We start from the raw sequence: 224,220 nt of genomic DNA, 5'->3' as shown, positions 1-224,220 counted from the left end.
TCACCGGAAACGCCATCTTGAACTCGATCATCGGCACCGCCACCGGATGGTCGGCGGGACAGACGTTGTCGTTGGTGCCCGGCTTGACCACCGGATAGGCCATGTGGCTGTGGTGGTCCGGTGTGTCGAGGTACTTGCCGTCCCAGCAACTGGGCGCCTGGAAGCGGATGTTGAGCTGTACGGAGGCATCTGTCGGGCAGCTGGCGGGGAAGTCGACGTTGAAGTAGCTGTCGCCGCACTCCCAGCCCTCCACGAAGCCGGGGTGGTGGCGGAACTGGTCGGCGCTCTGCATGGGGTCGCCCACGACGAACCGCAGCCCTTTGGGGAAGGGGCGGACGCTCGTGTAGTCGGTGACGCCGGCCTTGTAGTAGATCGTCTGCGGACCGACCGGGAGGATCTTCTCCTCGCCGTTGAACAGCGAGGGCATCCAATACGCCGAGGCGTCACCGGGCGCCTTGCAGGTGGTGGCGCCGCCGTCGAGGGAAGCGGTGGTGCTGTAGGCGTTGGTCGAGGTGTTGCCCATGAACGTGTGGTCGTGGGACTTGCCGGGCTGACCGGGGAAGACGATCGGGTCGTCCGGAGCGGTGTGCGTGACCGAGCAGTTGGCCTGGAACTCGTGGAAGTAGCGGTGTGGCGGGTCGGCTGAGGACGGCGTGACGCCGGTGACCTGTGGCACGGCCGGTATGTAGCCGTCGCCGTCCGGGTCGTCGGCGGATGCCTGGGTGGACACGGCCATCGTGTGTCCCGAGCGGACGGCGCTCGCTGCGGCCGGTGCGCTGCCGGTGGTGTCGGCGGCGGCGGAGGCGATGGTGCCGACACCGAGCACGCCGGCCAGGAGGGCGGTGCCGAGGAGGAGTGCGGGGAGCCTTTTCGGACTCGATCTCATGGGGTCTCCTGCCTGTGGGGGAAGAGGGCCCGCGCACGTGTCTGTGACGCGGGTGGTGCGGTGGCGGCTTGCCCTCCGCGGGTTCCTTCCTCGTGTGTTTCTCCGCGGCCCGGTAGATGGGCGCCGCTTCGGGCTCCGCCATCGTCGTGTGGGGCACAGCGGTCAGCTGTAGACCCCCAGCTCGTGGAGCGAGTAGCCCCAACTGGTGCCGCGTGCGGTCAGTTGCAGACGCACGTACCGCGCGGTGGCCGACACGTCGATGAGGTCCACGTCGCCGTCGCCTGCGGTCGTGGAGTACACCGAGCGCCAGGTGCTGCCGTCGTCCGAGACCTGCACCTCGTAGGACTTGGCGTAGGCGGGGTCCCAGACGAGCTGGAGCTTGTGCAGGGCCTTCGACGCGCCGAGGTCCACCTGGAACCACTGCGGGTCGCTCCAGTCGCTGGCCCACCGGGTGTCGGTGTCACCGTCGACGGCCAACTGCGGGGTGCAGGGGCAGTCGCCGTAGGTCTGCTGGGAGGAGGAGGCGGTCGCGGGCCGGTTCAGCGCGACGTTGGTCCCGCTCACCCGCAGGGCGACGACCTTGACGGACTTGGTCTCGATGCCGGCGTTGCCGTGCCCGTCCTCCGCCTGGAGGTAGACCTTCCACACACCGAGCTTCTGCGGTGCGGTGACGACGAAGGTGCCGTTCCCCATCGAGCGCCACTGCGCCTCGACGAGTCGCTTGTCGCCGCTGGCGTAGTTGCCGCTGAGGAACACCTTGTACGTGATCGGGTCGCCGTCGGGGTCACGGACGTCGGCGTGCACGGTGAACTCGCCGCCGGCCGGCGTGGAGGAGGCGGGGTCGGCGGTCATGTTGCTGATGACCGGGGGCGTGTCGTCACCCGCTGTCGAGCCCGTGTACGCCTTCTTGACTGCGTAGTACGACAGTCGCTTCAAGCCGTCGGGCACGAGGTTGAACCACACCCCGCCGAAGTCGTGTTCGGTGCCGTAGTGAAAGAGAGTGGCGCCCAGGGCCACGCCTTGGTGGCCGGTCACACAGTTCCACGCCTTGGTGTACGCGTCCGCCTTCTGGATGTCGGTCGGCTCGTCGGGAATGCCGTTGACGTCGTCGGGCACCTCCCACTCGCCGGCCGGACCGGTCTCGGTGATGATGTACGGCTTGGTGTAGCCGCCGTCGAGCCAGTCCTGGCGGACCTTGCACACGTTGCTGTACGAGTTCACCGCGTACAGGTCGAGGTCGGGGGCGTTGCGCTTGTAGTACGGCCACGCTCCGGTCCAGGCATCCGTGGAGGTGACCGGGTGGTCGGGATCGATGCTGTGGATCTTCTTGGCGACATCGTTGACGAAGCTGGTGTAGGCGTTGCGCTCCGCCTCCAACTGGCTGCCGTTGTAGCAGTTCTGCAGACCGAGCACCGACTCGTTGCCCACGTTCCACATCAGCGTCGCCGGATGGCTCTTGTAGGCGTCCACCCACTGGGCGAACTCGGCGAGCATGGCGTTCTTGTAGGTGGTGTCGGTGACGTAGTCGACACAGCCGCCGGCTCCCGGCCCGCCTCCTGGCTGGAGCCAGAATCCGTTGATCACGCGGATGCCGCTGGCCGCCGCAGCGTCCAGCAGAGCCCTGCTGGAACCGTCGGTCCCCCAGGTGCGGATCGTGTTGGCGCCCATGGCCTTGACACCCGGCAGGTAGGTGGGCGCGTCGGAAGCCGACGGGCCCCAGGTGACCCCCTTGACCGTGTACGGCTGGCCGCCCACGGTCAGGCGCCAGTTGCCCTGGGTTCCCTCGACTTTGACGGCGCCGGAGGCGGGTGGGGGCGTGGTGTCGGTCGGGGAACCGTAGACCTGGAACTCCCACAGCGAGTACCCGTACCCGCTGGAACGGGCCAGCCCCTGCATCCGGACATAGCGGCCGGTGCCGGCCACCGCAAGATCATCGGTGCCGCCGTCGCCACCGGTCACCGTCTTCAGGACGTGCCAGTCGATGCCGTTGTCGGACGCCTGGACCTCGTAGTCCTTGCCGTAGGCCGTCTCCCATGTCAGTACGACATGACTGAGGTCGGCCTCCTGACCCAGGTCGACCTGGAGCCACTGCTGGTCGCTCCACTGACTGGCCCACCGGGTGCCGGTGAGGTCGCCGTCCACCGCGGCGGCCGCCGAGTAGCCCTCCCCCTCCTGGGAGGAGGCAGTGGCAGTCTTGCCCTGGGACAGCAGGGTGTCCGCAGCGTGAGCGCTAGGTGCGAACGCGACGGTGATCGAGCATGCAAGGAGGGCGAAGAGGGCGACGATAGACGCAGCGGCCCGGTGTGCGGCAGGGACGGTCACGGAGAGCGGTCTGGACACGGGTGTGCTCCTGACAGTCGGTTCGGTGGGGGGTGTGGCCCCACCGGCCGGAGCGCTGGGCAGGCTCGGACCGGCCGGGGAGGGAGCCGTCACCGGGGCCGCGCGGGAGCGGTACGGTCGCCGGCGCGGAGTCAGGGGTGGGAGACGGCTGTCGACGTAGCGGTTACGGTGCTGCTGTCGGCTCGTTGACCGACGGTGTCGTTGACATCCTCTGGCGTTGCTGTCGTAGGCAGTGAGCAGCCGCCGTGCGTCGCGCGGCTCACACCATAGGTGCGGACGTGCGGGCGGCGCCGGTGAGGCTCAGCGCCGTAGTTCCGTCGGCAGCGCTCGTCGTGGAACGGGTCCCGGTCCGGTCCGGGACGTTGTTCGACGGTGCGATGCAACAGGCCTCGGCGGCCCGCCGGTTCACCGCCGCCCTTCTCGTGGGCTTCGGGTACCGGCCGGAGCACGGCGCGGGCGGCGAGGCGTCGTCGCCGGATGGTCGAGCTCGGGGGATACCAGTAACGGGCATGAAGTCGCTTCCTTTACAGGGGAGTTGCCGCCAGGCGACGCGAGAGAGCCCTCTCCCGCACCATGCCCGTCCCGCATGTCCCGGTCAAGCACTTCGACACCCTTTTCTTTCATCTTGATTTAAGGCGCGCCCTACTCGTGGTGGCGACACGACGCAAGGCCGGAACCCTCTTGGGCGCCCGGCTGATCACCGGGATGCTCGCACGGACGGACTCCTCGCCGCCCTGGTCAAGTACCGCGAAAGCGGGTCAGCTGCGGACGGGTGCCCATGGCGGCATGCGGCTACCGGCCGTGCAGGGTCCGTGGTTCTTGCCCGCGCCGCCGCGTCACATGGGGCGGCGCCCGGCGGCCGCACCGACCGGGTCGTTCAGCAGGGCGATGGGGGCGGTGATGCGTTTCTCGTCGGCGATCAGCACACCGTTGTCGGCGCCGAGGTACTCCTGGACGTAGGTGCGCACGTCGTCACGGAGGGCGTCGGCGCCCCACCGGGCGGTTCGCGGCAGCCGCCGCATCGGCCCCGGCGCGGTCATGGCCGACCTGCTCGGCCAGCCGCCAGCAGTTCTTCCGCTCGACGCCGGACAGCAGCCCGAGCACGAACGCACGGGCAGTGGTGCGCAACTCAACGCACCTGAACCGGCCCGTGATTTGGGCCATGGCCTGGTCGAACATCGCCCGCCAATGGGCGGTGTCCATGCTGTGGCCCGCGGCCATCGCGCGATCTTCAGGAGTCCACACAACCCCCGATGATCACGCGGTGGCCGTTTCGGTGCCCGCTCCGGTCCTCAAGTGGTGCCAGGCATGTCCGCACCCGTCAGCACACAAGCGGAGCCGTCGTCGATCATCAGCGACGCCAAGGAGTGCGACCAGCAGCCGAAATGCCTTGCCCCGCTCGCCCTGCGGAAGGTTGATGATCTTTGCCAGTTGCTCGGTGAGGCGTCCGCGCGTGACCAGCACGGCCGGGGTGTGGGTGGGCCGGATGCCAGCTCTGCGGATGCTCTCCGGCCCGTCCTCGCTGGCTGCACGGGCCTGGATGCAGAACCCTGCCAGGTCGCGCAGGACTTCGAACTGCTCGGTGCCGGCGAGGCTTTCGAACCAGCCGACGCCTTGGGCGCCGTCCAGCCTGGGACCCCCCCCAACCGACCAGGCCGCACTCCAAGCCTTCGACATCACCTTTGACGGCCGGCTCAGCGCCGGACGACGCTGAAGAAAGCCGACCGAGTTCCACCGTTTGCTCCACAGACCCGCCGTAGCTGGGCAACTGTACGGACCTTATGACGAGCCTCAGGCTTCCGGAATCGGGCGGTCGTAGAAGTCGCCGCGAGGCTCATCCGGGTCGACACCGGTTCGCTTGCCCGTGTCGAGCGCGTCGATCCGGGTCATCTCGTCGTCGTCCAGGGTGAAGTCGAAGACGTCGAGGTTCTGGGCGATCCGGCCGGGGTTGGTCGACTTGGGAATCACGGAACGTCCCTGCTGGATGCCCCAGCGGAGCATGACCTGGGCGGGCGACTTGGCGTGGGTCTCGGCGATGGCTGCAATGGTCGGATCCTGCATCACGTTCTTGCGGTCCTCCCGCCACGGACCGGGGTAGAAAGTGATGCCGCCGATCGGCGACCATGCCTGGGTGAGGATGCCGAGCTCGGCGTCGGCGCGTTGAACGTCGGGCTGCTGGAAGTAGGGGTGCAGCTCGATCTGGTTGACCGCCGGGACCACGTCAACCTCCGCAAGGAGTCGCCTGAGGTGGTCGGGCTTGAAGTTGCTCACGCCGATCGCGCGCACTGCTCCGTCGGCCAACAGCTTCTCCAGCGCTCGATAGGCCGCGAGAGTGCGGTCGAACTGGCTGGGTCGGGGCTGGTGCAGGATGAACAGATCCAGGTGGTCGATACCGAGCTTGCGGGTCGACTTCTCGAACGCGTGCAGGGTCTCATCGAACCCGTAGTCGCTCGGGAACACCTTGGTTTCGACAAATACCTCATCCCGGCCGAGGCCGGCTCGACGCAAGCCTTCTCCGACCTCCTTCTCGTTGAAGTACGCGGCGGCCGTATCGACGTGGCGGTAGCCCAGTTCGAGCGCGGTCGCGACCGCATCGGCGGTCTCCTCCGGTGAGCTCTGATAAACGCCCAGGCCCAGAGCCGGGAGGATGACGCCGTTATTGAGAGTGATCGTTTCCATGTGTCCATTGGACCCGTGTGTGGATTGGTGCGGGAGTGGCTGTTGATCGGGGTACTGGCGCTACCCCCCAGAAAGAGGAGGCGCCGCGTACGATGTTGATATGGACCTGCGGACCGAGATCTCCGAGTTCCTGCGCACACGCAGGGCCCGGATCACGCCCGAGCGAGCCGGGCTCGGTACAGGCGGCGGCCGACGCGTGCCCGGGCTCCGGCGCGAAGAGGTCGCGGTTCTCGCGTCCATCTCCGTGGATTGGTACGTCCGCATCGAGCGCGGCAACCTCGCAGGCGTCTCCGACGAGGTTCTCAATGCCCTCGCGGCCGCGCTGCAACTTGACGACGCCGAAGCCGCTCACCTGCACGACCTGGCGCGGGCGGCGCGCAGCTCGACGTACGGATCTGACACCCGCGCAACGCGACCCACTCTGCGCCCCGGACTGCGAACCATCATCGACTCGATTCAGGGACTTCCGGCGTGGGTGCGCAACCACCGTTTCGAGATCATTGCGACTAACTCGCTCGCACAAGCCCTCTACTCCGACCTCCTGCAGAGCCGGATCGCAGACGGGAACAATGCACGGTTCACGTTCCTGGACCCGCTCGCCCGCGACTTCTACGTCGACTGGGAGCAGACCGCCAACGACGTCGTCGCCGTCCTGCGCGGCTACGTCGGTGCGAATCCGGCAGATCGATGCCTTTCCCATCTCGTGGGCGAACTCGCCACACGCAGCGACGACTTCGCTCGCCGGTGGGCAGCCTACGACGTGAAGTACCACCGCACCGGCCGCAAGGTCCTCCATCACCGGGTCGTCGGGGATCTCGACCTCGGGTTCGAGGCGCTTGCGCTGCCCGACTCCCCGACGCTGAGCCTGTTCGTCTACTACCCGGCCGACGAGCCGGCTCGAGAGCGCTTGCAACTGCTGGAGAGCTGGGCTGCCCCGGAAGCCCGCGACGGCATCTGGCCTCATCCCATGCAGCCGCCAGGACGGTTCTCGCCGAACCAGTTCCAGGATTGACAGGCCAGGAGGGACCTCCCATGACACGACTCGATTCCAGCGATCCCGGACACGACGCCGACACGGCCACGATGACGAACGAACCACACCGTGGCGTGGTGATGACAGGTGATGACGGGGAAAACGGCACCAAGGCGTTCTACATCCTCATCGAGGCGCGACCGGGCAAATCCGACGAGGTACGCGCCATGCTCGCGGACATCCTGGGATGCGTCGAAGGTGAACCGGCCACCGGACCGTGGTACGCGGTGCAGCATTCGCCGACGACCTTCGCCATTTTCGAAGTATTTCCCGACCTGGCGGGGCGGCAGGCCCACATCGAAGGCGGCGGCGGGGATATCTTCCGCGACGTCGAGCGCATGAACGACATCCTCGCCGCGCCCGCTCACGTGCAGAAGGTCGATGTGCTGCTGAGCAAGCAGGTATTCACCGCCGACCGCTAACGAGCTCGTGCACGGTAGGCGGTGAGGCGTCGAGCTGGGCCCGTTGTGGCATGAACGGCATCAGGCCAGGCTGGCGTCCAGGCAGCGGAAGCGGGCCGTAGGCGCCGGCGCGAAGCACCGGCTCCTCTGCGTCGACCGGCTCCTGGCCACCCTCGTGCACCTCCGTCATGGGGCCACACCACGACGTGCTCGCCCGCTGGTTCGGCGTGGACCGCTCCACCATGACCCGCGCCGTCGGCGAGGTGCGGCCCCTGCTCGCCGAGCGAGGCTGCACCGTCAGTCCCGGCGTGCGGTTGCGGGAGCTGGCCGAGGTCGTCGACCACCTCGGCTCCGCGGGCAGGACCGGGATCGTCGACGGCACCGAGATCCGGGTCCGACGGGCCGGCCGCCGGGCGCAAGGACCGGGACAAGTTCATCTCCGGCAAGAGCGAGCAGAACGCCGTCAAGACCATGGTGCTCACGGATGGGGACGGCCGGGAGCTGTTCCGCAGCCCGACCAAGCCCCGAAGCTGCGCGGACATCACCCACGCTCGCCAGTCAGGGCTGGTCAAGCTTCTGGTCGGCGGGCCCCCGTGGAAATTCTCGCCGATTCCGGCTACCGGGACTTGGGCGCGCAGACCGGCGGCCGGGTGGTGACACCGCCGCACCGCACGCTCAAGAGGAACGCTCCGGACTGGTACGAGGAGATGTACGAGCGGCAGCGCAAGGCACGTTCCTCACGACGCATCACGGCGCGGAGTTCCGGTTCACCAAGCCCGAGACCTGGCCCGTGCCCGCGATCAGCACAGTCACCGATACCAGCAAGGTCCATGCCGCGTAGACGGCCAGGACAGATCCGTGCTGGCGCCCGAAGAAGCTTCTGGTGTCGTACTCGCCGAAGAAGCTGGGCTTCTTCTAGACACATGCGAAAGGGCGTCTGACCGGGGTTTTCACTCGTCAGGCGCCCTTCGTGCAACGCGCTCTCGACCGGGCCCGGCTTTCGCGCTGACTCCGGATTCCTCGCACGACGAGATCCCGGCGTGACGGAGATCGTAAGACCGCTTGTTCATGTAGTTGCCAGCCTGGTTCCGGAGATGTCGTCCGTCAGGTGCCACTCCGAACCGTTCGAGGACCCCGCCCCCGCTGGCGAGCAACGGTGTCGACAGCCGTAGCCTCTGGGCCAGTTCGACTCGAAGTGGAGCTGACAGGGGGATTCCAGGTCCTGTTATGTGTCATGCCCCCGTCGATTCACACATGGCCGTCACCGTCCTTGACGGAGAGCCACAATCACAGGAGGACACGTGCCCGGACCGTTCACCCGTCGAGCTCTGCTCCGACCACGCGCCGCCGTGCGCGCCGCGCTGCTCGGGGCACTCACCGCGTGCCTGGCGTTCACGATGGGCGGACCGTGGGGCGTCACCGCCTCCGCCGCAAGCACGGACGCGCTGCCACTGTCCGGCGCCACGACGTCGGGCCTGCACAACAGCTACGACCCTGCCTCCTTCACGTATCTGGCCCAGGCTCTCGACACAGGCACCTCGATGATCGAACTCGACGTCTGGGACGACTTCTTCACCCAGGAGTGGAAGGTGAGCCACTCCAACCCGACGGGCAACTCGAACAACTGCGTCGACGCGTCCTCGGCCTCCCAGCTCTACACCGGCGGGGCGAACAAGGACCTGGAGAGCTGCCTGGACGACGTCCGGCTGTGGCTCGGGGCGCACCCCGGTCACGGCCCACTGTATATCAAGCTGGAGATGAAGGCGGGCTTCCAGGCCACGTTCGGCATGAGTCCGGCCAAACTCGACCAGTCCATCAGCGCGCACCTCGGCGGACTGGTGTTCAAGCCGTCCGACCTGCTCGCCAAGCCAGGCGGCGGGCAGTACGCCACGCTCGACGCGGCCGCTTCCGCCGGTAACTGGCCCACTCGGCAGCAACTGGCCGGCAAGGTCATCCTCGAGGTCATTCCCGGCACGGTCGAGGAGAGCAACCCGACCGACTCTCTGTGGACCGACCAGGAGTACGCGGGCTACCTGCGCGACCTGAACGCCCAGGGCAGGGCGTCACAGGCGAACGTCTTCCCTTCGGTGCACAACGCCCAGGCGGGAGACCCCCGTTCGCGCTACTCCGACACGTCGCTGCGCCCTTGGTTCGTGGCCTTCGACGGTGACGCGGCCACCTACCTCAACGGCAGCATCGACACCGGATGGTACGACACCCACCACTACCTGCTGTTCATGACCGACGCGCAGAACGTGCCGCCGGCGCTGGACGACGTCAACCCGTCGACGGCCGACGCGCAGGCCCGGATCACCCAACTGGCCAAGGCACACGCCACGGTGGCGTCCAATGACTGGAGGGCCCTGCCGGACGCCCAGTCGATGGTCGTCCCGCGCGGCTGACGGGCGCCAGAGGTCCACCAACTCGCCGGGTGCCCGCGGTCAGACGAGAACGCCGACCGCGGGCACCCGGAATGCGGCGAGGGACGTTACGCGCCGCCTCGGACCCGGCATCCCGCGCAGGGCACGAAGGGCGGGACTGACCGCCTGGTGGCGACCTATTGGTAGCAGGGCGGCCCGCACAGCACGGTGGCGGTGCCGCCGGCCGCTGTGGAGGGGGTGCGGTAGGTGGCGGTCGTGGGGGCCTTGCTGGTCTCCCAGGGCATGGGGACAGCCATGACCTGGGAGAAGAGGACGGTGAGGACCGCGGCGCTCATGAACATCGCGGCTGTCACGCGCTTGCGCAGACGCATCTGGACTCCTCGAACGATACGGACCGACAGGGTGGCCGGGCTACGGCGACCGGGAAAGGGGAGCGGCCAGAGTCGGGCAGTTCTGGCGGCCCGTGCAGGGAGTGGCCCTGACGGCTCAGGACTGCTTCAGTGCCGCTGCCGTCCTCTGCAGTTCCTCCAGCACGGCCAGGATCCGGAAGAACTTCCGGAAGGATTCGATGATGCGCCTGGTGGGCCGGCGGAGCGTGCGGCTGGCGGAACCCAGCATGCCGACCAGGGCGATGCCCTCCTGGTAGGAGACCGCCGAGGACTCCGCCTCCCAGTGGGCTGACGCAATCTGGTCCAGCAGTTCCTCCGCCCCGTCCGGCCAGTCGGTGCGCGGCATGCCGGCGGTCCATTCCAAGAACACCCTGAGCGCCCCGAGGCCGGCCTCCAGATGCTCCGCGAGGCGCTCGGTCGCGGCCCCGAGTTCGTCCGCCGGCCCGTCGATGGCCTTGGCCAGGCGGTTCAGCACGGCCATATGCGTACTCGGAGGCGCCCCCGGACGATTGGTACGGTCCGAGTCCGCCAGGATCAGCGCGGTCACCTCCTGCAGGTCCTCGATGGCGGCTTCCACATCGGCCATATCAGCCGCGAGGGCCTCCACGTGCGCCTCGGCGTCGACGATCAGATCGAAGAATCCGGGGCCTTCCTCCATGTCGTCCGTGGTGCTCTGCACGGGAGGCTGGAGGAGTGACGGCACAGGCGAGGACGGCGGCACGCTCTCCCCCGGTACCCCGTTCTCCGTCGCCAGCAGCTCCGTCAAACGCTGCCGCGCGGCGACGGGATCGCCGTGGTGCGGGGGAAAGGGGACGCACGTCACCGGTCCGGCGGCCCGGAGTCCGTCGGCTCCTTCGGTGACGTGGACGGTGGGCCGGCCGAGCGCGTGCCGCATGCCGAGCCCGAAGGACAGGTCGCCGTCGGATTCGCCGAGCTCCGCGACGACGAAGTCCACCTCGGTGAGCATCCGCAGCAACTGGTCCCTGGGCAGACCGGCGTCTGTGAGGCGGTCTGCTCGCAGGAAGTCGAGACCGAGCTGTTCACACGCGGGGCGGACGATGTCCTCGTAGATGACGGTGGACCGGTCCCGTTGGTCCGGGAGGGATGTGCCGGGAGGGTCGGTGCTGGTCACGGTGGTGCAGACGGCGAGGCAGGTGGGCATCGCAGGCTCCTTCGCGGAGGGCGGAACGGGGGTGGCCCTGCCGGCGAACGGCGCGTCGGCAGGGGGAAGCGGTCAGTCGAAGAGGGTGAGCGCCACTCCGTCGGCGACCTCGTCGGCGAAGACCGGGCGCTCCTCGATGCCCAGGGCGGCGAGGAGGTCCACGGTGCGGACTCGGTGGCGATGTCCGACCCGGATCGTGTGGCAGGGGAACGCCCCTTCGCCGACGAGTCGGTAGGCGGTGGCCAGGCACATCCCGAAGGCCCTGGCCGCCGTGCGCAGATCGACGCTCACGGGAAGGTCGAAGATCTCACGGAAGGTGAGGGCGGTGTCATCCCGACCGGTCATCGGGCCCTCCCGGCGCGGCGCAGGGAAAGCGCGGCGACTTGGCGGCCCCGGCCCGAGTATCCGACGCCGGCGGCCGTGTCAGCCAGGCCCCAAGCCCGCGCCAGCGCGCCGAGCCGTACGCCCTCGACCCGGTGGGCGGGGACGGTGATCCGCAGGGTCGCCGCGAGGCCGTGGGTGCCGGGCGCCGGGTCGTAGTCCGCTTGCCAGAAGTCGTCGCCGTCCGCCGCGACGGGGGTGCCTCCGGCACTGTCCACGTCGTCGACGGCCCTTTCGAGGTACGTGGTGCGCCATACGGTCCAGGCCCGTGTGCACGCCGAGCGCAGCACCGTACCGCCGGGATCGGCGTCGTGCGGGTCGACTGCCGCCAGCGCCTCGAGGTAGCAGGTAGCGAGTTCGGCTTCGACGTCCTCTCGCTCGGCACCGAAGTGCGAGGTGATCTTGAAGGCAGCGCGGCGAAGTCCGGGCAGCCCAAGCCACAGCACCATGGTGGGCCAGTCGTGCCGCCCATCGGAGTCCATGTGGACGCGCTCGGCGATCTGACGCCACAGGACCGTCCGGGTCTCGGGGCAGGTGGAGCGGTCATAGAGCAGGCGCCGGGCCTGTGCCGGAGTCAAGGGAGTGCCGGACGGCTGAAATCCGTCGGACAGGCACAGCGGAGGATTCGGGGCGCCGTCCGCACACCGGCGTTCGACGGCGGCGAAGATGCCTTTGACAGGCGGGAAGGTCATCGATCCTCCTGATCAGTCGGTGTTCGAGGCCGCGGCATCGCCGCGCAGTTCCGCCAGGGCACGGGCCGCCAAGTCCTTGCCGGGCAGGCCGTCGGGCCCCCGCCCCATGGCGAGCAGCCAGCGAAGGAATCCGGGCTGCCGGGCCGCCACCAGAGCATCGAGCAGTCGGCTGAGCGCCCGTGCATGGTCCTCCGCACCGTCCGCTTCGGCAGCCCAGTTGATGAGTGCGTCGCGCATGGCGGGGAAGGCAGCCGGTTCGTTGAGGGCGTGCCCCACCAACTCGGCGGCACACGACGCCGGCTCCGCGCCGGAGAGCACCAGTTCGCTCCACCACGCGAGGTCCGTGCCCGCCATGTCGGGGCAGACGAAGGCGGCCACCGGTCCGAGGGGGCCGTCAGACCGGGCCCATTCGAACATCCGGCGCAGCACGTCTGCCCTGGCCGCGGAGTCGCCGATCTCGAAATGCCGCACCAGCGCTGCCATGACGACACCGATGAGGGACATGTCCGCGTCGTGGCGCTGCGTCTCGACGAGTTGGCGCAGCAAGGGCAGGGCCTGCGCTCCCGTGATCCGTCCGCAGTCGGGGTGGCAGGCGTACGCGGCCACGCTGCGCCACGGTTCCTCGGCCGCGACGCTCCACCGATCCAGAAGTCCGGCGGCCCTCTGTCCGGCCACCGGGTCGCCGGCGGCCGTTCCCAGGCACCACGCCGCCACGAAGGGTGCCGCCAACGACGCGGCCGACGCCAGGTCAGGCAGGTGCTCCAGGGATCGTCCCGCGGTGGCCGCCGCCATGGCCGCGGCACCCCGTCCCGCCCGTTCGACCTGCTCCGCCTCGTGGCCGGGGTGCGCGAGCCAGAGGTGCAGCAGGGGCAGGAGGTCCGTACGGTCGCGGCACAAGGCCTCCCAGACGGTCTCCGTCACCGCGGGCCAGAAGAAGGAGACCGTGTCCGCGTTCTCCGTGCCGGGGCGCCGGACGCGGTGCGCGCCGAGAGCGCGCAGCGTCTCGGCCGACAGGGGACGGACCGGGCCGCCTGCCGCAAATCCGCCCGGGCCGTGCGCGTCGGGTTCCCGCTTGTCCGACGGTGCCAGCAGCCGCAGCAGATCCTCTGCGCGCTCCTGCACCACACCAGGGGACATTCCTCCGTAGACGCAGAGGGAGAGGAGGTGGGCGAGAAGGGTGGGATCCGCCTGGGCCCGTGAGAGGATCTCGGGCCCCTCGGTCCGGGCGAGGTGCCGCGCGACCTCGGCGCCGGAAACTCCGCTCGCGACGCCCAGACGCAGTACGGCTCGGGCCGCCTGCACAGCTTGGCGCGGCGGCAGACCCTCCGGCAGCAGTTCGTCGTGGTGCCCCGGCTCCAGCGACCGCAGCCACGCCGCGCACGCCTCACCATCGGAACAGCCGTCCGACAGATGCGTGCTGAACACTTGCCGCGGGTCCGGCGGCAGATGGCAGACGACGGGCATGCCCAGGTTGTCCTCCAGGGAGGCGACCAGCCCCGGAGCGCTCGCCAGGACGAGGACCAGACGGGCCCCCGCCTCGGCCAGACGCCCTTCGAGGCGGGATATGTCCCATGCCCGGAGCGCGAGGGGCTCCGGGGGCTCCATCACGAGGTATCCGTGCACACCGTTCCCCCGCGGTCCCCATTTGGAGAGGTTGACCGCTCCGTCCACCTGGACGAGCAAGGGCTCCTCGCTGCCGTGCGCCAGCAGGTTGAGGGCATGTGTCTCCCGCCCGCTCCCCGGTTCCCCGACGAGTACGGCGATGCCCGAGTCGAGCGCGGTCAGGGCCTCTTCGAATCCGGGAGGCGGCACGAAGCACCGTCGGGCCGACTTCAGGCGGCCGGCCCGGACGGGGCCCTGTCGCATCGGTGCCGCGGACCCGCCGCCTTCGGGCGGGCCGACGGTGGTCTGCCGTTGACCGCCCGCCACCACACCCGTGTTGACGGTGCCGTGGGGAGCCACCACGACCATCTCGCGACCGGCCAAGGCCGCGAGGACGGCGGTGAGGTCGTCGCTCCGGAACAGTTCAGTCGTCATCGTCCGCTCCGGCGTCCGACAGGCCGGCGAACTCGACGGTGGTGACGTGCTGGCCGCCGTGGACGACGCCCGTGTTGATGATTCCATGTTCGGCGTTCAGCACCGTCGCGGGCTCGCTCTCCGTCGTACGGCAGGCCCTGGGCGCCGTCGGACGGGGCACCGCAGACGCGACGGCGTTTCCTGGTGCACGAAAATCAACGAGATTATTCGTGTTGCGGTCTTCTTCTGTTCGCATGTCGACCTTCGGTGAACTGAGCGCCCTTGGTGATCGGGCGTTCGCCTCGTGGACACATCGAGATTCCCGCACAACGGTCCGCGGATCGGTTCCCAAGGACCGGAAAACGAGTGAGCGCAGTCACATTGCTGAAGCATTCCGGAAAGCACGCCAAAAAAGCGAGGCGCTGCCTTGACGGCAGCGCCTCGCCCTTTCGCTTCACTCGTCGGCCGCGGTCGTGAGATCAGAACCCCCCGCCGGGGACCGGGCGTCCGAGGGAGGCGATCCGATCGCGCAGGAGGCAGGAGAGCTCCTTCCTCTCCTGTTCGGTCAGTGCGCCCAGCAGTGCGGCCAGTTCCTCCTGCCAGTCCGTGCGCGGAGGGCTGAGCAGGTCCGGGTGGTCGACTGCCCAGTCGAGCACCTGGCGTACCTGGTCAGGGTGCCTCAGGAGCCAGAGTGCCGCCAAGGACACCGGTCCGGCGTGAAGCGCCTGAAGACAGAATTCGTACTCCCCTCGCCGACTGGTCGTCCACGAGTAGCGGACGCCCAGGCCTTCCTCTTGGCCGAGGAGAAGCTCCTCACCCGTTTCCCGGAGCCGGACGTCGAACACCCGGAAGGTCAGGCCCGTCTCCTCCAGCCGCTGTGGCGCTCCCAGGTGCTGCATGATCTCGGGCGCTCCGAGTCCGCTGCCTGCGGCCGCCTGTATGTCGGCCAGCTGGTGCAGTGCGCCGGTGAGGTGGCCACGCACCACGTGCCAGCCGTGCATGGTCCTCGTGCGGACCAGCCGCACGGGGTCGTGCACCCACCAGGACACCCACAGGTCGACCGATTCCGTGCCGTAGACCGTGGGAAGGCCGACCGCCCTGGTCTCCACGTGTTCGGTCGTATCCACCCGGAACGCTTCCGCGTAGTCACCGCCCAGTGTGGGTGGCGCCGCCTCGTCCGGCACGGGCAGATCAGCCGCGCTGCCGTCGGGATCGCCACGGCGTCCGAGGACGTAGTAGACCCCGTCCGTGTCCCTCAGCACCAGTGCCCAGTCCTGTGCCGTGGACCAGCGATAGCTGAGGATCTCCCGCCAGGGCGGCCTGGTGACCCGGTGGTACAGGGGTTCGGTCGATTCGTCGCTCACGCTGCCTCCCACCGTGCGCCGGAGCGCCATCTGTCCAGCGCGGTCCGTGCCACGTACTGCCCGGCCCAGCCGCCCGTCCCTCTTTCCTGCAATTCGACGAAAAGCCGGAACTCGCCCCTGTGCATGGCACCGGCCAATTCCTCGAACAGGTTTTCCACAGCCCGGCGCGACACGTCGTCCCACTGACCCCGTTCGGCCCAGCCGAGTAATTCCGGGCACGTCGCTTCGAACACCTCGTCGGAATTCAACGCGTGGCGTGTCATGTCGACGATCGCGGTCGCGTCAGGCCCCCACGCGGCAAGCCGGCGTACGAACCACTGCGGGGACCGAAGCAGGTGCCCGAACAGTGCGAGCACCTGGTCCCTGTCGCATCGATCCTCTTCCAGCCATGCGACGAGGCAGCCGAACACCTGGGCCTCGTGACCGGCCTGGAACAGGCTCATAGTCGCGACCCGCACAGCGGCCAGGACCTGATCGTTTCCGTCCGCTCTTTCGCTCGCCGACCGGTCCCGGACGCCGAGGAGGAGTGTGCGCAGGAGACGCAGTGCGAGGTCCGGACGTGAAATGCCGAACTCCGAGCCGCACGCGTAGGCGACGGTCGTCCGGCGCTGGGAGTCGGCAGCCCGGCTCCAGCCGTCGAGGCGATAGCGCACCTCCGCGACGAGAACAGGGTCCTGGGCCGCGATGCCCAGCGCGTTCGCCGCGATGAGACGGCTGTTCACGCGCTCCGACCCGGCGAGCGCCTGAATGTGGCGCAGCGCGCGCCGCCCGCCTCCCCATTTCGCCGCGTTGCCCATGAACCTGCCGGCGGCGAAGGTGAGTTCGTTGGTCCGGTCCACCTGCCGCAGCCACTCCACCAGCAGCTCCGACAGCCGTCCGTACTCGCGCCACACGTACCTGAGCACGGCCTCCGCCTGCCGGTGTCCGACGAACGCGATCGCTTCCACGCTGTGCGCGTACGCCCCGGCCGTGTGGATCCGGCGCTCCTGCCGGACGGCGCGGACGGCGTGCAGCAGTTCGGTGAGGGAGTGCCGGAAGACGAATAGCGGGTTGGGGCGTCCGGCCTCACCCCCTTCAGCACCAGTTCCCGGCAGCATCGCGGCCAGACGGCCCTGCGACAGCGTCAACAGCCTGTCCGCTTCCTCCCGGACGAGCCGGTGGTCCAGCCCTTCGAAGACACAGGCGGCCAGCAGGAACGCCAGGGCGTCCGGATCATCGCGCAGTCGTGTCACGAGGTCCGGGACCTCTTGCTCGGCCCGGTAGCCCAACCGCGCCTCCAGATCACCGAGAGCCTCCGGGTCTCCGTCCGCCGCCACGATGGCCGTCACGAGTTCCACCACGTCGGCCGGAACCAACTCGGGAGCCAGCAGGTCGCCCAGATCGTGGCGTCCCTCCAGCGCCGACAGCAGACGTTCCCTCTCCCACCGGTCCTCCACCACCGCCTCGAAGTAGGTGCCGAACACCATGGCGGGCGGCGGCGGTACGCACATCATGGGCGTCACGTGCAAGTCCTGTTCGAGTCGGCGCAGCAGGTCCGTGTCATCGGGCAGGACGATCACCATGCGCGCCCGGACCTCTTCCAGCAGCGCGCGTACATGCCCCAGTACACCGGGGCCGAGCGGCCGGGACGGGAACAGTCCGTCCATGAGGTATCCGCGCGCCGACGCGTCGGTGGGCTGCCAGCGGTCCAGTTCGACGACGCTGTCCAGCGCCCGCAGCGGAGCCTCCTTTCCGCAGCTCGCGCGCAGCAGGTTGAGGGCTGTGGTGCGGCGGCCGGTCCCGGCGCGTCCGGCGAGGAAGAGCGGCCCCCGCTCCAGCATCAGCAGCGCTTCGTCGAACCAGCCGGGTCGTGCGAACCCGAACTCGGCTGCCAGCGCCTCCGCTTCCGGAATGGGCCCTTCGCGTACCCTCCCTTCCCGTGGCGGGCGTCCACCGCTCACGGACGCGTTGTGGATGCGTTGCCCGCCGTGTACAGAACCGGCGTTGACGTTTCCGTTCGGGGCGTACACGAACGGGCCGCCCACCCGCGCGGCGCCTCCGATGGCATCGATCAGCTCGGACAGTTCCCGTTCGGCCTCATCACCGCAGGGCGGCCCCTCCAGCGGGACGCCCGGAGCGGGCCCTTTCGTCCCGTCCGGCGGGATGCCCTCTCCGGGTGTCACCGCCGCCCCTGATACTTGTCGCCGCGGACCTGGTCCCCCTGGAAGCCCCGGACACGGCCGGCCTTGTTACCTTCGACATGATCACCGGCGACGTGGTAATTGCCCACGCTCTGCCCGCCGTGGAGGGTGCCGGTGTTGATGTTCCCGTTGGGGGCGCTGTTGCTCATGTGCCGGTCCTCCCCGATCTCGTTCACCAATGCGGGCGCGGCGTCGGGCGCCGCCGGCGCGGTGGCCTCGTCGTTCGCGGGCTCCTCGTACAGGGGCCCTGACGGCTGCGGTACGTAGAGCCACGCCCGCTGGGAGAACGGCTTGCCGTCGACGGTCGCGGCCACTTCGACGAAGTGGTCGGGGTGGCGCCCGGTGTAGCCGCTGGCGACCACGTCCTCGAAGCAGCGCTCGGAGAGGATGGCCGCCACATGCGTGACGTTCTCCTTGTGGGAGGCGAGCACAGCCTTGACCGGGCGGGAGTCCAGCAGACGATGCGTGTCGTTGCGTGCTGTGCCGTTACCGCCGAACTCGTCTCCCGTGTCGGCCAGCGGGCCGATGTGCAGACTGGCCCGCAGCCTGATGGGCAATGCTCCGTGGGACAGCACGTTGTAGTCGGTCAGTACCTCCTGCAGCGTGAACAGCAGGGGGTGGATCACGAACGGCATCCGCGCGGGATCGAATCCGAAGACGTAGCCGTCGCCGGTCGAGGCGGGAAACCTGCGGTCATCCCAGAGGTCCCGCAGCTCCGCCCTGGCCAGGGCCGTCTTGAGAAGTGCGGGTACGGCACGGCTGACGCCTTCGTGCTCGATGCCGGGGCGCCCCGTGAAGTCCTTGGCGTCCACGGCCAGGATGCCCCGGTAGTGCGGCAGTGGGCGACTGTGGGTGTAGGGACGGGTGGGCCGCTCGGGCAGGTCACTGCTCAACTCGCGCATGATGCTCCTCGGTGAAGTCCGCCCGTTCCGCGAGGGGTCCGGGCGGGGACGCTGATGCGTGCGATGACGTGCACGAGGGAGCTTCACAGGGAGGGAGCGGGCGTTCCGTTCCGCAGGCCCCAACGGAGGGTGGCGTGAGTCACATGGCGGTCACGCGCTGTCCCGGCCGCGGACCAGACACCGCAGGTTGTCCTCATTGACCACGGTGATCCGGCACTTGCCGACCTTCACCGTGTCCGCGCCCAGTTCCTCCAGTGCCTTGCTGACGGCCTTGCGGCCCACGTTCAGGTGCTGTGCCAAGTCGTCCCGCGTAAGGGAGAAGGTGGGTGGCTGCCTGCCGGAGGGGTCTCGCCCGTCGGAGCTGTCCACGAGGCGCAGCAGGGCGAGAGCCAGGCGTTCGTGCACGGCTCCGTCATGGATCTCCGTCTGCTCCCACAGACGGTGGGAGGCCATCACGGCGAGACGGTGGGCCAGTTCCGGGCGTTGCACAAGTCGCCGGAAATCCATCGCGAGGACCACGGATGCTTTGCATATGCTCATGGCCCACACACTGGCCGTCCGGGTGCCGCCGCTATGAACCGCCATTTCACCGAGGATCTCGCCCGCCCCCCGGAAGGCGAGCAACCGGCGGCGCCCGTCACGATCGACCCGGACGACTTTGACCAACCCACTTTCCAGGGCGAGCACATGAGTTCCCCGATCCCCCTGAGTCAGCAGGGGGGTGCCCGGCAGGTACGTCTGCAATCGATCCGCCGTCAGTCTGTCCCACTCTGCGCGCGACACCAGCGCACGAAATGGCAGCACCAGAGGAGTGCGATCTTCGCTCATGCGATCACGCTAAGGGCAGCGCGTATCGCTCAAGTGGGGAATGCCGGATTCCGCACCGGGAGGCGCTCAAAGCGGCCGGAACCACACCACTTGGCCAGATCACACCTCGGCCGGACGGGCCGGGCCTGCACGGCACTGTCACACGCCTGTCACCGTCTGCGTCGACGCCCCCGGACCGGAACGCTCTGAGTCGGCCTCACACGGTTCCCCTGGACTGATGTGGACGTCCGAAGAGGTGGGACGTTCCCTGCTGGTGGCGGGACTGGTAGCGGTTCGCCAGGGCGTGGAAGGCCTCCTTGGGTTCCCAGGGCACGTCCGGGTACGTGCGCGCGTTCGCGGGGTAGCCGCTGTACTCGTCGAGGATCTTGACGATGCCGTAGGAGGCGAGGTCGGGGTCCGGTCCGGACAGACGGTGGGGAGTGCCGTAGCCGGCGAAGCTGAACCAGAAGACGGAGTCCACACCTTCGTCTTCGAAGACGGGCATGAGTTCGTCGAGGTAGCGGACCTGCTCGCTCTCGTCGCGCACCAGGTGCGGCTTGGGGGTGACGCCGTCCGGTTCCATGGCCACGTACCAGCCCGAGCCGCCGTAGTCACCCGCCCCGCGGAAGGTGCAGCAGCCGACTTCCATGATGGCCACCGGCTTGCCGTGGGTGAACTCCTTGCGCAGGTCCTCGCGGTATGTGGCGGCGTTGCGCACACTCCGGAAGGCGTCCAGGCCGACGATGTCGAACGGGCTCCAGTCCACGCCGTCCAGGGGGCACGAGGCGTAGCTGACCGGGCCGGCGAAGAGAGGGCGCACGGTGCGGACGACGTCGCCGAGGAAGGCGTTGACCTTGCCGGGGAGGGGCCGCAGTGCGGCTTCGCGACCGGGGCCGGCCAGGACCGGGATGCGCTCGTTGAAGGTGTCGCCGGGCAGGTACCCCCGTGCGAACAGGCTCAGTTCACAGCCGGTGACAAGGACGACATCGGCGCCGTCAAGGCGGAGGCGTTCGGCTCGCTCGGCGCAGTCGGCGAAGTACGGCAGCATCTGTTCGTCGGTCATCTCGCAGGGGAACGGCGAGAACCAGACCTCCAGTCCGGCGGCGGCCGCGTGGCGCGCGGTGGTCTCGATCCGGTCCGGGTCGCCGCCCGTGATGCGGATCGCGGTGCAGTGCAGATCTTCGGCGATGATCCGCATGTCCCGTGCGACGACGTCGGAGTCGAAGACGGGGCGGGAGGTGTCGCCGTTGGGGAAGGTGCCGGTGTCGTAGTGGATGCCTTTGCCTCGCATGCCTTGCGCCTCCGATGAGAACTCGCCTGTCGCCTACGACGCGATCGTCAAGCCTCCAGCCGCGTCAGAGTCAAGCCCGGATGGCCCGGATGGTGATCAGCCGTTTGATCGGCCGTTTGAACCCGATCGCTGCCGCCTCGCCGATGGACAGGATGCGAGGCACAGGAAAGCCCCGTGGCGGTCAGCCCCGCATTGCCGGCGGATGCGCGAGCGTCGGAAGCCACAGGGCCAGGCGGAGGTGTGGACCTGCGCGCGATAGACGTCGCGGTTGCATCGCACCAGACATCAGTCGATTCGTTTTTCTGACTCACTTTGCTATGGTGGTGCACGTGAGTGAGTTCGACAATCGAACTCGGCACGTCAGGGCCGTTTGCCCGGCCTGGATCCCGCCTCAAGGAGCAGTACCGCTATGTCCTCGATTCTGATCACCGGCGCCTCCAAGGGCATCGGCCGAGCCATCGCCGTGGAACTGGCCAAACGCGATCACCGTGTGGTTGCCACCGCGCGTGACCCCCGCGCCCTGGAGGGCCTGGATGTCGCAGAGCGGCTGCGGCTGGACGTGACCGACCAGGCCAGCGTCGACACGGCCATCGAGCGGGCCGGGGAGATCGACACGCTGGTCTCCAACGCCGGCGTCATCTTCAACGCCGCGGTCGAGGCCAGCCCGCTGGACGAGATCGAGCGCCTGTACGCGCAGAACACCGTCGGCGCCATCCGCGTCACCCAGGCCGTCCTGCCGCAACTGCGCCGGCGCGGCAAGGGCCGCCTGCTCTACGTCTCCAGTGCCGCCGGGCGCACCATCCTCCCCGGCGCGTCGGCGTACGCGGCGAGCAAATGGGCACTGGAAGCCTTCGCCGAGACCCTCGCCGTGGAAGTGGGTGGCTTCGGCATCGACGTCACCCTCGCGCAACCCGGCCCGGTCAGCTCCGGCGCGCTGGACGACATCCTCACCTACCGGCTGCCCGACGACCCCTATGCGTCTCTCTTCGCCGGCGATGGCATACCCGCCGAGATGATGATCAGCCCCGAGCAGGTCGCCGCAGCGGTTGCCGACCTCGTCGAGGCGCCCGAAGTCCCGCTGCGGGTACCGGTCGGCCCCGTCGCCGAACACATCCTCGGCAGTCGCGACAGCGCCCCCTACGACAAGCCCTTCCTGCCCTTCTGATCCCGGCGCCGTACGCGCGGGATCTCAGGCCGCAGGGCCCGGTGCGGTCGATTCGGTCTCCGGACTCTGCCTGCTAGGTTGCCAGCCACGTGCCAGGCACTGCATCCAGCCCCGAAGCCACCTCCGACGACCCGCGCCGGCCACCGCCGTACCCCCCAGCCGAACGGAGCGCCGCATGACCACGCTGCACGACTTCGAAACCCTCGCCCGCTCGGAACGCGGACTCGGTGTGGTGTCCACGCTGCGGCCCGATCTGAGCATCCAATCGTCCGTGGTCAACCTCGGCACCTTGCGCCACCCGGCCACAGGTGCGGACGGCATCGCGTTCGTGACGTACGGCAAGGTCAAGCTCGCCAACCTGCGGGCACGCCCCCGCCTGACCCTCACCGTACGCGCCGGATGGCGATGGGCGACGGTCGAAGGCGCGGCGGAGATCATCGGACCGGACGACCCGCATCCCTCGTTCGACGCCGAGGGCGTGCGCCTGCTCCTGCGGGAGATCTTCTCCGCGGCCGGCGGTGCCCACGACAACTGGGAGGAGTACGACGCCACGATGGCGGCCCAGCGCCGTGCGGCCGTCCTGGTGCGGCCCGAGCGGATCTACGGGAACACCTGAGCGCCCCGTTGACCACTTCGGGCGGTGATACGGACAGCGGGTACGGCTACGCGTCGGCCCCCGCGGGTTGCCGACGCGCCGGCGTCACGTACCGTTCGCCCCACTGACGCAACGCCAGGAGCGTCGGCGCAAGCGCCTGTCCGGCTTCGGTGAGCACGTACTCGTCACGCGGCGGATGCTCGCAGTAGCGCTGCCGCTCGATGACCCCGGCCTCCTCCAGCTTGCGCAGTCGCACCGCGAGGGTCTCCCGCGGGGCGCCGGTGTTGACCTGGATGTCCTTGAACCGGTGCACACCGAAGCCCAGCTCCCGGAGTACGAGCAGACTCCAGCGCTCGCCGACGATGTCGAGAGCGTCGGCGATGGAGCAGACCCGGGGCGCCCCCAGATTGGTCGATTCGCATTTCTGACTCACCCTGCCAGCGTAGCGCTTGCGAACAAGTCGGAGAATCGAACTTTGGGTATGTCGGGCGAGCCGCACGGGCAGTTCCCGGTCCGGGGCCTTGGCGGCGCGTTCTCCCCGGTGGTTACGGAGGATGCGCGCCGGTCATGCCCAGCTTGATGTAACGCATGACGCTTCTTAAGGTATGCGGAGAGTCCTCCGCATATTGTGGTGGAGACTTCTCCACTTAGCGACGTGAGGTCCCGTGGTCCGTGCAGACGCCCGTGAGAACAGGGCACGCATCCTCGCCGCCGCGCGCGAAGCGCTCACCGCGGACGGCAGCACGTCGATGAACCAGATCGCCCAGCGCGCCGGCGTCGGCGCGGGCACGCTGTACCGCAACTTCCCCACCCGCGAGGCGCTGGTCCTGGCCGTCTACGAGGACGAGGTCGCCCGCATCGTCGGCACCGTGCCCGGCCTGCTGGCCGAGATGTCCCCGCTCGAAGCGCTGCGTCACTGGACGACCGACCTCGTCGAGGCGATGCGCAGGAAGCACGGCCTCGGCGACGCGCTCAGCCCCGGCGCGCACCAGGCGATCAGCGAGCAGACCTACGGGCCGGTCATCGCCGCGATCACGGAACTCCTCGACGCCGGCAAGGAGGACGGAAGCATCCGTGTGGACGCCGTGCCGGGGGACTTCCTCCAGCTGACCGGCGCGTTGTGGCGTGCCGCGTCCAGCCCCGAAGACCGGGCCCCCCACATGCTCGCGCTCATCCTCGACGGACTCCGCGCGCACCGGTAGTGGAGGGCCTGGCTTCCTCCGTCGCCCCGGCTGCCTGATCAACCCCCGGAGGGTTCACGGTCAGGAGGTCGAGGCGACGAGCACGTGTTCGGTGCCCAGGCTGTCGGCCGGGGTGTCGGTGTACATGGTGGTCTCGCCGTCGGAGCGGCGGATGACGAGGTCGTCGGTGCGGCCGTTCTCGGTGAAGTCGCCGGTCGTCATGGTGGCGACCTGGGTCCAGCGCCCGTTGGGGTTCTGGATGCGCCGCTCGGCGCCGAGGCCGGACGTGCCGGTGCCGGCGTAGTTGTCGAGTTCGCCGTCGGTCCAGCGGACCATGAGGTCCCACTTCTGCCGGCCGGAGAACTCACCGCTGGTGAGCAGGGTGGCGTTCTTCCACGTGCCGTTGGGAGCCTTGAGCTTGTGCTTCTGCCCGAAGGTGCCGGCGCCGACGTTGGTGTAGAGGGTGAGGCTGCCGTCGGCCCAGCGCACGATCAGGTCGGTGACGTAGCGCGTGCCGCCGAAGCGGCCGGCGCTGATCTGGGTCGCGTTCTTCCAGGTGGCGTTGGGTTTGATCATCCGGGTGCCGGCCCATTTCAGCCCCTTGGAGCCGACGTCGCCGTACAGCGTGACCTCGCCGTCCGCCCAGCGGACCAGCAGGTCGAACCGGTCGGTGCCGGTGAAGTCGCCCGCGGTGACGGTCCTGGCGTTCCTCCAGGTGCTGTTGGGGGCCAGAAGCTGCTGCTCGGCGTCGTAACCGCCGTGCCCGTTGCCGGGGTAGAGCGAGACCTCGCCGTCGGTCCAGACCACGAGCAAGTCGCTGTGGCCGGTGCCGCGGAAGTCGCCGGATGCCGTCAGCCGGGCGTTCTTCCAGGTGCTCGCCGATCCGGGCAGCCGAGGGTCCGCCGTCCCCGCGTAGGGCGGCTTCTTGTCCAACTGCTGGTGGGCGGCGGCGTGCTGGAACAGGTCCTGGGCGTCCTCGCCGTAGACCGGGGCGTACGTCACCCAGTCGTCGTTGGCGTCGTTGCCGCCGCCGTTGTATCCGCCGGTGCTGCCGATGACGTTGCCCTTGCCCGTGGCGCTGTCGTAGCCCTCGATCCACGGGCCGCCGGAGACGCCGCCGTAGAAGCCCTTGCAGGTCATCCTCAGCTGCCGGAATCCGGGCAGCTGGGAGGTGCTGACCGGGCAGCGGATCGGTGTGTGGCCGGGGTTGACACTGCCGGAGCCGGGATAGCCGATGACGGTGACCTTGTGGCGGTAGCCGCTGGTGGGGGTGAAGGTGAGGGCGCCCGTGACGTCCTCCACCTTGCCGCGGCTGTTGGCGTCGACCTGCGCGAAGGCCAGGTCGAGGTCGGAGGCCGCCGACTTGGTGTTCGCCGTGTAGCGGGGGTCCGTGTAGACCTGGAGGACCGGGAAGACGCCGAACGGCTGCTGGGCGGCGGCCTGGCCACTGCGGTACTGCGGGACGAAGACGCGGTGCGTGGCCTTGCTCAGGCCGATGCCGCAGTGTCCGGCGGTCAGCACGATGTCCTTGGCGGCCGTGTGCACCACGCTGCCCGTGCAGTAGGTGTTGCCGCCGAGCGGCTTGCCGTCGAAGAAGAAGGTGCCGATCATCGGGTGGCCGCCGAAGTGCTGGGGCTGGGGCGTGCCGGGCGGCGGTGAGGCGTGGCCGGCGGCGCCCTGTGCGCGGGCGCCGCGCCGGGGAGCGGCCGGGGCCGAGGGGGCGCCGAACGGGACCGCGTCGGCCATGCGGTCCGCCGTCCAGTACCGCTCCTCGGCACCGAGATCCGGTGCGTCCGAGGGGGTGGCAGCCGATGACGCCGAGGGTGCGGGTGCGTGCGCGGCCGGGATTGCGGGCGGGTGCGGCGCCGACGCCGCCGGGAGAGCCGTGCCGGGGGCCGCGGATGCCGGCACGGCGCCGGGTATGCCCGCGCACAGTCCGAGCGTGAGAGCCGGAACCCATCTGTACCTGGAACGCAACACGGTTTCTTTCCGTCTTGGAGGAAGCCGAACGGTACGCGCTACCCGATCACCAAGGTCGCACACACGTTCGCCATGAGGAAGATCAGCATATCGAGCGGGCGGCGACGCCATCTGACACCGCGTGAAAAGGCAGACAGGGCACAGGCGATGGACAGTCTCCGCAGGAGCGCGCGGGTGGCGCTCCCTCTCCTCCTGCCCCTGCTGGCGGCCGGGCCGGCTTCGGCCTCGCCGTCGACGCCCTCGCTCACGTACGAAGGTGTCAGGTCGGTGCGGCCCGGCGACACGCTGACGGTCGAGGCCCGGCACGGCGAGGCCGCGTACGGCGACACCCTGCGCTCGTCCGCGTTCGTCGCGACGGGCAGGCTGCGCATGATGGACCCGCTCCTGACCGCCACCGTCACCATCGCCTGCGACACCCGGCCCGGCACCTACCCGGTCCTGCGGCGCGGCGCCGGAGACGTGGGCCCGGACGAACACCCCTTGCGCTGGGCGCGGGTGCATGTCCAGCCTGCCGACGAGGCCGCGCGCCGGGCCTGCCGCGACAAGGTGAAGCGGCTGCCCGCGCCCGACCCGGAGGAGCGCTGGGCTCCGGGCGACACCTGGCCCCAGTCGGAATGGGACGTGCGGACCTTCCGGGCCGGCAGCCGGATCACCATCACCGACAACGACGACGAGGGGGCGGACGGGGAGATCAGCCTCACCTCCCGCGCGTTCGCCGACCGCCCCGTCCTGCGCGGCGCCCGAGCCGTCCTGACCGCCACCACCACCCTCAGGTGCGGGACGGCGCCCGGCCTGTACGTCGTCTACCGGCACGACGCCGGGCAGAGCGGTCCGGGCAAGCCCTGGGCGCGCCTGCGCGTCGCCCCCGCCGCGACCGCCGGAACCACCGGAACCAGCACCTCCGCCGCACCCGGCACACCCGCCGCGCCCGGCAATGCCTGCCCCACCGACCAGGTGGCCGCCCGCCCCGCCGGGGGATCCCGCACCGGCATGGTGGCCTGGATCGCGGGCGGCGGCTTCCTCGCCGCCGCGGCGGGCACCGCGGCCTTCCGGTGGGCCCGAAATCGGCGCGCTGAACGGGGAGTTGGGGAAGAGGGCCCGGTGGCTCAGCGAGGGGCGTAGGCCACCCGCTCGAAGGGCCACGCGCGGGCCGGCCAGTCACCGACGACGCGACGGAGGCCGGCGTCGAGGAAGGCGTGGTCGGCGCGGGCCCAGGAGCGGACGTCGATGACGCCCAGGTCCCGGCGTGAGCACGGCGGCCACGAGGGGCTGGGCGGGTGAGGTCACCGCGGGAGGCTGCCCCCGGTTCCCTGCCTGCTCCCGCGCATATCGGCGAGGGACGGCTTCGGTGGCTGTTCGCGGGCCTTCGCCACCGCGCGGGCGGCCGATCCGCCATCGCGCCAACTCCCGCCAGGGGTCGCCACATTGACCGCCCGGACGTGCTCGGCTTCTTCTGGTGGGGTGTATGCAAGGGATGTCCGCGGCCGGGCTTCCGTATCGATTCCGGTTTTCCGGTGATTCGGTCTCCGGGCGGCGTGAGGTTGTGCACTATGGGTCCCCGCGGAGGGGGTGCGGGCAGTCCCATGCGCAGAGGTGAGGAGCAGACGTTGACCAGGCGGATAGCAGGGGTTCCGGGGCCGGACGAGGGCGGGAGCGGTGGTGACATGGCGGGCCGCCGGGGCACCGTGCGCTATCTCAAGGACGAGGCCGTGCCGTCCGCGCCCCGGATGCTGCTCGGGCACACGCTGCGCAGCCGGCGCCACCAACTCGGTCTGAAGCAGGACGAGGTGGCGCGGCGGCTGGACTGTTCCCCCTCGAAGCTCAGCCGGATCGAGAGCGGCATGCACCACTTCAAGGAGAAGGACCTGCTGGGGCTGTTCGTGGTGTACGAGATCGCGGACGAGGAGGAGCAGACCGTCCTGCTCGAACTCGCCGAGATCGCCAACCAGCCCACGTGGTGGCAGGAATGGTCGACCGTGGCGCAGCCGTACCTCCAAGCGGTGATCAGCTTCGAGGACATGGCGACGCGCATCAAGGCGTACAGCAGTGATCTGCTGCACGGCCTGGCGCAGACACCGGCGTACGCCGAGGCGCTGATCAGGCGTGGCCGCGGCGAGCGCGGCACCCACGACGCGCTGCTGGCGCTGCGCAACGAACGGCGGGCGCGGTTCGAGGCCGCACCGGGCAAGAAGCTGATCCTCGTGGTCCATGTGGCGGCGCTGCTCAACCGCGTGGGCTCCCCGGAGATCATGGCCGACCAGATGGAGCATCTGGCCGGCCTGTCCGAACGACGCAACTACCAGCTGCGGCTGGTCGATCCGGCGCGGCACTTCAACCTGCCGGTCGAGCTGGGCACCACGACGATCTTCGACTTCGAGGGCCGGGTGCCCAAGGTCGCCTACGCCGAGAACCTGGACGGCTGCCTGTTCATCCAGGACGAGGACCTGGTGGACCACCGGGAGGTCGTCTTCGACGAGTTGCGCTACAAGGGGCTGGGACCGGACGCGGCGCGGCGCAAGCTCAACGACCTGGCGCGCATCTACCGCAATCACCAGAACCCCTGAGTGCGCGCGCCGCGTCCGTCACGGCTTGCGGGCGACTCCCGCGTAGAGGGACACCTGGCGTTCGCTGAGGACACCGGGCCCGCTGCCGGGCTGCGGATGCCACTGGTGGGCCAGGACCACGCCGGGGTCGACCGGTTCGAGATCCTCGAAGAAGCGCTCCACCTCCGTCCGGCCGCGCACCTGGACGGAGGTGCCCGCCGCCGCGTAGGTGTCGATGATGGCCTGCCAGGCGTCGGGGTCGAATTCCCCGGTGCAGTGGCTCAGGCTCAGGTAGGAGCCCGACGGCAGCGGGTCCAGGAGGCTTCTGACGATCTCGTACGGCTGCTGCTCGTCGGTGACGAAGTGCAGCAGGGCGTGCAGGCTGAGGGCGACCGGGCGTTCCAGGTCGAGGATGTTCCTTTCCCGCACGGCGGCCCAGACCTCCTCGGGCCTGGTGGCGTTGGCCTGGACGTAAACCGTCCGTCCCTCCGGGGTGCCGTCGAGCAGTTCGTCGGCGTAGACGAGGACGATGGGGTCGTTGTCGACGTAGACGACCCGGCAGTCGGGGGCGATGCCCTGTGCCACGTCGTGGACGTTGGGCGCCGTGGGGATGCCGGTGCCCACGTCGATGAACTGCCGGATGCCCTGTTGCGCGAGGTAGCGGACGGCTCGGTGCATATAGGCCCGGTTGACCCTGGCGACGGTCTCGATCGCGGGGAAGACCCGGATCACCTCCTGGGCGGCCTCCCGGTCCACGAGGTAATTCGTCTTTCCGCCGAGGTAGTAGTCGTACATACGCGCACTGTGGGCTTTGTCCTGCCCTAAGTCCGTGTCCGTACCGTCCTGTCCTTGCGCAGGCACAGGCTGCTCTCCCACGGCACACCCCCAGGTATCCGCTGCTCATCCGCCCGCGTGAGGGACGGAATGCACTTGCATTATCCCTATCCATACTGGCCGGGTACCGGCGATGTCCAGAGCTGCCCGATTTCTTTGATGGGACGTCAGAAAGCTTTCACGCCTGGACGCGTCGACCGGTCCGGGTGCCGGGGGCCGCGAGAATCCGGGCCGGCCGGGCGCGCCGTTCGCGGATGCGCACGGCGCGCCCGGCGGCGGCCATCGCCGCCTCAGATGTCACCGCGGCGCACGGCGGCCACGAAAGCGACCGCGGCGGCCGTGGAGACCTCCACTAAACGGCCCTCGCGGACCTTCGAGTCGTCAAAGAGCACCTGCGCGCCCGCCGGTTGTGCGACCTCGACGCACTCTCCCTCCGGGTAACTGTGCGAACTCTTGCGCCACACCACGCCGGCGCTGTCCGCGTCCTGCCGTGTCCTGTACATCGGCTTCCTCACCGAACGACCTCCTGCGGTGAACGAACTCCCCGTCGTCGAGATGCATGTGCATCTCGCCCGGCCAGGTCAGGATCACCGCGCCGCCGGTGATGTATGCGTGCTTAAGGCAACAATGTCTTGATTCAACCGTTGCTCGCTCATGCAAGTGCAGTCTGCGGCCCACGGGTTGACCGCACCGCCGGAATACGTCCCGGACAGGGGCGCGCGTCGGCGGTGGGAATTCGTACGCGAAGTGCCGGGCGAGTGTCGTCCAGCGGCCTTGATAAGCCCTTCAACAGGGATGATCGACCAACCCGCGGTGCCCGCGCCCCTGCCGGCCGAATCGAACGGCAGGCATGAGGGAGGTCCCGACTGCGTGCCGTGAAAGGGGCGTTGACGAGGTGCTGCGCCGACCCCGCGTTCGGAAAGAGGGAGATGCGGCGCCTGCGCGCGCCTAGCGTCATTTCCGCAGCAGACCGAACAACTCCCCTGGCCGAGCTCCAGGCAAGAACGAGCACGTCCCCAGAGCCCAGCGGAGCCCAGCAATGTCCGATACACGCAATCGCCCGCTGACGGGTCCGGCCCATATCGGCGTCGTTCTCGAACAAGTGCGCCGACAGGCGGGCATCCGGCACGAGATCCTGGCGCACCGGACCGGAGTCGGCGTCGACTACCTCACCGGCGTCCTCGGCGGCGCCCGCTTCCCGCAACGCCGCTTCATCCTCCGGTACGCCCGCGCCTGCGGGGCCGACGCGCAGATCCTGCTGAAGGTCTGGGAGGACGAACAGGCGCGGCTTCCGGCGGAATCGGATCGCCGGAGCGGGGAACACCCGCCTTCCGGACGCACGTGACCGCCGCCGGAAACCGTGCAGGAGGCCGCCCGGAGCCGCGGCGCTCGTTCCCGACGCCGTGCCACGCCTGCGACGAGCGCCATCATCAGGCTGCCGGACCCCTCCACAGTCTGCTGGACGTCTACTTCCGGCACGCCGGGGTGAGGGTGCGACCCGGTCGGGGGCGGCTCAGGGCGAGTGCCGTCGCCATCGCGCGGGCCTTCACCATGGTCTCGGTGAACTCCTCCACCGGGTCGGACAGGGCGACGACCGCACCGCCGACGCCGTAGCCGACGGAGCCGGGCGTGGCCACGATGGTGCGGTTGACGACGCTGAGTTCGCAGCCGCCGCCGAGGGAGAACCAGCCGAGCGCCCCCGAGTAGACGCCGCGCGGGCCCTGTTCGAGGCGGTCGATGATCTCCATGGTGCGCAGTTTGGGCGCGCCGGTCATGGAGCCGGGGGGAAAGGCCGCCCGTACGCAGTCGACGGCCGAGCGCCGCTCGCGCAGGGTGCCGCGGACGGTGGAGACGAGGTGATGGACCTGGGGGAAGGTTTCCACCCCGCACAGCACTGGTACGTGGACCGAGCCGGGCCGGCAGACGACGTTCAGGTCGTTGCGGACGAGGTCCACGATCATCAGGTTCTCGGCCCGGTCCTTCTCACTGCCCGCCAGGGAGTCCCGCAGCCGCGCGTCCTCGGTGTCGGTGGCGCCGCGCGGCCGGGTGCCCTTGATCGGCTTCGAGGTGACGGCTCCGCCGGGGCCGACCGCCAGGAACTGTTCCGGGGATGCGCTGAGCACGGCCACGCCGGGAAAGTCGAGCAGTGCCCCATAGGGGACCGGGCTGACGCGTCTGAGGGTGGAGTAGGTGGTCAGCGGATCGATATCGGTCCCGGCGACCGCCGTGTTGGACAGGCAGATCTCGTACGACTCCCCCTGGCGCAGCTCCTCCAGGCACTCGCCGACCATGTGGAGGTAGGCGTTCCTGGTGTGGCGCAGCTCGATCGGTACGGGGGGTGTTTCCGGCACCTCGGCTTCCGGCGGGTCCAGGGGAGTCCGGGGCAGCGCGCACAGGCGCGCGCCGGCCGATTCGAGCCAGGCGGTGACCTCCGGGTCGTCCTGATGCCGGCTGAGCCGGAGCAGGTAGCAGGTGTCCTCGGCGTGGTCGATCACCAGGGCCCGGTCGGCGAAGACCAGGGCCGCGTCGGGGGTTTCGGCGGTATGTGTGGTCAACGAACCGCTGTCGGCCTTGAGTTCGTAGCCGAGATAACCCACGTAGCCGAGGCGGAATCCGAAGGGCAGGTCGGTGCCGCCGTCGACGCGGCGCGCGGCCAGCTCGGCGTCGAGGTATTCCAGGAAGGTGCCCTGGATCCGCCGCCCGCCCGGCTCCACCCTGATGACCTGTTCCGCCGCCCGGTAGGTGACGTACTCGCCGAGCGGGCCGGCCCCGTCGCCCATGAGGGAGAACCGCCCCTGCCGCGGTGCGCTGCCGCTGTCCAGCCAGAAGCTGTGCCGGGCGGCGGCGAAGAGTTCACCGTAGGCGGCCTCCGGGTCCGGCGCCCAGGGCAGACGGCGGACATGCAGCCGGTACGGCGGCTCGCCGTCCGGCGCCGGCCGGGGCGTGCGGCGGTGCCAGGCGTGCGTGAGGTCGCGGAAGTTGGCGAGCAGCTCGTGGCCGTACTCCGTGCTGATGGACTCCGGGTGGAACTGGACTCCCCACAGCGGTCTGGTGCGATGCCGGACGCCCATCAGGACGCCGTCCTCGGACCAGGCGAGCGCCTCCAGTTCCGCGGGCAGCCCGGTGACGGCGAGCGAGTGGTAGCGCACCACTCCGAACGGCGAGGGCAGCCCGGCGAAGAGGTCGCGGCCGGTGTGGGTGACCCGCGACAGGCGGCCGTGCCGGGGCTCGGGCGCGTGCCGTACCTCGGCGCCCAGGAGATGGCAGAGGCCCTGGTGGCCCAGGCACACCCCGAGGAGCGGCAGGTCCCACTCCAGGATCGCCCGGCTGCCGATGCCGAAGTCCTGGTGCCGTTCCGGGCGGCCGGGTCCGGGGGAGATCACGACGTTGTCGAAGTCCCGCGGGTCGAGCGCGGACCAGTCGGCGTCGTTGCGGACGACCACCGGTTCGCGTCCGTTCACCTCGGTCAGCAGCTGGTGGAGGTTGTAGGTGAAGGAGTCGTAGTTGTCGATGAGGAGCGTGCGCGTCGGCCGTGCCGGTCCCCGAGCGGTCGTCGTCCGGGCGGCGCCGTGGCCTGTGCGGGCTACGTCGTCGGGCAGCGGTCCGCTGCGGTCGCTCGTCGGCAACGGCGCACCGGGCATGAGGAGTCTCCGTCCTTCAAGGGCGATTCGACGCAGCAAGATTACGCGTCCACAGGGCACTTGGCGGAAGTTTTTTCGGCAGCGAGGGCGGTGACTCGGGAGAATCTGCGCCGCGGCGCCCGTGTCGCCGACGGGCAGGTCCTTCCCTTACGAGGGCTGCCGCCCGAGTTCCGGCGCGTTCGCGGGCGGGGCCGGGGCCCCGGCCGCGGACACGCTGGTGCGGAGGCGGCCGAGGCCGGCGGTCGCCGTCAGCAGGGCCAGGGCGCTGGCGCCGGCCGGGAGCAGATAGCCGTTCCCGGCGTCGAAGCGCTCCACCGACCAGCCCGCGAGCACGCTGCCGAGGGAGGAGCCGCCGAGGAGACTGGTCACGGCCAGGGTCATGCCCTCGTTGAGCTGGGCGCGCGGGATCAGTTCCTGGACCAGGCCCATGCCGGTGATCATGGTCGGTGAGGTGGCCGTGCCGGCGACGAACATCAGCGGGACGAGCGACCACAGGCCATCGGCGAGGGTCAGCGGGAGCATCAGTACGGCCATGCCTCCGACGCCCGCCAGGAAGCGCGCGGTGCTGGAGCCGCGCGGGGTGAGCATCCCGAAGGCCAGGCCCGCGAGCGCTGAGCCGACCGCCTGGAGAGCCAGGACGGGACCGGCCCAGGACCTGTGGTGCAGGGAGTCGGTGAAGGCGATCGTGACCACTTCGAGGGAGCCGAACAGGGCGCCGGTGAAGAGGAAGACGAGCATCATCACCTGGAGGCCCCGGTTGGTGAGCGGGGTCCGGGAGGCCGCGGGGTCGGCGGGCTGGACCGGGGGTTCGGTGCCGCGCTGGAGGGAGAAGAGGACCGTGCCGGCCAGGGTCAGGACCAGCGGCACCGCCCGGCCCGCCTCGGGGGCGACGCCGGTGGCCAGACCCACCACGACGAGGGGGCCGAGGACGAAGCACATCTCGTCCAGGACCTGTTCGAAGGAGTTGGCCACATGCATGCGTTCCTCGTCGGCGCCGTGGATCGCGGCCCAGCGGGCGCGGGCCATGCCGCCGACGTTCGGCACGGTGGCGGACAGTACGTTGGTGACGAACAGGGTCCAGGTCGGCGCACGGGTGGCGAGGCAGACGACCAGGGCCGCCGACATGGCAGCCGACCAGATGGCCGCGGGGATGGCCGTACGGGACTGGCCGTAGCGGTCCACCAGCCGGCCGAGGAGCGGGATGGTGATCAGGGTGGCGGCGAGCGAGGACCCGCCCACGGCGCCGGCCAGCGCGTAGGAGTGGCGCATCGAGGCGACCATCACCACGGTGCCGACACCGGACATCGACAGGGCGAGCCGGGCCAGGAAGCCGGCGGCGGTGAAAGCGACGCTCCCCTTGGCGGAGAACAACCTGCGGTACGGGGCGAACACGTCTCTCCAGGGTGGGGCCGCGGGCACCGGGTGCGCGACGGGCTGGGTCGCGGCCCCCTGTCCTCGATGCCCCGCGCAGAAGGCGGAGTTGAGGATAGTGCCTCCTCGGACGCCGGTCCGTCGGCGTGCCCGTTCCACCAGGCGGCGCGCGCGGGCCGGCCGCGAACAGCGGCCCCCGGCGCCAGCGGGCCGGGGGCCGTGACCGGCGCCCTGGTCAGTTCGGCGGCGGGCCGGTCACCTCCACGGTCGCCGGGCGCAGCAGGTGCGGGCCCGCGCGGTAGCCGAGGCGCAGGATCCTGGTGCAGGTCAACTCGTCTGCTTCTGGGGTGACATGGTGGACCAGTGCCTCGTGCAGATCGGGGTCGAACGGCTCGCCCTGCTGTCCGAGGGGCTCCAGGCCCAGGGCGCCGAGCTGGGTGCGCAGGGTGCCGGCGATGTCCGCGAGGCCGGGCGTCAGGGGCTCATGGACGCAGGCGCGCTCGACGGCGTCCACGACCGGCAGAAGGGTGCGCAGGATGTTCGCGGCGGCGATCTCCCGTACGGCCATCCGGTCCCTGCGCACCCGCTTGCGGTAGTTGTCGTACTCGGCTTTCACCCGCTGGAGGTCGGCCGTGCGCTCCTGGACCAGGCACCGCAGCCGCGCGGGGTCCACCGCCTCGGGGAGCCGGCCCTCGTCCATGGTCAGCCCGCCTCCGGCCGGTCGTCGTCGACGATCTCCGCGTCCACCACCTCGTCGTCCTGAGGGGCGGAGCCGCCGGACGCCGCTCCCCCGGAGCCGGCCGTACCCGCGGCCTGCTCGCCCCGGGCGTTCGGCTGCTCGTACAGGGCAGTGCCGATCTTCTGGGCGGACCTGGCCACTTGCTCGGTCGCCTGGCGGAGGGCGGCGGTGTCCGTGTTCTCGTCCTTGAGCCTCGCCTTCAGCTCGGTGAGCGCGGCCTCCGTCTCGTGCCGCGCCTCGGCGGGGATCCGTTCGGGGTTGTCGCCGATCAGCTTCTCGGTCTGGTAGACGAGTTGTTCGGCCTGGTTGCGGGTCTCGGCGGCCTCGCGGCGCTGCCGGTCCTCCTCGGCGTGCTGCTCGGCCTCGCGGACCATGCGGTCGATGTCGTTCTTCGGCAGCGCGGAGCCGCCGGTGACGGTCATCTTCTGTTCCCTGCCGGTGCCGAGGTCCTTGGCGGACACATGCATGATCCCGTTGGCGTCGATGTCGAAGGCGACCTCGATCTGCGGAATCCCGCGCGGCGCGGGCGGCAGGCCGGTCAGCTCGAACATGCCGAGCTTCTTGTTGTAGGCCGCGATCTCGCGCTCGCCCTGGAAGACCTGGATGGACACCGAGGGCTGGTTGTCCTCGGCGGTGGTGAAGATCTCCGCGCGGCGGGTGGGGATCGTGGTGTTGCGCTCGATCAGCTTGGTCATGATGCCGCCCTTGGTCTCGATGCCGAGGGACAGCGGGGTGACGTCGAGCAGCAGGACGTCCTTGACCTCGCCCTTGAGGACACCGGCCTGGAGCGAGGCGCCGATGGCGACGACCTCGTCGGGGTTGACGCCCTTGTGCGGTTCCTTGCCGGTCAGCTCCTTCACCAGCCCGGTCACGGCGGGCATCCGGGTGGAGCCGCCCACCAGCACCACGTGGTCGATGCCGGACACCTTGATCCCGGCGTCCTTGATCGCGTTGTGGAACGGCGCCTTGCAGCGCTCCAGCAGATCCGCGGTCAGCTGCTCGAACTGGGCGCGGGTCAGTTTCTCGTCCAGGTGCAGCGGGCCCTCGGCGGAGGCCGTGATGTAGGGCAGGTTGATCGAGGTCTCCGAGGAGCTGGACAGCTCGATCTTCGCCCTCTCGGCCGCCTCCCGCAGCCGCTGCACGGCCATCTTGTCCTTGCCCAGGTCGATGCCGTGGTTGTTCTTGAACTGCCGCACCAGGTGGTCGACGACGCGCTGGTCCCAGTCGTCGCCGCCCAGATGGGTGTCGCCGTTGGTGGCCTTGACCTCGATGACGCCGTCGCCCATCTCCAGCAGGGACACGTCGAAGGTGCCGCCGCCGAGGTCGAAGACGAGGACCGTCTGGTCGTTCTCCTTGTCCAGGCCGTACGCGAGCGCGGCGGCGGTCGGCTCGTTGATGATCCGCATGACGTTCAGGCCGGCGATCTCCCCGGCCTCCTTCGTCGCCTGCCGCTGGGAGTCGTCGAAGTAGGCCGGAACGGTGATCACCGCGTCCGTCACGTCCTCGCCGAGGTACGCCTCCGCGTCCCGCTTCAGCTTCTGGAGCACCCGCGCGGAGATCTCCTGGGCGGTGTAGCGCTTGCCGTCGATGTCGCCCTGGTCGGGGAAGCGCCAGGAGTGATCGCCCATGTACCGCTTGACCGAGCGCGCGGTGCGCTCCACGTTGGTCACGGCCTGCCGCTTGGCGACCTCGCCGACCAGCACCTCGCCGTTCTTGGCGAACGCCACGACCGACGGCGTGGTCCGCGCGCCCTCCGTGTTGGTGATGACGGTGGGTTCGCCGCCCTCCAGGACCGAGACCACCGAGTTCGTCGTCCCGAGGTCGATTCCGACCGAACGCGCCATGGTGAATCCTCCCTTGCCGGCTGCTCCCCCACCGGGTTCCCGCGGCCCTCCCCGGCTATCGGGGCCGTCCCCGGAGCATCTCCAGGGGCCACCGCGGGGGATAAAACTTGAGCTACCCCATGTCAAGTCTGGTCCGCTTCCGGTGGGCCGTCCAGCGCGCGCGTCCATTCGGTTCCGGCCGCGATCGCCGCGCGCCAGGGGCGCAGGACGCGGGGCGGCATGCCCAGGGCGAGCGCTCCGGTGAGCGCCGTTCCCCTGCGGTAGGCGACGAGGAAGCGGCCGTCCGCCGGGTCGCCGTCCACCACTCGGGCCTCGTCGTGATCGCGCAGGTGTCCGAACGCCTGGATCCTGAGGTCGTACTGGTCGGACCAGAAGGAGGGCACCGGGGCGAACGGCTCGGCCTGCTCGGGGGCGAGGAGATTGCGGGCGGCGGCCATGCCCTGCTCGGCCGCGTTCGTGCGGTGTTCCACGCGCATGTCGGTGCCGAAGAGGGGGTTGTGCCAGCGGGCGACGTCGCCCGCGGCGTAGATGCCGGGCGCGGCGGCGCTGTACTGGTCGCAGACGACTCCGTCGGCCAGCCGCAGACCGCTGCCGTCGAGCCAGTCGGTGTTGGGTACGGAGCCGATGGCGATCAGCACGTCGTCGGCCGGGATCGTCGTGCCGTCGCTGAGCAGCACGCCGGTGGCCCGGCCCGCCCCGGTGGTGATCCCGGCGACCTTGGTCCCGGTCCGCAGGTCCACGCCGTGGTCGCGGTGGACCTGCGCCAGATGCGCACCGACCCGCTGTCCGACGGCGTGCGCGAGCGGCACGGGGGCGGGTTCCACGAGGGTGACGGTGGCGCCGAGGGTACGGGCCGCGGCGGCGACCTCGGCCCCGAGGAACCCGGCGCCGACCACGACCAGCCGGCCCCCGGCCGTCAGCCGCTCGCGCAGGGCGAGGGCGTCGCCGAGTTCCCGCAGGACATGGACGCCGGGCGTCTCGCACTCGGGCAGCCGGCGCGGCCGGACCCCGGTGGCGATGACCAGTCCGTCGTACGCCAGGCTCGTGCCGTCGGCGAGGGTCACGGTGCGGGTCGCCGGGGCGAGGGCGGCGGCGGGCACGCCGAGGCGCAGGTCGAGGGCGAGGGCGTCGAGGTCCGCCGGGCGGCGCAGGTGCACCCGCTCGGGCTCCCAGGCGCCGGTGAGGACCTGCTTGGACAGCGGGGGCCGGTCGTAGGGCGGGTGCGGTTCGCCGCCGACGAGGGTGAGCGAGCCGTCGTAACCCGCGCGGCGCAGGGCCTCGGCGGCGGTCAGACCGGCCGCCGAGGCACCCACCACCACGATGCGGCGCGGCGGAGTGCTCGTCACACCTCCACCAGCCGGATAGCGGCGGCAGGGCAGATCGCGGCCGACTCCCTCACGTCATCGGCGAGTTCGGGTCCGGGGGTGGCGTCCAGCAGCTGTACGACCCCCTCGTCGTCCTGGTCGAAGACCTGGGGGGCCACCAGGACGCACTGTCCGGAGGCGACGCATTTGGGCTGGTCGACTTCCACGCGCATGGGTTCCTCGTTTCCTCGTTCGCGGTGGTGCTGTGAGCGTGTGCGCTGCGTGTTGTGGGCTGTGTGCCTGTGCCTGTGCCTGTGCTTGTGCTGTGAAGTGCTACCAGGTGACCGGCAGTTCGTAGACGCCGTAGACGAAGCCGTCGTGCTTGAACTCCAGTCGGTCGATGTCGGTGGCCAACGCCAGCGTAGGGATGCGGGAGTACAGCGTGCTGTAGGCGACCTGGAGCTCGACACGAGCGAGCGGCTGCCCGAGGCATTGGTGGATGCCGTAGCCGAAGGCGACATGGCGGCGGGCGTCGCGGGTGAGGTCCAGCCGGTCGGGGTCGGCGAAGGCGTCGGGGTCCCGGTTGGCGATTTCGCCGGCGAGGATGACGCCGTCGCCCGCGCGGATCACCTCGCCGCCGATCTCGATGTCCTCCAGCGCCACGCGCCGCCGTCCGGAGTGGACGATGGTCAGGTAGCGCAGCAGTTCCTCGACGGCCGAGGCGACCGTCTTGGGGTCGTCGGCGTCGCGGAGCAGGGCGAGTTGGTCCGGGTTGCGCAGCAGGGCCACGGTGCCGAGCGCGATCATGTTGGCGGTGGTCTCGTGCCCGGCCACCAACAGCAGGACGCCCAGCTCGGCGGCCTGACGCCTAGTCAACTCACCGGTTGCCACACGCTGGACGGCGAGCGTGGAGAGCACGTCGTCCTCGGGGTTGGCGAGTTTGGCGGTCAGCAGGTCGTCCAGATAGCCGGTGAGCGCCTCGGACGCCGCGAGCAGTTCCTCACGGGTGGAGGTGCGGCGCACCAGGACGCGGCTGTGGCGCTGGAAGAAGTCGTGCTGCTCGTACGGCACACCGAGCAGCGCGCAGATCACCAGGCTGGGCAGGGGCAGCGCGAACGACTCCACCAGATCGGCGGGGTTGGGGCCGGCCAGCATCTCCTCGATCAGGTCGTCCACGATCCGCTGCACGGCCGGCCGCAGGGCCTCGACCTTCCTGATCGTGAAGGGAGCCGTCACCATGCGGCGCAGGCGGGCGTGTTCGGGGTCGTCCAGGGTGAGGAGGGTGTTGCGGGTCTGGTCCCGCTCCCGCGTGGCGGCGCTGCGGTGGGGGTAGCCGGGGCGCCGGGGGTCGGCGCTGATGCGCGGATCGCCGAGCAGGGCGCGCACATCCTCGTGCCGGGTGATCACCCAGGGGCTGCTGCCGTCCCAGATGCGTACCCGCGACACGGGCCGCTCGCTCTGGATGTCCTTCAGGGCGGGGGGCGGATCGAACGGGCACCCGGTGGCGCGGGGCATGGGGTGCTCGGGGAGCCCGGTCGGCGTGTCCACGACTGTCTCGGTCATCGCTGCCTCCTCGGCAAGAGGGCGCATCCAACACCCCTAACGGCGTTAGGTGCTTCAGGCAACTTTAGGGATCGTGGTGGGTGCGTCAACGGTGCCGGAGGATTCGCCGTCGCTATCCGGCCACGATGCGATCGAGCAGCTCGTCCGCGCGCCGCTCCAGGCCACGCCGGTCGACCTCGAAGGGCAGCGCCATCGCGATGGTGACGATGCCGTGCAGCGCCGACCACAGCAGCAGGGCGTCCCGTGCGCCGTCCACCTGGGCCGAGCGGGCGGCGGGCAGCGCGGCCAGTGCCTCCTCCCAGGCGCCGAGGACCAGCCAGACCGGGTGGCGGGGCGAGTCCTCGCGGGGGCCGACGATGCGCTCGACGCCGAACATCAGCCGGTAGCGGCGGGGGTTCTCCAGCGCAAAGGCGCAATAGCGGTGGGCCATGGCCCGCAGGGCGGAGCCGGGGCTGAGCGGGATACGGGTGTCGCGCGCCTCCCCCAGTTCGGCGACCAGTTTCCCGTAGGCCCGGTGGGTCACCGTCGCGACCAGTTCGGAGCGGTCCTTGAAGTGCAGATAGACGCTGGGCGCGGAGATGCCGACCTCGCGGGCGACCGCGCGCAGCGACAGCGCCTCCTCGCGGCCCGACTCGGCCAGCAGCCGGGCCGCGGCCGCGAGGATCTCCTCTTTCAGGGCGCCGCCCTCGCCCCACTGGCTCGGGGCGCGGCGCTTGAACGTGTCGGCCACCTGGGCTCCCTCCGTCTTCCGGCTGCCGGGGTGAAGCATTATCGGAGGTGGCCGGATGTCCGTCAGCGTCTTCTCCGTCGAGGCGAAGGCGTCGAAGAGGGCCGGCGCGGGGGCGCATGGGATGTGCGAGGAAGCCGACGGGACCGCCGGTGCCGATCTCGGGCGGTTCCTGGAGGGCGTGCCGAAGGCGGACGGAGGCGGAAAAGGGACCGGATTCCGTCCTCATCGGCACCGGTCCATCCGATCCCTGTGCGTGTCCCCGGAGTTACGGCTCGATAGCATCGGGCCGACAGCCGGAGAACGCCGAATCGATCAGGCCCGGACGGGGATACGCGCCAGTGGTGATGGGTGGGGCAGCACGGCTGCGGGTGCCGGTGGGGGCGGACGCGGAACGCTGGGTCACGCGGGCGGGATGCCGTCGTGTCCTCCTCGTGGTGCACAACGTGACCTCCGCGACCCGCCTGTTGGACGTGCTGCCGCTGTTCGGCGGCGATGTGCGCTTGCAGCTGTTCGCCACGTGCACGGGTTCCTCGCCGTTCCTCGCGGGCGTGCCCGAGCTGCTGACGGGGGTGGGACTGCCCGTGCTGCCGTGGGAACAGGCGAAGGAGACCACGTTCGACCTCGCCGTCTCGGCGAGTTACGGCGGTGAACTGGACAAGATCCGCGCCGAGTTGGTGATCCTGTCCCATGGGATGGGCTACAACAAGCGGCTCGCCACCCCCACCGGCGCCGAACGGCGCTCGCGCGCACCGGTCTTCGGGCTCTCCCCGGACTGGCTGCTGCACCGCGGCCGCCCCCTCGCCGCCGCCACCGTCCTGTCCCACCCCGAACAGCTGGCGCGGCTGCGCGCCTCTTGTCCGCAGGCCGCGCCCACCGCCGTACTCGCCGGGGACCCCTGCTACGACCGGCTCCTCGGCGCGCTCCCTCAGCGTGAACTCTTCCGCCGCGCCCTCGGGGTGGCGCCGGGGCAGAAGCTGGTCGTCCTCAGCTCGACCTGGTCGTCGCGGTCCCTCTTCGGCGCCTCGGAGGCCGGATCGGGTGCGGCGGACGACGTGGACGATCTGCTGCCCTGGCTGCTGTCCCGGCTGTCCACGGAGCTGCCGGCCGACGAGTACCGCTCCGTCGCCGTGCTGCACCCGAACATCTGGTACGGCCACGGTCCGGGGCAGGTCAGATCCTGGCTCGACCACGCCCGCCGGGCCGGCCTGGACGCCGTACCGCCGCTCGACTGGTGGCGGCAGGCTCTGATCGCGGCGGACTGCGTGCTCGGGGACCACTCCAGCGTCACGTACTACGCGGCGGCCATCGGCGCCCCCGTACTGCTCGGGGCGTTCCCGCAGGACGCGCTCGACCCGCACTCCCCGGTGGCCGCGCTCGGGCGTACGGCACCCCGGCTGGTCCGGCGGGGCAGCCTGCGGGCGCAGATCGACGCGGCGATCGCCGGCCACGAGCCGGGCCGTTACGTGCACTTCGCCGAGCAGGCCAGTTCGTCGCCGGGCGAGTCGGCCGGGTTGCTGCGCCGGCTGTTCTACCGGCTCCTGGGCCTGCCGGAGCCCGACGGCCACGCCGCGCTGCTCGACCCGCTGCCGCTGCCGCCCCACCGACCGGCCCGCCGTACCACGCCGGTGCGGGTCTTCGCCACGGTGACCGACGGGCACCCGCCCGAGGTCGCGCTCGCCCGGCATCCCGTGTCCGGTGACGCACCGGATCCGGCGGAGGGGCTGGCGGCGCGGGCCGAGTTCGCGCACACGGCGGTGGACGAGGAGACTCGGGACACCGTCAGGCTGCGCGTCGCGGACGTCATCCTGCGGCACGCGCCCGCGGACGATCCCCGGCTCGGGCCGCCCGCCGCCTGGACGGCGGAGGCGCTGACCCGCTACCCGTACTGCGCGCTCGCGGTCTACGCCGATGGACCGGACCGCTGCGTCGTCCGCACCCGCCAGGGCGACCTGCTGCGCCTGTCCGCGGCCCTGGGACCGGACGGCCGGCCGGACCTGTGCGACCCGGCCGCCTACGCCTCCGCGCTCCATACCTGGGTCGCGAGCGGACGGAAGGTCTCCGAGGCCGTCCCCGAACTCCTGGTGCGCACCGGCCCGGTGGCGCGCCGGGTGACGGTCGAGCGACTGTCCACGGCCTAGGGCCGCCGGTTTGGTTGCCTGTCTCAGGACTCCAGCGCGGCGAGGCGCGCGCGGGCCCGTTGGGCGCCGGCGGTGTCCTCGTGCTGCTCGTAGTGCGCGGCGGCGGACCGGAGATCCCCGGCGGCCCGCGCCGGGTGGCCCGCGCGGTCGTGGCACTCGGCGCGCTGCTCCAGCACATCGGCCAGCTGGAGCCCCGCGCCTTCCCTCGTCATGATCTCGGCTGCCTTGTCCAGGCAGACCAGGGCGAGTTCGAACTCGCCCGCGCCGAGGCGGGCCTCGCCGAGGCTCATGTAGACGCGACCCTCGTTGTAGCGGTCGGCGCCGCCGGGCAGGGTCCGGAAGCGGGCGCCGGCCCGATTCACACGCCGCCGCCCGCGCTTACCGTCAGAGCCACCCCGCCTCCAAGGCCCCCCACTCACCGCCGCAGCCGCCCCCCGCCCTCACTCCGGTGCGAACGCGAAGCTGTTCCACAGTCCCGTGGAGCGGACTACCTGGTCCGTCGCGCCGATGTCGAGGAAGTCGTATGCCCCGCCCGCGGGGACGGTGCAGTCGGGGGTCGTGTAGAGGAGCAGGCTGCTCTGGGTCTGGTTGGTGATCCGGGTGATGCCCTCGGGGAAGCGGTGGCAGCCCTTGACCGGGGGATTGGTGAGGGTCTGGACGATCCGTCCGTTGTTCCGTGCCACGATCTGACCGGACGCCTGGTCCTGGCAGGCGGTGAGCGCGATGCCGAGCAACGCGAAACCGGTGAGCGCGGCCAGTGACCGTGAAGCGCGCATCGGGCCTCCTGTGCCAAGGCGGGTGCTGCCGGGGGACCTGGTCCCCCCACCACTATCCGTCAGAGTGCGCCGGGCCGCCCGGCGAGGGCGCCCATGCCGGGGACATCGCCTGTTCAGCGGCGCCCAGGGCTCCTTTCGGGTGCCTGAGTGGCCCGGCTGTCGCACCCGGTGTGCGGGGTACGGCCGCCCACCCTTCACTGAGGGGAACGATTCGCTGCGAGGCACGGGAGCCACCCATGGCAGGGCACTGGAGAAGGGGCACGGCGGGCGCGGTGCTGGCCCTGGTCATGCTGCCGGCCGCCGGCTGCGGCAACGGCTCCGCGAACTCCCCCACCCCCGCCGAGCAGGCCGCCTCGGCCGCCTCCGCCGCCGCCTCGCTGGCGGCCCGCGGCGGCGACGCGCTCTCCTCGGCCTCGGCGGAGGCCGGCCGCAGGCTCGACGAGGCCAAGGGCGGCGTGAACGCCAAGGATCAGGTGAGCCTCGGCGGCGTCGCCGTCGGCGGCGACGGCCGGGCCACCGCCACGGTGACCGCGCGGAACACCGCCTCCTCCGCCAAGTCCTTCGCCGTGCAGGTCGACTTCACGGACGGCAACGGCAATCTGCTCGACGTCGTCGTACTGACGGTCAAGAACGTGGCCGCGCACGCCATTGGCCACGGCACCGCGCGCAGCAACCGGAGGCTGCACGGCGAGCTGCGGGCGAACGTGGGTACGGCTCTGCGCTACTGACGCCCCGCCTCCCCCTTTTCACGAAGCCCCATCGCCCCGCCCGGACCCCCGACGCTGCCGCACGAGTGAACCGCCAAACGGGTGATCCGCAGCGGCCGCCAGCCCCGCCCGCCCAAGGATCAGGGGCCCAACGGGCATTTCCGGCGAGTCGGGCGATTGGTTCGAAGTGACAGGCTTACGGTGCCCTGTCCACACTGAATTGGCGGTTCGTGATCAGGAATGTGCATCAACGATCCAGAACGTTCTCGAGGAGATCGAATGGTGGAGCAGTCCTCCGAGATCGATATAAGCGGGCCGGACGCATCCGCCCTCCCCGTGAGCGGCACCGGCCCGGACAGAACAGAGACCGAGAGCGGACTCGCGGACGTGCTGGCCGAGGTCGTGGGCACCGAGCAGGTGCCGGTGGACGGCCACTTCTTCACCGACCTCGGCGCCAACTCCCTGGTCATGGCCCAGTTCTGCGCACGCGTGCGAAAGCGGTCCGACCTGCCGTCCCCCTCGATGCGGGACATCTACCGGTACCCCACCGTCCGTGAACTGGCCGCGGCCCTCGCCCCGGCGACCCTCCCGGACGAGGCCCCCGCCGCCCCGGCGGCACCCGCGGCACCGGCACCCGCCGCACCCCCTGCGCCCCTGCCGCAGACCAGCCGGCTGACCCACTTCCTGTGCGGGACCTTCCAGTTGCTGGCCTTCCTCGCCTACTCGCTCGTCTCCGGTCTGGTCACCGGCACCGGCTACGAGTGGGTCGCCGACGGCAACGGGGTCGCCGACATCTACGTACGGTCGCTGGTCTTCGGTGGCACCGGCTTCGTCGCGCTGTGCGTGTTCCCGGTCATCGCCAAGTGGCTGCTGGTCGGCCGCTGGAAGCCGGTCGAGTTCCCCGTCTGGGGCCTCGCGTACGCGCGCTTCTGGCTCGTGAAGGTGCTGCTGCACGCGAACCCGATGGTCTTCCTCGCCGGGACCCCGCTGTACGTGCTGTACCTGCGGGCCCTGGGCGCGCGGATCGGCAAGGGGGTGACGATCCTGTCGCACACCCTGCCGGCCTGCCCCGACCTGGTGACGATCGGCGCCGGGACGGTGATCCGCAAGGACTCCTTCATCCTCGGCTACCGGGCGTACGCGGGACGCATCCAGACCGGCCGGATCACCCTGGGCGAGGGCGTGTTCATCGGGGAGAAGACCACCCTGGACATCGACACCTCGATGGGCGACGGAGCACAGCTCGGCCACGCCTCCGCGCTGCACCGCGGTCAGGCGGTCCCGGCCGGCGAGCGCTGGCACGGCTCCCCCGCCGAACCGGCGTCGACGGACTACCTGCGGGTGCCGCCCGCCCGGTGCGGCACCCTGCGGCGGGCCTGGTTCGGCCTCGGCACTCTGGCCCAACTCCTCTTCATCTACATCCCCTTGGCCATCGGCGGGATGTACATGCTGTTCACCGCGGTACCGGCGATCGGCGACCGCCTCGACCCGGACACCGACGACCTGGCGCCCGGCCAGCTGCTCACCGACTCGCTGCTGCTCTCCCTGGTGCTGTTCGCCGGGTTCGTCGTCGTGGGACTCGCCGTCCTGTACACGCTGCCCAGGCTGCTGCGGCTGGTCGTCCGGCCCGACCGGGTCTACCCGCTCTACGGCGTCCACTACGCGCTGCACCGTACGACGGCCCGCCTGACCAACGTCAAGTTCTTCGCCTGGCTGTTCGGTGACAGCTCGTACGTCGTGCACTATCTGCGCGGCCTCGGGTACGACCTGTCGCACGTCGAGCAGACCGGCTCGAACTTCGGCACCGAAGTGCAGCACGAGACACCGCTGTTGGTGTCGGTCGGCAGCGGCACCATGATCGCGGACGGGTTGTCCCTGCTCAACGCGGACTATTCGAGCACGTCGTTCCGGCTGTCGAGGGTGTCGATCGGGCCGCGCAACTTCCTCGGCAACAACATCGCCTACCCGGTGGGCGGCAGGACGGGCGAGAACTGCCTGCTCGCGACCAAGGTGATGATCCCGCTGGACGGCGAGGTCCGGTCGGGCGTGGGACTGCTCGGCTCGCCGTGCTTCGAGATCCCGCGCTCGGTCGACCGCGACGCCCGCTTCGACCATCTGCGCGAGGGCGAGGAACTGAGCACCCGGTTGCGCGCGAAGAACCGCTACAACCTGCGCTCGATGGGCTGGTGGCTGCTCGCCCGCTGGCTGCACGTCTTCGTGCTCACCCTGTTCGCGCTCGCCACGGTCGATCTGTACGGCATGGCGGGCCATGTGGTGATAGCGGCCTATCTGGCGCTGACCCTCGCCTTCTCCACCGCGTACTACGTCGTGCTGGAGCGCTGCATGACCCGGTTCCGCGGGCTGCGGCCCCAGTTGTGCTCCATCTACGACCGGGACTTCTGGCGGATCGAGCGCCTGTGGAAGGTCCCGTCGCAGTGGCTGAACCTCTTCAACGGGACCCCCTTCAAGAGCCTGGTCTGGCGGCTGATGGGCGTGCGCGTGGGCCGCATGGTGTTCGACGACGGCTGCTACATCACCGACCGGACCCTCGCGGTCATCGGCGACGGCTGCACCCTCAACGCGGGCAGCAAGGTCCAGTGCCACTCGCAGGAGGACGGCACCTTCAAGTCCGACTTCATCAGGCTCGGCGCCGGCACCACGCTGGGCGTCTCCGCCCACGTCCACTACGGCGTGACGATGGGCGAGGGCTCGGAGCTGGTCGCCGACTCCTTCCTCATGAAGGGCGAGGAAGTGCCCCCGCACGCGCGGTGGGGCGGCAACCCGGCGGTGGAGATGCCGGCGGCCGAAGCTCCGCCCGACACCCCCCTGCCGATCGCGTCTACAGCCAACGCCCCTGCGGCGACCGTGAGTTGAGGAAGGCCATTCGATGGGAACGCGCGTGGAAGCGGACCGGGAGTTCTGGCAGCGGGTGCTGACCACCGGCGGTGTCACCGCGGTGCCGCGCTGGGTGCGGGAGCCGGCTCCCGGCTCGGCCGAGCACGAGATGCCGGTGCCTGAGGAGGTGGCGCGGGCGGTGCGCGAACTGGTCGGGCGCCAGGGGGTGCCCGTCAGCGCGCTGCTGCTCGCGGCGCATGCCAAGGTGCTGGCCGCGCTGTCCGGCGAGCCGGACGTGGTCACCGGCTACACCACCGGCGTGCGCGGCGAACCCCTGCCCTGCCGGCTGACCGTCCGCCCCGGCTCCTGGCGGGAGCTGGCGGCGGCGGCCGAGCACGCGGAGGCGCAGGTGCTGGCGCACCGGGAGTTCCCGGTGGAGAAGCTGCGCCGCGAACTCGGGCTGACCGAGCCGCCGTACGAGGTGGTGTTCGGGCCCATCGGGGCCGACGAGAACCACGCCGACGACGGGGTACTCCAGGTGCGCTGGTCGGAGCGGGGCGGCCGGCTGCTGCTGCATTTCGGCTACCGCACGGACGTGCTGGACTCCGCGGCCGCGGCCCGGATCGGCGGCTACCACCTGAGAGCCCTCCAGCTGCTGGCGGCCGACCCGGACGCCGACCACGGCGCGCAGAGCCTGCTCTCCGACGACGAGGTGCGCGAGCAGACGGAGGGGCTGGCCGGACCGCACCGGCCGCTGCCGAAGGCGCGGGCGCACGAGCTGTTCGAGCAGCGGGTGCGGACCCGTCCGGACGCGGTGGCGGTCGTCCAGGGCGAGCGGGCGTGGACGTACGACGAGCTGAACCGGCGGGCCAACCGGCTGGCGCGGGCGCTCGTCGAGCGGGGCGTCGGCCGGGAGGACGTGGTCGCCGTCGTCATGGAGCGCGGCCTCGACTGGCCGGCGGCGACGCTCGCGGTGCTCAAGGCGGGCGCCGTCTACCTGCCGATCGAGCCGCACTTCCCGGCCGGGCGGATCGCGGCGACGTTGTCGCGGGCGGGCTGCCGGCTGGTGCTGACCGAGTCCGGCAGCACCGCCACCCTGGACGAGGCGCTGGCCTCGGTGCCGGGGGCGCGGCGGCTGCTGGTCGAGGAGGCGTACGCGCAGCCGCACGCCGAGGACGACCTGCGACTGCGCGTCGACGAGGACCAGTTGGCGTACATCTACTTCACCTCCGGCTCCACCGGCGAGCCGAAGGGGGCGATGTGCGAGCACGCGGGCCTGCTCAATCACCTCTTCGCGAAGATCGACGATCTGGGCATCGGCGAGGACTCGGTGGTGGCGCAGACGGCACCGCAGTGCTTCGACATCTCGCTGTGGCAGCTGGTGTCCGCGCTCATGGTCGGCGGGCGGACCCTGCTGGTCGGACAGGACGAGATCACGGACGTGGAGCGCTTCGTCGGCACGCTGGTCGACGGCCGGGTCACGGTGGCGCAGCTGGTGCCCTCCTATCTGGAGGTCGTCGTCTCGTACCTGGAGCAGCGGCCGCGTGAACTGCCGGACCTGCGCTGTGTGTCGGTGACCGGCGAGGCGCTCAAGCGGGAGCTGGTGCAGCGCTGGTTCGCCATCGAGCCGGACATCAGACTGCTCAACGCGTACGGCCTGACGGAGACCTCGGACGACACCAACCACGAGGTCCTGGACCGGGTGCCGGAGCGGGTGCTGCTGGGGCGCGCGGTGAACAACGTACGCGTCTACGTGGTGGACGAGCGGCTGTCGCTGGTGCCGCTGGGCGCGCCCGGTCTGATCGCCTTCTCCGGTGTCTGTGTGGGCCGGGGGTACGTCAACGATCCGGAGCGCACCCGTGAGGCGTACCGCACGGACCCGTACCGGCCCGGTGAGCGGCTGTACTTGGGCGGTGACTGGGGGCGCTGGCACCCGGACGGCAAGCTGGAGTTCCTGGGCCGCCGGGACAACCAGGTGAAGATCCGCGGCTTCCGCATCGAGATCGGCGAGATCGAGAACGCGCTGCTGCGGGTGGCCGGGGTGCGGGACGCGGCGGTGGTGGTCACCGAGCGGGGCGGCGGCAGCAGACATCTGATCGCCTTCTGCGCGGGCGCGCCGCGGCCGGTGGCGGCGCTGCGCGAGGCGCTCGGCGCGGTACTGCCCGCCTATATGGTCCCCTCCGCCTTCCACTGGCAGGAGGCCCTGCCACTGACCGCCAACGGGAAGATCGACCGCAAGGCGCTGACCGCGCTGGCGGCTCGGACCACGCCGGCCACGGAGGAGACCCCGGCGGCGGATGTCCCGGCCGGGCCCGCCGAACGGCGGCTCGCCGCGGCCTGGGCCGAGGTGCTGGGCGTACCGGTCGACCGGGTGCGCCGCTCGGACCAGTTCTTCGACTCCGGCGGCACCTCGCTGACCGCCGTCAAGCTCAGCATCGCGCTGGAGCGGGCGGTGTCCCTCAAGGACATCACCCGGCACCCGGTCCTCGCCGACCTGGCCGCGCTGCTGGACGGCACGGGCACGCAGCACGGGGAGCTGCTCCAGCCGCTCGCGGAGGGGAGCGGTGCGGACGCGGGCGCGCTGGTCTGCTTCCCGTACGCGGGGGGCAACGCGGTCAACTTCCAGCCGATGGCGAGCGCGCTGGCCGACAGCGGGCTCACGGTCCTCGCGGTGGATCTGCCCGGACACGATCTGGCCGCGCACCAGGAGCCGTTCGTCTCCATCGCGCAGGTGGCCGAGCAGGTCGCCGCGGAGATCGTGGCGCGCGGGCTGACGCGGGTGATGCTGTGGGGCCACTCCTCGGGGGCGGCGCCCGCGATCGAGACGGCCCGGCGGCTCGCCGAGCGGGGGGTGCGGGTCGGCCGGGTGTTCATCGGCGCCCAGCTCCTCGGCACCGCGGACGAACGAGGCGCCGCGGCCACCGAGTTGACCGCGCTCGGGGACGCCGAGATCGCGGCGCGGCTCACCGCGGACAGCGGCTACACCGAGCTGGCGGAGCTGAACGAGGCGCACGCCGAGCACATCGGCGCCGCCTACCGGCACGACTGCGTCGCCGCCCACCGCTACTTCCGCGCGGCCCTCCAGTCCCCCTCGCCCCCCAAGCTGGCCGCCCCGCTCACGGTGGTCGTCGCGGCCGACGACCCGCACACCGCGGGCGCCACCGAACGCCACCGGGACTGGCTGCTGCTGGCCGGCCGGGTGGAGCTGCACGAACTCACCGACGGAGGCCACTACTTCCCCCGCACCCGGCCGGCCGAGGCGGCGCGTGCCGTGCTGCGGGCCGCCGTACCCCTGGCCACGTCCTGAGCCACGCGGACCCTCCAGACGGGCAACCGAAAGGAAACCGAGATGCCGTTCTCATCCCTGGCAGCGCCGCTCGAGGTGGAGCTGCGCCCGCACAGACCGGCGCTGCTGCGCGTCGACTCGCCGGGCGACGCCCCGGCCTGGGCGGGCGAGCACCGCGAGGCGCTGCGCGCCCTGGTGACCGAGCACGGGGCGCTGCTGGTCCGTGGTCTGGGACTGCGGGACGCGGACCAGGTCGGTGCCGTCTTCGCCCGGATCACCGGTGAACTCATGCAGGAGCGTGAGGCGTTCGCGCCACGCGAGGCCGTCGCGTCCGGTGTGTACTCCTCCACTCCGTGGCCGGCCAACCAGCCGATGTGCATGCACCACGAGCTGAGCTACACGCTGGACGTGCCGTCCCTGATGCTGTTCGCGTGCCTGACCGCGGCCCCGGAGGGCGGGGCGACGGCGGTGGCCGACGCCGAGGAGGTGCTGAACGCGCTGCCCGCCTCGCTGACCGAGCGGTTCGAGCGCGAGGGCTGGCTGCTGACCCGCAGCTACAACGACGAGATCGGGGCCTCGCTGGCGGAGTCGTTCGGCACCGAGGACCGCGAGGAGATCGAGCGCTACTGCCGGGAGCACGCCATCGAGTACACCTGGCACCCGGACGGCTCGCTCCGCACCCGGCAGCGGCGCAGCGCGGTGGTACGGCACCCGGTCACCGGCCGGCGCTGCTGGTTCAACCAGATCGCGTTCCTCAACGAGTGGACGCTGTCCCCGGAGGTGCGCGAGTACCTCGTGGACATGTACGGCGAGGACGGGCTGCCGTTCAACACCCGCTACGGGGACGGCACTCCGATCGGCGAGGAGGTGGTCGAACTACTCAACTCCGCCTATGCGGCGCACACCCGGCGCGAGCCCTGGCAGGCCGGGGATCTGCTGCTCGTGGACAACATCTCCACCGCGCACAGCCGGGAGCCGTTCAGCGGCGAACGGCAGGTGCTGGTGGGCATGGCCGAGCCGCGCCGGCTCGCCGACGGCCGCCCGGCCCTGGAGGCGAGCGAGCGATGACCGATCTGCTGACGACGACCGCCGAACAGGCGGCGGGCGAGCCCTCGGTACCCACATTCTCGGTGATCTCCGGGCAGCAGGTGCAGCAGGCCCTGACGGGGCGCGAGCGGGAACTGGTGGCGCTGGTGGAGGCCACCTACCGGCTGCACGGGGCCGGGGACTCGGTGAACCCGCCGTCGTACTTCCTGCGTTTCCCGGACCGTCCGAACTCGCGGATCATCGCGCTGCCGGCCTCCATCGGCGGTTCGGTGCACGTGGACGGCCTGAAGTGGATCTCCAGTTTCCCGGACAACGTGCGCTCCGGGCTGCCGCGGGCCTCCGCGGTGCTGATCCTCAACGACCCCGAGACCGGCTATCCGTTCGCCTGTCTGGAGAGCTCCATCATCAGCGCCACCCGGACCGCCGCGTCCGCGGCGCTCGCCGCCGACTGCCTCAGCCGCGGCCGGAACGTCCGGCCCACGCGGATCGGGTTCTTCGGCACGGGGCTGATCGCCCGGTACATCCACACCTTCCTGGCCGGCACCGGCTGGGAGTTCGACGCGATCGGCGTGCACGACGTGTCCGCCGACAGCGCCGAGGGGTTCCGCGGCTATCTGCGCCAGAGCGGCGCGGGCGGGCAGGTCACCGTGCACGAGCGTGCCGAGGACCTGATCCGCGGCAGCGATCTCGTGGTCTTCGCCACCGTCGCCGGCAAGCCGCACGTCACCGATCCGGCGTGGTTCGACCACAACCCCCTCGTCCTGCACGTGTCCTTGCGGGACCTGGCCCCCGAAGTCCTGCTGGACGCCGCCAACTTCGTCGACGACGTCGAGCACTGCCTGAAGGCCGACACCTCACCGCACCTGGTCGAACAGCTCACCGGGAACCGCGGCTTCCTCAACGGCACGCTCGACGACGTGCTGTGCGGGCGGGCCGCGCCGCCGGCCGACCGTCCGGTGATCTTCTCGCCCTTCGGACTCGGTGTCCTCGATCTCGCCGTCGGCAAGTACGTCTACGACGAGGTACTCCGGGCGGGCAGCCTCCGCCTCATCGACGACTTCTTCCACGACCTGCGCCGGTACGGCTGAGGCCCGTCCTCGGCCCGGCACCAGGAGGTCCGCCGTGCCTGTCATTACCGCTCCCTATGCCTTCAACGAGGGCCATCTCTTCGTCGACCTCGAGTCGATCTGCGGACAACCCCTCCATCTCAAGTGCGAGGGCTTCAACTTCGCCGGCTCCATCAAACTGAAGGCCGCGAACGAGATGGTGGAGAGCGCCGAGCGGGACGGACTCCTGACGCCGGAGTCCATCCTCGTCGAGTCCTCCTCCGGGAACCTCGGCGTGGCGCTCAGCATGATCGCCGCCAGCAAGGGCTACCAGTTCCTGTGTGTGACGGACTCCCGTTGCAACCTGTCGACCAGACTGCTGATGGAGGCGCTCGGCAGCGAGGTGCACGTCATCGCCGACCAGGACTCCAACGGCGGATTCCTGGGCACGCGGATCGAGTACGTGCGCCAGCTGTGCGCCTCCGACGACCGGTACGTCTGGCTGAGCCAGTACACCAACGCGGGCAACTGGCGGGCGCACTACCGCACCACGGCCCCGGAGATCGCCCAGGAGTTCCCCGACCTGGACGTGGTGTTCATCGGGGCCGGCACCACCGGCACCCTGATGGGCTGCGCCCGCTGGTTCCGGCAGTGGCACCGGCCGGTGCGGATCGTCGCCGTGGACAGCGTGGGCTCGGTGGCCTTCGGCGGCGAGCCGGGCCGCCGGATGATTCCGGGCCTGGGCATGAGCATGCGCCCGCCGCTGCTGGACGAGTCCGTCGTGGACGAGGTGATCCGGGTGGAGGAGGCGGACACCATCCGCATGTGCCACCGCATGGCCCGCCGCGGCTTCCTGTTCGGCGGCTCCACCGGGACCGTCGTCAGCGGCGCCACCGACTGGCTGGCCCGGCATGACGCCCGCGGCCTGTCCGCGGTCGCCATCGCGCCCGACATGGGCGAGCGCTACCTCGACACCGTCTACCAGACCAACTGGCTCCAGGACCTGTACGGCGATCACGTCCTGGAGGACACGGGGATGGACTCCGTGACGGAGGAGGTCGAGTCCGCGCCCCGGACGCCGGAGCGCAGGCGCCGCTCGTAGCGCCTCCACCAAGGAAGGGCGCCTGACCGGGGAAGTCGCCCCGGTAGGCGCCCTTCGGCAGGTGTGGGAGGGCGGCTTTGGGGTGCCGCGAAGGGCAGCGTCACGCCGTACGCGAGGGCACGCCCGCCGGGTACGAGGGGGCAGCTCCGCCCGGTACGGGGGGCATGGACGCGGGTGCTCGGGGTACTCACGTGTGTGTCCTGCGGCCGGCGTCCCCCACATGAACGGTAGGGAACAGGCCATTCCGTTCGGACCGTGCCGCGCCGTGCGCCCCGGTGCCGCTTCCGCCCGGCCTTGAATTCCCTGGCCATCGGCGTTGACCTGCACATTTCCTGCACAGTTCGGCCCGATATCGGTTTTCGGACGGAGTGAAAGTCGCCCCTTCCCTCATAGGCCACACCAGGCGAACTATTTTCAGAAAAGCCACCTCATTGGGCGACGTTCGCGAGTTCACCGCTCACGTTCAGGACCTCATGGCACTGCTGTGCCTGCCGGCCCGTGGCCGGTGTGCCCGGCTTCGCGCAGGTGACTTTCGCGGTGACGGTGGCGTTCGCGGGGATCTCGATGGGGGTGACCCAGTGGTAATCCTGGTTGCGGAAGGTCTCCAGCGCGATCGTGGTGATCTTCCGGTCGCCGAACGTGATGGTCATGACCCCCTCGTCGCCCTGGAAGTTGGCGACCACGATGTCCGTGATGCCGAACACCTTGCCCTTGGGCACCGTGTAGCTGCCGGTCTTGTCCTGCCCGCCGGCCGTCTCCACGTCGATGGTGGTCGAACTCTGCTCGCCGCCGCCGACCGAGGTTCCGGGACCGGTGCCGCCGGGGCTGCCGCCGCCGGGCACGCCGGTCCCCGTGCCGCCCTGTTCCCTGCCCGTGCCGTTGCCCGTCCCGGTGCCGTTGCCGGTGCCCGGCGACTGCCCGTTCTTGTCGCCGCCGGGGGTGGGGCGCGGCTGGACCACCTCGTCCGCGGCCTGCCGGGCCGCGCTGCGCACCGCGGGGCGCACCAGCGCGAACCAGGCGAGCAGCAGGGCGAGGATGGCCGCGAGCAGGGCCAGCAGCCACTTCGGGAAGATGGGGATCTGGACGAACTCGGCCTCCAGCGGGGGCCGTACATACGCCGCTGGGCGTGCGCTGCCCTCCGCCTCCGCCTCGGCCGCACTGTCGGTGGGATGCACCGTGAAGGGCCATACGGCGGGCTTGCCGAACCACACCGGTTTGCCGGTGCGCACCCGCAGCCGGGTCTCCGCCGACTCGCCGGGCGCCAGCTCCAGGCCGGCCGGGACGAACCCGAACCGCAGTTCCTCACCGGCCTGTTCGGGCCGGAAGGAGACCTGTGTCGGGGTGTTGCCCTCGTTGCGCACCGCCACCCGGTAGCGGCCGCGCAGCCAGCCGCGCCGACGCCGTGGGAGAATCTCGGTGCGCAGCTCGTGGAACGCCTCGATGTGCACCGTGGTCTCGGGCACGGTGACCGACTCGGGGTGCTCGGCCGGCAACACCCGTACGCCCAGCGGCACATCGCCGGCCCGGACCTCGGGCGAGCGGGGTGGGGCCAGGGTGATGGTGACCGTCTCGGAGGTGCCGGGATAGAGCGAGATGCGCGCGGGTTCCACGGTCGCCCAGGGCGCACAGTCGCCCACCACGTCCAGCGTGTACGCCTCGACGATGTCGCTGTCGTTGCGCACGGTCAGGCTGGTCGTGGCGGTGCCGCCCGGCGTCACCGTCACGGCCGGGATGTCGAGGCCGGGGGCGCCGGGTCCGGAAGAGGGTGCAGATGGCGTCACGCCACGACGGTAGAGCCGTACCCGCACGACGACGAGAGATGCGGGGGCAACTTCCGGGCAGCCCACGTGCCCGCAGCGGACAACATCAACTCCATTGAACGGGAGTCGAGCTGACACGCCGAAGGCGGCGTGTGCGCCATCCCACCGCTCCGGGCGCCACCGTCGCCGCCCGGCTCGCGTCCTGAACAACGCCACCATCTCCGGCCTTGCGAAAGAAAGTACTTTTCATGATCGTCCAGATGCCCGGCGGGACCCCGCCCGCCTCCGTCGGCCGCCCGGACCGGGTGACCGTGGCCGTCTACGCCCAGGATCTCGTCCTGCACATCGGCACCGTCCAGCAGCTGCGCCAGCGACCGGAGTTGGAGTTGCTGCCGGATGGCGACGCGGACGGGGCGCAGATCTCGCTCGTGGTCGTCGACACCGTGGACGACGAGGTGACGGCCCTGCTGCAACGGCTCCAGCGCAACACCGCCACCCGCACCGGCCTGGTGGTGGGCACCTTCGAATCGGCGGCGCTGCAACGGGTGATCGAGTGCGGGGTGGGCGCGGTGCTGCGCCGCTCGGATGCCGACCAGGACCGGCTGCTGCACCTGGTGCTGGCGCTGGCCAAGGGCGAGGGCGTGCTTCCCGGCGATCTGCTCGGCAAGCTGCTCAGCCATGTCGGCAGCCTCCAGCGGGCGGCGCTCGACCCGCGCGGGCTCTCCCTGTCCACGCTGACCGCGCGCGAGGCGGACATGCTGCGCCTGGTGGCGGAGGGCCTCGACACCTCGGAGATCGCGGAGAAGACCTCGTACTCCGAACGGACCGTCAAGAACGTGCTGCACGAGGTGACCACGCGGCTCCAACTGCGCAACCGGGCGCACGCGGTGGGATACGCGCTGCGCAACGGGCTGATCTGACGGCGGCTCGGCCGCAGAGCGCGCGGGCCGAGTGCCCCGGACACCCGGCGCTGCCCGAAAGCGCAACGGGCCCTTCCCCCGGAAGGGTCCCCGGCGCCCTGCCGCAGGGCCCGCACGTGCCGCACAGTGACGGGGCGCACCCATGTGTACCGATACTGCGAGGTGGACCGTGAACGGCACCGCTGGACCCGGCGGGCAGCGCCGGCTGGGGAGATTCGGCGCCTCGTCGCTGCTGCTGGTCCCGCTTCTGGCGGTGACCGCGGCCTCGGGACCGAGCGGCGCGGACCCCGTCCGGCCGACGGCCGCCACCACCGCGCCCGCCCGCGTGGCGTACGCGGGCACCGACCACCGCAGCCTGGGCCGGGTCACGAAGACCGACTCCAGCGACCCCCTGTTCGGCTCGGGCCCGGCGCACTACGACGTACAGGCCACGGCGCTGGGGGACACGATCGTGTTCGCGAGCCGCCGTGACGACAAGCGTCCGCAGATCTATCTGCGGGCGCCGGACGGTTCGGTGCGCAAGCTGACCAGCGGCCGGGACGCGGCGCATCCCCGGCTGACCCCGGACGGCGCTTCGGTGGTGTTCGACTCGGCGGAGCCGGGTGGTCCGGACGGCAAGAAGCAGCGCGATCTGTGGCTGGTGCGCACCGACGGCACCGGTCTGACCCGGCTGACCGACACGCCGTACGACGAGCAGAGCCCGACCGTGTCGGCGGACGGGCAGCGGCTGGCGTACAGCGCGAACCCGGACGCGGGCGCCGGGCCGCAGATCTATGTGCGCCCGCTGGCCGGGGGCAACGCGACCGCGCTCACCGGGACCCTCGGCGGCAAGGCGACCGAGCCGGTGTTCAACCCGGTGAACGACGACGCGCACCGGAACCTGCTCGCGTACACGTACACCGCCGACTCCAAGACCGGGCCGAAGCTGCGCGAGCTCGGCCGCCCGGACGGGGACCAGCCGCTGCTCGCGGGCACGGCGGCACAGTGGCAGACGCACGGCGCGGCCTGGCTGCCCGACGGCAACGGTGTGCTGTTCCTCAGCACCAACCACACCTGCAGCTGCGAGGGCGACTGGAACCATGTGTGGCGGGCCCCGGAGAACCCGGACCAGCACCCCGACCCGGATCTGGTGCTGAGCGAGAACCGCGACGTCTCCTCGGTGACCTGGGTCGGCCCGCTGACCGGCGGCTACCCGGTGGTGGACCGGCTCTCGGCACCCGCACCGCAGGTGAACGGCCAGAACGCGACGCCGGACCAGCGGGTGGCGACCTTGCAGGACGTGCGGATGGACGGCTCCGACCCGCGCGATCTCGGGGTGACCGTCCTCCAGGAGGACCCGGCGGCCGGCACCAACACCGATCCGGCGAAGGACCCGTTGTTCCAGCCTGCGGCCGGGTACGACCCCTGGACCGAGCGGCAGAACTACACACCGGACGGCCGCGGGATCGTGGTGACCCGGTTCGAGAACGCACCGAGCGGCCAGGGGCGGATCGAGCGGATCTGGACGACGGACGCCGACGGCCTCAACCCGCGGGCGATGCCGCTGGCCGGGCGGGGGCCGCAGGACTGGGACACCGACCCGACGTTCTCACCGGACGGCAAGTACCTCGCGTTCACCCGGACTTCGCCCGGCGGGGTCGGCTCCGCGTCCGGCCCCGGCCGCATCCTGATCGCCGACGCCACCACGGGCGCGATCGTGCACGAGGTGGTCCCGCCGGCCGGTCAGCAGAGCGGCAGCGACGCGCAGCTCACCTGGTCCCCGGACGGCACGATGCTCGCCTTCACCCGCAACGAGGTGATCGACGGCAACGGCGGCAACAAGCACATCTGGACCGTGCCGGTCGACGACCTGAACGCGCAGAAGGACCTCAGCGCCGCGAACTGCCCCGGCACCTGCTCGGTCATCGACGACAGCCCCGCGTTCTCCCCCGACGGGCGCTCGATCGCCTTCAACCGCAAGAACGGCGGCGGCCTCGTCGACGAGCGCAACGGCCTGGTGCTGACCTCCGTGTCCGGCGACAGCTGCCAGGTGCTGCTGCCCGCGGCCGCGCGGGGCACCGCGGACGCCTGCCGGCAGCAGCTGCCCGACACCACGGTCACCGGACCGCACCAGCCGCGCGACGCGGCCTGGACGGCGGACGGCACCCGGATCGTGTTCAGCGCGCGGGACGACGCGCCCGTCAACTGCCCGGAGAACCTGTACGTGCTGACCGTGGCGACCGGCCGTGTCTCGCCGCTCACCACCGAGCTGCCGGGCCGTCAGAAGGAGCCCAGTGTCGAGCAGTCGGTGGACCTGGCGGTGCACGCTCCGGGTACGACGCCCCCGGTGACCGTCGGCAAGTCCACGGACCTGAAGGTGGACGTGGTCGACAACGGCCCGGCCGCCTCGCCCGGCACCAGGCTGACCATGGCACCGCCGGCCGGGGTGACCGTCACCAAGGTGACCTATCCCGGCGGCAGTTGCGACGCCGCCACGCTCCAGTGCGACCTCGGGGTGGTGCCACCCGGTACGACGGTCCCGGTCACCGTGACCGTCACCGGGAACGTGACCGGCGACCAGCCGATCGACTGGTCGGTCAGCGGCAGCGTGATCGACCCGCAGCCCGGCGACAACTCCGCCCGGACCGTGGTGCCGGTGCAGCCGCCCGCGCCGCCGACCCCGCCCCCGACGCCCACCCCCACACCGACCCCCACCCACACGCCCGCCCCGCCGCCCGTCCCGCCCACGCCGCCCGCGCCCAAGGCGGGGCCGGGGGTCACCGTGACCGCCCAGCCCGATCCGGGCTATGTCGGCGGCCGGGTCGTGGTCACGTACACCGTGCGCAACGGCCGCAACGCGCTGGCCACCGGGCTGCGGCTGCGCATCTCGCTGCCCGCCGGAATCCCGAACGGCGGTCCGCCGCCGGGCTGCGACAGCTCCTGGCTGTGCGCGCTGCCGGACCTGTCGCCGGGTGCGAGCACCGTCGTACGGGTGGTGCTCGCACCCGACCACGCGCTGACCGGCCGGGCCACCGGCGTGCTGACCACCACCGGCACGGACGCCGATCCCCGTGACAACAAGGCCAGTACGAAGCTGCGGATCCTCCAACCGAAGATCATCGCGGTACCGCCGATCGGCAAGCCCGGCTTCGTCACCTCGGTGCGCGGCAAGGACTTCCCGCCCGGCGTGCCGGTGCGGTTCGCCTGGAAGCCGGGGATCACCGCGGCCGCCGCGCCGACCGTGCCCAAACCGGACGGCACCTTCATCGGCCAGTTGCTCATCCTCACCAAGGACCAGACGGGACCGCGCACCATCACCGCGCGAGGGCCCGGATTCTCCCCGGTGAAGACGGACTTCCTGGTGGTGCTGGGCAGTGTGCAGCCGCCGGACGAGGTGACCCGCCGGTGATCCACGAGGTCGACGAGGCGCTGCGCGGGCTGCTCGCCGGGTCCGGTCTGGAGGCGTCCGGGGTCGAGGTGGTCTTCGACGCGCCGACCCGCGAGTGGGCGGCCCGCCGCAACGCGCCCACGGTGTGCGTGTTCCTCTACCACATCCAGGAGGACGCCACCCGGCGCGGCAGCGGCGCCGGTGAGGTGCACGACGCCGAGGGCTATGTGGTGGCGCGGCGCACCCCGCCCCGCTGGTTCGAGCTGACGTATCTGGTCACGGCGTGGGCGAGCCGCCCGCAGGACGAACACCGGCTGCTGTCGCAGGTGTTGGGCACGCTGGTGAGCACGGACGCGCTGCCGGAGGACCTGCTCACCGGCACGCTCGCCGAGCTGGGGCTGACCGTCTCCCTGGACACCGCCGGGGGCGGCATCGACGCGCCGTCCGCGTCCGATGTGTGGTCGGCGCTGGACGGCGAGCTCAAGCCCTCGCTCGGGGTCCGGGTGCGCGCGCCGCTGGCCGCCGTGGCCCGCCCGGCCGCGCCGCCGGTGACCGAAGGGCTCGTGGTGCGCACGGGCGGGCTCGGACCCGGCGAGGAGCCCGTACCGGGACGGCGGCTGCGGTACGAGGAGGTGGGCGACCCCGGTGCGGAGGGCTTCGCCGGCCCCCGCGCGCGGCCCGCGGTGCCGGCCCGGCGCCGCAGGGGAAGGCGGCAGCCCTGATGTACGCCACCGAGGCCGAGGTGGACGTCCTGTGGGCGCGGCTGCGGCTGGTCGAGGAGCGGGTGCGGTACGCGGTGGCCGCGCGGCGCGCCGTCGACCCGGATCCCGACGACCCCTACCGGGGCCAGTATCTGACCCCGGAGGCGGTGGAGCGCATCCTCGACGGGGAGGGCGGCCTCGCGCTGCCCGACCACGAGCCGCCGCCGGTGCCGCCGGCGGCCGGACTGGGCCTGCTGGCCGAGCGGTTCGGGCTCTCGCCGCTGGACACGGATCTCCTCCTGGTCGCCCTGGCCCCGGATCTGGACCCGCGGTTCGAGCGGCTGTACGGCTACCTCAACGACGACCTGACGCGTCGCAGGCCGACCGTCGCCCTCGCTCTGGAGCTGTGCGGACTGCCCGCCGGGTCGGCGGCCCGCTTCCGGCTCTCCCCCGGCGCGCCGCTGCTCGCGGGCGGCCTGATCGAGGTCACCGAGCCCGAACGGCCGCCGCTGTCCCGCGTGCTGGCGGTCCCGGACCGGGTGAGCGCGCACCTGCTGGGCGGCACGGAACCGGACGCGCGGCTCTCCGGTGTGCTCGGCGAGGCCGCCGCCGACCCCACGGCCGACCCCGCCGACGTGGCCCGCGCCGCGGCCGCGGCGCGCTCCGGTCCCGGTCTGGTGCAGTTGCCGGACCGCGGCGGCGACGCGCCCGGTCTCGCGGTGGCGGCCCTGCACGCGGCCGGGCTGCGACCGCTGGTGCTCGACGCGGCGGCGCTCGCCCGGCGCCCCGCCGACGTGCCCGCGCTCGCCCGCGTGGCCGCCCTGGAGGCCCGGCTGTCCGGCGCGGGCGTCGTCCTCGGCCCGCTGGAGGCGCTGCCCCCCGAGCCCGCGCAACGCGACCGGGTCACACGGGACTTGACCAGCGCGCTGCGCGGCCTCCCGCTGTTCGTGTACGGCACGGACGGCTGGGACCCGGCCTGGGCGGCCGACACCCCGGTGGTCCTGCCGGTGACCCCGCCCTCCCCCGACCGGCAGGCCGCGCGCTGGCGGCACGCGCTCGAAGGGGCGGGCTGCGACGGCATCGCCCCGGCCGACGCCGAGGCGCTCGCCTCGGCGGTCGCGGCGCACCGGCTGGACGGCGGACAGCTGCGCCGGGCCGCTGGCGCCGCGGTGCGCACGGCCGCGCTGGCCGACCGTGCGGTGCGGCCCGACGATCTGCGGGCCGCCGTCCGGGCGCAGAACGGCGCGGGACTCGCGCGGCTGGCCCGCCGGGTGGAGCCGGCCGTCGGCTGGGACGACCTGGTGCTGCCCGCGCCGACCTACCGCCGGCTGCGGGAGCTTGCGGTGCGCGCCCGGCATCGCGAGCAGGTGCTCGGGCAGTGGCGGATGCGGCCGGGCGGCGGCCGGGGGCGGGGCGTGATCGCGCTGTTCGCCGGCGAGTCGGGCACCGGCAAGACCATGTCCGCCGAGGTGGTCGCGGCCGACCTGGGCATGGATCTCTACGTGGTGGACCTGTCCACGGTGGTCGACAAGTACGTCGGCGAGACCGAGAAGAACCTGGAGCGGATCTTCACCGAGGCGTCCGCGGTCAACGCGGTGCTGCTGTTCGACGAGGCCGACGCGATCTTCGGCAAGCGCTCGCAGGTCAAGGACGCGCACGACCGGCACGCCAACATCGAGTCGGCGTACCTGCTCCAGCGCATGGAGTCCTTCGACGGCATCGCCGTACTGACCACCAATCTCCGGGCGAACCTGGACGAGGCGTTCACCCGGCGGCTCGATGTGATCGCGGACTTCCCGGTGCCGGACGCCGGTCAGCGGCGCGCGCTGTGGGAGCGGTGCCTGGGCGGACGGCTGCCGCGGGCCGACGACCTCGATCTCGGCTTCTGCGCGGACCGCTTCGAGCTGGCCGGCGGCTCCATCCGGGCGTGCGCGGTGACGGCCGCGTATCTGGCTGCCGAGGCCGGACTTCCGCTGAGCATGCGGCAGTTGATGACGGCGGTCGCCCAGGAGTACCGCAAGCTCGGCCGGCTGGTCCTGGAGAGCGAGTTCGGGACATGGACGAAGGACATGCTGACGGACTCCTGAACCGGCCGCCGGCCAGCGGTTTTTACCGTTCCTGGGGCTTCTCGGCAGGGGGCGTTGCCCGAAAGGGAAGGCGGCGCCGGTCGCGGTCGCCCGGAAAGGCAGCGGACTTGCCCTCGCCCAGGTCCGCGCGCCCCTGTCGCCATGCCGCACCCGCCTCCGAGACTCGGTATCGACGCAGGTGACACCCTTGGCACACGAAGGAGCGAGTATGCCGACGTACCTCACCCCGGGCGTGTACGTGGAGGAGGTGCAGTCCGGTGCGCGACCGATCGAAGGGGTCGGCACCGCCGTCGCCGCGTTCGTCGGCTTCGCCCAGACCGGACCCTTCCACGAGCCCACCCTGGTGACCAACTGGGACCAGTACACCCAGCTGTTCGGCGGCTTCACCGAGGGCACCTATCTCCCGCACGCCGTGTACGGCTACTTCGCCAACGGCGGCGGCGCGGCCTATGTGGTCCGCATCGGCGGCTCCGGCCGTGACTCCGCCGCCCCGGCGGCCGGTTCGGTGCCCCGGCAGGCTCCGGCGCCCGAGCCGGTGGCGGTCGGCGGCTTCCTCGTCGCGGCCAAGCCCGGCGTCTCCGGGGTGTCGGTGGAGATCGCCGACCCGGAGGGCGACGGCAACCCCGAGGACCGCTTCCGGCTGCTGGTGCGGCGCGGCGAGCAGGTGGTGGAGAACTACGACGTCTCCACCCGCAAGAACGTCAAGGGCTATGTGGTCAACCAGGTCCGGGCCTCCAAGCTGATCGAGGTCACCGAGCAGCGCGACGCCGCCCAGGCGCGGCCCGCCGCCCAGACGGTGGCCGTGCCCGACGCGCCGGGTGTCCCCGCGGCACCCGCCGCCGGCGAGGTGTCCCGGCTCGACCCCGCCGAGTACGTCGGCGACTCCGCCGCCCGCACCGGCTTCGGCGGTCTGGAGGCCATCGACGAGATCACCATGGTGGCGGTCCCGGACCTGATGGGCGCCTACCAGCGCGGCGACATCGATGCCGAGGGCGTGCGCACGGTCCAGCTCGCGGTGATCTCGCACTGCGAGCAGATGGGCGACCGGGTGGCCGTCCTGGACACCCCGCCGGGCCTCAACGCCCAGCAGGTGCGCACCTGGCGCAACGACGAGGCCGGTTACGACTCCCGGTACGCCACCCTCTACTACCCCTGGGTGCGGGTCTTCGACCCGGCGGCCGGCCGCAACACCACGGTTCCGCCGAGCGGTCACATCGCGGGCGTGTGGGCGCGCAGCGACGCCGAGCGCGGCGTGCACAAGGCGCCCGCCAACGAGGTGATCCGCGGCGCGGTCGACCTCGAACTGCGCCTGAGCAAGGGCGAGCAGGACCTGCTGAACCCGATCGGCGTGAACTGCGTACGGGCCTTCCCCGGCCGCGGCATCCGGATCTGGGGCGCCCGCACCCTGTCCTCCGACCCGGCCTGGCGCTACCTGAACGTGCGCCGGCTGTTCAACTACCTCGAAGAGTCCATCCTGTTGGGCACCCAGTGGGTGGTCTTCGAGCCGAACGACGACCGGCTGTGGTCCAGCATCCGGCGCAATGTCACCGCGTTCCTCACCGAGGAGTGGCGGCGGGGCGCGCTGTTCGGGCGCACCGCCGAGGAGGCGTTCTACGTCAAGTGCGACCGCGGCAACAACCCGCAGGAGTCCATCGACCAGGGCCGGGTCGTGTGTGAGATCGGTGTCGCACCGGTCAAGCCCGCCGAGTTCGTGGTCTTCCGGCTGGCCCAGTTCTCGGACAGCACCAGCCTCATCGACGAGTGAGACCAGTGACCCGCGGGTCGGTCTAGGAAAGGTGACGAAACAGTCATGGCAGAGGGCGATGCTCTTTCCACCCATGTCTTCGGCGTGCAGCTCGGCGGCTACATGGTGGAGTCCATCCAGGAGATCAGCGGCCTGACCGTCGAGGAAGAGGTCGTCGAGGTACGACAGGTCACCTCGGAGGGCAAGCAGATCATCCGCAAGCAGCCGGGCGCCCGGCAGGCGGGCGAGATCACGATCACCCGCGGACTCGACAAGTCCAGCGAGTTCACCAAGTGGATCAAGGAGACCCTGAACAACGGGGCCGTCGACACCGCTCGGCAGAACCTGACCATCGAGATCAAGGACTCCAAGGGCGAGACGGTGCGCCGGATCCAGCTGATGCAGGGCTGGGCCTCCCGCTGGGAGGGTCCCTCGCTGAAGGCGGGCGAGTCCGCGGCGGCGACCGAGACGGTGACCATCGTGTTCGAGGAGATCGTCGTCGAATGAGGCGCCGTACGGTGACGGCGGGCAGCCTGGAGGAGATCCTCGACGCGACGGCGCCCGCCCCGGCCCCCGAGCAGTCGCAGGCCCCCGCGCCACCGTCCGGCCCCGCGGCCACGCGCGAGCACGGGCTGCGCACCGAGTTCGAGTTCGAGTTGCCGCGCGGGTACGTGGACGAGTCGGGCACGCTGCACCGCAGCGGGTCGATGCGGCTCGCCACGGCCCGCGACGAGTTGCGGCCGCAGATCGACCTCCGGGTCAAGGAGAACCCCGCGTACCTCAGTGTGGTGCTGCTGAGCCAGGTGATCACCCGGCTCGGCACCATCACCGATGTGCACGCGGGCATCGTGGAACGGATGTACGCCACCGACGTCGCCTTCCTCCAGGACTTCTACCGCCGGGTCAACAGCGAGGGTCACACCCGCGCGGCGGTGACCTGTCCGCACTGCGAGGGCGGCTTCGAGGTCGACCTCTCGGGTGGGCGCCTGGGGGAATCGTGACGTACGCGCTTCCCCGGCTCCGGGAGGAAGTCGCGTACATCGCCTATCACTTCCACTGGCAGCGCGAGGAGATCCTCGATCTCACCCACGCCGAGCGCCGGCAGTGGGTGGGCGAGATCGCCCGTATCAACGCCCGCATGAACGAGGGTGGTTGAGGTCATGGCGTGGTGGAATGCGGTACGCCGCCGCGGGGACCTGGCCGCCGACACCGCGTCGGCGGCCCCGTCGGGTCCGTCCGCTGCGGGTCCGTCCGGCCCCGAGCCGGCGCGGGCTTCCTCGTCCGTGCCCGAGGGCTGGGACGGCGGCTGGCGCCGGGTCGCGCCGCCGTCGCTGACCGTGGCGCGCGCGCCGCTCGGCGTCAGCGACGGCCTGGCCTTCCGCGACGGCCTCACCTCCTGGCAGAACCCCGTCTTCGACTCGGGCCTCGGCCACGGGCTGCTGCCCTCGGCGCCGATGGGCCTGGTGCACGGCGTGACGCGTCCCGCCGTCCAGCGGTCCGAGTACGGGGGCGGCGGCCCGCTGCTGCTGCGCTCGCTGCCGGAGCCCGGTGGCGAGGAGACGGGGCCCGACGAGGCCACCGGCTCCGGGCCCGCGCAGGTCCAGCGGGTGGTACGGGCCGGGGGCCGGACGGGTGGAGAGGTACGGCGCCGGGCCGGCTCGGCTCGTCCGGGGGCCCCGTCGGCCGGTCCCGAGCCCGCTGCCGCCGACCGTGCGGTGCGGGCGAGCGGACCGGAGCTTCCGGTGGTACGGCGGGTCGCCGTGGTGCCGAATGCTCCGGTCGCCGGAACCACGCCGCGCGGCAGCGCAGTCGAGCCGGACGGGGCGAAAGCCGTACGCCCGCGACCGCTGGGCCCCTCCTTGACCGCCGCCCGACGGGTGGCGGCCGGGCCGGTACGCCGGGTCACGGCGGTACGGCCGGTGCCGGGGGCCGGTGTGGACGGCGGGACTGGCACGGCCGGTTCCGGGGTTGCCGGTTCGGGTTCCGGTGCCGGTGTCGTCCAGCGCGCGTCCGCTCCCGGTCGAGCGGCCGGGCGGGCTCCGCTGGGTGCACCGATGACGGAACTCCCGCCCACCGCGACCCCGTTGGCCGCCGACGGCCCGTCCGGTCCCGGCACGCCCGAGGCGCGGCCGGTGGGCGGTCCGGTGCTGCCGGTCGTGCAGCGCAGGGCGGATGCTCCCACTGCTCCCGAGGCCGCTGCCGGGGAGGCCCTCGCGGCGCCGCGTGCCGTCGCGGGCGACCCGCGGACCGGCGCCGGTGCGCAGAGCCCCGCCGTACAGCGCAGGGCGGACGGCTCCGGTACCGGGACGGCCGATGCTCGGGCGGTGTCCAGGCCGCTGCTGCCCGAGGCGCGGCGCCAGGCGGACGCCGGTGGCGCCAAGGGCCCCGAGACACCCCGCGCCGCCGAGGGCCGGCCGTCGGCCGACCCGGTGCTGCCCGTCGTACAGCGTCAGGCGCAGGCTCCTGTCTCCGCCGGGCACGAGCGGCCGGCCACGGAGGTACCCAGGCCCGCCCGCGCGGCCACCGAGGCACCCAAGCCCGCGAGCGCCGCCACGGCCGACGCTCCGGCGCCCTCCCGGCCGGTACTCCCCGGCGTGCAGCGGCCGGCGGACACTCCCGGCTCCGCTGGGGACACGCGGCCTGCCGCGGCGGACCTGCCGTCGGGCGGTGCCGCCGAGGCTCCCCGCACGGGCGGCGCTCAGCCCGCGGCGGGGCCGGTGCTGCCGGTCGTACAGCGCCGGCCGGACGCCGGTGACCCCACCCCGGCCGACGCACGCCCGGACTCCGGGCCGCAGCCGCCCGTCAACCGGCGCGGGCCGGACGCCTCCGAGGCCGCCGAGCCGGCAACCAAGCCTCTCCTCACCGGAGTCCAGCGCCGGATGGACGCTCCTGACGCGTCCGGTCTGCCCGCCGCCGACGGCTCCCCCGCTTCCGGTGCCGCCGCCGGGCCGGTGTTGCCCGTCGTCCAGCGTCAGGCGGATGCCCCCGGCACCGAGGCACCCGCCAAGCCGTTGCTCCCCGGAGTACGGCCCCCCGCGGAGGCTGCCACCGCCACCGGCGGGGAACTCCCCGCCACCGCTCCCCGGCCGACTACTGCCGCCGCCGAGCAAGCGTCCGGTCCGGTGCTGCCCGTCGTGCAACGCCAGCCGGACGCCTCCGCGCGGCCCGGCGCCACGGCCGACCCGGCAACGCGGCCCGGCGCCGGACCGGCCGCCGAAGGACCCGCGCCCACGCGCCGTACCGAGCGGCCCGGCCCGTCCGGGGCCCGTGCCCGTGGTGGCCTGGGCGCGCCCCTTCCCGCGCTGCCGCCGACCGCCGCCCCGCGTGGGCCCCTCGATGCCGGTGGCCGTCCTGCCCAGCCCTCCGTCCAGCGCGCGGCCGCCGGGCAGGATGCCCCCCTCCTGGGAACGGCGGCGAGCACCGGGGCACGCGGAACAGCTGCCGACTCCCCCGCCCGGCCGCCCCTTTCGCCGCCCCTCGAAGGGCCCGCACCCGCCACTCCCCTGGTGACCCGTGCCGTGGCCCAGCGCGCCCCCTCGGCCGCGAGCGCGCCCGGCGTCGTACAGCGCGCGGTACCCGGCGGGCCTTCGCCCGTCGTCGTGGCCCGCGCCCTCGACGAGCCCCGCCGGGCCGTGCGCGCCACCGCCCGCTCGCTCCTCTCCGGCCGCCCCCTCACCCTCAGCACCCGTGCCCCCGAAGGCATGCCGCACCCCGACGCCCCCGGCACGCCCGCCAAGGCCCCCGTGGTGGCCGCCTCCTGGCGCCGGGAGCCGGCGCCCGAGGCCCGGCAGACCGCGCCCCAGGGGGTGCAGCGGGCGCCCGCCTCGACGCGGCCCGCACTCCCCGTCGTACGCCCGGACATCCCCGTCCAGCGGGCGGGAACCGGTGCCGCCCTGCCGCTGACCGAGGCGCAGGCGCCCCCGCTCCAGGCGTCCCCGGCACCGGCGTCGCCCACGCCGCCCGGCGGGCTCCCCGTGCCCGTCGTGCGCGTGGCCCGGCCGGTGGAGCCGGCTCCCGTGCTTCCGGGCGGCGTTCAGGTCGACGTCGTCCAGCGGGACGCGAAGGTCGCCGCCGCGGGGCAGTCCGCGCCCCACCGCCCCCGTTCGGCCTCCGCCCCCGCCTCCTTCCCGGCGCCGCGCACGACGTCCGGCGGGAAGGAGGCCGCGCCGCAGGATCCGGGCATCGACCTGGAGGACCTGGCACGGCGGCTGCTGGATCCGTTGGCCCGGCTGCTGCGGGCCGACATGCGGCGGGGACGGGAACGCGCCGGACGCCCCTACGACGGACGGCGCTAGCGGACATGGAACGGATGGCCCACGGATGACGGACAACATCTTCGCGACGAGCGTGTTCTTCCGGCTCCAGATCGGCGGCAACGATCTGGGCGCCTTCCACACGTGCTCCGGCATGGGCGCGCAGGTGGAGATGGAGAGCTACGCGGAGGGCGGCAACAACGGCTTCACCTGGCAGCTGCCCGGCCGGGTCACCTGGTCGAACATCACGCTCACCCGGCCGGTCACCGCCGACACGATGAAGATCAGCCGCTGGCTGGACCAGACGCTGCGCCGCGTGGAGCCGAAGGACGGGGAGATCGTGGCGCTGAAACCGGATCTGTCGCGGATCATCAGCTGGCAGGTGCTCGGCATCGTGCCGGTGCGCTGGGAGGGGCCGTCCTTCGACCCGGCCAACTCGCAGGCGGCGGTGGAGACCCTGGAGATCGCCCACGAGGGACTGCGGCCCTCCTGACCCCGCCGCTCCACCCCTGTCACCCCGACCCGTACGAGAGGAGTTCCCGGTATGCCCGCCGCCCCCCGCACCAGCCGTGCCCGTGCCCAACTGACCCTGAAGGAACCCCCTTCGGCGGTCGGCGCGAAGCCCGGCGGGACCATCGCGCGGCTCAACCTCCAGTTCAACCCGTCCACCCTGCAACTGCGCAAGTCCACCACCTGGCGGCGCACCCCCTCGCGGATGGCCGGCCAGTCGGCGCTGCCGGAGTTCGTGGGCAGCGGGCCGCGCGAGCTGAGCCTGGACGTGTTCCTCGACGCGACCTCGACGCACGACGACTCGGTCGAGCAGGCGGTGGAGAAGCTGATGAAGGCCTGTGTGCCGAGCCCGGCGAGCCTCGCCCGCAAGAAGCCCGCGAGCCCCTGGGTGCGGTTCGAGTGGGGAACGGCCCGCACGACCTCGTTCGACGGGGTGATGTCGGGGCTCTCCGTGACGTACACGCTGTTCGACGTGGACGGCAAGCCGCTGCGGGCGACCTGTTCGCTCTCGATCGAGGAGGCGAGCGTCGACCCGGCGGGGCAGAACCCCACCTCGGGCGCGCGCACCGCCCGCAGCACGCACACGATCGTGGCCGGGGACAGCCTGGCGCTGCTGGCCTGGCGGGAGTACGGCAATCCGACGGCCTGGCGGGTGATCGCGGAGGCGAACGGGATCGACGACCCGATGGACCTGGCGCCCGGCACCGAACTGGTGGTGCCGGCGCTCGGGGACACGGGCGGTGAGGAGGAGCGGTGACGACACCCGAGGCGCGGGGCGGCCGGTCGTTCGCGGCGGACCCCGTCGTGGAGGCGCCCGGTGAGCTGCCGCAGATCTGGGCGGCACAGCTGGTGAGTTGTGTGGTGGACGAGAACGTGGGGCTGCCGGACACGGCGGTGCTCACCTACCGCGACCCGGACAACGAGTTCCTTCAGTCGACCGGAGTCACGCTCGGCACGCCGCTGAAGGTCTCGGTGGTGACGGTCGCCGGGCAGGCGCGCGAGCAGCTGTTCAACGGCGAGGTCACGGCGGTGGAGATCGACCGGGACGGCACCGGCTCGTTCACGGTGGTTCGCGCCTACTCCAAGGCGCACCGGCTCCAGCGCGGCCGGAAGGTGGTGGCGTACCGGAACATGACGGCCGCCGCCATCGTGCGCAAGGTGGCCGCGGGCGCCGGTCTGCCCGTGGGGAAGGTGGAGGCCGCGCCGGTCACCTACAAGCAGTTGTCGCAGGCCAACGTCTCCGACTGGGACTTCCTCCAGTACCTGGCGGGCGAGAGCGGTGCGCAGGTGCGGGTGGACGACAAGGGGGTGCTCCAGTTCACCCGGCCCGAGCCGGCGTCGGGGGCGCCCGCGCCGTCGACCCCGGCGACGCAGAGCCCGATGGTGCTGGAGTACGGGCGCAATCTGCTGGCGCTGCGGGCGGCCCTGTCGGGCGCGGACGGCGCGTCCCAGGTGGAGGTGCGCGGCTGGGACGTCACCACCAAGACGCCGCTGGTGGCCCGGCAGCCGTCGGTGACCAGCCGGTCGGTGCAGCCGGGGCTCTCCCCGTCGCTGGCGTCCGCGTTCGGGGCGAGCGCCAAGCTGACGGTGACCGACACCCCGTACCGTACGCAGGCCGAGACGACGGCGGCGGCCTCGGCGATCTCCGCACAGGTCGCCTCGGGTTTCGCCGAGTTGGAAGTGGTGGTGGAGGGCAGTCCGCGGCTGCGGGCCGGGGTGCCGGTGGCGCTCGGCAATGTGGGGCCCGCGTTCTCCGGCCGGTACACGGCGACCGCCGTGCACCACAGCCTGGATCCGCACGGCGGCTACCGGACCACGGTGTGGGTCAGCGCGAGCCCGGACCGGTCGCTGGCGGGCCTGGCGACCGGGGCCAACGCGCCCGGCCGGGGTCCGCGCATTCCGGGCCTGGCCATCGGTGTGGTGACGGATGTGCGGGAGCCGGGCGGCGCGCAGAGCGGCGCGGTGCGGCTCAAGTTCCCCTGGCTGGACGACACGTACGTGTCCGACTGGGTGCGCACGGTGCAGTGGGGCGGCAAGGGCGGCGGAGGCGTGGTCAGCCCCGAGGTCAACGACGAGGTGCTGGTCGGCTTCGAACAGGGCCTGCTGGACAGCCCGTATGTCATCGGCGGCCTGTACAACGGCGTCGACACCCCGTCCAAGCACGACGTTCCGCTGATCGACGGAACCAGCGGCAAGGTCAACCGGCGTTCCATCGTGTCCCGTTCGGGGCACCGGGTGGAGTTGCTGGACCCGAGGACGGGACCCTCCGGGGTACGGCTGCGCACCGGCGACGAGCGCATGGAGGTGCTGCTCGACGACCGCCAGGACCGGATCACGCTGACCGTGTACGCGGCCGGCGGGCGGCGGGCGCTGTCCTCGGTGCGCCTGGACGAGCACGGCATCACCCTCGACGCGGGCACCGGCAAGGTCACGGTGAAGGGCGCCTCGGTGGACATCGACGGCACCAACTCGGTGACCATGAAGGGCCGTTCGGCGACGGTCTCCGGGCAGACCGATCTCACGCTGGACGGCGGTCTGCTGGGGGTGCTGAGGGCCGACCTCGTCCGCATCAACTGACCTACCAGCCCCACGACACTTCCCAGGAGGAGCCCCACATGCCCGGCGCAGCCCGTACCGGCGATTCCACCAGCCACGGCGGGGTGGTCGCCACCCCGCCGCCCGGCGCCGCCGCGACGGTGGCGCGGGTGCTGATCGGCGGCAAACCCGCCGCCGTGGTGGGCAGCCTGCACACCTGCCCGATCCCCCCGCACGCGGCCCTCGGCCCCGGCAATGTGATCATGCCCGACCCGGCCGCGCTGACCTCGGGCCTGGTCCTGATCGGCGGGCTGCCGGCCGCGCGGGCGGGCGACAAGACCGCGTGCGGCGCGAACGTCCTGCTCGGCGCCCTGAACGTGCAGATCGGAGGGGTGTGATGAGCGAGCGGTTCATCGGCCGGGGCTGGGCGTTCCCGCTGCGGGTCGGCCCGACCGGCGGGATCGCGCTGGTGGAGCGGGAGCGGGAGATCGAGGAGGCCATCCGGCTGGTCCTCGGCACCGCGCCCGGCGAGCGGCCGATGCGGCCGGAGTTCGGCTGCGGCATCCACGACTACGTCTTCGCGCCCGGCGACGGCGCCACCGCGGGCCGGATCGCGCAGCAGGTGCGCGAGGCGCTGGAGCGCTGGGAGCCGCGGATCGGCGTGGACGAGGTGGTCGTCGCCTTCGACGCCGTGGACGACGGCACCCTCTACATCGATGTGCGCTACACGATCCGTTCCACCAACGACCGGCGCAACCTGGTGTTTCCCTTCTACACGATCCCCTCCGAGGAGGGGACCGAGGAAGCGGTCGCGGACTGATGGCCCTGCCCTCCCCCAATCTGGACGACCGGCGCTTCCAGCAGCTCGTCGACGAGGCGAAGCGCTATGTGCAGCAGCGCGCCCCGGAGTGGACCGATCACAACGTCTCCGATCCGGGCGTCACCCTGATCGAGACGTTCGCGTACATCGTGGACCAGTTGCTGTACCGGCTGAACCGGGTGCCGGACAAGAACTACACCGCGTTCCTGGACCTGTTGGGCATCCGGCTGTTCCCGCCCGCCGCGGCCTGCGCCGAGGTCGACTTCTGGCTGTCGGCGCCGCAGCAGGACGCGGTGACGCTGCCCGCGGGCACCGAGGTGACCACCGCGGACGGCGAGGCCGAGGAGCCCGTGGTGTTCGCCACCAAGGACGAACTGCGGATCGTGCCCAGCGAGTTGACCCGTCTGGTGAGCGCGCCGCGGGGCGGTGAGCAGACGGACCGGACGCGCGAGCTGGCCGAGGGCCGCGATGTGCGCTGCTTCCAGGCGGCCCCGCAGCCGGGTGACGCGCTGCTGTTCGGGCTGCCCACGGCGGTGCCGCGGTGCATCGTGGCGGTCCGGCTGGACAGCCGGGTGGAGGGCGTCGGTGTGGACCCGCGCCAGCCGCCGCTGGTGTGGGAGGCGTGGGACGGCGGCCGCTGGCGGCTGTGCGAGACCGGCGCGGACACCACGGGCGGTCTGAACCGGCCCGGCGAGGTGATCGTGTATGTACCCGTCGGGCACACGGCGTCGGTGATCGGCGGCACCCGCGCGGGCTGGCTGCGCTGCCGGGTCACCGAGCCGGAGCCGGGTCAGCCGTTCTACTCGGAGTCCCCGACGGTGCGCGAGGCGACGGTGTTCACGGTCGGCGGGACCACCGCGGTCGAGCACGCCGAGACCGTCACGGACGTGCCGCTCGGCACCTCGGAGGGGGTCGCGGGCCAGACGTTCCGGCTCGGCCGCCCACCGGTGCTGCTGGACGGCGGGCCGCCGCTGGTGGAGGTCTCCTCGGCCGACGGCTGGCAGCGCTGGGAGGTGGTCGAGCACTTCGGCCGCTCGGGCCCCGGCGACCGGCATGTGCGGGTGGACGCCACCACCGGCGAGTTCAGCTTCCCGCCGGCGCTGCGCGAACCGGACGGCACGCTGCGGCTGTGCGGGGCGGTGCCGGAGAAGGGCGCCCACATCCGGGTGTCCCGCTACCGCACCGGCGGCGGTCCGGCCGGCAATGTGGCCCGCGGCGCGATCTCGGTGCTGCGCAGCTCGGTGCCGTACATCGCGCGGGTCGTCAACCGGGAGGCGGCACGCGGCGGCGTGGACGGGGAGACCGTGGCCAACGCCAAGCTGCGTGCCCCGGACGCGCTGCGCATGCAGGAGCGGGCGGTCACGGCGGAGGACCACGAGATCATCGCCCGGCAGGCGGCGCCCTCGGTGCGCCGGGTGCGCTGTCTGCCCGCCGGGGACGCCGGGGCCGGGCCGGGCGCGGTGCGGGTGCTGGTGGTGCCGGACGCGGTCGCCGACGAGGGCGACGACCGGCTCCGCTTCGAGCAGCTCATTCCGTCCGACCAGGTGCTGACCGCGATCACCGACAGCCTGGACGAACGGCGTCTGATCGGCACCCGGCTGGTGGTGGAGCCTCCGGTCTACCAGGGCGTCACCGTGGTCGCCCGGCTGGCCACCGCGCCGGCCGACACCGACCGGGTGCGGGACGCGGCGCTGGCCGCGCTGTTCCGGTACCTCAATCCGCTGCGCGGCGGCCCGGACGGCACCGGCTGGCCGTTCGGGCGTCCGGTGCAGTACGGCGAGGTGTTCGGGGTGCTCCAGCGGGCCACCGGCAACGCGCTGGTGGAGGACATCCGGCTGTTCGCCGCCGACCCGATCACCGGGCGGCGCGGCGCGCCGGTGGACCGTATCGACGTCGGTCCGGGCGCGCTGGTCTTCTCCTACCAGCACCAGGTCGTCGTGCAGCCCATCGAGCCGGAGGGGCGCGCATGAGCCGTGCCGCCGTTCCCGGTCTGCCGAGCCGGCATCCGATCGGCGGGCTGCTGCCCGCGCTGTACGCCGACGACGACTTCGCGCAGCGGTTCACGGCGGGCCTGGACACCGTCCTCGCCCCCGTGTTCGCCACGCTCGACAATCTGACCGCCTATCTCGACCCGCGTGTCGCGCCGGCCGACTTCGTGGCCTGGCTGGCGTCCTGGGTGGGCGCGGCCGACGACCCCCAGTGGCCCGAGGAGCTGCGCCGCGAGGCGGTGGTACGGGCGGTCGAGCTGCACCGCTGGCGCGGCACCCGGCGCGGTCTTGTAGAGCGGCTGCGGCTCACGCTCGGGGTGGACGCCGAGGTCACCGGCGACGGGGGCGCGGTGTGGTCCGGCACGCCGGGGTCCCCGCTGCCGCCCGCGCCCTCCGGTGAGGTGCTGGTCCGGGTGTGGCCGGGCCGGGAGCCGGTGGTGGACGCGGACCGCGTCCGCGAGATCGTCCGCGCCCACTGTCCCGTCCATGTCCCCTGCCGGGTCGAGATCCTGTCCGGACCGCCCGCCGACGAAGGGAGGTGACGCCATGCGCGCCTGTCCCGCGTGCGGAGCGTCCAACGGCTCCGACGACGACTTCTGCGGAAACTGCGGTGCGTATCTGGGCTGGTCCTCGGAAGGGGCCGCGCGGACACCGGCGGGCGGCGGCAACGCCCCCGCGGACGAGGGGAGTCCACCCGCCCCGATGCCGGAAGCCGATCCGCGTCCGAACGACCCTGCGCGCGAGGTGAGTTCGAGTTCACCGGCGGCCGGCGCCCGCTCCGGTGCGCAGGACGCGCGGACGGCCCGGCGAGCGGAGGAACGCCGGACGACGCGTGCCGACGCCGATGCCGGGCCGCCCCGGACTCCGCCGGTTCGCGATACGGCACCCACCGCGTCCGGCGAGTCCGGCGCGCCCACTGCGCGCAGCACGCCCACCGCGCCCCCGGCGCCGCGCAGCGCTCCCGAGCGGTCGGCGTCCACGACCCCGCGCACACCTCCGGCCCCACCGGCGCCACCGGCCTCCCCGGAACCACGCACCGCGCCGCCCTCCGCCGCTGCCGCGCCCCCGCCCCGCACTCCCCCCGCCGCCCCGGCCCCGCGGGCACCCCGCGCTCCCGAGCCCGTCGAGCCGGAGGTCCGGCAGCCCGCTCCCGTGCTGCCCGGAAAGCCGGTCGCGCCGCGGCCCGTCGTACGGCCGGTGGAGCAGCGGGACGAGGTGGTCGGACCGCCGTGCCCCGCGTGCGGGACACCGAATCCGCCGGGGCGGAAGTTCTGCCGGCGCTGTGCCACCCCGCTGGACCCGCAGGCGGCCCCCGCGCCGCTGCCGTGGTGGCGGACGGTGTGGCCGTTCCGGCGCCGGGTGCGGGCCGGGTCCGGGCGGTGGGTGCGGGTGCTGGTGATCCTGCTGGTGGTGCTCGCGCTGTGCGTGGGCGGTTTCCTGCTGCTGCCCGCCGGGCGCGCCCTGTTCGAGGACACCCGCGACAAGCTCGCCGGCACCAAGGCCGTCACCGCGACCCGTGTCACGGCGAGCGCGGCCGTACCCGGCCACCCGGCGTCGAACACCAAGGACGGCCTGAGCAACCGCTATTGGGGCGCGCCGGGGCCGGGCGCCTCGGTGACGTACACCTTCGGCAAGCCGTTCCGGCTGGTGGATGTCCTCATCACCAACGGCGCCTCCGACTCGCCGGAGCAGTACGCGACCGAGGCCCGCGCGCTCCAGATGGACATGGAGGTCACGTCCTCGGACGGCACCGTGCACCACAAGTCCATCTCGCTGAGCGACAAGGCGGGTTCGCAGACGGTGCAGACCGGGATCGACGACGTGGTGCGGGTGCGCCTGGTGCTGCACTCGGTCACCGGGCTGACGGCCGGCCGCCATGTCGCGCTCGCGGAGGTGGAGTTCTTCCAGCGGAGCTGAACCCCGCCCTGGATCAGGGGAGTCGACGCTCCGAGCCCGGTTGCGGTTCCCGCGGCCGCAGCCGGGCGGCCAGGGCGGCGACGTCGTCCTCGGTGGTGCGGGCGTCCAGCCGGGCGACCACGGTGTCGAGGATGTCCTCCAGACCCGGCGCGGCCCCGAAGTCGATCGCGCCGAGCCGGTCCAGGGAACGGTCGATGTCCTCGCCGCGCCGCTCGACCAGCCCGTCGGTGAACAGGATCAGGGTCTGCCCCGGCGCCATCCGGAAAGTAGCCGGCTCATAGCCGCCGAGTCCGGTGCCGAGCGGCGGTCCGACGGGCACCGGCAGCGGGGTCGCCCGGCCGTCCGCGTCGATCACGAACGGCGGCAGATGCCCGGCGCTGGCCAGCGTCACCAGGCCCCGGTTGGGGTCGATCTGCGCCAGCAGGCAGGTGGCGGGCCTGCGTTCGGGTTCGTCGTCGGCCATGTCGTCGAGCTGGCGCAGCACCCGGTGCGGGGGCAGGTCGGCGGAGGCGATGTAGCGCAGCGAGGAGCGGTAGGCGGTCATGTCGACGGCGGCTTCCAGGCCGTGCCCCATGACGTCGCCGACGACCAGCAGGGTGCGGCCGAAGTGCAGGCGCACGGTCTCGCACCAGTCGCCGCCGACCAGCGCGCTGTGCCCGGTGGGCAGGTAGCGGATGGCGACGTCCAGGTTCGGGTGCGGGCGGCCGGGTTCGGCCAGCAGGGCCCGCTGGAGCTTGCCGACGATGCCGCTGACCGCGTCGTGCTCGCGGGCGTGCCGGATGTGGGCGGCGGCGCGCTCGGTGAGGAAGCGCAGGAACTCCGCCTCGGCTGCCGTGTGGGGCGCGCTGTCGCGGGCGCAGACCAGCACGCCGTAGTCCCGGCCGCCGGTGGCCAGCGGCACGCAGAGCGCGGAGCGTTCGTCGCCGGGTTCCGCGGCGACGTCCAGGGCCTCCTCCGGGTCGGCGGCGACACGGGCGGCCGCGGCGACCCGCCGGGCCGCGGGCAGCAGGGCCGGGTTCCCGCCGACCGCCTCGTAGCCGACGCCCGCCTCGCGGCCCCAGCGGAGCACGGCCGCGGCGCCGCCCACTCGGGCGACGGCGGCGCGGGTCAGCTCCGCGCAGGTCGTGTCCTCGTCGAGGGTCGTACCGATCGTGGCCGCCACCGCGCGCAGCTCGGCCGGACCCGCGGGCACGGGGCCCGCTTCCGGGGCGGGCGTGCCGGAGCCGTGTCCGGCGGAGTCGACCGCCGACTGGCGAAACGGCTGAAACCAATCCACCACAGGTCTCACCTTAAAGGGGGACACGCGGACCGTCCCACCACGAGCGCCTCGGCAGCCGCCTCCGCCGGGTGGCCGATGGCGTGGACGAGCCCGGTGGCCTGCGCCTCCTGGCCGGATGCCGGTCCCGTCCGGCCTGTCCGTGCGCACGAACCGGGCGTAAATCCTTTCCGCGCAGGATGCTGGAGCGAGAAGCCCGCGAGGAAGCCGGGAGGCAGGAGGCGCGGCCGGTGATCGCCGTCAACCCGTTGGACAGCGCTTCGGTGCTGGCCGCCTTCGGCGCGCTCGGGGTGCTGGCGGTGATCTTCGCGGAGTCGGGTCTGCTCGTCTTCGGCTTCTTCCTGCCGGGGGACACGCTGCTGTTCCCGGCGGGCGTGCTGTGCGCGGGCACCGCCGGGCAGCCGCCGCGGCTCGCGCTGTGGCAGGTGCTGCTGTGCGCGGCGGTCGGCGCGGTGGCCGGGGGGCAGGTCGGCTATCTGATCGGGCGGCACGGCGGCCGGGCGCTGCTCGCGCGTACCTCCAGCAGACGGGTGAAGGGCGCGGCGGCCCGCGCCGAGCGACTGCTGGCCCGGTACGGCTACGGCAAGGCGCTGGTGATCGGCCGGTTCGTGCCGCTGCTGCGCACGGTGCTGCATCCGGTGGCGGGGGCGCTCGGGGTGCCCGCCCGGCCGTTCACCCTCTGGCAGACCGTGGGCGGGGTGCTCTGGTCGCAGGCCCTGGCCCTGGCGGGTTTCACCTTGGGCGCGTCGGTCCCCCGGGTGGACGACTACCTGCTGCTGCTGGTCGCGGGGGTCGTCGTCCTCTCCATGCTGCCGCTGCTGGTGGAGGCGCACAGGACCCGCCGGGAGCGGCGCGACGAGCCCGAGCGGGAGGACCGGTCCGCGCAGGACGACGAGCCCGAGCGGGACGACCGGCCGACGCGGTACGACCGGTCGGAGCCGCGCGATCGGTGAACGGGGTCCTCCGAAGCCCCACGAGAGAAAGCCCCCGGAAAGAAAAAAGCAAGGCCCCCCGGTCCCCTCCTACACCTCCGCCGCCCGGTGCCGCACCCGTCCCGCCACCGCCGTCAGCACCACCGGCACCTCCGCCAGCTCGGTATCGGCCACCGCGAGAGGATCCTCCGCGAGCACCGTGAGGTCGGCGCGGTGCCCGACGGCGAGCCGGCCCGCGCACTCCTCCTCCCCCGCGACCCACGCGGCGTTCACCGTCATCGCCCGCAGCGCCTGGAGGCCGGTGAGGGCCTGCTCGGGGCCGTGCGGCGGCAGGGAGAGATCGGCGGGGCGGCGGTGCCGGGCGCCGGCCATGACCTGGAGCGGCGGGTACGGCGCGATGGGCCAGTCGGAACCGAGCACCACCGTGGCCCCGGCGGCCCACAGATCACGGCAGCGGAACGCGCGCGCCGCCCGCTCCTCGCCGAGCCGCCGGGACCAGTTGTCGGTGTGGTCGGCGCGGGTGAACTCGCAGCAGTGCGTGGGCTGCATGGACGCGGCGACCCCGAGCGGCCCGAACCGCAGTACCGTGTCGTCCGGCACGGTCTCGATGTGCTCGACGCGGTGCCGGACGCGGCTCGGATGCCCGGCCTGCGCCTGCGCCACGGAGTCCAGCACATGCCGTACGGCCGCGTCGCCGATGGCGTGGGTGGCCGTGGGCACCGCGGCGCGGTGCAGCGCGGCGATCACCTGGCTGTAGCGCCGCGGGTCGGGCCAGAAGGCGCGGGCGGACTCCCCGTGCCGGTCGGGGTCCTCCAGCCAGGCGGTGCCGTTGTCGATGGTGCCGTCCATGAACAGCTTCACCCCGGCCACCCGCCACAGCGCGCCGCCGCTGCCCTGGAGCCCGATCAGCCCGGCGAGGGCGTCGTCGTCGGTCTCCGGGCGGCACCAGGGGTGCACCCGCAGTCGCAGGGGCAGCGCGTCCTCGTCCTCCAGTGCGGCGTAGACGTCGAGGCCGGTGCCGTCCATGGCGTGCCCGCCGGTGAGGCCGGCCGCGGCCATGGCGCCCAGCACCTCGGCGGTCCGCGCCCGGATCCGGGCCTCGGTCGGCTTGGGCGCGGCGGCCTCGACCAGCGCGCAGGCGGCGTCCTCCAGGAGCAGCCCGGTGGGCCGGCCCTCGGCGTCGCACACGATCTCCGAGCCCTGTTCGAACGTGCGCGGTCCGTCGATGCCCGCCAGTTCCAGGGCGCGCTCGCCGGCGAGCAGCGAGTGGCCGTCGAAGAGGTCGAGGAGGGCGGGGATGCCGTCGAGGACGGGGCCGAGGGCCGCGTAGCCGACCGGGGCGGTGCCGAAGGCGTTGGGGTCCAGGCCCCAGCCGCGCAGCCAGGCGCCGGGCGGCAGCTTCCGCACGGCCCCGGCGAGCGCCTCCCGTACGGCGTCCAGGTCGCGGCAGCCGGTGAGGTCCACGCCCATGGTGCGCTCGGCGCCGGAGACCGGGTGCAGATGCCCGTCGGTCAGGCCCGGTACGACCACCGCGCCGCGCAGGTCCAGCACGGTGCTGCGCGGCCCGGCGAGCGCGCGGGCCTCCCGGTCGTCGCCGAGCAGGACGATGTGCCCGTCTTGCGCGGCGAGCGCCGTGTGCGGAAGGAGGCCGCCGGTGGCCGGGTCGAGCAGCCGGGCGGAGAGCAGGACGAGGTCGGCGGGCACGGGGCTCCTTCGGATGTCGGGTTTCGAACTTCGGGCTTGGGGCTCGGGGACAGGTGGAGGACGTCAGCCGGCGGTCCCGGCGCGGGTCAACGCGCCTTCCGTCAGCCCGAGTTCGTGCTCCGCGGTGCGGTGCGCCATGCGGACCACCGCGACCGGTGGGTCCGGGCTGACGGTGTTCACGCCGACGCTGAGCCCGTCGAGGACGACGAGGATCTGGAGCGCGACCGCGAGGGGATCTTCGGTACGGAACTCACCTGCGGCCACGCCGTCCTGGATCAGCCCTTCGAGGCGGCCGCGCCAGTCGGCCTCCTGGAGGGCGACCCGGTCGCGCAGCGGGGGCCGGTAGCGGCTGAGGTGGCGGGCGTTGAGCCAGAGCCGACTGATCGCGTCGTACGCCTCCCCCGAGGTGTGGTCCAGGAAGCGCGCCAGCCGCTGCACCGGGCGGCCGTCGTGCGGCCCGGCGGGCAGCAGGCGGTCCAGTTCTCCCGTGGCCGCGCTGCCGAACGCCTCCGCCACCAGTTCCTCGGCCGAGGGGAAGTAGTGGCTGATCAGCCCCGGCCGCACCGCCAGTTCCTCGGCGACCCGGCGCAGGGTGATGCACTCCAGCCCCTCGGCCAGCGCGATCGCGGCGGCCGTGTCCACGATCTCGGCCCGCCGGGCAGCCGGATCCTTGCGGATTCGCTTGCGCTGAACGCTTGACGACATGACGGCGATGCTATTGAGTGACCGACCAATAAGCAACTGGTCGCTTGCCCAATAAGCGGCCGGCCTCCCTTCCCGCCGCTCCCGGAGGGCCCCATGGCGTCCACGCTCCCCGACCCGAGTCCCGACGCGCGGACCACGTCCGCCGCGCGGACCGCTCCCGCGTCCGAAGTCTCCGGCGGCATGGAGGCGCACGGCATCGACCACATCCCGGACGCCGAACGCCGGGGCAGGCCACGGGAGTTGTTCTCGGTGTGGGCCGCCGCCAATGTCAACTACCTGAGCCTGGTGGTGGGCGGGGCCCTGGTGCTGATGGGCCTGAGCCTGTGGCAGGCGCTCGCGGTGATCGTCGTGGGCAACCTGTTCTGGCTGCTCACCGGGCTGCTCGCGATACCGGGGCCCGCGGCGGGCGCGCCGAGCGAGGTGATCACGCGGACGCTGTACGGGGTGCGCGGCAACCGGGTCAACAACGCGGTGACCGGCTGGCTGATCTCGGTCTGCTACTTCGCGCTCAACCTCGCCGCCGCGGCCACCGCCGCCTTCTCGCTGGTGGGCGACACCGGGCTGCCGGTGGACACGGCGGTGAAGGCGCTCGTGGTGGTGCTCATCGCCGCGATCACCCTCGCCATCAGCGTCTACGGCCATGCCGCGATCGTCCGGCTCTACCTGCCGATCACCCTCGCCCTGACGGCCGTGTTCGCGGTCCTCGGCGTCGTGGTGCTGCGGCACACGGAGTTCGGGTACGTCCCGCCGCGTCCGCTGACCGGCAACGCGCTGTGGGCGACCGTCCTGGCCGGTGTCGCCCTGATCGCGTCGAACCCCCTGTCGTACACCACCAGCGCCGACTTCTCCCGCTATCTGCCGCGCGCCACCCCGGCGCGTGCGGTGGCCGGGTGGACGGCGTTCGGCGGGTTCCTGCCCGGCGTGGCGGTGTGCGGGCTCGGCGCGTGTGCCGCGACCACCGTCGACATGAACGACCCGGAGTCCTCCCTCCAGCCGCTGCTGCCCGCCTGGTTCCGGCCGGTCTTCCTGTTCGCGCTGGTCCTCGGCACCATCGCCCTCAACGCGCTGACCGCCTACAGCGCCGGACTCGCCCTCCAGGCGGTCGGCCTGCGCATCCGCCGCCAGGTCAGCGTCCTGATCGACGGCACGGTGTCCGTCGCGCTCACCCTGTACGCGCTGCTGGTCTCCGACTTCCTGGACACGGTCGGCGATGTGCTCCAGCTGACCGTGATCCTGCTCGGCCCCAGCACGGCCGTCTTCGCCGTCGACATCCTGCTGCGCCGCAACCGGTACGACGGTCCTGCGCTCGCCGACGAGTCCCCGGCGGGCCCCTTCTGGTTCACCGGCGGCGTCAACTGGCGTGGCGCACTTGCCCTCTGTCTGGGCGTGGCCGCCTCCGCGCTGTGCGTCGACACGGTCTACACCGGCCCGCTGGCCACCGCCCTCGGCGGAGTGGACCTCGCCCTCCCGGCGGGCCTCGTCGTGTCCGCCGTCGCCTACGCGCTGCTGTTGCCTGCCGGCGCGCACTCTGGACCGCGCCGGGCGCATCCGTGACACTGGCCGGGTCGGACGCCCCGGATTCCAGGACGGTGCCATGGAAGAGGAAGTCCCGCGCGTGCAACTCACCGAGCGCGCCCAGGAAATGGTGCGCCGACTGCGCGCCGTGCACGGACCGCTGATGTTCCACCAGTCCGGCGGCTGCTGCGACGGCAGCGCGCCCATGTGCTATCCGGACGGCGAGTTCCGCACCGGCGGCTCGGACGTGCTGCTCGCCGAGCTGGAGGTGGCGGGGGTGGCGGAACCGGTCACCTTCTGGATGTCGCGCAGCCAGTACGAGGCGTGGAGCCACACCCGGCTCATCGTGGACGTCGTTCCGGGCCGGGGCAGCGGATTCTCCCTGGAAGCACCCGAGGGAGTGCGTTTTCTCACCCGTTCTCGCGTAGTCGACGCCTAGTCCTCCCGTCGGCCGCTCCCGTCTGCTGCACTTCCCGTGCACACAGGGGAAGTCGACGAGACATCAGGGGGCACGGTGACCAGACGTCACGGGCGTTCGGCAACGGGCAGAGCGGTTCTCACGGTTGTCACGGCGTTCGGTCTACTGGCCGGCGCGGCCCTCGCGGGGGCGGCGCCGGCCGGTGCCGTTTCGGCGGGCACCACCATCGCGCCGGGCGTCACCTACCGGCAGTTCGACCTCCGGGCGGCGGCGGGCACCGCGCACGCCCATCTGCTCACCGTCGACCTCCGCAATCCGCGTGTGCGCGTCGGCCTGCTCGATCCGGGCGCGGTGGCCGCCCGCGCCACGGTCTCCCGGATGGCCGACGCGGCGAAGGCGGTCGCGGGCGTCAACGGGGACTTCTTCGACATCACCGAGACCCAGCATCCGGGCGTGGACCCCACCGGCGCGAGCGTCGGCCCGGCCGTGGCGGACGGCCGGGTGCTCAAGGCCGCGGTGCCGGACGGCCAGCGGTTCGGGCCCGCGCTGCCGCCGGGTACGGACACCGAGGACGTCCTCGGCGTGGGCACCGACCGCCGGGCCCGCCTGGACCGCCTCACCCTGACCGGATCGGTGCGCACCCCGCGGGGCAGGCTGCCCCTGAAGGGCCTCAACCAGTACGCGCTGCCGCAGAACTCGGTCGGCGCCTACACCTCCCGGTGGGGCAGCGCCTCCCGCGAGCGCGCGGTCTGCGGCACCGACACCGAGCGGGCGGCGGGCTGCAGCTCCGAGACGTACGAGGTGACGGTGCGCCGCGGTCGGGTGGTCGCCGTCGCCGACGCTCCGGGCAGCGGCGCGATCCCGGCCGGCACCACGGTCCTGGTGGGCCGCGAGGAGGGTGCCGAGCAGTTGCGTGAACTCGCCGTCGGGGACGCGGTGTCCGTCACCCACACACTGGTCGCGGCCGTCTCCAAGGTCGCCTACGCCTTCGCGCTCGGCGGCTTCCCGGTGCTGCGCGACGGCAGGCCGCTGTCCGGGCTGGACGACGCCACCTCGGCGGTGCGCACCGCCGTGGGCTTCGACGAGGGCGGGCGGCGGCTGCTGATCCTGGCCCTGGACGGCGCCGTCGCCTACCGGTCCGGCCTGACGATCGCGGAGGAGGCCGCCACGATGCGGTCGCTGGGCGCCGCCGACGCGTTCAACCTGGACGGCGGCGGCTCCAGCGAGATGGTCACCCGCGACAGCGGCGCGGCCGACGTGACGGTCCGCAACCATCCGAGCGGCGGCGCCGAGCGGCCCGTGGCGAACGGGGTCGGCGTCTTCACCACGGGCTGACCGGGTCAGGGCCGCAGGCTGCTCACCAGGGCGGCCGTCGCGTCCAGGCCGTTGTGGATGGTCGGCGCCATGCTCGAACACGCCAGGTAGAAGCCGAGCATCACGCAGACCAGGCCGTGGGAGACCTTCAGCGAACCGTTGCGCATGAAGATCACCGCCAGGATCAGGAGCAGCAGCACCACAGAGATGGAAATCGCCATCGGGAACCTCCTCCGCCACGCCCATGAGCGGCGTTCGGCCGCAAGTGTGGCGTAGCGGGGGGTTCCGCCGGGCAGCTGACATGTCCTCCGATCGTGTGGTGTTTCAGGTAATACGGCTCCGAGGGGCCCGCAGGTCGACCAGCTCGGCCAGGGCCTCGCGGTGGGCACCCGCGGTGCCGTAGGCGAGGGAGCCGGCCTTGGCGCGCTTCAGATACAGGTGGACGGGGTGCTCCCAGGTCATGCCGATCCCGCCGTGCAGCTGGAGCGCCTCCTCGGCGGCGCGGACGGCGACGGGGGCGGCGTACGCCTGGGCGACGGCCACCGTGATGTCGGTGTCCTCGCCGGTGGCCAGGGCGTCGGCGGCGGCGCGGGCGGCGGCCCGCAGGTTCACCACCTCCAGCCACAGCTGGGCGAGCCGGTGCTTGAGCGCCTGGAACCCGCCGACCGGCCGGTTGAACTGCTTGCGCTCCTTGAGGTAGCGCACCGTCTCGGTCAACGACCAGTCGGCGAGCCCCAGTTGCTCGGAGGCGAGCAGCCCGGCGGCGGCCCGCAGCGCCCGTCGTACGGCGGGCTCGGCGTCCCCGACCCTGCGGCCGGGCGCCCCGTCCAGCGTGACGGTGGCGAGCGGCCGGGTGAGGTCCAGGGAGATCTGCGGGGTGCGGGTGACGGCGTCGGCGGCCACGGCGTACAGACCGCCGTCGTCGGCCGGGACGAGCAGCACATCGGCGGCGGCCGCGTCCGCGATGCCGGTCAACTCGCCGTGCAGCGCGCCTCCTTCGCACCGTACGACCGGCAGCGCGGCGCCCGGACCGAGGTGCAGCCCGACGGCGAGCACCCCGATGGTGCGCCCGGTCGCGAGCTTCGCCAGCAGTTCCGCGTCGCCGCAGCCGAGCAGGGCCTCGGTGGCCACGACCGCGCTGGTGAGGTAGGGCACAGGGGCGACCGCCCGGCCCAGCTCCTCCAGGACGACGGCGGCTTCGCGATGGGTGGCGCCCTGACCGCCGTACGCCTCGGGGATCAGCAGCCCGGCCAGGCCCATGCTCTGGGCGAGCGACTTCCACAGGGCCGGGTCGTGCGGGGCCGCCGACTCGGCGCGGGCGAGCACACCGGCCACGGGGCAGTGGTCGGTGAGCAGGTCCCGTACGGCCGCCCGCAGCGCCTCTTCCTCCTCGGAGTACAGCAGGTCGGTCATCGGGCCAGGTCCTTCCAGGCGACGTCCTTGTCGGTGCGCGGCTCGGCGGGCAGCCCGAGGACGCGCTCGGCGACGATGTTCAGCAGGATCTCGCTGGTCCCGCCCTCGATGCTGTTGCCCTTGGCCCGCAGATAGCGGTATCCGGCGTCCCGGCCGGTGAAGTCCACCAGCTCCGGGCGGCGCATGGTCCAGTCGTCGTACAACAGGCCCTCCTCGCCCCGGAGTTCCACCTCCAGGCCGCTGATCTCCTGGTTGAGGCGGGCGAAGGAGAGCTTCATGCCGGCGCCCTCGGGGCCGGGCTGGCCCGCGGCGAGCTGCTGGCGCAGCCGCTCGCCGGTGAAACGGGCGACCTCCGCCTCCACCCACAGCCTCAGCAGCCGCTGGTGCAGGTCGTGGGTGCGCACCTCGGGGCGCTGACGCCACGTCGCGGCGACCGGGCCGATCATGCCGCCCTCGCGGGGCAGCCGCATGCCGCCGATGGCGACGCGTTCGTTGTTGAGGGTGGTCTGCGCGACCCGCCAGCCCTCGCCGACCGCGCCGAGGCGGCGGCTGTCGGGGACGCGGACGCCGGTGAGGAAGACCTCGTTGAACTCGGCCTCGCCGGTGATCTGCCGCAGCGGCCGCACCTCGACACCGGGATCCGTCATGTCGCAGACGAAGTAGGTGATGCCCTGGTGCTTGGGCACGTCCGGGTCGGTGCGGGCGATCAGGATGGCCCAGCGGGCGAGATGGGCGCTGGAGGTCCACACCTTCTGCCCGTCGACCACCCACGCGTCGCCGTCCCGGACGGCGCGGGTGCCGAGCGCGGCCAGGTCGGACCCGGCGCCGGGCTCGCTGAACAGCTGGCACCAGACCTCCTCGCCCGTCCACAGGGGCCGCAGCAGGCGCCGCTTCTGCTCCTCGGTGCCGTACTGGAGGATCGTCGGCGCGGCCATCCCGAGGCCGATGCCGATCCGCCGGGGGTCGTTGTCGGGGGCGCCCGCCGCCTCCAGCTCGGCGTCCACGACGGCCTGGAGGGAGCGCGGCGCGCCGAGGCCGCCCAGCCCCTCGGGGTAGTGCACCCAGGCGAGGCCCGCGTCGAAGCGGGCGCGCAGGAAGTCCAGCCGCGCGGTCCGCGCGGGCGGGTGCGCGGCGAGGAACTCCCGCGTACGGTCGCGCAGTTCCTCGGCGTCGCTCACGCCGCCACCTCCGTCGTCACGGCGATCCGGCCGGTGCTGCGCCCGTCCGCCACCTTCTGCACGGCCGCCGCGGCGCCGGCCAGCGGCACCCGCTCGCTCACCAGCGGCTTGATCGCGCCGCGCGCGGCCAGCTCGGTCAGCTGCTCGTGGCAGTGCTGGACCAGCTTGGGGTTCTTCGTGTTGTACAGGCCCCAGTGCAGGCCCAGGATCGAGTAGTTCTTCACCAGCGCGTGGTTGAGCGCCGGGGTCGGGATGGTGCCGCCGGCGAAGCCGACGACCACGATCCGGCCCTCGAAGGCGACCAGCTTGGCGGACTGGGCGTAGGCCTCGCCGCCGACGGGGTCGTAGATCACATCGGCGCCGCGCCCGCCGGTGGCCGCCTTCACGGTGGCGACGACGTCCTCGGCGCGCCGGTCCACGACCACGTCGCAGCCCAGCTCGCGTGCCACGGCGGCCTTGTCGGCACCGCCGACCACGCCGATCACGGTGGCGCCGGCCGCCTTGCCGAGCTGCACGGCCGCGCTGCCCACGCCGCCGGCCGCGGCATGCACCAGCAGGGTCTCGCCCGCTTCGAGGCGGGCCCGGCGGTGCAGCCCGAACCAGCCGGTCTGGTAGCCGATGTGCAGCGCGGCGGCCTCGGCGTCGTCCAGCGCCTCGGGCGCGGGCAGCAGCGCGGCGGCGTCCGCGAGGGCGTACTCGGCGAAACCGCCGTACGGCAGCGCGGGGGTGGCGAGCACCCGGCGGCCGTCCTCGGTCTCGCCGCAGATCTCCACGCCCGGCGTGAAGGGCAGCGGGGGCCGCACCTGGTACTGGCCCCGGCACATCAGCGCGTCCGGGAAGTTGACGTTGGCCGCCCGGACCCGCAGCAGCACCTGGCCGTCGCCCGGCGCGGGCCGCCCGGTCTCGGTGAGGCGCATCACCTCGCTCGGCTCGCCGTTCTCGTGCACCTGCCATGCCTGCATACGGGGCCTCCACGCGACCGCATCGTCCGATCGGAACCGTCGCATACTAAGCGGTCGCTTGCCCGTCAGGGAACACCCCCCGGACGGCTCATGCGCGAGCGGCCGGGCGCGCCCGCACATGCATGCGCTCCCTCTGCGGCCCGAACAGGCTCAGGAACTCCACCGGGCCCTGGCCCGCCGACCCGAACCAGTGCGGCACACGGGTGTCGAACTCGGCCGCCTCGCCCGCCGAGAGCACGACGTCGTGCTCGCCGAGCACCAGTCGCAGGCGGCCGGACAGCACGTACAGCCACTCGTACCCCTCGTGGGTGCGCGGCTCGGGTTCCCCGCAGCGCTTGGGTTCGAGCACCTTGAAGGCCTGGAGGCCGCCGGGCTGGCGGGTCAGCGGCCAGAAGGTGCGGCCGCCCCGCCGCAGCGGTTCGGCGCGCACACGGGGGTCGCCGACGGGCGGCGCGCCGACGAGTTCGTCCAGCGGGACCTGGTGGGCCTGTGCGATCGGCAGCAGCAGCTCCAGGCTGGGCCTGCGCAGCCCGGACTCCAGCCGGGACAGGGTGCTCACGGAGATGCCGGTGGACTGGGACAGCGCCGCCAGTGTCACCTCCCGCTCCTTGCGGATCCGGCGCAGCCGGGGGCCCACCGCCGCCAGGACGTCTTCGGTGCTCATACGGTCATTGCAATTTCGGCATGCCGGGTTGTCAATCCCGCAAACCGAAGGACCACTCCGACGGGTGCGGAGAACCGCGCGACCGGCCACGACGGGCCCGCGACCGCGGCGCGTCCCGCGGACCTCGCGCCCGCACCGCGCGCCGGGCGGAGCGCTGCGGCACCCTGAGGTCATGTTGCTCAGTCGGCTCGCGGAGGTCTCGGGGGAGGTGGCGGCGACGGCGGCCAGGTCGCGGAAGGTCGCGTTGCTCGCCGAGTTGTTCAGGGAGGCGGACGCGGAGGACGTGCCGGTCGTGATTCCGTACCTCGCCGGGCGGCTGCCGCAGGGACGGCTCGGTGTCGGCTGGAAGGTGCTGGGACAGCGGGTGCCGCCGGCCGCCGAGCCCACCCTCACCGTCCGCGAGGTCGACGCGGCCCTCACCGAGCTGGGCCGGGTGTCCGGGGCCGGCGCTCAGGCCGAGCGCGCCCGGCTCGTCGGCGCCCTGATGGGCGCGGCCACCGAGGCCGAGCAGCGGTTCCTGCTGGGCCTGCTCACCGGCGAGGTCCGCCAGGGCGCCCTGGACGCCGTCGCGGTGGAGGGCCTCGCGCGGGCGACCGGCGCGGCGGCGCAGGACGTACGCCGGGCCGTGATGCTCTCCGGCTCGCTCCAGGCCGTCGCGGAGGCCCTGCTGGACGGGGGACCCGACGCGCTCGACCGGTTCCGGCTCACCGTGGGCCGGCCCGTGCTGCCGATGCTGGCGCACAGCGCGTCCTCCGTCGCCGAGGCCGTGGAGAAACTGGGCGCGTGCGCGGTGGAGGAGAAACTGGACGGCATCCGGGTGCAGGTGCACCGGGACGGCGACACGGTCCGCGTGCACACCCGCACGCTGGAGGACATCACCGCCCGGCTGCCCGAAGTGACGGCCGCCGCACTGGAGTTGACCGGCGACCGGTTCATCCTGGACGGCGAGGTGATCTCCTTCGACGCGTCCGGCCGACCCCGGTCCTTCCAGGAGACCGCGGGCCGCGTCGGCTCCCGCACGGACGTGGCGCGGGCGGCCGAGGCGGTGCCCGTCTCCCCCGTCTTCTTCGACGTCCTGGCCGCCGGCGACCGCGATCTGCTCGACCTGCCCTTCGCCGAGCGGCACGCGGAGCTGGCCCGGCTGGTGCCCGAGCCGATGCGGGTGCGGCGCACGCTGGCCGAGAGCCCCGCGGACATCCCGGCGGCGCAGCGCTTCCTCGCCGACACCCTGGCCCGCGGCCACGAGGGCGTGGTGGTGAAGTCGCTGGCCGCCGCCTACAGCGCGGGCCGGCGCGGCGCCGCCTGGCTCAAGGTCAAGCCGGTGCACACCCTCGACCTGGTGGTGCTGGCCGCCGAGTGGGGCCACGGCAGACGCACCGGCAGGCTCTCCAACCTGCACCTCGGCGCCCGCACCGCGGACGGCGGCTTCGCGATGCTCGGCAAGACCTTCAAGGGCATGACGGACGCGCTGCTCGCCTGGCAGACCGAGCGCCTCAGGGAACTGGCGGTGGAGGACGACGGCTGGACGGTCCGGGTGCGACCCGAACTCGTCGTGGAGATCGCCTACGACGGCCTCCAGCGCTCCTCCCGCTACCCGGCCGGCGTCACCCTGCGCTTCGCCCGCGTGATCCGCTACCGCGAGGACAAGAGCCCCGCCGAGGCCGATACCGTGGAGGCCCTGCTCGCGGCCCACCCGGAGGTCACACCGTGACGGTGCGTACGACGAAGCGCAGCGCGGGACTGCTGGTGTACCGGCACACCGGCGACGGTCTCCAGGTGCTGCTCGGCCATATGGGCGGCCCGCTGTGGGCGAAGAAGGAGGCCGGCGCCTGGACCGTCCCCAAAGGCGAGTACGAGGGCGACGAGCCACCGTGGGAGGCGGCCCGGCGGGAGTTCCGGGAGGAGCTGGGCCTCGCGCCGCCCGACGGGGAGGCCGTACCGCTCGGCGAGGTCGTGCAGCGGAACGGCAAGGTCGTCACGGCCTGGGCGCTGCGCGGCGACCCGGACCTGTCCGGGTTCAGCCCCGGCACCTTCACCATGGAGTGGCCCCCGCGCTCGGGGCGGCAGGCGCGGTTCCCGGAGCTGGACCGGGTGGCCTGGCTCGGGCTGGCGCGGGCCCGCGAGGTGATCATCACGGCGCAGACCGCGTTTCTCGACCGGCTGGCGGAGCACTCGGGCTGAACAGGCGACCTGGCGTTGCGCCCCGGCGGGCCGCGCGCGAAGGTCGAAGCACAGCCCGCTTACAGGGAGGTCAGCCATGCCCATCGCGACGGTGAACCCGGCGAACGGCGAGACGCTCAAGACGTACGAGGCCATGGGCGAGGAGGAGCTGGAACGCCGGCTCCAGCTCGCCGAGGCCACGTTCCGCACGTACCGGACGACCCCGTTCGCCGAGCGCGCACGGCTGCTGAGCAGGGCCGCCGACCTGCTGGACGAGGACCAGCAGGAGATCGGCAGGATCATGACCACCGAGATGGGCAAGCCGGTGAAGCAGGCCCGCGCGGAGGCCGCCAAGTGCGCCAAGGCCATGCGCTGGTACGCGGAGCACGCCGAGGCCCTGCTGGCCGACGAGGAGCCCGCCGAGGCGGACGTCCGCGACTCCGGGGCGGCGCGGGTACGGGTCCGCTACCGGCCGCTGGGGCCCGTGCTCGCGGTGATGCCCTGGAACTTCCCGCTCTGGCAGGTCATCCGGTTCGCCGCGCCCGCCCTGATGGCGGGCAACGTGGGCCTGCTCAAGCACGCCTCCAACGTCCCGCAGACCGCCCTGTACCTGGAGGACCTGTTCCACCGGGCGGGCTTCCCGGAGGGCTGTTTCCAGACGCTGCTGATCGGCTCCGCCGCGGTGGACGACATCCTGCGCGACGAGCGGGTCAAGGCGGCCACCCTCACCGGCAGCGAGCCCGCGGGCCGGGCGGTCGCCTCCACGGCCGGAGAGATGATCAAGAAGACGGTCCTGGAGCTGGGCGGCAGCGATCCGTTCGTGGTCATGCCCTCCGCCGACCTCGACCGGGCCGCCGAGGTCGCGGTGACCGCGCGCGTGCAGAACAACGGGCAGTCCTGCATCGCCGCCAAGCGGTTCATCGTGCACAGCGACGTCTACGACGCGTTCGCCGAGCGGTTCGTCGCCGGGATGAAGGCCCTCAAGGTCGGCGACCCGCTGGAGGAGGACACCGAGGTCGGGCCGCTCTCCAGCGAGCAGGGCCGCGCGGACCTGGAGGAACTGGTCGACGACGCGCGGCGCGGCGGCGCCGAGGTGCTGTGCGGCGGCGCCCGCCCCGACGGGCCCGGCTGGTACTACCCGCCGACCGTGCTCGCCGGGATCACCCGCGAGATGCGCATCCACCGCGAGGAGGCGTTCGGCCCGGTCGCCACGCTGTATCGGGCGGACGACCTGGACGAGGCGCTGCTCATCGCCAACGACTCCCCCTTCGGACTGAGTTCGAATGTGTGGACGCGTGAGGAGAGCGAAGTCGAGCGGTTCGCGCGGGACCTGGAGGCCGGGGCGGTGTACGTCAACGGGATGACCGCCTCCCATCCGGCGTTCCCCTTCGGTGGTGTGAAGCGCTCGGGGTACGGGCGTGAGCTGTCCGGGCACGGAATGCGGGAGTTCTGCAACATCACCACGGTTTGGCAGAGTGCGTGAGGTATGCGCGGCTACCATCTTCTTTTGTGAACCGCGAAGTGACTCTGCCTCTGATCGTCGACGACCATGGAACCCTTCAGGTGGCCGCCGCCGATGTGAGCAAGTTGTTGCGGACCGTGGGCGGGCGCTGGCTGCGGCTGGTCGAGACCGGTGAACAGCGGCTGGACGAGGACACGGTGGCCGAGCTGACGATCGAACTCGCCAAACTGGCCGACCGTATCGACGTGGCGTGCATCGCCCACAGCAGCGGAGCGCCGTAGCCCGCGGGCGGCGCGACGAGCGCCGGAGCGGCCTCGCGCCGCGGCAGCGTGCCCGGCAACTCGCCCCGGAGCCGCTGCCCTTCGCGCCACAGCGGAGCACGCCGTTCGAACCGGAAGGGCACCCCGGTCCCGCCGGCCGGGGTGCTCGGCGATCGGCGCACCGAGGGGGGCGCCGATGACGGTGCCGGCCCTCGCGCCGCCCGTGCTCAGTGCCGGGCCACGCCCTCGGCCCCCCTCCCCGGACAGTCCGCCGCGGTGACGCAGCCGTCGGTGCGGACACCATCCGGCCGGTGGACGCGTCGGCCACCTGCGGATCACCGGCCGGGGAGCACCGGCGACCTGCGACAGGGGGCCCGCCAAGGCGTAGCCCCCGCTGCCGAGCCCGGACGCGTCCGGAATCCCGCCCGCCGGACCCGGCTCCGCCCGCCCGCCGTACCGCGTTCGGCGAGCGGCACGACATAGCTGACCACCGGGTCCGGGGCGAGGACCCCGGCGGCGACCTGCCGCAGGCGGCCCGCCAAGGCGTAGCCCCCGCTGCCGAGCCCGGACGCGTCCGGAATCCCGCCCGTCGCACCCGGCTCCACCACCCCGCCGTGCCGCGTTCGGCGAGCGGCATGGAACGGCTGGCCGCCGGGTCCGGGGCGAGGGCCCCGGCGGCCGTCCCCAGCAGGGCTTTCGCGGTAACGGTCGGCGTGGATTTTTCCCCCGTCCGGCGCCGGAAGTCCTCCTCCGAGACCGACCCGGCATCCCCGATTCGGAGTAACCCAGCGCGAGATCGTGGTCCTCACGGGTGACGGTGGGTGGAGCACCTCCTGAGGTGAACCACCTTCTGACCGGTGGGTGAAGGCCCTCCGGACACGCGGAAAGCAGGGACGGTTCATGGCGACTTTGTGCAGACCCTCGGTATCGGTCCCGGAGCACGTGATCACGATGGAGGAGACGCTGGAGCTGGCGCGTTCGCGCCACGCGGACCACCCTCAACTGGCGCTGGCGCTGAGGCTCATCGAGAACACCGGCGTCAAGACCCGGCACATCGTGCAGCCCATCGAGGAGACCCTCAAGCACCCCGGCTTCGAGGACCGCAACAAGCTGTACGAGGCCGAGGCGAAGGCCCGCGTCCCCGCGGTGATCCAGCGGGCGCTGGACGACGCCGAACTCCTCACCACCGACATCGACGTGATCATCTACGTGTCGTGCACGGGCTTCATGATGCCCTCGCTCACGGCCTGGCTGATCAACGAGATGGACTTCGACAGCACCACCCGTCAGCTGCCCATCGCCCAGCTGGGCTGCGCGGCCGGCGGCGCGGCGATCAACCGGGCCCACGACTTCTGCACGGCGTACCCGAACGCCAACGCGCTGATCGTGGCCTGCGAGTTCTGCTCGCTGTGCTACCAGCCCACCGACCTCGGCGTCGGCTCGCTGCTGTCCAACGGCCTGTTCGGCGACGGCATCGCCGCCGCCGTGGTGCGCGGGCGCGGCGGCCGGGGCGTCAAGCTGGAGCGCAACGGCTCCTACCTGATCCCGAAGACCGAGGACTGGATCGCCTACGACGTCCGGGCCACCGGCTTCCACTTCCTGCTGGACAAGCGGGTGCCGACCACCATGGAGCCGCTCGCCCCGGCCCTGAAGGACCTGGCGGGCAACCACGGCTGGGACGCCACCGACCTGGACTTCTACATCATCCACGCCGGCGGCCCCCGCATCCTCGACGACCTCAGCAAGTTCCTGGAGGTCGAGCCGAACGCGTTCCGCTTCAGCCGCTCCACGCTCACCGAGTACGGCAACATCGCGAGCGCCGTCGTCCTGGACGCGCTGCGCCGGCTGTTCGACGAGGGCGGCGCCGAGGAGCGGGCGCGCGGACTGCTCGCGGGCTTCGGCCCCGGCATCACCGCCGAGATGACGGTCGGCCGCTGGACCGACGGCGACAGGGGCGGGCGATGACGGAGACCGAGGAGGCGACGCTCACCGAGGCCGTGCCGCCGGTCCGCCACTGGCCGGCGCTCGACCTCACCGGAACCGACTTCGACCCGGTGCTCGCCGAGCTGATGCGCGAAGGCCCGGTCACCCGCATCCAGCTGCCCAACGGCGAGGGCTGGGCGTGGCTGGTCACCCGGTACGACGACGTGCGCATGGTGACCAACGACCCGCGCTTCGGCCGCGAGGCGGTCATGGACAAGCCGGTCACCCGGCTCGCCCCGCACTTCATACCGGACCGCGGCGCGGTCGGTTTCCTGGACCCGCCCGACCACACGCGGCTGCGCCGCTCGGTCACCGCGGCGTTCACCGCCAGGGGTGTGGAGCGGGTGCGCGAGAAGGCGCGCGGCATGCTGGACGAGCTGATCGACCAGCTCCTGGCGGACGGTCCCCCGGCCGATCTGACGGCGGCGATCCTCAGCCCGTTCCCCATCGCGGTGATCTGCGAGCTGATGGGCGTCCCGGCCGCCGACCGGCACGACATGCACGAGTGGACCCAGCTGATCCTGTCCTCCGCGCACGGCAAGGAGGTGAGCGAGCGGGCCAAGCGCGAGATGAGCGCGTACTTCTCCGGCCTCATCTCGGCGCGCGGAAGCGGCACGGCCGAGGACGTCACCTCGCTGCTGGGTGCCGCCGTGAGCCGGGGCGAGGTCACCCTCGAGGAGGCCGTCGGACTCGCCGTGCTGCTCCAGATCGGCGGTGAGGCGGTCACCAACAACAGCGGGCAGATGTTCTATCTGCTGCTGACCCGCCCCGACTTGGCCGAACGGCTGCGCGCCGCACCGGAGATCCGGCCGCGGGCGATCGACGAGCTGCTGCGGTACATCCCGCACCGCAACGCGGTCGGCCTGTCCCGGATCGCCCTGGAGGACGTGGAGATCGGGGGCGTGCGCATACGCGCGGGCGACGCGGTCTACGTGTCGTACCTGGCCGCGAACCGCGACCCGGAGGTCTTCCCCGACCCGGAGGAGATCGACTTCTCCCGCTGTCCCAACCCGCATGTGTCCTTCGGCTTCGGCCCGCACTACTGTCCGGGCGGACAGCTCGCCCGGCTGGAGTCGGAACTGCTGGTCGACGCGCTGCTGGACCGGATTCCGGGACTGAAGCTGGCCGTACCGCCCGAGGAGGTGCCCTTCAAGAAGGGCGCGCTGATCCGCGGTCCCGAGGCCCTGCCCGTGATGTGGTGAGCCGGCGATGACGACGGTCGAAGGGCTGACATCGGCATCGGTCGACGGGCTGCTCGTGCCGCCCGGCCAGGGCCGGGTGGTGGAGACGCCCGCACAGCGGGTCACGTTCAAGGTCACCGGCACGCACTCGCGGATGGCCTCCACCTTCGAGGTGGAGGTCCCGCCGGGCTTCGACGTCGGTGCCCATGTGCACACCCGCAGCGAGGAGTTGTTCTACGTCCTGGAGGGCGAGCTGGACGTGCTCGCCTTCGAGCCTCGCATCCGCACCCCCGACAACTGGAGGAAGTGGGAGTCGACTTCGGGCAACCGGGTGGTCCGGGCGACTCCGGGCACGGTCATCGTCGTCCCCCCCGGCTGCCCGCACGCCTTCGCGAACCCCACGGACTCCCCCGCCAAGATGTTCTTCCAGGCGAGCCCGCCGCCCGACCACGAGCGCTATTTCGAGGAACTCCTCGAAATCCTCCGCGACGGCGGCCCGCCCGACCAGGAGGCGATCGAGGCCCTGCGCCTGAAATACGACATCGAGCAGCTCACGCCTTTGCGGCACAGGTGAGCCGAGCGCCCCGCAGGGGCGCGAGGAACCGCGCGGTCGGCACCTTCCGGCGGACAGCCGGGATCGCGCGGTTCCCCGCACGGCGCTACCGGATCGGCATTCCCGAAAGCGTCCGCGCGATGACGAGCCGCTGGATCTCGCTCGTCCCCTCGAAGATCGTGTAAATCGCCGCGTCCCGGTGCATCCGCTCCACCGGATACTCCCGCGTGTACCCGTTCCCGCCCAGGATCTGGATCGCCTGCGCGGTCACCTTCTTCGCGGTCTCGCTGGCGAACAGCTTCGACATCGAGCCCTCGGCGGCCGTGAACTTCTTGCCGCTGATGGCCATCCAGGACGCCCGCCACACCAGCAGCCGCGCCGCGTCGATCTGCGTGCGCATGTCGGCGAGCTGGAACGCGACACCCTGGTTGTCGATGATGGGCCGCCCGAACTGCTCGCGGGACTTGGCGTAGTCGAGCGCGACCTCGTAAGCGGCCCGAGCGGTACCGACCGCCATCGCGCCGACGGCCGGCCGGGACGCCTCGAACGTGGCCATCGCCGCGTTCTTCACCCGCTCTCCGCCCGCCGCCTTCGCCTTCTCGCGGGCGCGCGCCAGCCGCTCGTCCAGCTTCTCCTTGCCGCCGAGCAGGCAGGAGCCGGGCACCCGCACGTCGTCGAGGACGACCTCGGCGGTGTGCGAGGCGCGGATGCCGTGCTTCTTGAACTTCTGCCCCTGCGCGAGGCCCCTGGTGCCCGGCGGGATGATGAAGGAGGCGTGGCCCTTGGAGCCCAGCTCCGGGTCGACGCTGGCGACGACGACATGGACGTTGGCGATGCCGCCGTTGGTCGCCCAGGTCTTCGTGCCCTTGATCACCCACTCGTCCTTGGCCTCGTCGTACACCGCGCGCGTGCGCATGGAGGCCACGTCGGAGCCGGCGTCGGGCTCGGAGGAGCAGAACGCGGCGACCTTGACATCGGTGGCGTCGCCGTACATCTGCGGGATCCAGGTGCCGATCTGCTCCTCGGTGCCGTTGGCGAGCACGCCCACCGCGGCCAGGCCGGTGCCCACGATGGACAGGGCTATCCCCGCGTCGCCCCAGAACAGCTCCTCCATGGCCATCGGGATGCCGAGGCCGGTGGGGTCGAAGTACTGCTGCGCGTAGAAGTCGAGGGAGTAGATGCCGACCTTCGCGGCCTCCTGGATGACCGGCCAGGGGGTCTCCTCGCGCTCGTCCCACTCGGCGGCGGCGGGCCGGATCACCTCGGCGGCGAAGCCATGGAGCCAGTCCCGGACCTCCTTCTGCTCGTCGTTCAGCTCCATGGTGAACTCGGCCATGTCCCCTCCAGCGGCGGTACGATGTGTTACTTACGGTAACCCGAGTCTGTTACTGACGGGTAGGAAAAGTCAACCTGCACTGACCTCCCGGTATCCCGTTCGATGTCAGCGGCCCGGTGAGTGTTAGTTTGCGCAGGCGTCACCGAATCAACACGGGTGGGGAGAGCACGCATGGACACCACACAGCGGACCGATCAGCAGCGGTCCGCCGACCGCCGCCGGCGCGAGCTGCTGGAGGCCGCCGACCGGGTGGTGCTCCGCGACGGCCCGCAGGCGTCGATGAACGCGATCGCCGCCGAGGCGGGGATCACCAAGCCCATCCTCTACCGGCACTTCGGCGACAAGGGCGGACTCTACGCCGCGCTCGCCAAGCGGCACACCGACGCCCTGCTCTCCTCCCTGCGCGCCGCGCTCGACGCCCCGGCGGACCGGCGCGAGCGGGTGGAGTCCACGCTGGACACCTACCTCGCCGCCATCGAGGCGCGGCCCCAGGTGTACCGGTTCCTGATGCACCCCTCCGAGGGCAGCACCGGCGCCGACCAGGGCTTCGACGTCGGCAAGCACAGCGCCCCGCTGCTGCGGCGGATGGGCGAGGAGCTGGCCCAGGTCATCGAGGAGCGGGTGGACCTCGGCCCCGGCAGCCAGCAGCTCGCGCGTGTGTGGGGGCACGGCATCGTCGGCATGATGCACGCGGCCGGCGACTGGTGGCTCGGCGAACGCCCCTGCTCCCGCGCCGATTTGGTGCGCTCCCTGGCCGACCTGCTGTGGGGGCGGCTCGCGGCCGCCGGGGACCGGGTGGGCGGACCGGGGTTCTGAGCCCCCGCCCGCGGCCCCTCCGGGTCACCGGCTCCAGCCGGCCCGCCCGATCTGCCGCGCCAGCCGGCGCCGCCGCCACCCCGTCACCCGGTCCGCGTAGACCCGGCCCTCCAGGTGGTCGCACTCGTGCTGGAGGCAGCGCGCGAAGAAGCCCGTGCCGTGGACGGTGACGGGCTCACCGGCGGCCGTGAAACCCTCGACCACCGCGTGGTCGTACCGCTCGGTGCCCGCCTCCAGGCCCGGCAGGGACAGGCAGCCCTCGGGGCCGCGCAGCACGATCCCGTCCGCCGCCACCAGACGCGGGTTCACCACATGTCCGAGATGCCGGACATCGTCGTCGTCCGGGCAGTCGTAGACGAACACCCGCAGCGGGATCCCGATCTGATTCGCGGCCAGGCCCACCCCGCGGGCCGCGTACATCGTGGCGAACAGATCCTGCACGAGCGCCGCCAGCTCGGGGCCGAAGTCGGTGACGTCCCCGCAGCATTCGCGCAGAGCGGGGTCGCCGAGCAGGGTGAGGGGCCGGACGCGCCCGTGGACGCCCGGAATGGAACCGTGTCGCATGGCGGCAAGGGTACGGTTCGTTCAGCTCATGCCCGTCGCAGTGGGTGCGCACCGGATTCGGGTGTGCGAATGGATCTCGATAGGCTGAGGGTTCACACCACGTTGCCGGATGGCCCCAGGCGCGGCGCGTACGCAAGGAGGATCGAGAACTGATGGCAGGCAACTCGGACCCGCTCACGCCGCGGGCCAAGCTGGCCGTGACCGCGGGCAAGGCGGTCGCGGCGGCATCGCGGGCCGCCGGACGGGGCAGCGGGTCGGTGATCGGGGGGAAGGTCGCGCTGCGGCTCGACCCCGACCTCCTGGCGCGGCTGGCCCAGAACCTGGACGTCGTCCTGGTGTCCGCCACCAACGGCAAGACGACCACCACCCGGCTCATCGCGGAGGCGCTGCGCGCCGCGGGCCCGGTCGTCTCGAACGCGCTCGGCGCCAACATGCCGGCCGGTATCACCTCCGCGCTGGCGGGCGGCTCGGACGCCAAGTTCGGCGTCATAGAGGTCGACGAGAAGTACCTGGCCGGTGTGGCCCGCGACACCGACCCGAAGTGCATCGCGCTGCTGAACCTCTCCCGCGACCAGCTCGACCGCGCCGCCGAGACCCGGATGCTCGCCGAGAACTGGCGCGAGGGCCTGGCCGGCTCCAAGGCGGTCGTCGTCGCCAACTGCGACGACCCGCTGGTGGTGTGGGCCGCCTCCTCGTCCCCGAACGTGATCTGGGTGGCGGCCGGGCAGATGTGGAAGGACGACGCCTGGTCCTGCCCGTCCTGCGGCGGCGTGATGCAGCGCCCCGGCGACGACTGGTACTGCGGCGAGTGCGGCTTCCGCCGGCCCACGCCCAGCTGGGCGCTGTCCGGGGACCACGTCCTCGACCCGCACGGCTCCGCCTGGCCGATCCACCTCCAGCTGCCCGGCCGCGCCAACAAGGCGAACGCCGCCAGCTCCGCGGCCGTCGCCGCCGTCTTCGGGGTGCCGCCGCAGGTCGCCCTGGAGCGGATGTACCAGGTGCAGGCGGTGGCCGGCCGGTACGACGTCGTGCAGTTCCAGAACCGCGATCTGCGCCTGCTGCTGGCCAAGAACCCGGCCGGCTGGCTGGAGACCTTCTCGCTGATCGACCCGCCGCCCGCCCCGGTGATCCTGTCCGTGAACGCCCGCGGGGCCGACGGCACCGACACCTCCTGGCTGTGGGACGTCGACTACACCCGGCTCACCGGTCACCCGATCTTCGTGCTCGGCGACCGCAAACTGGACCTCGCGGTGCGCCTGGAGGTCGCGAACCAGCACTTCCAGGTCTGCGAGAGCCTCGACCAGGCCGTGCAGCTGTGCCCGCCCGGCCGGATCGAGGTCATCGCGAACTACACCGCGTTCCAGGACCTGCGCCGCCGCGTCGGCAACTGATCTTCGAAGGGCGATCACCTCATGAGCGACAACCAACTGCGGCTGGTGTGGATCTACCCGGACCTGCTGAGCACCTACGGCGACCAGGGCAACGCCCTCGTCGTGGAGCGCCGGGCCCGGCAGCGCGGCCTGGACGTGGCCCGGCTCGACGTGCGCAGCGACCAGCCGATCCCGACCTCCGGCGACATCTACCTGATCGGCGGCGGCGAGGACCGTCCGCAGCGGCTGGCCGCCGAGCGGCTGCGCCGTGACGGGCACCTCCAGCGGGCGGTGCAGAACGGCGCCATCGTCTTCTCCGTGTGCGCCGGCTACCAGATCCTCGGCCACGAGTTCATCAACGACCTCGGCCAGCGCGAGCCGGGCCTCGGCCTGCTCGACGTGGTGTCGGTGCGCGGCGAGGGCGAGCGGTGCGTCGGCGACGTACTCGCCGACATCGACCCGCAGCTCGGCCTGCCCCCGCTGACCGGCTTCGAGAACCACCAGGGCGTCACCCACCTCGGGCCGACCGCCCGCCCCTTCGCCCGGACCAAGATCGGCCGGGGCAACGGCACCGGGGACGGCACGGAGGGCGCGTACAACGGGACCGTCTTCGGCACGTACATGCACGGGCCGGTCCTCGCCCGCAACCCGCTCATCGCCGACCTGCTGCTGAAGCTGGCGCTCGACGTCAACGCGCTGCCGCCGATCGACGACCGCTGGTACGACGCGCTGCGCGAGGAGCGCATCGCGGCGGCGCAGCAGCCCGCCTAGGGTCTTTCGTTTGGATCAGGCCGGCAAGATCCAAACGAGAGGCCCCAGGCACGGCACGGCCGCACCGGGGTCCGCACAGCCGTGCGCATACGGCTGCACGGGCCCCGTTTCCGGCCGCGAGGGACCGGCGTAAGCCGCGCGTCAGGGGCCGCTCAGCGCCTTCCGGCAGGATCATGGCGGGCCCGCCTGACGGCTCGTCCGCTCATCTGGGCGGACGCGTCCAGCAGGCGGACGCCCACTGCGGAGCCACCCCCTCACGCCGGTAGGGTGACCGGGAATCCGCCGGACAACGTGGTCCGGTCTCCCGGCCCACGTTCGAGAAGGTAATTCGGGCTATGCGCATTGGTGTCCTCACGTCCGGCGGCGACTGCCCCGGTCTGAACGCCGTCATCCGGTCCGTCGTGCACCGTGCGGTCGCCGACCACGGCGACGAGGTCATCGGTTTCCGGGACGGCTGGAAGGGCCTCCTGGAGTGCGACTCCGTGAAGCTCGACCTCGACGCGGTCGGCGGCATCCTGGCCCGCGGCGGCACCATCCTCGGCTCCTCCCGCGTCCGCCCCGAGCACCTGCGCGACGGCGTCGAGCGGGCCAGGGGGCATGTCGCGGAGCTGGGTCTGGACGCGATCATCCCGATCGGCGGCGAAGGCACCCTCAAGGCGGCCCGGCTGCTGTCGGACAACGGGCTGCCCATCGTGGGCGTGCCCAAGACGATCGACAATGACATCGCTGTCACCGATGTCACCTTCGGCTTCGACACCGCCGTGACCGTGGCGACGGAGGCCCTGGACCGGCTGAAGACCACCGCCGAGTCCCACCAGCGGGTGCTGATCGTGGAGGTCATGGGCCGGCACACCGGCTGGATCGCCCTGCACTCCGGTATGGCGGCCGGCGCGCACGCCGTCGTCGTACCGGAACGGCCCTTCGACATCGAGGAGTTGACCCGCAAGGTCGGCGCGCGGTTCGCCGCGGGCAAGCGGTTCGCCATCGTGGTCGCCGCGGAGGGCGCCAAGCCGCGCGCCGGGTCCATGGAGTTCGACGAGGGCGGCACGGACGTCTACGGCCACGAGCGCTTCGCCGGCATCGCCCGCCAGCTCTCCATCGAGCTGGAGCAGCGGCTCGGCAAGGAGGCCCGGCCGGTCATCCTCGGGCATGTGCAGCGCGGCGGTACGCCGACCGCCTACGACAGGGTGCTGGCCACCCGCTTCGGCTGGCACGCCGTGGAGGCGGTGCACCGGGGCGAGTTCGGGATGATGACGGCGCTGCGCGGCACCGACATCGTGATGGTGTCGCTGGCCGAGGCCGTGGAGACCCTCAAGACGGTCCCGGTGGAGCGGTACGACGAGGCGGAGTGCGTGCTCTAGTCCGGCCTTTGGTTCGGTCCTGGACTACCCGCCCCCGGTCATCGGCATGATCGAGGGCGGTCCTACTCTTATGGGCGGACAGAAACGTACAACCCCCATGAATCAGGAGCCGCCGCATGGATCACATGGGACACATGGATCACAGCGGGCACGGCATGGTGATGAATCTGCCGCCGTTCACGCTGGGGCGCGGGCTCGCCTTCTCGGCCGAGCCCTTCTTCCTGATCACCTGCCTGCTCGGGCTCGGCCTGTACGCGTGGGGGGTCGTACGACTGCGCCGGCGCGGCGACGCATGGCCGGTGGCCCGCACCTTCTCGTACGTCGTCGGCGTGCTCACCATCCTGCTGGTGATGTGCACCAAGCTGAACGACTACGGGATGGTCATGTTCAGCGTGCACATGGTGCAGCACATGATCATCAGCATGCTGTCGCCGATCCTGATCCTGCTCGGCGCCCCGGTCACCCTGGCGCTGCGCGCGCTGCCGACCGCGGCCCGCGGCCGCAAGGGCCCGCGCGAGCTGCTGCTGATGCTGCTGCACAGCCGGTACATGCGGGTCATCACCCACCCGCTGTTCACCATCCCGATGTTCATCGCGAGCCTGTACGTGCTCTACTTCACCCCGCTGTTCGACTTCCTGATGGGCTCGAAGACCGGGCACATCGCGATGATGGTGCACTTCCTCGCGGTCGGTGTCGTCTTCTTCTGGCCGATCATCGGCGTGGATCCGGGCCCGCACCGGCCGGGCCATCTGATGCGGATGCTGGAGCTGTTCGCGGGCATGCCGTTCCACGCCTTCTTCGGTATCGCGCTGATGATGGCGTCCACGCCGATGGTGACCACCTTCCTGCACCCGCCCGCCTCGCTCGGCGTCGACCCCCTCTCCGACCAGAACAGCGCCGGCGGCATCGCCTGGGCGTTCAGCGAGGTCCCGTCCGTGCTGGTGCTGATCGCACTGCTGTTCCAGTGGTACGGCTCCGAGAAGCGGCACGCCAAGCGCAAGGACCGGCAGGCGGACCGGGACGGCGACAAGGAGCTGGCGGAGTACAACGCCTACCTGGCGTCGCTGAACGCACGCCAGGGCTGAGCCCGCCACGCCCCGCAGCCGGGTCCGGGGTATCCCCTGCGGGCGTCCGGCGGGGCACCATGGTCGGACGGACCAGGAGGAGGGCCCCGCGATGACCGGTTCCACCCATGGCACCACGCACGGTTCCGCCCACGGCCGTGCCCGTGGCTCCCTCAGGGCGATGGGCGCGCTCACGGTCGGCACCCTCGTCGCCGTCACCGCGTACACGGTCGCGCTCGGCGGCGACGGCTGGCTGTGGTTCGGCTGGGTGGTGCTGGGACTGCTGACCCTCGCCATGGCCGTCACCCAGCCGTAGCCGCCCCGGCGTCCCGCTCGCCCGGCTGATTACATTGCCCGCATGAGCAGCAGGACCGCGTCCTTCGACGAACTCGACCGCAAGATCATCACCGCGCTGATGGCGAACGCCAGGAGCAGCTTCGCCGAGATCGGGGCGGCGATCGGGCTGTCCGCGACGGCGGTCAAGCGGCGCGTGGACCGGCTGCGCGAGACCGGGGTCATCACCGGGTTCACGGCGACGGTGGAGCCCTCCGCGCTGGGCTGGCGCACGGAGGCGTACGTGGAGGTCTACTGCGAGGGCGCGGCCCCGCCCCGGCGCCTCGCGGAAGTCGTCCGCAACCATCCGGAGATCACGGCGGCCATGACGGTGACCGGCGGCGCGGACGCGCTGCTGCACGTACGGGCGCGGGACGTGGACCACTTCGAGGAGGTGCTGGAGCGGATCCGCACGGTGCCCTTCATCCGGAAGACGATCAGCGTGATGGTGCTCTCCCATCTCCTGCCGGACAGCCCGGAGGCCGGTGCCACCCAGGCGGCCCCCGAATGACCGGCAGACGACCTCCCGACGATGGTCGCGAGTATGCGCAGCAGGCCTGCGTGAGCGCGCCGGACAACGCAGCGATGGTGCAGGTCCACGCAGCTTTCTGCGCTTGTCGGGCGGTCTCGTTCCTTCCTACCGTGGAGTCACCCAACAGTGACAGACGGAAACCGGAGGGAACCCTCTGTGTCCGAAAGCCGTGCATCGCGCCCCCGGCGCTTCCTCGTCTGTGAACCCAGACATTTCGCGGTGCAGTACGCGATCAACCCCTGGATGAACCCCGACCGGCCGGTTGACGTGGATCTGGCGCGCGAGCAGTGGCAGGAGCTGATCCGCACCTACCGCGCCCACGGGCACACCGTCGACGCCGTCGAGCCGGTCCCCGGCCTGCCGGACATGGTGTTCGCGGCCAACGCCGCGTGCGTGGTCGGCGGCCGGGTCTTCGGCTCCCTGTTCCACGCACCGGAGCGGCGCCCCGAGTCGCTGCACTACGACACCTGGTTCAAGGCGTCGGGCTACACCGTGTACCGCCCCGAGTCGGTCTCCGAGGGCGAGGGCGACCTGGTGTGGACGGGCCGGTACATCCTGGCGGGCACCGGGTTCCGCACCACCCGTGAGGCGCATCGCGAGGCGCAGGAGTTCCTGGGGCACCCGGTGATCGGCCTGACACTGGTGGATCCGTACTTCTACCATCTGGACACGGCGCTGTTCGTGCTGGACGACGCCAATGTCTGCTACTACCCGGAGGCGTTCTCGCCGGGCAGCCGCGAGGTGCTGCGGCGCCTGTACCCCGACGCGGTGGAGGCCACCCGCGAGGACGCGATGAGCTGGGGCCTGAACTCGGTGTCCGACGGCCGGCACGTGTTCATCGCCCCCCAGGCACAGGCGCTGTCCGAGCGCCTCGCCGACCACGGTTACGTCCCCGTCCCCGTCGACCTGTCCGAGTTCCACAAGGCCGGCGGTGGCATCAAGTGCTGCACCCAGGAGATCCGCTGATGACCGCACCCGCGCGCCCCCGTACGTCCGCCGACCTGATCCGCGCGGAGGAACCGGTCCTGGCGCACAACTACCACCCGCTCCCGGTGGTCGTGGCACGGGCGGAGGGCACCTGGGTGGAGGACGTGGAGGGCCGCCGCTACCTGGACATGCTCTCCGGGTACTCGGCGCTGAACTTCGGCCACCGCCACCCGGCGCTGATCGAGGCCGCCCACCGCCAGCTGGACCAGCTCACCCTCACCTCGCGGGCGTTCCACAACGACCGGCTCGCCGAGTTCGCCGAGCGGCTCGCGGCGCTGACCGGCCTGGACATGGTGCTGCCGATGAACACCGGCGCGGAGGCGGTGGAGAGCGGCGTCAAGGTGGCCCGCAAGTGGGCCTACGACGTCAAGGGCGTCCCCGCCGACCAGGCCACCATCGTGGTCGCGGCGGACAACTTCCACGGCCGTACGACGACGATCGTCAGCTTCTCCACCGACGAGACGGCACGGGCGGGCTTCGGCCCCTTCACACCGGGCTTCACGGTCGTGCCGTACAACGACCTGGCCGCGCTGGAGGAGGCCGTCGACGAGAACACGGCGGCGGTGCTGATCGAGCCCATCCAGGGCGAGGCCGGGGTGGTCGTCCCGGACGACGGCTATCTGACGGGCGTGCGCGAGCTGACCCGGCGCAAGGGCTGCCTGTTCATCGCGGACGAGATCCAGTCGGGCCTCGGGCGCACGGGCCGTACGCTCGCCGTCGACCACGAGGGCGTGGTGCCGGACGTGCTGCTGCTCGGCAAGGCGCTCGGCGGCGGCATCGTGCCGGTCTCGGCGGTGGTGGCACGGCGCGAGGTGCTGGGGGTGCTGCATCCGGGCGAGCACGGCTCGACGTTCGGCGGCAACCCGCTCGCGGCGGCGGTCGGCATCGCGGTGCTCGAACTGCTGGAGACCGGCGAGTTCCAGCGGCGGGCCGCCGAGCTGGGCGTGATCCTGCGGGACGGGCTGACGGAGCTGGTGGGCAAGGGCGTGCTGGGCTTCCGCGCCCGCGGTCTGTGGGCGGGCGTGGACATCGACCCGGCGATCGGCACCGGGCGCGAGATCAGCGAGCGCCTGATGCGGGAGGGGATCCTGGCGAAGGACACCCATGGCTCCACGATCCGCCTGGCACCGCCGCTGACGATCACGGCGGAGGAGCTGCGGTCCGCACTCGGCACGCTGGAGCGGGTGCTGGGCTGAGTGGGCTGAGGGTTCCTCAGGGACTCCTCAGGGGTGGTCCGGGGGGGCGCTCGGGGGGTTGGGCAGGGGGGCGGTCGGGGGCTCTCCATCCGTGGGTGGAGAGCCCTCCATCGACCCGTGGGTGCTGGTGAGCGGTGGGGTGCGGGGCGCAGCCTTGAGGCATGAATTCGCTGCGTACGGCACTCGTTGCCCTCACCAGTGTCTGCTCCCTGGTCTTCGCGGCCGCCTGGCTGCTCGGTGCCGCCTACTTCGGCATCAGAGCCCACGGCGGCGTCCGCGGCTGGCTCCGCGCCTCCCGCGCCTCGGCGCCACGCCGGCTCCTGCTGATCGCGGGCGTGGCCACGTTCCTCGTGGTGGTCCGGTACACGCGGGGCATCTGGGAGCATCTCCGGTTCTGGCAGCCCGGACTGGCGCTGCTCGGCGCCCTGCTCACCCTCGTCTCCACCGCCCTGCTGCTGTGGTCCCGCTGGGTGCTGGGCACGATGTGGGACAGCGTCCCCTCCCTCCAGGAACACCACGAGCTGCGCACGGACGGCCCCTACCGGCTGGTCCGCCACCCCATCTACACCGGCACCCTCGGCCTGATCACCGGCTCGATGCTGGCCGACGGCTTCGGCGTCTGGACTGCCTCCCTGGCCGCCGCGATCCCCTGGCTGCTGCGCCGGGTCCGGGTCGAGGACGCCCTGATGGCGGGCGAGTTCGGCGCCGCGTACGACGCCTACCGGTCACGGGTCCCGGCGCTCATACCCCGGCTGCGCCCCAGCGCCCCCGGCCCGCACCCGCGGGGCGCCGGCGGCGAGCGGTCCTAGCGTCTCCCGTCCGCGCGTCAGGCTCTCCGGTCCGGTTGCCTCCAGGCGCAAGTGGCAGCACGCTGTCCTCGCGGCCGAGCCGAGCCGCCGGAGTGAGGAGCGACCCCCTTGTTCTACTACCTGCTGAAGTACGTGCTGCTGGGTCCCCTGCTCAGACTGGTCTTCCGACCCCGGATCGAGGGCCTGGAGAACGTGCCGGGCGCGGGACCGGCGATCGTCGCCGGGAACCATCTCTCCTTCTCCGACCACTTCCTGATGCCGGCGATCCTCAAGCGCCGCATCACCTTCCTCGCCAAGGCCGAGTACTTCACCGGGCCCGGCGTCAAGGGCAGGCTGACCGCGTTCTTCTTCCGCAGCGCCGGACAGATCCCGGTGGACCGCTCGGGCAAGGAAGCGGGCCAGGCCGCGATCCGCGAGGGCCTCGGGGTGCTGCGCAAGGGCGAACTGCTCGGCATCTATCCGGAGGGCACGCGCTCGCACGACGGCCGGCTGTACAAAGGGAAGGTCGGGGTCGCGGTGATGGCCCTGACGGCGGGCGTCCCGGTGATCCCCTGCGCCATGATCGGCACCTTCGAGGCCCAGCCGCCCGGCAAGACCCTCCCCCGCGTCCGCCCCGTGACCATCCGCTTCGGCAAGCCCCTCGACTTCTCCCGCTACGCGGGCATGGAGCAGCACAAGGCCATCCTGCGGGCCGTCACCGACGAGATCATGTACGCCATCCTGACCCTGTCCGAGCAGGAGTACGTCGACCAGTACGCGGCCGTGGCAAAGGCCCAGCCGCCCACGGAGAGGAGGCCGAGGGACCGCGGGTTCCCGAGGGCACCGCTCGGCTGACGTTCCCTTCTCGTCCCTCGTCCTTCATTCCTCACCCGAGCAGGGCCAGCCCCTCGTCCAGCACCCGGCGCAGTCGCAGCGCGTCCGGGGCGAGGGCGGTGACCAGGGCGGCCGGGCCGGGCAGCGGCATCAGGGCGGCGCGGTCGCCCAGCAGGCGGGGCGCGGGCGGCTGCTCGGCGAACTCCGGCCGCACCACGAGGAGTTGGCCCACCGCCCGGTGGCCCGCGAGGGTGGCGGGGCCGTCCCAGCCGCCGGGGGCGCCGGGGCCGCAGGACAGCTGCTGGTCCAGGACCGTGCGGCCGGCGACGCGCAGGGTGAGGCGGGTGGTGAGCAGGCCCGGCCGCTCACCGGCCCGGCCGAGCACCTGCTCCTCGCGGAGCACCAGCCGGGCATCGGCGGCGAGTTCGGCCAGGGTGGTGACCCGCAGGTCGCTGCCGGCGGCCGAGATCAGCTGCTCGGGCAGCCAGTGCAGCTCGGCGCCGTCGGCCACGTCGAGCCGGACGTCGTAGCGGGCCTCGCCGGGGGCCTGACCCGGCAGGGCGAGGGTGGCGGCGGCGGAGCCGACATGCAGCCGGGCGCCCCGCTCCGCTCGGGCGGTGAGGGCGAACCGGTCGCCGCCGAGGGGGCCGCTCATCGCGCCGACGACCATGACCCGTGCCTCGGCCCCGCTCCCCCGCGTGCGGCGCAGCGCCAGCGGCCCCGAACCGTCCAGCACGGGCAGCGCGGTACCGCCCCGGCCGTCGGCGCGGGCCACGATCCGGGCGTCGGCGCGGACACGGGCGGGCGCCGTGCCGGGCTCGCCGGGGCGGATGCCGGTGCGGGTCCCGTACCGGGGGGCGGTCGTGACGCCGGTGAGGGTCATGCCGACCACGCGGCGAGCCGCTCACGGACCCATGCGGCCACGTCGGCGACACCCGTGCCGCCGCGCAGGGACTGGAGGACCACGGGCAGTTCGGCGCGCTGGGCCTTGGCGTCGGCGGCCATCCGGGCGAGGTCGGAACCGACGTAGGGGGCGAGGTCGGTCTTGTTGACGACCAGCAGGTCGGCGGTGGTGACGCCGGGACCGCCCTTGCGCGGGATGTCATCGCCGCCGGCCACGTCGATGACGAAGATCTGCGCGTCCACCAGCCCCTTGGAGAAGGTCGCGGTGAGGTTGTCGCCGCCGGACTCCACCAGGATCAGGTCCAGCGGGCCGACGCTCTCCTCCAGGTCCTCGACGGCCTCCAGATTGGCGGAGATGTCGTCCCGGATCGCGGTGTGCGGGCAGGCCCCCGTCTCGACGGCGGTGATCCGCTCGGGCGGCAGCACCGCCTCGCGCAGCAGGAACTCGGCGTCCTCGCGGGTGTAGATGTCGTTGGTGACGACGGCGAGGGACAGCTCGTCCCGCAGTTCCCGGCAGAGCGCGGCCACGGTGGCGGTCTTCCCCGAGCCCACGGGTCCGCCGAGCCCGATGCGCAGGGCACGGCGCGTTCCGTCCGGGCGGTGGGCGTCGGCGCTCACGGCGGCGGGGCCTTCGTGGGAGTGGTCGAGGTGCATGGACGGCTCCTGGGGGCGGGGGGCTTGTTTCACAAGGGGGGTGCGGGAGGGGGTCGTACGTCGGACGGTGACGGGGTGGGTCAGGACGCGAACAGCCGGGCCGGCCAGGCGGCGTGGGCCTCGGCCAGGATCTCCAGCAGCGGGCCGGATGCCGCCGGCAGCGCGTCGGTCCCTTCCGCCGCCGCTCTGCCCGCCGCGTCCACCGCCGTCCGCACGACCGCGTCCAGCTCCGGTGCCAGCCGGGCCAGTACTCCGGTCGCGTCGAAGGGGTCGAGGCTGAGCAGTCGTACGGTCGCGGTGGCCGGTCCGCTCACGCTCTCGTACAGGGCGCAGTACGCCGCGTCCGTGGGCCCGAGCCCGGCCGCGCGGGCGGCGAGTCCGAGGACCACGGGCTGGTGGGCGCCCTTGGGGAACCACCGGGCGAGCTGGTCGAGTTCGGCGCACGGCCAGCTCGCCCGCGCGGCCCGCAGCAGCTGGCGGCCGAGCCGGCGGGCGGCGAGCCGGAGCGCCGGGGAGGGCGTGCGGGCGGCGGCCGCCGCGTCCAGCTCACGGGGGTCCAGGCCGAGCGCGGCGGCCGCCGCGAGGGCGCCCGCGACCAGTCCGGCCGTGTGCAGCCGGCCCCGGCAGAAGTCCTCCAGGTCGGCGGCGCAGGTGATGCGTCCCGCCTTGACGGCGGCCTCGGCCCCGCCGGAGTGGGCGTGCCCTCCGGCGGGGAAGCGGCCGTCGGCGAGGACGAGCAGTGTCGCGTGCGTCATCATGGTGCCCGTGGCCGTCAGAAGAGGAAGTAGCGCTGGGCCATGGGCAGTTCGGCGGCCGGAGTCGCCTCGACCAGGTCGCCGTCGATGTGCACGGCGAAGCTGTCGGGGTCGATCCGGACGTCGGGGCGGGCGTCGTTCTCCCGCATGTCGGCCTTGGTGACCGCGCGCGTGGAGTCGATCGCCACGAACCGTTTGCCGAGCCCGAGCCGCTCCGGCAGCCCGTCCTCCAGGGCGAGGGAGGAGACGAAGTTGACGGAGTTGGCGGCCGGGGCGCGGCCGATCGCGCCGTACATCGGGCGGGGCAGGATCGGCTGCGGGGTGGGGATGGAGGCGTTGGCGTCGCCCATCTGCGCGTAGGCGATCTGACCACCCTTGAGCACGAGGAGCGGCTTCACCCCGAAGAACGCGGGCTCCCACAGCACCAGGTCGGCGAGCTTGCCCTGCTCCACGGAGCCGGTCTCGCCGGCGAGGCCCTGGGCGAGCGCCGGGTTGATCGTGTACTTGGCGACATAGCGCCGTACCCGGTGGTTGTCCGCGCGGCCGTCGCCGGGCAGGGCGCCCCGGCGCCGCTTCATGACGTGCGCGGTCTGCCAGGTCCGCAGGATCACCTCGCCGACCCGGCCCATGGCCTGGGAGTCGGAGGAGATGATCGAGATGGCGCCGAGGTCGTGCAGGATGTCCTCGGCGCCGATGGTGGAGGGCCGGATCCGGGACTCGGCGAAGGCGAGGTCCTCGGGGACGGCCGGGTTGAGGTGGTGGCAGACCATCAGCATGTCGAGGTGTTCCTCGGCGGTGTTGACGGTGAACGGCCGGGTCGGGTTGGTGGAGCTGGGCAGCACGTTGGGCTGGGAGACCACGGTCATGATGTCGGGCGCGTGCCCGCCGCCCGCGCCCTCGGTGTGGTACGAGTGGATGCCCCGGCCCCGGATCGCGGCGAGGGTGTCGCCGACGAACCCGGCCTCGTTCAGGGTGTCGGTGTGGATGGCGACCTGGATGCCGGTGCGGTCGGCGACGGTGAGCGCGGCGTCGATGACGGCGGGGGTGGAGCCCCAGTCCTCGTGCAGCTTCAGGCCGACGGCGCCGCCGCGGATCTGGGACAGCATCGCCTCGTGGCTGACGGTGTTGCCCTTGCCGAGGAAGCCGATGTTCAGGGGGTAGGACTCCATGGCCTCCAGCATCCGGGCGAGGTGCCAGGGGCCGGGTGTCACGGTGGTCGCCTTGGAGCCCTCGGCGGGGCCGGTGCCGCCGCCGACCAGGGTGGTGATGCCGGAGGCCAGTGCCTCGTCGGCGACTTGGGGGCAGATGAAGTGGACGTGCGCGTCGATGGCGCCGGCCGTGAGGATCCGGCCGTTGCCCGCGATGATCTCGGTCTCGGGGCCGATCACCAGGTCGGGGTGGACACCGTCCATGGTGTCGGGGTTGCCGGCCTTGCCGAGGGCGGTGATACGGCCGTCGCGGATGCCGACGTCGGCCTTGACGATGCCCCAGTGGTCCACCACCACGGCACCGGTGATCACGGTGTCGGGAGTGCCGTCGGCACGGGTGGCACGGGACTGGCCCATGGACTCGCGGATGACCTTGCCGCCGCCGAAGACCGCCTCGTCCCCGGAGCGGCCGGGTCCGCCGGAGCGGTCCTCCTCGATCTCGATCAGCAGATCGGTGTCGGCGAGCCGGATGCGGTCGCCGGTGGTGGGTCCGAACAGGTCGGCGTAGGCGGCGCGGGAGATCTCAGGCATCGAGGGCACCCCCGGTCTCGCCGCGCAGCCCCGGCACGATCCGGGCGCCGGCGAGGGGGACGAGTTCCACGTCGACGGGGATGCCGGGCTCGAAGCGCACGGCGGTGCCGGCGGCGACGTTCAGCCGCCTGCCGCGCGCGGCGGCGCGGTCGAACTCCAGGCCGGGGTTGGCCTCGGCGAAGTGGTAGTGGGAGCCGACCTGGACGGGCCGGTCGGCGGCGTTGAGCACGGTGAGCCGGGTGGCGGCCCGGCCCTCGTTGACGCACACGGGGTCGTCCGCGAACAGGATCTCTCCGGGAATCATCGCGGCCCCCGTCAGATGATCGGCTCGTGCACGGTGACGAGTTTGGTGCCGTCCGGGAAGGTCGCCTCGACCTGCACGTCGTGGATCATCTCGGCGATGCCGTCCATGACGTCGTCCCTGGTGAGGAGCTTGCGGCCGGTGGACATCAGCTCGGCGACGGTACGGCCGTCGCGCGCGCCTTCCAGGATGTGCGCGGTGATGAGGGCGACCGCTTCGGGGTGGTTGAGCCGAAGGCCGCGCGCCCTACGCTTCTCGGCCACATCGGCGGCCACATGGATGAGCAGCCGCTCTTGCTCGTGCGGGGTCAGTTGCACGTCCCACCTCACAGTCCTCGCTCCGGACCGTGCGGGGTCCGGGTGCCGCAGCCACCGCGACGGAAGTCAGGTGTAACACACGGACGAATGGGGACCGACCGTGCTCAACGAGGGCACAAAATCCCTCCGGCGGCATCGATCCACAGGCTAGTTCGCCGGAGTTTCAACGACGTTAACCAGCCTTTGGGCGGCTCATGACCGCCGTATGGCAACGGCGATAATCGCCGCGCGGGCAGGGGCGGTTCAGGACATGCCCGGCCCCGTGCCCGGCCGCGATACAGGGCATGCCCGCTGTCGCGCTCGGCCGCGGTTCAGGAGATGCCCGGCCCCCGGTACTCCGCCGCGATGCCGAAGCGCTGACGCTCGCGGGGAGCGGACGGCACCTCGCGGACGGCCCTCTCGCGGATGCGGGACACCGAGTCGGCCACCTGCTCCTCGCCCGCCTCGGCGGCGTCGAGGGCTTCGAGTCGCTCCAGGTCGGCGGCCGACACCAGCGCGGCCAGCGGCTTGCCGTGCCGGGTCACGACGACGCGCTCGCCGCCGTACACCACCCGGTTGATCAGATCGGCGAGCTCAGCCCTGGCTTGCGTCACCGGAATCTCGTAGGCCATGGCCCCATCATAACGGCAGGTACGTCCTGTACATTCTGTACAGAAGTCGGAGATCGTCGGTCTCCGCCATGAGGAGGGGTGTGCCCAGATGCCGCGACCGTCCGCCCGTTACGTCCTGCCCGAGTTCACCGAACGCACCGGCTTCGGGGAGCGGCGGCTCGATCCCTACTCGAAGCTGTTCGAGAGCCGGGTCGTCTTCCTGGGGACGCCCCTGGACGAGACTGCGGCCAGCGATGTGATCACCCAGTTCATGCACCTCGAACACCTGGCACCGAATCGGGACATCACGCTGTACCTGAACTGCCCCGGCGGCTCCTTCCACGCCATGACGGCGGTCTACGACACGATGCGGTACGTCACCTGCGACGTGGCCACCTACTGCCTGGGCCAGGCCGCCTCGGTGGGCGCCCTGCTGCTGGCCGCCGGCACCCCCGGCAAGCGGTTCACCCTGCCCGGCGCCCGCGTGGTGCTCTCCCAGCCCGAGCTGCCCGAGCCGGCGCAGGGCCAGCCGAGCGATCTGCTCATCCAGGCCGGCGAACTGGTCAGGCTGCGCACCCTGATGGAGGAGATGCTGGTCCGGCACACCGGGCGCACCGCGGAGCAGGTCCGCGAGGACCTGGAGCGCGACCTCATGCTGGACGCGCCGGGCGCGCTGTCGTACGGCCTGGTGGACGGCGTGGTGCCCAGCCGCCGGGACCTGCCCGGCGGGCGGTGAGCCGGCCGTGCTGCCCGACGGGCTGCCGCCGCTGCCGGCGCTGACGCAGGCGGAGGGCGCGGTGGTCGACCACTATCTGGCGGTGGTCGATCTGCTCGGCAGGATCAACCCGGCGCGCGACGGGGACACCTATCGCGGGCTGCGCGCCGCGCAGGCGCTGGTGCGCCGGGCGGAGGAGCTGCGCGACGCGCTGGTGCTGATGCACGAACGGGGCGAGCGGGAGGTGCACGGGGGCACGCTGGCACGGGCTCTGCGGGTGCTCGACGGCGAGCGCCGGGCCGCTCGCGTCGCGCTCCCGCCGGACGCCGTGGGCTGATCCGGACGGCCGCCGGACCCGGCGGGTGCGGGGCGTCCGCGCGGCCGCCGGATCCGGGCTCGAAACGGTCCGAACGACGTACCGCCGACCGGTGTATATCCGGATCCGTTTCCGGCTCTCCCGAGTTGCGCGCGGGGCGCGCCCACGCTTCGCGCGCGACCGTCTTTTCCCAGGTCCGGGGCTCAGCACGGGAACTGACGGAGCATCGAACGCAGCATCCGCCACCCGAACAGGCGAGTGGTGAGTAACGCCACAAATCCCCGATTCCGTTGGGATTTTCGGACAGCTGTAGGTCAAGATCCCTGTCTGACGACAAGCCCCCGCCGCCGCGGCGGGGCGATCCGGGCGGACGCCGAGTCCTGCCGCCGCCCGGATGACCGGTCGACAGGAGTGGATCGGCAGGAGTGGAGGACCCAGGCAAGGCGGGTCCCCGGACGGTCGGCCGGCCGCGTGAGCGGACGGACGGGCGCTTCGGGCGGCCCTTGGGGTGAAGCCGTGGCAACGCGGCCGGGCTACTTCGCCAGCCCGAATCCGACAGGTCATCCTTCACAGGCGGCTGACGAAGGGTTGCGCATGACTGCGCTCAATCGTGTCCCGTCGCTGATGGCCCGCGCCGGTACGGCCTCGGCCCTCACCCTGGCCGCCGTGGGCGGCTCGATCGCGGTTCCGGGCCTCTCCGCCGACGCCTCGGCCGCGACGCTGGCGACGAAGGCCCTGAACATCGCGGCGTCCAAGAAGGGCGCCCCGTACCAGTGGGGGGCCACCGGGCCGCGACGGTTCGACTGCTCGGGTCTGACGCTCTATTCGTTCAAGAAGGCCGGCAAGAATCTGCCGCGCACCGCCGCGCAGCAGTACAACAAGACGCACCACATCTCCTCCGGCCATCGCAGAGCCGGGGACCTGGTGTTCTTCCACTACGGCTCGAACGTCTACCACGTCGGCATCTACGCCGGTCACAACAAGATCTGGCACGCGCCCAAGACCGGTTCCGTGGTGCGGCTGGAGAAAATCTGGACCAAGAGCGTCTGGTACGGCCGGGTCAGCTGACCCGCCCGCGCACCGGGAGCGGCTCCCGCCGACGGGCCGCTCCCCGTGCCTCCCCCATCCGGCAGCGCCGCCGGCCTCGGGGCGGTCCGGAACGGGGTGCCGCGCGCCCGGATGAACGTTTCGCGGCCGCGCGCGAGGCCCCTCGCTACGGCTCCTGACGGCCTGCCGCCGCCGGTTCGGCCGGGACGGTCCAGGGCAGTTCGATGGAGACCGTCTTGCCGCCCTCACGGGTCGGGCGGACCCGGAGCCTGCCACCGCACTCGGCGGTGAGCCAGCGGATGATGACCATCCCGCGGCCGTTGTCCTGCTGGACGGCCGCGGGCAGTCTTTTCGGGAAGCGCGGATGACTGTCCGTGACGCCGATGCGCAGCTGCTCGTCGCGCTCCAGCGCGAGGTCGACCGTGAAGGTCGGGGACTGCCCGAAGGTGTGCTGCACGGCGTTGGTGGCCAGTTCCGAGACGATGAGCCGCACCGTGTCGGCCGCCTCGGTGTCCGACGGCAGGCCCCACTCCGCCAGGGTTGCCACCACGTACGACCTCGCGGCGGCCACCGAGGCGGGATCGCTCGGCAGAGTGACGGATGCTTCCAGGTGGTCTGCCATGGCGACATCGTCCCTTTCCCACGGGACCGGAGTCCTCCATGGAGCGGATGGTTCGAGTACGGTCCCGGACTGGTGCTTCCTCGCCAGACTGCCACCACCGAACCGGTCACGGGGAGCGATCCACCAAGATATGCATATATCTGTCGCCCGATGCGGTGAACTCTGCGACGGGAGACCGTATTCGGGCGGCCCGTAAGGAGTAAGGAGGAGCCCATGCAGAACGGGCCGGCAGTGCGCCGCCGCAAATTGGGTGCCGAACTGCGCACGCTGCGCACCGGTGCGGGGCTCACCAGTGGGGAGGCGGCCCGACTGGTCGGCTGGCACCAGTCGAAGGTGAGCCGCATCGAGACGGGCGCCAGTGGTGTGAAACCGGCCGATCTTCGCTTACTCCTGGACGCCTACGCCGTGCGCGACGCCCAGCTGCGCGAGCTGCTGCTGATGCTGGCCGGCTCCGAGGACGGCGACGGCGACCGCAACCGCTGGTGGCACGCCTACCGCGGGGTGCTCCCGCCGACGTACCGGGACTTCATCAGCCTGGAGTCGCAGGCCCGCGCGATGCGCACGCTGGAGACCACCGTGGTGCCCGGCCTGCTCCAGACGGCCGAGTACGCCCGCGCGGTGACCCGTGCGGCCGTCAAGGACCTGGACGAGGAGCGCCTGGACGCGCTGGTGGAGGTCCGCCTGGCCCGGCAGGACGTGCTGCGCTCGAACCCGCCGCTGGAGCTGAGCGCGGTCCTGGACGAGGCGGTGCTGCGGCGCGAGGTCGGAGGTCCCGAGGTGATGGCGCGCCAGCTGGAGCGGCTGATGGACGCGGCGCGGCTGCCCCAAGTGCGGCTTCAGGTGCTGCCGTTCGGGGCGGGCGCGCATGTCGGCCTCACGGGGCCTTTCGTTATTTTCTCATTTCCGAGCACTTCTGATCTCGATGTTGTTGTTCTCGACCAGTTGACGAGTAGCCTCTACCTGGAGCGGAAAGAAGACCTCCGGGCGTACTCGGAAGCCTTCCAGACCCTTCAGGAACACGCTCTTTCCCCCCACGATTCGCTGGACTACCTCGCCGGGATAGGTGACGGCGCGTAAGGAGGCACCATTGTCAGCTCTGCCTCGGAGCGTCCCTGCCAGTACCGACCTGTACGACGTGCGCTGGTTGCGCAGCAGTTACAGCACGGGAGCCAACAACTGCGTGGAGACGGCCAGGCCGCGCTCCGGTCCCTGGTCCGGACTGCTCGCCGTGCGCGACTCGAAGGACCCGGCCGGGCCCGCGCTGGTCTTCTCCGCCGGCAGCTGGGCCGGCTTCGTGGCCGCGCTCCGCTGAAACCCGCCGGTTCCGGTGCGTCCGGCCGGACCCGCCGGACCCGTCGACACACCCGCCGCGAAGCACGGCCGTGTCCGCCGACTCATGGTCGCGTTTCGCCGATCACCCGTACCGCGTGTGCGATCTCGGCCCCGGAGAGGTCCGCGCGGGCGGTCAGCCGCAGCCGTGAGATGCCGTCGGGCACGGAGGGAGGACGGAAACAGCCCACGGCCAGTCCCGCCGTCCGGCAGTCGGCCGCCCAGCGCACCGCCTGCTCCGGGGACGGGGCCCGTACGGAGACCACCGCGGCGTCCGGACGCACCGCCTCCAGGCCCGCGGCGGTCAGCCGCGCGTGCAGCTCTTGCGCCACCTCGCGGGCCCGCGCCGCCCGCGCGGGCTCCCTGGCGAGCAGCCGCAGGGCCGCGAGGGCCGCACCGGCCGCCGCCGGCGCCAGACCGGTGTCGAAGATGAACGTCCGGGCGGCGTTGACCAGATGGTCGATCACCCGCGCCGGGCCCAGCACCGCCCCGCCCTGGCTGCCCAGCGACTTGGACAGGGTGGCCGTGACCACCACGTCCGGCGCGCCCGCGAGCCCGGCCGCCTGCGCCGCCCCGCGACCCCCGTCGCCCAGCACGCCGAGGCCGTGGGCATCGTCCACGACGAGTCCCGCGCCGCGCTCCCGGCACGCCTCGGCCAGCGCGGGCAGCGGCGCCCGGTCCCCGTCGACCGAGAACACGGTGTCCGAGACCACGATCGCCGTCCCCTCGTGGGTGGCGAGGGCCTTGCGCACCGCCTGCGGGTCGGCGTGCCCGACGACCTGGGTCTCGCCCCGTGCCAGCCGGCAGCCGTCGATGAGCGAGGCGTGGTTGCCCGCGTCGGAGACGACGAGCGAGCCGTGCGGGCCGAGCGCGGTGACCGCGGCCAGGTTCGCGGCGTACCCGGAGGAGAAGACCAGGGCCGCCTCGAAGCCGCAGAACGCGGCCAGTTCCCGCTCCAGTTCGGCGTGCAGCTCGGTGGTGCCGGTGACCAGCCGGGAGCCGGTGGCGCCGCCGCCCCAGGTGCGGGCGGCCCGCGCCGCGCCCTCGGTCACCTCGGGATGCCGGGCGAGGCCCAGGTAGTCGTTGCTCGCCAGATCCAGCAGCGGGGAGGCGGCGGGGCGCGGGCTGAGGCGCCGTACGAGCCCGGCCCGGTGACGCGCGCGGGCCTGCTCCTCGATCCAGCCGAACGCCATGAGTCCTCCGGAGGTTTTGTAGGTAGCGCACAGACCCTAGCTGGCCCGCCCGCCGCCCACCGTGTGGCAATACCCACACGGTGAACGGTGTTCCTTGTGCGAACTCTCCTTGGCCAGGGGCGGTCCGGTAAGACAGGATCGGGCCTCATGGACCTGCTGAACACGCTGGTGGACAAGGGGCTTCGGCGCGAGCTGCCGACCCGCGAGGAAGCGCTCGCCGTGCTGGCCACCTCCGATGACGACCTGCTCGACGTGGTGGCCGCGGCCGGCAAGGTGCGCCGGCACTGGTTCGGCCGGCGCGTGAAACTCAACTACCTGGTCAATCTCAAGTCCGGCCTGTGCCCCGAGGACTGCTCCTACTGCTCCCAGCGGCTCGGCTCCGAGGCGGGCATCCTCAAGTACACCTGGCTCAAGCCCGACGAGGCGTCGAAGGCGGCCGCCGCGGGGCTCGCGGGCGGCGCCAAGCGCGTCTGCCTGGTGGCGAGCGGGCGCGGCCCGACCGACCGCGACGTGGACCGTGTCTCGCGGACCATCAAGGCCATCAAGGAGGAGAACGAGGGCGTCGAGGTGTGCGCCTGCCTCGGGCTGCTCTCCGACGGCCAGGCCGAACGGCTGCGCGAGGCGGGCGCGGACGCCTACAACCACAACCTGAACACCTCCGAGTCCACCTACGGGGACATCACCACCACCCACACCTACGCCGACCGGGTGGACACGGTGCAGAAGGCGCACGCGGCCGGTCTGTCGCCGTGCTCCGGTCTGATCGCCGGCATGGGCGAGAGCGACGCGGACCTGGTGGACGTCGTCTTCTCGCTGCGCGAGCTGGACCCGGACTCCGTTCCGGTGAACTTCCTGATCCCGTTCGAGGGAACCCCGCTGGCCAAGGAGTGGAACCTCACCCCGCAGCGCTGTCTGCGGATCCTGGCGATGGTCCGCTTCGTCTGCCCGGACGTGGAGGTGCGCATCGCGGGCGGCCGTGAGGTGCATCTGCGCACGATGCAGCCGCTCGCGCTGCACCTCGCCAACTCCATCTTCCTCGGCGACTACCTGACCAGCGAGGGCCAGGCGGGCAAGGCGGACCTGGAGATGATCGCCGACGCCGGTTTCGAGGTGGAGGGCGCCGACCAGATCACCCTGCCGGAGCACCGGGCGGGCGGCGGCTGCCACGAGGGCGCCGGTGCCGGCTGCCACGAGGGCGGCGCGGGCGGCTGCCACGAGGGCGGCGGGGTCTGCGGTCCGGTCTCCGCGGAGCCGGCCGCCGAGCCGGTGGCCGCGAACGAGCCCCGTACCGACCTGGTCGCCGTCCGCCGCCGGGGCGCCGGAACGGATCTCGCGCCCAATGCCTGATCTGCCCCGCCTGAGCGTCCCCGAGCTGCTGGAGCTGGACCGGCGGCACGTCTGGCATCCGTACGGCCCGATGCCCGGACGCGCCGAACCGCTCGTCGTGGAGTCGGCGAGCGGGGTCCGGCTGCGGCTCGCGGACGGCTCGGGCGAGTTGGTGGACGGCATGTCCTCGTGGTGGTCGGCGATCCACGGCTACAACCACCCGGTGCTCAACGAGGCCGCGCGGGGGCAGTTGGAGCGCATGAGCCATGTGATGTTCGGCGGGCTCACCCACGAGCCCGCCGTCCGGCTCGCGAAGCTCCTTGTCGACATGTCGCCCGACGGCCTGGAGCATGTGTTCCTGGCCGACTCCGGCTCGGTGTCGGTCGAGGTGGCCGTCAAGATGTGCCTCCAGTACTGGCGTTCGCTCGGCCGGCCCGGCAAGCGGCGGCTGCTGACCTGGCGGGGCGGCTACCACGGGGACACCTGGCAGCCGATGTCGGTGTGCGACCCCGAGGGCGGGATGCACGAGCTGTGGTCCGGCGTGCTGCCGCGCCAGGTGTTCGCGGACGCGCCGCCGGCCGGGTACGAGGAGTCGTACGCGGAGCATGTGCGCGAGCTGATCGGGCGGCACGCCGACGAACTGGCCGCGGTGATCGTGGAGCCGGTGGTGCAGGGCGCGGGCGGTATGCGCTTCCACTCCCCCGCGTATCTGCGGGTGCTGCGCGAGGCGTGCGACGCGCACGGTGTGCTGCTGGTGTTCGACGAGATCGCCACCGGTTTCGGGCGTACGGGCGCGCTGTTCGCGGCGGACCACGCGGCCGTCACCCCGGATGTGATGTGCGTGGGCAAGGCGCTGACCGGCGGCTATCTGACGATGGCGGCCACGCTCTGCACCGCGCGGGTGGCCGAGGGGATCTCACGGGGCGAGGTGCCGGTACTGGCGCACGGGCCGACCTTCATGGGCAATCCGCTGGCGGCCGCCGTGGCCTGCGCCTCGCTGGACCTGCTGAGGGGCCAGGACTGGCAGGCCGAGGTCAAGCGGATCGAGGCGGGCCTGACCGCGGGTCTCGCACCGGCGGCCGAACTGCCGGGCGTGCGGGACGTACGGGTGCTGGGCGCCATCGGCGTCGTACAGCTGGACCACGAGATCGACATGGCCGCGGCCACCCGCGCGGCCGTCGCGGAGGGCGTGTGGCTGCGCCCGTTCCGCGATCTGGTGTACACGATGCCGCCGTACGTCACCTCCGACGAGGACGTGGCGAGGATCGCGCGCGCGGTGTGCGCCGCGGCGCGGGAGGGATGAGATGCCGGTACTGGTGATCACGGGGACGGGCACGGAGGTCGGCAAGACCGTCACCACGGCGGCCGTCGCCGCGGCGGCACGCGTGGCCGGCCGTTCGGTGGCCGTCCTCAAGGCCGCCCAGACGGGGGTACGGCCCGACGAGCGCGGGGACGCCGACGAGGTGGCCCGGCTCGCCGGTGCCGTCACGGCCGAGGAGGTCGCCCGCTATCCCGAGCCGTTGGCGCCGGGCACGGCGGCGCGGCGGGCCGGCCTGGCGCCGGTGCATCCGCAGGAGGTGGCCGAGCGGGCCGCCAAGCTGGCCGCCGAGCACGATCTCGTGCTGGTCGAGGGGGCGGGCGGGCTGCTCGTCCGGTTCGACGCGGCGGGCGGCACACTGGCCGACACGGCGCGGTCGCTGGGCGCGCCGGTGCTGATCGTGGCCCAGGCGGGCCTGGGCACGCTGAACGCCACGGAGCTGACGGCGCGTGAACTGCGCGGCCGTGGCCTGGAGCCGTTCGGCGTGGTGATCGGCAGCTGGCCGGCCGAGCCCGACCTGGCCACCCGCTGCAATGTCGCCGATCTGCCGGAGGTCTCGGCCACGCCCCTCCTGGGCGCGCTCCCGGCGGGCGCGGGTGCCCTGCCCCCGGCCGAGTTCAGGGCGATGGCTCCCGGCTGGCTGTCCCCGCGGCTGGACGGCACGTGGGACGCGGAGGCGTTCCGGGCGCGGGAGGGGGCTTAGGGCCTCTCGTCCGGATCATGCCGGGCTCGCGGAGGGATACTTCCCGCAGGTCCGCGATGTCCGGGAGGTCGGTGTGCGGCTGGGGTCCGAGGCGGCGGGACCGGGTGCCGTGCGGCACCCGGTGTTCGCGCGGTACTACGCGCGGGTCGGCGCCGGGGCGGACGCGCGGCTCGGGTTCGCCGGGGTGCGGGAGCGGCTGCTCGCCGGACTGACCGGCCGGGTGATCGAGGTCGGCGCGGGCAACGGGCTCAACTTCGCCCGCTATCCCGCCGCCGTCTCGCGCGTCGTCGCCGTCGAGCCGGAGCCGCTGCTCGGCCGGCTGGCGCGGGAGGCGGCGCGGTGCGCACCGGTGCCGGTCGACGTGGTGCCCGGCACGGCGGAGGCGCTGCCCGCCCGGAGCGGGGCGTTCGACGCGGTCGTGCTCTCCCTGGTGCTGTGCAGCGTGCGCGATGTGGCGCGGGCGCTGGCCGAGGCGCGGCGGGTGCTCAGGCCCGGCGGGCAGGTGCGGTTCTTCGAGCACGGACGCGGTGGGGGGCGGGCGATGCGGCTGACCCAGCGCGCCCTCGACCGTACGGTGTGGCCCGCGCTCGCCGGGGGCTGCCATCTGGCCCGCGACCCGGTGGCCGCGCTGCGCTGCGCCGGGTTCGAACTGGGCCCGTACCGCCGTCTTCTGCTGCCGGAGGGCGGGCCGCGGCTGCCGGCCTCGTACTGCGTGCTGGGGACCGCCTGGCGCCCGGACGGCGGGCCGGGCGCCCGCTGATCACAGGCTCCAGCGGCGCAGCTCGCGGGCGATGTCCTCGATGCTCGCCGCGCCGTCCTTGACCAGCCGGGCGAGGTCGCGCACCTGCTCCGGGGTGGTGACGACCTTGGCGCCGCTGGCGACCAGGTAGGCGTAGGCCACCGCGGAGGCGAACAGCGCGTTGGAGCGTTCGAGGGCCGGCACGTGGATGAGCAGCTGGAGGAGCGCGGCGGCGCGCGTGTACGGCGTCTCGTACACCGGCACGCCGAATATCTCCGCCCGGTGCCGGGCGACGGCGGCGATCAGCGCGCCCCAGTCGGTGACCTGCGGATCTCCGGGCGTCTGCTGTTCGGCGAGCATGAGCAGCCAGGCGAGGTCGATGCTCAGCCCGTTCGGCGAATCGCTCAAGGGATCAACTGCGTCCTTCGCCCGGAGCGGTGCCGCGCGCCTCGGTGAACTCCTCGGCGAACACGGATTCGTACTGCTTCATGAAGTCGGCGGCGGCCTCCACGAAGGTGCGGCCCACTTCGCCGGTGTCCTGTCTGACCAGTTCCTCGATGTAGCGGTTGACGCTCATCCCGCGGGCCAGCGCGCGCTCACGCGCCGCGCGGGCGGTGCCCTCGTCCACGCGCACGTTCAGCTGGGTTTTCGCCATGTCTCGACGCTAGCGCCCGGACGCTAGCAGAGGCAAGCGGGACCGGGGGCACGAGGGGGCGCACGGTCGCGCCCGGCGGCGGGCATGGGACAGGTCGGGGTCGGGGGCAGGGTCGGGACGGGTCGCCGGGGCCGCCGCGCCTGTCACTGGTTCCCCCGTGCGCCCGGTCACATTAGGCTCGGGCGGACAGCTCGTACCGGTGACCGGGAGGCGGTCTTGGGGACATCCGCAGCCGCACAGCACGCTCCCGGCCGCGCGCCGGGCGAGGGGACCGCGGCCCGCGCCCGCGGGCTGACCAAGGCGTACGGCGCGGGCGAGACCGCCGTGCTCGCGCTGGACTCGGTGGACGTGGACATCGCGCGGGGCCGGTTCACCGCCGTGATGGGGCCCTCGGGGTCCGGCAAGTCCACGCTGATGCACTGCCTGGCGGGGCTCGACACGGTGTCGGCCGGACAGGTGTGGTTGGGCGACACCGAGATCACCGGGCTGCGGGAGCGGGAGCTGACCCGCCTGCGGCGGGACCGGATCGGGTTCATGTTCCAGTCGTTCAATCTCATCCCGACGCTGACCGCCGCCGAGAACATCACCCTGCCGATGGACATCGCCGGCCGCAAACCCGATCAGGCGTGGCTCGATCAGGTGATCGACACCCTCGGGCTGCGCGGGCGGCTCGCGCACCGGCCCGCTCAGCTCTCGGGCGGTCAGCAGCAAAGGGTGGCGTGCGCGCGGGCGCTGGCCTCCCGGCCGGAGCTGATCTTCGCCGACGAACCGACCGGAAACCTCGACTCGCGGGCCGGCCTGGAGGTGCTGGGCTTTCTGCGGGGCGCGGTGGACGACCTGGGGCAGACGGTCGTCATGGTCACCCACGATCCGGGCGCCGCCGCCCACTCCGACCTGGTGCTCTTTCTCGCCGACGGGCGGATCGTGGACGAGCTGGACGGGCCGACGGCGGAGCGGGTCCTGGAGCGGATGAAACGGTTCGACAGCGAGCGGGCGGATCGGCTCGGCGGGGCGCGGGCGGATCGGCTCGGCGGGGAACGGGCGGGACGGCTCGACGACACCCGCGGCCCGGATGCCGCGCGGGAGGGCTGATCCGGTGCTCAAGGCGACCCTGCGGAGCTTCCTCGCGCACAAGGGGCGGCTCGCGCTGTCCGCGCTGGCCGTCGTCCTGTCGGTGGCGTTCGTCGCGGGCAGCCTGATCTTCTCCGACACCGTGACCCGCACCTTCGACCGGCTGTTCGCCTCCACCGCCGCCGATGTGACCGTGCAACCGAAGCGCGACCTCGTGTCCGCGCGGGCGAGCGGCGCGGTGCAGACGCTGCCCGCCGCGCTGCGCGACACGGTGGCGAAGGCCGCCGGCGTGGCGGCGGCGCGCGCCGATGTGCAGGTGCGGAACATCGTGGTGGTCGACCGCCGCGACCGCTCCGTCAGCCCGACCAACGGCGCACCCACCCTCGCCGGCTCCTGGTACCCGACCCGGCACAGCCCGGTGCGGCTGTCCTCCGGGCACGCCCCGCGCGGTGCGGGCGAGGCGCTGCTGGACGCGGACACGGCGGGCAGGGGACACGTACGGATCGGCGACACGCTGACCGTGCAGGCCCAGCCCGGCACGTTCCGGGTGCGGGTCGTCGGGATCGCCACCTTCACCACGACCAATCCGGGCACCGCCCTGGTCTACCTGGACCCGGCGGTGGCCGCACGCCGGCTGCTCGGCTCGGGCGCGCGGGCGACGAGCATCTCGGTGGACGCGGCGCCGGGCGTCTCCGACGAGCAGCTCCGGCACCGGGTCGTCGCGGCGCTCGGCGCGCACGCCGCGACATACGACGTGAAGACGGCGAACGAGCAGGCCAAGTCAGCGGCGGCCAGCCTCGGCAGCTTCCTGGACGTGATCAAGTACGTCATGCTCGGCTTCGCCGGGGTCGCGCTCCTGGTCGGCGTCTTCCTGATCGTCAACACCTTCTCCATGCTGATCGCCCAGCGCACCCGCGAGCTGGGCCTGCTGCGCGCGCTGGGCGCCGACCGGCGCCAGGTGCGCCGCTCGGTGCTGACGGAGGCGCTGCTGCTCGGCCTGGTCGGCTCGACGCTCGGCCTGGCGGCGGGGATCGGGCTGGCGTTCGGGCTCATCGGCCTGATGCGGACGCTCGGGATGAATCTGAACGCCGCCCAGATGGTGATCGGCTGGGGCACGCCCGTCGCCGCGTACCTGGTCGGGCTCGGCGTGACCTTCGTGGCCGCCTACCTCCCGGCCCGCCGGGCGGCGGCCGTCTCCCCCATGGCGGCGCTCGCGGACGCCGAGGTCGCCGGTGTGGGCGAGCCGCTGCGGACGCGGGCGATCGCCGGCGCGGCGGTCGGGGCCGTGGGCGCGGCGGCGCTCGCCGGGTGTGCGGCGGCCACGCGTACCGGTCCCGCCGCCGGGCTGCTGGGCGCCGGGGTGGCGCTGACGCTGATCGCGACCGTGGTGGCCGGGCCGCTGCTGGTGCGGCCGGTGATCCGGGTGCTGGGCGCGGGTTTCCCCGCGCTGTTCGGACCGGTCGGCCGGATGAGCCAGCGCAACGCCCTGCGCAATCCGCGCCGCACCGGTGCCACCGCCGCCGCGCTGATGGTGGGCCTGGCCCTGGTGGGCGGGATGTCGGTGGCGAGCGCCTCCATGTCGGCGTCGTTCGACCAGCAGATCGACAAACGGCTCGGCGCGGACTTCACGGTGCAGAGCGCCAACTTCACCCCGTTCACCCGGCAGGTCGCCGAGCGTGTGGCCGCGACCAGGGGCACCGGGCTCGTCGTGGCGCAGCGGCTGACGCGGATCGCCGTACGACTGCCCGACGGCCGCCGGGTGGAGACCGGCGCCGCCGGCTACGGTCCGGGGCTGGACGACGTCGTGCACCTCTCTTACGCGCGCGGCGGCTCGGCGTCCGCGCTGGCCGAGGGGCACCTCGCCCTGGACGCGGGCTTCGCTCAGGATCACGGGGTGCGGCTCGGCAGTGTGCTCCCGGTGGAGTTTCCGGGCGGTCGCCGGGCCGGGCTGCGAGTCGGCGCGCTCACCGAGCAGTCCACCACCGACGGCTTCGGCGACCAGGGCGGGGTGTTCTTCGGCCTGGGCACGCTGGAGCGGTACGCGCCCGGCGGCCAGGACTCCGCGCTGTACGTGAACGCGGCGCCCGGCACCGCGCCGCAGGAGCTGCGGCCCCGCCTCGAACAGGCGCTCAAGCCGTTTCCGCAGGTGCAGGTGCGTGACCAGGGCGACTACAAGCGACTGGTCCACGACCAGATCGGGGTGCTGTTGTACCTGGTGTACGCGCTGCTGGCCCTGGCGATCGTCATCGCGGTGCTCGGTGTGGTCAACACCCTGGCCCTGTCGGTGGTGGAGCGCACGCGGGAGATCGGACTGCTGCGGGCGATCGGGCTCGGGCGGCGGCAGTTGCGGCGCATGATCCGGCTGGAGTCGGTGGTGATCGCGGTGTTCGGCGCGGTCCTCGGTCTCGTCCTCGGCCTGGTGTGGGGCGTGTGCATGCAACGGGTGCTGGCGCTGCGCGGGTTGACGGCGTTCGCCATCCCGTGGGGCACGATCGTGGCCGTGGTCGTCGGCTCCGCGGTGGTGGGGGTCGTCGCCGCCGCGCTGCCCGCGCTGCGGGCGTCACGCATGAACGTGCTGGCCGCGATCGCCCACGAGTGATCCCGCCCGGGAGATGTGATCGTATGTCTGCTCAAGGTCAATTCACCGATTAACGGGGAGACTTCATGCCGCGTCCGTTCCGCTTCGGGGTCAATCTGCTCACGCCCGCCTCCGCGGCCGAGTGGCGCGCGAAGTGCCGTCGCGCCGAGGAACTGGGCTACGACGTGATCCTCGTCCCCGACCATCTCGGCTGGGTGGCGCCCTTCCCGGCGCTGGTCGCGGCGGCCGAGGCGACCGAGCGGCCCCGCGTCGGCACGCTCGTGCTCAACGCGGGCTTCTACAACCCGGTGTTGCTGGCCCGCGAGGTCGCGACCACCGACGCGCTCACCGGCGGACGTCTCGAACTCGGCCTGGGCACCGGCTATGTGCGGGCGGAGCACGAGGCGGCGGGGCTGCCGTTCGGCTCTCCGGGCGAGCGGGTGGACCATCTGCGGCGCACTGTCGAGGAGTTGGCGCGGCTGCTCGGCTCCGCGGAATACCGGCCGCGGCCGGAACAGGCCCGAGTACCGTTGCTGATCGGCGGCAACGGCGACCGGATGCTGCGACTGACCGCCGAGCACGCCGACATCGCGGCTTTCGCGGGCGTCCGCTCGGGGAACACGACCTCGCTCGAACCGCTCGACGCCGACGAGCTGGACGAACGGGTGGGGCGCTACCGCCAGTTGGCGGCCGGCCGGGCGGAGCCCGCGGAACTCAATCTGCTGATCCAGCAGGTCGCCGTCACCGACGACCCCGAGCCGGCGCTCAGGGCGGTGCTGGAGCGGCAGCCGGAGCTGACCCTGGAGGCCATGCTGGCGCTGCCCGTCATGCTGGTGGGGACGCTGGACGAGGTCGTGGCGAAGGTCAGGGCGCAGCGCGACCGGTACGGGTTCACCAACCTCACCATCCTGGAGGCGCACATGGAGGCGTTCGCACCGGTGATCGAGCGGCTGCGCGCCGCGTCCGCATGACGGAATCCCCGGCGCCCGGACAACGGCCCTGATCAGGATGGCCGTATGGACGAGTTGCGCATACGGCCCGCCGCCCCCGACGACCTGGACGCCGTGCTCGCCTTCTGGCGGACGGCCGCCGAGGGCACCAGCATCAGCGACGACCACGCCGGGGTGGAGCGTCTGGTGGCGCGCGACCCGCAGGCGCTGATCCTGGCCGAGCGGGGCGGTGAGCTGGTCGGCACCGTGATCGCGGGCTTCGACGGGTGGCGCTGCCATCTGTACCGGCTCGCGGTGACTCCCGAGCGACGGCGCCAGGGCATCGCCACAGCCCTGCTGGCCGCCGCCGAGGAGCGCTTCGTGCGCCTCGGCGGCCGGCGCGCCGACGCGATGGTGCTGGTACGCAACGAGCGGGCACGGCACGCGTGGAGCTCGGCCGGGTACGGCCCCGAGGAGCAGTGGCGGCGCTGGGTGAAGCCGCTCACCGGCTGAGCCGCCGCGGTTGTCCACAGGGTCCCGGCGACACTTTGCCCATCCTTTACCCTGGAGGGAGCACTCGGTCCTCTGTGAAAGGTAGTGAGCATCCTCTGATGGACGAGCCCCCCGGCCCGCGACACCGCGCGTCCCGCCGTCCCCTGTCCGATCATGGGACGGGGGTGACCCGATGACCGAAGTGCTGCTCCTGTTGGTGGCGATCCTGCTGTCGGTGGCCTGCGGCGCGTTCGTGGCCGCGGAGTTCTCGCTGACCACGGTCGAGCGCGGTGAGCTGGAGCGGGCCGCGCAGCGCGGCGAGCGGGGTGCCGCGGGCGCCCTGAAGGCGGTCCGGAACCTGACGTTCCAGCTGTCCGGTGCCCAGCTCGGCATCACCGTCACCAACCTGGTCGTCGGCATGCTCGCCGAGCCCTCGATCGCCAAGCTGCTCGCCGGACCGTTCCGGGCCATGGGGTTGTCGGGTGGTGCGGCGCAATCGGCGGCGCTGGTGCTCGGCACCGCGCTGTCCACGGTGTTCCTGATGGTCGTCGGCGAGCTGGTGCCCAAGAACTGGGCGATCTCCTCGCCGCTGGCCGTCGCCAAACGGGTGGGCACCCCGCAGCGCTGGTTCAGCGCCGCCTTCCGGCCCTTCATCGCCCAGCTGAACAACACGGCCAACCATGTCGTACGCCGGCTCGGTCTCGAACCCGCCGAGGAGCTGGCCTCCGCGCGCGGGCCGCAGGAGCTGGCCGCGCTCGCCCGGCACTCCGCCAAGCAGGGCGCCCTGGAGGCGGACACCGCCGAGCTGTTCGTGCGGACACTGAACCTTGCCGACCTGACCGCGGAGAACGTGATGACCCCCCGCGTCCAGGTCATCGCTCTGGAGGAGCAGGCGACCTGCGAGGACGTGGCGAACGCGACCCGTGCGACGGGCCTGTCCCGCTTCCCGGTCTTCCGCGGCACCCTCGACTCCGTCGTCGGCACCGTCCACATCAAGGACGTCCTCGCGGTGCCCGCCGAGCACCGCCGCCACCGCCGTATCTCGCATCTGATGCGGGAGCCGCTGCTGGTGCCGGAGTCCCTCACCGTGGACCGGCTCCTCGACCGGCTCTCCGGCCGCCGCACCATGGCCGTCGTCATCGACGAGTACGGCGGCACGGCGGGCGTGGCGACCCTGGAGGACATCGTCGAGGAGGTCGTCGGCGAGGTGCGCGACGAACACGACCCGCACGAGACGCCCGACCTCGCCCCGGCCGGCGCGGACGAGAACGGCCGGGCCCTGTACTCGGCCGACGGCGCCGCCCGCACCGATCAGCTCGCGCGCGTCGGACTGCGGGTCCCCGAGGGGCCGTACGAGACCCTGGCCGGTCTGGTCGCCGCCGAGCTGGGCCGCATACCCGAGGCGGGCGACCGGGTCGAGATCGCCGGCTGGCGCCTGGACGTGGTGGACGCCTCCGGCCGGCGCGCCGCCCGGCTGCTGCTGCACGCGCCCCTGGACGACGAACGCGGACACAGGACGACGGAGGGGGCGCGATGACCGCCGTACAGCTGCTGATCGGTCTGGCCACCCTCGTGGTCAACGCCTTCTTCGTGGCCGGTGAGTTCGCGCTGATCTCGGTGCGCCGCTCGCAGATCGAGCCGCTCGCGCAGGAGGGCGACCGGCGCGCCAGGAGCGCGTTGTGGGGCCTGGAGCACGTCTCCGCGCTGCTGGCCGCCGCCCAGCTCGGCATCACGCTGTGCACGCTGGTCCTGGGTGTGGTCGCCGAGCCGGCCATCGCCCATCTGCTGGAGCCGGTGTTCCACGCGGTGGGCGTGCCGCTGGGCGTGGGCCATGTGGTCTCGTTCGTGATCGCGCTGACCCTGGCGACGTACCTGCACATGCTGCTCGGCGAGATGGTGCCCAAGAACATCTCGCTCGCGGAGCCGGTGCGCGCCGCGCTGCTGCTCGGGCCGCCGCTGGTCGCGCTGTCCCGCGCGCTGCGCCCGGTGATCTTCACGGTGAACGCGTTCGCCAACGGGCTGCTGAAGCTGCTGCGGGTGGAGGCCAGGGACGAGGTCGCGGCCACCTTCACGGACGCCGAACTCGCCGAGATCGTCAAGGACGCGAGCGAGGCGGGCCTGATCGACGGCCGGGCGCAGGAGCGGCTGCACGACGCCCTGGAGCTGGGCAGCCGCCCGGTGCGGGATGTGGTGGTGCCCCTGGAGCGGGTGGTGTACGCGCGGGTGGGCGTCACCCCGGAGCAGCTGGAGCGGCTGTCGGCCGAGTCGGGTTTCTCGCGCTTCCCGGTGGTCGACGAGAGCCGTCGCATCGTCGGATATCTGCACGTCAAGGACGCGCTGGACGCCCTGCCCCGAGACCTGCCGTTCGCGCTGCGCGACATGCGGCCGATCGCGCGGGTGAAGGCGGACACCCCGCTGGACGACGTGCTCACCGCGATGCGGGGCAGCCGCAACCACGTGGCCGCCGTCCTCGGCGACGACGGGCGCCTCGCCGGGCTGGTGACCATGGAGGACGTACTGCGGGAGCTGTTCGGCCAGCCGGCCTGAGCCGGGCGCCCCCTGACCGACCGCCGGGTATGGAGCCGGGATACCATCGCTGTCGCCATGCAGACGAATCCCACGCCTCCCCCGTACTCCAGCCTGGTCGCGATCGGCGACTCCTTCACCGAGGGCATGTCCGATCTGCTGCCGGACGGCTCCTACCGGGGCTGGGCGGATCTGCTCGCGGCGCGGATGGCGGCGGGCACACCGGGTTTCCGGTACGCCAACCTCGCCGTGCGGGGCAAGCTGATCGGGCAGATAGTCGACGAGCAGGTGGACCGGGCCGCCGCCATGAACGCCGATGTGGTGACCCTGGTCGGCGGGCTCAACGACACCCTGCGACCCAAGTGCGACATGGGCAGGGTGCGCGGGCTGCTGACCGAGGCGGTGGAGCGGCTGGCCCCCTCCTGCCGGCGGCTGGTGCTGATGCGCAGCCCCGGCCGCCAGGGCCCGGTCCTGGAGCGGTTCCGGCCGCGCATGGAGGAGCTGTTCGCCACCGTGGACGAGCTGGCCGCGAAGCACGGCGCTCTCGTCGTCGACCTGTACGGCGCCCCCGCGCTCGGCGATCCCCGGCTGTGGGACGTGGACCGGCTGCATCTGACCGCCGAGGGTCACCGCCGGGTGGCCGAGGCGGTCTGGCAGTCGCTCGGCTACCCGCCCGAGGACACCGAGTGGCACGTCCCGATGCCGGCCACCGCACCCCCGGCCTGGCTGCACCGGCGCACGGCGGACCTCCGCTTCGCCCGGCAGCACCTGTTCCCCTGGATCGCGAGACGCCTGACCGGCCGCTCCTCCGGCGACGGCCGGCCGGCCAAGCGGCCGGAGCTGCTGCCGTACGAGACGCATGAGGCGGACGAAGAGCTGCGCAAGCGCGTGATCCGCCAGGTCTCCCCGACGCAGGACGCATGATCCCCGCAGGACAGGACCTAGCCTCCCTGTCCTGCGAGCGTGGCCAGGACGTCCGCGACCGGGGTGGGGTCGAGAGGACCGACGTGTGACGCGCCGGGGAAGTCGTGCACGCGGAAGCTGTTGCCGGGTGTGGACGCGTCGGCTTCCGTGATCATTCTGTCCTGGAGCGCGGTGGCGATCGTGCGGTCCCTGCCGAAACGCAGGTAGGTGCGGGGAACGCGTCCCCAGGTGCCGGCCCGGCCGACCGCTCGGCCCGCATAGGCGGCGACGGGCTCGTCGGTCTGCATGCCGGCCAGTATCCGGCGGAAGTCGGCGTCGGGGTAGTCCGCGCAGATCATCTCCTTCAGGAGGGCCAACTCACCGCTGGCACCCGTACGGAAGTTCAGCCGCAACACCCCGAGCCGGTCCGGGTCGCCCACCGTCAGTTGCACCGGGCTGACCGCGTTCGCGTTCTCGGGTGCCGCCGTGCAGGCGTCCGCCGTGGGCAGGGCGCGGCTGGGACAGAAGGCCGCCATGTAGCAGAGGTGCCGAAGCAGGTGCGGGACGGCGTCGCCGACACGGCTGACCGACACGCCGCCCAGGCTGTGCCCGACGAGTACCACCGGACCGTTTCGTGCGGCCCGCCGCACGATGCCGGTGACGCGCGCCTCGTAGTCGTCCAGCCCGAGGCCCTTCAGCGGGGAGGGCTCGACGGCCATCGCCGTGAGGTCCTGCCGCTGGTACGACTCCGCCACGAAAGCCTCCGCGCCGTGCCGCGGCTGGTCCACCATGACGACGCGGTGGCCGCGCAGCACCAGTTCCCGCGCGATCGGCATCCAGAACGCGCCGGCGCTGTGGGTACCGTGCACCAGCACGTACGTCACCGGCCCGCGACGCGGGGACGCCGCGGCCGGCGAGGTTCCGCGTCCGGTGGCCGGCGCCATGCCGACCACGGCGAGTCCCAGCCCGTGCAGCGCCGTCCGCCGGGTGGTGCTTTTCCGCGTTCCGTCCGTGTCATCCGTCATGAACACAACGCTAGGAACGGCCAGTTCGGCCCACCAGCGGTCCAGCGCCCCCACGGGGGTGGACCCAGAGCCACCCTGCCCCCTGCCGTGCGGCTCGCGGGGTCCGGCCCGCGCGCCGAGAGCCGCCAACCGCCCGGACTGGCCGGACCGGATACGTGATGACCCCTACAGGGGCCCGTGACCTGTAGCTTTCTACGGTCCCTGGACGGTGCGGAGCCTGTATGGACGGACTGTAAACTCTGGACACGTGACTTCAGCGCCCGCCAAGCCCCGCATCCCGAACGTCCTCGCCGGACGCTACGCCTCCGCCGAGCTCGCCACGCTCTGGTCGCCCGAGCAGAAGGTGAAACTGGAGCGGCAGCTCTGGCTCGCCGTGCTGCGGGCCCAGAAGGATCTCGGTATCGAGGTGCCGGACGAGGCGATCGCCGACTACGAGCGTGTCCTCGACACCGTCGACCTGGCCTCGATCGCCGAGCGCGAGAAGGTCACCCGGCACGATGTGAAGGCGCGGATCGAGGAGTTCAACGCCCTCGCCGGGCACGAGCACGTGCACAAGGGCATGACCTCCCGCGACCTCACCGAGAACGTCGAGCAGCTGCAGATCCGGCTCTCCCTGGAGCTGATGCGCGACCGCGGCGTGGCCGTCCTCGCCCGTCTCGGCAAGCTGGCCGGCGAGTACGCCGAGCTGGTCATGGCCGGCCGCTCCCACAACGTGGCCGCGCAGGCCACCACCCTCGGCAAGCGCTTCGCGACCGCCGCCGACGAGCTGCTCGTGGCCTACGGCCGTATCGAGGAGCTGCTCGCCCGCTACCCGCTGCGCGGCATCAAGGGCCCGGTCGGCACCGCGCAGGACATGCTGGACCTGCTGGGCGGCGACGCGGCCAAGCTCGCCGAGCTGGAGCAGCGGATCGCCCACCACCTGGGCTTCTCCCAGGCGTTCACCTCGGTCGGCCAGGTCTACCCGCGCTCGCTGGACTACGAGGTCGTCACCGCGCTGGTGCAGCTGGCGGCGGCGCCGTCCTCGCTGGCCAAGACGATCCGGCTGATGGCCGGCAACGAGCTGGTCACCGAGGGCTTCAAGCCCGGCCAGGTCGGCTCCTCGGCGATGCCGCACAAGATGAACACCCGCTCCTGCGAGCGCGTCAACGGCCTGATGGTGATCCTGCGCGGCTACGCCTCGATGACCGGCGAGCTGGCGGGCGACCAGTGGAACGAGGGCGATGTGTCCTGCTCCGTGGTGCGCCGCGTCGCGCTCCCGGACGCCTTCTTCGCGCTGGACGGCCTGCTGGAGACCTTCCTGACGGTGCTCGACGAGTTCGGTGCGTTCCCGGCGGTCATCGCCCGCGAGCTGGACCGCTACCTGCCGTTCCTCGCCACCACCAAGGTGCTGATGGGCGCGGTGCGCGCCGGGGTCGGCCGCGAGGTCGCGCACGAGGCGATCAAGGAGAACGCCGTCGCCACCGCCCTCGCCATGCGCGAGCAGGGCGCCGAGCGCAACGATCTGCTGGACAAGCTCGCCGCCGACGAGCGGCTCCCGCTGGACCGCGGGCAGCTGGCCGCGCTGATGGCCGACAAGCTGTCCTTCACCGGCGCCGCGGCCGACCAGGTCGCCGTGGTCGTCGGCCGGATCGAGGAGATCGTCAAGCAGCACCCGGAGGCCGCCGGCTACACACCGGGGGCGATCCTCTGACCCCGCGGCTTTCCCGAGCGGACCTGGAGGCCGCCCGCGACCGTCTCGTTCCGGACGTGGTCGCGGGCGGCCTCCAGGTGCTTTTCTGCGGCATCAACCCCGGCCTGCTGACAGCGGCCACCGGCCACCACTTCGCCCGGCCCGGCAACCGGTTCTGGCCGGTGCTGCACCTGTCCGGCTTCACGCCGAGGCTGCTGAGGCCGGCCGAGCAGCGGGACCTGCTGTCGTACGGCCTCGGTATCACCAATGTCGTGGCCCGCGCGACCGCTCGGGCGGACGAGCTGACCGCCGAGGAGTACGCCGAGGGCGGCCGGCTGCTGACCGAGAAGGTACGCCACCTCGCACCGCGCTGGCTCGCGGTGGTCGGGGTGACCGCCTACCGCGCCGCCTTCGCCGACCGCGCCGCCAAGGTGGGGCCGCAGGAGCGGACCATCGGGGACACCCGGATCTGGGTCCTGCCCAACCCCAGTGGCCTGAACGCGCACTGGACGGCGGCGACGATGGCGGAGGAGTTCGGGCGGCTGCGGGCGGCGGCGGAGGAGTAGGCCGGGGCATCCCCGCGGCCGGCCGATCCGGGCCCCCGAGGGCGGCAGGCCCGGTGGTCTCGGTGGGAACCGGCGCGACCGGGTCGAACCCGGCGCTCGCCGGGGCGCAGCAGGCCGAGTACGATCCGGCCAACACGCCCGCGAGCTGGGAGGACGGACGGTGGGGCAGCTGACCGGCGGCGATCCCTCGCTGCTGCGAAGGATCAACTCCGCGGTGGTGCTGCACGCGCTGCGGGCCACGGACTGCGCGACGCTCACCGAGATCGCACGGGTCACCGGGCTGTCCCGGCCCACGGTCGAGGGTGTGGTGGAGCAGCTGATCGAGGCCGGGCTCGTGGTGGAGCGGGCCGCCGACGAGGGGATCGCGCGCAGGCAGGGGCGCCCGGCCCGGCGGTTCCGGTTCCGGGCCGAGGCGGGGCATCTGCTGGGCCTGGAGATCGGCCCGCACCGGGTCGCCGCGCTGCTGTCCGACCTGGACGGGCGGGTGCTGGGCCGGCAGGCCAAGGAGGTCGCCGAGACGGCACCGGCGGACGAGCGCCTGGACCGGCTGCGGGGCACGGTCGCCGAGCTGCTGCGGCGCTGCGGGGTCCCCCGCGGCTCGCTGCGCGCGGTGGGCGTGGGCACGCCGGGCATCGTGGCGGCCGGCGGCACGGTGCGGCTGAGCACGGCGCTGCCGCAGTGGACGGGCCTCGACCTCGGCGAGCGGCTGAGCCGTTCCTTCAAGTGCCCGGTGCTGGTGGAGAACGACGCCAACGCGGCGGCGGTCGCCGAGCACTGGAAGGGCGCGGCGGACGACACCGACGACGTGGTGTTCGTGCTGGCCGGGCTGAGCCCCGGAGCGGGCGCGCTGATCGGCGGCCGGCTGCACCGCGGCTTCGGCGGGGCGGCCGGGGAGATCGGGGCGCTGCATCTGCTGGGCCGGGAGGCCACTCCGGAGACGCTGCTGTCCACCACCGACGAGCCCCTGCATCCGCTGGACGAGCAGGCGGTGGCCAAGGTGTTCGCGCTGGCGCGGGAGGGGGATCTGCGGGCGCGGGCGGCGGTGGAGCGGTTCATCCAGCGGCTGGTGCACGACGTGGCCGCGCTGGTCCTCGCGCTCGATCCGGAGCTGGTCGTGATCGGCGGCTGGGCGGCCGGGCTGGACGGTGTCCTGGAACCGCTGCGCCGCGAACTGGCCCGCTACTGTCTGCGGCCGCCCCGCGTGGCGCTGTCCGTGCTGGGCGAGGCGGCCGTGGCCACGGGCGCGCTGCGGCTGGCCCTGGACCATGTGGAGGAGCAGTTGTTCGCGGTGGAGGGCACGGTGACGGCGCGCCGCTGACGGGAGCCGTACGACCGCTCCCGCTACGGCACCGCGACGCCCGCCGCCGCCAGCAGCTCGTCCGCGACGATCCGGGCGCCCGTGTCGCCGACGAGGATCGTGTAGTGGTTGGTGCCGGGGACGCGCCGGGCCTGGACCCGTCCGGGATCGAGTCCGGCGGCGGCGAGGCGGTCGTCGTCGTACAGGCCCTGCGGCTCGTCCATCAGGCCGCGTTCCGCCCAGAGCAGCCGTGCGGGCAGCGGCAGCCGGTGGATCGCGTCGGCCACCTCGCCGCCGAGCTGGTCGATGCCGTCGACGCGGACCGCCTCGATCGCGCAGGACGAGCGCAACTCGGGCTCCGCGCCGACGAGATCGCGCTGGGTGTAGGCGTCCACCCAGGGCGACCAGGCGGCGGCGAAGCCCGGATGCCGCTGCCAGAACGCCCGGTAGGCGTCCCGGCTCTCGAACGTCATCGACAGCCGGGCCATGGCGGGGCCGAGGACGGCGGCGATCAGTTCGTCGGGGTCCGGCTCGGCCGGCAGGGGGAAGGTCACGCCGCCGTCGACGAGCAGCAGGGCGCAGGGCAGGGCGGGGTGGCGTACGGCGGTCAGCGCGGCGGTGAAGGCGCCCATGGAGTGGCCGGTGAGCACCACGGGGCCGGGGGCCAGCCGCGCGGCCACGGCTGCCATGTCGTCGGCGTGCGCGGCGATGCCGTACGGGCCCGGCAGGCCGCGGCTGTGGGCCCGGCCGCGCAGGTCCGGGGCGAGCAGGGTGACGCGCCCGGCCAGGTGGTGGGCGACCCGTGCCCAGGACAGGCCGTTGGCGGTGATGCCGTGCAGGGCCAGCACCACGGGGGCGCCGGGGTCGGCGGCGGGCCAGCGCAGTACGGCCAGCTCACCGCCGCGCACGGGGACGCGCAGCTCCTCGTACGCCGGTATCTGTGCTACGGGCGGGATACGGCTCATGACGGAACGGCCTCCTCGCGGTGCGTGGTCGCCGGAATCATAGGAGCGGCACGCGGCCGGCGACATGGTGCCGGTCGCGGCTCCCCCGGCACCGGCCGGCCCACCCTGGTGGATCAGGGGCGCGCGCACGCTGCGAGGAGCGGTCCGGACGGATCAGGAGGCCCGCTGGGCCGGGTCGTGGTGGATTTCCACGCCCGCGCTGTCGCCGAAGGTCAGCCGGCAGGTGTCGGCGCGGTAGGTCGCCACGGAGAGGGCGGCGGTGCGGCTCAGGGCGGTGAAGCGGGTGGTGACGACGAGGACGGGCGAGCCGGGGAGCCGGTCCAGTTCACGGGCGTCGTCCGCGCGGGCCGAGCCCAGCTCGACGGCCCGGTCCTGGCCCTCCAGGTCCAGGTGGTGCAGCTCCCGCAGCACCGCACGCGCGCGGGCCGCGCCGGAGGGCGCGTCGATCGCGGTGAGGCCGGGCACCGACGCGGCCGGGATGTACAGGAGTTCGGTGGCGACCAGCTGGCCGCCCGACATCCGGGAGCGGCGCACGGTGTGCACGGGCTCGTCCGCGCCGGTCTCCAGCGCGGCGGCGACCATCGCGGGCGGAATCTCCTGGACGCAGTCGACGGCCTGCCAGGCGTCCCCGGCGACGCCGGGCCAGGAGTGCTGTTCGCCGCCGACGGCCACGCCCACGCGCGGCGGCGCGACGGTGGTGCCGACGCCCCGGCGGCGCTGCAACCGGCCCTCCAGCTCCAGCTGTTCGAGGGCCTGGCGGAGCGTGGCGCGGGCCACGCCGAAGCGGGCGGCCAGATCGCGCTCGTTGGGCAGGATCTCGCCGACCGAGAACTCGGAGTCGAGCGCCTCGCTGAGCACGGTCCTGAGATGCCAGTACTTCGGTTCCTGCACCGAATCCAGCTGCGTGGTCCCCACCCTGTCCTCCGCAAGAGCCGTGGTGCGGCGGTTTTTAGCGCCCTTGTTTATTAAAGGTTGTTGCACTTCTCTGCCGACCATAGGACGGCCGACACCCTTGGTCAAGACCAATCCTCGTTCCCCGGACGAACGCCGGGGAGGGCCGCAGCGCAGCGTTCACGAGGCGTTCGTACGCGGTGGTCCGGGTGACATCACGGCAAAGCCCCCGTCGCGGGACGGGGGCTCGGGTCCGCAGGCGGTTCATTGGCCGGCCAGGTGGCGCAGCTTGTCGGGGTTGCGCTGGATGTAGACCGAGGTCACGCGGCCCTCCGTGACGTCGAGTTGGAAGAGGCTGTCGGGTTTGCCGCCGGACAGGACCAGGACGGCGGGACCGCCGTTGACCTCCAGCAGCCGCGGGGTGGGGTCGGGACCCACGGCGGGGGCGACGGCGGCCACGAAGCGGGCCACCTTGTCCGCGCTGTGCAGGATCCGCAGGGCCGCCCTGACCTTGCCCCCGCCGTCGGAGACCAGCCGCACGTCCGGGGCGAGCACCGACATCAGCCCGTCCAGGTCGCCTCCGGACGCGGCGACCAGGAAACGCTCCGTCAACTCGCGGCGCCGGCCCGGATCGGCGTCGTAGCGCGGCCGCCGCTCCTGCACATGCCGGCGGGCGCGTGCCGCGAGTTGCCGTACCGCCGGTTCGCCGCGGTCGAGCAGGGCGGCGATCTCGGCGAACGGGAAGCCGAACGCCTCGCGCAGCACGAACACGGCGCGTTCCAGGGGCGAGAGCGATTCCAGGACGACCAGCACGGCCATCGAGACGGTGTCGGCGAGGACGGCCCGGTCGGCGGCGTCGGGTGCGGTGTCGCCGTACTCGGTGAGGTACGGCTCGGGCAGCCACGGTCCGACGTACGACTCGGCGCGCGACTGCGCCTGGCGCAGCCGGTCGATGGCCAGCCGGGTGGTGATCCGCACCAGATAGGCGCGGGGTTCGCGGACCTCCGTGCGGTCGGCGCGGTACCAGCGCAGCCAGGCGTCCTGGACCACGTCCTCGGCATCGGCGACACGGCCGAGCATGCGGTAGGCGACGCCGGTGAGCAGGCTCCGGTGCTCCTCGAAGACGTCGGTCGCGGGGTCGGCGGTCATGCCCTCATCCCATCCGACACGCCCCGGCGCTGTCCACTCGGAATCAGGCCGCGCGTGGGCGTGCCGGACCACAATGACCGCGCGGGGCGCCGGGTGCCGGCGGCCGGGAGCCGGAGGTGTGCGATGCGGTACGGGGTGCTGGGCACGGGCGAGGTGGGCCGGGCGCTGGCGGGGCGGCTGGTGGAGCTGGGACACGAGGTGACGCTGGGGTCGCGCACCGCGGACAACCCGGTGGCGCGGGAGTGGGCGACGGCGGCGGCCGGTCGGGCGCACGCGGGGACGTTCGCGCAGGCCGCGGAGGCGGGCGAGGCGGTGATCAACGCGGTGAGCGGGCGGGTTGCGCTGGACGCGCTGCGGGCTGCGGGCGCCGCGCACCTGGACGGCAAGGTCCTGGTGGACGTGTGCAACCCGCTGTCCTTCGAGGACGGGCTGCCGCGGCTCGACCCGGTGGGGTCGGACAGCATGGGCGAGCGGATCCAGCGGGCGTTTCCCGGAGCGCGGGTGGTCAAGACGCTGAACACCGTCGACGTCACGGTGATGGTCGATCCGGCGCGGGTGCCGGGCGAGCACCATCTGTTCGTGTGCGGGGAGGACGCGGCGGCGAAGGAGCGGGTGACGGCGTGGCTGGGCGACTTCGGGTGGCCGGCCGAGCGGGTGCTGGATCTGGGAGGTATCACGGCGGCGCGGGCGACGGAGATGTATCTGCCGCTGTGGCTGCGCATGTCAAGGGCGTTCGGGCAGACGGACATCAACATCGAGGTGCGGCGGGCGGGTTGACGCGGGTTCGGACCCGGCCGGCACCCCTGGGGCTACCCGTCGGTAGTAATTGCTGACAAGCTGTCTACGGCGTCTGTCAGCAGTCGAGCCGAGGAGCATCCATGTCCGCCACCGCCTCCTTCACCGTATCGACCCCGCGCGGCCCCGAAGAGGTGGCCGTCTCCTACGCGCGCGTGGGGCGCGGCGAGCCGCTGGTCCTGCTGCACGGCATCGGGCACCACCGGCAGGCATGGGACCCGGTGGTGGACATCCTCGCCACCGAGCGCGAGCTGATCGCCATCGATCTGCCGGGCTTCGGCGCGTCCCCGGCACTGCCGCCCGCCCTCGCCTACGACCTGCCCACGACCAACGCCGTGCTGGGCGCCCTGTTCGAGGCACTGGGCCTGGACCGCCCGCACGTCGCGGGCAACTCGCTGGGCGGCCTGCTCGCACTGGAGCTGGGCCGCGAGAAGCTCGTACGGTCCGTCACGGCCTTCTCCCCCGCCGGGTTCTGGACCGAGGCCGAGCGGCGGTACGCCTTCGCGACACTGCTCGCGATGCGGGGGATCGCCCAGCGGCTGCCGGTGCCCCTGGTGGAACAGCTCAGCCGCAGCGCGGCGGGCCGCACGGCGCTGACGAGCACGATCTACGCCCGGCCCGCCCGCCGCGACCCCGCGGCCGTGGTCGCCGAGACCCGTGCGCTGGTGGCGGCCACGGGCTTCACCGCGACCCTGCGGTCCGGCGGCACCGTCCGCTTCACCGACCCGCTGCCCGGCCTGCCGGTCACGGTCGCCTGGGGCAGCCGGGACCGCATCCTCCTGCGCCGCCAGGGCATCCGCGCCAAGCAGACCATCCCGCACGCCCGCCTGATCCGCCTCCCCGGCTGCGGGCACTGCCCGATGAACGACGATCCGGCACTGGTGGCACGGGTGATCCTGGACGGCAGCAGGGGCGGGTCACCGGAGGAGTGCTAGGGCCTTTCTTCCGGATCAGGTCGGCTCGGGTTGGCGGTGCCTTACGGCCGAGCCGAGCGGGGGCTGGTGCGTGCAGATGCAAGGCGGAGGAGGGAGTCGACGCGGAGCGTCGACGACCGACGACAACGCCGCAGATGTGCGTACCAGGCCCCGCGACCCCGGCAAGATCCGGAAGAAGGGCCCTAGGCCGAGAACGACCCCGCGCCGCCCGGCACATGCGTTCCGAAGCCGGGCTGCACGGCCAGTGAGGGGCCGACGCAGAAGGGGTTGCCGTAGATCCGCACCGGCTGGTCCGAGAGGTTCGACAGGACGTGGGCGAGCGCGGGCAGCCGGTGGCAGCCCACCGGGTCGTGGTAGACGTCCAGGGGCTGGACCTCGGTGGAGAAGACGACGACATCGCCCGACGCGGCCTGCGCGGAGCCCGCGAGCCCCAGCACCGAACAGGCCGCGGCCAGGGAAACCAGAACTGCCTTTACTCGCACGATCATCCTTCACCGTTGACGCTCCCGCTCCGGACGCGGGCTCGCTTCAGAGCTATCGCGCGGGCGCCGCCCCGCTCCGTCCGTTCCCGCCTGGTTCACCCGATCGGCGCACAGCGCTTCACCGTCGCGTGGATCGGGCGGCGAGCAGACGGTACGGCTGCGGGTTCCCGTACGCTTCGATCCATGTCGCGCGTCGGCGTCATCCCCCGGCGCGCGGCTGCCTCAACTCGTGCGTGCGGGGCGGGCTTTGCCCTGTTCCGGGCGTCCGGGGCGAGGAGCCGGCCACGCGTGGTCGTAGAAGGTGGAACATATAGGGCGGAGCATGCTTTACCTGTCGGTCACAAACAGTTCGTGATCAGGCAACACGCTTCCTTCACAGTGCTTGTATGACTCCGGATATGTCTGATGTGACCCGCGCCCGGCACGGTCGGCCCGTGCACCACTGGCGACGGGACCTGGTGGAGCTGGCCGCCGTCTTCACCGCCGTCGCCGTGGCCGACGGGGTGGCGAACCTGATCGGGCACGGCCCCGACGGACCGGCCCTGCTGATGATCTCGGCGCTCGCGCTGGCCGCGACGGCGGGCTTCCACACCTGGTGGGCGCGGCGGCACGGCCATGCGCCCCCGTCGCCGGCCGGTGATACCGGTGCCCGGCCGGCCGCCGTCGCGCGGCCGGCCGGGCCGGGCGGCCGCGCCGACGGGGCGAGCGGGCCCAGCACGCTGTGGCGGATGCGGACGACGGTCAGGGACGAACCCGGCTCGCTGGCCGCGCTGTGCACGGCGCTGGCGGAACACCGGGTGGACATCCTGAGCCTCCAGACGCACCCGCTGGCCGAGGGCACGGTGGACGAGTTCCTGCTGCGGGCGCCCGGCACGCTGGGCGCGGCCGAGCTGACGCGGGCGGTGGCGGCGGCCGGGGGCAGTTCCACGTACATCGAGCGGGCCGACGCCCACGATCTGGTCGACGCCCCGACGCGGGTGCTGGGCCTGGCCACCCGTACGGCGCTGGACTCGGCGGAACTCCCCTTGGCACTGCGGCAGTTGCTGGGCCGGTGCACGATCCGTTCGGTTCCCGGCCGGGGCGGCGGCCAGGAACCGGTACCGGTGGAGGGCGTGTTGGAGGACACGGTCATGCGACTGCGGGCGCCGCAGGGCGGTGTACTCACCGTGGAACGGCCGTATCTCCCTTTCACTCCCACCGAGTTCGCGCGGGCACGGGCGCTGGTGGAGCTGGACGCGCGGCTGGGTCCGCGGCTCCCGGACGGGCAGGACGTGCTGACGCTGCCCGAGGGCGACGACATCGCCGTACGGCGGATCGACACCGGTGACCTGGCGGCGGCGAGGGCGATGCACGAGCGGTGCTCGGACCGCACGCTGTCGCTGCGCTACCACGGGCCCGTCGGCGACGCCGACCGCTACCTCAACCACCTCCTCAGCCCCCGCTTCGGGCGGACGCTCGCCGCACAGACGTCCACCGGGCGGATCGTCGGGCTCGGGCATCTGCTGTGGGACGGCGACGAGACGGAGGTGGCGCTGCTGATCGAGGACGACTGGCAGCGGCGGGGCGTCGGCGCGGAGCTGCTGCGACGGCTGGTGGGGATGGCCCGCCAGGCCCGCTGCGACAGCGTGTACGCGGTGACGCAGGCTTCCAACACCGGGATGGTCGCGGCGATGCGGGGGCTCGGGCTGCCGCTGGACTACCAGGTGGAGGAGGGCACGCTGGTGATCACGGCGCGCCTCGCGACGGAGTCCTCACCGCTCCGGCCGACGTACGACAGGGCGCGCAGGGACTGACGCCGGCGGGATCCCGCCGGTGCGACCGGGTGGATTCCGGGACTCGCGGGGTTCCGGTGGAGTCCGCCGGGGCCTGGTCGGGCCCGGTGGGGCCCGGTGAGTGCGCCTCTCCCGGTCCCCCCGAGGCACCGGGAGAGGCGCTGCCGCTCGCCGGTGCGTCAGCCGACCGCCTCCGCCGTCCGCACCCCCTCCCCCGTCCGCACCCGCACCCGCACCCTGGCCGGTATGCCCAGCGCCTGGTCCAGGTCGGCCCAGAGGTCCTCCACGTCCTCCAGCCCCACCGACAGCCGCAGCAGCTTCTCGCCGACCCCGGCGCCCCGGCGGTCGTCCGCGTCCACGATGCGGTGGCTGATGGAGGCGGGATGCTGGATCAGGCTGTCCACGCTGCCCAGGCTCACCGCCGGGGTGACCAGCCGTACGCGGGAGATCAGCTCGTGCGGATCGCCCTCCACCTCGAAGGCGATCATCGCGCCGCCGATGCGCGGATAGTGCACGCGGGACACCCGCGGGTCCGCGGCGAGGCGGCGGACCAGCTCCGCGGCGCTCGCGGACGCCGCCCGGACCCGGACCGGCAGGGTGGACAGGCCGCGCAGCAGGAGGTAGCCGGCCAGCGGGTGCAGGACGCCGCCGGTGGCGAACCGGATCTGGCGCAGCCGGCCGGCCAGTTCCTCGTCGCAGGCCACGACCCCGGCCAGCACGTCCCCGTGCCCGCCGAGGTACTTCGTCGCGCTGTGCAGCACCAGCCGCGCGCCCTGCTCGGCCGGGCGCTGGAGCACCGGCGTGGCGAAGGTGTTGTCGACCAGCAGCGGCACCGCACCGCACGCGTGCGCGACGGCCCGCAGATCCAGCTCGGCGAGGGTCGGGTTGGCCGGGGACTCGACCATCACCAGGCCGGTGTCCGGACGCAGCGCGTCGGTGATGCCGGCCGGGTCGGTCCAGGTCACCTCGGTGCCGAGCAGCCCGGCGGTGAGGAGGTGGTCGCTGCAACCGTAGAGCGGCCGCACCGCGACGACATGACGCAGGCCCGTCGCCGAGCGGGCCAGCAGCACCGCGCTGAGGGCCGCCATGCCGCTGGCGAACGCGACCGCGGACTCGGTGCCCTCCAGCCGGGCCAGCGCGGTCTCGAAGCGGGCGACGGTCGGATTGCCGAGCCGGCCGTAGACCGGGGGGCCCACCGGGTCGGCGCCGTCGGTGGCGAAGGCGTCGATGCGCGCGGCCTCGCCCCGGCTGTCGTAGGAGGGGTAGGTCGTGGACAGATCGATCGGCGGGGCGTGCAGCCCCTGGCGGGCGAGATCGTCGCGGCCGGCGTGCACGGCCTCGGTGGCGAGGGCTCTCGGTGCGGGGCGTACGTCGTCGTAGGCACCCATCGTCGCTGTGTCCATGACGAAAAAGGGTGAACATCGAACGGGTTACAGGGGCTGAAGTCCGTGCTACGTTCGGCCGATGGCCGATTCCGTCGTACTGGATCCGGTGGATCTCGAACTGCTGCGGCTGTTGCAGAACGACGCCCGGATCACCTACCGCGATCTCGCCGCCCGGGTCGGGGTGGCGCCCTCGACCTGTCTGGACCGGGTGACCCGGCTGCGCCGCTGCGGCGTGATCCTCGGCAATCGGCTGCGGCTGGATCCGGCCAAGCTCGGCCGCGGATTGCAGGCGCTGCTCTCGGTGCAGGTCAGGCCGCACCGCAGGGAGCTGGTGGGGCCGTTCGTGGAGCGGGTGCGCGCGCTGCCGGAGGCCCGCTCGGTCTTCCATCTGACCGGCCCCGACGACTACCTGGTGCATGTGGCCGTCGCGGACATGGCCGATCTCCAGCGGCTGGTCCTGGACGAGTTCACGGCGCACCGTGAAGTCGCCCGCGTGGAGACCCGGTTGATCTTCCAGCAGTGGGAGTGCGGGCCGCTGCTGCCGCCCGGCCACGCCGACAGCTGAATCCCGGCCGACGCTGGTGACGCGGGGATCCCTGAAGTACGAGGATGGGCGGCATGTCTGAGATCAACAGCCCGCTGCCCCGCCAGGTCGCCGACGCGTACGTGGACGACCTGATCGCCCTCGACCCGGTGACCGGCACCTACCTCGGTGTGCCGGAGAGTTCGCGCACGCTGCCCGACTACTCGCCCGCGGGCCAGGAGGCGCTCGCGGAGCTGGCCCGGACCACCCTCGCCAGGCTGGACGAGGCGGAGCGCCGGCCCGGCGCCGACAGCGACGTGGAGCGGCGCTGCGGACGGCTGCTGCGGGAGCGGCTGACCGCCGAGCTCGCCGTGCACGAGGCGCAGGAGCACCTGCGCGCCGTCGGCAACATGCACACCCCCGGCCACTCGGTGCGGGACATCTTCACGGTGATGCCGGCGGAGACCGAGGAGGACTGGGCGGCGATCGCCGAGCGGCTGCGCGCGGTGCCCGGGGCGCTCGCCGGCTACCGCGAGTCGCTCCGACTCGGCCTGGACCGCCACCTGTTCGCGGCGCCGCGGCCCACCGAGACCTTCATCGGGCAGCTCGGCGAGTGGATCGACACGGACGGCAAGGGCCGCGGCTGGTACGAGGAGTTCGCCGCCGCCGGCCCCGACGCGCTGCGCACCGAGCTGGACGAGGCGGCCCGCACCGCCACCGCCGCCCTGGCAGGACTGCGCGACTGGCTGCGCGAGGTGTACGCGCCGGCCATCGAGGGCGCCCCGAACGTGGTGGGCCGGGAGCGGTACGCGCGCATGGCGCGGTACTTCAACGGCACCGACCTGGACCTGGACGAGGCGTACGCGTACGGCTGGTCCGAGTTCCACCGCATCCTCGGCGAGATGAGGCGCGAGGCGGAGAAGATCCTGCCCGGCGCCGAGACCCCCTGGGTGGCGCTGGCGCACCTGGACGAGCACGGCCGGCACATCGGCGTGGACGAGGTACAGGGCTGGCTCCAGGGCCTGATGGACCGGGCGATCGCGGACCTGGACGGCACGCACTTCGAACTGGCCGAGCGGGTACGGCGGGTGGAGTCGCGCCTCGCCCCGCCCGGCGGCGCGGCGGCCCCGTACTACACGGGCCCCTCGGAGGACTTCTCCCGGCCCGGCCGCACCTGGCTGCCCACGATGGGCCTGGACCGCTTCCCGGTCTACGACCTGGTGTCCACCTGGTACCACGAGGGCGTGCCCGGCCACCACCTCCAGCTCGCGCAGTGGGCGCACGTGGCCGAGGACCTCTCCCGCTACCAGGCGACGGTGGGCATCGTCAGCGCCAACGCCGAGGGCTGGGCGCTGTACGCGGAGCGGCTGATGGACGAGCTGGGCTACCTCGGCGACGCGGAGGAGCGGCTCGGCTACCTGGACGCGCAGATGATGCGGGCGGCGCGGGTGATCGTGGACATCGGCATGCACCTGGAGCTGGAGATCCCGGCGGACTCGCCGTTCCACCCCGGCGAGCGCTGGACGCCGGAGCTGGCGCAGGAGTTCTTCGGGGCGCACAGCAGCCGCCCGGCGGACTTCGTGGAGAGCGAGCTGACCCGCTACCTGACCATCCCCGGCCAGGCCATCGGCTACAAGCTCGGCGAGCGTGCCTGGCTGCTGGGCCGGGAGCGGGCCGGCAAGCGGCACGGCGCGTCGTTCGACCTGAAGTCCTGGCACATGGCGGCCCTCTCCCAGGGTTCGCTGGGCCTGGACGACCTGGTGGACGAGCTGGCCGCGCTCTGAGGCACCGGCTCACTCGATCGGCGTGCCCGGCGCGCGGGTCACCCGGCTTCGCTCCCATGCTGGCGAACGGGGGGACGACCGCCGTCCGGGCCGCCGCACGCGCCAGCCGCGTGGGCGCGCCGCGGACCCTGGCCACCGGAAGGGCGTCGATGAGGCTCGTCGTCGATCTCAACAAGTGTCAGGGGTACGCGCAGTGCGCGTTCCTCGCGCCGGACGTCTTCGCCATGCACGGCGAGGAGTCGCTGGTCTACGACCCGCAGCCCGACCACGAGCAGCGCGAGCGGCTGGCGCGGGCCGTGGCCGCCTGCCCGGTGCAGGCGATCACGGCCGACGGGGTGGCCGGCGCTTCGCGGAGCGCCGACGATGGCCGCTGACCACATGGAACGGCTCCGCCGCGAGGGCCGGATCGCGATCGTGGGCGCCTCGCTGGCGGGGCTGCGGGCGGCCGAGACGCTGCGCGCGGAGGGCTTCGCCGGGGAGCTGACGCTGATCGGCGACGAGCCGTACGAGCCGTACGACCGCCCGCCGCTGTCCAAGGCGGTCCTGCTCGGCCGGGCGGACCCGCACCGCACCGGGCTGCCCCGGCGCCGGGAGATCGACGCCAAGTGGCGGCTCGGCACGGCGGCCACCGGCCTGGACCTGACGGCCGGGCGGGTACGGCTGGCCGACGGGGACGAGGTGGAGTACGACCGGCTGCTCATCGCCACCGGAGTGCGCGCCCGGCCCTGGCCGAAGGAGTCGGAGGCCCGGCTGGACGGCGTCTTCCTGCTGCGCACGCGGGACGACGCGGCCGGGCTGTACCAGCGGCTGCGCGCCGGGCCGCGCCGGGTGTTCGTGATCGGCGCCGGGTTCGCGGGCTGCGAGGTCGCCTCCGCGTGCCGGGAGCAGGGCATCGCGGTGACGGTCGCGGAACGGGCGGGCGCGCCGCTGGTGGGCGCGCTCGGCGGGGTGATCGGCGCGGTGGCCGCGGATCTGATGCGCGAGCACGGCGTGGATCTGCGTACCCGCGTCACGGTGACGGCGCTGGAGGGCGACGCGGCCGGACGGGTGCGGGCGGTCCATCTGTCCGACGAGAGCGTGGTCGAGGCGGACGTGGTCGTGGTCTCGCTGGGCTCGCAGCGCAACACCGAGTGGCTCCAGGGGTCGGGGCTCGGCGCGGGGCCGCGCGGCATCGCCTGTGACGCGGGCTGCCGGGCCTTCGACTTCCGGGGGATCGTCACCGACGACGTGTTCGTGGCGGGTGATGTGGCGCGCTCCCCGCACGCGCTGTTCGAGTACCAGTTCCTCTCGCTCGAACACTGGGGCAACGCGGTGGCGCAGGCGGAGACGGCCGCGCACAACATGATCTGCGACGGCGCGGACCGGCGCCCGCACCTGTGGATGCCGGCGTTCTGGTCCTCGCAGTTCGGGGTGAACATCAAGTCGGTCGGGGTGCCCCCGATGGGCGAGGAGCTGATGATCACCCAGGGTTCGACGGCGGAGCGCCGGTTCGTCGGGGTCTACGGCCACAAGGGCCGGGTGGTGGCCGCGGTGAGCTTCGACAACACGCGGTGGCTGGAGTTCTACCAGCGGGCGATCGAGCGGGGCGCGCCGTTCCCGGTGGAGTACCCGACGATGGACCGGCGGTCCGAGAACCGGCGCCCGGTGCCGGCCGACTTCCCCGACCCGTCCCTGCCGACCCACGGCCCGATGGTGACCCTGAGCGGCTACTCGCCGGCCGATACCCAGCTCGTCTTCCACCCCGCCCGCCACTGACCGGCGCCCCGAGTGCCGGAACCGCCCCGAGGAAGCCCCATGACGCAAGACTCGATCGTGCGCCGGATCACCGACTTCGCCAACCGCGCCGACCCGTACCCGGTGTACCGGGAACTGCGCGGGACACCGGTGCTGCACGAGGAGGAGGGCGGCCCCTACGTCATCAGCTCCTACTGGGACATCGAGGCGCTGCTGCACGATCCGCGGATCAGCTCCGACGCGGCGAATCTGGCGGCGGCCGGGGAGGACGTCCTGCTCCAGTCGGAGGAGACGGGCGGGCTGCCGCCGTCGTTCCTGCGCCTGGACCCGCCGGAGCACGACCGGCTGCGGCGGATCGCCAACAGCGCCTTCGGGCCCCCGCACCGGCCGCGCCGGATCGACGGCATGCGGGGCGAGCTGCGGGAGATCGTCACGGGTCTGATCGACGGCTTCGGTCAGGCGCGGGAGATCGATCTGGTGGACCAGTTCGCGTACCCGTTCCCGGTGACGGTGATCTGCCGGCTGCTCGGGGTGCCCCGTGAGGACGAGCCGCGCTTTCGCGCCTGGGTCGATCCGCTGGTCGCGACCCTCGATCCGGGGACACGGCAGGAAGCGGACGAGGACTTCGCGAGGACGGCGCGCGAGGCCCGGATGCAGCTCGGCATGTATCTGGCCGCCCTGGTCGAGGAGCGGGCCAAGGAGCCGCGCGACGATCTGCTGTCCGACCTGGTGAACAGCCATGGCCCGGACGGCGCCATGACGATGATGGAGGTCCTCAGCACCTCCGTCCTGCTGCTGATCGCGGGTCACGAGACGACCGTCAACCTGATCACCAACGGCATGCTCACGCTGCTGCGCCACCCGGACGTGCTGGAGCGGCTGCGCCAGGAGCCGGAGCTGGCGCCGCGGCTGGTGGAGGAACTGCTGCGCTACGAGCCGCCGGTGCAGCTGGTGCCGCAGCGCACCTGCATCACCGACATCGAGGTGCGCGGGGTGACGATCCCCAAGGGGTCGCGGATCTGGCTGGTGCTGGCCGCGGGCAACCGGGACCCGGAGCGGTTCGAGGACCCCGACCGGTTCGACCCGGACCGCGAGGACATCCAGCACCTCGGCTTCGGCAGCGGCATCCACATCTGCTTCGGAGCACCGCTGGCCCGCCTGGAGACCCAGATCGCCCTGACCGAGCTGGCCCGGCGCCTGGACAACCCCCGCCTGGTCCAGGACCCGCCGCCCTACCGGGAGAACGCGGTGCTGCGCGGCCCCCGGCACCTGCGGATCGCCTTCGACGGCGTCCGGGCCTGAAACCCCGCGCGCGGCCCGCGACCCCGGTGCCGCGCCGTCGCTTCAGGCCGGCGCTCTCACCGCGGCCCTTTCCGGGGCGGGCCGGGCACGCGCGGGCGCACGGCCGAACCGCGCGGTCGCGGTGAGCAGTTCGCGGCTCCGTGCCGTCCCTCCCGCAGCCGACCGCACCTGGCGGCGCCGAGTCGGCCGGCCTCTCGCAATGGGCTTGAGCGGTCGTGTCGGGTTGTGGGGGAAACACCGCCCGGGGTTCCGGAAATGGTCGCCCGCCGTGTGAGATCCGTTGCGCTTCGCACAGCCGAGTGCCACACTGCCGGACGCCAAACCACCCGATCAAACATATGGCAACAGACCCCAACATGGCTTGCGGTCAAGCTGGTTGCCGCAATGGAGGTGGGGATGTTCCGGAGATTCCTCGCAGTGTGCGCCGCCGTCGTGATGACGGTCGGACTGGCCCTCGGTACCGGTTCCGCCGCGAGCGCGGCACCGCCGGCCGCGGCGGCCAGGAGCGTCGCGGCCAGCGGTGCGCGCTCGGCGCACTCGGTCACCTATGACGGCTATTCGTTCATGATCGACGGCAAGCGGACCTACCTGTGGTCCGGAGAGTTCCACTACTTCCGGCTGCCGAGCCAGGACCTGTGGCGGGATGTGCTGGAGAAGATGAAGGCGGCCGGCTTCAACTCCGTCTCGCTCTACTTCGACTGGGGCTACCACTCGCCGGCTCCCGGCGTCTACGACTTCACGGGCATCCGTGACGTGGACAAACTCCTCGACATGGCCGACGAGTCGGGCCTCTACGTGATCGCCCGGCCCGGTCCGTACATCAACGCCGAGGTGGACGGCGGCGGCTTCCCCGGCTGGCTGTCGGCGAAGCCTGGCAGCACCCGTACCAGCGATCCCGACTACCTGAAGTACTCCGACGAGTGGCAGACCCGGATCGACCGGATCATCGCCCGGCACCAACTCACCAACGGCACCGGGTCCGTGATCCAGTACCAGGTGGAGAACGAGTACTACAACGGCAGTGCCGCCGGCCGCACCTACATGAAGCACCTGGAGGACAAGGCCACCGCCGACGGCATCACCGTGCCGCTGGTCGGCAACGACAACGGCACGTTCAACGCCGGGGACGCCGCCCTGGACGTCGACGGCGCCGACTCCTACCCGCAGGGCTTCAACTGCTCCGACCCCAGCCGGTGGAGCGGCGTGCCCGACATCTCCTACGACCACCCGCCGAAGAAGCCCCTGATCGCACCGGAGTTCCAGGGCGGCGCCTTCGACCCGTGGGGCGGCCCCGGCTACGACAAGTGCGCCCAGCTCATCAACGACAAGTTCGCCGACGTCTTCTACAAGAACAACATCGCGGCCGGCGCGACCGAGCAGAACTTCTACATGACCTACGGCGGCACCAACTGGGGCTGGCTGGGCATGCCGCAGAACTACACCTCGTACGACTACGGGGCGGCCATCCGCGAGAACCGGGAGCTCGATCCCAAGTACTTTACGGACAAGCTGATCGGGTACTTCACCCAGGCGCTCACCCCGCTGACCAAGACCGACCCGCTGGCCCCGGCGCCCACCGACAACGCGAAGATCGTGGACACCGCCCGCGGCAACCCGGACACCGGCACCCAGTTCCATGTGCTGCGCCACTCCGACTCCACGTCGAACGACAAGGACTCCACGCACCTCACCCTCGACCTCGGCGCGCGCTCCCGGTACACCTACGACGACCGCGACACCGCGCTCACCTACCAGGGCAGTTGGTCGCACGTCGGTGCGGAGCAGTCGTACACCGGTGGCGACTACCAGCACACCGAATCCTTCTCGGACACCGCGGGCGACAGCGCGAGCGTCGACTTCACCGGAACCGGCGTGAAGTTCATCAGCAACCTCGCCGCCAACCACGGCAAGGCCGACGTCTACCTGGACGGCGCCAAGGTCAAGACCGTCGACCTGTACGGGCCGACGAGCCGGAGCCAGTACGTCGCCTACCAGGTGAACGGGCTCACCTCCGGCCCGCACACACTGAAGATCGTCGTCGCCGGGAACGGGTTCGTGCCCGTCGACGCCATCGACGTCCGCACCGGCAGCACGCCCACCGCCCCCGTCTACACCGTCCCGCAGAAGCCGGGCACCGCCCTCACCCTCGACGGCCGGGCCTCGAAGACCATCGTCGCGGACTACGACCTCGGCGGGAACAAGCTCCAGTACTCCACGTCCGAGATCATGACCGACGCGCGCATCGGCGACCGCGAAGTGGCCGTGCTCTACGGTGACAAGGGCTCCGACGGCGAGACGGTGCTCAACTACCGCACCCGGCCCGAGGTCGCCTCGACCGGCGGCTCGGTGGAATCGGTCTGGGACCCGGCGACGGGCGACCTGCGGCTCGACTACCGGCACACCGGGCTGACGCGGGTCCGGATCAGCGGCGGCGGCCACCCGCTGCTCCTGCTGCTGGCCGACACCGGCACGGCCAAGACGTTCTGGCGGCAGGACACCTCCAGCGGGCCGGTGCTGGTGCGCGGCACCCACCTGCTGCGCGGCGCCGCCACGCACGGGGGACGGCTCGACCTGACCGGTGACACCGGCGACGACGGAGCCGTCGAGGTGTTCGGCGACGCCACCTCGATCACCTGGAACGGCACCCCGATCGCGACCCGGCCGACCGGCACCGGCAGCCGGGCGGGCACCCTGCCGACCGCCAAGCCCGTCACCCTGCCCGCGCTGACGAACTGGAAGCACACCGAGGAGTCGCCCGAGGCGCGGCCCGGATTCGACGACTCCACCTGGCAGGTCGCCGACAAGACCACCACCCACAGCATCACCGCTCCGGGTCCGAACGGCCCGGTACTGTTCGCCGACGACTACGGCTTCCACACCGGAAGCACCTGGTACCGGGGCCGCTTCACCGGCACCGGCAAGGAGACCGGCATCACCCTGTCCACGCAGAGCGGCGGGGGCGCGGCGGCCTCCTCGGTCTGGCTGGACGGCGTCTTCCTGGGCAGTTCCACCAAGGACGGCCAGCAGACGTACACCTTCCCCGAGGGGGTGGTGAAGAACGGCGCGGACAACGTCGTGTCGGTGCTCACGGTCGACATGGGCCACGAGGAGGACTACACCCCGCACAGCGGCAACAAGGCCGCCCGAGGTCTGACCAGCGCCACCCTGCTGGGTACCGCCTTCAACAGCCTCACCTGGCGGCTCCAGGGAGTGCGCGGCGGGGAGAGCCCGCTCGACCCGGTGCGCGGTCCGCTGGCCACGGGCGGGCTGTACGGAGAGCGGGCCGGCTACATGCTGCCGGGCTATCCCACGGGCGGCTGGAAGCCCGTCACCCTGCCCGCCGCCGACACCACTCCGGGCGTCTCCTGGTACACCACCGACGTCCTCCTGGATCTGCCCAAGGACCAGGACACCTCCGTGGGCGTGCGGCTCGACGACAGCCCCTCCCGGAAATACCGCGCCGAGATCTACGTCAACGGCTGGGACATGGGCAACTACGTCAACTACCTGGGCCCGCAGCACAGTTTCCCCGTGCCGAACGGAGTGCTGAACCCGCACGGCCGCAACAAGATCGCCATCGCGGTCTGGAACCTGGACGGCACGACCGGCGGCCTGGGCAAGGTCAGCCTGGAGAACTACGGCAGTTACGCCTCCTCGCTGAAGGTCGCGCAGCACGAAGGCCCCGGCTACGACAAGAAGCGCTACGCCATGCCGAAGGCTCCGCTGACGACGGTCGCCCTGCACGTGCCCGGCATGGTCGGCGGGGGCCAGAAGTTCACCGCGACCGCCACCGTCGGCGTACCGGCGGGCAAGCCCACCGCGCGGGACGTGACGGCCCGGCTCGACCTGCCGGACGGCTGGAAGGCGAGCGGCACCTCCACGCCCCCGCGCGTGCGCAGCGTCCCCGGTGGCTCCTCGGCCACCCTCAGCTGGGAGGTCACCGCCCCGGCGACCGTGCCGAGGACGAGCGCCCTGCGCGTCGTCACCCGGCAGACGCAGGGCGGCCGCCGCACCACGGCGTCCGACGAACGCACACCGGGCGCCGTACCGCGAGCGCCGACCGGTACCCGGCAGGTCAGCGATCTGGAGTTCCTGTCCGCGAGCAACGGCTGGGGGCCCGTCGAACGCGATCAGAGCGTCGGCGGCACCGCGAGCGGCGACGGCACTCCGCTGAAACTCGGCGGCACCGTCTACGCCAAGGGCCTGGGCACCAACTCGCCCAGTGACGTGGCCGTCTATCTCGGCGGGAAGTGCAGCAGGTTCACCGCCAAGGTCGGCGTCGACAACGGCGATCCCGGCACCGTCACCTTCAGCGTCGGGCTGGACGGCAAGGTGCTGACCACCACCCCGGTCCTCGACGGCCACTCGGCCCCGGTCGCCATCGATGTCCCGGTGACCGGCGGCCAGGTCCTCGACCTGTCGGTCGGCGACGGCGGGGACGGCAACGGAAACGATCACGGGGACTGGGTGAACCCGACCCTCACCTGCGACGCCGCCTGATCCCCGCACCGCGCCAACCGATCGCCGCCGAGTCCGCCGGGCCCGGCGGCGATCGGTTCGGGGCGCGACCTCGAACGAAGAACCCCGGGCACGGGAGGTGTCGAGCAGCCGGGCCGGGCAGGACGCGCTGCTGGTCTACGAGCAGTGGCCGCCCACGCGAACCGGGAGTGATCCGGCAGAAGCCGCAGCAGATCGTGCGCGGGGGCAGCACCAGTTCGTGCTTCGCCCCGACCTACGCCCTGCACGCCTGCCTGTGCTGGGGCGACCGCCCCCCTCGCCGCCGCAGCGTGAACAACCCGGCGAACCTGTGCGGTCACAGCACTAGAGTTGTGAAGCCCCTCCGTCGACAGGGAACTCCGTTCCCGTCGAGAAGGTCGCACCGAACGCCAAGTACGCCACCGCGGCAGCCACCTCCTCGGACGTCCCCAGCCGCTGCATCGGGATGGTGCTCCGGTAGGTGTCCTTCGTCGCCTCGACGACATCGGCGGGCAGCGGGGAGCGGTCCAGGATGCCCGAGTCGATCGGGCCGGGGCTCACGGCATTGACGCGCACCTTGCGCGGCAGCAGCTCGCGGGCCAGGGTGCGCGTCATCGACCGCAGGGCTGCCTTGCTCGCCGAGTAGACACTGAGCGCGTCGAGGCCCAGGACGTTCACCACCGACGTGGTGAGAACCACGCCGCTACCCTCGCGCAACAGCGGCGCCAACGCCTGCACCGTGAAGTACGGTCCCTTGGCGTTGATGTCGAACAGCTCGTCGTACATCTCCTCCGTCGTCGAGTCGAACGGCGCGGACCCGGTGACGCCGGCGTTGACGAACAGCGCGTCCACTGCGCCGAACCGCTCCCGGACCGTGTCGGCCAGCGCCTTGATGTCCTTCAGGGACGCGGCGTCGCTACGGACGGCGATCGCCTTGTTCCCCAACTGTGCCAACGCGGTGTCCAGGGAGGAGCGGGTACGGCCTGTGATCAGTACGTGCGCCCCACCGTCCGCGAACAACTGGGCCGTAGCCAGGCCGATACCGCTGCTTCCGCCCGTGATCACGATCTTCTTGCCGTCATAAGTGGTCATGCCCTCAAGCCAAATGCCCACCCGCACACCCTGTCCAAGACCTGTTCCGTATGCCGTGATGCCCCAGGCGTATGACGGCGCGCGGCGTACCCTGAGCGAATGGACGTCGATCTGCGGCTCGTGCGCTATTTCACGGTCGTGGCGGAGTACGGCAACTTCAGTCGGGCCGCCACCAAGCTGCACCTGGCGCAGCCGTCGCTGAGCCGCCAGATCCAGCGACTGGAAGCTCAGCTCGGTGTCCGGCTTTTCGATCGCTCGCCGCAGGGCAGCAGCCTCACCGACGCCGGTCAGGCCTTTCTTCCCAGAGCCCGGATACTGCTCCACGAGGCCGAGCAAGCCGCTTACACGGCCAGAGCCGCCGCCCAGCCCCGTACCATCACTGTCGGCTGCGCCGAAGGGCTGATCATCACCGCCTGTGTGGCAGGAACTGCGCCGCCGGCACCCCGACAGCCGGGTCCGCACCCGGCACCTCGACTGGCGGGACACGCACGCCCTCACCGAGCGTCGGGTCGACGCCCTCGTCGCGTACAAACCCCTGCCCTTGCCCACGGACGGCCTCCGGGTGACCAAGCTCCATGAGGAGCCGCGAGTGCTCGTTACGTCGGCGAGCCATCACCTGGCGAACGAGAAACCCGTCAGCCTGCGGGCTCTGTCGGACGAGGAACTGGTGACCTGCGTCAGCACTCCGGTCGTCTGGAGCACGCCCAAGCCGGTCGGCGACCGACCGGCGCCACCCCCGCCCGCAATCGACGACAGCTACGAGGACAAGCTGGAACTCATCGCCACCGGCCACTGTGTCGCGATCTTCCCTGCCAGCGATCGACGCGCCGCTGTGCGTGAGGACATCGCCCTGATGCCCGTCATCGACATCGATCCCTGCGAAGTCGTGCTCGTCACGCGCGCTGACGACCCCAACCCGCTGCTCGGATCACTCGAAGACGTCGCACGTACAGTGCTCGGCACAGCCTCCCGCCGGGAGAACAACGATCTGCCGGTCAACTGACCCCCTTGCCTCTGCGAGGTGTTCACAGGACTGTCGCCGCGGCTGCCCTCGTCGGCCTGCACCAGCTGGACGATCACCGGTTCCCGCCAGCGGAGCGAGCAGCAGCATCGCCCGGTGAACCTATGCGGTCAGAGCACTAGTCGAGCCTGCCCAGCCGGACCAGTCCCACCCAGGTCTCCGGGCCCGGCTGGGTGTAGGCCGCACGCACGGTGTACGAGCCCGCGGCGAGCGGCACCCGCAGGTGCTCCTGCCGGGCGGCCTCGGCGCCCGGCCAGGCGGAGTCGAACAGGACCACGGGGCCCGGCACCTCCCAGCGCAGCTCGTGCTCCCACACCGCCGTCTCCAGCGCGGCGGGGATCAGGGCCAGCAGGTCCCGTTCGGAGTCCGCGGCGGACCAGCGTACGAAGGTGCTGTGCTCCGGCAGGTAGGACGTGGCGGCGGGCTCGTCGCCGAGGACGAGGGCCGCGCGGTCGCCGACCGGGAGCAGCCCGGCGTAGCCGGGGACCTCACAGGCCCGGTCGTAGTCCGTGTCCAGCTCCTCGCTGTCGGCGCCCGCCCAGAACGGCAGGACCACCTCCGGAACGGCGATCAGGGGGCCACCGCCCGACTCCACCCACTCCAGCACGCCGTGATCTTCAAACCGAGCCATGGGCGAAGAACCTACACGCCCGCACGGCGACCGCCGAACTCACCCTTGGCGGGCAGTGGTTGGGGCGACGCGATCAGGCCGCGCCGCTCAGACGCCCCGCGTCCGCAGTGTCGAACCCGTCCGACCCTTGACCACTTCCAGCTGGGCGTGGACGCGGCGGCGCAGGTCGGGGACATGGCTGACGATGCCGACGCTGCGGTCGCGTTCGCGCAGGCCGTCGAGGACGTCGAGGACCTCGTCCAGGGTCTGGTCGTCCAGGCTGCCGAAGCCCTCGTCGATGAAGAGGGTGTCCAGGCGCACGCCGCCGGCCTCGTCGGTGACGACGTCGGCGAGGCCGAGGGCGAGCGCGAGGGAGGCAAAGAAGGTCTCGCCGCCGGACAGAGTGGCGGTGTCCCGTTCGCGGCCGGTCCAGGCGTCCACGACATGCAGCCCGAGCCCGCTGCGACCGCGTCCGCTGCGGTCGTCGGAGTGCACAAGGGTGTAGCGGCCGGACGACATCCGCTGGAGCCGGGCGGTCGCGGCAGCGGCGACCTGCTCCAGGCGGGCGGCGAGCACGTACGACTCCAGGCGCATCTTGCGCTCGTTGTCGGCGGAGGTGCCCGCGGTGAGGGCGGCGAGCCGGGCGATGCGGTCGTACTCCTCGCGCAGCGGGGCCAGTCGGCGCACGGCCGCGGTCGCGCGGGTGGAGAGGCGGTCCAGTTCGGCGCAGCAGCGGGCGGCGGCGTCGCGGGCGGAGACGGCCGTCCGCAGCCGGTGCTCGGCCACGGCGGCGGCCCGCTCGGCGCCGGCCGGATCGGCGGGCGGGCGCAGGGCGGCGGCCGCGGTGTCGGGTTCGGCCAGCACGGCGCGTACGGCGGCCTCTTCCGACTGCCGGGCGTCCAGCCGGTGCTGGAGTTCGCGGTGGGCCGCGTCGGTGAGCAGGGCGTCCGCCGCCTCCCGAGGCGTGGCGAAACCGGCCCGGTAGGCGGCGTCGGCGAGCCGGGCGTCGGCGGCCTTGAGGCGCTGTGCGGCGTCCTCGGCCGCGCGTACCGCGTCGGCGGCCTCGGTGAGCAGGGCCGCCCGCCGCTCCAGCTGGGCGGCGCGCGCGGCCACGCTGTCGGCGGCGCCGCGCGCCTGCGCCAACTCGCCTTCCATCTGGGCCTGTTCGCGCTCCAGCGCCTCGCGCCGGGTGAGCCGGGAGGCGGCCCGGACGCCGCCCTGCTGCCGGTCGGCGAGGCGCCGTTCGCGCTCCTGCTCGGCGCGCCGCAGCTCCTCGCGGGCGGCGTGCAGGGCGGAGGCGGCGCGGTGGGCGCGGGCGTACTCCTGCTCCAACTCCTCCGCTTCTGCTTCGAGTTGCCCGGTGGACGTCTCACCGGCCTCGGCGCCGGCGACGGCCAGGGCCCGGCCGACCTCGCCGACCCGCCGCTCCTCGTCGGCGTGCTGCCGGTCGGCCTCCCGAGAGGCGCTGTGGGCGCGTTCCTCGGCCGCGCGGTCCACGTGTCCGGCGATCTTGCGGGCGGGTGCGGGGTGTTCGGTGGCGCCGCAGACCGCGCAGGGCGCGCCGTCGGTGAGGTGGGCGGCGAGTTCGGCGGCGATGCCGTCGAGGCGCTGCTCCTTCAGGTCGAGCCAGTGGGTGCGGGCGTCCAGGGCCCGCTGTGCGGCTTCTCGTGCGCGTCGCCGGGCCGTCTCCAGGTCGCCGGTGAGGGTGTCGCGGGTGCGGGCCGCGGCCAGGCGGCGCCGCATCGGCTCGCGGCGGACGGCGAGTTGCTCGGCGCGGGTGGCTGCTTCCTGGGCGGTGTCGATGCGCGCCTGGAGCGCCGCACGCATGCCCTCCCAGCCTTCCAGCCAGGCCTCGGCCTCGCGCAGCGCGTCCTCGTCGGCGCGTTCCTGGCGGTCCAGCGCGGCGCGCTCCACGGCCAGTTCGGCAAGGCGTCGCTCGGCGCGCCGGGCGGCGTCGAGGCCGCCCAGCTCCTCGGCGGTGCGGCGCGCGGCGGCGGCGAGTCCGCTCGCGCCGGCGTCGGCGAGGGACGGGGGCAGCGGGCCGCGGGCGCGGGCCTCGGCGGCGCTGGCCGCGCGGTGTTCCCGCTCGGCCTCCTCGCGCAGCTCCAGCGCGGGCGCGACCGCCTCGGCCTTGCGGGAGCGGTCCATGCGCTCCTGGTCGGCATGGTGCTCGGCGGCCCGCTCCCGCAGGCGTTCGGCCCGTCGCCGCGCCTCGGCGAACCGGTTCTGGAGGCGGGCGAGTTCACGGAGGGCGTCGAGGGCGCGGCGGGCCGCGGTGTGGGCGGACTCGGCGGCGGTGAGGCGGCTTTCCGCGACGGCGAGGCGTTCCCTGGCGGTGCTGCGGGCGACGGCGGCGGCGCCGAGCACGGCCTCGGCCAGACCGGGGTCGCCCGGCGCCAGCTCGGGCAGCTCCATGGCGTCGCCGGCTTCCTGCTGCATGCGGTGGGCGTCGGCGAGCAGGGCCGCGTCGCCTTCGCGCACCCGTGCCTCGGCGGCGCGGCGGCGTTCGGCGAGCAGCTTCTCCACGTCGGCGAAGCGCTGGGTGTCGAAGAGGCGGCCGAGCAGCCGTCCGCGCGCCTCGGCGTCGGCGCGCAGGAAGCGGGCGAAGTCGCCCTGGGGCAGCAGCACGACCTGGCAGAACTGCTCGCGGCTCATGCCGAGCAGCTGCTCGAACTCGGCACCGATCTCCTGGTGCGAGCGGCTGAGGTCCTTCCAGGCGCCCGCCGTGGCGTCGTACTCGCGCAGCCAGGTCTGGGCCTTGTCGACGGTGGTGCCCTTGCCGCGCAGTTTGGGCCGCTCCCGGGGCGGCTGCCGGGTGACCTCCAACCGGCGCCCGGCGACGGTCAGTTCGAGGCGGACCCCGGTGCGGGTGCGGGGGTCGGCGTGGTCGCTGCGCAGGTTCATGCCCTGGCCCGAGCCGCTCTGCCGGGCGCCGGGGACGGAGCCGTACAGCGCGTAGCAGACGGCGTCCAGGACGGAGGTCTTGCCCGCGCCGGTAGGGCCGTGCAGCAGAAAGAGTCCGGCGGCGGACAGGGCGTCGAAGTCGACGCTCTGGGCGTCGCCGAAGGGTCCGAAGGCGGTGATGTCGAGCCGGTGCAGCCTCACCCGGCCACCTCCCGGACGGCGGCGTCCGCGCGGACGGCGTCGAACGCCTCGCGCAGCACGGCCGCCTCCCGCTCGTCGGGTCCGGAGCCCCGGACATGGGCGACGAAGTCCTGTGCGATCTGCTGGTCGCTGCGGCCCGCGAGGCGCCGGGCGTAGGAGAGCCGGGGGTCGTCGGGGGCGCGTTCGGGGGCGAAGACCAGGCTCAGGGTGTGCGGGAAGCGCTCGGTGAGCCTGGCCATCGGCTCGGGCGGGCGGACAGCGTCGGTGAGGGTGGCCTCGACCCAGGCGTCGGCGTGGCGCTCCAGGCCGGGGTCGGCGAGCAGTTCCTCCAGGGTGCCGCGGATGCGGGCCAGCGGGCGGGGCACCGGGCAGTCGAGGCGTTCGGCGGTGACGGCGCCGTCGGCGGCGAGGTCGATCAGCCACATGCTCTTGCGGTGGTCGGCCTCGGAGAAGGAGTAGGCGAGCGGGGAGCCGGAGTAGCGGACCCGCTCGGTGAGGGTCTGGCAGCCGTGCAGATGGCCGAGGGCCACATAGTCGGCGCCGTCGAAGATCCCGGCCGGTACGGCGGCGACCCCGCCGACGGTGATGTCCCGCTCGCTGTCGCTGGCCTGGCCGCCGGTGACGAAGGCATGCGCGAGGACGACGCTGCGGGTGCCCGCGGGGCGGGTCGCGAGGTCGGCGCGGACCCGGTCCATGGCGGCGGCGAGGACGGCCTCGTGTCCGGCCTGCGCGACGCCGAACTCGTCCTTCACCAGGGCGGGTTCGAGGTACGGCAGCCCGTAGAACGCGACCTCGCCGTGGGCGTCGGCGAGCACCACCGGGGTGGCGACGGCGGACGGCTCGGTGCGCAGGTGGATGCCGGCGCGGTCGATGAGTCCCGCGCCGACGCCGAGCCGGCGGGCCGAGTCGTGGTTGCCCGAGATCATCACCGTGGGCACGCCCAGCTCGGCGAGGCGGTGCAGGGCGTCGTCGAACAGCTCGACGGCGGCCAGCGGGGGTACCGCGCGGTCGTACACGTCTCCCGACACGACCACCGCGTCGACCTCGCGCTCGCGCGCGGTGGCGACAAGGTGTCCGATGAACGCGGCCTGGGCCCCGAGCATGCTCACCCGGTGGAAGGCCCGGCCGAGATGCCAGTCGGACGTGTGCAGGAATCTCATGGTTCCCGAGACTATCGGCAGGGTGTGACAACACGGCCGGCTCTGCCGTACCGCCCGTCATACCCGTTACACCACAAGGGCGTTATGTCCCTTTTGGTCGCCCTGTTCGATGCCCCGGAGCACCCGCCCCTCAGGCGTCCCCGTACGCCTCGCCGCCCAGCTCGAATGCGGCCGTGCCCGCCGTCGCGTCGGCGAGCCACCCCCGGAAGGCCTCCACACCGGCGTCCGGCAGGCCGATCTCCAGGGTGACGGCCTCGCCGTAGCGGACGTCGCGGACCTCACGGCCGGTGGCGCGCAGTTCGTTCTGGAGTTTTCCCGCGCGCTGGTGGTCGACGGTGACCGTGGCCAGCCGGAAGCGGCGCCGGGTGCGGGTGCCGAGGGCGTCCAGGGCCTCGCCGACGGCGCCCCCGTAGGCGCGGATGAGCCCGCCGGCGCCAAGCTTGACGCCGCCGTAGTAGCGGGTGACGACGGCGACGACGTAGCGCATGTCGCGGCGCAGCAGCATCTGGAGCATGGGGACGCCGGCCGTGCCGCCCGGTTCGCCGTCGTCGCTGGCCTTCTGCACGGAGGCGTCGGCGCCGATGACGTACGCCCAGCAGTTGTGGGTGGCGTCGGCGTGTTCCTTGCGGACGGCCGCGATGAAGTCCTGCGCCTCCTGCTCGGTGGCGGCCGGGGCGAGGGCGCACAGGAAGCGGGAACGGTTGATCTCGGTCTCGTGCACACCCGCGTGGGCCACTGTGCGGTACTCGTCCTGCATCCCGCCAGCCTAATCCGTAGTCAAGAGCGTTCCGACGGAGCAGATGCTGCTCGGGACGTTCGAGCACGGGGCTGCGATGCCTCCGGCCAGCCGGGTCCACGGAGACCTACGCATGGAGCGGCGCGTGGTCCCTGCGCTCCTGGCGGTGGTGGTTGCGCGGGCGCCGGACGGAAGCCCGCGCGGTCGCTCACCCGAGGGTCCCGAGGTCGCGGGTGAGTTCGAGGGCGAGCAGCCGGTCGGCGTAGGCGAACGTCTCGAACCGGGCGCCGTCGGCCACCTCGGGATCGGTCGCGGCCCGCGCCAGCGCCTCCAGCACGCCCGGCGTGTCCAGGTCGTCCTCCCATGCCCCGGTGAGCCGCTCGCGCACCGCCTCCGGCACGGGCCGCGAGGGCCGGCGCGCCCATCCGGCCACGTCCCGCCGCCACCCGGCCAGCCGCTCGGCGGCCCGGCTCAGGGCGGCCTCGTCCAGCGTGACGGCCTCCCCGTGGGGGACGGCGAGGAGGGCGAGGCGCAGGGCAGCGGGGTCGGCGAGCAGGCCGGACAGCGTGGCCCCCGGCTGGCCCGCCCACACCACCGGCGCCACGGCCACCACCGGCCCCTCCGCACCGGCCGGGTCCGCCTCCCCTGCCGTCACCCGTACGACGCCCGCCTCCGCGAACCCCGGCCCGTGCGCCTCCTCGAAGGGGCGCACGGCGAGGGCGTCGGCGGCGGTGCGCAGCTCCGGCGCCTGGCCGGGAGCGGTCGTCCAGGCCTGGAGCCCGTTCAGTTCGAGGGCGCGGGCGAGGAGGTCTGCGGTCAGCAGCACCCGCAGGGACGTGAGGTCGGGACCGGGGGCACGGGCCTCGATACGGGTCAGGCCGCGGCGGGCGGGCGTGGCGGCGACGGACTCACCGGTTCGGGCGTCGAGGATGCGCAGCACGGGCCGAGCGTAGGCGCGCGGGGGCCCGTGCGCGGGCACCGCGCGCCGATTCCGGACACCATGGTGGGGCAGGGGAACGGGAATCAGCGCTTTCGGGGGCCGGTTGACGGCACCGGAAGACACCCCACAGGAGGCGGACGTGTACGACGAAGAGGCGGCGATTCGCAGGATTCTGACCGAAGGGGGCGATACCTGGGCGGTAGTCGGTCTGTCCGGCAATTCCGCCCGGCCCGCGTACCGCGTGGCGCGGGTGCTCCAGCGGTACGGCAAGCGGATCGTGCCGGTGCACCCGAAAGCGGAGACGGTGCACGGCGAGCAGGGCTACGCCTCGCTCGCGGACATCCCCTTCGACGTCGACGTGGTGGACGTCTTCGTCAACAGCGCGCTGGCGGGCGGGGTGGCCGACGAGGCGGTGGCGAAGGGTGCGAAGGCGGTCTGGTTCCAGCTCGGCGTCGTCGACGAAGCGGCGTGCGAGCGCACCCGCGCGGCCGGCCTGGACATGGTCATGGACCGCTGCCCGGCGATCGAAATTCCACGCCTTCCCTAGTGTCAGAACTTCTTCATCACAATTCTGCGGTGAATATTGACATTCGACAGGCGCCTCTGAGCTGTGGAAACCCTGTCTTCAAGTTGGCCAAGATCCTGGGTCAAGTTTTGGTAAGCAGTCTTTTGCCGACGAGGAAACCGTTCCTAGCCTGTGGCCTCCCTCCCCGTTAAAATCGCGTTTACGATCTGAGAGGCCACTTGCATGACGAAAGTCGATCGGGCTGCACCGGTAGCCACGAGTGAGTCCGGGGGCCTGCGTCGCGACGTCGGACTCATCGGCCTGATGTGGGCCTCCGTTGGTTCCATCATCGGCTCCGGCTGGCTCTACGGCGCCGAGAAGGCCGTCGTCGTGGCCGGCCCCGCGGCGATCATCTCGTGGGTGATCGGCACGGTGGCCATCGTCCTGCTGGCGCTCGTGCACGCCGAGCTGGGCGGCATGTTCCCGGTGGCGGGCGGTACGGCGCGCTACCCGCACTACGCCTTCGGCGGCCTGGCCGGCATGTCCTTCGGCTGGTTCTCCTGGCTCCAGGCGGCCACCGTGGCCCCCATCGAGGTCGAGGCGATGATCGGCTACGCCGGTCACTGGAAGTTCGCGCAGGGCCTGCAGAACGCCGACCAGACGCTGACCACCAGCGGAATCGTTACGGCAATCGTGCTCATGGCCGTCTTCGTGGGCGTCAACTTCTTCGGCGTCCGCGCCCTGGCACACACCAACAGCGCCGCCACCTGGTGGAAGATCGCGATCCCGCTCGCCGCGATCTTCATCATCGCCGTCGGCAACTTCCACGGCTCCAACTTCACCTCGGAGGGCTTCGCCCCGTTCGGCGCCAAGGGTGTGCTGGGCGCGATCAGCTCCAGCGGCATCATCTTCGCGCTCCTCGGCTTCGAGCAGGCGATCCAGCTGGCCGGTGAGAGCCGCAACCCGCGGCGGGACCTGCCCCGCGCCACGCTCGGCTCGGTCGCCATCGGCGCCGCGATATACATCCTGCTCCAGATCGTGTTCATAGCCGCGCTGCCGCACGCCTCCTTCGCCCACGGCTGGGGGAAGCTGGCGTACGCCGGCATCAGCGGCCCCTGGGCGGGCCTGGCGACCGTGGTCGGCCTGGGCTGGCTGGCCTGGGTGCTCTACGTCGACGCGATCATCTCCCCCGGTGGCACCGGCCTGATCTACACCACCGCCACCTCCCGCGTCTCCTACGGCCTGGCCAAGAACGGCTACGCCCCGAAGGCGCTCACCAAGACCGACAAGCGCGGCGTGCCGTGGATCGGCCTGATCGTCACCTTCGTCACCGGCATCCTCTGCTTCCTGCCGTTCCCGAGCTGGCAGGAGCTGGTCAGCTTCATCACCTCGGCGAGCGTGCTGATGTACGCGGGCGCGCCGCTGGCCTACGGCGTGTTCGCCGACCGTCTGCCGCACTTCGAGCGTCCCTACCGGCTGCCCGGCGGCAAGATCATCTCCCCCGTGTCCTTCGTGGTCGCGAACCTGATCATCTACTGGAGCGGCTGGAACACGCTGTGGCGGCTGGCCTTCGCCATCCTGCTCGGCTACGTCCTGATGGGCTCCTACGCCCTGTGGGCCAACCGCAAGGGCAGGCCCGACGCCCCCCGGATGGACTTCAAGGCCGCGCAGTGGCTGCCCGCGTACCTGCTGGGCATCGGCCTGATCTCCTGGCAGGGCAGCTTCGGCGACGGCAGCCAGGGCCACATCAAGCTGTACTGGGACATCCTGGTCATCGCCGTCTTCTCCCTGGGCATCTACTACTGGGCGAAGGCCACCGCCTCCGACACGGAGGCGATCGAGCGCAGCATCGACGAGGTCGTCGTGACGGACGCGCCGGCACACTGAACCGGAGCCTGACCTGGTGCCCCGTCGGCCGTCCGCGGCCGACGGGGCACCGTCGCGTCGAGGGCCTGCCGGGATCAGGCCACGCCCAGACCCTCCAGCACCACCGCCCCCGGCAGCTGTGCGAAGACCTCGCCCGGTACCAGCAGTTTGCCGCGCCTGCGGCCGCTGCCGACCAGGACGTAGGGCAGGTCCACGACGGCGGAGTCCACCAGGAGGGGCCAGCCGGCGGGCAGCCCGATCGGGGTGATGCCCCCGTATTCCATCCCGGTCAACCCCGTCGCCGTGTCCATCGGGGCGAACGACGCCTTGCGGGCGCCCAGTCGGCGGCGGACCGTGCCGTTGACGTCGGCGCGGGTGGTGGACAGCACCAGGCACGCGGCGAGCGTGGTCTCGCCGGCCCGCTTGGCGGCGACCACCACGCAGTTCGCCGACCGCTCGGGCAGATCGCTGCCGTAGTGCTCCACGAAGACGGCGGTGTCGGCCCAGTCCGGGTCGGTGTCGACATACAGGACGCGGTCGGCGGGGATCCGGGCGGGCCAGTTCCGCACCGCCCGTGCCACCGGCTCGGTCAGCCCGGCCAGGCAGTCGGTCACCGGGGTCGCGGTCTCGAAGTCTCCGATGGGTGCGCGCATGGCCGCACGCTAACAAGGCGCGGCACGGCGGCGCGGACGTCTCACTGCACGGGCGGCACCGAGACGGCCATCATCATCTCCATCGGGGCCTCGCCGCGGTTGGCGTAGACATGCGGGACGTCGGCCTCGAAGGTGGCGCTGGCGCCGGCCGGCACCAGGTGGTCCTCGCCGTCGACCGTGAGGGTCAGCTCGCCCGCCGTGACATGGACCAGTTCCACCGTGCCGGCCGGGTGCGGCTCCGCCGGGCTCTCGTCGCCCGGCATCAGCTTCCAGTCCCACATCTCCAGCGGGCCGGGTGCCTCGGTGCCCGCGAGCAGCCGGTTGTAGCTGCCGGACGCGGTGTGCCACAGCCGTACCGCCCGCTCGGCGGGGACGATGCGGACGCGGGGCCCGCGCTCGTAGTCGAGCAGGGTGGTGACGCTGACGCCGAGCGCGTCGCCGATCTTGACGATGGTCCCGATGCTCGGGTTGGTGCGGGCCTGCTCGATCTGGATCAGCATGCCGCGGCTGACCCCGGCGCGGGCGGCGAGCACGTCCAGGGTGAAACCGCGCACCGAACGCCAGTGCCTGACGTTGCGCGCCAGGGACTGGGTGAGCAATTCGAGGTCCGACACAGTCCGTCCGCTATCCGAGATAGTTCACTTCCTTGGATGACGCAGTCCAGTTCACCGAACTACGGTGAAGCACATCCGCTCGTCCAACAAACTGTACTGCGAGGGATCGTGACGGCCTTCTTCGCCCTGACCACCAGCCTGCTGTGGGGGCTGGCCGACTTCGGCGGCGGACTGCTGACCCGGCGGACGCCGGCGCTCACCGTGGTCGTCGTCTCGCAGGCCATCGCGGCGGCCGTACTCGGCGCGATCGTCACCGCCACGGGTGCCTGGAGCGCGGCCGGGCCCCGGCTGTGGTTCGCGTGCGCGGCGGGCCTGGTCGGTCCGATCGCCCTGCTCGCCTTCTACAAGGCCCTGGCGCGCGGGCCGATGGGCGTCGTCTCGCCGCTCGCCACGCTGAGCGTCGTCGTACCGGTCGGCGTGGGCCTGTTCCTCGGCGAGCGTCCGGGGCTGCTCCAGCTCGCGGGCATCGCGGTCGCCGTCGGCGGTGTCGTCCTCGCGGGCGGACCCCAGCTGCGCGGCGCGCCGGTGGAGCGGCGCACGGTCCTGCTGACGCTGGTCGCGGCGCTCGGCTTCGGCACGGTGTTCGCCCTGATCGCCGAGGCGTCCACCACGGTCACCGGCCTGTACCTCGCGCTGTTCGTGCAGCGGCTGACCAATGTCGCGGTGGGCGGCACGGTGCTCACCGTCTCCCTGCGGCGCGGCGGCACCGCCCTGCCGGAAGGCGGCTTCCGCTACCGCTCGCTGCCCGCGCTGGCCTTCGTGGGCCTCGCCGATGTGGCGGCCAACGGCACCTACGCCCTCGCCGCCCAGCACGGCCCGGTCACCGTGGCCGCCGTCCTCGCCTCGCTCTACCCGGTGGTGACGGCGCTCGCCGCCCGCGGCTTCCTCAGCGAGCGGCTGCGCGCCGTCCAGGCGGCGGGCGCGGGCCTCGCCCTGCTGGGCACGGTGCTGCTGGCCACCGGCTGAGGGCTCAGCCCTCGGTCTCCAGCTCGGCGAGCCGGGCCACCGCGGATTCGTCGAGACCGGCCAGCGCCCGCAGCTGCGCCGGCGTCGCTCCGTCCGGCACCGGCACCGGAGCGGGGGTCCGCAGCGGCGGCTGCCAGCCGGCCTCGGGCGTCCAGCGCCGTACGACCCTGGCGGGAGCGCCGGCCACCACGGCGTGGTCGGGCACCGCGCCGCGCACCACGGCACCGGCGGCGACCACGACGTTCCGGCCGATCCGCGCGCCCGGCAGGATCACCGCGCCGGTGCCGATCCAGCAGCCGGGGCCGATCTCCACGGGCTCCATGCGGGGCCACTGCCGGCCGATGGGCTCGTGCGGGTCGTCGTAGGAGTGGTTGGTGGAGGTGACGTAGACGTAGGGCCCGAAGTAGCAGTCGCGGCCGATGGTCACCGTGGTGTCCGCGATGACATGGCTGCCGCGGCCGAGCACCACGCCGTCGCCGATGCGCAGGATCGGGTCCGGGCCGAGATCCAGGTCGGGCATCAGACCGGCGGTCAGGGTGACCTGTTCGGCGATGATGCAGTGGGAGCCGAGGCGGATCCAGGGTTCGCCGAAGACCGTGCCGAGCGGGAAGGCGAGCCGGGTGGCCTCGCCGATGGCGCCGAAGCGGAGACGTCCCGGATGCTCCGCCGTGACGGAGCCGGCCCGCTGGGCCCAGGTCCAGGCCGCGTGGACGGCACGCTGGGCCAGGCCATGGCGCCAGGATGAGAACGTGTTCTTGCGCTTCGGCACGGGGTCACGTTACTCACGGGTTGCGTCCGGCGAGAGGCCGGACCGCTGTGATCTTTGCCCCACCCCCTGTCGTACCGTGCGGGTACGTAGCGACGCGAGGAGACGGTGATGACGCAGCGGGCACTGATCGTGGGCATCGGCGGCAAGGAGCCGCGGGTCGACGCGGAGGCGTTCGTGGCGCCGACGGCTTCGGTGATCGGGGACGTGGCGCTGGGCGCGGGGGCGAGCGTCTGGTACGGCGCGGTGGTGCGCGGGGACGTCGAGACGATCACCGTGGGGGCGCAGGCGAATGTGCAGGACAACGCGACGCTGCACGCCGATCCCGGCTTTCCGGTGACCATCGGGGAGCGGGTGTCCATCGGGCACAACGCGGTGGTGCACGGGGCGACGGTCGAGGACGACTGCCTGATCGGGATGGGGGCGACGGTGCTCAACGGGGCGGTGATCGGGGCGGGCTCACTGGTGGCGGCGCAGGCGCTGGTGCCGCAGGGGATGGTGGTGCCGGCGGGGTCGCTGGTGGCGGGGGTGCCGGCGAAGGTGCGGCGCGAGCTGTCCGCCGAGGAGCGGGAAGGGGTCACCCTCAACGGCACGCTGTACGCGGACCTGGCCCGCGCGCACAAGGACGTGCATCGCTAGGGTCTCTCGTCCGGACCTTGCCGGGGTCGCGGGCGCCGTCACTCGCCGGCGTTGACAGGTTCCCGCTCGGACAGCTCCTGCTGGGTCTGCTTCGTCCTGCGCTTGACGATCAGCATCGTGGCGAGACCGATGACGACGGCGGCGGCCAGGCCCACGTAGGAGAACTTCTTCAGCCAGCCCTCGGCGACGACGCCCACGTAGTAGACGGCGGCGGTGGTGCCGCCGGCCCAGCAGACGCCGCCGAGGATGTTGGCGATCAGGAACTTCCAGTAGGGCATGTGCAGGACGCCGGCGAGGGGGCCCGCGAAGATGCGCAGGAGGGCGATGAAGCGGCCGAAGAAGACGGCCCACATGCCCCACTTCTGGAAGGAGCGCTCGGCGGTCGCCACATGGGCCTCGCCGAAGTGCCTCGGGAACTTCCGGCCCAGCCAGGCCAGCAGCGGTCGGCCGCCCTTGCGGCCGATGGCGTAGCCGATGGAGTCGCCGATCACCGCGCCCGCGGTGGCGCACGCGCCGAGGATCAGCGGGTCGATGTGGGAGTGCTGGGAGGACATCAGCGCCGCCGACACGAGAACGATCTCGCCGGGCAGCGGGATGCCGAGGCTCTCGACACCGATCACCAGGGCCACCACGGCGTAGACGGCCACCGCCGGGACCGAGTCGAGCCATTCCTGGACGTGCACCGCGGGATCCTCCCCTGCCGCTGACCTTGCCGGGCCACGCTGTGTAAAGCGCTCCCCAAGAAAGGCTACCCGGTCGGCGGTGAACGGCCGCGCGCCGTCGTGTACGAGGGGCGGGGGCGGCGCACGGACCGGAAAGCACCACGCGGCCTGAAACGCCCCCGACCCCATGAACGAGGCCGGGCCCCCGACATCTGTCGAGGGCCCGGCCCTTGAAGGCTTTCCGGAGGTCCCTCAGCCGTTCGGCCGCAGGGTCCACACCACCGTCATCTCCCCGCTCACGGCGCCGTCCTCGCGCTGGATGGCGATGGCGACCGGGAACTCCGGCCGGCCGCCCGCGTCCAGCTCGGCGACGACCTCGGCGGCCGGGCGGCCCAGGGTGGCCGTCGCCGTCACCGGTCCCTTGGCCAGCTTCTTGTAGCCGATCTCGGCCCGGACCGCGAGCGGCACCGCGCGCGAGAGCTGGTCGCCGAAGGCCGTGAGCACGATGGCGCCGCTGGCGGACTCGGCCAGCGTGAACATGGCGCCGGCGTGGGGGCCGCCGATGTGGTTGTGGTAGTCCGGCTGGTCCGGGAGCCGCAGCACGGCGCGCTCCGCGGTCACCTCGACGAACTCCAGATTCAGGGTCCGCACCATCGGGACCGCGGCGGCAAGCATCTCGCCCATCGAGGCGCTGTCAACAGTCATGGACCCGATGTTACCGGTCAGTAGGAGCTGTTGACCAGCATGCTCCGCATCCGCTCCGCACGCCTTCGCACCGCTTTCGCTACGGCCCTGACGAGGTCCCGTGACCGAACCGTGCCGCCGCCGCACTAGTGTTGTCGGCCATGTGGCCAGATCAGCAGCCGCCCGGGGGCGCGCAGAACCCGCAGCAGAACCCGTACCAGCAGCCGGGTTACCAGCAGCAGCCGAATCCGTATCAGCAGCCGGGTTACCAGCAGTACCCGCAAGGGGGCCAGAACCCCGGTGCCGGTCAGCAGCCGGCGGCCGGGCAGCAGCCCGGACCCGGCCAGTACCCCCAGGCCCCCGGCCCGTACCCGCAGGCCCCCGGCCCTTACGGGCAGCAGCCGCAGTGGGGCCAGCAGCCGCCCACCGTGCCGATCCAGCAGTCCCCGCCGGGCGGCGGCAACGGCGGCGGGAACCGCACGAAGCTGATCGCGATCGTGGCGGCCGCGGCCGTGGTCGTCGCCGCCTGTGTGACCGGCGCCCTGGTCCTCGGCGGCTCCAAGGACGACCAGGCGGACGGCAAGAACGCGCACACCAGCCAGTCGCCGACGGGCGCCTCGTCCAGCCCCGCCTCGACCGACAATCCGCGCGCCGCGGAGAGCGAGAAGCCGACCGTGCCGGGCTGGAAGGTCGTGGTCAACCCCAAATGGGGCATAGCCTACGACGTGCCCTCGGACTGGCAGGCCCAGGCGCCCGACCTGGAGGTGGGCTTCGAGGACAACAAGTCCACCAGCGGCAAGCCGCTGATCGTGATGTCGGGCACGGCCGAGGACCAGCCCAAGTGGTGCACGTCCGACGACAACAAGGACGGCCGCACCGACGACACCCCGCTCGCCGTGGTGGGTTCCAAGGGCGCCAGCGGCGCGAAAAGCACCGACCAGATCGCCGTCAACACCCCGGCGTGGTGGGTCTACGGCGGCTACACCCAGCCGGACAAGAAAAGCGTCACCTTCGACAAGAAGGCGACCCCCTTCACCACCACGTCCGGGATCAAGGGCAGTTACGCGTGGGCGAGGTCGAGCGGCACCCCCCAGAAGGGCAAGTGCGCGAGCGACGGCAAGGCCCTCACCTTCGGCTTCCAGAACTCGGCGCACGACTATGTGTCGTTCAACTTCTACGGCGCCAAGGGCGTCAAGGACGAGGTCCCGAACGCCACGGTGATGAAGATCCTCGGCTCGGTCCGGCTGCACGGCTCCCCCACCTCCGGCTGACGCGGGGCGCCGGGTGCGGAGCCGGGGGCGTGGCCCCGCGCACCCGGCGTTCAGCCGATGCCGAACGACCCGCCCGGCGGCACCGGCGAGGGCACCGCGTCCGCGTCCTCGACCGGCCGCGCGGCACCCATGAACTCCCGCACGGCGGAGCCGTGTTCGACCCGCGCCGGGAAGACGTCCGCCGCCACCCGGCGGGCCAGCGCGGCGACGTCCGGCGGCCGGTGCGCGGCGATGAGCACCGCGTTGCCGAACCGCCGCCCGCGCAGCACCCCCGGCTCGGCGACCACCGCCAGCTCCTCGAAGACCGCGGCGAACGTGGCCAGTTGGGAGCGCAGAAAGGCGAACGGCGCGGCGTCCGCGAGGTTGGCGAGATATGTCCCGCCGGGCCGCAGCACCCGCTCGGCCTCGCGGGCGTAGGCGAGGGTGGTGAGATGCGCCGGGACGCGGGAACCGCCGAAGACGTCCGCGATCAGCACGTCGGCCGTGTCGTCCGGTGCGGACTGGAGCCAGGCGCGGGCGTCGGCGGCGTGCACCGCGACGCCCGCGCCCTCGGGCAGCGGCAGATACTCGGCGACCAGCTCCAGCAGCCCCCGGTCGGCCTCCACGACGTCCTGCCGGGAACCGGGCCGGGTCGCCGCGACGTACCGGGGCAGGGTCAGCGCTCCCCCGCCCAGGTGCAGCACGTCCAGCGTCCGGCCCTCGGGGGCCACCGTGTCCAGCGCGTGCCCGAGCCGGCGCGCGTACTCGAACTCCAGGTACGTCGGCTCGTCCAGGTCGACGTACGACTGCGGCGCCCCGTCGACCGTCAGCAGCCAGGCCCGCTCCCGGTCCACATCGGGCATCAGCTTGGCCGCGCCGTGGTCGGTGGTGCGGAAGACGGGTATCTGCTCGGTCACGGGTTCATTGTGACGCGCCCCGCGACGGCCCTACGAACCGACGGAGACCACCGTGCCCGCGCCGACCGTCCGGCCGCCCTCGCGGATGGCGAAGCCGAGCCCCGGCTCCAGCGGCACCACCCGCCCCAGCTCGACGGTCATCTCCACCGTCTCACCGGGCCGGGCCACGGCCGCCGCGCCGAGGTCGACGGCGCCGACCACGTCCGCGGTGCGGAGGTAGAACTGCGGCCGGTACCCGGTCGCGATCGGTGTCGTACGGCCCCCCTCGCGCCCCGACAGCACATACACCCGCGCCGTGAACCGCCGGGCCGGCACCACGCTGCCCGGCGCCGCCACGACATGCCCCCGCCGCACCGCGTTCCGGGGCACGCCCCGCAGCAGCACGGCCACGTTGTCCCCGGCCTGAGCCTCCGGCATCGGCTTGCCGAAGGTCTCCAGGCCGGTGACGACGCTCTCCACGGCGTCCGCGCCGAGCACCGCGACGCGGTCCCCGAGCCTGAGCGTGCCGCGCTCCACGGCGCCGGTGACGACCGTGCCCCGCCCGGTGATGGTGAGGACGTTCTCCACCGGCATCAGGAACGGCGCGTCCAGATACCGCTCGGGCATCGGCACATACGTGTCCACCGCGTCGAGCAGCGCCTCGATGGACGCCGTCCAGCGCGGGTCGCCCGCGAGCGCCCGCAGCCCCGAGACGCGTACGACGGGCACCGCGTCGCCCGCGTAGCCCTGAGCGGTGAGCAGGTCGCGGACCTCCAGCTCGACCAGGTCGATCAGTTCCTCGTCGGCCGTGTCGGCCTTGTTGAGGGCGACGACGATGTGGTCGACGCCGACCTGCCGGGCGAGCAGGACGTGCTCGGCGGTCTGCGGCATGATCCCGTCGAGCGCGGAGACCACGAGGATCGCCCCGTCGAGCTGTGCGGCGCCGGTGACCATGTTCTTCACGTAGTCGGCGTGGCCCGGCATGTCGACATGGGCGTAGTGGCGGGTGTCGGTCTCGTACTCGACGTGCGCGATGTTGATGGTGATGCCGCGCGCGGCCTCTTCGGGGGCGCGGTCGATGCGGTCGAAGGGCACGAAGGTGCCGGTGCCGCGCTCGGCGAGGACCTTGGTGATGGCGGCGGTCAGCGTGGTCTTGCCGTGGTCGACATGACCCATGGTGCCGATGTTCAGGTGCGGCTTGGTGCGCACGTAGGCGGTCTTGGACATGGCTGTACCTCGAAGCCTTCGCTGTCGTAGGGAAATCGAGGACCCCCGGAGGATGGCCGACCCTCCCCCTGCGGGGTCCGCCGGACGATCCGGGGAGGGTCAGCTTCGGGCGCCGTCGACAGCGGCCGCGAGCGTGGGGACGGCAGCCTTCGGCACATCCGCGACCGCGGATGCTGCGAGGTGGAAGGCGTACCGGAACATGGGGTCGATCATCGCCGACGGGATGTCCGGCGTCGAATGGTTTTCCGCCGGTTTACCCGCGCCGCGCCGCTCGTACGAGGAGGCGGTCCGGGGCGCCCTCTATCATCGGCGTCGGCCGTCGATGTCTTCCAGGGGGTCACGTGCTCGATGCCACCACCGTCCCCGCGCCGCCCGCGGCCCGCGCGGGGTTCACGGCCCGCTGCGCCCGTGCGCTGCTGTCGCCGTGGGCGCGGTTGACCCTGCTGCTGGTGCTGCTGGCGGCCGCGGGCGCGCTGGTGCTGCTCTTCGATCCGCAGCGGCTGCTGACCCGAGGCTGGCAGCCGCAGGCGGGCGGGCTCCTCGCGGCGCTGGTGTTCGGGGCGGGTTACGGGCTGTGCACGGTGGCGTTCGTGCCGCGGCCGCTGCTGAACCTGGCGGCCGGCGCGCTGTTCGGCTCCCAGGTGGGCCTCGGGACCGCGCTCGCCGGGACGGTGCTCGGGGCCGGCCTGGCCTTCGGGCTCGGGCGGCTGCTCGGGCAGGACGCGCTGCGCCCCTTGCTGCGCGGCCGGCTGCTGCGGGCGGCGGACGGACAGCTGAGCCGGCACGGTTTCCGGTCCATGCTGGCCGCGCGGCTCTTTCCGGGGGTGCCGTTCTGGGCGGCGAACTACTGCGCGGCGGTCTCCCGGATGGGCTGGTCGCCGTTCCTGCTGGCGACGGCGCTCGGGTCGGTCCCGAACACCGCCGCCTACGCGGTCGCCGGCGCCCGCGCCTCGACGCCGACCTCGCCCGCGTTCCTGCTGGCGATGGCCTGCATCGCCGTACCGGCCCTCGTGGGCATGGTGGTGGCCTGGCGGCAGCGGCACCGGCTGCGCGGCAGGTGACGGGGGTGCGGTGACGGCCGGTCAGAGGGCTTCGAGGATCATGGCGTTGGCGAGGCCGCCCGCCTCGCACATCGTCTGGAGGCCGTAGCGGGCACCCCGTTCGCGCATCGCGTGCACCAGGGTGGTGGTCAGCCGGGTGCCGCTGGCGCCGAGCGGGTGGCCGAGGGCGATGGCGCCACCCTTCACATTGACCTTGTCCAGGTCGGCGCCGGTCTCCTGCTGCCAGGCGAGGACGACGCTGGCGAACGCCTCGTTGACCTCGAACAGATCGATGTCGCCGAGGGAGAGGCCGGCGCGGGCGAGCACCTTCTCGGTGGCCGGGACGACCCCGGTGAGCATCAGCAGCGGGTCGGAGCCGGTGACCGCGAAGCTGTGCAGCCGGGCGAGCGGGCGCAGGCCGAGCCGGGCGGCGGTCTCGCTGGACGTGATCAGGACGGCGGAGGCGCCGTCGTTGAGCGGGCTGGTGTTGCCCGCGGTGACGTTCCACTCGATCTGCGGGAACCGCTCGGCGAATGCCGGGTCGTGGTAGGCCGGCCTGAGGCCGGCGAGGATCTCCGGGGTACTGCCGGGCCGTACGCACTCGTCGCGGGTGACGCCCTCCAGGGGCGCGGTCTCGGCGTCGAACAGCCCGGCGTCCCAGGCCGCGGCGGCCTTGCGGTGGGAGGAGACGGCGAAGGCGTCCATCTGCGCGCGGGTCAGCGACCATTTGGCGGCGATCAGCTCGGCGCTGATGCCCTGCGGCAGCAGGCCCTCCGGGTAGCGCGCGGCGACGCCGGGTCCGAAGGGGTCCTGGCCGGCGGGCACGTTGGACCACATCGGCACCCGGCTCATCGACTCCACACCGCAGGCGACGACGATGTCGTACGCGCCGGCGATCACGCCCTGTGCGGCGAAGTGCACGGCCTGCTGGGAGGAGCCGCACTGGCGGTCCACCGTGGTGGCCGGGACCGTCTCGGGCAGACCGGCGGCGAGCACGGCGTACCGGGTGGTGTTCATGGCCTGCTCGCCGACCTGGTCGACGGTGCCGCCGATCACGTCGTCGATCAGTGCCGGGTCGATGCCGGAGCGCTCGACCAGGGACTTCAGCGTGTGGGCGAGCAGCTGGACGGGGTGGACCTGCGCGAGGGCGCCGGTGGGCTTGCCCTTGCCGATCGGGGTGCGTACGGCCTCGACGATCACTGCGTCTCGCATGGTGCGGCCTCCTGCGGCAGGCTCGTTCACGAGCGTGGTTACCGGTAAGTAGGAAATCCGGACTCACCATAACGCAGCGGGTTGGAAAATCCAACTCACTGCAAGTGTGCGCATGCTCCTGCCGCCCGCGATGATTTGGAATCCAAACTCTCCCCTAAGCTGGGGCGCATGGCCGCACCGAAGGACCCGCGCCCCTGCTCCATCGCCGACACCCTCGCGGTGGTCGGGGAGAAGTACTCCCTGCTCGTGCTGCGGGAGGTATGCCTGGGCAACGGCCGGTTCGACCAGCTGGTGCGCAACATCGGCGCCCCGCGCGACATCCTGGCCGCCCGGCTGCGCCGGCTCGTGGACGCCGGGGTGCTGACCAAGCGCGCCTACAGCGAGCACCCGCAGCGTTTCGACTACCGGCCGACCGAGGCGGGGCTGGAACTGGAACCGGTTTTGATGACCCTCAAGGAGTGGGGCGACCGCCACCTGCGGCACAACACGGACCTGCCCATGGCCGTGGAGCACAGCTGCGGTCACGAACTGGTCCCGGTGGTCACCTGCCGCGCCTGCGGCTCCCCCGTCCATCACGACGACCTGACGGCCCACCCGCAGACGCCGGGCTGGACGGTACGGGGACCCGCCAAAACATCCTGAACTCCCCTGCCAGAGAAGGCAGTTACCCCATACGCAACCCGGCTCACCGGGCGCCCGTACCCCCGTTTCGGCCAACTCCGGGCCACTCCCCGGCGTCAACTCGCTCGGGCATATGCCACCTGAACTGGGCCGACCACGGGACGCGACCGGGGGTGCCGGTGACCAACCGCATACCTTCTGCGTAGTGGCGCGGTAGCGCAGTGTCAGCCCTTGCCCCTAGGCTGTCCCGCATGTCCCCCCATCCCCCGCCCCCTGGTTCCGCACGGTCTGCCGCCGAGGTGAACGAGCAGATCCGGGCCCTGTGGCTGCGCACCGGCGGCGCCCTCTCGGCCGAGGAGCGCGCGGAGTACGAACTGCTGGTCGTGGAATGGGCCAAGGCCATCCGCGAGGAGATCATCAGGGCCGCCTGACCGGCCTCCGGGGGCCGTCGCCCCCGCGCGGCCGGCCGGCATCATCGAGCGCCCGCCCCGCGCGTCCACAGGGACAGATCGCTGCTCGTCGCGACGGCGAGGGTTCGGCCCGACGGGGAGAAACCGGCGGCCCGGAATGCGGAGTAGTCCGCGTGGAAGATGTGCCACCAGCGCTCCCCGTGCGGACCGGGGTGGGGGAAGCCGCTGCCGCGGGACAGCAGGACTCGGTCATGCGGCCAGGCCGGTGCCACCGCCCTCACGGTCCAGCCGTCGCCCGTGGTGGCGTGCAAGCCGCCGCCGAAAAGCCCGGCGATGTGCACCCTGAGGCCGGCGACGGGGCCCAGACCGGGGCATGTCAGGTCGGCGCTCGCGTCGGGGGTCTCGTCCGCGGGGTCGGGGACGCGCTCACGGGCGATCCGCTCCCCCGTGAGCGCGTCGAAGAGACCATGGCCGGCGCCCGAGACGACCATCACCAGGTCCCGGCCGTCGCCGGGATGCGTCGCGAAGCCGATCCCGAGCAGCCCGCCGACCGGGGCGTACGCGATGCGCCGCCAGGGCTCGGGCGCCGGTACCACCGGGGCCGCGAGGAGCCGTTGCCGCATCTCCCGCTGGTACGGGGACAGCTCCGGTTCGCCGCCCGGCCGCCCGAGCGGTGGTCCGTTCTTCGTCCGCTGCGTCATCCGGCCATGATCCACACCCCGCCGGGCCGGCACGGCCCCGGCCCCGGTCCTCCCGCTCGCCCGAACCGCCGAATTTCCCCGCATGCCCCTTGGCTCCGCACCTGCCGTGGCCAAGACTGAGCCGATGACGCAGCGCGCGGAACTCGCGACCGTACTGGACCGGCTGGCCGTGGACGAGTTGGTGACCGCGTACGCGGTGACGGTGGACGACGGCGACTGGCCGGCGTACCCGGCCCTGTTCACGCCCGGCGGGAGAGCCGACTACCGCTCGTCCGGCGGGATCGAGGGCGAGGCCGGGCAGGTGGCCGGGTGGCTCGCCGAGAGCCTGGCGCGGTTCGCCGTACGGCAGCACCTGATCGTCAACCGGCGGGTGCGGTTCGGGGTCCTGGAGCATGACACCGGGGACACCGCGCGGGTGCGGGCCGACTACTTCAACCCGATGCGGCGCACCGGCACGGACCACCCGGCCCCGCCGGATGTGGAGTGCGGCGGCCGGTACGACTTCGGGCTGCTGCGCACGCCGGACGGCTGGCGGATCGGCGAGGTCGTGGTCACGGAGAAGTGGCGGAGGACGGCCGAGGGGCGGGAGGCGACGGCCCCGGAACGGTGACCGGCGAGGCGGGAAGCCCCCCGCGCGGGGGCCGGCAGCCCCCCGCCCCAGAGGCCGGCAGACCCCCTCCGGGGACACCGGGAGGCCCCCTGTCGTAGATCGCTGGGGACGCGCACACTGGAGCCCTTGGGTAGGGAGGCTCCGCATGACGACGATCGAACGCTGGCTGGTCTCTCCCTGGCGGCGCTCCGTCCTCGTCGCCCTCACGGGTGCCCTGCCCGTCCTGGCGTTCCCGGCGCCGTCGCTGTGGTGGTTCGCGTACGTCGCCCTGGTCCCCTGGCTGCTGCTGGCCCGCTCGGCGCCGACCGGGCGGCGGGCGGCGTACGACGGCTGGTGCGGCGGCTTCGGCTATCTGGTGGCGGTGCACCACTGGCTGCTGCCGAGCCTGCATGTGTTCATCTTCCTGATAGGCGCGCTGCTCGGACTGCTCTGGATGCCCTGGGGCTGGCTGGTGCGCCGGTACCTGGGCGGCACCCCCGGCCCCGGCCGGTGCGCCGTCGCGCTCCTCGTGCTGCCCTCCGGCTGGCTGCTGGTGGAGCTGGTCCGCTCCTGGCAGGGGCTCGGCGGGCCCTGGGGCATCCTGGGCGCGAGCCAGTGGCAGGTGGCAGCGGCGCTGCGCCTGGCCTCCGTCGGCGGGGTGTGGCTGCTGAGCTTCCTGGTGGTGGCCGTGAACGTGGCGGCGGCCGTGCTGATCGCGGTGCGCGGTGCCCGGACGCCCGCGGTGGCCACGGTGCTCGCCACCGCCGCCGCGACCACCGCCGCCTGGGCGTGGGCACCCCGGCCGCAGATCGACGGGCGGACGCGGATCGCCGTCGTACAGCCGGGCGTGGTGACCGGGCGGGACAGCCCGGAGCTGCGTTTCGACCGGGAGGAGCGGCTGACCCGGCGGCTCGTGGGGCAGGACGTCGACCTGGTGGTGTGGGGCGAGTCCAGCGTCGGTTACGACCTCGCCGACCGGCCCGACCTGGCCCGGCGCATCGCCGCGCTGTCCCGCGCGACGGGCGCCGACGTCCTGGTGAACGTGGACGCCCGCCGCTCCGACCGGCCCGGCATCTACAAGAGTTCGGTGCTCATCGGTCCGAACGGCCTCACCGGCGACCGGTACGACAAGATGCGTCTCGTCCCGTTCGGCGAGTACATACCCGCCCGTTCCCTGCTCGGCTGGGCCACCTCGGTGGGAAAGGCGGCCGGCGAGGACCGCAGGCGCGGCACCGAGCAGGTCGTGATGGACGTGGGGCACGGACTGCGGATCGGCCCGCTGATCTGCTTCGAGACCGCCTTCCCCGACATGAGCCGGCATCTCGCCGAGGACGGCGCGGACGTGCTCCTCGGCCAGTCCTCCACCTCCACCTTCCAGCACAGCTGGGCGCCGGAGCAGCATGCCTCGCTGGCCGCGCTGCGTGCCGCCGAGACCGGCCGCCCCATGGTGCACGCGACCCTCACCGGCGTCTCCGCCGCGTACGGACCCGGCGGACAGCGGCTCGGCCCCTGGCTGGGGACCGATGCGAACGCCGCACGCGTGTACGACGTGCCGCTCGCGCACGGCATCACGCCGTACGTCCGCTACGGCGACTGGCCGGTGCATGCCGCGCTGCTGGTGCTGACCGCGCTGTGCGCCGGCGAGGGGGTGCGGGCACTCAGGCCGCGCCGGGGAGGTCCTGAACCGCTCGTACCACCCGCTCGCACAGCTCATGGGTCGCCAGCGCGTCCCGGCCGCTGAGCAGGTGCCCGGCGCGCACCGCGTCCAGGAAGGTGTGGACCGCCTGTTCGATGCCGCGCTGGCGGGCCACCGGCACCCAGTCGCCGCGCCGGCGCAGGGTCGGCTGGCCCTTGTGGTCGATCACCTCGGCGAGGTTGAGCACCTGGCGCTTGGCGTCCTGGCCCGAGACCTCCAGGATCTCCTCCGTGGAGCCGCTGAGCCGGTTCATCACGCCGAGCGCGGTGAAGCCGTCGCCGCCGAGCTGGAGCACCACGTGGTGCAGCAGCCCGTCCCGGACCCGGCCGCGGACCGTGACGTCGTCGACCGGGCCCGGCGCCAGGAAGCGCAGGGTGTCGACAACGTGCACGAAGTCGTCCAGGATCATCGAGCGCGGCTCCTCGGGCAGCCCGACCCGGTTCTTCTGGAGCAGGATCAGCTCGCGCGGGTGCTCCAGGCACTGCGCGTAACCGGGGGCGTAGCGCCGGTTGAAGCCGACGAAGAGGGAGACGCCACGCTCCTCGGCCAGCTCCACCAGCCGCTCGGAGTCCGCGAACCGGAAGGCGAGCGGCTTGTCGACGTACGTCGGGACGCCCGCCGTCAGCAGCCGGGTGACGATCTCGGGGTGGGCGGCGGTGGGCGCGTGCACGAAGGCCGCGTCCAGACCGGCGGCGAGCAGCGAGTCGAGGCTGTCGTGCCGCTGCCCGGCGGGCAGGTGCAGTCCGTCGGCGACGCGCGCGAGGGTGGCGGGGGTGCGGGTGTGCAGATGGAGGTCGACCTCGGGCAGTGCGCCCAGCACCGGCAGATACGCCTTCCGCGCGATGTCCCCGAGCCCGATGCAGCCGACCTTCACGTATCTCTCCCCTGCGATTCGCCCACCTGTACGTCCCGGCAGCATACGGGGGCCGCCAGTCGGCGGCGCCGTCGAAGCCTCGCGGGGATGCCGGGCCGCTGAAAACCCCTGGAAGCCGCCGCACTTGACCGGCGAGGATGGGGCCATGACGATCGAACGCGACGAACCCGCCCTGAACGCCGGCGAACGCGAGATGCTGGAGGGCTGGCTGGACTTCCACCGCCGGACCCTGATCGCGAAGTGCGAGGGACTGACCGACGAGCAGTTGCGCACCGCCTCGGTGCCGCCCTCGGAGCTGACCCTGATGGGGCTGGTGCGGCACATGGCCGAGGTGGAGCGGTTCTGGTTCCACGAGGTGCTGCTGGACGAGGACCTCGGCGACCTCTACTCCTCCGAGGCCGACGCGGACGGCGACTTCCACGTCACGGAGGCGGACACCTGGAAGGAGACGTACGCCACCCACCAGGCCGAGGTCGAAAGGGCCCGGCGCGACACCGCGGGCCGCTCGCTCGACGAGTTGTCCCGGCGTACCGACCGCGCCGGCAAGGAACCCTTCAGCCTCCGCTGGATCTACACCCACATGATCGAGGAGTACGCCCGGCACAACGGGCACGCCGATCTGCTCCGGGAGCGGATCGACGGCGCCACCGGCGCCTGAGCCGTCAGCTCGGGGCCGCGGCGGCCCCTCGTTCGGTGCGGTAGTCCACCCGAACGGGGGCGCCCGACTCGCTTCTCCGATGCCAAACGGGTCCAGAACCAGCATCGTTGCCCGAGTGCATCGAACGACGACCACCGCAGCGCTTCTGGTCACCGTCGCCGTCTCGGCCCTCACCGGCTGTGTGACGGTACGGCACACGGCGGCACCGGGACCGCCCCCGAGTGCCGCGCCCCCGCTCCGGCCGGCGCCCCGCACGGACGGCAGCGCGTCACCACGGGTGGTGCAGGCACCGGCGCGGGAGGCACTGGCCATGGTCGGCCCGTCCGGGGACCCGGCGCCCGCGCCCAAGGCCGCCCCGCACGGAAGTCCGGCCGCCCCGCCGCCCAGCCACCCGGCTGCCCCGCGCCCCCGGCGACTCCGTGCGCACCGCCCCCCGCAGGCACCCCCTCGGACCTCCCAGCGGGTACCCGCGGACGTCTGCGACCTGGGCCGCGAGTACGGCGGCTGGCGCGGCAACAGCCCGGAGTCGCAGATCTGCGAACGAACGTACGGCCACCACTGAGCGACCCGGCGCCCCGGCTGAACGGGCCGACCGCCGACCGGCCCCTCCGACCCCGCGCCGCCCCCTCAGCTGGGGCGCTGCCGAGGCGGCCCCCAGGGCCCCCCGCCCGACGGACCCTCCGCCAGCCTCCGCTCGAGCCGGCCGATCGCCGCCCGGACGCCCTCGCCGTACCCGTCGTCCGCGAGGGCGTCCGCGGTGGTGCGGGCGTGGTCGAGATGGGCGCGGGCAGCCTCCGTACGGCCCAGCTTCACGTAGTCCGCGGCCAGGTTGAGGTGGAGCGAGGGGAAGAAGCCCGGCACGCCCCGCGGGTCGCCGTCGGGGAGTTCGCGGGCCGCCGCCAACGCCCGCAGATCCCAGGCGAGTTCGTCCTCGGGGTCGTCCTGGGTGTCGGCGAGGTAGTGGGCCAGGGTGCAGCGGTGCAGCGGATCGCCGTCCTCGCCGATCTCGGTCCACAGGTCGAGGAAGCGGCCGCGGGCCTCCTCGCGGTCGCCGGCGTGCTGCAGCATCACGACCTGGCCGATCCGCGTCAGCACCTCGTCCAGGGCCGTCTGTTCCCGTCGCTCCGCCACCGCGTCCTCCGGCGATCGTCCGCTGTCGTGCACCGACGCTAACCGGCGCCGCCCGGATTCCCGGTCAGGCGGCGCCGACTCCCCCGTCAGCCCAGGTCCGGGATGCGCCAGTCGATCGGCTCGTGGCCCTGGCGGGCGATCGCCTCGTTGATCTGGGTGAAGGGGCGGGAGCCGAAGAACTTCCTCGCGGACAGCGGGGAGGGGTGCGCGCCCTTGACCACTACATGCCGGCCCTCGTCGATCAGCGGGAGCTTCTTCTGCGCGTAGTTGCCCCACAGCACGAACACCGCCGGGTCGGGACGGGCGTCCACCGCGCGGATCACGGCGTCGGTGAACTTCTCCCAACCCTTGCCCTTGTGCGAGTTGGCCTCGCCGGCCCGCACGGTGAGGACCGCGTTGAGCAGCAGCACGCCCTGCCGGGCCCACGGCATCAGATAGCCGTTGTCCGGGACCGGGAGGCCCAGTTCGTCCTGCATCTCCTTGTAGATGTTGCGCAGCGAGGGCGGGGTCTTCACGCCCGGCCGGACCGAGAAGCACAGGCCGTGGCCCTGACCCTCGCCGTGGTACGGGTCCTGGCCGAGGACGAGGACCTTGACCTTGTCGTACGGCGTGGCGTCCAGCGCGGCGAAGACCTCCTCGCGCGGCGGGTAGACGGGGCCCTTCGCCCGCTCCTCCTCGACGAACTCGGCCAGCTCCTTGAAGTAGGGCTGCTCCAGTTCGTCGCCCAGAACCCCGCGCCAGGACTCGGGCAGCATGGCGATGTCGGTCACGTCAACGTCCTCACGATGTCGATCAATTACCGCGTGCGGTCACTTCAGGATTCAGAACCTACAGGCGACCACTGACAGCGTTCCCCCGCAGGACCGTTCCCCCGCCGCTCACCAGCTGGTTTTACGGTGCAGCGTCCACATCATCATGATCGTCGAGGGGTCGAGTGCCTGCTCGCCACCGGATATGTCGTCACTGGCCGCCACGTACTGCCGGCCCTGCCACAGCGGCAGCAGCCGGGCGTCGCCCGCGATGATCCGCTGGGCCCGCTCCATGTCGCCGACCGTCCTGGCGCGGTCGCTCTGGGCGCGCGAGTGCGGCAGCAGCCGGCCGGTGATCTCCTTGGCCGGGTAGGGCGTGCCCAGCGCGTTGTGCTCGCCGGTGAAGGGCGCGATGAAGTTGTCCGCGTCGGGGAAGTCCGGGGACCAGCCGCGGCCGAACACCGGGTACTCGCCCTTCTGGTAGCCGACCACATACGTCTTCCAGGGACGGCTCCTGAGGGTGACGGTGAACAGCCCGGAGCCCTCCAGCTGGCGTTTCAGCTCCCGGAACATCAGGGCGGTCTCGGAGCCGTAGCGGTCGGTGGTGTACCAGAGGGTGAGCGGGACCTTCCGGTGGATGCCGGCGTCCTGGAGGATCGTCCGCGCCTTGGCGGCGCTCGGGTCGCCGTACTCGTCGAAGAAGGCGGTGGTGTGGCCGACGAGGCCCTTGGGGACCATCGAGTACAGCGGGTCGACGGTGTCCTTGTAGACCTTGTGGGCGATGGCGCCCCGGTCCACGAGCTGGGCGATCGCCTTGCGCACGGCGGGCCGCCCGGCCCAGGGGTCCTCGGGGTCGAACACCAGGTAACTGATGTCCGTCCCCGCGCCGTCCACGAGCTGGAGGCCGGAGTTGCCCTGCTGCTGGAGCGCGAGGATGTCGTCGGCGCCGAGTCCCCGGTAGGTGACGTCGATCCGCTTGTCGCGCAGTGCCTTGACCATGCCGGCGGAGTCCTGGAAGTAGCGGATGGTCACCGCGTCGTTCTGCCGCCGGGCGAAGCCGTGGTAGTAGCCGTTGCTGGTCAGGACGGCCTGCCGGCCCTCCTGGTACGACGTGAGCTTGTACGGTCCCGAGCCGTCGGCCCCGGAGCCCTTGCGCAGGGCGCGGGCCGGGTAGTCCTTCGGGTCCACGATCGACAGGGCCGGGGTGGCGAGCACGAAGGGGAAGGTCGCGTCGGGCTTGCTCAGGTGGAAGACGATCCCGCGGTCGCCGGAGGTGTCCACGCGGTCGAGGCTGCCGAGGAGCCCGGCGGGGCCGGCCGCGGCGCCGATGGCGCGGATGCGGTCGACGGAGTACTTGACCGCGCGGGCGTCGAGCGGGTCGCCGTCGGCGAACTTCAGGCCCGCGCGCAGCGTGCAGCGGTAGGTGCGACTGGAGGAGTCGGCGAAGGAGCAGCTCTGCGCGGCGTCGGGCTGGGGGGCCGTCGCGCCGTTCGGGTAGGCGAGGAGCGTCTGGTAGATGTTCCGGTACAGCTCCCAGGAACCGTCCCAGGCGCCGGCCGGGTCCAGGGTGCTGGGCGCGCTGGTGGTGCCGACCACGATCGGGTCCCCGCCGCCCGAGCCCCCCTCGGACAGCAGTCCGCAGCCGCCGGCGACCAGCGACACGGACGCGATCGCCGTGACCGACCGCAGGAATCGGTTCCGGTTGGACAACGCGCACGCTCCTCGATCCGCCTACCTGGGTCGGCAGACCTTACCTCAGCGTCAGTGCGCCCAACCTCCCCTTGAACACGGCCACTTGATCGAAAAAGCGGTGACGACGTTGTCATCCTTCCTTGCGTTCGCTGTGCGGTGTTCCGGGCGCCGGTCCGTCCGGATTCCGGCGCCCGGAAAGTGGTTTCACACCCCGGCGTTGAGGAAGAGTCCACCATCCACGACGAGGGTCTGGCCGGTGACCCAGTCGGACTGCGCGGAGGTGAGGAAGGCCGCGGCGCCGCCGATGTCGGACGGCACGCCGAGCCGGCCCAGCGGGTAGGCGGCGGCCGCCTCCTCCTCGCGGCCCTCGTACAGGGCCTGGGCGAACTTCGTCTTGACCACGGCCGGGGCGATCGCGTTGACCCGCACCCTGGGCGCGAACTCATGCGCCAGCTGCTGGGTCAGGTTGATCATGGCGGCCTTGCTGACGCCGTAGGCGCCGATGAACGGCGAGGGCGCGAGACCCGCGATCGAGGCGATGTTGACGATCGCGCCGCCGTTGTCCTTCTGCCAGGCGTGCCAGGTCTTCTGGGCGAAGCCGAGCGCGGAGATCACATTGGTCTCGAACACCTTGCGGGCGACGTTCAGGTCCAGGTCCGCGATGGGCCCGAAGACCGGGTTGGTACCCGCGTTGTTGACCAGGTGGTCCAGGCGGCCGAAGGCCTCCATGGTGCGCTCGACGGCCTCGCTCTGGTGGTCGAGGTCGTGCGCCTTGCCGGCCACACCGATGACCCGCTCGGCGCCGAGCCTGTCGACGGCCTCCTTGAGCGCGTCCTCGTTGCGGCCGGTGATGCACACCCGGTCGCCGCGCGCGACGAGGGCCTCGGCGACGCCGTAGCCGATGCCGCGGCTGGCGCCGGTGACGAGGGCGACCTGGCCGGACAGGGGCGGGAGTTCTGCGGAAGTCATGTGCCCTGTCCCCTAGTCGAGCGGTCCGCCGGCGATGTACAGCACCTGGCCGGAGACGAATCCGGCCGCCTCGCCGGTGAAGAAGGCGATGGCGTTGGCGATGTCCTCGGGCTCGCCGACGCGCTGCACCGGGATGGCGCCCGCGGCGGCCTTCTTGAAGTCCTCGAAGCCCATGCCGACGCGCTCGGCGGTGGCCTTGGTCATCTCGGTGGCGATGAAGCCGGGGGCGACGGCGTTGGCGGTGATGCCGAACTTGCCCAGCTCGATGGCGAGGGTCTTGGTGAAGCCCTGGAGACCCGCCTTGGCGGCCGAGTAGTTGGCCTGGCCTCGGTTGCCGAGCGCCGAGGAGGAGGACAGGTTGACGATCCGGCCGAAGCCGGCGTCGACCATGTGCTTCTGCACGGCCTTGGTCATCAGGAACGAGCCGCGCAGGTGCACGTTCAGGACGGTGTCCCAGTCGGAGACGCTCATCTTGAACAGCAGGTTGTCGCGCAGCACGCCCGCGTTGTTGACCAGGATCGTCGGGGCGCCCAGCTCCGCGACGATCCGGGCGACGGCGGCCTCGACCTGTGCCTCGTCGGAGACGTCGGCGCCGACCGCGATGGCCGTACCGCCGGCCGCGGTGATCTTCTCGACGGTGTCCTTGCAGGCGGCCTCGTCCAGGTCGATCACGGCGACCGCACGGCCCTCGGCGGCCAGCCGTACCGCGGTGGCGGCGCCGATGCCGCGCGCCGCGCCGGTGACGACCGCGACCCGCTGTTCAGTGGTGGACATGTGCTGTTTCTCCTCGCCCTTGAGAGATCCCGTACGACCCTCCAGGAGGGCCTTCCGGTGCGGTGAGCGACCGCTTAGTATCCTGAGCTCACACGACGCTAGAAGCCCTGGCACCCGGTGTCAACGGCTCATCCGGCCGTTGTGATCCATTACCTCACCAGCAGGTCCAGCAATCGCTCCGTCTCGGCGGCCGGGTCGGCGGTCAGTCCGGTGTGCACCGGGCCGGGCTGGACCACGGTGGAGCGGGGCGCGATCAGCCAGCGGAAGCGCCGCCCCGCGTCGTCCCCGGCCGCCTGCCCGGCCGCCGCGCCGCCCGCGCAGTGCCGCTCGATCGCGGTGAGCGCCGCCCGGATCCCGGCCGCGTCGGCCGCCGGGTCCAGGGCCCGCAGCCGGTCCTCGTCCAGGTGGGTGCGGGCACCGACGTAGCCCCGGGCGCGGCAGTAGACGGCCACGCCCGCGTTGAGGCACTCCCCGCGCTCGATCCGGGGTACGACCCTGATCAGCGCGTACTCGAAGACGTCCCGGTCGCCGCCCTGGCCGGCTCGGGTGATGTGGCGCTCGGTCACGTGGCCGGCCATGTGGATGTGGGTCTCGCTCACTTGTCCTCCAGGATGCCGGTGATGCGGTCGGCGATGACGGCGGCGCGGGCGAGCAGCGGGCGCGCGTAGGCCCGGCGCAGTTCGTCCGGGTCGTCGAAGCCGGGTTCGCCGGTGAGCCAGGCGTCCGGGATCTCGGCGGTGACCTCGGCGAGCAGGTCCTCGGTGACGCGCGGCGCGAGGTCGGCCGCGGCCGCCGCGAGGTCCGGGGCGAAGCCGGCGAGGGCGTGCTCGGCGGCGTCGTAGGGACGGGCCGCGGACTTCTCGGCGGCGGGCCAGTTGTGGTGCCAGATCATGGTGGCGCCGTGGTCGATGAGCCACAACTCGCCCCGGTGCACCAGGAGGTTGGGGTTGCGCCAGGAGCGGTCCACGTTGTTGATCAGCGCGTCGAACCAGATGATCCGCCCGGCCTCCTCGGGGCTCACCGCGAAGGCGAGCGGGTCGTAGCCGAGGGCGCCGGAGAGGAAGTCCATGCCGAGGTTGGTGCCGCCGCTGCCCCGCAGCAACTCCTGCACCTGCGGCTCGGGTTCGCCGAGTCCGAGCACCGAGTCCAGCTCGACGGTGACCAGGCGGGGCGCCCGCAGGCCGAGGCGCCGGGCGAGTTCGCCGCACACCACCTCGGCGACCAGGGTCTTGCGGCCCTGTCCGGCTCCGGTGAACTTCATGACGTAGGTCCCGAAGTCGTCGGCCTCGACGAGCCCCGGCAGCGAGCCGCCCTCACGCAGCGGCGTGATGTAGCGGGTTGCGGTGACTTGCTTGAGCATCGCCCCAGGTTACTGGGCCGCCCGCGGCGCGGGGCCGGAGGCGGCCGGGCACCGCGGCGGCCGCCGGGGCCGCGCGGCGAGGAGCCGTACGAGAGAACGCGCCGTACTCCGAGGAGGGGGCCGCATGTACGTCGCCCCGCGGCGCCGGGCCGCGGGATCAGTCGACCTTCCGCGCGGCCGTGCGCAAAGCCTCGACCGCCGCGCGGATGGAGGGACGGCGGTCGGCGTCGGCGCGCCAGATGACGTAGACGTGCCGGCGCACGCGCTGGGTGAGGGGTACGAGGACCACGCCGTCCGGCACCGGATGGCGGCCCAGCAGCGGCGCGATGCACACCCCCAACCCGGCTGCCACGAGCTGTAGTTGGGTGTGCGTCTCGCCCGCGCGATGACCGACGATCGGCTCGACGCCCTTGGAGCGCAGGGTGAACATCAGCCACTCGTGGCAGAACTCCCCCTCGCCCCAGGTGATCCACTCGTCCTCGGCGAACTCGGCGAGGTCCACCTCGGCACGGCCGGCGAGCCGGTGTCCCGCGGGCACGGCGACCTCGGCCGGGTCGTCCAGGAGCGGTGCCTTGACCAGGCCGTCGGGCACCGGCATCGGCTTGTTGTACCAGTCCAGGACCACCGCGAGATCGAGGTCGCCGCGCACCACGGCGGCGATGCCCTGCTCCGGCTCCAGCTCGCTGGAGCGCACCCGCAGCCCCGGATGCTCGGCGCGCAGCGCCCGCAGCGCCACCGGGAACAGGCCGCGGGCGGCGGTGGGGAACGCGGACAGCCGCAGCTCGCCGACGACCTGGCCGCGGTGCGCCTCCAGGTCCGACTCGGCCAGCTCCACCTGCGACAGGATCCGCGCCGCGTGCTCCGAGAGCAGCCGGCCGGCGTCGGTGAGCCGTACGCCCCGGCCGTTCTTCGCGAGGAGCTGCTGGTCGACCTCGCGTTCCAGCTTGCCCAGCTGCTGGGAGACGGCGGAGGTGGTGACGTGCAGCGCGTCGGCGGCGGCGCTGACCGAGCCGTGCCGGGCCAGGGCGTCCAGGGTGCGCAGGCGCTCCAAGTTCAACATATAAGAGATCCTACGAGATACCCCGTGAGATTTCTCGATTGTGCTAAGAAGTTTGATCCCGCATCGTTGTCACCATGAGCACGGTCACCACATCCCGAACCCAGTCCCCCGCCGTCCCGGACCCGGCACCGTCCCGCCCCCGCCTCGACTGGCGGCTGCGCTTCGGCGCCCTGTCCCTGATCTGGGGCTTCAGCTTTCTGCTGATCAAGGTGGGGACGAGCGGGTACGCGCCGTTCCAGGTCACCCTCGGCCGGCTGGTCTTCGGTACGGCGGTGCTGGTGGCGGCGATGGCCGTCAAGCGGGAGCGGCTGCCGCGCGGGGGCCGGCTGTGGGCGCACATGGCGGTCGCCGCGTTCTTCCTGAACGCCCTGCCGTTCTCCCTCTTCGCCTACTCCGAGCTGACCATTCCGTCCACGCTGGCCGGCATCTGCAACGCCACCTCGCCGCTGTGGGGGATGGCACTGTCCGTCGTCGCGCTCTCCGAGGACCGGCCCACACGCATCCGGGTCGCCGGGCTGGGGCTCGGGTTCCTCGGGGTGCTGACGGTGCTCGGCGCCTGGCAGGGCTTCCACGGCCTCGACGCCACCGGCACGGCGATGGCCCTGCTCGCCTCGCTGAGCTACCCGGTGGGCTGGATCTACGTGCGGCGGACGCTGGCGGGCACGGGCAACTCCCATCTGGCGATGACCGGCGGCCAGTTGCTGGCGGCCACGGTCCAACTGGCCGTGCTGACCCCGCTGTTCACCGGCATGCCGAAGCACTTCGCCCTGGTGCCGCTGCTGGCCGTCGCCGCGCTGGGCGCGCTCGGCACGGGACTCGCGGTGCTCCTCCAGTACGGCCTGGTCGCCGAAGTCGGGCCCACGACGGCGCAGATGGTCACGTACTTCATTCCGGTGATCGCGACCGCGGCGGGGGTGGCGATCCTCGGGGAGTCGCTGCGCTGGAACACACCCGTGGGAGCGGTGATCGTGCTCGCGGGGGCGGCGCTCACACAGGTGCGGGGGAGGAAGGGCGCCGCACGTTCGTAGAGCGGCTGCCGGGCGCGGCCAGGCAGGTCACCCGAGCTTCTGGCCCGGTCGCCGCGATCCGGGCCGGTGAGCCGCGCTCCCGCGGGACGCGCGGTCAGCCGTAGACCCGTGCCGGTGACGGACGTACCGCCGCCTCGACCGCCTCTGCCAGCGGTTCGATGTCCCGCGGGGTCAGCGGGGACACCGTGATCCGGACGGCCGGGGGGCTCGACAGGCGGAAGCGGGCGCCCGGCGCGACACCCCACCCGGACTGGAGGAGGCGGGCCACGGTGGCCGTCTCGTCGGGGACCGGGACCCAGACGTTCATGCCGGTACGCCCTCGGGCCTCGATGCCACGGGCGGCCAGCGCCTCGATCAGGGACTGCCGCCGGGCGCGGTACGACTCCGCCACCGCGGTACGGTCCACCGCGCCCCCGGTCCACAGATGAGCCACCGCGCGCTGGAGCACCAGGCTCACCCAGCCGGGCCCGAGGCGCAGCCGGCCGCGGACCCGGTCGACGGTCACCGGATCGCCGGCGAGGACGGCGAGGCGCAGATCGGGGCCGTACGTCTTGGCGGCGGAGCGCGCGAAGGCCCAGTGGCGGGTGGCGCCCGCGAGGGGGTGCGGGGGCAGGTCCACGATGCCGTGGCCGTGGTCGTCCTCGATCAGCAGGGTGTCCGGATGCGCGCCCAGCACCGTGCGCAGCTCACCCGCGCGGGCGGCGGTCACGGCCGCGCCGGTCGGGTTCTGGGCACGCGCGGTGACGATCAGCGCGCGGGCCCCGCCGGCCAGGGCGCGGGCCAGGTCCGCGGGGGACGGCCCCTCGTCGTCCACACTCACCGGGACCGCGCGCAGGCCCAGCGCCGGCAGCAGATCGAGGACGCTGCCCCAGCCGGGGTCCTCGACGGCGACCGCGTCACCCGGCCGGAGGTGGGCGGCGAGGACGCGCTCGATGGCGTCGAGGGAGCCCGAGGTGACGGTGAGGGCCCCCGCGGGGACGCCGTCCGCGTCGAGTTCGGCGCGGGCGACGCGGGCCAGCTCGGGGTCGACGGGGTCGTCGCCGTAGAGGACGGCCCGCCGGTCCCCCGCCTCGGCCGCCGCGGCGAGCGCCGGGGCGAGGGGCGGCAGCAGGGCCGGGTCCGGGTTGCCGGTGGACAGGTCGCGGGCGCCCGGCGGCACCTCGACCCGGAGCTGAGCGCGTCCGGTCGTGGCCGGTTTGGGCCGCACCCGGCTGCCGCGCCGCCCGGCGGTCTCGATCACCCCGCGCTCGCGCAGCGTGCGATAGGCGGCCGCGACGGTGTTCGGGTTCACCCCCAGCCGGGCCGCCAACTCCCGCATGGGCGGCAGCGGTTGACCGGGGCGCAGCTCCCCGGTGCCCACCGCGCGTTCGACGTCGGCCGCGATCTCTGCTGCGCCCCGGCCCTCGATCCGATACTCTCCTAGCACAATACCCATTATGCACTAGTACAAATGCGATCGCCTGTCGGCTTCGCCTTGGAGGGACGTCATGCCGGGCACCACCGCGGAAACCCAGCCCACCGCCTACACACCGACCGAGCGCACCGTTCCCACACGCAGCGCGGACCGGGCGTCGTACGACAAGGAGCTGGTGCACGCGATATTGGACGAGGGGTACGTCTGCCACCTGGGCTTCGTCCGCGACGGCGCGCCCGTGGTGCTGCCCACGCTGTACGGCCGGGTGGGCGAGCGGCTCTACATCCACGGCTCGACGGGTTCGCGCCCGCTGCGGATGACCGGCGCGGCCGATCCGGGTCTGCCGGTGTGCCTGACCGTGACCCTCGTGGACGGCCTGGTGCTGGCCCGCTCCGCCTTCCACCACTCGATCAACTACCGCTCGGTGGTGGTGCACGGCACCGCGCACGAGGTCACCGACCCCGAGGAGCGGCGCCGCGCGCTGGACGCCCTGGTGGACCATGTCGTACCGGGGCGCGCCGCCGACTCCCGGCCCGCGAACAGGAAGGAGCTGGCCGCCACCGCGGTGATCCGCCTCGACCTGGACGAGGTCTCCGCGAAGCTCCGCACCGGCGGCGCCAACGACGAGCCGGAGGACCTCGCCCTCCCCCACTGGGCCGGTGTCGTCCCGCTCCGCAAGGGGTACGACGCCCCGATCCCGAACGCCGACCTGGCGTCCGGGATCGAGCTGCCGGACTACCTCGCCGGGGAGTAACTCCCCTTCGGTGCGGCCGGGTTGTCGCCGGGACCCGCCGCACGGCCGGCGCCGCCCCCGCGTGCGGCCGCCTCGCTCACGGTCAGGCCCGCGACCGCCGTGAGCAGCAGCAGGGTGCCGATCACGGTGGTGGCCGTGAGCCGCTCGCCGAGCAGCAGCACGGCGAGCACGGCCGCGGTCACCGGCTCCAGCAGCATGATCACGGAGACGGTGGCGGAACGTACGACGGCCGCGCCCGCGAAGTACAGGGCGTACGCGAGCGCCGTGGGCACGGCGGCGATGTAGCACAGGAGCCACAGCAGCCGGGCCGGATGGCCGGTGTGCGGGAGCAGTCCTTCGTGCAGCGCGAACGGCAGCAGGCACAGGGTGGTCACCGCGAAGGCCCATACGGTGGTCTCGGAGGCGTCGGCGCCGCCGTCCCGGCCCCACCAGCGGGTCAGCAGGGTCATGGCGCCGTAGCCCGCGGCCGACAGCAGCGCGAGCAGCACACCCGCGGGGCGGACGGCCGCGCCCGAGTCGCCGAAGGTCAGCACGGCGAGTCCGGCGAGGGCGCCGGCCACCGACAGGACACCGCCCGCGCCGAGCCGCTCGCCGAGCAGCAACCGGGCGCCGAGCGCGATGAGCACGGGGCCCGCGCCGAGGGTGACCACGGTGGCCACGGCGAGTCCGGTGGCCGCCACGGCCGCGAAGTAGGCGGTCTGGAACACCGCGAGTCCGAGGCCGGTGGCGAGGGCCTTCAGCACCCGGCGCGCCGCCGGTTCGGCCGTTCCCTGCCGGGCCCGCGGGCGCAGACCGCGGCCGGCGAGCAGCAGCAGGAGGCCCAGCGCGCAGCGCCAGAAGGAGAGGCCGAAGGCGCCCATGTCGCTGGTCCGGTAGATCAGTGAGGCGGCGGCGCCCGCGGTGCCCCAGGCGGCACCGGTGACGACGAGATACAGCAGGCCGCGTCCTACGGGCAAGCCGCCGGACGTGTTCGAGGTCGAGTTCGATTTCGAGTGTGACAAAGGAGATTCTCCGCAGAAACGCACCCGAGGGGTGCGGAAGTTCGGGGGCGACCCGATCGATCGGATCGCGCGGACTTCGTCTGCGGGCAGCACCGTCCGGCCCGGCGCCGACAGCGCCGGGCGGGTGTCCCGGAGGCCCGCCTCAGGCGGCGGGGGGCGGAAGTACGAGCGTGGACGGCATGACCAGCACTCTAGGCGGAGGTGCGCGGCCCCGACAACGCCCTTTCCGGGCCGCCGGGGACGACCGGTTCCGGCGGCCCCCCGGCGGGCGTCGCGGACTGGGCGATGAACGCGCCGGCCAGGACGATCACGCCGCCGAGGACCTGCGGCGCGGACAGGTGCTCGCCGAGCAGCACCCAGGCGAGCACCGTCGCGATCACCGCCTCCAGACAGGCCACTACCCCGGCGACCTGCGGGGACAACCGTCGCACCGACAGCACGCCGGTGATGTAGGCGACCACCGTGGCGGCGAGCACGAGCCAGGCGAGCAGGGCCGCGGCCGGTACGGCGGTCCCGTTCATCCGCGCCGAACCGGTGAGCGCCGCCCAGTGGAGCTCCCAGGGCCGGGCGACGGCGGTGAGCACGAGGGCGCCCACGATCAGGCCGTACGCGATGACGCCGAGCGGGTCCGGCGCCTCTGCGCCCGCGTCGCCGCCCTGATCGGAGAGGATGAAGTAGCCGACCTGGCAGCAGGCGGCGGCGAGCGCGAACGCCAGGCCCAGCGCGTCGAAGCTCAGCCCCGACCAGACCTCCACCACACAGGCGAGTCCCCCGGCCGCGAGGACGGCACCGAGCGCGGCGGCGCGGGTGACCGGCCGCCGCTGCACGAACCGCACCCAGCCGAGGACCAGCGCGGGCGCCAGGTACTCGATGAGCAGCGCCACGCCCACGGGTATGCGGGACAGGGCCGCGAAGTAGCAGGCCTGGACGCCGGCGACGGCGAACAGTCCGAATCCGAGGAGCAGCGCGGGGCGGCGGCGCGGCAGGGCGCGATGGCGCCAGGCGAGCGGCAGCATGACGAGGGCGGCGCCGGTCACCCGCAGCCACACCACGTGCAGTGGGTCGATTCCGGACTCGATCAGCGGCTTGGCGGCCACTCCGGACCCGCCGAAGGCCAGCGCGGAGACGAGCGCGAGGCCCAGACCGACGCCTCTGCCGCCGGTGTCACTGCTCTCAGAGGTACGCACCGGCACATGATGACAGGCGGCGACAGGAGCGTCATTCTCGTTGACACCTGTCTCATGAGATGGACGGCGGAGGGGGGAGGCCGCGGAGGTCCGCCGGAGCCGGGGACGGCGTTCAGAAACCCGCGTCCCGCGCGAACTCCTCGCGGTCGTCCGCGCCGAAGCCCCCGGAACCGGCGACCTCGATCCGGTCGGACAGCTCGCGCGCGTCGATGCCCGCGCGCTCCAGGACCTCGACGGCGCGCGAGTCCGGGTCGGCGAGGAGCGCGGCGAACAGATCGGTCGCGTCGGCCGCGTGCCCGCCGCGCCGCCGCGCCCGCTCTCGGGCACCGTGCAGGGCGGCGGCCGCCGCCGGGGACCAGTCGCCCGCGTCGCCGGTGGCCTGGCGGGGTACGACGGGGATCGCGCCCGAGTCCTCCACGCTGCCCTGCCAGCGCAGGCCGTAGCCGATGCTGCGCTGCACCAGGTAGCCGAGGAGCCGGGCGAGCCGGGGCGGGCCGCCGACGGCGGAGCGCACCTCGGGGTCCTGCTCGAGGAGGGAGTGCAGCAGGTGGGCGGTGTCGAGCTGCCGGTCGCCGTCCCGTACGGCCCGGCGGCGCGCACCGGCGACCACCGTCGCGAGCTCGGCGCCGAGCCCCGCGGTGTCCTGCGGGAGAGCGCCCGAGGACGCGGGGGCAGTCGGGCGGTCGGTACGGGATTGCACACCCCCACCCCATCAGCCACAACGGGCCGGGTCATCCCCGAGCGGAACCATTTGCGCGTCCCACGCAGAGTGGACACCGCCGTCCGCGATCTCCTTCCTGGGGAGGAGATTTCGGCCGTTCCACCTCCGGGGGGCGCGCCGGTTTGCGCACCACCGGCCGGGCGACCGCCCTACGCCATGTTCCGGGAGGGTGCCCCGCGCTCGCGCTCCGCGGGGCACCCTCTTGCCGCTTCCCGCCTTGCCGCCGCGACCCTCAGTCCTCGTCGGCGAGGATGAGGTACAGCCTCTTGCGGGCCTCGTTGACGACGGCCAGCGCCTTCTCGCGCTGCTCCTTGGTCCCGGTCTTCCAGACCTGCCCGAAGGCTTCCATCAGGCCCATGCCGGCCTGCCGGACCTCGCCCAGCGCCTCCCAGTCGACCCCGCGCGAGGCCTCCTCCCAGGGCGCCTCCGGACCCTCCTCGGCGACACCGCGGCCGCTGTCGGTGAGGGAGAACAGCTTCTTGCCGCCCTCGCTCTCGCTGACGATCAGGCCCTCGTCCTCCAGCATCTGGAGGGTCGGGTAGACCGAGCCGGGGCTGGGCTTCCAGGCGCCGCCGCTGCGCTCGGCGATCTCCTGGATCATCTCGTAGCCGTGCATCGGCCGTTCCTTCAGCAGAGCCAGGATCGACGCCCGCACGTCACCGCGCCGCGCCCGCCCCCTGGGACCGCCCCGCCCCCGATGCCCCCAGGGCCCGAATCCGGGCCCGAATCCGGGTCCGCCGGGCCCGAACCCCGGCCCCCCCGGAGCTCCCGGCCCACCGGGCCCGAACGGCCCGAACGCGGCGCGCCGCCCCTCGAACCCGCCCATGCCCATGCCGCGCCGGCCACGATCCTCGTGCCGCTCGAATCCATGTCCACGCATGGTGATCACTCCGTTTCTTCGCTGATCTGTCACGTATGCATCGCGTATCGTTCGCGATGCCTCAACGATATATCGGAACCGATCGCCTGCCAAGCCCCTTTCGATGCGCGGGTTCGGAAGCTGATCGCTGCACTACTCTGTCGGGCCATGAACGCGGACCCCTGGTTGGCAGACACCCGGATCTCCTACGACACGGTCGCGGCCAGCTACGCCGACCAGTTGCGGGAGGCTCTGACCGGGGCGCCGTATCTTCGGGCGGCTCTGGCGCTGTTCGCCGATTTGGTGCAGGCCGCCGGCGGTGGGCCGGTGGCGGACGTGGGCTGCGGGCCCGGACACGTCACCGCTCACCTGCACGAGCTGGGCGCGGACGCCTTCGGCATCGACCTTTCGTCCGGGATGATCGACGTCGCTCGGCGCGACCACCCCCACCTGCGGTTCGAGGTGGGCTCGATGACCGACCTCGACCTCGCCGACGCCTCGGTCGCCGGACTGCTCGCATTCTGGTCGTTGATCCACGTCCCCGACGAAGCGGTACCCGCGGTCTTCGGCCACTTCCGGCGCGTGTTGCGTCCCGGCGGACCCCTGCTGCTCGGCTTTCACGTCGGCGACGAGTCGCGGCTGAAGACGCAGGGCTACGGCGGCCACCCGATGAACGTCCACGTGCACCGCCGCCGGCCCGACCGAGTGGCGGCCTGGCTGCGCGATGCGGGGTTCACCGTCGAGGCCCACATGCTGATCGACCCCGACGAGAGCGTCCCCGGTGCGGTCCTCTTCGCACGCCGTCCGTCCTAGGGCCTCGTTCGGATCTTGCCGGGCGCGCGCACGTGGCCCGGAAAGCAGGCCGGTGCCTCGGAATTGGCCTTGGCCGGCCGGTCGGCGCAGCCGCTAGTTTCGGGGCATGCGGATTCGAATCGTGGACGCCTTCACCGACCGTCCCTTCGCGGGCAACCCCGCCGGTGTGCTGCTGCTGGACGGCGACGCCTTCCCGGCCGACGGCTGGATGCAGAACGTCGCCATGGAGGTCAATCACGCCGAGACGGCGTTCGCGCACCGGCTGCCCGCGGGCGGCGACGCGGACTGGGCGCTGCGCTGGTTCACGCCGGTCACCGAGGTGGCCATGTGCGGTCACGCCACGCTGGCCACCGCGCATGTGCTGCACACGACCGGCACGCACGAGGGTCCCGTACGGTTCGCCACCCGCAGCGGGGTGCTCGTCGCCACGCCCGCCGAGGACGGCGCGATCACCCTCGACTTCCCCACCGCGCCGCTCACCCCCGTCCCGGTGCCGGACGGCGTCGCCGAGGCGCTGGGCGCGGAGCCGGTCGCCGTCCTCGACACCGGGGCGAACGTCGGTGACCTGCTGGTGGAGTTGGCGGACGAGAAGACGGTCCGCGGTCTCACCCCCGACCACAAGGCGCTCGCCGCGTACTCCGCGCGCGGGATCATCGCCACCGCCCCTGCCGACGACCCGTCAGGGGGCTACGACTACCTCTCCCGCTGCTTCTTCCCGAACGTCGGCATCGACGAGGACCCCGTCACCGGCAGCGCCCACACCGCGCTCGCCCCGCACTGGTCCGCCCGGCTCGGCCGCACCGACCTCACCGGCCTCCAGGCGTCCCCCCGCACCGGCCTGGTGCGCACCGGACTCCGCGGGGCGCGCACCCTGCTCACCGGCCGCGCGGTCACCGTCATCGAGGGCGAGCTGCACGCCGGTCCGGGCGCATGACCCGCCGGCCCCGTCAGGCCGTCGGCAGCCAGCCCACCCTGCCCGCGAGGAGGGCGTAGCCGACGAACGCGCCGATGTCGAGCAGCGAGTGGGCGACGACCAGCGGGCCGACCCGGCCCCAGCGGCGGTACAGCCAGACGAACACCACGCCCATGACCATGTTGCCGAGAAAGCCGCCGATGCCCTGGTAGAGGTGGTACGAGCCGCGCAGGACCGCGCTCGCGACCAGCGCGGTCCCCGGTGCCCAGCCCAACTGGCCCAGCCTGCGCAGCAGATAGCCGACGACGATGACCTCTTCGAGGACCGCGTTCTGCACCGCGGACAGGATCAGCACCGGGTACTTCCACCACACACCGGGCAGCGCCTCGGGCACGACGGTGAGGTTGAAGCCCAGGCCCCGCGCGGCCAGGTAGAAGGCGATCCCGGTACTGCCGATCACCGCCGCGACCGCCGCGCCCCGGCCGAGGTCGGGCCAGGGCCGGGTGCGGTCGAAGCCGAGGGTGCGCAGGCTCCTGCCCTCGCGGAGCAGGAAGTGGGCGACCAGGGCGACGGGGACGAGGGCGGTGGCGATGCCGAACAGCTGCCAGGCGAGGTCGAGCCAGGGACGGCCCGGCGCGGCCGAGGCGTTGAGGGTGGCGGCCTGTTCCTTGAGTCCGCCCGGCTTGGTCACCGAGCCGATGAAGCTGATCAGCGCGGAGACCCCGCTCGCGCCCAGCGACAGCGCGAGCACGAGGATCGTCTCGTCGCGCAGGATCCGCCGCGTCCGCTGTTCCAGCCCGCCCTCCGCCCCGGCCTCCACCTTCACCCCTGCCTCCCACACCTCACGTGCCGACTGCCGCATCGCCCGCAAGGATCGCAGAAGCACCTGGGAGAACCGCGCACCGGGCCCGTGGGGTTCGGCAGACGGCCCCACCGCCACCTGCCCGCCCGCCATGGACCTCCCGCTCAGGCCGCCGGCACCGGCTCCGGCAACCCCACCGGCCACATGTGCACCGGCTCGCCCACATGCATCAGCTCGGCGTACCGCCGCGTCGTCGCGGCCAGCGCGGCCTGCCGGGACAGGCCGCCTTCCAGCGCGCGGTGGAAGGTCGCGGCCTGCCAGGACGCGCCGTTCATCCGGCGCCGGCAGCGCTCCTCGATGACGCCGAGGTACAGGTCGCGGTCGGCCGCCTCGACGCCCCACGCGTCCAGCCCCGCCGAGGCCAGCGGCAGCAGCTCGTCGCGGACCAGGGTGACCGCGTCGACCTCGCCCGTGCCGCCGTAGCGCCCGCGCCGGGGCCAGACGAAGCGGGCGTCGATGCCGTGGCGGCACGCCGCGTCGAAGTTGGCCTCGGCCGCGGCGAACGGCAGCCGGGTCCACACCGGCCGGGACTCCTCGGCGAGGGCGCGCACCAGCCCGTAGTAGAACGCCGCGTTGGCGATGACGTCGGTGATGGTGGGACCGGCCGGCAGGACCCGGTTCTCCACCCGCAGGTGCGGTACGCCGTCCGCGATGCCGTACACCGGCCGGTTCCAGCGGTAGATCGTGCCGTTGTGCAGCACCAGTTCGGAGAGTTTCGGGGTGCCGCCGGCCGCGATGACCTCCAGCGGCTCCTCGTCGTCGCAGATCGGCAGCAGGGCCGGGAAGTAGCGCAGGTTCTCCTCGAACAGCTCGTACGCCGAGGAGACCCACCGCTCGCCGAACCAGGTGCGCGGCCGTACGCCCTGCGCCTGGAGTTCGGGCGGCCGGGTGTCGGTGGACTGGAGGAACAGCGGTGGCCGCGACTCCCGCCACAGTTCGTGGCCGAACAGGAACGGCGAGTTCGCGCCCACGGCGATCTGCGCGGCGCTCGCCGCCTGCGCCGCGTTCCACACGTCCGCGAACCGCCCGGGCGTCACCTGGAGGTGCAGTTGCACGGAGGTGCACGCGGCCTCCGGGACGATGGACTTGGCGGTGCAGACCAGGTGCTCCACGCCCTCGATGTCGAGCCGGAAGTCCTCCCCGCGCGCCGCCACGATCTGGTCGTTGAGCAGGGTGTAGCGGTCGACCTCGGAGAGGTTGGAGGAGACCAGGTCGTCCCGGCCGAGCGTGGGCAGGATGCCGGTCATCACGATGCCCGCGTCGACCTCCCCGGCCTTGCGGTCGGCGTAGGCGAGCGAGGTCCGCAGCTCCTCGGCGAGGCGGTCGAAGACCCGGCCGCCGAGCCGGTGCGGCGCTATGTTCACCTCCAGGTTGAACATCGCGAGTTCCGTTTGGAAGTCACGGCTGGCGATACGCTCCAGCACTTGGCCGTTCAACATTTTCGGCATGCCGTCCGGACCGGCGAGATTCAATTCGATCTCGACGCCCATGAGGTTCCTGGGGCGGTCGAATCGCTTCTCGACCAGCAGCCGCTCCAGCCCCGTCAAGCACTTCTGGAGCTTTTCGCGATAGCGCTGGCGATCGGACAGGTCGAACTGCCCTGCCACGACCTTCTCCCCCATCGAAGTATCCCTCCTCGGATGGGCGGCCCGCGTTCCGGCCGCCGGGGCTCCCAGGGTCAGGTGGAGTAATGCCCAGTGAAAGCGATCGATAACGTCCCGCGCCACCCGGACGCCCGCTACGCTGTCGGAATGTTCCCTGCGGCACATTCACGGGGCATGTAGCGAGCGCACCCACGGGTGCCCCGAACGCCTCGTGAGAAACGCCGACGACTTTCGGCCGTCCGCGAACGGAGCGTAAGGCCAGGTCGACACCCGGTGACCGCCCGTAAATCGGGATGATTTCCGCGAATCAGCGGCCTATTCATGTCTTGTGGGGCCCGCGGCAATGGGTTAGCTGAAACACCGCCTGAACACATGTCGTATAAACTTCGTCCACAAGGCGGGAGGGTGGCACCCTCGGTCCGGGTCCTGCCGCATTCCTGCCGCTCCGGTTGACGGGCGGAGGAGCGCGCCGCACCCTCGTTCTCCACCGACCGGCCCCCACCTCTCCGGCCTTTTGTGAGCAGACAGCGCCGTCCGCCCCACCCTCCCTCGCGCCCCGCGCCTGTCGAATGAGAGGCGACCCACCATGCCGCTTCACGTTGCCCCTGCCCCCGCGCCCGCCCTGCGCTCCGTCCTCACCGCCCTGAGCTCGCCGACCGCGGTCCGTGAGGCCCGCACCCCCTCCCTGCGTGCCGCGCAGGGCCCCGTGACCCCCGAACTCCCTTTGCCCGTCCATGTGTTGGACCGGATCACGCCGCAGGGCCTGTCCGCCACCCGACTGGCGGGCTGGCGCTTTCTGATCCGCTGCGGCGACCGGGCGCCGGCCGCGGCGGAGACCATGCTCACCCCCGACGGCTGGGCCTTCTCGCACTTCTTCGAGGGCCCGTACGTCGCCTCCACCGAACTGGCCCTGAAGCAGGCCGAGTCTCTCCAACAGCCTTACCAGCCAAGGCTGTTGTCGGTTCCCGGCCTCTACATGCTCACCCTGTGGCTGCACGGCGACACCACCGCCGACGGCGCCGAGGGTCATCCGGCCGCCAGCGATCTGCTGGTGCCGCTCGCCCCGGCACCGCCCGGCATCGCGGCGCACCTGCCGCACCCGGTCGCCGATCTGCTCCCGGTGCTGACCCTGCGGGCCACCCGGCTCCCGCTGCTCGGCTCGCCGGCCGCCTGACGCACGGGGCCCGGACGGACTAGTCCACCTCGGCCAGGGCGAACCACCTGAAAGGACAGGGTAGTTGGGCTGAACCGTCCGCGCGGGTGACGCGTCCTCAAGCTTGTGGGAACCGGTGCCTCGAAATCCCTGCGGAACGACGCCCGTGGGGCAAGACTGGGCTCCGAACGACTGCATGACGGGGGACGCCATGACCACCACAGAGCGAGAGATCCCATCCATGTGCCAGCACCAGCCACCGTGCCCGCCAGCCGAGTCCGCCGACCGGGAGTCCGCCCGCCTCGTGGCGCACCACCCGGAACAGGGGTGGAGCCTGCTGTGCAACGGCGTCCTGTTCTTCGAGGACACCGGTGAGCTGCTGCCCGACGGCCGCGTCATCGCCCCGCACCGCCCGCTCGGCGCGGACCAGGTGGTGACCGCCGCCTGACCACGGCGGCGCCGCGAGGACGGCGAGGAGCGCAGGGGCCGGCCGCACCCACCCGGTGCGACCGGCCCCGACGCGTGTCCGGCTGGTCGTATCCCCGCCGCGGGGGTGGGATGGAAGGAGACGGCGCGGGACACCGGTAAGGAACGGTGAGTCATGTCCGGTTACGACGCCTCGGCGGTCGCACGTGTGGTGGTCGGAGTGAGCGGCTCTCCGGGCAGCGTCACGGCCCTGCGGCGGGCCGGCGCGCTCGCCCGCCGGCTGGGGGTGGAGCTGTGGCCGGTGCTGGCCTGGGAGCCGCCGGGCGGCGATCCGGCCACCCACCGCTCACCCGCCGCCACCCACCCTTCGCCCACCGCGGACGTGCCGGACGAGGAGTGGCAGCGGCTGGCCGGGGGCCGGCTGGTCGCGGTGCTGGTGGCGGTTTTCGGGGAGCGGGGGCCCGGCGTGCCGGTGCACGCCCTCGTCGTCCGCGGCAGTCCGGGCCGGGCGCTGGTGGCGCTCGCGGACCGCGAGGACGATCTGCTGGTCGTCGGCACCGGCCGGCGCGGCCTGCCGCGCGTCTTCTCCGGCCGGGTCCGCCGGCACTGCCTCGCCCACGCCGACTGCCCGGTCCTCGCCGTACCGCCGTCCCCGCTGGAGTCCCAGCTGCTCGCCGTCCACCGGCGCAACGCCTGGCATCTGCCCCTGGACACCCGCGGGCTGTGATCTTCGCCGCAGCGGACGCGTAGGAGCCCCGTCAAGAACCGGGCCAGGCACGTCAGGGCGCCGTCAAGCATCGCGCCGCCCCCGCCCCGACTGATTACCGTCGATGTCATGGAGCACAGCGACGACACCCGCCCCCGGCTGACGAGCCCGCGGCCGCCGACCGCCCTGCCCACGGCGTACGACCGCGAGTGGGCCGGCGAGGTGCGCACCGCCGCGCGCTGCGCCACCGCGCTGTTCGCGCTGCTGCTGTGCATCGACGGCGCGGCCGGCTCCCTCACCTGGGCGCGGGGCCTGCTGTGGTGCGTCCTGGCCCTGACCCTGTTCCTCGTCCTGTATCCGGCCAGGGTGTCGGCCGGTGACGGCTGGCTGGCCAGCAGGCGGCTGCTGCGCACCCGCCGGGTGCGCACCGATCTGCTGGTCGCCGTCCGCCCGCTGGACGGCGTCACCCGGCGCCTGGTGCTGCGCGACCTCCTGGGGAACCGGGTGGAGATCGATCCGGAGGTGCTGGTGCGCAACCCGGCCCTGTGGCACCGGCTCGACGACGGCGCCCGCCACGCCCTGGCCGGCGGCACCCTGCGCTGCGGCACCACCGCCCTCGACCAGCTCGCGCACCGGCTCGACCGTGAGACGGCGCTGGCGGTCTTCCGGGCATCCGGGCTGGAGTGACGCCCCGGACGGCACTCCGGACGGTGTCCGCGGCCCGGCCGGGCACACGCACGGTGACCAGGGCCCGGACCGTACCGCGAACACCGCGCCCCAAAGCGGCCCGTGCCCGGCGACCACCTTCGCGACGGCACCGCGCACGATGACACTCGGTGGCCGCCGATCCCCCGGAGGTGCGACCCGCCACTCGTTCGGCCCAGCTCCCGGCGACCCGCTCCTGCCTCAGCTTCTTGATGCGGCCCTGACCGCACCGCGCCATTCTTAACGCAAGATTGACGCCTCCCCGCCCCCGATCCGGAGGCCCAGGCGTCACGCTCTGCATACGCTGGTGCCGCCGTCCGTGTGATGGCCGAAAAGAGCTGAGCCCCACATCAGGAGCGCACCGATGGCCACGACCGAACACCCTCCCAGTACCAGTCGCCTGCGCGCCTGGATGCTGGAGGGCCTGTCCGACATGGGCAAGAGCGGTGGCCACACCGGACCGCACGCCCAGCCGGAGCCCCCGCACAAGGGGCAGCGCTGGTGGCGGGTGATGTGCCTGACGGGTGTCGACTACTTCTCCACCCTCGGCTACCAGCCGGGCATCGCCGCGCTCGCGGCCGGTCTGGTCTCCCCCATCGCGACCATCGTGCTGGTGATCGTCACCCTGGCGGGCGCGCTGCCGGTGTACCGGCGGGTGGCCGAGGAGAGCCCGCACGGCGAGGGCTCCATCGCGATGCTGGAGCGGCTGCTGTCCTTCTGGAAGGGCAAGCTGTTCGTGCTGACCCTGCTCGGGTTCGCGGCCACCGACTTCCTGATCACCATCACCCTGTCCGCCGCCGACGCCTCCACCCACCTGGTGGAGAACCCGCATCTGACGAGCGCCCTCCAGGGCAAGCAGATGGTGATCACGCTGCTGCTGGTGGCGCTGCTCGGCGCGGTGTTCCTCAAGGGCTTCCTGGAGGCGATCGGCGTCGCGTTCGCCCTGGTGGGCGTCTATCTCGCGCTCAACCTGGTCGTGGTGGTCGTCGGCCTGTGGCATGTCATCACCGCCGAGCACGTGGTGACGGACTGGACCAGCGCCCTGACCGCGCAGCACGGGAACGTCTTCGTGATGATCGGCGTGGCCCTGATCGTCTTCCCGAAACTCGCCCTCGGCCTGTCCGGGTTCGAGACCGGCGTCGCCGTCATGCCGCACGTCAAGGGCGATCCGGGCGACACCGAGGAGCAGCCGGCCGGCCGCATCCGGGACACCAAGAAGCTGCTGACGACCGCCGCCGTCATCATGAGCTGCTTCCTGATCACCAGTAGCTTCATCACCACCCTGCTGATCCCGGAGAAGGAGTTCCAGCCGGGCGGTCCGGCCAACGGCCGTGCCCTCGCCTACCTCGCGCACCAGTACCTCGGCGGCGCGTTCGGCACGGTGTACGACGTCTCGACCATCGCCATCCTGTGGTTCGCCGGCGCCTCCGCCATGGCGGGCCTGCTCAATCTGATGCCGCGCTATCTGCCCCGCTACGGTATGGCCCCGCACTGGGCGCGCGCGGTGCGCCCGATGGTCATCGTCTTCACGCTGGTCGCGTTCCTGGTGACCTGGATCTTCGACGCCAACGTGGACAAACAGGGTGGCGCCTACGCCACGGGTGTGCTGGTGCTGATCAGCTCCGCGGCGATCGCGGTGACCATCGCCGCGCGCAAGGCGGGCCAGCGCCGCTGGACGATCGGCTTCGCCGTGATCTCGGTGGTGTTCCTGTACACCACGGTCGTCAACGTCATCGAGCGTCCCGACGGTGTGAAGATCGGTGCCTGCTTCATCGTCGGCATCATCCTGGTCTCGCTGCTCTCCCGGCTGGCCCGCGCCTTCGAGCTGCGCGTGACCAGCGTGACGCTCGATCCGATGGCGGAACGTTTCATCAGGGACATGGCCAGCCGCAAGATGCGGTTCATCGCCAACGAGCCGGGCCACCGGGACAAGGCCGAGTACCGCGACAAGATCGAGCAGATCCGCGCCGACAACGACATGCCGGAGCAGGAGGACTTCGTCTTCGTCGAGGTCACGGTCACCGACCCGTCCGAGTTCGAGGCGGGCCTGACCGTGCGCGGCGAGGTCCTGCACGGGCGCTACCGGGTGCTGACGCTGGAGTCGGCGTCCATCCCGAACGCCCTGGCCGCGCTGCTGCTGCATGTCCGCGATGTCACCGGCTGCACTCCGCACATCTACTTCGAGTGGACCGAGGGCAGCCCGTTCGCCAACTTCCTGCGCTTCTTCCTGTTCGGCCAGGGCGAGGTCGCGCCGGTCACCCGCGAGGTGCTGCGCGAGGCGGAGCCGAACCGGGAACGCAGGCCGCGTGTGCACACGGGCTGAACGGCGCCCTATCGTTTCCGGCATGCAGTCCTACACGATCGGCCAGGCGGCGCGGCTGCTCGGCGTCAGCCCGGACACCGCCCGCCGCTGGGCCGACGCGGGCCGGGTGGCCACCCATCGCGACGAGGCGGGACGGCGGCTGATCGACGGCCGGGACCTGGCCGCGTTCTCCGTCGAACTGGCCAAGGGCGGCGAGGAGGAGACCTCCTACACCTCCGTACGCAACGCCTTCCCCGGCATCGTCACCGCCATCAAGCTCGGCGACGTCGCCGCCCAGGTGGAGATCCAGGCGGGCCCGCACCGGCTGGTGTCCCTGCTGACCCGCGAGGCCGTCGAGGAACTCGGCCTGGAGGTCGGCGTGGAGGCCACGGCGCGGGTGAAGTCGACAAACGTCCATATCGACCGGGTCTGACCGCCTCCGCTCCACACCGGCCGAGAACCGCTCCGCGCCGGCCGCACCCCGCCCCCGTGAGGCCCCCTCCGGGAACCTGAGGGCGCCCTCAGGTCACCACCGCCACCTCCACCGGCGCGCACCGGTACCCCCCGTCCACCCGGATCGCCGTGATCCCGCTGACGTGCCGGGCCCCGCACCGGTCCTGGGGCAGGACCAGCTGGGGACCGGTCGCGTCCAGCGGGGTGCCGTCGATGGTGACGCCCAGCAGGACGGGCGCGTCGGCGAAGTCCGGGTCGATCTCGGCCCAGGACAGCAGCGCGTGGTGGCCGTCGGTGCCGGTGACGGCGATCAGGAAGCGCAGCCGGTCCTTGCGGCGCACCGGGTCGAAGCCGGGTCCGGCGTCGGCGAGGACGTCGTACAGCCGCGGCCCCGTGAAGCGGTGGTGCTGCATGCCGCTGGTCGCGCACTCGAAGCTGACGGCCACCCGGTGCTGCGGCCAGCGCAGCAGATCCGGCACGGCGAGCCGGGCCGGACGTACGAGATCTCCGCTCAGGGCGAGTCGGGCGAGCGTCACCTGCGACCACCTCCGGCAGGACGGTACCCGCGACAGAGCACCGTACAAACGCACATGCCAGCCACACCGCGCAAGATCCCCGCTCATGCGATGCGACAAGGGACTTACAGCTGGCAGATGCGGCAGTATCATCGCGGGGCGGCAGATTCGTACGGCCGTACCAGGGCGCGACAGTCGTTCCGCACAACGCGAGGAGCAGAACCGTGATGACCCCTTCCGTGCGCCGGACCCGGCGGATGCTTCAGCTGGCCGGCGCGGGAGCCGCCGCCCTGCTGACCCTCAGCGCCTGCTCCTCGTCGTCCGGGTCCTCGAAGCCGGCGTCGGACGCCTCGGGTTCCGCCAAGCTGTCCGGCACGGTCACCGTGTTCGCCGCCGCCTCGCTCCAGGAGAGCTTCACCGCCCTCGGCAAGGAGTTCGAGCAGCAGCATCCGGGCACCAGGATCACCTTCAGCTTCGGCGGCAGCGACACCCTCGCCGCGAGCATCACCGGCGGCGCCCCGGCCGATGTCTTCGCCGCCGCCAGCCCCAAGACCATGGCGACCGTGACGGACGCCAAGGACGCGGCCGGCACCCCGGTCACCTTCGTCCGCAACCAGCTGGAGATCGCCACCCTGCCCGGCAACCCCGACAAGGTCGCGTCCCTGAAGGACCTCACCAAGCCCGGTCTGAAGGTCGTCCTGTGCGACAAGACCGTGCCGTGCGGCGCCGCGGCCCAGAAGGCGCTCACCGCCAGCCGTCTCAAGCTCACCCCGGTCTCCTACGAGCAGGACGTCAAGAGCGCCCTGAACAAGGTCGAGCTGAAGGAGGCCGACGCGGCGGTGGTGTACAAGACCGATGTGCACGCCGCGGGTGACAAGGTGGAGGGTGTGGAGTTCCCCGAGTCCGCCAAGGCCGTCAACGCCTACCCGATCGCCCTGCTGAAGAACGCCAGGAACGCCGGTACGGCCAAGGCGTTCATCGCCCTCGTCCGGTCCGCCGAGGGCCAGAAGGTGCTGGGCGAGGCCGGGTTCCTCAAGCCGTGACCTCACCCGATGAGCCCGGCGCCGCGACCGGTCCCCGCACGGACCGGCCGCGGCGCCGCCGTGTCGGCAGAGCCGCCAAGGGGGGTACGACGACCCGCCGACCGGGCACGATGCGCCAACCCGGCACGGCCCGCCGCCCCGGCATCTCCGGCCGCCGCGGTGTCCCGCTGCCCCTGCTGCTGCCCGGTGTCCTGGCCCTCGCCTTCCTCCTGCTGCCCCTGCTCGCGCTGCTCGTCCGCGCCCCCTGGCGGAGCCTGCCGCACCAGCTGACCAGCGCCGAGGTGTGGCAGGCGCTCCAGTTGTCGCTGGTCAGCGCCACCCTGGCGACCGCCGTCAGCCTCGTCCTCGGCGTGCCGCTGGCCTGGCTGCTGGCCCGTACGGATTTTCCGGGCCGCGGTCTGGTGCGCGCCCTGGTGACGCTGCCGCTGGTGCTGCCGCCGGTCGTCGGCGGTGTCGCGCTGCTGCTGGCGCTGGGCCGCAACGGCGTCATCGGGAAGTGGCTCGACGCCTGGTTCGGGATCACGCTGCCGTTCACCACCACCGGGGTCGTGCTCGCGGAGGCGTTCGTCGCGATGCCGTTCCTGGTCATCAGCGTGGAGGGCACCCTGCGCGCCGCCGACCCGCGTTTCGAGGAGGCGGCCACCACGCTCGGCGCCTCCCGCTTCACCGCGTTCCGCCGGGTCACGCTGCCGCTGATCGCGCCCGGTGTCGCGGCGGGCGCCGTGCTGGCCTGGGCGCGGGCGCTCGGCGAGTTCGGCGCGACGATCACCTTCGCGGGCAACTTCCCCGGCCGTACCCAGACCATGCCCCTCGCGGTCTACCTCGCCCTCCAGAACGACCCTCAGGCCGCGATCTCGCTGAGCCTGGTCCTGCTGGTGGTCTCCATCGCGGTGCTGGCGGGTTTGCGCGACCGATGGCTGACAGGGGTGTGACATGACGGGAGGATGGCGGACGACACCCACCGAGCAGCCCTGGCCGAAGGACCCCGTACGCATGACCGACGCACCGGACCCCGGCCCTTCGGACCCGCGGAGCGCCGACCGGCAGGGCCTCGACGCCCGGCTCGTGGTGGACCGGGGCGGCTTCCGGCTGGACGTGGCGCTGCGGGCGGCGCCCGGTGACGTGGTCGCGCTGCTGGGTCCCAACGGCGCGGGCAAGACCACCGCGCTGCGCGCCCTCGCCGGTCTGGTGCCGCTCGGCGACGGCCATCTGCGGCTGGACGGCGTCCCGTTGGAGCGCGTCCCGCCGGAGTCCCGCCCGGTCGGTGTCGTCTTCCAGGACTACCTCCTCTTCCCGCACCTGTCCGCGCTGGACAACGTGGCGTTCGGGCCGCGCTGCCAGGGACAGGGCAAGGCGGAGGCCCGTGCCCTGGCCGCGGGCTGGCTGGAGCGCATGGGGCTCGCCGAGCACGCGGGCGCCAAGCCGCGCCGGCTGTCCGGCGGCCAGGCCCAGCGCGTCGCCCTCGCCCGCGCCCTGGCCACCCGGCCCCGGCTGCTGCTGCTCGACGAGCCGCTGGCCGCGCTCGACGCCCGGACCCGGCTGGAGGTGCGGGCCCAGCTCCGCCGCCACCTCGCCGAGTTCGAGGCGGTCGCGGTGCTCGTGACGCACGATCCGCTGGACGCCATGGTGCTCGCGGACCGCCTGGTGGTGGTGGAGCACGGCCGGATCGTCCAGGAGGGCGCCCCCGCCGACATCGCCCGCCGCCCGCGCACGGACTACATCGCCCAGCTCGTCGGCCTCAACCTCTACCGGGGCGAGGCCGCGGGCCACACCGTACGACTGGACGCCGGGCCCTCGATCACCACGACCGAGGAGCTGTCCGGACCGGCCTTCGTCGCCTTTCCGCCCTCGGCCGTGACCCTCTTCCGGGAGCGGCCCGCCGGAGCCAGCGCCCGCAATCTGTGGCGGTGCGAGGTGGCCGGCCTGGAGACGCACGGCGACCAGATCCGCACCGAGCTCACCGGTGAACTCCCGCTCGCCGCCGACCTCACCACGGTGTCCGCCGCCGAGCTGGGGCTCCAGCCCGGTACACCGGTCTGGGCGACGGTCAAGGCGACCCAGACCCACGCATACCCCGCCTGAGCCGACGGGCGCTCTACGGTGGGTGCCCATGACCCTGAGCATCCGCAACCAGCTCGCCGGCACCGTCACGGCGGTCCGTCCGGGCGAGGCCATGGCCACCGTCGAGGTCCGGCTGGAGGGCGGCCAGCGCCTCACCGCGGCCATCACCCTGGCCGCCGCCGAGGACCTGGCCCTCTCCCCCGGCACACCGGTGCGCGCCCTGGTGAAGTCGACCGAGGTCTCCGTGGCCACGCGTCAGGTGGAGGGCCTGTCGATCCGCAACCAGCTGCCCGGCGCGGTGGTCGGCCTGACCATCGGTGCCGTCATGGCGACCGTGCGGATCTCGGTGCCGGGCGGCGAGCTGACCGCCGCCATCACCAGGGAGGCGGCCGAGCAGCTGGGCCTGTTCGTGGGCTCCGACGTGGTGGCCCTGATCAAGGCGACCGAGGTGTCGCTGGCCACCGGCTGACCGGCGGACGGCATGGGCGAGGGCCCCGCCCGGCGATCCGGACGGGGCCCTCGGGGCACGGCTGCGCGGTCAGTCCTCGTACGCGTCCAGCGGCGGGCAGGAGCAGACCAGGTTGCGGTCGCCGAAGGCCTGGTCGATGCGGCGCACCGGCGGCCAGTACTTGTCGGCCACCGAGACCCCGGCGGGGAAGACGGCCTCCTCGCGGCTGTAGGCGTGCGTCCACTCGCCGCCGAGCGCGGCGGCGGTGTGCGGGGCGTTGTGCAGCGGGTTGTCCTCGGCCGGCCACACGCCGGAGCCGACCTTCTCGATCTCCGCGCGGATGGCGATCATCGCGTCGCAGAACCGGTCCAGCTCGGTGATGTCCTCCGACTCGGTCGGCTCGATCATCAGCGTGCCGGCCACCGGGAACGACATGGTCGGGGCGTGGAAGCCGTAGTCGATCAGGCGCTTGGCCACGTCGTCCACGCTGACGCCGGTCGCCTTGGTCAGCGGGCGCAGGTCGATGATGCACTCGTGCGCGACCAGGCCGCCGGGGCCGGTGTAGAGCACCGGGAAGTGCGGCTCCAGGCGCTTGGCGATGTAGTTCGCGGAGAGCACGGCCACCTGGGTGGCCCGCTTGAGGCCCTCGCCGCCCATCAGCCGGACGTACGCCCAGGAGATCGGCAGGATGCCCGCCGAGCCCCACGGCGCCGCCGAGACCGGGCCGACGCCCGTCTCCGGGCCGGCCGCCGGCTGGAGCGGGTGGTTGGGCAGGTACGGCGCGAGGTGCGAGCGCACCGCGACCGGGCCGACGCCGGGGCCGCCGCCGCCGTGCGGGATGCAGAAGGTCTTGTGCAGGTTCAGGTGCGAGACGTCGCCGCCGAAGTGGCCCGGCTTGGCGAGGCCGACCAGGGCGTTCAGGTTGGCGCCGTCGACGTACACCTGGCCGCCGACCTCGTGCACACGGGCGCAGATGTCGGCGACGTGCTCCTCGAACACACCGTGCGTGGACGGGTAGGTGATCATCAGCACGGACAGCTGGTCGCGGTGCTGCTCGATCTTGGCCCGCAGGTCCTCGACGTCGATCTCGCCGTCGTCGGACGTCTTGACGACGACGACCTTCATGCCGGCCATCACGGCGCTGGCGGCGTTGGTGCCGTGCGCGGAGGACGGGATGAGGCAGACGGTGCGCTGCTCGTCGCCGTTGGCGCGGTGGTAGCCGCGCACCGCCAGCAGACCGGCCAGCTCACCCTGGGAGCCGGCGTTCGGCTGGAGGGAGACCTTGTCGTAGCCGGTGACCTCGGCGAGGCGGTCCTCCAGCTCGTGGATGAGCGTGAGGAAGCCGGCGGCCTGCTCGGCGGGCGCGAAGGGGTGCAGCGCGCCGAACTCGGGCCAGGTGACGGGCTCCATCTCGGTGGTCGCGTTGAGCTTCATGGTGCAGGAGCCCAGCGGGATCATGCCGCGGTCGAGCGCGTAGTCGCGGTCGGACAGCTTGCGCAGGTAGCGCAGCATCGAGGTCTCGGAGCGGTGCTGGTGGAAGACCGGGTGGGCGAGGAAGTCGTCGCCGCGCAGCAGCGCCTCGGGCAGCGCGTCACCGGCGGCCGCGTCCAGCGCCTCCAGGTCGGCCTCGACGCCGAAGGCGGACCAGACGCTCTCCAGATGGGCCCGCGTGGTGGTCTCGTCGCAGGCAGCGGAGACGTGGTCGGCGTCGACCAGGCGCAGGTTGACGCCCTTGTCACGGGCGGCGGCGACGATCTCGGCGGCCTTGCCGGGCACGCGCGCGGTGACGGTGTCGAAGAACGCGCCGTGCGCGATCTCGACGCCGCCGGCCCGCAGGCCCTCGGCGAGGAGCGTCGCGTAGCGGTGGGTGCGCCGGGCGATGGTCTTCAGGCCCTCGGGGCCGTGGTAGACGGCGTACATGCCGGCCATGACGGCGAGCAGCACCTGCGCGGTGCAGATGTTGCTGGTGGCCTTCTCGCGGCGGATGTGCTGCTCGCGGGTCTGCAGGGCCAGCCGGTACGCCTTGTTGCCGTCGGCGTCGACGGACACGCCGACCAGGCGGCCGGGCAGGCTGCGGGCGAACTTCTCGTGCACCGCCATGTAGCCGGCGTGCGGGCCGCCGAAGCCCATCGGGACGCCGAAGCGCTGGGTTGTGCCGATGGCGATGTCGGCGCCCAGCTCGCCCGGCGAGGTCAGCAGGGTGAGGGCGAGGAGATCGGCGGCGACGGTGACGAGGGCGCCCAGCTCGTGCGCCTGCTCGATCACCGGCTTGATGTCGCGTACGGCACCGGAGGCGCCGGGGTACTGGACGAGCACGCCGTTGATGTCACGGGCGGCGACGTCGGCCGGGATGCCCGCGCTCAGGTCGGCGACGACGACCTCGACGCCGGTCGGCTCGGCGCGGGTCTGGATGACGGCGATGGTCTGCGGCAGGGCGTCCGCGTCGACCAGGAAGAGGCCCTTCTTGTTCTTGCCCATGCGCCGGGACAGGGCCATCGCCTCGGCGGCGGCCGTGCCCTCGTCCAGGAGGGAGGCGCCGGAGGTGGGCAGACCGGTGAGGTCGGCGACCATGGTCTGGAAGTTCAGCAGGGCCTCCAGGCGGCCCTGGGAGATCTCCGGCTGGTAGGGCGTGTACGCCGTGTACCAGGCCGGATTCTCCAGGACGTTGCGCAGGATGACCGGCGGCGTGAAGGTGCCGTAGTACCCCAGGCCGATCATGGAGCCGAGGACCTGGTTGCGGTCGGCGAGCGTGCGCAGCTCGGCCAGTACCTCGGCCTCGGTGCGGGCGCCCGGCAGGTCGAGGGCGTCGGCGTTCTTGATCACATCCGGGACCGCGGCGGCGGTCAGCTCGTCCAGGGAGCCGTAGCCGACCTGCGCGAGCATCTTGGCCCGCGCCTCCTGGTCGGGCCCGATGTGGCGCTGTTCGAAGGAAATGCCCGCTTCGAGCTCGAAGAGCGGAATGCGATGGGCGGTCATGGCGGAGGCCTCCTGGTCTGACGACCTTCGAAGGGCACCACGGCGCGGGTGCCCGGACGGCCTCCCCCTCTGTCATGTCAACCTGAGAGCTTCACCGGGCACCTCGCGGCGCCGGCTTTCACCGTCGGTGAGAGCGGAAGCCGTCGACACCCGCCCTGCTTTCCAGAGTGACCTCGTCCGTGCGGTACGTGAGCCTGAGAGATTCCGGGGAGGATTTGCTCCTTCGGCGCCTCCGAGATGGATCGGAGGACTCTCCCGCACGGGGTCAGCAGCCGCAATCAGCCTACCAGCGAGGTCAACAGCCCGATTCTCAAGTGGCCGCCGCAGTGAATGTGCTCTTTCGTAGTGCTTACGGATGAGTTGCGACCAATTGGAGGGAGAGGGACCGTGCAGAGCGACATCGATCCTCGGAACCTGATCGGCCGCAAGGCGTTCGACCGCAGTGGCACCAAGATCGGCACCATTGACGAGGTGTATCTGGACGACGCCACCGGTGTCCCCGAGTGGGCGGCCATACGCACCGGCCTGTTCTCCCGCGACGCCTTCGTCCCCCTGGAACCCAGCGAACTCGTCGAGGGCACCCTCCACGTCCCCTTCGACCGCTCCCTGATCAAGGACGCCCCCGACTTCGGGGTCGGCCGCCACCTCTCCCCCGAACAGGAACTCCAGCTCTACCACCACTACGGCCTCGACGTGACCCCGGACCCCGCCCCGGACCACACCTTCGGCAGACTGGCGGGCTCGGAGGAGACGTAGAGCCCGCGGTCACGGCGTGGCCGGAAGGCCGGGGACGGCTGAGGGTGTGGGCGGCGGGAGGACCAGGGGCAGGGGGTCCGCGGGCTGCAGCGCGGGGTCGGTGACGAGGAAGGTGCGTATCCGTCCCGGTGGGGACTGCGGGGTCTCGAAGCGCACCGTCACCCGGCCCACCCCGCTGCCCTGCACCCATCCGTGTCCGTGCTCGGCGTGCCGGACGTCCTGGCCGGCCCGCCAGTGCGGCAGCACCGGCTCACGGGGCACGCCGACCGGCTCGGCCGCGGCCTCCTCCGGTGCCGGCTCCGCCCGAGAGGAGGCCTGGGCGAACAGGTCCTCCTGGGTGTAGTCGGCGAGCCCGGAGACGCCGACACCGAGCAGGCGCACCCCGCCCGTCGTGTCCACCGAGTCCAGCAACCGCTCGGCGGCCTCCCGCACCACCGCCGGATCGTCCGTGGGTCCCCGCAGCGTCTCGGAGCGGGTCAGCGTCGAGAAGTCGTACCGCCGCACCTTCAGTACGATCGTCCGCCCGGACAGTCCCGCCTCGCGCAGCCGCCGCACGCACCGGTCCGCCAGCCGCCGCACTTCGAGGCCGATCCGCGGCCGGTCGTGGATGTCCACGTCGTACGTGTCCTCGACCGACACGGACTTGGCCTCCCGCTCGGCCACCACCGGCCGCTCGTCGTGCGCCAGCGCCATGGCGTACAGCGCCCCGCCGTGGGCCTTGCCGAGCAGTCGTACGAGTTCGTCCTCGCCCGCCTCGGCCAGCTCCCCGACCGTGGTGATCCCGGCGCGCCGCAGATGGTCACCGGTGGCCGGCCCCACCCCCGGCAGGGTCCGCACCGGCAGCGGGCCCAGCAGCGCCCGCTCGGTGCCCGGCTCGATGAGGACCAGACCGTCCGGCTTGGCTTGTTCGGAGGCGATCTTGGCGAGCATCTTGGACGCGGCGAGCCCCACCGACCCGGTGAGCCCGGTGACGGCGCTGATGTCCGCACGCAGCCGCTCTCCCGTCCGCCGTGCCGACTCCGCGTCCGTCGCCGCACCCGAGGCCGCCAGGTCCACGAACGCCTCGTCCAGGCTCAGCGGTTCCACCAGCGGCGACAGCGCCCGCAGCAGCGTCATCACCTGCTCGCTGACCGCTCGGTACAGGCTGAAGCGCGGCACCAGGTACGCCGCGTGGGGCGCGAGCCGGCGGGCCTGGGCCATGGGCATCGCCGAGTGGACCCCGAAGGCCCGCGCCTCGTACGACGCCGTGGCCACCACCCCGCGCGGTCCGAGACCGCCCACCACGACCGCTTTCCCGCGCAGGCTCGGCTTGGATGCCTGCTCCACCGAGGCGTAGAAGGCATCCATGTCGAGATGCAGGATCGTGGGCGCGTTTCTCACATCTCCGATGCTGCACCACGGCACTGACAATCCGCGGGCGCCCGGCGGCCCTCCGGCCCGGCAGCAGGTTCAGACCGCCCGGTTGCGGCGGCGCGCCAGTTCGTCCGCCGGGTTGTGCCCGACCAGCGTCTCGCCCGTGTCGACGCGCTCGCCGTGCAGCTGGGACAGGGCGTTCTCCACGTCCCGCCACACCACGCCGACCGCGATCCCGAAGATGCCCTGGCCCCCCTGGAGGAGCGCGTGCACCTCGTCCGGCGACGTGCACTCGTAGACGGTCGCGCCGTCACTCATGAGCGTCATGCGCTCCAGGTCGCAGAAACCGCGCTCCCTGAGATGCTGCACGGCGGAACGGATGTTCTGGAGCGAGACCCCGGTGTCCAGGAACCGCTTGACGATCTTCAGGACGACGACGTCCCGGAAGCTGTACAGCCGCTGGGTTCCCGACCCGTACGCGGGCCGCACACTCGGCTCGACCAGGCCCGTACGCGCCCAGTAGTCGAGCTGTCGATACGTGATGCCGGCCGCCGCACAGGCCGTGGGCCCCCGGTAGCCGATCTCCTCGGACGTCATGGACGCCGCCCCTTCGCCGTCCGGCACCGCCGTCGGCCGTTGCGGAGCGTGATCCACCGCGCTGCTGTGAACCGGGTACGGACCGCTCTCCCCGAAACCGCGCACGGGAGCACCCCCAGCCGTACCGTCGCCGCTGGTTCTCACGCCGACCTCCGTCCTCGACCTGCCTTCTCGACGGTAGGCAGTCACCAGGGGTGCGTCAACGATCGCCACACTCGGCACGCCGAGTGATAATCACCCAAGGAGTGGTTTCCCGTGTCCCACCGCGGGGAAAGGCTAGCCGAATGCCCTCGCGGGGACCCGTAGGACGCTCTCAATCGCCGGTGGCAATTGCCGCCGGAACCGGGCCGCGCCGGACGACGGGCCGTCCCCCGGATGCCCCGGCCGCGCAGGCCAGGGCACCTGTACGCCACCCGGACGCACCGACGGCCTCACTGGCTGCTGGTGCCGAAGTCCTCGGGCGAGATCTGGTCGAGGAACTCGCGGAACTTCTCCACCTCGTCCTCCTGCTCGTCCGGGATGGCGATCCCCGCGTCGTCCAGCACCGTGTCGCTGCCGTAGATCGGCGTGCCGGTGCGCAGGGCCAGCGCTATGGCGTCGGACGGACGGGCGCTGACCTCGACTCCGGAGGCGAAGACCAGCTCCGCGTAGAAGACCCCTTCCCGCAGGTCGGTGATGCGGACTTCGGTCAGCTCCTGGCCGACGGCCTCCAGCACGTCCTTGAACAGGTCGTGGGTCAGCGGTCTGGCCGGGGCCATGCCCTGCTGGGCGAAGGCGATCGCCGTCGCCTCCCCCGGCCCGATCCAGATGGGGAGGTAACGGTCGCCTCCCACTTCGCGCAGGAGCACGATCGGTTGGTTGGAGGGCATTTCGACCCGGACACCTACGACATCGAGCTCGTTCACACAGCAACCCTAGGCCGTGCCCCGGACGTTTGGGTAGTCGGGGCCGCGAGCGCCGGCCGAACCGGTCCCCTGCGGGCCGCCCGCGGATCAGGGAAGACGCACCCCGAGGGCGGTTTTCACGAGGGCCGCGTGCAGTTTCATGGTGAGCGCCGCCAGCTCCTTCGTCCGGGCTTCGGCGAGCACTCTGGTCTGCGGGTTGCGGTGGCGCTTGAGCGGGGCCACCACCTGCTCCACCAGCCCGGCCTCCCGGTCGGCGGCCGCCTTCATCACCCGCAGATGGCGGGGCTCGATACCGAAGCGACCCAGTTCGGCGACGAGGGAGGCCACGGTGACCGCCTCCGCGTCGTACGTACCGTCCGCCAGCGGCACCAGGAGTCCATACGACTCCCACTCCGCCAGCTCGGCCTCCCCGATGTCCGCGGCGGCCAGCAGCTCGGAGCGGCCGACCCTGGCCACGGTGGGCCCCTCCTGCACCTCCAGGACGTCGTCCCCGGTGCGCTGGCGCCCGACTACGGGCAGTGGGGCGGCCTCGCCCCGCTCCATGGCGTCCAGATGCTCGCGGATCACCTTGAGCGGCAGATAGTGGTCCCGCTGCATTCTCAGGACGTGGCCCAGGCGCTCAAGGTCACCGGGGCTGAACTTGCGGTACCCCGAAGGGGTCCGCTGCGGCTCGATGAGCCCCTCCGCCTCCAGGAAACGGATCTTGGAGATGGTGACTTCGGGGAACTCCTCGCGCAGCGCGTTCAGCACCGCGCCGATGCTCATCAACCCGCTGTCCCTGGCGGCGGTACCGCTTCCGGCACCGCCGCTCGGTGTGTGAAGCATGGACCTTCCCTGGGTTACCCCCGGAACGCGTCCGGGGGTAGGTCAGATGCCCTGCCGGCTCGGGTAGAACACCAGCCGGTACTTGCCGATCTGCACCTCGTCACCGCTGTGCAGGGCGACCTGGTCGATCGGCTCGCGGTTGACGTACGTGCCGTTCAGGCTGCCGACGTCGGCGACGGTGAACGAACCGTCCGGCGAGCGGCGGAACTCCACATGGCGGCGCGAGACGGTCACGTCGTCCAGGAAGATGTCGCTCTGCGGATGACGGCCCGCCGTGGTCAGGTCGCCGTCGAGCAGGAAGCGGCTGCCCGAGTTCGGGCCCCGGCGCACCACCAGCAGGGCCGAGCCCGCAGGCAGCGCCTCCACCGCGGCCTGCGCCTCCGGCGACAGCGACGGGATCGGCGTCTGGCCGGTCACCTCCGCGTCGTAGGCCTCCAGACCGGAGATCGAGATCGTGGACGTCGTCTCGGACGCGCGCTCGGGCACGGCGCCGGGACGCAGCGGCGCGCCGCAGTTGGAACAGAAGCGGGCGTTCTCCGCGTTGCGGTTACCGCACCTCGTACACACCAGGGCCGACATGGACGGATCCTCCTGCCGCGGCTGCCCCGCCGGGGCATTGGACGCGTACGGGCCCGGAGCAAAGTCTCCACCCGTACTTGAGGTTGACGGTTGCCCGAAACCTATGCCGCCGGAGTGGGCAGGGTCAACTGACGGCGCGCCCTGGCCTCCCGAAATGTCACCGCCCGGACCAGCCACCTGGTCCCGGAACAGCGGTCGCTGACCCTGTGCGTCAGGCTGTGCGCGATGACGAGCGGTCGCGTTGTCGCCGCCCTCTCGCGCGCTCTTGCCGAACCACTTCGCAAACAACTTCACGGGCGATTCCCCTTGACCGAAACAGACCCGCCCGTGGGGCAGGACGAACCCTGATTGCCGACACCGGCCGACCCGGACACCCTCACAACGTCCGTGCCCGCCAGACAGTTTCCACCACGCGTCACCTCGTCGGTGCGCCGACCCCCCGCAACCTCATGCCCTTGCTGGACCGCCCCCATGCACCGCCGGTTCACTGGGAGGACGACCGAGCGTAGTCAGGCTGCTTCGCCTGTCGCAAGGCGTCCACGACGATCTTGCCCGACTGCGCGACAGAGACCGTGGCCTGCTCCTTCTCCAGAGTCTGCACCACGCCTCCCGGAATGTTCAGCGCCGGCTCGAGATCCTGCGGCTTGCCGATGACCTTGAAACGATAAGGGGCGTTGATCTTGTTCCCGTCCACGCTCACGCTCTTGCCCGCGTCCGCGAAGTAGGTGTTGGCCACCACGCGCACGCCGTTGACCTGGATCGCCTCAGCACCGGCCGCGCGCAGCTCCTGGATGGTGTCGAGCAGCATGTCCGCCTGGACCGTCCCCTTCGTGTCCTCGATCGTCATGGTGATGCCGGGACCCCGGGCCGCCACGGTGCCCGCCAGGATGCCGAGTTGCCGTTCCTTCTCGGCGGTCTGCTTGCGTGCCTCCGCGGCCCGGTCGGAGCTGCTCTGGAGCTCCGACCGCTGCTTTTCGAGTCCCTGCTTCTCGTCCTCAAGACGCTGGGTACGCGAATCCAGTTCATCCAGGATGCGGACAAGATCTTCCTGACGTGCGCCGCGCAGCGCGCTGTCGGTGTCGCTGTTGGACGCCACCTGGACTGCCAGGCCGAAGCCGAGCCCGAACAGGAGCAGCGCGACGATGAGTTGGGGCCGGGTCAGGCGCGGCGGCCACAGCCCCTTGGCGAGCCGCTCACGGCCGGTCAGCGACGCGTCGGGGCGCGGAACGGGCCGCTGGCCGGCACCGGGCGCCGCGGCGGGCACCTCGGCGGGCAGCTCCTTGCGCAGCCGGTTCTCCGGCCGGGCGGCGTGCTCACCGTGCGCGTGCTCGCCGTGCGCGTGCTCGCCGTGCGCGTGCTCGCCGTGCGCGTGCTCGCCGTGCGCGTGGCCGTGGTGCCCGTGCCGCTCGTCGTCGGGGTGCTGGTTGTCGCTCATCGCCTCAAGCCCGGAAGACATGCCGCCGGATCGCCGCGGCGTTGGAGAAGATGCGGATACCGAGGACGACCACGACGCCCGTGGACAGCTGCGCGCCCACGCCCAACTTGTCGCCCAGGAACACGATCAGGGCCGCCACGACCACGTTCGACAGGAAGGACACCACGAAGACCTTGTCGTCGAAAATGCCGTCCAGCATGGCCCGCAGACCACCGAAGACGGCGTCCAATGCCGCCACGACGGCGATCGGCAGATAAGGCTCCACGACCGCCGGAACCTCGGGCCGGACCAACAGGCCGGCCACCACTCCCACGACGAGGCCCAGTACGGCGATCACGATGTGCCCTTCTCCGTCTTCTCGTTGTTCTCGGTGTGCTTGGCGTTCTCGGAGTTCTTGGCGTCCGCCGTCTCGGGGACCGGTTGCGCCGTGCGTACGATCACACTCGGCGCGGCGGGCAAGCGGACGTCGTGCTCGGTGGAGATGGTGGCGCGGATGCCGTAGTTCTGCTCCAGGGCGTGCAGATACAGCCCGTCGCCACTGTTCTGGAAGTCGCTGCTCAGCCGGGGCCCGTCCCCCACCGCCAGCACGGTGTACGGCGGCACGAGCGGCCTGTTGTCGACCAGGATCGCGTCTCCGGCGGCCCTGATCGCCGACAGGGCGGTCAGCCGCTGCCCGTTGACGGAGACGGCCTCGGCGCCGGACGCCCACAGCCCGTTGACCACGCGCTGGAGATCGCGGTCGCGCACCCGGCCGGTGTCGGAGAACCCGGCGGTCTCCCGCGGGTTGGTGCCGTCGCCGCCGGTGCTGGCCTCCTTGGCGTCGTTCACCACCAGCTTGACGCCCGGACCGTGTACCTCGGTGGCGCCCGACAGCATGCCCACCAGGTCCGCCTCGGCGCTGCCGCCGCTCGACCGCAGCGCCGCCCGCTGGCGCGCGCTGACGTCCTCACGCAGCTTGTCCACGCTGCCCTGGAGCTTGTCCGCGTCGGCGGTCTCCTTGTCGACGCGGTCGATCAGCTCCTGGCGCTCCTTCGCCACCACGGGCGCCGCCACCCGCGCCTGGGCCGCCCCGACGGTCACGACCAGCGCGGCGAGCACGAGCCCGCCCGCGAGGCCGAGCTTCGCCCTGAGGGTCTTCGGCAGGCCGCCCTCGCCCCAGGACTTCTTCCGGGCGGCGGCCTCGGCATACCCGTCGTCGAGGCTGTGGTCCATGACGTTGGTGATCAACGACATGGAGGCGTCCAGGCGGCGCGACCGCGCGGCGCTGCTCCGATCGGGGGGTTGCTGCGGCATGCCGCACATCGTCGCATGTCGCGCCCGATACTCCGAATGGCCCCACCGACGCGGCCGGACAGGCCCCCCTCAGGGGAGACCTGTCCGACACCCGCGCGTGCGGCGGTTCCGCGGCCGCGATCCGTGCGGGCCGCGGCCGTGCGGCTTACCGCCCGGCGCTGTCCACGACCCCGGACCATTCGTCCAGCAGGGCCTGCGCGGAAGCGTCGTCCGGACCCTCGGCCCACAGATGCGTGACGGCCTCGGCCGGGTCGGGCAGCACCATCACCCAGCGCCCGTCGGCCTCCACGACCCGCACCCCGTCGGTGGTGTCGACCGAGCGGTCCCCGGCCGCCTCGACCACCCGGCGCATCACGAGTCCCTTGACGGCCCACGGCGTCGCCAGATCCCGCTTGAGGACGTGCGCCCGCGGGATCCGCGCGTCGATCTGGCTCAGGGTGAGCTGGGTGCGCGCCACGAGCCCGATCAGCCGGACGAACGCGGCCGTACCGTCGAACACGCTGCCGAACTCGGGAACGATGAACCCGCCCTTGCCGTCACCGCCGAAGATGGTGCCTTCCGCACCACCCACACGAGTGAGGTCGTCGGGCGAGGTCGTCGTCCACTCGACCTGGGTGCCGTGGTAGGCGGCCACCTGTTCGGCGATGCGGGTCGTGGTGACGGGCAGCGCCACCCGGCCGCTGCGCCGCTCCGCGGCCACCAGGTCCAGCATCACCAGCAGCGCCCGGTCGTCCTCGATGATCCGGCCCTTCTCGTCCACGAGCGACAGCCGCTCGCCGACGGGGTCGAAGCGGACGCCGAACGCGGCGCCCGAGGACGCGACGATCTCGCCGAGCCGCACCAGACCGCTGCGCCGCATCTCGGCGGTCTCGGTGGGCCTGGACTCGTCCAGACCCGGATTGATGGTCAGCGAGTCCACTCCGAGCTTGCCCAGCAGGCTGGGCAGCACCAGGCCCGCGCTGCCGTTGGAGGCGTCCACGACGACCTTCATGCCGGACTCGGCGATCCCGCTGGTGTCGACATTGCGCAGCAGCGACCCGGTGTACGAGTCGAAGACGCTGGAGGGGAAGTACAGGTCCCCGATCTCGCCGGGGAACGCCCGCCGGTACTCCTGGCGCGCGAACACCCGGTCCAGCTTGCGCTGGCCGCCCTGGGACAGGTCGGCGCCCTGGCCGTCGAAGAACATGATGTCGACGGAGTCGGGGACGCCGGGCGTGGTGCGGATCATGATGCCGCCGGCGCTGCCCCGCGCGGTCTGCTGCCGGGCCACGGGCAGCGGCACGTTCTCCAGGTCGCGTACGTCGATGGCGCTCGCCTGCAGTGCCGAGATCACCGCGCGCTTGAGCGCGCGGGCGCCTCGGGAGTGGTCGCGGGCCGTGGTGACCGTGGAGCCCTTCTTGAGCGTGGTCGCGTACGCGCCGGCGAGGCGTACGGCGAGCTCGGGCGTGATTTCCACGTTCAGGATGCCGGAGACCCCGCGGGCGCCGAAGAGGTGCGCCTGGCCTCTGGATTCCCAGATGACCGAGGTGTTGACGAAGGCGCCGGCCTCGATCGTCTTGAACGGGTAGACCCGCACATTGCCCTGCACGATCGATTCTTCGCCGATCAGGCATTCGTCGCCGATGACGGCGCCGTCCTCGATCCGGGCGGCCCGCATGATGTCGGTGTTCTTGCCGACGACGCAGCCGCGCAGATTGCTGTGCTGGCCCACATAGACGTTGTCGTGGACGACCGCCTTGTGCAGGAAGGCGCCGCTCTTGACGACGACGTTCGAGCCGACGACGGAGTCCTCGCGTATCTCGGCTCCGGCTTCGACCTTGGCGTAGTCGCCGATGTAGAGCGGTCCGCGCAGGACGGCGTCGGGATGTACCTCGGCGCCCTCGGCCACCCATACGCCGGGGGAGATCTCGAATCCGTCGATGTCGACGTTGACCTTGCCTTCGAGCACGTCGGCCTGCGCCTTGACGTAGCTCTCGTGCGTGCCGACGTCCTCCCAGTAGCCCTCGGCGACGAAGCCGTAGATCGGCTTGCCCTCCTTCATCAGCTGCGGGAAGACATCGCCGGACCAGTCGACCGGAACATCGGGTTCTACGTAGTTGAAGACTTCGGGCTCCATCACGTAGATGCCCGTGTTGACGGTGTCGGAGAAGACCTGCCCCCAAGTCGGCTTCTCCAGGAAGCGCTCGACCTTGCCTTCCTCGTCCACGATGGTGATGCCGAATTCCAGGGGGTTGGGCACGCGGGTCAGGCAGACCGTGACGAGCGCGCCCTTCTCCTTGTGGAAATTGATCAGCTCCGTGAGGTCGAAGTCGGTCAGGGCATCACCGGAGATGACGAGGAAGGCATCGTCCTTCAATGCCTCTTCGGCGTTCTTGACGCTTCCGGCGGTACCGAGTGGCTTCTCCTCATTGGCGTAGGTGAGCTCCATACCGAGTTCTTCGCCGTCACCGAAGTAGTTCTTGACGAGCGAGGCAAGGAACTGCACGGTGACGACGGTCTCGGTGAGCCCGTGCCTTTTGAGCAGCCGTAGCACATGCTCCATGATCGGGCGGTTCACCACTGGCAGGAGCGGCTTGGGCATGCTTGAGGTCATGGGGCGAAGGCGGGTGCCTTCACCTCCGGCCATCACGACGGCCTTCATGTCGGAAGCGTCCTCCTCTGAGAGACGACGGTCTTAGCCGACTTCACCCGTCCAGATTGTCCCGCACTTTTCTGCCGCGGGCCATCGAGGCGTTACGTCAGGACAATCGCCGAGCTCAATCGGCCATGGCATCCGCGCGAACCAATCGGCGGACTTGTACCACGTAGAGCACTCCTGCCCACCAATAGAGGGTTGTACCCCATCCGGCGAACGCCCATCCGAAAACAGCGGCCAGTGACGCGATCCAACTGTGGCCGTCACTGAGGAGCAGGAGCGGGAAGGCGTACATGAGGTTGAACGTGGCTGCCTTCCCGAGGAAGTTGACCTGGGGCGGCGGGTAGCCGTGCCGGCGGAGGATACCCACCATCACCAGGAGCATCAGCTCCCGCGCGAGCAGCAGGCCCGTCAGCCAGAGGGGCAGGATCTCCCGCCAGGTGAGGCCGACCAGCGTGGAGAGCACGTAGAGCCGGTCGGCGGCCGGGTCGAGGAGCCGGCCCAGGCTGCTGATCTGGTTCCAGCGCCGGGCGAGCTTGCCGTCCAGGTAGTCGCTGACTCCGCTGAAGGCCAGCACGAGCAGGGCCCATCCGTCGCTCTTGGGGCCCCCGAACTCCGGCCTGAGGATCAGCCACAGGAACAGGGGCACGCCGAGGAGCCGCGCCATGCTGAGGATGTTGGGGATGGTGAGGACCCGGTCTGTCTGGACACGGGTCTCCTGGACCTCCACCCGGATGCCTCCTGTGGGAAAACGAGCCAACGATGCTCCCCGACTTTACCCCAACGCAAAAAAGCTCCGGCTCTCGGGCTGGTGCCCAAGAGCCGGAGCTCTAAAAGGAGTTCGGCGGCGTCCTACTCTCCCACAGGGTCCCCCCTGCAGTACCATCGGCGCTGAAAGGCTTAGCTTCCGGGTTCGGAATGTAACCGGGCGTTT

General features: G+C 72.3%; 210 protein-coding genes, 1 rRNA gene, 2 pseudogenes and 1 riboswitch (1 of these 214 only partly in view). Of the genes and pseudogenes, 111 read left to right on the top strand and 102 right to left on the bottom strand.

Features of this window, described 5'->3' with window-relative positions; translation table 11 throughout:
* The 5 genes and pseudogenes from ACZ7EC_RS10235 to ACZ7EC_RS10215 all read right to left on the bottom strand — a co-directional run.
* Positions 1–886: the 5' portion of a DUF1996 domain-containing protein gene (locus ACZ7EC_RS10235; protein WP_471060356.1), read on the bottom strand. The gene continues 203 nt to the left of window position 1, outside the view; only the first 886 of its 1,089 coding nucleotides appear in the window; its start codon is at positions 884–886; its stop codon lies off the left edge, out of view.
* Positions 887–1,048: 162 nt separating this feature from the next.
* Complete coding sequence (locus ACZ7EC_RS10230; protein WP_471060352.1) at positions 1,049–3,226, bottom strand: discoidin domain-containing protein; 2,178 nt, start codon at positions 3,224–3,226, stop codon at positions 1,049–1,051.
* 908 nt (positions 3,227–4,134) lie between these two features.
* Positions 4,135–4,390, bottom strand: a pseudogene (locus ACZ7EC_RS10225) (IS701 family transposase); the annotation flags it as partial.
* Positions 4,391–4,483: 93 nt separating this feature from the next.
* Positions 4,484–4,903 carry a DUF5958 family protein gene (locus tag ACZ7EC_RS10220; protein WP_471060349.1) on the bottom strand — a complete coding sequence of 140 codons (420 nt, stop codon included), beginning with the start codon at positions 4,901–4,903 and terminating at the stop codon, positions 4,484–4,486.
* Positions 4,904–5,017: 114 nt separating this feature from the next.
* On the bottom strand, positions 5,018–5,905 hold the full coding sequence (locus tag ACZ7EC_RS10215; protein ID WP_471060346.1) for an aldo/keto reductase: 888 nt from the start codon (positions 5,903–5,905) through the stop codon (positions 5,018–5,020).
* A 100-nt stretch (positions 5,906–6,005) separates the two neighbouring features.
* Between ACZ7EC_RS10215 and ACZ7EC_RS10210 the strand changes: the two genes are divergently transcribed.
* From ACZ7EC_RS10210 to ACZ7EC_RS10200, 3 genes are all read left to right on the top strand, one after another.
* Positions 6,006–6,917, top strand: a complete 912-nt coding sequence (locus ACZ7EC_RS10210) for an MmyB family transcriptional regulator (protein ID WP_471060342.1) — start codon at positions 6,006–6,008, stop codon at positions 6,915–6,917.
* A gap of 20 nt (positions 6,918–6,937) precedes the next feature.
* Positions 6,938–7,360, top strand: coding sequence for a putative quinol monooxygenase (locus ACZ7EC_RS10205; protein WP_471060340.1), 423 nt, complete (start codon positions 6,938–6,940; stop codon positions 7,358–7,360).
* Positions 7,361–8,640: 1,280 nt separating this feature from the next.
* Positions 8,641–9,741 carry a phosphatidylinositol-specific phospholipase C domain-containing protein gene (locus ACZ7EC_RS10200; protein WP_471060337.1) on the top strand — a complete coding sequence of 367 codons (1,101 nt, stop codon included), beginning with the start codon at positions 8,641–8,643 and terminating at the stop codon, positions 9,739–9,741.
* Between the two features lie 155 nt (positions 9,742–9,896).
* Here ACZ7EC_RS10200 and ACZ7EC_RS10195 read toward each other — a convergent pair whose 3' ends face one another.
* From ACZ7EC_RS10195 to ACZ7EC_RS10145, 11 genes are all read right to left on the bottom strand, one after another.
* Entirely contained in the window at positions 9,897–10,091 is a 195-nt protein-coding gene (locus tag ACZ7EC_RS10195) for a hypothetical protein (protein WP_471060334.1), read from the bottom strand.
* 115 nt (positions 10,092–10,206) lie between these two features.
* On the bottom strand, positions 10,207–11,271 hold the full coding sequence (locus ACZ7EC_RS10190) for a hypothetical protein (protein WP_471060331.1): 1,065 nt from the start codon (positions 11,269–11,271) through the stop codon (positions 10,207–10,209).
* A gap of 72 nt (positions 11,272–11,343) precedes the next feature.
* Complete coding sequence (locus tag ACZ7EC_RS10185; RefSeq protein WP_471060328.1) at positions 11,344–11,616, bottom strand: DNA-binding protein; 273 nt, start codon at positions 11,614–11,616, stop codon at positions 11,344–11,346.
* Positions 11,613–12,230: a hypothetical protein gene (locus ACZ7EC_RS10180; RefSeq protein ID WP_471060326.1), complete on the bottom strand. Its 618-nt coding sequence runs from the start codon at positions 12,228–12,230 to the stop codon at positions 11,613–11,615. Before ACZ7EC_RS10180 ends, ACZ7EC_RS10185 begins: the two co-directional genes overlap by 4 nt.
* A 126-nt stretch (positions 12,231–12,356) precedes the next feature.
* The gene (locus tag ACZ7EC_RS10175) at positions 12,357–14,381 is read right to left on the bottom strand and encodes a hypothetical protein (RefSeq protein WP_471060324.1); all 2,025 of its coding nucleotides are present in this window, start codon (positions 14,379–14,381) and stop codon (positions 12,357–12,359) included.
* On the bottom strand, positions 14,371–14,541 hold the full coding sequence (locus ACZ7EC_RS10170) for an S-type pyocin domain-containing protein (RefSeq protein WP_471060321.1): 171 nt from the start codon (positions 14,539–14,541) through the stop codon (positions 14,371–14,373). The genes ACZ7EC_RS10175 and ACZ7EC_RS10170 overlap by 11 nt, the downstream gene beginning before the upstream one ends.
* Positions 14,542–14,839: 298 nt before the next feature.
* Entirely contained in the window at positions 14,840–15,724 is an 885-nt protein-coding gene (locus ACZ7EC_RS10165; RefSeq protein ID WP_471060318.1) for a hypothetical protein, read from the bottom strand.
* Positions 15,721–17,664, bottom strand: a complete 1,944-nt coding sequence (locus tag ACZ7EC_RS10160) for a hypothetical protein (RefSeq protein ID WP_471060316.1) — start codon at positions 17,662–17,664, stop codon at positions 15,721–15,723. Before ACZ7EC_RS10160 ends, ACZ7EC_RS10165 begins: the two co-directional genes overlap by 4 nt.
* A gap of 218 nt (positions 17,665–17,882) precedes the next feature.
* Positions 17,883–18,806 carry a hypothetical protein gene (locus tag ACZ7EC_RS10155; RefSeq protein ID WP_471060313.1) on the bottom strand — a complete coding sequence of 308 codons (924 nt, stop codon included), beginning with the start codon at positions 18,804–18,806 and terminating at the stop codon, positions 17,883–17,885.
* 150 nt (positions 18,807–18,956) lie between these two features.
* The gene (locus tag ACZ7EC_RS10150) at positions 18,957–19,634 is read right to left on the bottom strand and encodes a Crp/Fnr family transcriptional regulator (protein ID WP_471060310.1); all 678 of its coding nucleotides are present in this window, start codon (positions 19,632–19,634) and stop codon (positions 18,957–18,959) included.
* Between the two features lie 196 nt (positions 19,635–19,830).
* Positions 19,831–20,904, bottom strand: coding sequence for a hypothetical protein (locus ACZ7EC_RS10145; protein WP_471060307.1), 1,074 nt, complete (start codon positions 20,902–20,904; stop codon positions 19,831–19,833).
* 409 nt (positions 20,905–21,313) lie between these two features.
* Here ACZ7EC_RS10145 and ACZ7EC_RS10140 point away from each other — a divergent pair, with 409 nt between their 5' ends.
* Both ACZ7EC_RS10140 and ACZ7EC_RS10135 read left to right on the top strand, forming a co-directional pair.
* Positions 21,314–22,069: an SDR family oxidoreductase gene (locus tag ACZ7EC_RS10140; RefSeq protein ID WP_471060304.1), complete on the top strand. Its 756-nt coding sequence runs from the start codon at positions 21,314–21,316 to the stop codon at positions 22,067–22,069.
* A 175-nt stretch (positions 22,070–22,244) separates the two neighbouring features.
* Positions 22,245–22,685, top strand: coding sequence for a TIGR03618 family F420-dependent PPOX class oxidoreductase (locus ACZ7EC_RS10135; RefSeq protein ID WP_471060300.1), 441 nt, complete (start codon positions 22,245–22,247; stop codon positions 22,683–22,685).
* A gap of 46 nt (positions 22,686–22,731) precedes the next feature.
* Here ACZ7EC_RS10135 and ACZ7EC_RS10130 read toward each other — a convergent pair whose 3' ends face one another.
* Positions 22,732–23,097 carry a winged helix-turn-helix transcriptional regulator gene (locus tag ACZ7EC_RS10130; RefSeq protein WP_471060297.1) on the bottom strand — a complete coding sequence of 122 codons (366 nt, stop codon included), beginning with the start codon at positions 23,095–23,097 and terminating at the stop codon, positions 22,732–22,734.
* 232 nt (positions 23,098–23,329) lie between these two features.
* Here ACZ7EC_RS10130 and ACZ7EC_RS10125 point away from each other — a divergent pair, with 232 nt between their 5' ends.
* Positions 23,330–23,866, top strand: a complete 537-nt coding sequence (locus tag ACZ7EC_RS10125; RefSeq protein ID WP_471060294.1) for a TetR/AcrR family transcriptional regulator — start codon at positions 23,330–23,332, stop codon at positions 23,864–23,866.
* Between the two features lie 60 nt (positions 23,867–23,926).
* Here ACZ7EC_RS10125 and ACZ7EC_RS10120 read toward each other — a convergent pair whose 3' ends face one another.
* A complete protein-coding gene (locus tag ACZ7EC_RS10120) occupies positions 23,927–25,591 on the bottom strand; it encodes a trypsin-like serine protease (protein WP_471060291.1) in 1,665 nt (554 codons plus the stop codon).
* A 408-nt stretch (positions 25,592–25,999) separates the two neighbouring features.
* Here ACZ7EC_RS10120 and ACZ7EC_RS10115 point away from each other — a divergent pair, with 408 nt between their 5' ends.
* Both ACZ7EC_RS10115 and ACZ7EC_RS10110 read left to right on the top strand, forming a co-directional pair.
* A complete protein-coding gene (locus ACZ7EC_RS10115) occupies positions 26,000–26,947 on the top strand; it encodes a hypothetical protein (RefSeq protein WP_471060287.1) in 948 nt (315 codons plus the stop codon).
* 485 nt (positions 26,948–27,432) lie between these two features.
* Entirely contained in the window at positions 27,433–28,389 is a 957-nt protein-coding gene (locus tag ACZ7EC_RS10110) for a helix-turn-helix domain-containing protein (protein WP_471060284.1), read from the top strand.
* A gap of 18 nt (positions 28,390–28,407) precedes the next feature.
* On the opposite strand, the gene ACZ7EC_RS10105 is transcribed toward ACZ7EC_RS10110, so the two are convergent.
* On the bottom strand, positions 28,408–29,244 hold the full coding sequence (locus ACZ7EC_RS10105) for an SAM-dependent methyltransferase (protein WP_471060282.1): 837 nt from the start codon (positions 29,242–29,244) through the stop codon (positions 28,408–28,410).
* Between the two features lie 248 nt (positions 29,245–29,492).
* Positions 29,493–29,705, bottom strand: a complete 213-nt coding sequence (locus ACZ7EC_RS10100; protein ID WP_471060277.1) for a DUF397 domain-containing protein — start codon at positions 29,703–29,705, stop codon at positions 29,493–29,495.
* A 536-nt stretch (positions 29,706–30,241) separates the two neighbouring features.
* On the opposite strand from ACZ7EC_RS10100, the gene ACZ7EC_RS10095 reads away from it, so the two are divergent.
* Positions 30,242–30,547, top strand: coding sequence for a helix-turn-helix domain-containing protein (locus tag ACZ7EC_RS10095; RefSeq protein ID WP_471060274.1), 306 nt, complete (start codon positions 30,242–30,244; stop codon positions 30,545–30,547).
* A gap of 121 nt (positions 30,548–30,668) precedes the next feature.
* On the opposite strand, the gene pabB is transcribed toward ACZ7EC_RS10095, so the two are convergent.
* The 8 genes from pabB to ACZ7EC_RS10055 form a co-directional block, all read right to left on the bottom strand.
* The gene (gene pabB, locus ACZ7EC_RS10090; protein WP_471060271.1) at positions 30,669–32,843 is read right to left on the bottom strand and encodes an aminodeoxychorismate synthase component I; all 2,175 of its coding nucleotides are present in this window, start codon (positions 32,841–32,843) and stop codon (positions 30,669–30,671) included.
* A 147-nt stretch (positions 32,844–32,990) separates the two neighbouring features.
* Positions 32,991–34,235, bottom strand: coding sequence for an MFS transporter (locus tag ACZ7EC_RS10085; protein ID WP_471060268.1), 1,245 nt, complete (start codon positions 34,233–34,235; stop codon positions 32,991–32,993).
* Between the two features lie 214 nt (positions 34,236–34,449).
* Positions 34,450–34,914 carry a nucleotide exchange factor GrpE gene (grpE, locus tag ACZ7EC_RS10080; protein ID WP_471060267.1) on the bottom strand — a complete coding sequence of 155 codons (465 nt, stop codon included), beginning with the start codon at positions 34,912–34,914 and terminating at the stop codon, positions 34,450–34,452.
* 2 nt (positions 34,915–34,916) lie between these two features.
* Positions 34,917–36,797 (bottom strand): molecular chaperone DnaK, encoded by a 1,881-nt coding sequence (gene dnaK, locus ACZ7EC_RS10075; protein ID WP_471060265.1) that lies wholly within the window; start codon positions 36,795–36,797, stop codon positions 34,917–34,919.
* Positions 36,798–36,919: 122 nt separating this feature from the next.
* Positions 36,920–38,143 (bottom strand): NAD(P)/FAD-dependent oxidoreductase, encoded by a 1,224-nt coding sequence (locus ACZ7EC_RS10070; RefSeq protein WP_471060263.1) that lies wholly within the window; start codon positions 38,141–38,143, stop codon positions 36,920–36,922.
* Positions 38,140–38,334: a ferredoxin gene (locus ACZ7EC_RS10065; protein ID WP_471060260.1), complete on the bottom strand. Its 195-nt coding sequence runs from the start codon at positions 38,332–38,334 to the stop codon at positions 38,140–38,142. The genes ACZ7EC_RS10070 and ACZ7EC_RS10065 overlap by 4 nt, the downstream gene beginning before the upstream one ends.
* 100 nt (positions 38,335–38,434) lie before the next feature.
* On the bottom strand, positions 38,435–39,664 hold the full coding sequence (locus ACZ7EC_RS10060; RefSeq protein ID WP_471060258.1) for a cytochrome P450: 1,230 nt from the start codon (positions 39,662–39,664) through the stop codon (positions 38,435–38,437).
* 112 nt (positions 39,665–39,776) lie between these two features.
* Complete coding sequence (locus ACZ7EC_RS10055) at positions 39,777–40,394, bottom strand: TetR/AcrR family transcriptional regulator (protein ID WP_471060255.1); 618 nt, start codon at positions 40,392–40,394, stop codon at positions 39,777–39,779.
* 344 nt (positions 40,395–40,738) lie between these two features.
* Here ACZ7EC_RS10055 and ACZ7EC_RS10050 point away from each other — a divergent pair, with 344 nt between their 5' ends.
* On the top strand, positions 40,739–42,532 hold the full coding sequence (locus ACZ7EC_RS10050; protein WP_471060253.1) for a hypothetical protein: 1,794 nt from the start codon (positions 40,739–40,741) through the stop codon (positions 42,530–42,532).
* Between the two features lie 23 nt (positions 42,533–42,555).
* Here the strand turns inward: ACZ7EC_RS10050 and ACZ7EC_RS10045 are convergent, their stop codons facing one another.
* Both ACZ7EC_RS10045 and ACZ7EC_RS10040 read right to left on the bottom strand, forming a co-directional pair.
* The gene (locus tag ACZ7EC_RS10045) at positions 42,556–42,894 is read right to left on the bottom strand and encodes a hypothetical protein (RefSeq protein WP_471060250.1); all 339 of its coding nucleotides are present in this window, start codon (positions 42,892–42,894) and stop codon (positions 42,556–42,558) included.
* Between the two features lie 78 nt (positions 42,895–42,972).
* Entirely contained in the window at positions 42,973–43,308 is a 336-nt protein-coding gene (locus tag ACZ7EC_RS10040) for a hypothetical protein (protein WP_471060247.1), read from the bottom strand.
* A gap of 236 nt (positions 43,309–43,544) precedes the next feature.
* Between ACZ7EC_RS10040 and ACZ7EC_RS10035 the strand changes: the two genes are divergently transcribed.
* The 6 genes from ACZ7EC_RS10035 to sbnA all read left to right on the top strand — a co-directional run bounded on the left by ACZ7EC_RS10035 (position 43,545) and on the right by sbnA (position 53,331).
* Complete coding sequence (locus tag ACZ7EC_RS10035; protein WP_471060245.1) at positions 43,545–44,036, top strand: hypothetical protein; 492 nt, start codon at positions 43,545–43,547, stop codon at positions 44,034–44,036.
* Between the two features lie 258 nt (positions 44,037–44,294).
* Entirely contained in the window at positions 44,295–46,889 is a 2,595-nt protein-coding gene (locus ACZ7EC_RS10030; RefSeq protein ID WP_471060243.1) for a Pls/PosA family non-ribosomal peptide synthetase, read from the top strand.
* A 13-nt stretch (positions 46,890–46,902) separates the two neighbouring features.
* Positions 46,903–50,157 (top strand): non-ribosomal peptide synthetase, encoded by a 3,255-nt coding sequence (locus ACZ7EC_RS10025; RefSeq protein ID WP_471060239.1) that lies wholly within the window; start codon positions 46,903–46,905, stop codon positions 50,155–50,157.
* Between the two features lie 42 nt (positions 50,158–50,199).
* Entirely contained in the window at positions 50,200–51,204 is a 1,005-nt protein-coding gene (locus ACZ7EC_RS10020; RefSeq protein WP_471060236.1) for a TauD/TfdA family dioxygenase, read from the top strand.
* Positions 51,201–52,271 (top strand): 2,3-diaminopropionate biosynthesis protein SbnB, encoded by a 1,071-nt coding sequence (gene sbnB, locus ACZ7EC_RS10015; RefSeq protein WP_471060233.1) that lies wholly within the window; start codon positions 51,201–51,203, stop codon positions 52,269–52,271. The genes ACZ7EC_RS10020 and sbnB overlap by 4 nt, the downstream gene beginning before the upstream one ends.
* A 34-nt stretch (positions 52,272–52,305) precedes the next feature.
* Positions 52,306–53,331, top strand: coding sequence for a 2,3-diaminopropionate biosynthesis protein SbnA (gene sbnA / locus ACZ7EC_RS10010; RefSeq protein WP_471060231.1), 1,026 nt, complete (start codon positions 52,306–52,308; stop codon positions 53,329–53,331).
* Between the two features lie 428 nt (positions 53,332–53,759).
* Here the strand turns inward: sbnA and ACZ7EC_RS10005 are convergent, their stop codons facing one another.
* Positions 53,760–55,112, bottom strand: coding sequence for a COG1470 family protein (locus ACZ7EC_RS10005; RefSeq protein ID WP_471060229.1), 1,353 nt, complete (start codon positions 55,110–55,112; stop codon positions 53,760–53,762).
* 227 nt (positions 55,113–55,339) lie between these two features.
* On the opposite strand from ACZ7EC_RS10005, the gene ACZ7EC_RS10000 reads away from it, so the two are divergent.
* The 17 genes from ACZ7EC_RS10000 to ACZ7EC_RS09920 all read left to right on the top strand — a co-directional run bounded on the left by ACZ7EC_RS10000 (position 55,340) and on the right by ACZ7EC_RS09920 (position 75,933).
* Positions 55,340–56,011: a helix-turn-helix transcriptional regulator gene (locus ACZ7EC_RS10000; protein ID WP_471060225.1), complete on the top strand. Its 672-nt coding sequence runs from the start codon at positions 55,340–55,342 to the stop codon at positions 56,009–56,011.
* Between the two features lie 169 nt (positions 56,012–56,180).
* On the top strand, positions 56,181–59,399 hold the full coding sequence (locus ACZ7EC_RS09995) for a hypothetical protein (protein ID WP_471060222.1): 3,219 nt from the start codon (positions 56,181–56,183) through the stop codon (positions 59,397–59,399).
* Positions 59,396–60,100: a Pvc16 family protein gene (locus ACZ7EC_RS09990; RefSeq protein WP_471060220.1), complete on the top strand. Its 705-nt coding sequence runs from the start codon at positions 59,396–59,398 to the stop codon at positions 60,098–60,100. Before ACZ7EC_RS09995 ends, ACZ7EC_RS09990 begins: the two co-directional genes overlap by 4 nt.
* Positions 60,100–62,166, top strand: coding sequence for an ATP-binding protein (locus ACZ7EC_RS09985; RefSeq protein WP_471060217.1), 2,067 nt, complete (start codon positions 60,100–60,102; stop codon positions 62,164–62,166). Before ACZ7EC_RS09990 ends, ACZ7EC_RS09985 begins: the two co-directional genes overlap by 1 nt.
* A gap of 208 nt (positions 62,167–62,374) precedes the next feature.
* A complete protein-coding gene (locus ACZ7EC_RS09980) occupies positions 62,375–63,931 on the top strand; it encodes a phage tail sheath family protein (RefSeq protein WP_471060214.1) in 1,557 nt (518 codons plus the stop codon).
* 45 nt (positions 63,932–63,976) lie between these two features.
* Entirely contained in the window at positions 63,977–64,417 is a 441-nt protein-coding gene (locus ACZ7EC_RS09975) for a phage tail protein (RefSeq protein WP_037662774.1), read from the top strand.
* Positions 64,414–64,911, top strand: a complete 498-nt coding sequence (locus ACZ7EC_RS09970; RefSeq protein ID WP_471060210.1) for a hypothetical protein — start codon at positions 64,414–64,416, stop codon at positions 64,909–64,911. Before ACZ7EC_RS09975 ends, ACZ7EC_RS09970 begins: the two co-directional genes overlap by 4 nt.
* Positions 64,908–65,066 (top strand): DUF6760 family protein, encoded by a 159-nt coding sequence (locus tag ACZ7EC_RS09965; RefSeq protein ID WP_164932503.1) that lies wholly within the window; start codon positions 64,908–64,910, stop codon positions 65,064–65,066. The genes ACZ7EC_RS09970 and ACZ7EC_RS09965 overlap by 4 nt, the downstream gene beginning before the upstream one ends.
* Before the next feature lie 4 nt (positions 65,067–65,070).
* Positions 65,071–68,205, top strand: coding sequence for a hypothetical protein (locus ACZ7EC_RS09960; protein ID WP_471060207.1), 3,135 nt, complete (start codon positions 65,071–65,073; stop codon positions 68,203–68,205).
* 25 nt (positions 68,206–68,230) lie between these two features.
* Positions 68,231–68,656: a phage tail protein gene (locus ACZ7EC_RS09955; protein WP_471060205.1), complete on the top strand. Its 426-nt coding sequence runs from the start codon at positions 68,231–68,233 to the stop codon at positions 68,654–68,656.
* 51 nt (positions 68,657–68,707) lie between these two features.
* Entirely contained in the window at positions 68,708–69,430 is a 723-nt protein-coding gene (locus ACZ7EC_RS09950) for a CIS tube protein (protein ID WP_471060203.1), read from the top strand.
* Positions 69,427–71,250: a VgrG-related protein gene (locus ACZ7EC_RS09945; RefSeq protein ID WP_471060201.1), complete on the top strand. Its 1,824-nt coding sequence runs from the start codon at positions 69,427–69,429 to the stop codon at positions 71,248–71,250. The genes ACZ7EC_RS09950 and ACZ7EC_RS09945 overlap by 4 nt, the downstream gene beginning before the upstream one ends.
* Before the next feature lie 38 nt (positions 71,251–71,288).
* Positions 71,289–71,606 carry a PAAR domain-containing protein gene (locus ACZ7EC_RS09940; RefSeq protein WP_471060198.1) on the top strand — a complete coding sequence of 106 codons (318 nt, stop codon included), beginning with the start codon at positions 71,289–71,291 and terminating at the stop codon, positions 71,604–71,606.
* Positions 71,606–72,028: a GPW/gp25 family protein gene (locus tag ACZ7EC_RS09935; protein WP_111585464.1), complete on the top strand. Its 423-nt coding sequence runs from the start codon at positions 71,606–71,608 to the stop codon at positions 72,026–72,028. The genes ACZ7EC_RS09940 and ACZ7EC_RS09935 overlap by 1 nt, the downstream gene beginning before the upstream one ends.
* The gene (locus ACZ7EC_RS09930) at positions 72,028–73,998 is read left to right on the top strand and encodes a putative baseplate assembly protein (RefSeq protein WP_471060194.1); all 1,971 of its coding nucleotides are present in this window, start codon (positions 72,028–72,030) and stop codon (positions 73,996–73,998) included. The genes ACZ7EC_RS09935 and ACZ7EC_RS09930 overlap by 1 nt, the downstream gene beginning before the upstream one ends.
* Positions 73,995–74,558, top strand: a complete 564-nt coding sequence (locus ACZ7EC_RS09925) for a phage tail protein (RefSeq protein ID WP_471060192.1) — start codon at positions 73,995–73,997, stop codon at positions 74,556–74,558. The genes ACZ7EC_RS09930 and ACZ7EC_RS09925 overlap by 4 nt, the downstream gene beginning before the upstream one ends.
* Positions 74,559–75,168: 610 nt before the next feature.
* The gene (locus ACZ7EC_RS09920) at positions 75,169–75,933 is read left to right on the top strand and encodes an NADase-type glycan-binding domain-containing protein (protein ID WP_471060189.1); all 765 of its coding nucleotides are present in this window, start codon (positions 75,169–75,171) and stop codon (positions 75,931–75,933) included.
* A 13-nt stretch (positions 75,934–75,946) separates the two neighbouring features.
* On the opposite strand, the gene ACZ7EC_RS09915 is transcribed toward ACZ7EC_RS09920, so the two are convergent.
* On the bottom strand, positions 75,947–77,212 hold the full coding sequence (locus ACZ7EC_RS09915; RefSeq protein ID WP_471060187.1) for a PP2C family protein-serine/threonine phosphatase: 1,266 nt from the start codon (positions 77,210–77,212) through the stop codon (positions 75,947–75,949).
* Between the two features lie 227 nt (positions 77,213–77,439).
* Between ACZ7EC_RS09915 and ACZ7EC_RS09910 the strand changes: the two genes are divergently transcribed.
* A complete protein-coding gene (locus ACZ7EC_RS09910) occupies positions 77,440–78,162 on the top strand; it encodes a DedA family protein (protein ID WP_471062004.1) in 723 nt (240 codons plus the stop codon).
* A 69-nt stretch (positions 78,163–78,231) separates the two neighbouring features.
* On the opposite strand, the gene ACZ7EC_RS09905 is transcribed toward ACZ7EC_RS09910, so the two are convergent.
* Both ACZ7EC_RS09905 and ACZ7EC_RS09900 read right to left on the bottom strand, forming a co-directional pair.
* Positions 78,232–79,845, bottom strand: a complete 1,614-nt coding sequence (locus tag ACZ7EC_RS09905) for an amidohydrolase (RefSeq protein WP_471060184.1) — start codon at positions 79,843–79,845, stop codon at positions 78,232–78,234.
* 63 nt (positions 79,846–79,908) lie between these two features.
* The gene (locus ACZ7EC_RS09900; protein WP_471060181.1) at positions 79,909–80,550 is read right to left on the bottom strand and encodes a TetR/AcrR family transcriptional regulator; all 642 of its coding nucleotides are present in this window, start codon (positions 80,548–80,550) and stop codon (positions 79,909–79,911) included.
* 93 nt (positions 80,551–80,643) lie between these two features.
* Between ACZ7EC_RS09900 and ACZ7EC_RS09895 the strand changes: the two genes are divergently transcribed.
* The 3 genes from ACZ7EC_RS09895 (at position 80,644) to ACZ7EC_RS09885 (ending at position 83,818) form a co-directional block, all read left to right on the top strand.
* Positions 80,644–82,104 (top strand): purine-cytosine permease family protein, encoded by a 1,461-nt coding sequence (locus ACZ7EC_RS09895; RefSeq protein WP_471060178.1) that lies wholly within the window; start codon positions 80,644–80,646, stop codon positions 82,102–82,104.
* Positions 82,105–82,144: 40 nt separating this feature from the next.
* Positions 82,145–82,504 (top strand): DUF779 domain-containing protein, encoded by a 360-nt coding sequence (locus ACZ7EC_RS09890; protein WP_471060175.1) that lies wholly within the window; start codon positions 82,145–82,147, stop codon positions 82,502–82,504.
* A gap of 75 nt (positions 82,505–82,579) precedes the next feature.
* Complete coding sequence (locus ACZ7EC_RS09885; protein ID WP_471060172.1) at positions 82,580–83,818, top strand: phosphodiester glycosidase family protein; 1,239 nt, start codon at positions 82,580–82,582, stop codon at positions 83,816–83,818.
* 5 nt (positions 83,819–83,823) lie between these two features.
* Here the strand turns inward: ACZ7EC_RS09885 and ACZ7EC_RS09880 are convergent, their stop codons facing one another.
* The 5 genes from ACZ7EC_RS09880 to ACZ7EC_RS09860 all read right to left on the bottom strand — a co-directional run bounded on the left by ACZ7EC_RS09880 (position 83,824) and on the right by ACZ7EC_RS09860 (position 88,014).
* Positions 83,824–84,018 carry a hypothetical protein gene (locus ACZ7EC_RS09880; protein ID WP_037658873.1) on the bottom strand — a complete coding sequence of 65 codons (195 nt, stop codon included), beginning with the start codon at positions 84,016–84,018 and terminating at the stop codon, positions 83,824–83,826.
* A gap of 103 nt (positions 84,019–84,121) precedes the next feature.
* Positions 84,122–85,210 carry an acyl-CoA dehydrogenase family protein gene (locus ACZ7EC_RS09875; RefSeq protein ID WP_471060170.1) on the bottom strand — a complete coding sequence of 363 codons (1,089 nt, stop codon included), beginning with the start codon at positions 85,208–85,210 and terminating at the stop codon, positions 84,122–84,124.
* On the bottom strand, positions 85,207–86,388 hold the full coding sequence (locus ACZ7EC_RS09870) for an acyl-CoA dehydrogenase family protein (RefSeq protein ID WP_471060168.1): 1,182 nt from the start codon (positions 86,386–86,388) through the stop codon (positions 85,207–85,209). Before ACZ7EC_RS09870 ends, ACZ7EC_RS09875 begins: the two co-directional genes overlap by 4 nt.
* On the bottom strand, positions 86,385–87,350 hold the full coding sequence (locus ACZ7EC_RS09865) for an NADPH:quinone oxidoreductase family protein (RefSeq protein ID WP_471060164.1): 966 nt from the start codon (positions 87,348–87,350) through the stop codon (positions 86,385–86,387). The genes ACZ7EC_RS09870 and ACZ7EC_RS09865 overlap by 4 nt, the downstream gene beginning before the upstream one ends.
* Positions 87,351–87,438: 88 nt before the next feature.
* Positions 87,439–88,014, bottom strand: coding sequence for a helix-turn-helix domain-containing protein (locus tag ACZ7EC_RS09860; protein ID WP_471060161.1), 576 nt, complete (start codon positions 88,012–88,014; stop codon positions 87,439–87,441).
* Between the two features lie 172 nt (positions 88,015–88,186).
* Between ACZ7EC_RS09860 and ACZ7EC_RS09855 the strand changes: the two genes are divergently transcribed.
* From ACZ7EC_RS09855 to ACZ7EC_RS09825, 7 genes are all read left to right on the top strand, one after another.
* Positions 88,187–89,725 (top strand): ATP-dependent DNA ligase, encoded by a 1,539-nt coding sequence (locus tag ACZ7EC_RS09855; RefSeq protein WP_471060158.1) that lies wholly within the window; start codon positions 88,187–88,189, stop codon positions 89,723–89,725.
* A complete protein-coding gene (locus ACZ7EC_RS09850) occupies positions 89,722–90,195 on the top strand; it encodes an NUDIX hydrolase (RefSeq protein WP_471060155.1) in 474 nt (157 codons plus the stop codon). Before ACZ7EC_RS09855 ends, ACZ7EC_RS09850 begins: the two co-directional genes overlap by 4 nt.
* A gap of 76 nt (positions 90,196–90,271) precedes the next feature.
* Positions 90,272–91,657, top strand: coding sequence for an NADP-dependent succinic semialdehyde dehydrogenase (locus ACZ7EC_RS09845; protein WP_471060152.1), 1,386 nt, complete (start codon positions 90,272–90,274; stop codon positions 91,655–91,657).
* A gap of 26 nt (positions 91,658–91,683) precedes the next feature.
* Entirely contained in the window at positions 91,684–91,917 is a 234-nt protein-coding gene (locus ACZ7EC_RS09840) for a DUF6213 family protein (protein WP_397987438.1), read from the top strand.
* Positions 91,918–92,796: 879 nt separating this feature from the next.
* Entirely contained in the window at positions 92,797–93,861 is a 1,065-nt protein-coding gene (locus ACZ7EC_RS09835) for a type III polyketide synthase (protein WP_471060148.1), read from the top strand.
* Complete coding sequence (locus ACZ7EC_RS09830; protein ID WP_471060145.1) at positions 93,858–95,081, top strand: cytochrome P450; 1,224 nt, start codon at positions 93,858–93,860, stop codon at positions 95,079–95,081. Before ACZ7EC_RS09835 ends, ACZ7EC_RS09830 begins: the two co-directional genes overlap by 4 nt.
* 7 nt (positions 95,082–95,088) lie before the next feature.
* Positions 95,089–95,634 (top strand): cupin domain-containing protein, encoded by a 546-nt coding sequence (locus ACZ7EC_RS09825; RefSeq protein WP_471060142.1) that lies wholly within the window; start codon positions 95,089–95,091, stop codon positions 95,632–95,634.
* A gap of 85 nt (positions 95,635–95,719) precedes the next feature.
* Here ACZ7EC_RS09825 and ACZ7EC_RS09820 read toward each other — a convergent pair whose 3' ends face one another.
* Entirely contained in the window at positions 95,720–96,949 is a 1,230-nt protein-coding gene (locus ACZ7EC_RS09820) for an acyl-CoA dehydrogenase family protein (protein ID WP_471060138.1), read from the bottom strand.
* Between the two features lie 171 nt (positions 96,950–97,120).
* On the opposite strand from ACZ7EC_RS09820, the gene ACZ7EC_RS09815 reads away from it, so the two are divergent.
* A complete protein-coding gene (locus ACZ7EC_RS09815; RefSeq protein ID WP_471060135.1) occupies positions 97,121–97,765 on the top strand; it encodes a TetR/AcrR family transcriptional regulator in 645 nt (214 codons plus the stop codon).
* 24 nt (positions 97,766–97,789) lie between these two features.
* Here ACZ7EC_RS09815 and def read toward each other — a convergent pair whose 3' ends face one another.
* Positions 97,790–98,329: a peptide deformylase gene (gene def / locus ACZ7EC_RS09810; protein WP_471060132.1), complete on the bottom strand. Its 540-nt coding sequence runs from the start codon at positions 98,327–98,329 to the stop codon at positions 97,790–97,792.
* 152 nt (positions 98,330–98,481) lie between these two features.
* Here def and ACZ7EC_RS09805 point away from each other — a divergent pair, with 152 nt between their 5' ends.
* The 10 genes from ACZ7EC_RS09805 (at position 98,482) to ACZ7EC_RS09760 (ending at position 107,586) form a co-directional block, all read left to right on the top strand.
* Complete coding sequence (locus tag ACZ7EC_RS09805) at positions 98,482–99,720, top strand: MurT ligase domain-containing protein (protein ID WP_471060129.1); 1,239 nt, start codon at positions 98,482–98,484, stop codon at positions 99,718–99,720.
* Between the two features lie 21 nt (positions 99,721–99,741).
* Positions 99,742–100,470, top strand: a complete 729-nt coding sequence (locus tag ACZ7EC_RS09800) for a type 1 glutamine amidotransferase (protein WP_070028154.1) — start codon at positions 99,742–99,744, stop codon at positions 100,468–100,470.
* Between the two features lie 335 nt (positions 100,471–100,805).
* On the top strand, positions 100,806–101,831 hold the full coding sequence (locus ACZ7EC_RS09795; protein WP_471060125.1) for a 6-phosphofructokinase: 1,026 nt from the start codon (positions 100,806–100,808) through the stop codon (positions 101,829–101,831).
* Positions 101,832–101,965: 134 nt separating this feature from the next.
* Entirely contained in the window at positions 101,966–102,916 is a 951-nt protein-coding gene (locus ACZ7EC_RS09790) for a cytochrome c oxidase assembly protein (protein ID WP_471062001.1), read from the top strand.
* A 91-nt stretch (positions 102,917–103,007) separates the two neighbouring features.
* Entirely contained in the window at positions 103,008–103,211 is a 204-nt protein-coding gene (locus ACZ7EC_RS09785; protein ID WP_471060123.1) for a hypothetical protein, read from the top strand.
* Positions 103,212–103,253: 42 nt separating this feature from the next.
* Positions 103,254–103,739 (top strand): Lrp/AsnC family transcriptional regulator, encoded by a 486-nt coding sequence (locus ACZ7EC_RS09780; RefSeq protein WP_471060120.1) that lies wholly within the window; start codon positions 103,254–103,256, stop codon positions 103,737–103,739.
* Positions 103,740–103,916: 177 nt separating this feature from the next.
* Positions 103,917–104,726 (top strand): dimethylargininase, encoded by an 810-nt coding sequence (ddaH, locus tag ACZ7EC_RS09775; protein WP_471060117.1) that lies wholly within the window; start codon positions 103,917–103,919, stop codon positions 104,724–104,726.
* Positions 104,726–105,943 carry an ornithine--oxo-acid transaminase gene (gene rocD / locus ACZ7EC_RS09770; RefSeq protein WP_471060114.1) on the top strand — a complete coding sequence of 406 codons (1,218 nt, stop codon included), beginning with the start codon at positions 104,726–104,728 and terminating at the stop codon, positions 105,941–105,943. Before ddaH ends, rocD begins: the two co-directional genes overlap by 1 nt.
* Before the next feature lie 161 nt (positions 105,944–106,104).
* Positions 106,105–106,752 (top strand): methyltransferase family protein, encoded by a 648-nt coding sequence (locus ACZ7EC_RS09765; RefSeq protein WP_471060111.1) that lies wholly within the window; start codon positions 106,105–106,107, stop codon positions 106,750–106,752.
* Positions 106,753–106,860: 108 nt separating this feature from the next.
* On the top strand, positions 106,861–107,586 hold the full coding sequence (locus ACZ7EC_RS09760; protein ID WP_471060110.1) for a lysophospholipid acyltransferase family protein: 726 nt from the start codon (positions 106,861–106,863) through the stop codon (positions 107,584–107,586).
* A gap of 31 nt (positions 107,587–107,617) precedes the next feature.
* Here ACZ7EC_RS09760 and ACZ7EC_RS09755 read toward each other — a convergent pair whose 3' ends face one another.
* From ACZ7EC_RS09755 to ACZ7EC_RS09725, 7 genes are all read right to left on the bottom strand, one after another.
* Positions 107,618–108,448 (bottom strand): urease accessory protein UreD, encoded by an 831-nt coding sequence (locus tag ACZ7EC_RS09755; RefSeq protein WP_471060107.1) that lies wholly within the window; start codon positions 108,446–108,448, stop codon positions 107,618–107,620.
* Positions 108,445–109,122: an urease accessory protein UreG gene (gene ureG / locus ACZ7EC_RS09750; RefSeq protein WP_471060105.1), complete on the bottom strand. Its 678-nt coding sequence runs from the start codon at positions 109,120–109,122 to the stop codon at positions 108,445–108,447. Before ureG ends, ACZ7EC_RS09755 begins: the two co-directional genes overlap by 4 nt.
* 80 nt (positions 109,123–109,202) lie before the next feature.
* Entirely contained in the window at positions 109,203–109,877 is a 675-nt protein-coding gene (locus tag ACZ7EC_RS09745) for an urease accessory protein UreF (RefSeq protein ID WP_471060102.1), read from the bottom strand.
* Positions 109,878–109,894: 17 nt separating this feature from the next.
* Positions 109,895–111,616, bottom strand: a complete 1,722-nt coding sequence (locus tag ACZ7EC_RS09740; protein WP_471060099.1) for an urease subunit alpha — start codon at positions 111,614–111,616, stop codon at positions 109,895–109,897.
* Positions 111,609–111,920 carry an urease subunit beta gene (locus ACZ7EC_RS09735; RefSeq protein ID WP_471060096.1) on the bottom strand — a complete coding sequence of 104 codons (312 nt, stop codon included), beginning with the start codon at positions 111,918–111,920 and terminating at the stop codon, positions 111,609–111,611. The genes ACZ7EC_RS09740 and ACZ7EC_RS09735 overlap by 8 nt, the downstream gene beginning before the upstream one ends.
* 11 nt (positions 111,921–111,931) lie before the next feature.
* Complete coding sequence (locus ACZ7EC_RS09730; protein ID WP_145486128.1) at positions 111,932–112,234, bottom strand: urease subunit gamma; 303 nt, start codon at positions 112,232–112,234, stop codon at positions 111,932–111,934.
* A 311-nt stretch (positions 112,235–112,545) separates the two neighbouring features.
* Positions 112,546–112,845 (bottom strand): type II toxin-antitoxin system Phd/YefM family antitoxin, encoded by a 300-nt coding sequence (locus ACZ7EC_RS09725; RefSeq protein ID WP_471060092.1) that lies wholly within the window; start codon positions 112,843–112,845, stop codon positions 112,546–112,548.
* A gap of 88 nt (positions 112,846–112,933) precedes the next feature.
* Here ACZ7EC_RS09725 and ACZ7EC_RS09720 point away from each other — a divergent pair, with 88 nt between their 5' ends.
* The 3 genes from ACZ7EC_RS09720 to ACZ7EC_RS09710 all read left to right on the top strand — a co-directional run bounded on the left by ACZ7EC_RS09720 (position 112,934) and on the right by ACZ7EC_RS09710 (position 114,923).
* Positions 112,934–113,560: an ATP-dependent Clp protease proteolytic subunit gene (locus tag ACZ7EC_RS09720; RefSeq protein ID WP_471060089.1), complete on the top strand. Its 627-nt coding sequence runs from the start codon at positions 112,934–112,936 to the stop codon at positions 113,558–113,560.
* Between the two features lie 7 nt (positions 113,561–113,567).
* Positions 113,568–113,876: a hypothetical protein gene (locus ACZ7EC_RS09715; protein ID WP_471060086.1), complete on the top strand. Its 309-nt coding sequence runs from the start codon at positions 113,568–113,570 to the stop codon at positions 113,874–113,876.
* Positions 113,877–114,449: 573 nt separating this feature from the next.
* Positions 114,450–114,923, top strand: a complete 474-nt coding sequence (locus tag ACZ7EC_RS09710) for a C40 family peptidase (RefSeq protein WP_471060083.1) — start codon at positions 114,450–114,452, stop codon at positions 114,921–114,923.
* 145 nt (positions 114,924–115,068) lie between these two features.
* On the opposite strand, the gene ACZ7EC_RS09705 is transcribed toward ACZ7EC_RS09710, so the two are convergent.
* Positions 115,069–115,524, bottom strand: coding sequence for an ATP-binding protein (locus ACZ7EC_RS09705; RefSeq protein ID WP_471060081.1), 456 nt, complete (start codon positions 115,522–115,524; stop codon positions 115,069–115,071).
* A 213-nt stretch (positions 115,525–115,737) separates the two neighbouring features.
* Between ACZ7EC_RS09705 and ACZ7EC_RS09700 the strand changes: the two genes are divergently transcribed.
* Both ACZ7EC_RS09700 and ACZ7EC_RS09695 read left to right on the top strand, forming a co-directional pair.
* Positions 115,738–116,601 carry a helix-turn-helix domain-containing protein gene (locus ACZ7EC_RS09700; RefSeq protein WP_471060079.1) on the top strand — a complete coding sequence of 288 codons (864 nt, stop codon included), beginning with the start codon at positions 115,738–115,740 and terminating at the stop codon, positions 116,599–116,601.
* Positions 116,602–116,611: 10 nt separating this feature from the next.
* Entirely contained in the window at positions 116,612–116,836 is a 225-nt protein-coding gene (locus tag ACZ7EC_RS09695; RefSeq protein ID WP_397987412.1) for a DUF397 domain-containing protein, read from the top strand.
* 82 nt (positions 116,837–116,918) lie between these two features.
* Here ACZ7EC_RS09695 and ACZ7EC_RS09690 read toward each other — a convergent pair whose 3' ends face one another.
* Positions 116,919–118,046 carry an 8-amino-7-oxononanoate synthase gene (locus ACZ7EC_RS09690; protein ID WP_471060074.1) on the bottom strand — a complete coding sequence of 376 codons (1,128 nt, stop codon included), beginning with the start codon at positions 118,044–118,046 and terminating at the stop codon, positions 116,919–116,921.
* Between the two features lie 147 nt (positions 118,047–118,193).
* Here ACZ7EC_RS09690 and bioB point away from each other — a divergent pair, with 147 nt between their 5' ends.
* From bioB to ACZ7EC_RS09670, 4 genes are all read left to right on the top strand, one after another.
* Positions 118,194–119,393, top strand: a complete 1,200-nt coding sequence (bioB, locus tag ACZ7EC_RS09685; RefSeq protein ID WP_471060071.1) for a biotin synthase BioB — start codon at positions 118,194–118,196, stop codon at positions 119,391–119,393.
* Entirely contained in the window at positions 119,386–120,675 is a 1,290-nt protein-coding gene (locus tag ACZ7EC_RS09680; RefSeq protein ID WP_471060067.1) for an adenosylmethionine--8-amino-7-oxononanoate transaminase, read from the top strand. Before bioB ends, ACZ7EC_RS09680 begins: the two co-directional genes overlap by 8 nt.
* Before the next feature lies 1 nt (position 120,676).
* A complete protein-coding gene (gene bioD, locus ACZ7EC_RS09675) occupies positions 120,677–121,393 on the top strand; it encodes a dethiobiotin synthase (protein ID WP_471060064.1) in 717 nt (238 codons plus the stop codon).
* 73 nt (positions 121,394–121,466) lie between these two features.
* Positions 121,467–122,153 (top strand): class I SAM-dependent methyltransferase, encoded by a 687-nt coding sequence (locus ACZ7EC_RS09670; protein WP_471060061.1) that lies wholly within the window; start codon positions 121,467–121,469, stop codon positions 122,151–122,153.
* On the opposite strand, the gene ACZ7EC_RS09665 is transcribed toward ACZ7EC_RS09670, so the two are convergent.
* Both ACZ7EC_RS09665 and ACZ7EC_RS09660 read right to left on the bottom strand, forming a co-directional pair.
* Positions 122,154–122,492, bottom strand: coding sequence for a fic family toxin-antitoxin system, toxin component (locus ACZ7EC_RS09665; protein ID WP_471061998.1), 339 nt, complete (start codon positions 122,490–122,492; stop codon positions 122,154–122,156).
* 52 nt (positions 122,493–122,544) lie between these two features.
* The gene (locus tag ACZ7EC_RS09660) at positions 122,545–122,787 is read right to left on the bottom strand and encodes a toxin-antitoxin system HicB family antitoxin (protein ID WP_397987406.1); all 243 of its coding nucleotides are present in this window, start codon (positions 122,785–122,787) and stop codon (positions 122,545–122,547) included.
* A gap of 216 nt (positions 122,788–123,003) precedes the next feature.
* Between ACZ7EC_RS09660 and ACZ7EC_RS09655 the strand changes: the two genes are divergently transcribed.
* The 7 genes from ACZ7EC_RS09655 (at position 123,004) to ACZ7EC_RS09625 (ending at position 131,307) form a co-directional block, all read left to right on the top strand.
* Positions 123,004–123,879, top strand: coding sequence for an ABC transporter ATP-binding protein (locus tag ACZ7EC_RS09655; RefSeq protein WP_471060057.1), 876 nt, complete (start codon positions 123,004–123,006; stop codon positions 123,877–123,879).
* 4 nt (positions 123,880–123,883) lie between these two features.
* Positions 123,884–126,457 carry an ABC transporter permease gene (locus tag ACZ7EC_RS09650; RefSeq protein ID WP_471060054.1) on the top strand — a complete coding sequence of 858 codons (2,574 nt, stop codon included), beginning with the start codon at positions 123,884–123,886 and terminating at the stop codon, positions 126,455–126,457.
* Between the two features lie 65 nt (positions 126,458–126,522).
* Positions 126,523–127,407 carry an LLM class F420-dependent oxidoreductase gene (locus ACZ7EC_RS09645; RefSeq protein WP_471060052.1) on the top strand — a complete coding sequence of 295 codons (885 nt, stop codon included), beginning with the start codon at positions 126,523–126,525 and terminating at the stop codon, positions 127,405–127,407.
* Positions 127,408–127,452: 45 nt separating this feature from the next.
* A complete protein-coding gene (locus ACZ7EC_RS09640; RefSeq protein ID WP_471060050.1) occupies positions 127,453–127,878 on the top strand; it encodes a GNAT family N-acetyltransferase in 426 nt (141 codons plus the stop codon).
* Positions 127,879–128,050: 172 nt separating this feature from the next.
* Positions 128,051–129,394: a hemolysin family protein gene (locus ACZ7EC_RS09635; protein WP_471060048.1), complete on the top strand. Its 1,344-nt coding sequence runs from the start codon at positions 128,051–128,053 to the stop codon at positions 129,392–129,394.
* A complete protein-coding gene (locus tag ACZ7EC_RS09630) occupies positions 129,391–130,404 on the top strand; it encodes a hemolysin family protein (RefSeq protein WP_471060046.1) in 1,014 nt (337 codons plus the stop codon). Before ACZ7EC_RS09635 ends, ACZ7EC_RS09630 begins: the two co-directional genes overlap by 4 nt.
* A 57-nt stretch (positions 130,405–130,461) precedes the next feature.
* Positions 130,462–131,307 carry an SGNH/GDSL hydrolase family protein gene (locus tag ACZ7EC_RS09625; protein ID WP_471060043.1) on the top strand — a complete coding sequence of 282 codons (846 nt, stop codon included), beginning with the start codon at positions 130,462–130,464 and terminating at the stop codon, positions 131,305–131,307.
* Positions 131,308–131,324: 17 nt separating this feature from the next.
* Here ACZ7EC_RS09625 and ACZ7EC_RS09620 read toward each other — a convergent pair whose 3' ends face one another.
* Positions 131,325–132,317 carry an alpha/beta fold hydrolase gene (locus ACZ7EC_RS09620; protein WP_471061995.1) on the bottom strand — a complete coding sequence of 331 codons (993 nt, stop codon included), beginning with the start codon at positions 132,315–132,317 and terminating at the stop codon, positions 131,325–131,327.
* Positions 132,318–132,558: 241 nt separating this feature from the next.
* Between ACZ7EC_RS09620 and purB the strand changes: the two genes are divergently transcribed.
* The 3 genes from purB (at position 132,559) to ACZ7EC_RS09605 (ending at position 135,864) form a co-directional block, all read left to right on the top strand.
* On the top strand, positions 132,559–134,001 hold the full coding sequence (gene purB / locus ACZ7EC_RS09615; RefSeq protein ID WP_471060040.1) for an adenylosuccinate lyase: 1,443 nt from the start codon (positions 132,559–132,561) through the stop codon (positions 133,999–134,001).
* A gap of 56 nt (positions 134,002–134,057) precedes the next feature.
* Positions 134,058–134,546: a G/U mismatch-specific DNA glycosylase gene (gene mug, locus ACZ7EC_RS09610; protein ID WP_471060038.1), complete on the top strand. Its 489-nt coding sequence runs from the start codon at positions 134,058–134,060 to the stop codon at positions 134,544–134,546.
* A gap of 160 nt (positions 134,547–134,706) precedes the next feature.
* Entirely contained in the window at positions 134,707–135,864 is a 1,158-nt protein-coding gene (locus tag ACZ7EC_RS09605; protein ID WP_471060036.1) for an ROK family transcriptional regulator, read from the top strand.
* Positions 135,865–135,887: 23 nt separating this feature from the next.
* Here ACZ7EC_RS09605 and ACZ7EC_RS09600 read toward each other — a convergent pair whose 3' ends face one another.
* The 3 genes from ACZ7EC_RS09600 to ACZ7EC_RS09590 form a co-directional block, all read right to left on the bottom strand.
* Positions 135,888–136,808 carry an alpha/beta hydrolase gene (locus ACZ7EC_RS09600; protein ID WP_471060034.1) on the bottom strand — a complete coding sequence of 307 codons (921 nt, stop codon included), beginning with the start codon at positions 136,806–136,808 and terminating at the stop codon, positions 135,888–135,890.
* 153 nt (positions 136,809–136,961) lie between these two features.
* Positions 136,962–137,723: a GntR family transcriptional regulator gene (locus ACZ7EC_RS09595; RefSeq protein WP_471060031.1), complete on the bottom strand. Its 762-nt coding sequence runs from the start codon at positions 137,721–137,723 to the stop codon at positions 136,962–136,964.
* A gap of 240 nt (positions 137,724–137,963) precedes the next feature.
* On the bottom strand, positions 137,964–138,848 hold the full coding sequence (locus ACZ7EC_RS09590; protein ID WP_471060028.1) for an RNA polymerase sigma-70 factor: 885 nt from the start codon (positions 138,846–138,848) through the stop codon (positions 137,964–137,966).
* Between the two features lie 123 nt (positions 138,849–138,971).
* Between ACZ7EC_RS09590 and ACZ7EC_RS09585 the strand changes: the two genes are divergently transcribed.
* Positions 138,972–139,625, top strand: coding sequence for an NADPH-dependent F420 reductase (locus ACZ7EC_RS09585; protein ID WP_471060025.1), 654 nt, complete (start codon positions 138,972–138,974; stop codon positions 139,623–139,625).
* A 101-nt stretch (positions 139,626–139,726) separates the two neighbouring features.
* Positions 139,727–140,578 (top strand): alpha/beta fold hydrolase, encoded by an 852-nt coding sequence (locus ACZ7EC_RS09580; RefSeq protein WP_471060022.1) that lies wholly within the window; start codon positions 139,727–139,729, stop codon positions 140,576–140,578.
* Between the two features lie 182 nt (positions 140,579–140,760).
* Here the strand turns inward: ACZ7EC_RS09580 and ACZ7EC_RS09575 are convergent, their stop codons facing one another.
* On the bottom strand, positions 140,761–141,066 hold the full coding sequence (locus ACZ7EC_RS09575) for a hypothetical protein (RefSeq protein WP_471060019.1): 306 nt from the start codon (positions 141,064–141,066) through the stop codon (positions 140,761–140,763).
* Positions 141,067–141,458: 392 nt separating this feature from the next.
* Here ACZ7EC_RS09575 and ACZ7EC_RS09570 point away from each other — a divergent pair, with 392 nt between their 5' ends.
* Positions 141,459–142,853, top strand: coding sequence for a GNAT family N-acetyltransferase (locus ACZ7EC_RS09570; RefSeq protein WP_471060016.1), 1,395 nt, complete (start codon positions 141,459–141,461; stop codon positions 142,851–142,853).
* Between the two features lie 158 nt (positions 142,854–143,011).
* Here the strand turns inward: ACZ7EC_RS09570 and ACZ7EC_RS09565 are convergent, their stop codons facing one another.
* Positions 143,012–144,235: a trans-sulfuration enzyme family protein gene (locus ACZ7EC_RS09565; RefSeq protein WP_471060014.1), complete on the bottom strand. Its 1,224-nt coding sequence runs from the start codon at positions 144,233–144,235 to the stop codon at positions 143,012–143,014.
* A 61-nt stretch (positions 144,236–144,296) separates the two neighbouring features.
* Between ACZ7EC_RS09565 and ACZ7EC_RS09560 the strand changes: the two genes are divergently transcribed.
* The 6 genes from ACZ7EC_RS09560 to ACZ7EC_RS09535 all read left to right on the top strand — a co-directional run bounded on the left by ACZ7EC_RS09560 (position 144,297) and on the right by ACZ7EC_RS09535 (position 154,060).
* Positions 144,297–144,782: an Lrp/AsnC family transcriptional regulator gene (locus ACZ7EC_RS09560; RefSeq protein WP_471060011.1), complete on the top strand. Its 486-nt coding sequence runs from the start codon at positions 144,297–144,299 to the stop codon at positions 144,780–144,782.
* Positions 144,783–144,835: 53 nt separating this feature from the next.
* Positions 144,836–146,524, top strand: a complete 1,689-nt coding sequence (locus ACZ7EC_RS09555; protein ID WP_471060008.1) for a DUF885 domain-containing protein — start codon at positions 144,836–144,838, stop codon at positions 146,522–146,524.
* 149 nt (positions 146,525–146,673) lie between these two features.
* Positions 146,674–146,898: a ferredoxin gene (locus ACZ7EC_RS09550; RefSeq protein ID WP_471060005.1), complete on the top strand. Its 225-nt coding sequence runs from the start codon at positions 146,674–146,676 to the stop codon at positions 146,896–146,898.
* Positions 146,888–148,279, top strand: a complete 1,392-nt coding sequence (locus ACZ7EC_RS09545) for an NAD(P)/FAD-dependent oxidoreductase (RefSeq protein ID WP_471060002.1) — start codon at positions 146,888–146,890, stop codon at positions 148,277–148,279. The genes ACZ7EC_RS09550 and ACZ7EC_RS09545 overlap by 11 nt, the downstream gene beginning before the upstream one ends.
* A 39-nt stretch (positions 148,280–148,318) precedes the next feature.
* Positions 148,319–149,560: a cytochrome P450 gene (locus tag ACZ7EC_RS09540; RefSeq protein WP_471059999.1), complete on the top strand. Its 1,242-nt coding sequence runs from the start codon at positions 148,319–148,321 to the stop codon at positions 149,558–149,560.
* A 396-nt stretch (positions 149,561–149,956) separates the two neighbouring features.
* The gene (locus tag ACZ7EC_RS09535; protein ID WP_471059995.1) at positions 149,957–154,060 is read left to right on the top strand and encodes a beta-galactosidase; all 4,104 of its coding nucleotides are present in this window, start codon (positions 149,957–149,959) and stop codon (positions 154,058–154,060) included.
* A 321-nt stretch (positions 154,061–154,381) separates the two neighbouring features.
* On the opposite strand, the gene ACZ7EC_RS09530 is transcribed toward ACZ7EC_RS09535, so the two are convergent.
* Positions 154,382–155,128 (bottom strand): SDR family oxidoreductase, encoded by a 747-nt coding sequence (locus ACZ7EC_RS09530; RefSeq protein WP_471059992.1) that lies wholly within the window; start codon positions 155,126–155,128, stop codon positions 154,382–154,384.
* Between the two features lie 99 nt (positions 155,129–155,227).
* On the opposite strand from ACZ7EC_RS09530, the pseudogene ACZ7EC_RS09525 reads away from it, so the two are divergent.
* Positions 155,228–156,131: pseudogene (locus ACZ7EC_RS09525) on the top strand (LysR family transcriptional regulator).
* A gap of 136 nt (positions 156,132–156,267) precedes the next feature.
* Here the strand turns inward: ACZ7EC_RS09525 and ACZ7EC_RS09520 are convergent.
* The 5 genes from ACZ7EC_RS09520 to ACZ7EC_RS09500 form a co-directional block, all read right to left on the bottom strand.
* Positions 156,268–156,780, bottom strand: a complete 513-nt coding sequence (locus ACZ7EC_RS09520) for an immunity 21 family protein (protein WP_471059989.1) — start codon at positions 156,778–156,780, stop codon at positions 156,268–156,270.
* Between the two features lie 87 nt (positions 156,781–156,867).
* Positions 156,868–159,864 (bottom strand): AAA family ATPase, encoded by a 2,997-nt coding sequence (locus ACZ7EC_RS09515; RefSeq protein WP_471059987.1) that lies wholly within the window; start codon positions 159,862–159,864, stop codon positions 156,868–156,870.
* Positions 159,861–161,024 carry an exonuclease SbcCD subunit D gene (locus tag ACZ7EC_RS09510; protein WP_471059984.1) on the bottom strand — a complete coding sequence of 388 codons (1,164 nt, stop codon included), beginning with the start codon at positions 161,022–161,024 and terminating at the stop codon, positions 159,861–159,863. The genes ACZ7EC_RS09515 and ACZ7EC_RS09510 overlap by 4 nt, the downstream gene beginning before the upstream one ends.
* Before the next feature lie 130 nt (positions 161,025–161,154).
* Positions 161,155–161,781, bottom strand: a complete 627-nt coding sequence (locus ACZ7EC_RS09505) for a YigZ family protein (protein WP_471059982.1) — start codon at positions 161,779–161,781, stop codon at positions 161,155–161,157.
* 187 nt (positions 161,782–161,968) lie between these two features.
* Positions 161,969–162,700: a hypothetical protein gene (locus tag ACZ7EC_RS09500; RefSeq protein WP_471059979.1), complete on the bottom strand. Its 732-nt coding sequence runs from the start codon at positions 162,698–162,700 to the stop codon at positions 161,969–161,971.
* A gap of 139 nt (positions 162,701–162,839) precedes the next feature.
* Between ACZ7EC_RS09500 and ACZ7EC_RS09495 the strand changes: the two genes are divergently transcribed.
* On the top strand, positions 162,840–163,247 hold the full coding sequence (locus ACZ7EC_RS09495) for a CoA-binding protein (protein WP_471059976.1): 408 nt from the start codon (positions 162,840–162,842) through the stop codon (positions 163,245–163,247).
* 201 nt (positions 163,248–163,448) lie between these two features.
* A complete protein-coding gene (locus tag ACZ7EC_RS09490; RefSeq protein WP_471059974.1) occupies positions 163,449–165,092 on the top strand; it encodes an APC family permease in 1,644 nt (547 codons plus the stop codon).
* Between the two features lie 74 nt (positions 165,093–165,166).
* On the opposite strand, the gene ACZ7EC_RS09485 is transcribed toward ACZ7EC_RS09490, so the two are convergent.
* Together ACZ7EC_RS09485 and ACZ7EC_RS09480 are read right to left on the bottom strand one after the other, a co-directional pair.
* Positions 165,167–165,724, bottom strand: coding sequence for a YbaK/EbsC family protein (locus tag ACZ7EC_RS09485; protein WP_471059971.1), 558 nt, complete (start codon positions 165,722–165,724; stop codon positions 165,167–165,169).
* 41 nt (positions 165,725–165,765) lie between these two features.
* The gene (locus ACZ7EC_RS09480) at positions 165,766–166,338 is read right to left on the bottom strand and encodes a helix-turn-helix domain-containing protein (protein ID WP_471059969.1); all 573 of its coding nucleotides are present in this window, start codon (positions 166,336–166,338) and stop codon (positions 165,766–165,768) included.
* A gap of 108 nt (positions 166,339–166,446) precedes the next feature.
* On the opposite strand from ACZ7EC_RS09480, the gene ACZ7EC_RS09475 reads away from it, so the two are divergent.
* Positions 166,447–167,304 carry an EamA family transporter gene (locus ACZ7EC_RS09475; protein WP_471059966.1) on the top strand — a complete coding sequence of 286 codons (858 nt, stop codon included), beginning with the start codon at positions 166,447–166,449 and terminating at the stop codon, positions 167,302–167,304.
* Between the two features lie 4 nt (positions 167,305–167,308).
* Here the strand turns inward: ACZ7EC_RS09475 and ACZ7EC_RS09470 are convergent, their stop codons facing one another.
* Entirely contained in the window at positions 167,309–168,073 is a 765-nt protein-coding gene (locus tag ACZ7EC_RS09470; protein WP_471059963.1) for an acyltransferase, read from the bottom strand.
* Between the two features lie 108 nt (positions 168,074–168,181).
* Here ACZ7EC_RS09470 and ACZ7EC_RS09465 point away from each other — a divergent pair, with 108 nt between their 5' ends.
* Complete coding sequence (locus ACZ7EC_RS09465; protein WP_471059960.1) at positions 168,182–168,709, top strand: gamma carbonic anhydrase family protein; 528 nt, start codon at positions 168,182–168,184, stop codon at positions 168,707–168,709.
* 38 nt (positions 168,710–168,747) lie between these two features.
* Here ACZ7EC_RS09465 and ACZ7EC_RS09460 read toward each other — a convergent pair whose 3' ends face one another.
* Positions 168,748–169,392 carry a DedA family protein gene (locus ACZ7EC_RS09460; RefSeq protein ID WP_471059957.1) on the bottom strand — a complete coding sequence of 215 codons (645 nt, stop codon included), beginning with the start codon at positions 169,390–169,392 and terminating at the stop codon, positions 168,748–168,750.
* A gap of 231 nt (positions 169,393–169,623) precedes the next feature.
* Positions 169,624–170,076, bottom strand: a complete 453-nt coding sequence (locus ACZ7EC_RS09455) for a DUF4442 domain-containing protein (RefSeq protein WP_471059954.1) — start codon at positions 170,074–170,076, stop codon at positions 169,624–169,626.
* A gap of 140 nt (positions 170,077–170,216) precedes the next feature.
* Between ACZ7EC_RS09455 and ACZ7EC_RS09450 the strand changes: the two genes are divergently transcribed.
* The gene (locus ACZ7EC_RS09450) at positions 170,217–171,326 is read left to right on the top strand and encodes a DUF8017 domain-containing protein (RefSeq protein ID WP_471059952.1); all 1,110 of its coding nucleotides are present in this window, start codon (positions 170,217–170,219) and stop codon (positions 171,324–171,326) included.
* 50 nt (positions 171,327–171,376) lie between these two features.
* Here the strand turns inward: ACZ7EC_RS09450 and ACZ7EC_RS09445 are convergent, their stop codons facing one another.
* Both ACZ7EC_RS09445 and tuf read right to left on the bottom strand, forming a co-directional pair.
* Positions 171,377–172,222, bottom strand: coding sequence for a spermidine synthase (locus ACZ7EC_RS09445; RefSeq protein ID WP_471059949.1), 846 nt, complete (start codon positions 172,220–172,222; stop codon positions 171,377–171,379).
* A 30-nt stretch (positions 172,223–172,252) separates the two neighbouring features.
* Positions 172,253–173,428, bottom strand: coding sequence for an elongation factor Tu (gene tuf / locus ACZ7EC_RS09440; RefSeq protein WP_471059947.1), 1,176 nt, complete (start codon positions 173,426–173,428; stop codon positions 172,253–172,255).
* A gap of 341 nt (positions 173,429–173,769) precedes the next feature.
* On the opposite strand from tuf, the gene ACZ7EC_RS09435 reads away from it, so the two are divergent.
* Positions 173,770–174,489, top strand: a complete 720-nt coding sequence (locus ACZ7EC_RS09435) for a TVP38/TMEM64 family protein (RefSeq protein WP_471059945.1) — start codon at positions 173,770–173,772, stop codon at positions 174,487–174,489.
* A gap of 21 nt (positions 174,490–174,510) precedes the next feature.
* Here ACZ7EC_RS09435 and ACZ7EC_RS09430 read toward each other — a convergent pair whose 3' ends face one another.
* Entirely contained in the window at positions 174,511–175,680 is a 1,170-nt protein-coding gene (locus ACZ7EC_RS09430) for a thiolase family protein (protein ID WP_471059944.1), read from the bottom strand.
* Positions 175,681–175,848: 168 nt separating this feature from the next.
* On the opposite strand from ACZ7EC_RS09430, the gene ACZ7EC_RS09425 reads away from it, so the two are divergent.
* Both ACZ7EC_RS09425 and ACZ7EC_RS09420 read left to right on the top strand, forming a co-directional pair.
* Positions 175,849–176,322: a winged helix-turn-helix transcriptional regulator gene (locus ACZ7EC_RS09425; RefSeq protein WP_471059942.1), complete on the top strand. Its 474-nt coding sequence runs from the start codon at positions 175,849–175,851 to the stop codon at positions 176,320–176,322.
* Between the two features lie 230 nt (positions 176,323–176,552).
* Complete coding sequence (locus ACZ7EC_RS09420; protein ID WP_471059939.1) at positions 176,553–176,732, top strand: hypothetical protein; 180 nt, start codon at positions 176,553–176,555, stop codon at positions 176,730–176,732.
* Between the two features lie 41 nt (positions 176,733–176,773).
* On the opposite strand, the gene ACZ7EC_RS09415 is transcribed toward ACZ7EC_RS09420, so the two are convergent.
* A complete protein-coding gene (locus ACZ7EC_RS09415) occupies positions 176,774–177,412 on the bottom strand; it encodes a hypothetical protein (protein WP_471059937.1) in 639 nt (212 codons plus the stop codon).
* A gap of 124 nt (positions 177,413–177,536) precedes the next feature.
* Between ACZ7EC_RS09415 and ACZ7EC_RS09410 the strand changes: the two genes are divergently transcribed.
* Positions 177,537–178,022: a nuclear transport factor 2 family protein gene (locus ACZ7EC_RS09410; RefSeq protein ID WP_471059934.1), complete on the top strand. Its 486-nt coding sequence runs from the start codon at positions 177,537–177,539 to the stop codon at positions 178,020–178,022.
* Between the two features lie 145 nt (positions 178,023–178,167).
* Positions 178,168–179,742 (top strand): apolipoprotein N-acyltransferase, encoded by a 1,575-nt coding sequence (lnt, locus tag ACZ7EC_RS09405; RefSeq protein WP_471059932.1) that lies wholly within the window; start codon positions 178,168–178,170, stop codon positions 179,740–179,742.
* Here lnt and ACZ7EC_RS09400 read toward each other — a convergent pair.
* Positions 179,660–180,571 carry a Gfo/Idh/MocA family protein gene (locus tag ACZ7EC_RS09400; protein ID WP_471059929.1) on the bottom strand — a complete coding sequence of 304 codons (912 nt, stop codon included), beginning with the start codon at positions 180,569–180,571 and terminating at the stop codon, positions 179,660–179,662. The genes lnt and ACZ7EC_RS09400 overlap by 83 nt on opposite strands.
* Positions 180,572–180,716: 145 nt before the next feature.
* Here ACZ7EC_RS09400 and ACZ7EC_RS09395 point away from each other — a divergent pair, with 145 nt between their 5' ends.
* Both ACZ7EC_RS09395 and ACZ7EC_RS09390 read left to right on the top strand, forming a co-directional pair.
* Positions 180,717–181,229, top strand: coding sequence for a DinB family protein (locus ACZ7EC_RS09395; RefSeq protein ID WP_471059926.1), 513 nt, complete (start codon positions 180,717–180,719; stop codon positions 181,227–181,229).
* A gap of 115 nt (positions 181,230–181,344) precedes the next feature.
* The gene (locus tag ACZ7EC_RS09390; protein ID WP_471059923.1) at positions 181,345–181,791 is read left to right on the top strand and encodes a hypothetical protein; all 447 of its coding nucleotides are present in this window, start codon (positions 181,345–181,347) and stop codon (positions 181,789–181,791) included.
* Positions 181,792–181,856: 65 nt separating this feature from the next.
* Here ACZ7EC_RS09390 and ACZ7EC_RS09385 read toward each other — a convergent pair whose 3' ends face one another.
* The 8 genes from ACZ7EC_RS09385 to ACZ7EC_RS09350 form a co-directional block, all read right to left on the bottom strand.
* Complete coding sequence (locus ACZ7EC_RS09385) at positions 181,857–182,360, bottom strand: hypothetical protein (protein WP_471059921.1); 504 nt, start codon at positions 182,358–182,360, stop codon at positions 181,857–181,859.
* 86 nt (positions 182,361–182,446) lie between these two features.
* On the bottom strand, positions 182,447–183,130 hold the full coding sequence (locus ACZ7EC_RS09380; protein WP_471059918.1) for a uracil-DNA glycosylase: 684 nt from the start codon (positions 183,128–183,130) through the stop codon (positions 182,447–182,449).
* Positions 183,131–183,238: 108 nt separating this feature from the next.
* Positions 183,239–184,819, bottom strand: a complete 1,581-nt coding sequence (locus tag ACZ7EC_RS09375) for an ABC transporter substrate-binding protein (protein WP_471059915.1) — start codon at positions 184,817–184,819, stop codon at positions 183,239–183,241.
* A gap of 186 nt (positions 184,820–185,005) precedes the next feature.
* The gene (locus ACZ7EC_RS09370; RefSeq protein ID WP_471059912.1) at positions 185,006–185,770 is read right to left on the bottom strand and encodes an SDR family oxidoreductase; all 765 of its coding nucleotides are present in this window, start codon (positions 185,768–185,770) and stop codon (positions 185,006–185,008) included.
* A gap of 12 nt (positions 185,771–185,782) precedes the next feature.
* Positions 185,783–186,544, bottom strand: a complete 762-nt coding sequence (gene fabG / locus ACZ7EC_RS09365; protein ID WP_471059910.1) for a 3-oxoacyl-ACP reductase FabG — start codon at positions 186,542–186,544, stop codon at positions 185,783–185,785.
* Positions 186,545–186,693: 149 nt separating this feature from the next.
* Positions 186,694–187,143, bottom strand: a complete 450-nt coding sequence (locus tag ACZ7EC_RS09360) for a DUF3037 domain-containing protein (RefSeq protein ID WP_471059907.1) — start codon at positions 187,141–187,143, stop codon at positions 186,694–186,696.
* A complete protein-coding gene (locus ACZ7EC_RS09355; RefSeq protein WP_471059905.1) occupies positions 187,140–187,904 on the bottom strand; it encodes a HipA family kinase in 765 nt (254 codons plus the stop codon). Before ACZ7EC_RS09355 ends, ACZ7EC_RS09360 begins: the two co-directional genes overlap by 4 nt.
* Positions 187,905–188,061: 157 nt before the next feature.
* Positions 188,062–188,964: a LysR family transcriptional regulator gene (locus tag ACZ7EC_RS09350; protein ID WP_471059902.1), complete on the bottom strand. Its 903-nt coding sequence runs from the start codon at positions 188,962–188,964 to the stop codon at positions 188,062–188,064.
* 74 nt (positions 188,965–189,038) lie between these two features.
* Between ACZ7EC_RS09350 and ACZ7EC_RS09345 the strand changes: the two genes are divergently transcribed.
* Entirely contained in the window at positions 189,039–189,992 is a 954-nt protein-coding gene (locus ACZ7EC_RS09345; protein WP_471059900.1) for a DMT family transporter, read from the top strand.
* A gap of 94 nt (positions 189,993–190,086) precedes the next feature.
* Here ACZ7EC_RS09345 and ACZ7EC_RS09340 read toward each other — a convergent pair whose 3' ends face one another.
* Complete coding sequence (locus tag ACZ7EC_RS09340) at positions 190,087–191,418, bottom strand: aminotransferase class I/II-fold pyridoxal phosphate-dependent enzyme (protein WP_471059898.1); 1,332 nt, start codon at positions 191,416–191,418, stop codon at positions 190,087–190,089.
* Positions 191,419–191,479: 61 nt separating this feature from the next.
* On the opposite strand from ACZ7EC_RS09340, the gene ACZ7EC_RS09335 reads away from it, so the two are divergent.
* Positions 191,480–192,160, top strand: coding sequence for a pyridoxamine 5'-phosphate oxidase family protein (locus ACZ7EC_RS09335; protein ID WP_471059895.1), 681 nt, complete (start codon positions 191,480–191,482; stop codon positions 192,158–192,160).
* Here ACZ7EC_RS09335 and ACZ7EC_RS09330 read toward each other — a convergent pair.
* The 4 genes from ACZ7EC_RS09330 to ACZ7EC_RS09315 all read right to left on the bottom strand — a co-directional run bounded on the left by ACZ7EC_RS09330 (position 192,142) and on the right by ACZ7EC_RS09315 (position 195,949).
* A complete protein-coding gene (locus tag ACZ7EC_RS09330; RefSeq protein WP_471059892.1) occupies positions 192,142–193,116 on the bottom strand; it encodes a DMT family transporter in 975 nt (324 codons plus the stop codon). The genes ACZ7EC_RS09335 and ACZ7EC_RS09330 overlap by 19 nt on opposite strands.
* Positions 193,117–193,352: 236 nt before the next feature.
* Positions 193,353–194,354, bottom strand: coding sequence for an EamA family transporter (locus tag ACZ7EC_RS09325; protein ID WP_471059889.1), 1,002 nt, complete (start codon positions 194,352–194,354; stop codon positions 193,353–193,355).
* A gap of 106 nt (positions 194,355–194,460) precedes the next feature.
* Entirely contained in the window at positions 194,461–195,048 is a 588-nt protein-coding gene (locus ACZ7EC_RS09320) for a Clp protease N-terminal domain-containing protein (RefSeq protein WP_471059886.1), read from the bottom strand.
* 253 nt (positions 195,049–195,301) lie between these two features.
* Positions 195,302–195,949, bottom strand: a complete 648-nt coding sequence (locus ACZ7EC_RS09315; RefSeq protein ID WP_471059883.1) for a PadR family transcriptional regulator — start codon at positions 195,947–195,949, stop codon at positions 195,302–195,304.
* A gap of 147 nt (positions 195,950–196,096) precedes the next feature.
* On the opposite strand from ACZ7EC_RS09315, the gene ACZ7EC_RS09310 reads away from it, so the two are divergent.
* Positions 196,097–196,741, top strand: a complete 645-nt coding sequence (locus ACZ7EC_RS09310) for a class I SAM-dependent DNA methyltransferase (RefSeq protein ID WP_471059881.1) — start codon at positions 196,097–196,099, stop codon at positions 196,739–196,741.
* Positions 196,742–196,847: 106 nt separating this feature from the next.
* Positions 196,848–197,675, top strand: a complete 828-nt coding sequence (locus ACZ7EC_RS09305; RefSeq protein WP_471059878.1) for a PhzF family phenazine biosynthesis protein — start codon at positions 196,848–196,850, stop codon at positions 197,673–197,675.
* Positions 197,676–197,688: 13 nt separating this feature from the next.
* On the opposite strand, the gene ACZ7EC_RS09300 is transcribed toward ACZ7EC_RS09305, so the two are convergent.
* A complete protein-coding gene (locus ACZ7EC_RS09300; protein WP_471061993.1) occupies positions 197,689–198,480 on the bottom strand; it encodes a CPBP family intramembrane glutamic endopeptidase in 792 nt (263 codons plus the stop codon).
* 140 nt (positions 198,481–198,620) lie between these two features.
* Positions 198,621–200,138, bottom strand: coding sequence for a glutamate-cysteine ligase family protein (locus tag ACZ7EC_RS09295; protein ID WP_471059877.1), 1,518 nt, complete (start codon positions 200,136–200,138; stop codon positions 198,621–198,623).
* A gap of 568 nt (positions 200,139–200,706) precedes the next feature.
* Here ACZ7EC_RS09295 and ACZ7EC_RS09290 point away from each other — a divergent pair.
* The 6 genes from ACZ7EC_RS09290 (at position 200,707) to ACZ7EC_RS09265 (ending at position 205,845) form a co-directional block, all read left to right on the top strand.
* Entirely contained in the window at positions 200,707–201,294 is a 588-nt protein-coding gene (locus ACZ7EC_RS09290; protein ID WP_471059874.1) for a hypothetical protein, read from the top strand.
* A 220-nt stretch (positions 201,295–201,514) separates the two neighbouring features.
* Complete coding sequence (locus ACZ7EC_RS09285; RefSeq protein ID WP_471061991.1) at positions 201,515–201,721, top strand: DUF5999 family protein; 207 nt, start codon at positions 201,515–201,517, stop codon at positions 201,719–201,721.
* A 153-nt stretch (positions 201,722–201,874) separates the two neighbouring features.
* Complete coding sequence (locus tag ACZ7EC_RS09280; protein WP_471059872.1) at positions 201,875–202,426, top strand: universal stress protein; 552 nt, start codon at positions 201,875–201,877, stop codon at positions 202,424–202,426.
* 108 nt (positions 202,427–202,534) lie between these two features.
* Positions 202,535–203,092 carry a hypothetical protein gene (locus ACZ7EC_RS09275; protein WP_471059870.1) on the top strand — a complete coding sequence of 186 codons (558 nt, stop codon included), beginning with the start codon at positions 202,535–202,537 and terminating at the stop codon, positions 203,090–203,092.
* A gap of 382 nt (positions 203,093–203,474) precedes the next feature.
* Entirely contained in the window at positions 203,475–205,433 is a 1,959-nt protein-coding gene (locus tag ACZ7EC_RS09270) for an APC family permease (RefSeq protein WP_471059867.1), read from the top strand.
* A gap of 22 nt (positions 205,434–205,455) precedes the next feature.
* Positions 205,456–205,845 carry a molybdopterin-binding protein gene (locus ACZ7EC_RS09265; protein ID WP_397987029.1) on the top strand — a complete coding sequence of 130 codons (390 nt, stop codon included), beginning with the start codon at positions 205,456–205,458 and terminating at the stop codon, positions 205,843–205,845.
* Between the two features lie 88 nt (positions 205,846–205,933).
* Here the strand turns inward: ACZ7EC_RS09265 and ACZ7EC_RS09260 are convergent, their stop codons facing one another.
* Complete coding sequence (locus tag ACZ7EC_RS09260; protein WP_471059863.1) at positions 205,934–206,401, bottom strand: molybdopterin-dependent oxidoreductase; 468 nt, start codon at positions 206,399–206,401, stop codon at positions 205,934–205,936.
* A 206-nt stretch (positions 206,402–206,607) separates the two neighbouring features.
* Here ACZ7EC_RS09260 and modA point away from each other — a divergent pair, with 206 nt between their 5' ends.
* The 4 genes from modA (at position 206,608) to ACZ7EC_RS09240 (ending at position 209,953) form a co-directional block, all read left to right on the top strand.
* Positions 206,608–207,423 carry a molybdate ABC transporter substrate-binding protein gene (gene modA / locus ACZ7EC_RS09255; protein WP_471059859.1) on the top strand — a complete coding sequence of 272 codons (816 nt, stop codon included), beginning with the start codon at positions 206,608–206,610 and terminating at the stop codon, positions 207,421–207,423.
* Complete coding sequence (gene modB / locus ACZ7EC_RS09250) at positions 207,420–208,355, top strand: molybdate ABC transporter permease subunit (protein ID WP_471059854.1); 936 nt, start codon at positions 207,420–207,422, stop codon at positions 208,353–208,355. The genes modA and modB overlap by 4 nt, the downstream gene beginning before the upstream one ends.
* A 61-nt stretch (positions 208,356–208,416) precedes the next feature.
* Positions 208,417–209,505 (top strand): ABC transporter ATP-binding protein, encoded by a 1,089-nt coding sequence (locus tag ACZ7EC_RS09245; RefSeq protein ID WP_471059851.1) that lies wholly within the window; start codon positions 208,417–208,419, stop codon positions 209,503–209,505.
* Positions 209,506–209,533: 28 nt separating this feature from the next.
* Positions 209,534–209,953 carry a TOBE domain-containing protein gene (locus ACZ7EC_RS09240; protein ID WP_471059848.1) on the top strand — a complete coding sequence of 140 codons (420 nt, stop codon included), beginning with the start codon at positions 209,534–209,536 and terminating at the stop codon, positions 209,951–209,953.
* Positions 209,954–210,022: 69 nt separating this feature from the next.
* Here ACZ7EC_RS09240 and gcvP read toward each other — a convergent pair whose 3' ends face one another.
* Positions 210,023–212,908 (bottom strand): aminomethyl-transferring glycine dehydrogenase, encoded by a 2,886-nt coding sequence (gene gcvP / locus ACZ7EC_RS09235; RefSeq protein WP_471059845.1) that lies wholly within the window; start codon positions 212,906–212,908, stop codon positions 210,023–210,025.
* Between the two features lie 172 nt (positions 212,909–213,080).
* Positions 213,081–213,176: riboswitch (glycine riboswitch) on the bottom strand.
* Positions 213,177–213,295: 119 nt separating this feature from the next.
* On the opposite strand from gcvP, the gene ACZ7EC_RS09230 reads away from it, so the two are divergent.
* A complete protein-coding gene (locus ACZ7EC_RS09230) occupies positions 213,296–213,664 on the top strand; it encodes a PRC-barrel domain-containing protein (protein ID WP_471059842.1) in 369 nt (122 codons plus the stop codon).
* Between the two features lie 9 nt (positions 213,665–213,673).
* On the opposite strand, the gene ACZ7EC_RS09225 is transcribed toward ACZ7EC_RS09230, so the two are convergent.
* From ACZ7EC_RS09225 to rrf, 11 genes are all read right to left on the bottom strand, one after another.
* Positions 213,674–215,044, bottom strand: a complete 1,371-nt coding sequence (locus tag ACZ7EC_RS09225; protein ID WP_471059840.1) for a DNA polymerase IV — start codon at positions 215,042–215,044, stop codon at positions 213,674–213,676.
* A gap of 69 nt (positions 215,045–215,113) precedes the next feature.
* Positions 215,114–215,758 carry a MerR family transcriptional regulator gene (locus ACZ7EC_RS09220; protein WP_397987021.1) on the bottom strand — a complete coding sequence of 215 codons (645 nt, stop codon included), beginning with the start codon at positions 215,756–215,758 and terminating at the stop codon, positions 215,114–215,116.
* A gap of 287 nt (positions 215,759–216,045) precedes the next feature.
* Positions 216,046–216,519: a bifunctional nuclease family protein gene (locus ACZ7EC_RS09215; RefSeq protein ID WP_026253112.1), complete on the bottom strand. Its 474-nt coding sequence runs from the start codon at positions 216,517–216,519 to the stop codon at positions 216,046–216,048.
* An 87-nt stretch (positions 216,520–216,606) separates the two neighbouring features.
* Positions 216,607–217,344: a transcriptional regulator FtsR gene (gene ftsR / locus ACZ7EC_RS09210; protein ID WP_471059837.1), complete on the bottom strand. Its 738-nt coding sequence runs from the start codon at positions 217,342–217,344 to the stop codon at positions 216,607–216,609.
* A 42-nt stretch (positions 217,345–217,386) separates the two neighbouring features.
* Positions 217,387–218,217 (bottom strand): FHA domain-containing protein, encoded by an 831-nt coding sequence (locus ACZ7EC_RS09205; RefSeq protein WP_471059835.1) that lies wholly within the window; start codon positions 218,215–218,217, stop codon positions 217,387–217,389.
* A 190-nt stretch (positions 218,218–218,407) separates the two neighbouring features.
* On the bottom strand, positions 218,408–219,358 hold the full coding sequence (locus ACZ7EC_RS09200) for a DUF881 domain-containing protein (protein WP_471059832.1): 951 nt from the start codon (positions 219,356–219,358) through the stop codon (positions 218,408–218,410).
* Between the two features lie 4 nt (positions 219,359–219,362).
* A complete protein-coding gene (locus ACZ7EC_RS09195; RefSeq protein WP_003988855.1) occupies positions 219,363–219,695 on the bottom strand; it encodes a small basic family protein in 333 nt (110 codons plus the stop codon).
* The gene (locus ACZ7EC_RS09190; protein ID WP_471059829.1) at positions 219,692–220,651 is read right to left on the bottom strand and encodes a DUF881 domain-containing protein; all 960 of its coding nucleotides are present in this window, start codon (positions 220,649–220,651) and stop codon (positions 219,692–219,694) included. Before ACZ7EC_RS09190 ends, ACZ7EC_RS09195 begins: the two co-directional genes overlap by 4 nt.
* 145 nt (positions 220,652–220,796) lie before the next feature.
* Positions 220,797–223,292, bottom strand: a complete 2,496-nt coding sequence (locus ACZ7EC_RS09185) for a sugar phosphate nucleotidyltransferase (RefSeq protein WP_397987016.1) — start codon at positions 223,290–223,292, stop codon at positions 220,797–220,799.
* A gap of 115 nt (positions 223,293–223,407) precedes the next feature.
* Positions 223,408–224,016: a CDP-alcohol phosphatidyltransferase family protein gene (locus tag ACZ7EC_RS09180; RefSeq protein WP_471059808.1), complete on the bottom strand. Its 609-nt coding sequence runs from the start codon at positions 224,014–224,016 to the stop codon at positions 223,408–223,410.
* A 109-nt stretch (positions 224,017–224,125) separates the two neighbouring features.
* Positions 224,126–224,220, bottom strand: a 5S ribosomal RNA gene (rrf, locus tag ACZ7EC_RS09175); the annotation flags it as partial.

It is taken from the genome of Streptomyces sp. NPDC037203, assembly GCF_055605065.1.
This window is presented reverse-complemented; position numbering and strand designations above follow the sequence as displayed.

What these genes read in the sequence shown, in the direction of transcription:
- ACZ7EC_RS09420 (WP_471059939.1), top strand. Translation starts at nt 176,553, where the DNA reads ATGTCCCCCCATCCCCCGCCCCCTGGTTCCGCACGGTCTGCCGCCGAG.
- ACZ7EC_RS09795 (WP_471060125.1), top strand. Translation starts at nt 100,806, where the DNA reads ATGCGCATTGGTGTCCTCACGTCCGGCGGCGACTGCCCCGGTCTGAAC.
- ACZ7EC_RS09545 (WP_471060002.1), top strand. Translation starts at nt 146,888, where the DNA reads ATGGCCGCTGACCACATGGAACGGCTCCGCCGCGAGGGCCGGATCGCG.
- ACZ7EC_RS09700 (WP_471060079.1), top strand. Translation starts at nt 115,738, where the DNA reads ATGCAGAACGGGCCGGCAGTGCGCCGCCGCAAATTGGGTGCCGAACTG.
- ACZ7EC_RS09720 (WP_471060089.1), top strand. Translation starts at nt 112,934, where the DNA reads ATGCCGCGACCGTCCGCCCGTTACGTCCTGCCCGAGTTCACCGAACGC.
- ACZ7EC_RS10040 (WP_471060247.1), bottom strand. Translation starts at nt 43,308, where the DNA reads ATGCGCGCTTCACGGTCACTGGCCGCGCTCACCGGTTTCGCGTTGCTC.
- ACZ7EC_RS09935 (WP_111585464.1), top strand. Translation starts at nt 71,606, where the DNA reads ATGAGCGAGCGGTTCATCGGCCGGGGCTGGGCGTTCCCGCTGCGGGTC.
- ACZ7EC_RS09345 (WP_471059900.1), top strand. Translation starts at nt 189,039, where the DNA reads ATGAGCACGGTCACCACATCCCGAACCCAGTCCCCCGCCGTCCCGGAC.
- ACZ7EC_RS09635 (WP_471060048.1), top strand. Translation starts at nt 128,051, where the DNA reads ATGACCGAAGTGCTGCTCCTGTTGGTGGCGATCCTGCTGTCGGTGGCC.
- ACZ7EC_RS09465 (WP_471059960.1), top strand. Translation starts at nt 168,182, where the DNA reads ATGACGCAGCGGGCACTGATCGTGGGCATCGGCGGCAAGGAGCCGCGG.
- ACZ7EC_RS10190 (WP_471060331.1), bottom strand. Translation starts at nt 11,271, where the DNA reads ATGCCCACCTGCCTCGCCGTCTGCACCACCGTGACCAGCACCGACCCT.
- ACZ7EC_RS09590 (WP_471060028.1), bottom strand. Translation starts at nt 138,848, where the DNA reads ATGACCGCCGACCCCGCGACCGACGTCTTCGAGGAGCACCGGAGCCTG.
- ACZ7EC_RS09955 (WP_471060205.1), top strand. Translation starts at nt 68,231, where the DNA reads ATGACGGACAACATCTTCGCGACGAGCGTGTTCTTCCGGCTCCAGATC.
- ACZ7EC_RS09450 (WP_471059952.1), top strand. Translation starts at nt 170,217, where the DNA reads ATGTGGCCAGATCAGCAGCCGCCCGGGGGCGCGCAGAACCCGCAGCAG.
- bioD (WP_471060064.1), top strand. Translation starts at nt 120,677, where the DNA reads ATGCCGGTACTGGTGATCACGGGGACGGGCACGGAGGTCGGCAAGACC.
- ACZ7EC_RS10210 (WP_471060342.1), top strand. Translation starts at nt 6,006, where the DNA reads ATGGACCTGCGGACCGAGATCTCCGAGTTCCTGCGCACACGCAGGGCC.
- ACZ7EC_RS10035 (WP_471060245.1), top strand. Translation starts at nt 43,545, where the DNA reads ATGGCAGGGCACTGGAGAAGGGGCACGGCGGGCGCGGTGCTGGCCCTG.
- ACZ7EC_RS09570 (WP_471060016.1), top strand. Translation starts at nt 141,459, where the DNA reads ATGTCTGATGTGACCCGCGCCCGGCACGGTCGGCCCGTGCACCACTGG.
- ACZ7EC_RS09860 (WP_471060161.1), bottom strand. Translation starts at nt 88,014, where the DNA reads ATGAGCACCGAAGACGTCCTGGCGGCGGTGGGCCCCCGGCTGCGCCGG.
- ACZ7EC_RS10195 (WP_471060334.1), bottom strand. Translation starts at nt 10,091, where the DNA reads ATGCGTCTGCGCAAGCGCGTGACAGCCGCGATGTTCATGAGCGCCGCG.
- ACZ7EC_RS09630 (WP_471060046.1), top strand. Translation starts at nt 129,391, where the DNA reads ATGACCGCCGTACAGCTGCTGATCGGTCTGGCCACCCTCGTGGTCAAC.
- ACZ7EC_RS09410 (WP_471059934.1), top strand. Translation starts at nt 177,537, where the DNA reads ATGACGCAGCGCGCGGAACTCGCGACCGTACTGGACCGGCTGGCCGTG.
- ACZ7EC_RS10030 (WP_471060243.1), top strand. Translation starts at nt 44,295, where the DNA reads ATGGTGGAGCAGTCCTCCGAGATCGATATAAGCGGGCCGGACGCATCC.
- ACZ7EC_RS09315 (WP_471059883.1), bottom strand. Translation starts at nt 195,949, where the DNA reads ATGCGTGGACATGGATTCGAGCGGCACGAGGATCGTGGCCGGCGCGGC.
- ACZ7EC_RS09710 (WP_471060083.1), top strand. Translation starts at nt 114,450, where the DNA reads ATGACTGCGCTCAATCGTGTCCCGTCGCTGATGGCCCGCGCCGGTACG.
- ACZ7EC_RS09785 (WP_471060123.1), top strand. Translation starts at nt 103,008, where the DNA reads ATGACCGGTTCCACCCATGGCACCACGCACGGTTCCGCCCACGGCCGT.
- gcvP (WP_471059845.1), bottom strand. Translation starts at nt 212,908, where the DNA reads ATGACCGCCCATCGCATTCCGCTCTTCGAGCTCGAAGCGGGCATTTCC.
- ACZ7EC_RS09430 (WP_471059944.1), bottom strand. Translation starts at nt 175,680, where the DNA reads ATGCGAGACGCAGTGATCGTCGAGGCCGTACGCACCCCGATCGGCAAG.
- pabB (WP_471060271.1), bottom strand. Translation starts at nt 32,843, where the DNA reads ATGCCCGGTGCGCCGTTGCCGACGAGCGACCGCAGCGGACCGCTGCCC.
- bioB (WP_471060071.1), top strand. Translation starts at nt 118,194, where the DNA reads ATGGACCTGCTGAACACGCTGGTGGACAAGGGGCTTCGGCGCGAGCTG.
- ACZ7EC_RS10155 (WP_471060313.1), bottom strand. Translation starts at nt 18,806, where the DNA reads ATGCGCGAGTTGAGCAGTGACCTGCCCGAGCGGCCCACCCGTCCCTAC.
- ACZ7EC_RS09355 (WP_471059905.1), bottom strand. Translation starts at nt 187,904, where the DNA reads ATGCTCAAGCAAGTCACCGCAACCCGCTACATCACGCCGCTGCGTGAG.
- ACZ7EC_RS09560 (WP_471060011.1), top strand. Translation starts at nt 144,297, where the DNA reads ATGGCCGATTCCGTCGTACTGGATCCGGTGGATCTCGAACTGCTGCGG.
- ACZ7EC_RS09975 (WP_037662774.1), top strand. Translation starts at nt 63,977, where the DNA reads ATGGCAGAGGGCGATGCTCTTTCCACCCATGTCTTCGGCGTGCAGCTC.
- ACZ7EC_RS09925 (WP_471060192.1), top strand. Translation starts at nt 73,995, where the DNA reads ATGAGCCGTGCCGCCGTTCCCGGTCTGCCGAGCCGGCATCCGATCGGC.
- ACZ7EC_RS09980 (WP_471060214.1), top strand. Translation starts at nt 62,375, where the DNA reads ATGCCGACGTACCTCACCCCGGGCGTGTACGTGGAGGAGGTGCAGTCC.
- modA (WP_471059859.1), top strand. Translation starts at nt 206,608, where the DNA reads ATGACCCCTTCCGTGCGCCGGACCCGGCGGATGCTTCAGCTGGCCGGC.
- ACZ7EC_RS09985 (WP_471060217.1), top strand. Translation starts at nt 60,100, where the DNA reads ATGTACGCCACCGAGGCCGAGGTGGACGTCCTGTGGGCGCGGCTGCGG.
- ACZ7EC_RS10220 (WP_471060349.1), bottom strand. Translation starts at nt 4,903, where the DNA reads ATGTCGAAGGCTTGGAGTGCGGCCTGGTCGGTTGGGGGGGGTCCCAGG.
- ACZ7EC_RS10185 (WP_471060328.1), bottom strand. Translation starts at nt 11,616, where the DNA reads ATGACCGGTCGGGATGACACCGCCCTCACCTTCCGTGAGATCTTCGAC.
- ACZ7EC_RS09940 (WP_471060198.1), top strand. Translation starts at nt 71,289, where the DNA reads ATGCCCGGCGCAGCCCGTACCGGCGATTCCACCAGCCACGGCGGGGTG.
- ACZ7EC_RS09310 (WP_471059881.1), top strand. Translation starts at nt 196,097, where the DNA reads ATGAACGCGGACCCCTGGTTGGCAGACACCCGGATCTCCTACGACACG.
- ACZ7EC_RS09285 (WP_471061991.1), top strand. Translation starts at nt 201,515, where the DNA reads ATGTGCCAGCACCAGCCACCGTGCCCGCCAGCCGAGTCCGCCGACCGG.
- ACZ7EC_RS09690 (WP_471060074.1), bottom strand. Translation starts at nt 118,046, where the DNA reads ATGGCGTTCGGCTGGATCGAGGAGCAGGCCCGCGCGCGTCACCGGGCC.
- ACZ7EC_RS09865 (WP_471060164.1), bottom strand. Translation starts at nt 87,350, where the DNA reads ATGCAGGCATGGCAGGTGCACGAGAACGGCGAGCCGAGCGAGGTGATG.
- ACZ7EC_RS10135 (WP_471060300.1), top strand. Translation starts at nt 22,245, where the DNA reads ATGACCACGCTGCACGACTTCGAAACCCTCGCCCGCTCGGAACGCGGA.
- ACZ7EC_RS09950 (WP_471060203.1), top strand. Translation starts at nt 68,708, where the DNA reads ATGCCCGCCGCCCCCCGCACCAGCCGTGCCCGTGCCCAACTGACCCTG.
- ACZ7EC_RS10150 (WP_471060310.1), bottom strand. Translation starts at nt 19,634, where the DNA reads ATGAGCGAAGATCGCACTCCTCTGGTGCTGCCATTTCGTGCGCTGGTG.
- ACZ7EC_RS09780 (WP_471060120.1), top strand. Translation starts at nt 103,254, where the DNA reads ATGAGCAGCAGGACCGCGTCCTTCGACGAACTCGACCGCAAGATCATC.
- ACZ7EC_RS10060 (WP_471060258.1), bottom strand. Translation starts at nt 39,664, where the DNA reads ATGACCGAGACAGTCGTGGACACGCCGACCGGGCTCCCCGAGCACCCC.
- ACZ7EC_RS09335 (WP_471059895.1), top strand. Translation starts at nt 191,480, where the DNA reads ATGCCGGGCACCACCGCGGAAACCCAGCCCACCGCCTACACACCGACC.
- ACZ7EC_RS10140 (WP_471060304.1), top strand. Translation starts at nt 21,314, where the DNA reads ATGTCCTCGATTCTGATCACCGGCGCCTCCAAGGGCATCGGCCGAGCC.
- ACZ7EC_RS09455 (WP_471059954.1), bottom strand. Translation starts at nt 170,076, where the DNA reads ATGACTGTTGACAGCGCCTCGATGGGCGAGATGCTTGCCGCCGCGGTC.
- ACZ7EC_RS09970 (WP_471060210.1), top strand. Translation starts at nt 64,414, where the DNA reads ATGAGGCGCCGTACGGTGACGGCGGGCAGCCTGGAGGAGATCCTCGAC.
- ACZ7EC_RS09190 (WP_471059829.1), bottom strand. Translation starts at nt 220,651, where the DNA reads ATGCCGCAGCAACCCCCCGATCGGAGCAGCGCCGCGCGGTCGCGCCGC.
- ACZ7EC_RS09745 (WP_471060102.1), bottom strand. Translation starts at nt 109,877, where the DNA reads ATGACGCACGCGACACTGCTCGTCCTCGCCGACGGCCGCTTCCCCGCC.
- ACZ7EC_RS09240 (WP_471059848.1), top strand. Translation starts at nt 209,534, where the DNA reads ATGACCCTGAGCATCCGCAACCAGCTCGCCGGCACCGTCACGGCGGTC.
- ACZ7EC_RS10095 (WP_471060274.1), top strand. Translation starts at nt 30,242, where the DNA reads ATGTCCGATACACGCAATCGCCCGCTGACGGGTCCGGCCCATATCGGC.
- ACZ7EC_RS09825 (WP_471060142.1), top strand. Translation starts at nt 95,089, where the DNA reads ATGACGACGGTCGAAGGGCTGACATCGGCATCGGTCGACGGGCTGCTC.
- ACZ7EC_RS09765 (WP_471060111.1), top strand. Translation starts at nt 106,105, where the DNA reads ATGAATTCGCTGCGTACGGCACTCGTTGCCCTCACCAGTGTCTGCTCC.
- ACZ7EC_RS09580 (WP_471060022.1), top strand. Translation starts at nt 139,727, where the DNA reads ATGTCCGCCACCGCCTCCTTCACCGTATCGACCCCGCGCGGCCCCGAA.
- ACZ7EC_RS10000 (WP_471060225.1), top strand. Translation starts at nt 55,340, where the DNA reads ATGATCGTCCAGATGCCCGGCGGGACCCCGCCCGCCTCCGTCGGCCGC.
- ACZ7EC_RS09265 (WP_397987029.1), top strand. Translation starts at nt 205,456, where the DNA reads ATGCAGTCCTACACGATCGGCCAGGCGGCGCGGCTGCTCGGCGTCAGC.
- ACZ7EC_RS09585 (WP_471060025.1), top strand. Translation starts at nt 138,972, where the DNA reads ATGCGGTACGGGGTGCTGGGCACGGGCGAGGTGGGCCGGGCGCTGGCG.
- ACZ7EC_RS09415 (WP_471059937.1), bottom strand. Translation starts at nt 177,412, where the DNA reads ATGACGCAGCGGACGAAGAACGGACCACCGCTCGGGCGGCCGGGCGGC.
- ACZ7EC_RS09845 (WP_471060152.1), top strand. Translation starts at nt 90,272, where the DNA reads ATGCCCATCGCGACGGTGAACCCGGCGAACGGCGAGACGCTCAAGACG.
- ACZ7EC_RS09200 (WP_471059832.1), bottom strand. Translation starts at nt 219,358, where the DNA reads ATGAGCGACAACCAGCACCCCGACGACGAGCGGCACGGGCACCACGGC.
- ACZ7EC_RS09830 (WP_471060145.1), top strand. Translation starts at nt 93,858, where the DNA reads ATGACGGAGACCGAGGAGGCGACGCTCACCGAGGCCGTGCCGCCGGTC.
- ACZ7EC_RS09820 (WP_471060138.1), bottom strand. Translation starts at nt 96,949, where the DNA reads ATGGCCGAGTTCACCATGGAGCTGAACGACGAGCAGAAGGAGGTCCGG.
- sbnB (WP_471060233.1), top strand. Translation starts at nt 51,201, where the DNA reads ATGACCGATCTGCTGACGACGACCGCCGAACAGGCGGCGGGCGAGCCC.
- ACZ7EC_RS09640 (WP_471060050.1), top strand. Translation starts at nt 127,453, where the DNA reads ATGGACGAGTTGCGCATACGGCCCGCCGCCCCCGACGACCTGGACGCC.
- ACZ7EC_RS09600 (WP_471060034.1), bottom strand. Translation starts at nt 136,808, where the DNA reads ATGAGCCGTATCCCGCCCGTAGCACAGATACCGGCGTACGAGGAGCTG.
- ACZ7EC_RS09245 (WP_471059851.1), top strand. Translation starts at nt 208,417, where the DNA reads ATGACCGACGCACCGGACCCCGGCCCTTCGGACCCGCGGAGCGCCGAC.
- ftsR (WP_471059837.1), bottom strand. Translation starts at nt 217,344, where the DNA reads ATGCTTCACACACCGAGCGGCGGTGCCGGAAGCGGTACCGCCGCCAGG.
- ACZ7EC_RS09485 (WP_471059971.1), bottom strand. Translation starts at nt 165,724, where the DNA reads ATGCGCGCACCCATCGGAGACTTCGAGACCGCGACCCCGGTGACCGAC.
- ureG (WP_471060105.1), bottom strand. Translation starts at nt 109,122, where the DNA reads ATGCACCTCGACCACTCCCACGAAGGCCCCGCCGCCGTGAGCGCCGAC.
- ACZ7EC_RS09270 (WP_471059867.1), top strand. Translation starts at nt 203,475, where the DNA reads ATGGCCACGACCGAACACCCTCCCAGTACCAGTCGCCTGCGCGCCTGG.
- dnaK (WP_471060265.1), bottom strand. Translation starts at nt 36,797, where the DNA reads ATGGCGCGTTCGGTCGGAATCGACCTCGGGACGACGAACTCGGTGGTC.
- ACZ7EC_RS09540 (WP_471059999.1), top strand. Translation starts at nt 148,319, where the DNA reads ATGACGCAAGACTCGATCGTGCGCCGGATCACCGACTTCGCCAACCGC.
- ACZ7EC_RS10020 (WP_471060236.1), top strand. Translation starts at nt 50,200, where the DNA reads ATGCCGTTCTCATCCCTGGCAGCGCCGCTCGAGGTGGAGCTGCGCCCG.
- ACZ7EC_RS10205 (WP_471060340.1), top strand. Translation starts at nt 6,938, where the DNA reads ATGACACGACTCGATTCCAGCGATCCCGGACACGACGCCGACACGGCC.
- ACZ7EC_RS09815 (WP_471060135.1), top strand. Translation starts at nt 97,121, where the DNA reads ATGGACACCACACAGCGGACCGATCAGCAGCGGTCCGCCGACCGCCGC.
- ACZ7EC_RS09280 (WP_471059872.1), top strand. Translation starts at nt 201,875, where the DNA reads ATGTCCGGTTACGACGCCTCGGCGGTCGCACGTGTGGTGGTCGGAGTG.
- ACZ7EC_RS09835 (WP_471060148.1), top strand. Translation starts at nt 92,797, where the DNA reads ATGGCGACTTTGTGCAGACCCTCGGTATCGGTCCCGGAGCACGTGATC.
- ACZ7EC_RS09555 (WP_471060008.1), top strand. Translation starts at nt 144,836, where the DNA reads ATGTCTGAGATCAACAGCCCGCTGCCCCGCCAGGTCGCCGACGCGTAC.
- ACZ7EC_RS09880 (WP_037658873.1), bottom strand. Translation starts at nt 84,018, where the DNA reads ATGGCGATTTCCATCTCTGTGGTGCTGCTGCTCCTGATCCTGGCGGTG.
- def (WP_471060132.1), bottom strand. Translation starts at nt 98,329, where the DNA reads ATGCGACACGGTTCCATTCCGGGCGTCCACGGGCGCGTCCGGCCCCTC.
- rocD (WP_471060114.1), top strand. Translation starts at nt 104,726, where the DNA reads ATGACCGCACCCGCGCGCCCCCGTACGTCCGCCGACCTGATCCGCGCG.
- ACZ7EC_RS09740 (WP_471060099.1), bottom strand. Translation starts at nt 111,616, where the DNA reads ATGCCTGAGATCTCCCGCGCCGCCTACGCCGACCTGTTCGGACCCACC.
- fabG (WP_471059910.1), bottom strand. Translation starts at nt 186,544, where the DNA reads ATGTCCACCACTGAACAGCGGGTCGCGGTCGTCACCGGCGCGGCGCGC.
- ACZ7EC_RS10215 (WP_471060346.1), bottom strand. Translation starts at nt 5,905, where the DNA reads ATGGAAACGATCACTCTCAATAACGGCGTCATCCTCCCGGCTCTGGGC.
- tuf (WP_471059947.1), bottom strand. Translation starts at nt 173,428, where the DNA reads ATGTCCAAGACCGCCTACGTGCGCACCAAGCCGCACCTGAACATCGGC.
- ACZ7EC_RS09930 (WP_471060194.1), top strand. Translation starts at nt 72,028, where the DNA reads ATGGCCCTGCCCTCCCCCAATCTGGACGACCGGCGCTTCCAGCAGCTC.
- ACZ7EC_RS09800 (WP_070028154.1), top strand. Translation starts at nt 99,742, where the DNA reads ATGAGCGACAACCAACTGCGGCTGGTGTGGATCTACCCGGACCTGCTG.
- ACZ7EC_RS09295 (WP_471059877.1), bottom strand. Translation starts at nt 200,138, where the DNA reads ATGGGGGAGAAGGTCGTGGCAGGGCAGTTCGACCTGTCCGATCGCCAG.
- ACZ7EC_RS10065 (WP_471060260.1), bottom strand. Translation starts at nt 38,334, where the DNA reads ATGCGCGTGGAAGTCGACCAGCCCAAATGCGTCGCCTCCGGACAGTGC.
- ACZ7EC_RS09575 (WP_471060019.1), bottom strand. Translation starts at nt 141,066, where the DNA reads ATGATCGTGCGAGTAAAGGCAGTTCTGGTTTCCCTGGCCGCGGCCTGT.
- ACZ7EC_RS09490 (WP_471059974.1), top strand. Translation starts at nt 163,449, where the DNA reads ATGACGAAAGTCGATCGGGCTGCACCGGTAGCCACGAGTGAGTCCGGG.
- ACZ7EC_RS09370 (WP_471059912.1), bottom strand. Translation starts at nt 185,770, where the DNA reads ATGACTTCCGCAGAACTCCCGCCCCTGTCCGGCCAGGTCGCCCTCGTC.
- ACZ7EC_RS09520 (WP_471059989.1), bottom strand. Translation starts at nt 156,780, where the DNA reads ATGGCTCGGTTTGAAGATCACGGCGTGCTGGAGTGGGTGGAGTCGGGC.
- ACZ7EC_RS09790 (WP_471062001.1), top strand. Translation starts at nt 101,966, where the DNA reads ATGGATCACAGCGGGCACGGCATGGTGATGAATCTGCCGCCGTTCACG.
- ACZ7EC_RS09855 (WP_471060158.1), top strand. Translation starts at nt 88,187, where the DNA reads ATGTTGCTCAGTCGGCTCGCGGAGGTCTCGGGGGAGGTGGCGGCGACG.
- ACZ7EC_RS09530 (WP_471059992.1), bottom strand. Translation starts at nt 155,128, where the DNA reads ATGACCACTTATGACGGCAAGAAGATCGTGATCACGGGCGGAAGCAGC.
- ACZ7EC_RS10175 (WP_471060324.1), bottom strand. Translation starts at nt 14,381, where the DNA reads ATGACGACTGAACTGTTCCGGAGCGACGACCTCACCGCCGTCCTCGCG.
- ACZ7EC_RS09680 (WP_471060067.1), top strand. Translation starts at nt 119,386, where the DNA reads ATGCCTGATCTGCCCCGCCTGAGCGTCCCCGAGCTGCTGGAGCTGGAC.
- lnt (WP_471059932.1), top strand. Translation starts at nt 178,168, where the DNA reads ATGACGACGATCGAACGCTGGCTGGTCTCTCCCTGGCGGCGCTCCGTC.
- ACZ7EC_RS09305 (WP_471059878.1), top strand. Translation starts at nt 196,848, where the DNA reads ATGCGGATTCGAATCGTGGACGCCTTCACCGACCGTCCCTTCGCGGGC.
- ACZ7EC_RS10145 (WP_471060307.1), bottom strand. Translation starts at nt 20,904, where the DNA reads ATGCGAGGCAAAGGCATCCACTACGACACCGGCACCTTCCCCAACGGC.
- ACZ7EC_RS09660 (WP_397987406.1), bottom strand. Translation starts at nt 122,787, where the DNA reads ATGGCGAAAACCCAGCTGAACGTGCGCGTGGACGAGGGCACCGCCCGC.
- ACZ7EC_RS09805 (WP_471060129.1), top strand. Translation starts at nt 98,482, where the DNA reads ATGGCAGGCAACTCGGACCCGCTCACGCCGCGGGCCAAGCTGGCCGTG.
- ACZ7EC_RS09185 (WP_397987016.1), bottom strand. Translation starts at nt 223,292, where the DNA reads ATGAAGGCCGTCGTGATGGCCGGAGGTGAAGGCACCCGCCTTCGCCCC.
- grpE (WP_471060267.1), bottom strand. Translation starts at nt 34,914, where the DNA reads ATGGACGAGGGCCGGCTCCCCGAGGCGGTGGACCCCGCGCGGCTGCGG.
- ACZ7EC_RS09550 (WP_471060005.1), top strand. Translation starts at nt 146,674, where the DNA reads ATGAGGCTCGTCGTCGATCTCAACAAGTGTCAGGGGTACGCGCAGTGC.
- ACZ7EC_RS10120 (WP_471060291.1), bottom strand. Translation starts at nt 25,591, where the DNA reads ATGGCCGACGCGGTCCCGTTCGGCGCCCCCTCGGCCCCGGCCGCTCCC.
- ACZ7EC_RS10050 (WP_471060253.1), top strand. Translation starts at nt 40,739, where the DNA reads ATGGGTGGGGCAGCACGGCTGCGGGTGCCGGTGGGGGCGGACGCGGAA.
- ACZ7EC_RS09645 (WP_471060052.1), top strand. Translation starts at nt 126,523, where the DNA reads ATGCCGCGTCCGTTCCGCTTCGGGGTCAATCTGCTCACGCCCGCCTCC.
- ACZ7EC_RS09735 (WP_471060096.1), bottom strand. Translation starts at nt 111,920, where the DNA reads ATGATTCCCGGAGAGATCCTGTTCGCGGACGACCCCGTGTGCGTCAAC.
- ACZ7EC_RS10025 (WP_471060239.1), top strand. Translation starts at nt 46,903, where the DNA reads ATGGGAACGCGCGTGGAAGCGGACCGGGAGTTCTGGCAGCGGGTGCTG.
- ACZ7EC_RS10100 (WP_471060277.1), bottom strand. Translation starts at nt 29,705, where the DNA reads ATGTACAGGACACGGCAGGACGCGGACAGCGCCGGCGTGGTGTGGCGC.
- ACZ7EC_RS09875 (WP_471060170.1), bottom strand. Translation starts at nt 85,210, where the DNA reads ATGACCGACCTGCTGTACTCCGAGGAGGAAGAGGCGCTGCGGGCGGCC.
- ACZ7EC_RS09290 (WP_471059874.1), top strand. Translation starts at nt 200,707, where the DNA reads ATGCCGCTTCACGTTGCCCCTGCCCCCGCGCCCGCCCTGCGCTCCGTC.
- ACZ7EC_RS09425 (WP_471059942.1), top strand. Translation starts at nt 175,849, where the DNA reads ATGGCCGCACCGAAGGACCCGCGCCCCTGCTCCATCGCCGACACCCTC.
- ACZ7EC_RS09350 (WP_471059902.1), bottom strand. Translation starts at nt 188,964, where the DNA reads ATGTTGAACTTGGAGCGCCTGCGCACCCTGGACGCCCTGGCCCGGCAC.
- ACZ7EC_RS09705 (WP_471060081.1), bottom strand. Translation starts at nt 115,524, where the DNA reads ATGGCAGACCACCTGGAAGCATCCGTCACTCTGCCGAGCGATCCCGCC.
- ACZ7EC_RS09505 (WP_471059982.1), bottom strand. Translation starts at nt 161,781, where the DNA reads ATGCAGGACGAGTACCGCACAGTGGCCCACGCGGGTGTGCACGAGACC.
- ACZ7EC_RS09395 (WP_471059926.1), top strand. Translation starts at nt 180,717, where the DNA reads ATGACGATCGAACGCGACGAACCCGCCCTGAACGCCGGCGAACGCGAG.
- ACZ7EC_RS09890 (WP_471060175.1), top strand. Translation starts at nt 82,145, where the DNA reads ATGGAAGAGGAAGTCCCGCGCGTGCAACTCACCGAGCGCGCCCAGGAA.
- ACZ7EC_RS09275 (WP_471059870.1), top strand. Translation starts at nt 202,535, where the DNA reads ATGGAGCACAGCGACGACACCCGCCCCCGGCTGACGAGCCCGCGGCCG.
- ACZ7EC_RS09535 (WP_471059995.1), top strand. Translation starts at nt 149,957, where the DNA reads ATGTTCCGGAGATTCCTCGCAGTGTGCGCCGCCGTCGTGATGACGGTC.
- ACZ7EC_RS09755 (WP_471060107.1), bottom strand. Translation starts at nt 108,448, where the DNA reads ATGACCCTCACCGGCGTCACGACCGCCCCCCGGTACGGGACCCGCACC.
- ACZ7EC_RS09895 (WP_471060178.1), top strand. Translation starts at nt 80,644, where the DNA reads ATGGCGTCCACGCTCCCCGACCCGAGTCCCGACGCGCGGACCACGTCC.
- ACZ7EC_RS09900 (WP_471060181.1), bottom strand. Translation starts at nt 80,550, where the DNA reads ATGTCGTCAAGCGTTCAGCGCAAGCGAATCCGCAAGGATCCGGCTGCC.
- ACZ7EC_RS09625 (WP_471060043.1), top strand. Translation starts at nt 130,462, where the DNA reads ATGCAGACGAATCCCACGCCTCCCCCGTACTCCAGCCTGGTCGCGATC.
- ACZ7EC_RS09725 (WP_471060092.1), bottom strand. Translation starts at nt 112,845, where the DNA reads ATGGCCTACGAGATTCCGGTGACGCAAGCCAGGGCTGAGCTCGCCGAT.
- ACZ7EC_RS09565 (WP_471060014.1), bottom strand. Translation starts at nt 144,235, where the DNA reads ATGGACACAGCGACGATGGGTGCCTACGACGACGTACGCCCCGCACCG.
- ACZ7EC_RS09960 (WP_471060207.1), top strand. Translation starts at nt 65,071, where the DNA reads ATGGCGTGGTGGAATGCGGTACGCCGCCGCGGGGACCTGGCCGCCGAC.
- ACZ7EC_RS09510 (WP_471059984.1), bottom strand. Translation starts at nt 161,024, where the DNA reads ATGAGATTCCTGCACACGTCCGACTGGCATCTCGGCCGGGCCTTCCAC.
- ACZ7EC_RS09665 (WP_471061998.1), bottom strand. Translation starts at nt 122,492, where the DNA reads ATGCTCGCCGAACAGCAGACGCCCGGAGATCCGCAGGTCACCGACTGG.